Source organism: Ensifer adhaerens (genome assembly GCF_013283195.1).
GTDB lineage: Bacteria > Pseudomonadota > Alphaproteobacteria > Rhizobiales > Rhizobiaceae > Ensifer > Ensifer adhaerens_G.
On sequence record NZ_JABEKT010000001.1, the window covers coordinates 3,200,246 to 3,422,179 of the forward strand.

222 protein-coding genes, 1 tRNA gene and 1 riboswitch (2 of these 224 only partly in view) are annotated in these 221,934 nt (G+C 62.6%); of the genes, 129 read left to right on the forward strand and 94 right to left on the reverse strand.

What is annotated here, in order from left to right; translation table 11 throughout:
* Both LPJGGPFB_RS15250 and LPJGGPFB_RS15255 read left to right on the forward strand, forming a co-directional pair.
* A protein-coding gene (locus LPJGGPFB_RS15250) for an ABC transporter permease (RefSeq protein WP_173420671.1) crosses the window boundary here: on the forward strand, positions 1–382 show its end. It extends 437 nt beyond the left edge of the window; 382 of the gene's 819 nt are visible here — the last part of the coding sequence; the start codon falls outside the window, past its left edge; the stop codon is at positions 380–382.
* A 4-nt stretch (positions 383–386) separates the two neighbouring features.
* Entirely contained in the window at positions 387–1,148 is a 762-nt protein-coding gene (locus LPJGGPFB_RS15255) for an SDR family NAD(P)-dependent oxidoreductase (RefSeq protein ID WP_173420672.1), read from the forward strand.
* A 242-nt stretch (positions 1,149–1,390) separates the two neighbouring features.
* On the opposite strand, the gene ertB is transcribed toward LPJGGPFB_RS15255, so the two are convergent.
* The 6 genes from ertB to LPJGGPFB_RS15285 form a co-directional block, all read right to left on the reverse strand.
* A complete protein-coding gene (gene ertB, locus LPJGGPFB_RS15260; RefSeq protein WP_173420673.1) occupies positions 1,391–3,049 on the reverse strand; it encodes a thiourocanate hydratase in 1,659 nt (552 codons plus the stop codon).
* Between the two features lie 274 nt (positions 3,050–3,323).
* The gene (locus tag LPJGGPFB_RS15265) at positions 3,324–3,653 is read right to left on the reverse strand and encodes a TfoX/Sxy family protein (protein ID WP_173420674.1); all 330 of its coding nucleotides are present in this window, start codon (positions 3,651–3,653) and stop codon (positions 3,324–3,326) included.
* 16 nt (positions 3,654–3,669) lie between these two features.
* Positions 3,670–4,764 (reverse strand): thiohydantoin desulfurase, encoded by a 1,095-nt coding sequence (gene ertC / locus LPJGGPFB_RS15270; protein WP_173420675.1) that lies wholly within the window; start codon positions 4,762–4,764, stop codon positions 3,670–3,672.
* Position 4,765: 1 nt separating this feature from the next.
* A complete protein-coding gene (locus LPJGGPFB_RS15275; RefSeq protein ID WP_173420676.1) occupies positions 4,766–6,037 on the reverse strand; it encodes a Zn-dependent hydrolase in 1,272 nt (423 codons plus the stop codon).
* The gene (locus LPJGGPFB_RS15280; RefSeq protein ID WP_173420677.1) at positions 6,034–7,413 is read right to left on the reverse strand and encodes a hydantoin-5-propionate amidohydrolase; all 1,380 of its coding nucleotides are present in this window, start codon (positions 7,411–7,413) and stop codon (positions 6,034–6,036) included. The genes LPJGGPFB_RS15275 and LPJGGPFB_RS15280 overlap by 4 nt, the downstream gene beginning before the upstream one ends.
* Positions 7,414–7,455: 42 nt before the next feature.
* The gene (locus LPJGGPFB_RS15285; protein ID WP_173420678.1) at positions 7,456–8,994 is read right to left on the reverse strand and encodes an aromatic amino acid lyase; all 1,539 of its coding nucleotides are present in this window, start codon (positions 8,992–8,994) and stop codon (positions 7,456–7,458) included.
* Between the two features lie 156 nt (positions 8,995–9,150).
* Between LPJGGPFB_RS15285 and LPJGGPFB_RS15290 the strand changes: the two genes are divergently transcribed.
* Complete coding sequence (locus tag LPJGGPFB_RS15290; protein WP_173420679.1) at positions 9,151–10,383, forward strand: LysR family transcriptional regulator; 1,233 nt, start codon at positions 9,151–9,153, stop codon at positions 10,381–10,383.
* A 226-nt stretch (positions 10,384–10,609) separates the two neighbouring features.
* Here the strand turns inward: LPJGGPFB_RS15290 and LPJGGPFB_RS15295 are convergent, their stop codons facing one another.
* Positions 10,610–11,581, reverse strand: coding sequence for a GlxA family transcriptional regulator (locus LPJGGPFB_RS15295; RefSeq protein ID WP_173420680.1), 972 nt, complete (start codon positions 11,579–11,581; stop codon positions 10,610–10,612).
* A 108-nt stretch (positions 11,582–11,689) separates the two neighbouring features.
* Between LPJGGPFB_RS15295 and bcoG the strand changes: the two genes are divergently transcribed.
* From bcoG to LPJGGPFB_RS15340, 9 genes are all read left to right on the forward strand, one after another.
* A complete protein-coding gene (bcoG, locus tag LPJGGPFB_RS15300) occupies positions 11,690–12,592 on the forward strand; it encodes a 3-dehydrocarnitine:acetyl-CoA trimethylamine transferase BcoG (protein WP_173420681.1) in 903 nt (300 codons plus the stop codon).
* 176 nt (positions 12,593–12,768) lie between these two features.
* Complete coding sequence (locus LPJGGPFB_RS15305; RefSeq protein ID WP_173420682.1) at positions 12,769–14,259, forward strand: carnitine 3-dehydrogenase; 1,491 nt, start codon at positions 12,769–12,771, stop codon at positions 14,257–14,259.
* Positions 14,260–14,543: 284 nt separating this feature from the next.
* Positions 14,544–15,704 (forward strand): acyl-CoA dehydrogenase family protein, encoded by a 1,161-nt coding sequence (locus LPJGGPFB_RS15310; RefSeq protein WP_173420683.1) that lies wholly within the window; start codon positions 14,544–14,546, stop codon positions 15,702–15,704.
* A gap of 267 nt (positions 15,705–15,971) precedes the next feature.
* Entirely contained in the window at positions 15,972–18,041 is a 2,070-nt protein-coding gene (locus LPJGGPFB_RS15315; protein ID WP_173420684.1) for an acetate--CoA ligase family protein, read from the forward strand.
* A 4-nt stretch (positions 18,042–18,045) separates the two neighbouring features.
* Positions 18,046–18,828, forward strand: coding sequence for a carnitinyl-CoA dehydratase (locus tag LPJGGPFB_RS15320; RefSeq protein WP_173420685.1), 783 nt, complete (start codon positions 18,046–18,048; stop codon positions 18,826–18,828).
* Between the two features lie 339 nt (positions 18,829–19,167).
* Positions 19,168–20,757, forward strand: a complete 1,590-nt coding sequence (locus LPJGGPFB_RS15325; RefSeq protein ID WP_173420686.1) for an ABC transporter substrate-binding protein — start codon at positions 19,168–19,170, stop codon at positions 20,755–20,757.
* On the forward strand, positions 20,757–21,872 hold the full coding sequence (locus tag LPJGGPFB_RS15330; protein WP_173420687.1) for an ABC transporter permease: 1,116 nt from the start codon (positions 20,757–20,759) through the stop codon (positions 21,870–21,872). Before LPJGGPFB_RS15325 ends, LPJGGPFB_RS15330 begins: the two co-directional genes overlap by 1 nt.
* Positions 21,869–22,696: an ABC transporter permease gene (locus LPJGGPFB_RS15335; RefSeq protein WP_173420688.1), complete on the forward strand. Its 828-nt coding sequence runs from the start codon at positions 21,869–21,871 to the stop codon at positions 22,694–22,696. Before LPJGGPFB_RS15330 ends, LPJGGPFB_RS15335 begins: the two co-directional genes overlap by 4 nt.
* Positions 22,697–22,715: 19 nt before the next feature.
* The gene (locus tag LPJGGPFB_RS15340; protein WP_173421058.1) at positions 22,716–24,341 is read left to right on the forward strand and encodes an ABC transporter ATP-binding protein; all 1,626 of its coding nucleotides are present in this window, start codon (positions 22,716–22,718) and stop codon (positions 24,339–24,341) included.
* A gap of 51 nt (positions 24,342–24,392) precedes the next feature.
* Here the strand turns inward: LPJGGPFB_RS15340 and LPJGGPFB_RS15345 are convergent, their stop codons facing one another.
* Both LPJGGPFB_RS15345 and LPJGGPFB_RS15350 read right to left on the reverse strand, forming a co-directional pair.
* The gene (locus tag LPJGGPFB_RS15345) at positions 24,393–24,731 is read right to left on the reverse strand and encodes a PAAR domain-containing protein (protein WP_173420689.1); all 339 of its coding nucleotides are present in this window, start codon (positions 24,729–24,731) and stop codon (positions 24,393–24,395) included.
* Positions 24,732–24,800: 69 nt separating this feature from the next.
* The gene (locus tag LPJGGPFB_RS15350; protein ID WP_173420690.1) at positions 24,801–25,595 is read right to left on the reverse strand and encodes a helix-turn-helix domain-containing protein; all 795 of its coding nucleotides are present in this window, start codon (positions 25,593–25,595) and stop codon (positions 24,801–24,803) included.
* 129 nt (positions 25,596–25,724) lie between these two features.
* On the opposite strand from LPJGGPFB_RS15350, the gene LPJGGPFB_RS15355 reads away from it, so the two are divergent.
* The 7 genes from LPJGGPFB_RS15355 to LPJGGPFB_RS15385 all read left to right on the forward strand — a co-directional run bounded on the left by LPJGGPFB_RS15355 (position 25,725) and on the right by LPJGGPFB_RS15385 (position 33,274).
* Positions 25,725–27,314, forward strand: coding sequence for an ABC transporter substrate-binding protein (locus tag LPJGGPFB_RS15355; protein ID WP_173420691.1), 1,590 nt, complete (start codon positions 25,725–25,727; stop codon positions 27,312–27,314).
* 109 nt (positions 27,315–27,423) lie between these two features.
* Positions 27,424–29,418, forward strand: coding sequence for a CocE/NonD family hydrolase (locus LPJGGPFB_RS15360; RefSeq protein WP_173420692.1), 1,995 nt, complete (start codon positions 27,424–27,426; stop codon positions 29,416–29,418).
* 66 nt (positions 29,419–29,484) lie between these two features.
* On the forward strand, positions 29,485–29,979 hold the full coding sequence (locus LPJGGPFB_RS15365; RefSeq protein ID WP_173420693.1) for an HPP family protein: 495 nt from the start codon (positions 29,485–29,487) through the stop codon (positions 29,977–29,979).
* The gene (locus tag LPJGGPFB_RS15370) at positions 29,976–30,542 is read left to right on the forward strand and encodes a TetR/AcrR family transcriptional regulator (protein ID WP_173420694.1); all 567 of its coding nucleotides are present in this window, start codon (positions 29,976–29,978) and stop codon (positions 30,540–30,542) included. Before LPJGGPFB_RS15365 ends, LPJGGPFB_RS15370 begins: the two co-directional genes overlap by 4 nt.
* Positions 30,543–30,673: 131 nt before the next feature.
* A complete protein-coding gene (locus LPJGGPFB_RS15375; protein ID WP_173420695.1) occupies positions 30,674–31,141 on the forward strand; it encodes an SRPBCC domain-containing protein in 468 nt (155 codons plus the stop codon).
* Positions 31,134–32,729, forward strand: a complete 1,596-nt coding sequence (locus LPJGGPFB_RS15380; protein ID WP_173420696.1) for an MFS transporter — start codon at positions 31,134–31,136, stop codon at positions 32,727–32,729. Before LPJGGPFB_RS15375 ends, LPJGGPFB_RS15380 begins: the two co-directional genes overlap by 8 nt.
* A gap of 125 nt (positions 32,730–32,854) precedes the next feature.
* Positions 32,855–33,274 carry a GFA family protein gene (locus tag LPJGGPFB_RS15385; protein ID WP_173420697.1) on the forward strand — a complete coding sequence of 140 codons (420 nt, stop codon included), beginning with the start codon at positions 32,855–32,857 and terminating at the stop codon, positions 33,272–33,274.
* A 44-nt stretch (positions 33,275–33,318) separates the two neighbouring features.
* Here LPJGGPFB_RS15385 and LPJGGPFB_RS15390 read toward each other — a convergent pair whose 3' ends face one another.
* Complete coding sequence (locus tag LPJGGPFB_RS15390) at positions 33,319–33,720, reverse strand: ACT domain-containing protein (protein WP_173420698.1); 402 nt, start codon at positions 33,718–33,720, stop codon at positions 33,319–33,321.
* A 178-nt stretch (positions 33,721–33,898) separates the two neighbouring features.
* Here LPJGGPFB_RS15390 and msrA point away from each other — a divergent pair, with 178 nt between their 5' ends.
* Positions 33,899–34,636: a peptide-methionine (S)-S-oxide reductase MsrA gene (gene msrA, locus LPJGGPFB_RS15395; RefSeq protein WP_173420699.1), complete on the forward strand. Its 738-nt coding sequence runs from the start codon at positions 33,899–33,901 to the stop codon at positions 34,634–34,636.
* Positions 34,637–34,700: 64 nt separating this feature from the next.
* Here msrA and LPJGGPFB_RS15400 read toward each other — a convergent pair whose 3' ends face one another.
* A complete protein-coding gene (locus LPJGGPFB_RS15400) occupies positions 34,701–35,624 on the reverse strand; it encodes an alpha/beta hydrolase (protein ID WP_427858112.1) in 924 nt (307 codons plus the stop codon).
* Between the two features lie 160 nt (positions 35,625–35,784).
* On the opposite strand from LPJGGPFB_RS15400, the gene LPJGGPFB_RS15405 reads away from it, so the two are divergent.
* The 10 genes from LPJGGPFB_RS15405 (at position 35,785) to LPJGGPFB_RS15450 (ending at position 45,827) form a co-directional block, all read left to right on the forward strand.
* The gene (locus LPJGGPFB_RS15405; protein WP_173420700.1) at positions 35,785–36,693 is read left to right on the forward strand and encodes a LysR family transcriptional regulator; all 909 of its coding nucleotides are present in this window, start codon (positions 35,785–35,787) and stop codon (positions 36,691–36,693) included.
* 203 nt (positions 36,694–36,896) lie between these two features.
* Complete coding sequence (locus tag LPJGGPFB_RS15410; RefSeq protein ID WP_173420701.1) at positions 36,897–38,057, forward strand: ABC transporter substrate-binding protein; 1,161 nt, start codon at positions 36,897–36,899, stop codon at positions 38,055–38,057.
* Between the two features lie 188 nt (positions 38,058–38,245).
* Positions 38,246–39,244, forward strand: coding sequence for an ABC transporter ATP-binding protein (locus LPJGGPFB_RS15415; RefSeq protein ID WP_173420702.1), 999 nt, complete (start codon positions 38,246–38,248; stop codon positions 39,242–39,244).
* Complete coding sequence (locus tag LPJGGPFB_RS15420; protein ID WP_173420703.1) at positions 39,241–40,191, forward strand: ABC transporter permease; 951 nt, start codon at positions 39,241–39,243, stop codon at positions 40,189–40,191. Before LPJGGPFB_RS15415 ends, LPJGGPFB_RS15420 begins: the two co-directional genes overlap by 4 nt.
* Complete coding sequence (locus LPJGGPFB_RS15425; RefSeq protein WP_173420704.1) at positions 40,181–40,993, forward strand: ABC transporter permease; 813 nt, start codon at positions 40,181–40,183, stop codon at positions 40,991–40,993. Before LPJGGPFB_RS15420 ends, LPJGGPFB_RS15425 begins: the two co-directional genes overlap by 11 nt.
* A gap of 25 nt (positions 40,994–41,018) precedes the next feature.
* Positions 41,019–42,446: a gamma-aminobutyraldehyde dehydrogenase gene (locus LPJGGPFB_RS15430; protein ID WP_173420705.1), complete on the forward strand. Its 1,428-nt coding sequence runs from the start codon at positions 41,019–41,021 to the stop codon at positions 42,444–42,446.
* 75 nt (positions 42,447–42,521) lie between these two features.
* A complete protein-coding gene (locus LPJGGPFB_RS15435) occupies positions 42,522–43,013 on the forward strand; it encodes an ester cyclase (protein ID WP_173420706.1) in 492 nt (163 codons plus the stop codon).
* 230 nt (positions 43,014–43,243) lie between these two features.
* Positions 43,244–43,999, forward strand: coding sequence for a siderophore-iron reductase FhuF (fhuF, locus tag LPJGGPFB_RS15440; RefSeq protein WP_173420707.1), 756 nt, complete (start codon positions 43,244–43,246; stop codon positions 43,997–43,999).
* A 16-nt stretch (positions 44,000–44,015) separates the two neighbouring features.
* Positions 44,016–45,146, forward strand: a complete 1,131-nt coding sequence (locus tag LPJGGPFB_RS15445) for an ABC transporter substrate-binding protein (RefSeq protein WP_282438127.1) — start codon at positions 44,016–44,018, stop codon at positions 45,144–45,146.
* Between the two features lie 159 nt (positions 45,147–45,305).
* Entirely contained in the window at positions 45,306–45,827 is a 522-nt protein-coding gene (locus LPJGGPFB_RS15450) for a DUF3426 domain-containing protein (protein WP_173420709.1), read from the forward strand.
* 24 nt (positions 45,828–45,851) lie between these two features.
* Here the strand turns inward: LPJGGPFB_RS15450 and LPJGGPFB_RS15455 are convergent, their stop codons facing one another.
* Positions 45,852–46,436, reverse strand: a complete 585-nt coding sequence (locus tag LPJGGPFB_RS15455) for a cysteine hydrolase family protein (protein WP_173420710.1) — start codon at positions 46,434–46,436, stop codon at positions 45,852–45,854.
* Between the two features lie 124 nt (positions 46,437–46,560).
* Here LPJGGPFB_RS15455 and LPJGGPFB_RS15460 point away from each other — a divergent pair, with 124 nt between their 5' ends.
* A complete protein-coding gene (locus LPJGGPFB_RS15460) occupies positions 46,561–46,995 on the forward strand; it encodes an Lrp/AsnC family transcriptional regulator (RefSeq protein ID WP_234902909.1) in 435 nt (144 codons plus the stop codon).
* 156 nt (positions 46,996–47,151) lie between these two features.
* Here LPJGGPFB_RS15460 and LPJGGPFB_RS15465 read toward each other — a convergent pair whose 3' ends face one another.
* From LPJGGPFB_RS15465 to LPJGGPFB_RS15475, 3 genes are all read right to left on the reverse strand, one after another.
* Positions 47,152–48,435, reverse strand: a complete 1,284-nt coding sequence (locus LPJGGPFB_RS15465) for an aromatic ring-hydroxylating oxygenase subunit alpha (RefSeq protein ID WP_173420712.1) — start codon at positions 48,433–48,435, stop codon at positions 47,152–47,154.
* Positions 48,436–48,703: 268 nt separating this feature from the next.
* Positions 48,704–51,151 (reverse strand): GcvT family protein, encoded by a 2,448-nt coding sequence (locus LPJGGPFB_RS15470; protein WP_173420713.1) that lies wholly within the window; start codon positions 51,149–51,151, stop codon positions 48,704–48,706.
* A complete protein-coding gene (locus tag LPJGGPFB_RS15475) occupies positions 51,148–53,595 on the reverse strand; it encodes a GcvT family protein (RefSeq protein WP_173420714.1) in 2,448 nt (815 codons plus the stop codon). The genes LPJGGPFB_RS15470 and LPJGGPFB_RS15475 overlap by 4 nt, the downstream gene beginning before the upstream one ends.
* 128 nt (positions 53,596–53,723) lie before the next feature.
* On the opposite strand from LPJGGPFB_RS15475, the gene LPJGGPFB_RS15480 reads away from it, so the two are divergent.
* Positions 53,724–54,590 carry a LysR family transcriptional regulator gene (locus LPJGGPFB_RS15480; RefSeq protein ID WP_173420715.1) on the forward strand — a complete coding sequence of 289 codons (867 nt, stop codon included), beginning with the start codon at positions 53,724–53,726 and terminating at the stop codon, positions 54,588–54,590.
* Between the two features lie 2 nt (positions 54,591–54,592).
* Here LPJGGPFB_RS15480 and LPJGGPFB_RS15485 read toward each other — a convergent pair whose 3' ends face one another.
* The 4 genes from LPJGGPFB_RS15485 to LPJGGPFB_RS15500 form a co-directional block, all read right to left on the reverse strand.
* The gene (locus LPJGGPFB_RS15485; RefSeq protein ID WP_234902819.1) at positions 54,593–55,264 is read right to left on the reverse strand and encodes an amino acid ABC transporter permease; all 672 of its coding nucleotides are present in this window, start codon (positions 55,262–55,264) and stop codon (positions 54,593–54,595) included.
* An 83-nt stretch (positions 55,265–55,347) separates the two neighbouring features.
* Complete coding sequence (locus LPJGGPFB_RS15490) at positions 55,348–56,163, reverse strand: transporter substrate-binding domain-containing protein (RefSeq protein ID WP_173420716.1); 816 nt, start codon at positions 56,161–56,163, stop codon at positions 55,348–55,350.
* 15 nt (positions 56,164–56,178) lie between these two features.
* Positions 56,179–56,478, reverse strand: coding sequence for a GYD domain-containing protein (locus tag LPJGGPFB_RS15495; RefSeq protein ID WP_173420717.1), 300 nt, complete (start codon positions 56,476–56,478; stop codon positions 56,179–56,181).
* A 61-nt stretch (positions 56,479–56,539) separates the two neighbouring features.
* Positions 56,540–57,205: a cysteine hydrolase family protein gene (locus LPJGGPFB_RS15500; protein WP_173420718.1), complete on the reverse strand. Its 666-nt coding sequence runs from the start codon at positions 57,203–57,205 to the stop codon at positions 56,540–56,542.
* Between the two features lie 149 nt (positions 57,206–57,354).
* Between LPJGGPFB_RS15500 and LPJGGPFB_RS15505 the strand changes: the two genes are divergently transcribed.
* Complete coding sequence (locus tag LPJGGPFB_RS15505; protein WP_173420719.1) at positions 57,355–58,245, forward strand: LysR substrate-binding domain-containing protein; 891 nt, start codon at positions 57,355–57,357, stop codon at positions 58,243–58,245.
* Positions 58,246–58,257: 12 nt separating this feature from the next.
* Here LPJGGPFB_RS15505 and LPJGGPFB_RS15510 read toward each other — a convergent pair whose 3' ends face one another.
* The 3 genes from LPJGGPFB_RS15510 to LPJGGPFB_RS15520 all read right to left on the reverse strand — a co-directional run bounded on the left by LPJGGPFB_RS15510 (position 58,258) and on the right by LPJGGPFB_RS15520 (position 61,355).
* A complete protein-coding gene (locus LPJGGPFB_RS15510; RefSeq protein WP_173420720.1) occupies positions 58,258–59,949 on the reverse strand; it encodes an alpha/beta-hydrolase family protein in 1,692 nt (563 codons plus the stop codon).
* 149 nt (positions 59,950–60,098) lie between these two features.
* Positions 60,099–60,731 (reverse strand): LysE family translocator, encoded by a 633-nt coding sequence (locus LPJGGPFB_RS15515; protein WP_173420721.1) that lies wholly within the window; start codon positions 60,729–60,731, stop codon positions 60,099–60,101.
* A gap of 165 nt (positions 60,732–60,896) precedes the next feature.
* Entirely contained in the window at positions 60,897–61,355 is a 459-nt protein-coding gene (locus LPJGGPFB_RS15520; RefSeq protein WP_077499731.1) for an Lrp/AsnC family transcriptional regulator, read from the reverse strand.
* 124 nt (positions 61,356–61,479) lie between these two features.
* Between LPJGGPFB_RS15520 and LPJGGPFB_RS15525 the strand changes: the two genes are divergently transcribed.
* Positions 61,480–62,763 (forward strand): cystathionine gamma-synthase family protein, encoded by a 1,284-nt coding sequence (locus LPJGGPFB_RS15525; protein ID WP_173420722.1) that lies wholly within the window; start codon positions 61,480–61,482, stop codon positions 62,761–62,763.
* A gap of 41 nt (positions 62,764–62,804) precedes the next feature.
* On the opposite strand, the gene LPJGGPFB_RS15530 is transcribed toward LPJGGPFB_RS15525, so the two are convergent.
* Together LPJGGPFB_RS15530 and LPJGGPFB_RS15535 are read right to left on the reverse strand one after the other, a co-directional pair.
* On the reverse strand, positions 62,805–63,155 hold the full coding sequence (locus LPJGGPFB_RS15530) for a VOC family protein (protein ID WP_173420723.1): 351 nt from the start codon (positions 63,153–63,155) through the stop codon (positions 62,805–62,807).
* A gap of 161 nt (positions 63,156–63,316) precedes the next feature.
* Positions 63,317–64,264 (reverse strand): LysR family transcriptional regulator, encoded by a 948-nt coding sequence (locus LPJGGPFB_RS15535; RefSeq protein ID WP_173420724.1) that lies wholly within the window; start codon positions 64,262–64,264, stop codon positions 63,317–63,319.
* A 90-nt stretch (positions 64,265–64,354) separates the two neighbouring features.
* Between LPJGGPFB_RS15535 and LPJGGPFB_RS15540 the strand changes: the two genes are divergently transcribed.
* The gene (locus LPJGGPFB_RS15540; protein ID WP_173420725.1) at positions 64,355–64,741 is read left to right on the forward strand and encodes a hypothetical protein; all 387 of its coding nucleotides are present in this window, start codon (positions 64,355–64,357) and stop codon (positions 64,739–64,741) included.
* A gap of 9 nt (positions 64,742–64,750) precedes the next feature.
* On the opposite strand, the gene LPJGGPFB_RS15545 is transcribed toward LPJGGPFB_RS15540, so the two are convergent.
* Positions 64,751–65,332, reverse strand: a complete 582-nt coding sequence (locus tag LPJGGPFB_RS15545) for a TetR/AcrR family transcriptional regulator (protein ID WP_173420726.1) — start codon at positions 65,330–65,332, stop codon at positions 64,751–64,753.
* 82 nt (positions 65,333–65,414) lie between these two features.
* Between LPJGGPFB_RS15545 and LPJGGPFB_RS15550 the strand changes: the two genes are divergently transcribed.
* The 4 genes from LPJGGPFB_RS15550 (at position 65,415) to LPJGGPFB_RS15565 (ending at position 68,122) form a co-directional block, all read left to right on the forward strand.
* On the forward strand, positions 65,415–66,230 hold the full coding sequence (locus tag LPJGGPFB_RS15550; protein ID WP_173420727.1) for a crotonase/enoyl-CoA hydratase family protein: 816 nt from the start codon (positions 65,415–65,417) through the stop codon (positions 66,228–66,230).
* A gap of 50 nt (positions 66,231–66,280) precedes the next feature.
* Positions 66,281–66,655, forward strand: coding sequence for an ArsR/SmtB family transcription factor (locus LPJGGPFB_RS15555; protein WP_173420728.1), 375 nt, complete (start codon positions 66,281–66,283; stop codon positions 66,653–66,655).
* Positions 66,652–67,212 carry an SRPBCC family protein gene (locus tag LPJGGPFB_RS15560; protein ID WP_173420729.1) on the forward strand — a complete coding sequence of 187 codons (561 nt, stop codon included), beginning with the start codon at positions 66,652–66,654 and terminating at the stop codon, positions 67,210–67,212. The genes LPJGGPFB_RS15555 and LPJGGPFB_RS15560 overlap by 4 nt, the downstream gene beginning before the upstream one ends.
* 112 nt (positions 67,213–67,324) lie before the next feature.
* Entirely contained in the window at positions 67,325–68,122 is a 798-nt protein-coding gene (locus LPJGGPFB_RS15565; RefSeq protein WP_173420730.1) for an SDR family NAD(P)-dependent oxidoreductase, read from the forward strand.
* Positions 68,123–68,169: 47 nt separating this feature from the next.
* Here the strand turns inward: LPJGGPFB_RS15565 and LPJGGPFB_RS15570 are convergent, their stop codons facing one another.
* A complete protein-coding gene (locus tag LPJGGPFB_RS15570) occupies positions 68,170–68,649 on the reverse strand; it encodes an anthrone oxygenase family protein (RefSeq protein ID WP_173420731.1) in 480 nt (159 codons plus the stop codon).
* Positions 68,646–69,476 (reverse strand): NAD(P)H-binding protein, encoded by an 831-nt coding sequence (locus LPJGGPFB_RS15575; protein ID WP_173420732.1) that lies wholly within the window; start codon positions 69,474–69,476, stop codon positions 68,646–68,648. The genes LPJGGPFB_RS15570 and LPJGGPFB_RS15575 overlap by 4 nt, the downstream gene beginning before the upstream one ends.
* A 103-nt stretch (positions 69,477–69,579) precedes the next feature.
* Here LPJGGPFB_RS15575 and LPJGGPFB_RS15580 point away from each other — a divergent pair, with 103 nt between their 5' ends.
* The 3 genes from LPJGGPFB_RS15580 (at position 69,580) to LPJGGPFB_RS15590 (ending at position 71,753) form a co-directional block, all read left to right on the forward strand.
* Positions 69,580–70,272, forward strand: a complete 693-nt coding sequence (locus tag LPJGGPFB_RS15580) for a TetR/AcrR family transcriptional regulator (RefSeq protein ID WP_173420733.1) — start codon at positions 69,580–69,582, stop codon at positions 70,270–70,272.
* Positions 70,272–70,541, forward strand: a riboswitch (cobalamin riboswitch). Its footprint overlaps the gene before it by 1 nt.
* A gap of 43 nt (positions 70,542–70,584) precedes the next feature.
* Entirely contained in the window at positions 70,585–70,761 is a 177-nt protein-coding gene (locus LPJGGPFB_RS15585) for a CbtB domain-containing protein (RefSeq protein ID WP_025427862.1), read from the forward strand.
* Positions 70,762–70,958: 197 nt separating this feature from the next.
* On the forward strand, positions 70,959–71,753 hold the full coding sequence (locus LPJGGPFB_RS15590) for a CbtA family protein (RefSeq protein ID WP_173420734.1): 795 nt from the start codon (positions 70,959–70,961) through the stop codon (positions 71,751–71,753).
* Between the two features lie 69 nt (positions 71,754–71,822).
* On the opposite strand, the gene LPJGGPFB_RS15595 is transcribed toward LPJGGPFB_RS15590, so the two are convergent.
* Positions 71,823–72,695, reverse strand: a complete 873-nt coding sequence (locus LPJGGPFB_RS15595) for a (2Fe-2S)-binding protein (RefSeq protein ID WP_234902820.1) — start codon at positions 72,693–72,695, stop codon at positions 71,823–71,825.
* Positions 72,692–74,002, reverse strand: coding sequence for a glucoamylase family protein (locus LPJGGPFB_RS15600; RefSeq protein WP_173420735.1), 1,311 nt, complete (start codon positions 74,000–74,002; stop codon positions 72,692–72,694). Before LPJGGPFB_RS15600 ends, LPJGGPFB_RS15595 begins: the two co-directional genes overlap by 4 nt.
* A 160-nt stretch (positions 74,003–74,162) precedes the next feature.
* On the opposite strand from LPJGGPFB_RS15600, the gene LPJGGPFB_RS15605 reads away from it, so the two are divergent.
* The 3 genes from LPJGGPFB_RS15605 to LPJGGPFB_RS15615 all read left to right on the forward strand — a co-directional run bounded on the left by LPJGGPFB_RS15605 (position 74,163) and on the right by LPJGGPFB_RS15615 (position 76,347).
* Positions 74,163–74,957, forward strand: a complete 795-nt coding sequence (locus LPJGGPFB_RS15605; RefSeq protein WP_173420736.1) for a DUF1194 domain-containing protein — start codon at positions 74,163–74,165, stop codon at positions 74,955–74,957.
* A 114-nt stretch (positions 74,958–75,071) separates the two neighbouring features.
* Entirely contained in the window at positions 75,072–75,782 is a 711-nt protein-coding gene (locus tag LPJGGPFB_RS15610) for a GntR family transcriptional regulator (protein WP_173420737.1), read from the forward strand.
* A gap of 325 nt (positions 75,783–76,107) precedes the next feature.
* The gene (locus LPJGGPFB_RS15615; RefSeq protein WP_077500014.1) at positions 76,108–76,347 is read left to right on the forward strand and encodes a DUF982 domain-containing protein; all 240 of its coding nucleotides are present in this window, start codon (positions 76,108–76,110) and stop codon (positions 76,345–76,347) included.
* Positions 76,348–76,407: 60 nt separating this feature from the next.
* On the opposite strand, the gene LPJGGPFB_RS15620 is transcribed toward LPJGGPFB_RS15615, so the two are convergent.
* The 3 genes from LPJGGPFB_RS15620 to LPJGGPFB_RS15630 all read right to left on the reverse strand — a co-directional run bounded on the left by LPJGGPFB_RS15620 (position 76,408) and on the right by LPJGGPFB_RS15630 (position 79,424).
* The gene (locus LPJGGPFB_RS15620) at positions 76,408–77,430 is read right to left on the reverse strand and encodes a glycoside hydrolase family 26 protein (protein ID WP_173420738.1); all 1,023 of its coding nucleotides are present in this window, start codon (positions 77,428–77,430) and stop codon (positions 76,408–76,410) included.
* 182 nt (positions 77,431–77,612) lie between these two features.
* On the reverse strand, positions 77,613–77,942 hold the full coding sequence (locus LPJGGPFB_RS15625) for a hypothetical protein (protein ID WP_173418169.1): 330 nt from the start codon (positions 77,940–77,942) through the stop codon (positions 77,613–77,615).
* Between the two features lie 1,155 nt (positions 77,943–79,097).
* The gene (locus LPJGGPFB_RS15630; protein ID WP_173420739.1) at positions 79,098–79,424 is read right to left on the reverse strand and encodes an ATPase inhibitor subunit zeta; all 327 of its coding nucleotides are present in this window, start codon (positions 79,422–79,424) and stop codon (positions 79,098–79,100) included.
* A gap of 405 nt (positions 79,425–79,829) precedes the next feature.
* Here LPJGGPFB_RS15630 and LPJGGPFB_RS15635 point away from each other — a divergent pair, with 405 nt between their 5' ends.
* On the forward strand, positions 79,830–81,176 hold the full coding sequence (locus tag LPJGGPFB_RS15635; RefSeq protein ID WP_173420740.1) for a tyrosine-type recombinase/integrase: 1,347 nt from the start codon (positions 79,830–79,832) through the stop codon (positions 81,174–81,176).
* Between the two features lie 4 nt (positions 81,177–81,180).
* On the opposite strand, the gene LPJGGPFB_RS15640 is transcribed toward LPJGGPFB_RS15635, so the two are convergent.
* Positions 81,181–81,462 carry an Arc family DNA-binding protein gene (locus LPJGGPFB_RS15640; protein WP_173420741.1) on the reverse strand — a complete coding sequence of 94 codons (282 nt, stop codon included), beginning with the start codon at positions 81,460–81,462 and terminating at the stop codon, positions 81,181–81,183.
* Positions 81,463–81,564: 102 nt separating this feature from the next.
* Between LPJGGPFB_RS15640 and LPJGGPFB_RS15645 the strand changes: the two genes are divergently transcribed.
* The 7 genes from LPJGGPFB_RS15645 to LPJGGPFB_RS15675 all read left to right on the forward strand — a co-directional run bounded on the left by LPJGGPFB_RS15645 (position 81,565) and on the right by LPJGGPFB_RS15675 (position 86,830).
* A complete protein-coding gene (locus LPJGGPFB_RS15645; protein ID WP_173420742.1) occupies positions 81,565–81,735 on the forward strand; it encodes an Arc family DNA-binding protein in 171 nt (56 codons plus the stop codon).
* On the forward strand, positions 81,732–81,926 hold the full coding sequence (locus tag LPJGGPFB_RS15650) for a helix-turn-helix transcriptional regulator (protein WP_173420743.1): 195 nt from the start codon (positions 81,732–81,734) through the stop codon (positions 81,924–81,926). The genes LPJGGPFB_RS15645 and LPJGGPFB_RS15650 overlap by 4 nt, the downstream gene beginning before the upstream one ends.
* Positions 81,927–82,379: 453 nt before the next feature.
* Positions 82,380–82,802 (forward strand): helix-turn-helix domain-containing protein, encoded by a 423-nt coding sequence (locus LPJGGPFB_RS15655; protein ID WP_173420744.1) that lies wholly within the window; start codon positions 82,380–82,382, stop codon positions 82,800–82,802.
* A gap of 457 nt (positions 82,803–83,259) precedes the next feature.
* Positions 83,260–83,460 carry a hypothetical protein gene (locus LPJGGPFB_RS15660; RefSeq protein WP_173420745.1) on the forward strand — a complete coding sequence of 67 codons (201 nt, stop codon included), beginning with the start codon at positions 83,260–83,262 and terminating at the stop codon, positions 83,458–83,460.
* Positions 83,461–83,465: 5 nt separating this feature from the next.
* Positions 83,466–83,642, forward strand: coding sequence for a hypothetical protein (locus LPJGGPFB_RS15665; protein WP_173420746.1), 177 nt, complete (start codon positions 83,466–83,468; stop codon positions 83,640–83,642).
* A 191-nt stretch (positions 83,643–83,833) separates the two neighbouring features.
* Positions 83,834–84,406: a hypothetical protein gene (locus LPJGGPFB_RS15670; protein ID WP_173420747.1), complete on the forward strand. Its 573-nt coding sequence runs from the start codon at positions 83,834–83,836 to the stop codon at positions 84,404–84,406.
* 12 nt (positions 84,407–84,418) lie between these two features.
* Positions 84,419–86,830, forward strand: coding sequence for a hypothetical protein (locus LPJGGPFB_RS15675; RefSeq protein WP_173420748.1), 2,412 nt, complete (start codon positions 84,419–84,421; stop codon positions 86,828–86,830).
* 1 nt (position 86,831) lies between these two features.
* On the opposite strand, the gene LPJGGPFB_RS15680 is transcribed toward LPJGGPFB_RS15675, so the two are convergent.
* Positions 86,832–88,130 carry a hypothetical protein gene (locus tag LPJGGPFB_RS15680; protein ID WP_173420749.1) on the reverse strand — a complete coding sequence of 433 codons (1,299 nt, stop codon included), beginning with the start codon at positions 88,128–88,130 and terminating at the stop codon, positions 86,832–86,834.
* A gap of 123 nt (positions 88,131–88,253) precedes the next feature.
* On the opposite strand from LPJGGPFB_RS15680, the gene LPJGGPFB_RS15685 reads away from it, so the two are divergent.
* The 4 genes from LPJGGPFB_RS15685 (at position 88,254) to LPJGGPFB_RS15700 (ending at position 92,537) form a co-directional block, all read left to right on the forward strand.
* Complete coding sequence (locus tag LPJGGPFB_RS15685) at positions 88,254–90,692, forward strand: right-handed parallel beta-helix repeat-containing protein (protein WP_173420750.1); 2,439 nt, start codon at positions 88,254–88,256, stop codon at positions 90,690–90,692.
* A 379-nt stretch (positions 90,693–91,071) separates the two neighbouring features.
* Positions 91,072–91,716, forward strand: coding sequence for a hypothetical protein (locus LPJGGPFB_RS15690; RefSeq protein WP_173420751.1), 645 nt, complete (start codon positions 91,072–91,074; stop codon positions 91,714–91,716).
* 11 nt (positions 91,717–91,727) lie between these two features.
* A complete protein-coding gene (locus LPJGGPFB_RS15695) occupies positions 91,728–92,237 on the forward strand; it encodes a helix-turn-helix transcriptional regulator (protein WP_173420752.1) in 510 nt (169 codons plus the stop codon).
* A gap of 33 nt (positions 92,238–92,270) precedes the next feature.
* Complete coding sequence (locus LPJGGPFB_RS15700; protein WP_234902822.1) at positions 92,271–92,537, forward strand: winged helix-turn-helix domain-containing protein; 267 nt, start codon at positions 92,271–92,273, stop codon at positions 92,535–92,537.
* An 11-nt stretch (positions 92,538–92,548) separates the two neighbouring features.
* Here LPJGGPFB_RS15700 and LPJGGPFB_RS15705 read toward each other — a convergent pair whose 3' ends face one another.
* Genes LPJGGPFB_RS15705 through LPJGGPFB_RS15715 form a run of 3 tightly spaced genes read right to left on the reverse strand, consistent with a single transcriptional unit; the run spans position 92,549 to position 94,210 of the window.
* Positions 92,549–93,277 (reverse strand): hypothetical protein, encoded by a 729-nt coding sequence (locus LPJGGPFB_RS15705; protein ID WP_173420753.1) that lies wholly within the window; start codon positions 93,275–93,277, stop codon positions 92,549–92,551.
* 44 nt (positions 93,278–93,321) lie between these two features.
* Positions 93,322–93,660: a hypothetical protein gene (locus LPJGGPFB_RS15710; protein WP_173420754.1), complete on the reverse strand. Its 339-nt coding sequence runs from the start codon at positions 93,658–93,660 to the stop codon at positions 93,322–93,324.
* Positions 93,661–93,718: 58 nt separating this feature from the next.
* Entirely contained in the window at positions 93,719–94,210 is a 492-nt protein-coding gene (locus LPJGGPFB_RS15715) for a hypothetical protein (protein ID WP_173420755.1), read from the reverse strand.
* A gap of 305 nt (positions 94,211–94,515) precedes the next feature.
* Between LPJGGPFB_RS15715 and LPJGGPFB_RS15720 the strand changes: the two genes are divergently transcribed.
* Positions 94,516–94,938, forward strand: a complete 423-nt coding sequence (locus tag LPJGGPFB_RS15720) for a hypothetical protein (protein ID WP_173420756.1) — start codon at positions 94,516–94,518, stop codon at positions 94,936–94,938.
* Between the two features lie 84 nt (positions 94,939–95,022).
* On the opposite strand, the gene LPJGGPFB_RS15725 is transcribed toward LPJGGPFB_RS15720, so the two are convergent.
* Positions 95,023–95,098: transfer RNA gene (locus tag LPJGGPFB_RS15725), tRNA-Ile, on the reverse strand.
* Positions 95,099–95,257: 159 nt separating this feature from the next.
* Here LPJGGPFB_RS15725 and LPJGGPFB_RS15730 point away from each other — a divergent pair.
* Complete coding sequence (locus LPJGGPFB_RS15730) at positions 95,258–96,007, forward strand: SIMPL domain-containing protein (RefSeq protein ID WP_173420757.1); 750 nt, start codon at positions 95,258–95,260, stop codon at positions 96,005–96,007.
* A 695-nt stretch (positions 96,008–96,702) separates the two neighbouring features.
* Here LPJGGPFB_RS15730 and LPJGGPFB_RS15735 read toward each other — a convergent pair.
* The 4 genes from LPJGGPFB_RS15735 to LPJGGPFB_RS15750 all read right to left on the reverse strand — a co-directional run bounded on the left by LPJGGPFB_RS15735 (position 96,703) and on the right by LPJGGPFB_RS15750 (position 98,887).
* On the reverse strand, positions 96,703–97,101 hold the full coding sequence (locus LPJGGPFB_RS15735; protein ID WP_173420758.1) for a hypothetical protein: 399 nt from the start codon (positions 97,099–97,101) through the stop codon (positions 96,703–96,705).
* Positions 97,102–97,436: 335 nt separating this feature from the next.
* Positions 97,437–97,841, reverse strand: coding sequence for a ketosteroid isomerase-related protein (locus tag LPJGGPFB_RS15740; RefSeq protein ID WP_173420759.1), 405 nt, complete (start codon positions 97,839–97,841; stop codon positions 97,437–97,439).
* A gap of 163 nt (positions 97,842–98,004) precedes the next feature.
* Positions 98,005–98,427, reverse strand: coding sequence for a secondary thiamine-phosphate synthase enzyme YjbQ (locus LPJGGPFB_RS15745; RefSeq protein ID WP_173420760.1), 423 nt, complete (start codon positions 98,425–98,427; stop codon positions 98,005–98,007).
* A gap of 106 nt (positions 98,428–98,533) precedes the next feature.
* On the reverse strand, positions 98,534–98,887 hold the full coding sequence (locus LPJGGPFB_RS15750; protein ID WP_173421062.1) for a DUF1428 domain-containing protein: 354 nt from the start codon (positions 98,885–98,887) through the stop codon (positions 98,534–98,536).
* Positions 98,888–99,104: 217 nt separating this feature from the next.
* Here LPJGGPFB_RS15750 and LPJGGPFB_RS15755 point away from each other — a divergent pair, with 217 nt between their 5' ends.
* On the forward strand, positions 99,105–99,557 hold the full coding sequence (locus LPJGGPFB_RS15755; protein ID WP_173420761.1) for a VOC family protein: 453 nt from the start codon (positions 99,105–99,107) through the stop codon (positions 99,555–99,557).
* A 112-nt stretch (positions 99,558–99,669) separates the two neighbouring features.
* On the opposite strand, the gene LPJGGPFB_RS15760 is transcribed toward LPJGGPFB_RS15755, so the two are convergent.
* Entirely contained in the window at positions 99,670–100,239 is a 570-nt protein-coding gene (locus tag LPJGGPFB_RS15760; RefSeq protein WP_173420762.1) for a transglycosylase SLT domain-containing protein, read from the reverse strand.
* 256 nt (positions 100,240–100,495) lie between these two features.
* On the opposite strand from LPJGGPFB_RS15760, the gene LPJGGPFB_RS15765 reads away from it, so the two are divergent.
* Both LPJGGPFB_RS15765 and LPJGGPFB_RS15770 read left to right on the forward strand, forming a co-directional pair.
* Positions 100,496–100,909 carry a lysozyme inhibitor LprI family protein gene (locus LPJGGPFB_RS15765; protein WP_234902823.1) on the forward strand — a complete coding sequence of 138 codons (414 nt, stop codon included), beginning with the start codon at positions 100,496–100,498 and terminating at the stop codon, positions 100,907–100,909.
* A gap of 10 nt (positions 100,910–100,919) precedes the next feature.
* Entirely contained in the window at positions 100,920–101,744 is an 825-nt protein-coding gene (locus LPJGGPFB_RS15770) for a DUF2066 domain-containing protein (RefSeq protein WP_173420763.1), read from the forward strand.
* A 44-nt stretch (positions 101,745–101,788) separates the two neighbouring features.
* Here the strand turns inward: LPJGGPFB_RS15770 and LPJGGPFB_RS15775 are convergent, their stop codons facing one another.
* From LPJGGPFB_RS15775 to LPJGGPFB_RS15785, 3 genes are all read right to left on the reverse strand, one after another.
* Positions 101,789–102,082: a GYD domain-containing protein gene (locus LPJGGPFB_RS15775; protein WP_025427881.1), complete on the reverse strand. Its 294-nt coding sequence runs from the start codon at positions 102,080–102,082 to the stop codon at positions 101,789–101,791.
* 197 nt (positions 102,083–102,279) lie between these two features.
* Complete coding sequence (gene rpoD / locus LPJGGPFB_RS15780) at positions 102,280–104,340, reverse strand: RNA polymerase sigma factor RpoD (protein WP_173420764.1); 2,061 nt, start codon at positions 104,338–104,340, stop codon at positions 102,280–102,282.
* Positions 104,341–104,800: 460 nt separating this feature from the next.
* Positions 104,801–105,145 (reverse strand): GFA family protein, encoded by a 345-nt coding sequence (locus tag LPJGGPFB_RS15785; RefSeq protein ID WP_173420765.1) that lies wholly within the window; start codon positions 105,143–105,145, stop codon positions 104,801–104,803.
* A gap of 229 nt (positions 105,146–105,374) precedes the next feature.
* On the opposite strand from LPJGGPFB_RS15785, the gene LPJGGPFB_RS15790 reads away from it, so the two are divergent.
* Positions 105,375–105,833 (forward strand): GyrI-like domain-containing protein, encoded by a 459-nt coding sequence (locus LPJGGPFB_RS15790; protein WP_210264400.1) that lies wholly within the window; start codon positions 105,375–105,377, stop codon positions 105,831–105,833.
* Positions 105,834–105,916: 83 nt separating this feature from the next.
* Here the strand turns inward: LPJGGPFB_RS15790 and tdh are convergent, their stop codons facing one another.
* The 3 genes from tdh to recQ all read right to left on the reverse strand — a co-directional run bounded on the left by tdh (position 105,917) and on the right by recQ (position 110,603).
* Entirely contained in the window at positions 105,917–106,951 is a 1,035-nt protein-coding gene (tdh, locus tag LPJGGPFB_RS15795) for an L-threonine 3-dehydrogenase (RefSeq protein ID WP_173420767.1), read from the reverse strand.
* Between the two features lie 254 nt (positions 106,952–107,205).
* Positions 107,206–108,393 (reverse strand): glycine C-acetyltransferase, encoded by a 1,188-nt coding sequence (locus tag LPJGGPFB_RS15800; RefSeq protein WP_173420768.1) that lies wholly within the window; start codon positions 108,391–108,393, stop codon positions 107,206–107,208.
* Positions 108,394–108,725: 332 nt separating this feature from the next.
* Entirely contained in the window at positions 108,726–110,603 is a 1,878-nt protein-coding gene (gene recQ, locus LPJGGPFB_RS15805) for a DNA helicase RecQ (protein ID WP_173420769.1), read from the reverse strand.
* Positions 110,604–110,802: 199 nt separating this feature from the next.
* On the opposite strand from recQ, the gene LPJGGPFB_RS15810 reads away from it, so the two are divergent.
* The gene (locus LPJGGPFB_RS15810) at positions 110,803–111,642 is read left to right on the forward strand and encodes a glycosyl transferase (protein ID WP_210264401.1); all 840 of its coding nucleotides are present in this window, start codon (positions 110,803–110,805) and stop codon (positions 111,640–111,642) included.
* Between the two features lie 84 nt (positions 111,643–111,726).
* Here LPJGGPFB_RS15810 and dnaG read toward each other — a convergent pair whose 3' ends face one another.
* Positions 111,727–113,745, reverse strand: a complete 2,019-nt coding sequence (gene dnaG, locus LPJGGPFB_RS15815) for a DNA primase (RefSeq protein WP_173420770.1) — start codon at positions 113,743–113,745, stop codon at positions 111,727–111,729.
* A gap of 236 nt (positions 113,746–113,981) precedes the next feature.
* On the opposite strand from dnaG, the gene LPJGGPFB_RS15820 reads away from it, so the two are divergent.
* The gene (locus LPJGGPFB_RS15820) at positions 113,982–114,899 is read left to right on the forward strand and encodes a hypothetical protein (RefSeq protein ID WP_234902824.1); all 918 of its coding nucleotides are present in this window, start codon (positions 113,982–113,984) and stop codon (positions 114,897–114,899) included.
* On the opposite strand, the gene LPJGGPFB_RS15825 is transcribed toward LPJGGPFB_RS15820, so the two are convergent.
* Positions 114,880–115,329, reverse strand: a complete 450-nt coding sequence (locus LPJGGPFB_RS15825) for a GatB/YqeY domain-containing protein (protein ID WP_173420771.1) — start codon at positions 115,327–115,329, stop codon at positions 114,880–114,882. The genes LPJGGPFB_RS15820 and LPJGGPFB_RS15825 overlap by 20 nt on opposite strands.
* Before the next feature lie 326 nt (positions 115,330–115,655).
* Here LPJGGPFB_RS15825 and carA point away from each other — a divergent pair, with 326 nt between their 5' ends.
* A complete protein-coding gene (carA, locus tag LPJGGPFB_RS15830; protein ID WP_173420772.1) occupies positions 115,656–116,861 on the forward strand; it encodes a glutamine-hydrolyzing carbamoyl-phosphate synthase small subunit in 1,206 nt (401 codons plus the stop codon).
* A gap of 96 nt (positions 116,862–116,957) precedes the next feature.
* Here carA and LPJGGPFB_RS15835 read toward each other — a convergent pair whose 3' ends face one another.
* Complete coding sequence (locus LPJGGPFB_RS15835) at positions 116,958–117,848, reverse strand: LysR substrate-binding domain-containing protein (protein ID WP_173420773.1); 891 nt, start codon at positions 117,846–117,848, stop codon at positions 116,958–116,960.
* Positions 117,849–117,963: 115 nt separating this feature from the next.
* Here LPJGGPFB_RS15835 and LPJGGPFB_RS15840 point away from each other — a divergent pair, with 115 nt between their 5' ends.
* The 3 genes from LPJGGPFB_RS15840 to LPJGGPFB_RS15850 all read left to right on the forward strand — a co-directional run bounded on the left by LPJGGPFB_RS15840 (position 117,964) and on the right by LPJGGPFB_RS15850 (position 120,097).
* Complete coding sequence (locus tag LPJGGPFB_RS15840; RefSeq protein WP_173420774.1) at positions 117,964–118,725, forward strand: SDR family oxidoreductase; 762 nt, start codon at positions 117,964–117,966, stop codon at positions 118,723–118,725.
* A 24-nt stretch (positions 118,726–118,749) separates the two neighbouring features.
* Positions 118,750–119,637: an NAD(P)-dependent oxidoreductase gene (locus tag LPJGGPFB_RS15845; RefSeq protein WP_173420775.1), complete on the forward strand. Its 888-nt coding sequence runs from the start codon at positions 118,750–118,752 to the stop codon at positions 119,635–119,637.
* Positions 119,638–119,791: 154 nt separating this feature from the next.
* Positions 119,792–120,097, forward strand: a complete 306-nt coding sequence (locus tag LPJGGPFB_RS15850) for a helix-turn-helix domain-containing protein (RefSeq protein WP_173420776.1) — start codon at positions 119,792–119,794, stop codon at positions 120,095–120,097.
* 139 nt (positions 120,098–120,236) lie between these two features.
* On the opposite strand, the gene LPJGGPFB_RS15855 is transcribed toward LPJGGPFB_RS15850, so the two are convergent.
* A complete protein-coding gene (locus tag LPJGGPFB_RS15855) occupies positions 120,237–121,439 on the reverse strand; it encodes a pyridoxal phosphate-dependent aminotransferase (protein WP_173420777.1) in 1,203 nt (400 codons plus the stop codon).
* Positions 121,440–121,919: 480 nt separating this feature from the next.
* On the opposite strand from LPJGGPFB_RS15855, the gene LPJGGPFB_RS15860 reads away from it, so the two are divergent.
* The 3 genes from LPJGGPFB_RS15860 to LPJGGPFB_RS15870 all read left to right on the forward strand — a co-directional run bounded on the left by LPJGGPFB_RS15860 (position 121,920) and on the right by LPJGGPFB_RS15870 (position 126,191).
* Positions 121,920–124,265 (forward strand): marine proteobacterial sortase target protein, encoded by a 2,346-nt coding sequence (locus tag LPJGGPFB_RS15860; protein ID WP_173420778.1) that lies wholly within the window; start codon positions 121,920–121,922, stop codon positions 124,263–124,265.
* Positions 124,255–124,923, forward strand: a complete 669-nt coding sequence (locus tag LPJGGPFB_RS15865; protein ID WP_173420779.1) for a class GN sortase — start codon at positions 124,255–124,257, stop codon at positions 124,921–124,923. Before LPJGGPFB_RS15860 ends, LPJGGPFB_RS15865 begins: the two co-directional genes overlap by 11 nt.
* Positions 124,924–125,048: 125 nt before the next feature.
* On the forward strand, positions 125,049–126,191 hold the full coding sequence (locus LPJGGPFB_RS15870; RefSeq protein ID WP_234902825.1) for a PQQ-dependent sugar dehydrogenase: 1,143 nt from the start codon (positions 125,049–125,051) through the stop codon (positions 126,189–126,191).
* 11 nt (positions 126,192–126,202) lie between these two features.
* Here the strand turns inward: LPJGGPFB_RS15870 and LPJGGPFB_RS15875 are convergent, their stop codons facing one another.
* Complete coding sequence (locus tag LPJGGPFB_RS15875) at positions 126,203–126,631, reverse strand: hypothetical protein (RefSeq protein ID WP_173420781.1); 429 nt, start codon at positions 126,629–126,631, stop codon at positions 126,203–126,205.
* Positions 126,632–126,750: 119 nt separating this feature from the next.
* Between LPJGGPFB_RS15875 and LPJGGPFB_RS15880 the strand changes: the two genes are divergently transcribed.
* The 3 genes from LPJGGPFB_RS15880 (at position 126,751) to LPJGGPFB_RS15890 (ending at position 129,148) form a co-directional block, all read left to right on the forward strand.
* Complete coding sequence (locus tag LPJGGPFB_RS15880) at positions 126,751–127,647, forward strand: DMT family transporter (RefSeq protein ID WP_173420782.1); 897 nt, start codon at positions 126,751–126,753, stop codon at positions 127,645–127,647.
* Between the two features lie 704 nt (positions 127,648–128,351).
* A complete protein-coding gene (locus LPJGGPFB_RS15885; RefSeq protein ID WP_077504822.1) occupies positions 128,352–128,567 on the forward strand; it encodes a cold-shock protein in 216 nt (71 codons plus the stop codon).
* A gap of 143 nt (positions 128,568–128,710) precedes the next feature.
* Complete coding sequence (locus LPJGGPFB_RS15890; RefSeq protein ID WP_173420783.1) at positions 128,711–129,148, forward strand: BA14K family protein; 438 nt, start codon at positions 128,711–128,713, stop codon at positions 129,146–129,148.
* Between the two features lie 167 nt (positions 129,149–129,315).
* Here the strand turns inward: LPJGGPFB_RS15890 and LPJGGPFB_RS15895 are convergent, their stop codons facing one another.
* The gene (locus LPJGGPFB_RS15895; RefSeq protein ID WP_173421065.1) at positions 129,316–129,957 is read right to left on the reverse strand and encodes an MBL fold metallo-hydrolase; all 642 of its coding nucleotides are present in this window, start codon (positions 129,955–129,957) and stop codon (positions 129,316–129,318) included.
* Between the two features lie 69 nt (positions 129,958–130,026).
* Positions 130,027–130,191 carry a hypothetical protein gene (locus LPJGGPFB_RS15900; protein ID WP_173420784.1) on the reverse strand — a complete coding sequence of 55 codons (165 nt, stop codon included), beginning with the start codon at positions 130,189–130,191 and terminating at the stop codon, positions 130,027–130,029.
* Positions 130,192–130,433: 242 nt separating this feature from the next.
* Between LPJGGPFB_RS15900 and LPJGGPFB_RS15905 the strand changes: the two genes are divergently transcribed.
* Positions 130,434–131,054: a DUF1236 domain-containing protein gene (locus LPJGGPFB_RS15905; protein ID WP_173420785.1), complete on the forward strand. Its 621-nt coding sequence runs from the start codon at positions 130,434–130,436 to the stop codon at positions 131,052–131,054.
* 335 nt (positions 131,055–131,389) lie between these two features.
* Positions 131,390–131,656, forward strand: a complete 267-nt coding sequence (locus LPJGGPFB_RS15910) for a hypothetical protein (RefSeq protein WP_173420786.1) — start codon at positions 131,390–131,392, stop codon at positions 131,654–131,656.
* 179 nt (positions 131,657–131,835) lie between these two features.
* Here the strand turns inward: LPJGGPFB_RS15910 and LPJGGPFB_RS15915 are convergent, their stop codons facing one another.
* Positions 131,836–132,726, reverse strand: a complete 891-nt coding sequence (locus LPJGGPFB_RS15915; protein ID WP_173420787.1) for a branched-chain amino acid aminotransferase — start codon at positions 132,724–132,726, stop codon at positions 131,836–131,838.
* 271 nt (positions 132,727–132,997) lie between these two features.
* Between LPJGGPFB_RS15915 and LPJGGPFB_RS15920 the strand changes: the two genes are divergently transcribed.
* The 4 genes from LPJGGPFB_RS15920 to LPJGGPFB_RS15935 all read left to right on the forward strand — a co-directional run bounded on the left by LPJGGPFB_RS15920 (position 132,998) and on the right by LPJGGPFB_RS15935 (position 136,314).
* Positions 132,998–133,480 (forward strand): MarR family winged helix-turn-helix transcriptional regulator, encoded by a 483-nt coding sequence (locus LPJGGPFB_RS15920; RefSeq protein WP_077504817.1) that lies wholly within the window; start codon positions 132,998–133,000, stop codon positions 133,478–133,480.
* 47 nt (positions 133,481–133,527) lie between these two features.
* On the forward strand, positions 133,528–134,229 hold the full coding sequence (locus tag LPJGGPFB_RS15925; protein WP_065786378.1) for a response regulator: 702 nt from the start codon (positions 133,528–133,530) through the stop codon (positions 134,227–134,229).
* A gap of 139 nt (positions 134,230–134,368) precedes the next feature.
* Positions 134,369–135,751: an ATP-binding protein gene (locus LPJGGPFB_RS15930; RefSeq protein WP_173420788.1), complete on the forward strand. Its 1,383-nt coding sequence runs from the start codon at positions 134,369–134,371 to the stop codon at positions 135,749–135,751.
* 59 nt (positions 135,752–135,810) lie between these two features.
* Positions 135,811–136,314, forward strand: coding sequence for a tetratricopeptide repeat protein (locus LPJGGPFB_RS15935; RefSeq protein ID WP_210264402.1), 504 nt, complete (start codon positions 135,811–135,813; stop codon positions 136,312–136,314).
* 24 nt (positions 136,315–136,338) lie between these two features.
* On the opposite strand, the gene LPJGGPFB_RS15940 is transcribed toward LPJGGPFB_RS15935, so the two are convergent.
* The 5 genes from LPJGGPFB_RS15940 to LPJGGPFB_RS15960 form a co-directional block, all read right to left on the reverse strand.
* The gene (locus LPJGGPFB_RS15940) at positions 136,339–136,902 is read right to left on the reverse strand and encodes a dual specificity protein phosphatase family protein (RefSeq protein ID WP_173420789.1); all 564 of its coding nucleotides are present in this window, start codon (positions 136,900–136,902) and stop codon (positions 136,339–136,341) included.
* Positions 136,903–136,906: 4 nt separating this feature from the next.
* Entirely contained in the window at positions 136,907–137,248 is a 342-nt protein-coding gene (locus tag LPJGGPFB_RS15945) for a tRNA-binding protein (protein ID WP_173420790.1), read from the reverse strand.
* A gap of 15 nt (positions 137,249–137,263) precedes the next feature.
* Positions 137,264–138,082 carry a pyrroline-5-carboxylate reductase gene (proC, locus tag LPJGGPFB_RS15950; protein WP_173420791.1) on the reverse strand — a complete coding sequence of 273 codons (819 nt, stop codon included), beginning with the start codon at positions 138,080–138,082 and terminating at the stop codon, positions 137,264–137,266.
* A 1-nt stretch (position 138,083) separates the two neighbouring features.
* Entirely contained in the window at positions 138,084–138,584 is a 501-nt protein-coding gene (locus tag LPJGGPFB_RS15955; RefSeq protein WP_025427918.1) for a type III secretion system chaperone family protein, read from the reverse strand.
* A 446-nt stretch (positions 138,585–139,030) separates the two neighbouring features.
* Positions 139,031–139,291 carry an accessory factor UbiK family protein gene (locus tag LPJGGPFB_RS15960; protein WP_173420792.1) on the reverse strand — a complete coding sequence of 87 codons (261 nt, stop codon included), beginning with the start codon at positions 139,289–139,291 and terminating at the stop codon, positions 139,031–139,033.
* Positions 139,292–139,482: 191 nt separating this feature from the next.
* Here LPJGGPFB_RS15960 and lgt point away from each other — a divergent pair, with 191 nt between their 5' ends.
* The 8 genes from lgt (at position 139,483) to LPJGGPFB_RS16000 (ending at position 146,826) form a co-directional block, all read left to right on the forward strand.
* Entirely contained in the window at positions 139,483–140,328 is an 846-nt protein-coding gene (lgt, locus tag LPJGGPFB_RS15965) for a prolipoprotein diacylglyceryl transferase (RefSeq protein WP_173420793.1), read from the forward strand.
* A 12-nt stretch (positions 140,329–140,340) separates the two neighbouring features.
* Positions 140,341–141,444 (forward strand): class I SAM-dependent methyltransferase, encoded by a 1,104-nt coding sequence (locus LPJGGPFB_RS15970; RefSeq protein WP_173420794.1) that lies wholly within the window; start codon positions 140,341–140,343, stop codon positions 141,442–141,444.
* 255 nt (positions 141,445–141,699) lie between these two features.
* Positions 141,700–142,494 (forward strand): peptidoglycan editing factor PgeF, encoded by a 795-nt coding sequence (gene pgeF / locus LPJGGPFB_RS15975; RefSeq protein ID WP_173420795.1) that lies wholly within the window; start codon positions 141,700–141,702, stop codon positions 142,492–142,494.
* Between the two features lies 1 nt (position 142,495).
* Positions 142,496–143,647, forward strand: a complete 1,152-nt coding sequence (locus LPJGGPFB_RS15980; RefSeq protein WP_173420796.1) for a M24 family metallopeptidase — start codon at positions 142,496–142,498, stop codon at positions 143,645–143,647.
* An 89-nt stretch (positions 143,648–143,736) separates the two neighbouring features.
* Complete coding sequence (locus LPJGGPFB_RS15985; RefSeq protein ID WP_173420797.1) at positions 143,737–144,561, forward strand: hypothetical protein; 825 nt, start codon at positions 143,737–143,739, stop codon at positions 144,559–144,561.
* A 207-nt stretch (positions 144,562–144,768) separates the two neighbouring features.
* Positions 144,769–145,701, forward strand: coding sequence for a ribose-phosphate pyrophosphokinase (locus LPJGGPFB_RS15990; protein WP_025427925.1), 933 nt, complete (start codon positions 144,769–144,771; stop codon positions 145,699–145,701).
* Positions 145,702–146,215: 514 nt separating this feature from the next.
* Positions 146,216–146,455: a hypothetical protein gene (locus LPJGGPFB_RS15995; RefSeq protein WP_173420798.1), complete on the forward strand. Its 240-nt coding sequence runs from the start codon at positions 146,216–146,218 to the stop codon at positions 146,453–146,455.
* Between the two features lie 17 nt (positions 146,456–146,472).
* On the forward strand, positions 146,473–146,826 hold the full coding sequence (locus LPJGGPFB_RS16000; protein WP_173421067.1) for an EF-hand domain-containing protein: 354 nt from the start codon (positions 146,473–146,475) through the stop codon (positions 146,824–146,826).
* Between the two features lie 86 nt (positions 146,827–146,912).
* Here the strand turns inward: LPJGGPFB_RS16000 and LPJGGPFB_RS16005 are convergent, their stop codons facing one another.
* The 3 genes from LPJGGPFB_RS16005 to LPJGGPFB_RS16015 all read right to left on the reverse strand — a co-directional run bounded on the left by LPJGGPFB_RS16005 (position 146,913) and on the right by LPJGGPFB_RS16015 (position 150,329).
* Positions 146,913–147,299, reverse strand: coding sequence for a DUF779 domain-containing protein (locus LPJGGPFB_RS16005; protein ID WP_173420799.1), 387 nt, complete (start codon positions 147,297–147,299; stop codon positions 146,913–146,915).
* Positions 147,300–147,484: 185 nt separating this feature from the next.
* The gene (gene adh, locus LPJGGPFB_RS16010) at positions 147,485–148,993 is read right to left on the reverse strand and encodes an aldehyde dehydrogenase (RefSeq protein WP_173420800.1); all 1,509 of its coding nucleotides are present in this window, start codon (positions 148,991–148,993) and stop codon (positions 147,485–147,487) included.
* Between the two features lie 379 nt (positions 148,994–149,372).
* Entirely contained in the window at positions 149,373–150,329 is a 957-nt protein-coding gene (locus LPJGGPFB_RS16015) for a helix-turn-helix domain-containing protein (protein ID WP_173420801.1), read from the reverse strand.
* Positions 150,330–150,578: 249 nt separating this feature from the next.
* Here LPJGGPFB_RS16015 and LPJGGPFB_RS16020 point away from each other — a divergent pair, with 249 nt between their 5' ends.
* The 6 genes from LPJGGPFB_RS16020 (at position 150,579) to LPJGGPFB_RS16045 (ending at position 157,250) form a co-directional block, all read left to right on the forward strand.
* Positions 150,579–151,760: a benzoate/H(+) symporter BenE family transporter gene (locus LPJGGPFB_RS16020; protein WP_173420802.1), complete on the forward strand. Its 1,182-nt coding sequence runs from the start codon at positions 150,579–150,581 to the stop codon at positions 151,758–151,760.
* A 233-nt stretch (positions 151,761–151,993) separates the two neighbouring features.
* The gene (locus tag LPJGGPFB_RS16025) at positions 151,994–152,599 is read left to right on the forward strand and encodes a 50S ribosomal protein L25/general stress protein Ctc (RefSeq protein WP_173420803.1); all 606 of its coding nucleotides are present in this window, start codon (positions 151,994–151,996) and stop codon (positions 152,597–152,599) included.
* 275 nt (positions 152,600–152,874) lie between these two features.
* Positions 152,875–155,247, forward strand: a complete 2,373-nt coding sequence (locus LPJGGPFB_RS16030) for a putative bifunctional diguanylate cyclase/phosphodiesterase (protein WP_173420804.1) — start codon at positions 152,875–152,877, stop codon at positions 155,245–155,247.
* A 30-nt stretch (positions 155,248–155,277) separates the two neighbouring features.
* Positions 155,278–156,012 (forward strand): transporter substrate-binding domain-containing protein, encoded by a 735-nt coding sequence (locus tag LPJGGPFB_RS16035; protein WP_173420805.1) that lies wholly within the window; start codon positions 155,278–155,280, stop codon positions 156,010–156,012.
* A gap of 62 nt (positions 156,013–156,074) precedes the next feature.
* Positions 156,075–156,794 carry an aminoacyl-tRNA hydrolase gene (gene pth / locus LPJGGPFB_RS16040; RefSeq protein ID WP_173420806.1) on the forward strand — a complete coding sequence of 240 codons (720 nt, stop codon included), beginning with the start codon at positions 156,075–156,077 and terminating at the stop codon, positions 156,792–156,794.
* A 3-nt stretch (positions 156,795–156,797) separates the two neighbouring features.
* Positions 156,798–157,250, forward strand: a complete 453-nt coding sequence (locus LPJGGPFB_RS16045; RefSeq protein WP_173420807.1) for a GNAT family N-acetyltransferase — start codon at positions 156,798–156,800, stop codon at positions 157,248–157,250.
* Positions 157,251–157,266: 16 nt separating this feature from the next.
* Here the strand turns inward: LPJGGPFB_RS16045 and clpS are convergent, their stop codons facing one another.
* Positions 157,267–157,578, reverse strand: coding sequence for an ATP-dependent Clp protease adapter ClpS (gene clpS, locus LPJGGPFB_RS16050; RefSeq protein ID WP_173420808.1), 312 nt, complete (start codon positions 157,576–157,578; stop codon positions 157,267–157,269).
* Between the two features lie 204 nt (positions 157,579–157,782).
* Here clpS and ychF point away from each other — a divergent pair, with 204 nt between their 5' ends.
* Complete coding sequence (gene ychF, locus LPJGGPFB_RS16055; RefSeq protein WP_173420809.1) at positions 157,783–158,886, forward strand: redox-regulated ATPase YchF; 1,104 nt, start codon at positions 157,783–157,785, stop codon at positions 158,884–158,886.
* 94 nt (positions 158,887–158,980) lie between these two features.
* Here ychF and LPJGGPFB_RS16060 read toward each other — a convergent pair whose 3' ends face one another.
* Positions 158,981–160,087 carry a hypothetical protein gene (locus LPJGGPFB_RS16060; RefSeq protein WP_345791028.1) on the reverse strand — a complete coding sequence of 369 codons (1,107 nt, stop codon included), beginning with the start codon at positions 160,085–160,087 and terminating at the stop codon, positions 158,981–158,983.
* Positions 160,088–160,289: 202 nt separating this feature from the next.
* Here LPJGGPFB_RS16060 and LPJGGPFB_RS16065 point away from each other — a divergent pair, with 202 nt between their 5' ends.
* The 3 genes from LPJGGPFB_RS16065 (at position 160,290) to LPJGGPFB_RS16075 (ending at position 161,587) form a co-directional block, all read left to right on the forward strand.
* Positions 160,290–160,742, forward strand: a complete 453-nt coding sequence (locus LPJGGPFB_RS16065; protein WP_173420810.1) for a MaoC family dehydratase — start codon at positions 160,290–160,292, stop codon at positions 160,740–160,742.
* Positions 160,742–161,212: a MaoC family dehydratase gene (locus LPJGGPFB_RS16070; protein WP_173420811.1), complete on the forward strand. Its 471-nt coding sequence runs from the start codon at positions 160,742–160,744 to the stop codon at positions 161,210–161,212. The genes LPJGGPFB_RS16065 and LPJGGPFB_RS16070 overlap by 1 nt, the downstream gene beginning before the upstream one ends.
* Before the next feature lie 162 nt (positions 161,213–161,374).
* The gene (locus LPJGGPFB_RS16075) at positions 161,375–161,587 is read left to right on the forward strand and encodes a hypothetical protein (RefSeq protein WP_173420812.1); all 213 of its coding nucleotides are present in this window, start codon (positions 161,375–161,377) and stop codon (positions 161,585–161,587) included.
* Positions 161,588–161,599: 12 nt separating this feature from the next.
* Here LPJGGPFB_RS16075 and LPJGGPFB_RS16080 read toward each other — a convergent pair whose 3' ends face one another.
* Positions 161,600–162,145, reverse strand: coding sequence for an adenine phosphoribosyltransferase (locus LPJGGPFB_RS16080; RefSeq protein ID WP_173420813.1), 546 nt, complete (start codon positions 162,143–162,145; stop codon positions 161,600–161,602).
* Between the two features lie 203 nt (positions 162,146–162,348).
* Here LPJGGPFB_RS16080 and LPJGGPFB_RS16085 point away from each other — a divergent pair, with 203 nt between their 5' ends.
* From LPJGGPFB_RS16085 to LPJGGPFB_RS16095, 3 genes are all read left to right on the forward strand, one after another.
* The gene (locus LPJGGPFB_RS16085) at positions 162,349–162,534 is read left to right on the forward strand and encodes a DUF1059 domain-containing protein (RefSeq protein WP_173420814.1); all 186 of its coding nucleotides are present in this window, start codon (positions 162,349–162,351) and stop codon (positions 162,532–162,534) included.
* A gap of 368 nt (positions 162,535–162,902) precedes the next feature.
* Positions 162,903–163,208 (forward strand): hypothetical protein, encoded by a 306-nt coding sequence (locus tag LPJGGPFB_RS16090; RefSeq protein WP_115419607.1) that lies wholly within the window; start codon positions 162,903–162,905, stop codon positions 163,206–163,208.
* A 295-nt stretch (positions 163,209–163,503) separates the two neighbouring features.
* Positions 163,504–163,908 carry a jacalin-like lectin gene (locus tag LPJGGPFB_RS16095; protein ID WP_173420815.1) on the forward strand — a complete coding sequence of 135 codons (405 nt, stop codon included), beginning with the start codon at positions 163,504–163,506 and terminating at the stop codon, positions 163,906–163,908.
* Between the two features lie 94 nt (positions 163,909–164,002).
* Here LPJGGPFB_RS16095 and LPJGGPFB_RS16100 read toward each other — a convergent pair whose 3' ends face one another.
* Genes LPJGGPFB_RS16100 through LPJGGPFB_RS16110 form a run of 3 tightly spaced genes read right to left on the reverse strand, consistent with a single transcriptional unit; the run spans position 164,003 to position 166,511 of the window.
* Positions 164,003–165,262, reverse strand: coding sequence for a CCA tRNA nucleotidyltransferase (locus LPJGGPFB_RS16100; RefSeq protein ID WP_173420816.1), 1,260 nt, complete (start codon positions 165,260–165,262; stop codon positions 164,003–164,005).
* Complete coding sequence (locus LPJGGPFB_RS16105; protein ID WP_173420817.1) at positions 165,259–165,891, reverse strand: CoA pyrophosphatase; 633 nt, start codon at positions 165,889–165,891, stop codon at positions 165,259–165,261. Before LPJGGPFB_RS16105 ends, LPJGGPFB_RS16100 begins: the two co-directional genes overlap by 4 nt.
* Positions 165,888–166,511 (reverse strand): DUF1285 domain-containing protein, encoded by a 624-nt coding sequence (locus LPJGGPFB_RS16110; protein WP_173420818.1) that lies wholly within the window; start codon positions 166,509–166,511, stop codon positions 165,888–165,890. The genes LPJGGPFB_RS16105 and LPJGGPFB_RS16110 overlap by 4 nt, the downstream gene beginning before the upstream one ends.
* A gap of 195 nt (positions 166,512–166,706) precedes the next feature.
* Between LPJGGPFB_RS16110 and LPJGGPFB_RS16115 the strand changes: the two genes are divergently transcribed.
* Genes LPJGGPFB_RS16115 through LPJGGPFB_RS16145 form a run of 7 tightly spaced genes read left to right on the forward strand, consistent with a single transcriptional unit; the run spans position 166,707 to position 175,670 of the window.
* Positions 166,707–167,720 carry an AAA family ATPase gene (locus tag LPJGGPFB_RS16115; RefSeq protein ID WP_173420819.1) on the forward strand — a complete coding sequence of 338 codons (1,014 nt, stop codon included), beginning with the start codon at positions 166,707–166,709 and terminating at the stop codon, positions 167,718–167,720.
* Positions 167,721–167,723: 3 nt separating this feature from the next.
* Positions 167,724–168,644 carry a DUF58 domain-containing protein gene (locus LPJGGPFB_RS16120; protein WP_173420820.1) on the forward strand — a complete coding sequence of 307 codons (921 nt, stop codon included), beginning with the start codon at positions 167,724–167,726 and terminating at the stop codon, positions 168,642–168,644.
* Positions 168,641–171,448, forward strand: a complete 2,808-nt coding sequence (locus LPJGGPFB_RS16125; protein WP_173420821.1) for a DUF4159 domain-containing protein — start codon at positions 168,641–168,643, stop codon at positions 171,446–171,448. Before LPJGGPFB_RS16120 ends, LPJGGPFB_RS16125 begins: the two co-directional genes overlap by 4 nt.
* Before the next feature lie 10 nt (positions 171,449–171,458).
* Positions 171,459–173,528 carry a hypothetical protein gene (locus tag LPJGGPFB_RS16130; protein WP_173420822.1) on the forward strand — a complete coding sequence of 690 codons (2,070 nt, stop codon included), beginning with the start codon at positions 171,459–171,461 and terminating at the stop codon, positions 173,526–173,528.
* Positions 173,525–173,998 (forward strand): GNAT family N-acetyltransferase, encoded by a 474-nt coding sequence (locus tag LPJGGPFB_RS16135; protein ID WP_234902826.1) that lies wholly within the window; start codon positions 173,525–173,527, stop codon positions 173,996–173,998. The genes LPJGGPFB_RS16130 and LPJGGPFB_RS16135 overlap by 4 nt, the downstream gene beginning before the upstream one ends.
* A 53-nt stretch (positions 173,999–174,051) precedes the next feature.
* On the forward strand, positions 174,052–175,245 hold the full coding sequence (locus tag LPJGGPFB_RS16140) for a glycoside hydrolase family 5 protein (RefSeq protein ID WP_173420824.1): 1,194 nt from the start codon (positions 174,052–174,054) through the stop codon (positions 175,243–175,245).
* Positions 175,246–175,247: 2 nt separating this feature from the next.
* Entirely contained in the window at positions 175,248–175,670 is a 423-nt protein-coding gene (locus LPJGGPFB_RS16145; protein ID WP_173420825.1) for a GNAT family N-acetyltransferase, read from the forward strand.
* Positions 175,671–175,794: 124 nt separating this feature from the next.
* Here LPJGGPFB_RS16145 and LPJGGPFB_RS16150 read toward each other — a convergent pair whose 3' ends face one another.
* On the reverse strand, positions 175,795–176,352 hold the full coding sequence (locus LPJGGPFB_RS16150; RefSeq protein WP_173420826.1) for a GNAT family N-acetyltransferase: 558 nt from the start codon (positions 176,350–176,352) through the stop codon (positions 175,795–175,797).
* Between the two features lie 256 nt (positions 176,353–176,608).
* Between LPJGGPFB_RS16150 and LPJGGPFB_RS16155 the strand changes: the two genes are divergently transcribed.
* Positions 176,609–177,586: a glutathione S-transferase family protein gene (locus LPJGGPFB_RS16155; RefSeq protein WP_173420827.1), complete on the forward strand. Its 978-nt coding sequence runs from the start codon at positions 176,609–176,611 to the stop codon at positions 177,584–177,586.
* A gap of 51 nt (positions 177,587–177,637) precedes the next feature.
* On the opposite strand, the gene LPJGGPFB_RS16160 is transcribed toward LPJGGPFB_RS16155, so the two are convergent.
* The gene (locus LPJGGPFB_RS16160) at positions 177,638–178,078 is read right to left on the reverse strand and encodes an NUDIX domain-containing protein (RefSeq protein ID WP_173421069.1); all 441 of its coding nucleotides are present in this window, start codon (positions 178,076–178,078) and stop codon (positions 177,638–177,640) included.
* 137 nt (positions 178,079–178,215) lie between these two features.
* On the opposite strand from LPJGGPFB_RS16160, the gene LPJGGPFB_RS16165 reads away from it, so the two are divergent.
* Together LPJGGPFB_RS16165 and LPJGGPFB_RS16170 are read left to right on the forward strand one after the other, a co-directional pair.
* Positions 178,216–179,118 (forward strand): metallophosphoesterase family protein, encoded by a 903-nt coding sequence (locus tag LPJGGPFB_RS16165; protein ID WP_173420828.1) that lies wholly within the window; start codon positions 178,216–178,218, stop codon positions 179,116–179,118.
* A gap of 182 nt (positions 179,119–179,300) precedes the next feature.
* A complete protein-coding gene (locus LPJGGPFB_RS16170; RefSeq protein WP_173421070.1) occupies positions 179,301–179,849 on the forward strand; it encodes a tetratricopeptide repeat protein in 549 nt (182 codons plus the stop codon).
* A gap of 63 nt (positions 179,850–179,912) precedes the next feature.
* Here the strand turns inward: LPJGGPFB_RS16170 and LPJGGPFB_RS16175 are convergent, their stop codons facing one another.
* Positions 179,913–180,812 carry a DUF3313 domain-containing protein gene (locus LPJGGPFB_RS16175; protein WP_173420829.1) on the reverse strand — a complete coding sequence of 300 codons (900 nt, stop codon included), beginning with the start codon at positions 180,810–180,812 and terminating at the stop codon, positions 179,913–179,915.
* Between the two features lie 290 nt (positions 180,813–181,102).
* Here LPJGGPFB_RS16175 and LPJGGPFB_RS16180 point away from each other — a divergent pair, with 290 nt between their 5' ends.
* The 5 genes from LPJGGPFB_RS16180 (at position 181,103) to LPJGGPFB_RS16200 (ending at position 183,993) form a co-directional block, all read left to right on the forward strand.
* Entirely contained in the window at positions 181,103–181,621 is a 519-nt protein-coding gene (locus LPJGGPFB_RS16180; protein ID WP_173420830.1) for an RNA polymerase sigma factor, read from the forward strand.
* 3 nt (positions 181,622–181,624) lie between these two features.
* On the forward strand, positions 181,625–182,452 hold the full coding sequence (locus LPJGGPFB_RS16185) for an anti-sigma factor family protein (RefSeq protein ID WP_173420831.1): 828 nt from the start codon (positions 181,625–181,627) through the stop codon (positions 182,450–182,452).
* A 450-nt stretch (positions 182,453–182,902) separates the two neighbouring features.
* Positions 182,903–183,112 carry a cold-shock protein gene (locus LPJGGPFB_RS16190; RefSeq protein WP_025427963.1) on the forward strand — a complete coding sequence of 70 codons (210 nt, stop codon included), beginning with the start codon at positions 182,903–182,905 and terminating at the stop codon, positions 183,110–183,112.
* A 238-nt stretch (positions 183,113–183,350) separates the two neighbouring features.
* Entirely contained in the window at positions 183,351–183,575 is a 225-nt protein-coding gene (locus LPJGGPFB_RS16195; RefSeq protein ID WP_173420832.1) for a hypothetical protein, read from the forward strand.
* A 37-nt stretch (positions 183,576–183,612) separates the two neighbouring features.
* Positions 183,613–183,993 carry a DUF6481 family protein gene (locus LPJGGPFB_RS16200; protein ID WP_173420833.1) on the forward strand — a complete coding sequence of 127 codons (381 nt, stop codon included), beginning with the start codon at positions 183,613–183,615 and terminating at the stop codon, positions 183,991–183,993.
* Between the two features lie 110 nt (positions 183,994–184,103).
* Here the strand turns inward: LPJGGPFB_RS16200 and leuA are convergent, their stop codons facing one another.
* A complete protein-coding gene (leuA, locus tag LPJGGPFB_RS16205; RefSeq protein ID WP_173420834.1) occupies positions 184,104–185,813 on the reverse strand; it encodes a 2-isopropylmalate synthase in 1,710 nt (569 codons plus the stop codon).
* Positions 185,814–186,267: 454 nt separating this feature from the next.
* Positions 186,268–186,846 carry an ATP-dependent Clp protease proteolytic subunit gene (locus LPJGGPFB_RS16210; RefSeq protein WP_173420835.1) on the reverse strand — a complete coding sequence of 193 codons (579 nt, stop codon included), beginning with the start codon at positions 186,844–186,846 and terminating at the stop codon, positions 186,268–186,270.
* 240 nt (positions 186,847–187,086) lie between these two features.
* Here LPJGGPFB_RS16210 and LPJGGPFB_RS16215 point away from each other — a divergent pair, with 240 nt between their 5' ends.
* Entirely contained in the window at positions 187,087–187,665 is a 579-nt protein-coding gene (locus LPJGGPFB_RS16215) for a HupE/UreJ family protein (RefSeq protein WP_173420836.1), read from the forward strand.
* A gap of 50 nt (positions 187,666–187,715) precedes the next feature.
* On the opposite strand, the gene queF is transcribed toward LPJGGPFB_RS16215, so the two are convergent.
* The 3 genes from queF to LPJGGPFB_RS16230 form a co-directional block, all read right to left on the reverse strand.
* Positions 187,716–188,180: a preQ(1) synthase gene (gene queF / locus LPJGGPFB_RS16220; RefSeq protein ID WP_077503408.1), complete on the reverse strand. Its 465-nt coding sequence runs from the start codon at positions 188,178–188,180 to the stop codon at positions 187,716–187,718.
* Positions 188,177–189,094 (reverse strand): cation diffusion facilitator family transporter, encoded by a 918-nt coding sequence (locus LPJGGPFB_RS16225; RefSeq protein WP_173420837.1) that lies wholly within the window; start codon positions 189,092–189,094, stop codon positions 188,177–188,179. Before LPJGGPFB_RS16225 ends, queF begins: the two co-directional genes overlap by 4 nt.
* 154 nt (positions 189,095–189,248) lie before the next feature.
* Positions 189,249–190,799 carry an MFS transporter gene (locus tag LPJGGPFB_RS16230; RefSeq protein ID WP_173420838.1) on the reverse strand — a complete coding sequence of 517 codons (1,551 nt, stop codon included), beginning with the start codon at positions 190,797–190,799 and terminating at the stop codon, positions 189,249–189,251.
* A gap of 181 nt (positions 190,800–190,980) precedes the next feature.
* On the opposite strand from LPJGGPFB_RS16230, the gene LPJGGPFB_RS16235 reads away from it, so the two are divergent.
* Positions 190,981–191,904 (forward strand): LysR family transcriptional regulator, encoded by a 924-nt coding sequence (locus tag LPJGGPFB_RS16235; protein ID WP_173420839.1) that lies wholly within the window; start codon positions 190,981–190,983, stop codon positions 191,902–191,904.
* Between the two features lie 73 nt (positions 191,905–191,977).
* Here LPJGGPFB_RS16235 and LPJGGPFB_RS16240 read toward each other — a convergent pair whose 3' ends face one another.
* The 3 genes from LPJGGPFB_RS16240 to LPJGGPFB_RS16245 form a co-directional block, all read right to left on the reverse strand.
* Complete coding sequence (locus LPJGGPFB_RS16240) at positions 191,978–194,167, reverse strand: anthranilate synthase (protein ID WP_173420840.1); 2,190 nt, start codon at positions 194,165–194,167, stop codon at positions 191,978–191,980.
* 113 nt (positions 194,168–194,280) lie between these two features.
* Positions 194,281–194,325 (reverse strand): trpE operon leader peptide TrpLE, encoded by a 45-nt coding sequence (gene trpLE, locus LPJGGPFB_RS32870; protein ID WP_178385073.1) that lies wholly within the window; start codon positions 194,323–194,325, stop codon positions 194,281–194,283.
* Positions 194,326–194,444: 119 nt separating this feature from the next.
* A complete protein-coding gene (locus LPJGGPFB_RS16245; RefSeq protein ID WP_173420841.1) occupies positions 194,445–196,550 on the reverse strand; it encodes a TonB-dependent receptor domain-containing protein in 2,106 nt (701 codons plus the stop codon).
* A 294-nt stretch (positions 196,551–196,844) separates the two neighbouring features.
* Between LPJGGPFB_RS16245 and LPJGGPFB_RS16250 the strand changes: the two genes are divergently transcribed.
* Entirely contained in the window at positions 196,845–197,789 is a 945-nt protein-coding gene (locus tag LPJGGPFB_RS16250) for an extensin-like domain-containing protein (protein WP_173420842.1), read from the forward strand.
* On the opposite strand, the gene LPJGGPFB_RS16255 is transcribed toward LPJGGPFB_RS16250, so the two are convergent.
* Entirely contained in the window at positions 197,786–198,238 is a 453-nt protein-coding gene (locus LPJGGPFB_RS16255; RefSeq protein WP_173420843.1) for a thioesterase domain-containing protein, read from the reverse strand. The two genes, LPJGGPFB_RS16250 and LPJGGPFB_RS16255, sit on opposite strands and share 4 nt — an antisense overlap.
* A 228-nt stretch (positions 198,239–198,466) precedes the next feature.
* On the opposite strand from LPJGGPFB_RS16255, the gene LPJGGPFB_RS16260 reads away from it, so the two are divergent.
* Complete coding sequence (locus LPJGGPFB_RS16260; protein ID WP_173420844.1) at positions 198,467–198,973, forward strand: DUF1993 domain-containing protein; 507 nt, start codon at positions 198,467–198,469, stop codon at positions 198,971–198,973.
* A gap of 197 nt (positions 198,974–199,170) precedes the next feature.
* Here the strand turns inward: LPJGGPFB_RS16260 and LPJGGPFB_RS16265 are convergent, their stop codons facing one another.
* The 8 genes from LPJGGPFB_RS16265 to LPJGGPFB_RS16300 form a co-directional block, all read right to left on the reverse strand.
* On the reverse strand, positions 199,171–200,850 hold the full coding sequence (locus LPJGGPFB_RS16265) for a formate--tetrahydrofolate ligase (RefSeq protein ID WP_173420845.1): 1,680 nt from the start codon (positions 200,848–200,850) through the stop codon (positions 199,171–199,173).
* A 109-nt stretch (positions 200,851–200,959) separates the two neighbouring features.
* Positions 200,960–202,183 (reverse strand): DUF2333 family protein, encoded by a 1,224-nt coding sequence (locus LPJGGPFB_RS16270; RefSeq protein WP_173420846.1) that lies wholly within the window; start codon positions 202,181–202,183, stop codon positions 200,960–200,962.
* 3 nt (positions 202,184–202,186) lie between these two features.
* Positions 202,187–203,476: a DUF6638 family protein gene (locus LPJGGPFB_RS16275; protein WP_173420847.1), complete on the reverse strand. Its 1,290-nt coding sequence runs from the start codon at positions 203,474–203,476 to the stop codon at positions 202,187–202,189.
* 19 nt (positions 203,477–203,495) lie between these two features.
* Positions 203,496–205,412 (reverse strand): AAA family ATPase, encoded by a 1,917-nt coding sequence (locus LPJGGPFB_RS16280; RefSeq protein ID WP_173420848.1) that lies wholly within the window; start codon positions 205,410–205,412, stop codon positions 203,496–203,498.
* Positions 205,413–205,414: 2 nt separating this feature from the next.
* Positions 205,415–206,563, reverse strand: coding sequence for a hypothetical protein (locus LPJGGPFB_RS16285; RefSeq protein WP_173420849.1), 1,149 nt, complete (start codon positions 206,561–206,563; stop codon positions 205,415–205,417).
* Positions 206,564–206,635: 72 nt separating this feature from the next.
* Positions 206,636–207,724: a coiled-coil domain-containing protein gene (locus LPJGGPFB_RS16290; RefSeq protein ID WP_173420850.1), complete on the reverse strand. Its 1,089-nt coding sequence runs from the start codon at positions 207,722–207,724 to the stop codon at positions 206,636–206,638.
* 165 nt (positions 207,725–207,889) lie between these two features.
* A complete protein-coding gene (locus tag LPJGGPFB_RS16295) occupies positions 207,890–208,288 on the reverse strand; it encodes a c-type cytochrome (protein ID WP_173420851.1) in 399 nt (132 codons plus the stop codon).
* A gap of 145 nt (positions 208,289–208,433) precedes the next feature.
* Complete coding sequence (locus LPJGGPFB_RS16300; RefSeq protein ID WP_173420852.1) at positions 208,434–209,027, reverse strand: thymidine kinase; 594 nt, start codon at positions 209,025–209,027, stop codon at positions 208,434–208,436.
* A 248-nt stretch (positions 209,028–209,275) separates the two neighbouring features.
* Between LPJGGPFB_RS16300 and LPJGGPFB_RS16305 the strand changes: the two genes are divergently transcribed.
* The 6 genes from LPJGGPFB_RS16305 (at position 209,276) to LPJGGPFB_RS16330 (ending at position 214,786) form a co-directional block, all read left to right on the forward strand.
* Positions 209,276–210,232, forward strand: coding sequence for a choline ABC transporter substrate-binding protein (locus LPJGGPFB_RS16305; protein ID WP_173420853.1), 957 nt, complete (start codon positions 209,276–209,278; stop codon positions 210,230–210,232).
* Positions 210,233–210,312: 80 nt separating this feature from the next.
* Positions 210,313–211,158 carry a choline ABC transporter permease subunit gene (gene choW / locus LPJGGPFB_RS16310; RefSeq protein ID WP_173420854.1) on the forward strand — a complete coding sequence of 282 codons (846 nt, stop codon included), beginning with the start codon at positions 210,313–210,315 and terminating at the stop codon, positions 211,156–211,158.
* Complete coding sequence (gene choV / locus LPJGGPFB_RS16315; RefSeq protein WP_173420855.1) at positions 211,155–212,204, forward strand: choline ABC transporter ATP-binding protein; 1,050 nt, start codon at positions 211,155–211,157, stop codon at positions 212,202–212,204. The genes choW and choV overlap by 4 nt, the downstream gene beginning before the upstream one ends.
* An 88-nt stretch (positions 212,205–212,292) precedes the next feature.
* The gene (locus tag LPJGGPFB_RS16320; protein ID WP_173420856.1) at positions 212,293–213,036 is read left to right on the forward strand and encodes a HugZ family pyridoxamine 5'-phosphate oxidase; all 744 of its coding nucleotides are present in this window, start codon (positions 212,293–212,295) and stop codon (positions 213,034–213,036) included.
* A 119-nt stretch (positions 213,037–213,155) separates the two neighbouring features.
* Positions 213,156–213,500 (forward strand): ArsR/SmtB family transcription factor, encoded by a 345-nt coding sequence (locus tag LPJGGPFB_RS16325; RefSeq protein WP_173420857.1) that lies wholly within the window; start codon positions 213,156–213,158, stop codon positions 213,498–213,500.
* Between the two features lie 239 nt (positions 213,501–213,739).
* Positions 213,740–214,786 carry a Gfo/Idh/MocA family protein gene (locus tag LPJGGPFB_RS16330; RefSeq protein WP_173420858.1) on the forward strand — a complete coding sequence of 349 codons (1,047 nt, stop codon included), beginning with the start codon at positions 213,740–213,742 and terminating at the stop codon, positions 214,784–214,786.
* On the opposite strand, the gene LPJGGPFB_RS16335 is transcribed toward LPJGGPFB_RS16330, so the two are convergent.
* On the reverse strand, positions 214,781–215,917 hold the full coding sequence (locus LPJGGPFB_RS16335) for a Gfo/Idh/MocA family protein (protein ID WP_173420859.1): 1,137 nt from the start codon (positions 215,915–215,917) through the stop codon (positions 214,781–214,783). The two genes, LPJGGPFB_RS16330 and LPJGGPFB_RS16335, sit on opposite strands and share 6 nt — an antisense overlap.
* Before the next feature lie 12 nt (positions 215,918–215,929).
* Positions 215,930–218,188, reverse strand: coding sequence for a glycoside hydrolase family 9 protein (locus LPJGGPFB_RS16340; RefSeq protein ID WP_345791029.1), 2,259 nt, complete (start codon positions 218,186–218,188; stop codon positions 215,930–215,932).
* Between the two features lie 347 nt (positions 218,189–218,535).
* Between LPJGGPFB_RS16340 and aptA the strand changes: the two genes are divergently transcribed.
* Positions 218,536–219,864, forward strand: a complete 1,329-nt coding sequence (gene aptA / locus LPJGGPFB_RS16345) for an omega-aminotransferase AptA (RefSeq protein WP_173420860.1) — start codon at positions 218,536–218,538, stop codon at positions 219,862–219,864.
* Positions 219,865–219,951: 87 nt separating this feature from the next.
* On the forward strand, positions 219,952–221,649 hold the full coding sequence (gene ade / locus LPJGGPFB_RS16350) for an adenine deaminase (RefSeq protein ID WP_173420861.1): 1,698 nt from the start codon (positions 219,952–219,954) through the stop codon (positions 221,647–221,649).
* Between the two features lie 16 nt (positions 221,650–221,665).
* On the opposite strand, the gene aac(6') is transcribed toward ade, so the two are convergent.
* On the reverse strand, positions 221,666–221,934 hold the 3' portion of the coding sequence (aac(6'), locus tag LPJGGPFB_RS16355; protein WP_173420862.1) for an aminoglycoside 6'-N-acetyltransferase. The gene runs 196 nt beyond the window's last position; the window shows 269 of its 465 coding nt (coding positions 197–465); its start codon lies beyond the right edge, outside the window — the gene reads right to left on this strand; the stop codon is at positions 221,666–221,668.

Sequence of the window (221,934 nt, forward strand, 5' to 3'; positions counted from 1 at the left end):
GCACGGGCTGTTTTCGATGGCGCTCGTCACCATGATCGTCAAAGCCCGCATCGCCAGCCTCGGACGCGATATCGTCGAAGCCTCCAGCGATCTCTATGCGACACCGCTGACCACCTTCCGGCTGATCGTGCTGCCGCAGATCCTGCCGTCGATCCTCGCCGGCTTCCTGCTCGCCTTCACCTTCTCCTTCGACGATTTCATCATCGCCTTCTTCGTCGCCGGCTCGAAGACGACCTTGCCGATCTACGTCTTCGCCTCGATCCGCCGCGGCGTGACGCCGGAGATCAACGCGATCGCGACGCTCGTCCTCGTCGCCTCGCTGCTCCTGATCCTGACCGCCCGCATCCTGATGCGGGATAAAAAACCGAAATCCGGGGAGTGAACAGATGATCCTGAAAGACCGGGTCGCGATCGTGACCGGAGCGGGCTCCGGGATTGGAAAGGCAGGCGCTGCCATCATGGCGCGCGAGGGCGCACACGTCGTCGTCGTCGACCGCAGCGTCGAGGCCGGCAGCCTGACCGTCGACACCATTCGCGCCATGGGCGGCAAGGCCGAGGCTGTCACCCTCGATGTCACCGACGACGCAGCACTTGCAGACGGCATCGCTGATGTCCTCTATCGCCACGGCCGCATCGACATCCTGCACAACCACGCCGGCGCACAGGTTGCGGGCAGCCTTGAGGACGTGGAGGTCTCCGGCTTCGACCGCTCCTGGAGCCTCAATGTCCGCGCCCATTTCATGGCCGCCCGCCTGGTCGTGCCGTCGATGAAGGCCGCCGGCCGTGGTGTCATCGTCAACACCTCGTCATCGTCGGGCGTGCTCTACGACCGCGAGATGATCGCCTACACCACGACGAAACACGCCGTTATCGCCATGACCAAGCAAATGGCCGGCGATTACGCCCGCCATGGCATCCGCGTCAACGCGCTCTGCCCCGGCTGGGTCGATACGCCCTTCAACGAGCCCTTCATTGCACAAATGGGCGGCCGCGGCGCGATCGAGGCCTATATCCGCGAAAAGGTGCCGCTCGGCCGCTGGGCGAGCGTCGAGGAGATCGCCGAGTCGGTCCTTTTTCTCGTCTCCGACCGCTCGTCCTACATGACCGGCCAGATCCTGGTGGTCGATGGCGGCGAGACGGTGGTGTGATGGTCAGGTGTGCAGGGATGCAGTACATCCCGCCGCCTCAGGTTGGTGAGTGCCTAGTAGGCCCGCAGCGGTCCCACACCTCCTCGTTCCTGTGCTCGTCACAGGGATCCAGCCACGGCGCGTCCGCGCCGTGAATGACTGTTGCGGGACACGGGGCGAGCGAGTCGCTGGCGCCGCCGACGCGACACCACTGGATCCCTGTGACGAGCACAGGGATGAGGGTCGGCGTGCAGCAAAGGCCCTCACACCTTCACATGCCCGATGCCTTTTGCAGCAATCTCCTCGAAACTCTCCTCGTACCCCGCATCGGCATAGCGGATGACACCGAGCGACGTATCGTTGGTGAGCGCATGGTCGAGCCGCTCGTCGGCCTCTACCGTGCCGTCGGCAATTACCGTCACGCCGCAGCTGGTCATATACCCGGCATAGCCGCCACCGCCGGAATGCACGACAACGAGATCGGCCATCGACGAGCAGAGCAGCATCGCGTCGAGCAACGGCCAGTCGGCGATCGCGTCCGAGCCGTCCTTCATCCGCTCGGTCATGATGTTGGGATGCGCCATGGCGCCGGCATCGAGATGGTCGCGCGAAAAGGCGACCGGGCCTTTCAGTTCGCCGGATGCCACCAGCACGTTGACGCGGCGGGCCAGCGCCGTGCGCTCGCCATGGCCGAGCCAGGCGATGCGGGCCGGCAGGCCCTCGAACGGGATATGCTGGCGCGCAAGCCTGATCCAGTTGGTGACGATCTTGTTGTTCGGGAACATGTCGAGCAGCAGGTCGTCGATGCGGGCGATGTCGCTCTCCTCGCCTGACAGCGCCATCCAGCGGAAGGGGCCGATTGCCCGGGCAAAGAGCGGGCGCAGGTAGGCCTCGGTGAAGATCGGGATGTCGAAGGCATTGGCGACGCCACCCTCGCGCGCCTGGGTGCGGATCAGGTTGCCGTTGTCGAAGACCTCGGCGCCTTTCCTCTGGAAGTCGAGCATCGCCTTGACGTGCTCGACGATCGAGGCCCGGCTTGCCGCCATCAACTGTCCCTGGCCGTCGTCGCGCAGCGATTTCACCTGATCAATAGTCATGCCCTTCGGCACGTAGCCGTAGACGAGATCGTGCGCGGAAGTCTGGTCGGTCACCACATCGGGCACGATGCCGCGCCGGGCAATCTCCGGATAGATTTCCGCAGCATTGCCGACGAGGCCAACGGACAGCGCCCGCTTGTCCTTCACCGCCGCGTCGATCATCGACAGTGCCGTATCGAGATCCGGCGCGATCTCCTGGAGATAGCCGATCTCCCGGCGCTTCCTGGCCCGCTCCGCATCGATATCGACGCAAAGGATGGCAGCCCCGGCCATGCGGCCGGCAAGCGGCTGCGCCCCGCCCATGCCGCCGAGGCCTGCCGTCAGCACGAAGCGGCCGGCAAGGTCGCCTCCGAAGCGGCGCTCGGCGATGCGCATGAAGATCTCGTAGGTGCCCTGGATCACCCCTTGGCTGCCGATATACTGCCAGGCACCGGCCGTCAGCCCGCCCCAACAGATCAGACCCTTGCGCTGCAATTCATAGAACACCTCGGCCTTCGCCCACTGGCCGACGATGTTGCAGTTGGCCATGATGACGAGCGGCGCCTTGGCATGAGTCTTGAGCAATCCCACGGGCTTGCCCGACTGGATGATCAGCGTCTGGTCCTCATCCATCTCGGTGAGTGCCTTGACGATGGCGCGATGCGCCGGCCAGCTGCGCGCCGCCTTGCCGAGGGCGGCATAGACGATGAGGTTATCCGGATCCTCGCCGACGGAGAGCACGTTTTCGAGCAGCCGCAGCAACGCCTCCTGCCGCCAGCCCCTGGCGCGCAGCTCCGGTCCGCCGGGGATGGGAAAGTCAGGATGACGGGGGTTGGCCTTGGGCATCGTCTCGTTCCTCTTTGTTGTCTTGGGGATTGAGCGTTTGCCCCTCACCCTAGCCCTCTCCCCGCAAGCGGGGAGAGGGGATCGCGTTGTGCTCGCCGCACCTGCGGCATAAAGATTGCAACGTTTCACGCCCGTATCGGGCGAGTAACCGGCTCATTGCCTGCCGCGACCGATCTTATGGATCGCAGCGGTGTCCCCTCTCCCCGCCTGCGGGGAGAGGGCTAGGGTGAGGGGCCAATCGCCAACGCTCGTTGGCACAACAGACAACCGGCTTTCACTTCGGCGGCAACGTCTCCGCGAACGCTATCGCGCCATCGAGCAGCCGCTTGCGCAAAGCGTCGTCGCCATAGGCCTCCGCCCCGGCCCGCACCCAGCCATGCATCGCCCGCCCGTTCATCACCATCAGCTCGATATCGGGTAGCACCAGCGCCCAGCCGTCATTGCCCTTGCCGAGCCTGACCAGCATCGAGCCTTCGCGGGCACCGCAGAGCAGGTTGCCGTTCAGCAGAAACGCCCAGCCACCGAACATCGCCTTCTCCGAGAGCCCCGGTCGACCGGCGAGCTCGTCCTTGATCAGTTCCTCAAGTCCCGCATCCCGTGCCATGACGGCGCTCCCTTGATTACCGCCCAGCGAGCGCGTAGCGGGCAAGCTCGATGCCCATGGCTTTCTCCACCGAGGGATAAACCGTCGGATCGAGAACGCTCGAGGCAAGCGGAATGACGGTCTTCGGCACATGCAGCACGAAGATTTTCATGCCGACCTGCAACTGACCGACACTCAAGGGCTCGCCCTCCGGCGACAGCGTGGTGATGACGTCGGGGAAGGTCGCAAGCCGCGTGCCTTCCGCAGAGTCAACCGCCATGTATTCGTTCATCACGTGCAATACGGTTGAGTCAGATCCCTTCCCCAACGTCACGGTGCCAATGTCGAAGGCTTCCTTGGTGTAGACCACCGACTTGTCGGTAATCACCCCTTCGGCAAGCAGCGCGCCATTGGTCGTCTTGACGATCGCATCGATTATGGCGCTACCACCCTTTGCCTCGGCCGCGATGATCGCCTCGCCGAGCGACAGGGCCAACGAGATACCGCCGAGCGCCGCATTGTCCCTGACATAGGAGGCGCGCACCGGATTGCGGCAGGAAGCGATGAACCCGCCGGACATGTCCGACGCCGTGCGCAGGATCGGCGACACCCTGGCCGTTGCGCCGCGCACCACCAGCTCGATATAGCGGTTCTCGTCGCGATTTCCGCCAACCGCCGTCTGGATCATCGGCTCGGGCGAGCCGGCAAGGCCGATCGAGCCCATGTCGCCGGTCGGATGCGCGCGGATGTCGCCGACCGCGTCGACCACCTTGGTGCCGAGAATTGCGGATGGCAGCCAGCCGTTCAGCGTCGAGGACTTGCCGTTCTGGCCGATGATCAGGCCGGTGAGCTTTTCGCCCAGCGCCTCCTGCAGCATTTGCACCGCCTTCACATAGTCCACGCCGCGCATTTCCCAGGGCGTGGTCGATGCCGGTGCGCCGATGGCCGCCGCCGTCGCCACCCAGTCGTTCGCATCCAGTTCGTCGATCGACACCAACTCCGGCTTGCCGATCGAGACCGCGGCATAGCCGAGCATGCGGCCATGATCGGCCCAGCCGCCACCGCCGGCAGCATAGACGGAGCCGCCCTTGACCGCTGCCTCCACATCCTTTTCCTTGAGTATCCGGCCCATCTCAAACCTTCTCCTGCAATCTCTTGTCGAGCGTCTTCACCGTTTCCAAAAGAACGGCGGCGCCGAGCGCGATGTCATCGTTCTCGGCCCACTCCTCGGGGGCATGCGAGCGCCCGCCGAGGCACGGGATGAAGATCATCGCCGAGCGGGTTATACGGCCCATCCAGGCGGTGTCGTGTCCGGCGCCCGATGCCATGCGCCGGTGCCGGGCACCGATCCCGTCGCAGCTTTCTTCCAGCGTCGACAGCAACAGCGCATCGCCGGGCGTCGGGTGATTGTCGGAAATCACATTGGCAGGCGCGATCGTCACGCCGGCATCGCCGGCGACATCGAGGCAAAGCGGCCCGAGCTCCGCGAGGAACCGTTCCATCTGCGGCCGCAACTCGGCGCGGGCGTCGATCAGCAACCGCACCTTCGACGGCACCACATTGGCTGCGTTCGGCTCGATCGAGAACTCGCCGACCGTAGCGGTGAAATGCCCCTCGCCCTTGGAAAACTCTGTCGCCAGCGCCTCGATCGCGAGCACCAGCCGCGAGGCCGCAACCAGCGCGTCACGCCGGTGGCCCATCGGCGTCGTGCCGGCATGGTCTGCCTGGCCCTCGACGATGATCTCGATACGGGTGATGCCCGAGATGGCCGTGACGACGCCGATATCGAGCCGCCCTTTCTCCAGTACCGGCCCCTGTTCGATATGCAGCTCCAGAAACGCCTTGATGTCGGAGCGCTTCAGCGCTGACAGCCGCGATGGATCACCGCCGACTTCGACGATGCCCTGCCGCAGGCTGAGATCCCCCTGCATCCGGCTCAGCCAACCATCCGGCAGGATGCCGGCCATGCCGCGGCTGCCGACGCAGGAGACGCCGAAGATCGACACTTCCTCCGCCAGGAAGTCGACGATCTCAAGATCGTGGTCGAGTTCGATGCCGGCGTCTGTCAATGCGCGCGCCACTTCAAGCGCGGCGGCGACGCCGGCAATGCCGTCGAAACGGCCGCCTTCCGGCACCGTGTCGGAGTGCGACCCCAGCATCAGCGTGCCGAGCGCCGACTTTCGCCCCTTGCGCCGACCAATAAGATTGCCGGCCGCATCGATGCGCGTCTCCAGTCCCGCCGCCCGGAAGCGCCGATCGAGAAAGGCGCGGCCCTCGAGGAACAGCGGCGTGAAGGCGCGGCGGGTATAGGGCCGGTCCGGTTCGGTGATACCCGCAAGCCCGTTGACGATACCGGCGATCCGGCTCGCATCCACCGGCAGGTTGGTCTTGACGCTAGTGCTCATCGGGCCTCCTGCAGGGCAAGGGTCTGAAGTGGGCGAACGAAGAAGCCGGTGCCGGGCTTGGCAACGACGGTGCGCCCATCGAAGGCAAGCGCCCCGCGCAGATAGGTGGCAGACACCCGCCAGGGCAGCTGGATGCCGTTATAGGGCGACCAGCCGACGACATTGTTGCCGCTTGTCGCCGCGTCGTACGTGTAGGGCTCCGGCGTCATGACGATGATGTCGGCATCCTTGCCGGCTTCGAGCGCGCCCTTGCGGTGGTCGAGCCGGAAGTGCCGCGCCGGGTTCAGCGTCATCAACTCGGCTGCCCGCGTCAGCGGGATGCCGCGCTCCAGCGCGCCCTTGACGAAGAGCGGCACCATGACTTCGAGGCCCGGCACGCCAGAAGCATTTGCGAGCATATCAGGATTGGTCTTGCGATCCTCGGACCAGCTCACATGATCGGTCGAAACCATCGTCACCGTGCCGTCGGCCACATGCCGCCAGAGCTTTTCCACTTCGGCGCGCGGGCGGATCGGCGGGTTGATCTTGGCCTTGCCGCCGAGGCGACGAACGTCGTTCTCCTCGTCGAGCGTCAGGTAGTGGATGCAGCACTCGATCGTCGCCGCATGGCCCTGGGCGCGGTAGGCGGCGGCAATCTCGTAGCCGCGGCCGAGCGAGCAGTGCACCACATGCGCCGGGCATCCGGTCGCAGCCCCGGTCTCGTAGATCTGGTTGGTGGCAAGCAGCTCCGTCAGCGGCGGGCGCGACAGGCCGTGGGCGCGATAGTCGGCAATGCCAGCGGCCCTCACGCGCTCGATCGCAGCGCGCACCGCCTCGTCATCCTCATTGTGCACGCCTGCGGCCAGTCCCGTCGGCGCGATGGCGCGAAAGCAATCCTCGAGCAGGGCTGCGGGAATGCGCGGAAAGCGCTTGGGATCGGTGCCGAAGGTGGAGAACTTGAAGGCGGCAACGCCGGCCTCGACCATTTCGAGGATGCGGGCCGGTCCCTCCTCGGGATCGACGGTGCCGTAGAGTGCGAAGTCGACGCGCGCCTGCGGGCTCGCATGCTCCACCTTGTAGGCAACCGCCTCGGCCGAGCAGACGAGATTGCCCTCGTCATAGGGCATGTCGACAATCGTCGTCACGCCCCCGGCCGCAGCCGACCGTGTCGACCAGACGAAATCCTCCTGGTTCTTCTGCGACAGCGAATGCACCTGCGCATCAACGGCGCCGGGCAGGATCATCGCGGTCCCGAGATCGTGGCGCTCGCGGGCTGCGGGTGCCACCCCCTGCCCGACATGCACGACCTTGCCGTCGCGCACCGCCACATGTCCGCCCTCGACGATCCGGTGCGGAAGGACCACGGTGCCTTTCAGGACAAGATCGAAATCGGACATCGTGCTCTTCCCTCGGATCAGGCTGGTTGGATCAGTGCTCGGTCACTTGCTCAGCGCAAAGAAGTCGTCGAACTCCGGCATCGGCGCCATGGCAACGAAGGTCCGCAGGAGGTCATGGCAGGTGAAGGCCTGCTGCAGCGCCTCGATCTCCTTCGAAAGCGGCCTGTCCTTGATGTACATCGGGCTGATCGACCGGGTGCGCTCATGCGCAAGCTTGACGATCCCCTGCGGCGCGTCGCCGACGAGGTCGATTGCCTGCGACGACAGGATCGCCTCGATCGCCGCCAGCTGTCGGAGATCGCGCACCTGGGTTTCCATGCGTTCGACGATCAGAGGCAGGAACGTCGCCTCTTCTTCCAGCCCGCCGGCAACAACGATCGACTGGGCAGAGAGCGGTACCGCCATCGACTGCACGCGCATGTAGAGTTCGACGGCAAGCTTCATCAGCGGGCCGAGACCAGTCGCGACTTCCCCCGGTGCTACCAGATTGACCGACAGGTTGCGGCGCCCGCCGTTCGACAGGAGGATGCAGCGATTGAGCACGTTGCGCGCCACATGCGAAAAGGCGATCTGCGCCGTCTCGACATAGAGCGTCGTCGTCAGGGGCAGCGACGCGCCCGAGGCATGCACCTGGCCGCCGAGCACCACCGGATTGTCGTCGGAAAGATAGGTCGCCTCGACCAGCCGGCCGGCGGCGACCAGCAGCGTATCGACGACGGCGCCGAACACCTGGGCAGTCATGCGCAGGCTCAAGGGATCGTGGATCGCCGTCGGCAGCGGCCAGTCGGCAACGCCGGACTGGCCGTAGAGCCAGGAGCCGACCAGCGCCTCGCCGCGCGTCGACAGCGTCGCTGCCACCCGCCACGGATCGGCCGAGGCACCGAGTGCCTGGGAAGACATGACGCCGGTGACGAGCAACACGCGAATGGCCGCTGCCGCCTCGCGCAGCACGTCGGCTGCTGCCGAATAGGCGATTGCGTTGACGCTGAGGGCGGCCAGCGCATCGCGCGGCCGCATCACCAGGGGTTCAAGCCCGGCATCGGCAAGGGCTGTTTCGGCCGGCACCAGACGGCCACGATGATAGGCTTCGCCGACCCCGGTCAACACGGCGGCAATCTGCCCCATCAGGCCGATATCGGCGCAGCCCATCGAGCCGTGGCGACGCACCGCCGGAATGATGTCGTGTTCGATGAGGGCGAGGAAAGCGGTGATCAGGTCGGGGCTGCAGCCGGTATGCCCACGCATCGCGGTGTTGCAGCGGATGGCGATCGCCTTGCGCACGATCGGCACCGTGAAGAACTCGCCGGTGCCGAAATGGTGGGCGCGCACCAGCGAAGTGTTGAACTCGGCCAGATCGTCCGCCGTCCACAGCCGGTCCTTCATCGAGCCGACGCCGGTGTTGGAGCCGTAAACCGGCAGGCCGAGCGCGACGCGATCGGCAATCACCTTATGGGCAGCCGCTACCCGCTCCATGCCGCCCTCGTCCGCAACAGGCCGCGCCGCCCCGGAGCCGATTTCCTCGAGCGTCGCGAAGTCGAGCGGTTTCCCGCAGAGGACGATGGACTTGACCTGTTGCAGCATGCCTAGAGAACCTTACCACGCGAGCCGCCCCGACGTCGAAACGATGCGTGGATGCAAAGACTTGATCCTATCCCGCCCCGTTGGACGAGGGATCGCCTGCAGGCATGCTATGCGTTTTGTTCGCTCCCGTGATATATCCCAAATCCGGAACGGCTGATGCCTAATGCCGAACGTGGTTCGGGTGGCGCTACCGGCGGAGAACCCTTTGCGATGGATATTGCCACGATCCTGCTCGTCGAGGCCGTGATGAACGAAGGCGGCATCCGGCGCGCTGCCGCCTCGACCAACCGTGCACCCTCGAGTGTCAGCGCCGCCGTTCGCCGCTTCGAGCAGGCCGTTTCGATCCCGCTTTTTCGTCGCGATGGCAACCTCCTGGCGCTCACCCTCGAGGCCCGCTCACGCCAGGCCGATGTGGCGGCGGCGAGCACCACCATCCGGGCACTGCTCGCCACCGCCAACACCGAACCGACAGCGGCAATCCCACCTGTCGGCCTCGTCGCGCTCGATCGGTTCGTGCGCATCGCTCGCGCCGGCAGCATCCGAGCTGCCGCCCGCGTCCTCGGCCTAGGCCAGCCACAACTGACGCGACAGATCGCCGATCTCGAACACCATTTGCAATGCCGGCTGTTCGAACGCTCCCATGGCGGCATCGCCTGCACGAAGACCGCTCTCGACCTCATTCCCGACGTCGAACGCCTGCTCGACATCTGGGCGCGGTTGACGCGCGCGTCTGCCGACCGCTTCCGGCGCGACGTCACCACCTGGCGCCTCGGCGCCGTCATGCCGCTCGGGCCGGAAAGCGAGATCGCCCGCATGCTGGCGGCATTGACGGCCACCTGGCACCGCTCCCGCCCGCGCCAGTCGCTGTTCATTTCCAGCACCACCGCCGATGAGCTTCTGGCCGGCCTCAAGAGCCGGCGCTTCGACGCAGCCCTGCTCGACATCGCCGGCATCCCCCCCGATTTCGACGGCCGGCTCGTCACAGAGACACCGCTGGTGCTTGCCGGCCCGGCGCCGGCCTTGTCCGATATGGGTGGCGATTTCCCGCGGCTGCTCGCCACCTGCCCGATCGCCGTGCCGAGCGCCCGCAGCGGTCTGCGCCGCGAGGTCACGCGCTTTCTCGAAGACAGGCTGAGCGATGCGGAGCGGCGCCGGGTGACGTTGGTCGAGGTCGATTCCATTCCCGTCATCATCAACCTGGTCACGCATCACGGCTATCTCTCGGTGCTGCCGGAAACCTCCCTGTCGCGTATCCACCGTCCACCCGCGATGATCAGGCTCGGGCCCCAATACCGCCAGTCGCTGACGCTGATCTGGCCGCGTGGCGCCTTTTCCAGTGAGGTCGGCGAGCTGATGATTTCGATGATGCGAACAAGCGCGCAGACGTGACGGCGTGCGCTGTCACGCAGGGTTCAGCACAAAATTTCGCGAACTCGGGTTCTCCATCCCTCATTCCTGTGACGAGCACAGGAATGAGGGATGGAGAACCCATCGTCGACGAAGGCAGGCCCAATGACTGAAGCAACGGCTTTGGAATCAATTCCTGATCATCCGCGGCCAACCACCTGAAACGACTCCCGAATTCGTACCCTGAATCAGTACTTGAAGTGCGCTTTCAGCCCTTCAGCTTCAGTCGCCTGCGCGTCTCGCTCGGGCTTTCGCGATAATGGGCACGATAGCTGCGCGAGAAGGACGACGACGAGTTGAAGCCGGAAATCGCGGCGATATCGGCAAATTCCATGCGCGTCTCGATCACCTTGCGCCGTGCAGCGTTGAGCCGCAGCGCCAGGTAATGCTCGTGCGGCCCCACCCCCATTGTGTCGCGAAACAGGTCCTGCAGGTGACGGACGCTGACGCCGATGCGGCGGGCGAGACGCGCGAGTGTCAGCGGCGCTTCCACTGTTTCTTCCATAAGCTTGACGGCAGTGCCGACGCGGGGGTCGAGAATGCGCATGTTGCCGATTGCCGGCATCTGCAGGAGGTCGCCGCGCGTGCGCTCCTGCTCGTAGATGAACAGTCGCGACACTTCGAGCGCCAGCGAGTAGCCGTGCGCCCGGCGGATCAGCTCCAGCATCAGGTCGAGCGTCGGCAGCGATCCTCCCGTCGTGATGCGCTTGCCGTCGATGACGAAGCGTTCGGGCACCATCGTCACCTGCGGATAGCTGGCGGTAAAATCCTCGAAGTCTTCCCAGTGGGTGGTGGCCTTCGAACTGTCGAGTAAGCTGGTTTCTGCCAGCAGCCACGAGCCGGACTCGATGCCCGCCATCATCTCACGGTGCCGGGCCGTTTGCGACAGCATCATCTTCAGCTGCGAGGTGGCGCTCCTCTGCCAGTTGTAGCTTGAGAGAATGAACAGTGGCGCCGTCTCGCGCTGCGGCCGGAAGGCGCCGGAGACGGGAATAGGAATGCCGCTTTTTGTCTCGATCGGCTCGCCGTCAGGGCTGTAGATCGTCCAGTCATAGAGCGGCCGCCCTGCGATGCGGTTGGCGGCGCGCATCGGCTCGATAACCGAGGCAACCAGGATCAGATTGGTCTCCGGCAGCACCAGGATATCGACGTGCTGCACCTGCGAAACGTTCTGATCCATGCCCAAACTTCTCCAGCCTACCGCCGATAATGTATAGGATGGAACCGATAATGAAAAGCAGCGCGGTCTTTCTTGGCTCGTAATGAGGGCAATAAAAGGGAGACAGCAATGCCGCTCAGCATGAACCGCGAGGTATTCATCACCTGTGCCGTCACCGGCTCGGGAGACACCGTTTCAAAGTCCAGCCACGTTCCGATCACGCCGAAACAGATCGCCGAAGCGGCAGTCGAGGCGGCCAAGGCCGGCGCCGCCGTGATCCACTGCCACGTTCGCGATCCGGAGACCGGCGCACCCTCCCGCAGGCTCGATCTCTACAGGGAAGTGACCGACCGTATTCGCTCCGCCGATATCGACATCGTGCTGAACCTGACGGCCGGCATGGGCGGCGACCTGGTGTTCGGCAATGTCGAGAGCCCCTTGCCCGTCAACGAGAAATTCACAGACATGGCCGGCGCCACCGAGCGCGTCGCCCATGTGGCCGAATGTCTGCCGGAGATCTGCACGCTCGATTGCGGCACCATGAACTTCTCGCTCGGCGACTATGTCATGACCAACACGCCGTCGATGCTGCGCGAAATGGCCCGCCAGATGACGGCGCTCGGCGTTCGCCCCGAGATCGAGGCCTTCGATACGGGCCATCTCTGGTTCGCCAAGCAGCTCGCCGAGGAAGGCCTGATCGAGGATCCGGTGCTGATCCAGCTCTGCATGGGCATTCCGTGGGGTGCGCCCGACGATCTCAACACCTACATGGCCATGGTCAACAACGTGCCTTCCAACTGGACCTTCTCGGCCTTCTCCATCGGTCGCAACGCGGTTGCCTATCCGGCAGCAGCCGTCCTTGCCGGCGGCAACGTTCGCGTCGGCCTCGAAGACAACCTCTATATCGGCAAGGGCCAGCTCGCGACCAATGGCCAGCTCGTCGAAAAGGCTGTCGGCGTCATCGAGGGCATGGGCGCCAAGATCATCGGGCCGGATGAAGTCCGCAAGAAACTGAAGCTGACGAAGCGCTGAGCCTGCCGCGGCCCCTCATCCGCACGGTGAGGGAGGCCCCTCATCCGCCTGCCGGCACCTTCTCCCCGCAGGACGGGGAGAAGCCAGAACGCCGAAGGCGCACAGTCCCCTTTCCACGGGAGCGGGGACAGGGTCAGGTCAAGAGCAGTTTGCCATTTTACAAGTCGAGGTGAGGAATGACTGAAATCAAGAATGCAGCCTGCGTTGGTGGCGGTGTTATCGGCGGCGCCTGGGTGGCGCGCTTCGCCCTTGCCGGCATCGACGTGAAGATCTTCGATCCGCATCCGGAAGCCGAGCGCATCATCGGCGAAGTCATGGCCAATGCCGAGCGCGCCTATGCCATGCTGACCATGGCGCCGCTGCCGCCGAAGGGAAAACTCACCTTCTGCAAAAGCATCGAAGAAACCGTCAAGGACGCTGATTGGATTCAGGAAAGCGTGCCCGAGCGGCTCGAGCTCAAGCGTGGCGTGATCACGCAGATCGACGCGGCGGCAAGGCCCGACGCGCTGATCGGTTCGTCGACCTCGGGCCTGCTGCCCTCCGACCTGCAAGCTGAGATGAAACATCCCGAGCGCATGTTCGTGGCGCATCCCTATAACCCCGTCTACCTGCTGCCGTTGGTCGAACTCGTCGGCGGCAAGAAGACCTCGAAGGCGACGATCGAGCGCGCCATGCAGGGCGTCGAGCAGATCGGCATGAAGGGCGTCGTCATCGCCAAGGAGATCGAGGCCTTCGTCGGTGACCGCCTGCTGGAAGCGCTGTGGCGCGAGGCGCTGTGGCTGATCCAGGACGATATCTGCGATACCGAGACGCTCGACAACGTCATGCGCTATTCCTTCGGCATGCGCTGGGCGCAGATGGGCCTGTTCGAGACCTACCGCATTGCCGGCGGCGAAGCCGGCATGCGCCACTTCCTCGCCCAGTTCGGACCCTGCCTGAAATGGCCCTGGACCAAGTTCACCGACGTCGTCGACCTCGACGATGCACTGGTGGAGAAGATCGGCGCCCAGTCGGACGCGCAGGCCGCCGGCCGCTCGATCCGCGAACTCGAACGCATCCGCGACGAAAACCTCGTCGGCATCATGCATGCGCTGAAATCGGGCAATGGCGGCGAAGGCTGGGGGGCCGGCAAACTGCTCGCCGATTTCGAGGCGAAGCTCTGGGCCAACGCCAAGAAACCTGAAGCCGATCTCGGCGACGTCAAGCCGCTGCACATTCTCGACACCAAGGTCAGCGCTGCCTGGGTCGACTACAACGGCCACATGACCGAACATCGTTATCTCCAGGTCTTCGGCGACACCTCTGATGGCCTCTTGCGCCTGATCGGCGTCGACCTCGAATACGTCCGCGACGGCCACAGCTACTATACGGTCGAGACCCATATCCGTAATCTCGGCGAGGCCAAGCTTGGGGACGCGCTCTACTCGACCTGCCAGCTCCTGTCCTCGGACGAAAAGCGCCTGCATCTGTTCTCGACGATCTACAATGCCGCGACGAAGGAAGCGGTCGCGACCGCCGAGCAGATGATGCTGCATGTCGACAGCAAGGCCGGCAAGTCGGTCGCAGCGCCTGCCAAGGTCCTCGACAAGCTGAAGGCGATCACCGAGGCGCATGCCGGCTTGCCGACACCCGAAGGCGCCGGACGGTTCGTCGGGCAGAAGCGCTGAGATTGGGCCTCCACCTTCGGAGGGATCGCGGGTAACGTCGGGTCAAGCCCCTCATCCCGCTGCCGCGACCTTCTCCCCGTAGACGGGGAGAAGGGACATGCCGCAACCGCTGGCTCCTTCAAAGGTCGCAGCGGTTCTGGTGGCCGCAGCGATGAGTTGCGCGAGAGGCGTCCCCTCTCCCCGCCTGCGGGGAGAGGGTTAGGGTGAGGGGCAGAATAAGCACGCCTGCGGTCGATGGGGAGATTGACCGCAGAACGCGCCAAACGAATTGCGAGGGAGAACACATGAATTTCGCACTGACCGAAGAACAGCAGATGATCGTCGACACGGTCAGGAGCTTTGTCGAAACCGAAATCTATCCGCATGAGGACGAGGTTGAGCGCACCGGCATCGTGCCGCGCGAACTCGGCCAGGACATTGCCCGCAAGTGCAAGGAACTCGGCTTCTTCGGCTGCAATTTCCCCGAAGAGGTCGGCGGCGCCGGCCTTGATCACACGTCCTTCACACTGGTCGAGCGCGAACTCGGCCGCGGCTCCATGGGCCTCACCGTCTTTTTCGGCCGGCCCTCGGGCATCCTGATGGCCTGCAACGATGAGCAGCGCGAAAGATATCTGCTGCCGGCCGTCAAGGGCGACAAGTTCGACGCGCTCGCCATGACCGAGCCGGATGCCGGCTCGGACGTGCGCGGCATGAAGTGTTTTGCCCGCCAGGACGGCGACGACTGGATCGTCAACGGCACCAAGCATTTCATCAGTCATGCCGACATCGCCGACTTCGTCATTGTCTTCATCGCCACCGGCGAGGAAGACACGCCGCGCGGCCCGAAGAAGAAGATCACCTGTTTCCTCGTCGATCGCGGCACGCCCGGATTCGAGATCCGCAAGGGCTACAATTCGGTTTCGCACCGCGGCTACAACAACTGCGTCCTGACCTTCGACGATTGCCGCCTGCCCTCCGCCCAGATCCTCGGCGAAGTGCACAAGGGCTTCGACGTCGCCAACGACTGGCTGTTCGCAACCCGGCTGACGGTGGCAGCAACCTCGGTCGGTCGCGCCCGCCGCGCCTTCGACTATGCGCTGAACTATGCGGCCGAGCGCAAGCAATTCGGCAAGCCGATCGGCGCCAACCAGGGCGTCTCCTTCAAGCTCGCCGACATGATCACCGAGATCGACGCAGCCGACCTCTTGACGCTGTCTGCCGCCTGGCGCCTCGACCAGGGCCTGCCGTCCAACCGCGAGATCGCGTCTGCCAAGGTTTACGCCACGGAAATGCTCGCCCGCGTCACCGACGAGGCGATCCAGATTTTCGGCGGCATGGGCCTGATGGACGACCTGCCGCTCGCCCGCTTCTGGCGCGACGCCCGCGTCGAGCGCATCTGGGACGGCACCTCGGAGATCCAGCGCCACATCATCAGCCGCGACCTGCTCAGGCCACTGGGAGCGTGATGGGATGATCGAGCAGGCGTCCTCTCCCTCCCTCGTTCCTGTGCTCGTCACAGGAATCCAGCAGCGGCACGGACGTGCCGCGCTTGACCAGAACCGGACCGGCGTTGGCGCCGTGAAAAAGAGCGCTCCTACCGGCTTGCCGACGCAAGCCGGCTGGATTCCTGTGACAAGCACCGGAATGAGGGTGTTGGCGGCCAGCAGTCAGACGGCCAGCGGCCCGGCGCCAGGTGCTCCTGAGGCCATCCACATGAGGGAGTGCGAAGCGGCATGACGCACACACCCCGCTCCCTCGACCGCCTGATCCGACCGAAATCCATCGCCGTCTTCGGCGGCAAGGAGGCGCGGCGGGTCATCGAACAATGCGACAAGATGGGCTTTGCCGGCGATATCTGGCCGGTCCACCCCAGGGAAGACCAGATCCTCGGCCGCAAGTGCTACCGCTCGGTCGCCGATCTTCCCGGTGCCCCTGACGCCTCCTTTGTCGGCGTCAACCGGCAGCTGACTATCGACATCATTGCATCCCTTTCTGCACGCGGTGCCGGCGGTGCCGTCTGTTACGCCTCTGGCTTCCGCGAGGCGGCAAGCGAACTCGACGACGGCAACGACATGCAGGAGGCGCTGGTCAAGGCCGCCGGCAACATGCCGATCGTCGGCCCCAATTGCTACGGCTTCATCAACATGCTCGACGGCGCCCTGCTCTGGCCCGACCAGCACGGCATGCAGCGCGTTGACAGGGGCGTCGCCGTGCTGACGCAATCCTCCAACATCGCCTGCAACATCTCGATGCAGACGCGCGGCCTGCCGCTCGCCTACCTCATGACCGCCGGCAACCAGGCGCAGACGGGCCTCTCCGACATCGCCTGTGCCGTGCTCGAAGACCCGCGCGTCACTGCCGTCGGCCTGCATATCGAGGGCTTCGACAGCATTGCCAGCCTCGAGCGGCTGGCGACGCGCGCCCGCGAACTCGGCAAACCGGTAGTAACATTGAAGGTCGGCAAGTCGGAGGCAGCCCAGCTTGCCACCGTCTCTCACACCGCCTCGCTTGCCGGCAACGATCGGGTCTCCTCGGCGCTGCTCGCCCGCCTCGGCATCGGCCGTGTCGATACGCTGCCGGCGCTGCTGGAAACGTTGAAGCTGCTGCATGTGGCCGGCCCGCTCGGAAGCAACGAGATCTCCTCGATGAGCTGCTCGGGCGGCGAGGCCTCGCTGATGGCCGACGCCGGCGTGCGCTACCGCGTGAACTATCGTGCTCTGCTTGATGAGCAGCGCCGCCCCTTGAAGGAAGCGCTCGGCGAGATGGTGACGATCGCCAACCCGCTCGACTACCACACCTTCGTCTGGGGCAACCGCGAGAAGCAGACCACGGCATTCAGCGCGATGATGAAGGGCGGCTATGCGCTGAACCTCATCGTGCTCGACTTTCCCCGCCAGGATCGCTGCGACGCGGCCGACTGGGTGACGACCTGCGACGCGGTGATCGACGCGGCGAAAGCGACCGGCGCCCGCGCCGGCATCGTCGCAAGCCTCGGCGAAAACATGCCGGAGCAGACGGCGCTGTCGCTGATGGCATCCGGCGTCATCCCCTTCTTCGGCATCGACGAGGCCTTGGCGGCGGTCGAAACCGCGGCAGGCATCGGCGCTGCCTGGGCGAAGCCCGTGCCGCCGAAACTGCTGAACGGCGGCGTTTCCGGCGGTGGTGGTGGTTCGATCACGCTCAGTGAACATGAAGCCAAGACCGAGCTTTCCGCATCGGGCTTGAGGATCCCGCCGGGCAAGATCGCATCGACGCCACAGGAGGCGGCCGCAGTTGCCGAAAGCCTCGGCTTCCCAGTCGTGCTCAAGGGCCTGGGTGTCGCCCACAAGACCGAGGCCGGCGCTGTCAAGCTCAACCTGACGAGCCGCGAAGAGGTGCTTGCGGCAGCAGAAGCCATGGCTTCGGTCGCGTCCGGCTATCTCGTCGAGAAGATGGTTGCGAAGCCCGTGGCCGAACTGATCATCGGCGCGATGCGCGATCCGGTCGCGGGCCCGGTGCTGACCATCGGCGCCGGCGGTATCCTCGTGGAACTGCTGGATGATTCCGCCATCCTGACGCTGCCGACGACGCCGGCTCTCATCCGCGAGGCGATCGACGGCCTGAAGATCCGCAAGCTTCTCGACGGCTATCGCGGTGGACCGAAGGGGGATTTTGCCGCCCTTGCCGACGCTGTCGCCGCTGCAGCATCCTATGTCGTTTCAAACGCTTCAATGCTCGAAGAACTCGATATCAATCCTTTGATGGTGTTACCGGAAGGCCATGGAGCCATCGCCGCCGACGCCCTGATACGCCGGAGGAACTGACGCCATGACCGGACCGATCCTGACACGCCGCGAAGGCGGCATTCTGGAAGTGACGATCGACCGGCCGAAGGCGAATGCCATCGACCTGAAGACCAGCCGGGTCATGGGCGAAATCTTCGCCGACTTCCGGGACGACGACAGCTTACGCGTCGCCATCATCACCGGCGCCGGCGAAAAATTCTTCTGTCCGGGATGGGACCTGAAGGCGGCTGCCGCCGGCGATGCGGTCGATGGCGATTACGGCATCGGCGGCTTCGGTGGCCTGCAGGAGCTGCGCGACCTCAACAAGCCGGTCATCGCCGCCGTCAACGGCATCTGCTGCGGTGGCGGTCTCGAGATTGCGCTCTCCACCGACCTGATCCTGGCGGCAGAGCATGCGACCTTCGCGCTGCCGGAAATCCGCTCGGGCACCGTTGCCGACGCCGCCTCCATCAAGCTGCCGAAGCGCATCCCCTATCACATCGCCATGGACATGCTCCTGACCGGCCGCTGGCTCGATGTCGTCGAGGCAAACCGCTGGGGCTTCGTCAACGAGATCCTGCCCGCGGATAAGCTGATGGCACGCGCCTGGGAGCTGGCACGGCTGCTCGAAAGCGGCCCACCGCTCGTCTATGCCGCGATCAAGGAAGTGGTGCGCGCTGCCGAGGGCGAGACCTTCCAGACGACGATGAACAAGATCACCCGCCGGCAGTTCAAGACCGTCGACATTCTCTATTCGAGCGAGGACCAGCTGGAGGGCGCAAAGGCCTTTGCCGAAAAGCGCGACCCGGTCTGGAAGGGGCGCTGACACGCTGCGTGCGGCGACGCAGGACTGAAAAACGTGCCGGTGATCCGGCCAAACGACGGCATGGAACGCGCGGGGGCATACTCGCGCGCCGCCGAAGGTCATGCATAAGTCATGCTTATGGAAATAAATGATAATTTAGGACGTTACAAGGTTCATCCAAGCGATTAGGCTTATCGATCTGAAGCCAAAAGCGTCCGCCCGGGAAAGGAGACAACAGGCAATCGAAGATGAAAAATGGCCCGAACGGCCGATCCGAAAGCCATCCGCAAGGTGGCGGTACGCAGCAATCTCTACCAACCACAACGAACGGCGAATGCCGACAAAGAAGGGAACAGGGGAATGAGCGATTACAAGGATTACCTCACACGACAGGTCATGCTCGGCAAGATGAACCGGCGTGAATTTCTCGGACGCGCGGCTGCAGCCGGCATCCTCGCATCGACCGCCGGCACGCTGTTTGCCACAAGCGCAGAGGCCCAGGAGCCCAAGCGCGGCGGCCATCTGAAGCTTGGCCTCGAAGGCGCTGCCGCCACCGACAGCAAGGACCCGGCAAAAGCACTCTCGCAATTCATGTTCGTCGTCGGCCGCAACTGGGGCGACATGCTGGTCGAAAGCCATCCGACCACAGGTGCGCCGGTGCCGGCGCTTGCCGAATCCTGGGAGCCGTCAGCCGACGCCTCGACCTGGACCTTCGCCATCCGCAAGGGCGTGAAGTTTCACGACGGCAAGGAACTGACAATCGACGACGTCATCAAGACACTGCAGCGCCACACCGACGAAAAGTCGGAGTCGGGCGCGCTTGGCGTGATGAAGTCGATCAAGGAGATCAAGGCGGACGGCGACAAGCTGGTCTTGACCCTGACGGAAGGCAATGCCGACCTGCCGCTGCTCCTGACCGATTACCACCTGATCATCCAGCCGAACGGCGGTCTCGACGCTCCCGACGCCATGATCGGCACCGGCCCCTACAAGGTGGCAAGCTTCGAAGCCGGCGTGCGCGCCACGTTCGAGCGCAATGCCGACGACTGGCGCACCGATCGCGGCTTCGTCGATTCGGTCGAACTGATCGCGATGAACGACGCCACGGCCCGCATCGCGGCGCTTTCCTCCGGTCAGGTCCACTTCATCAACCGCGTGGACCCGAAAACAGTCAACCTCCTGAAGAAGGCGCCGACCGTCGAAATCCTGAATACGTCCGGCCGCGGCCATTACGTCTTCATCATGCACGCCAACACCGCGCCGTTCGACAACAATGACCTGCGCATGGCGCTGAAATATTCGATGGACCGCGAAACCATGGTCCAGCGCATCCTCGGCGGTTACGGCAAGGTCGGCAACGACTTCCCGATCAACGACACCTATGCCCTCTTCCCCGAAGGCATCGAGCAGCGCGCCTACGACCCCGACAAGGCGGCCTTCCACTACAAGAAGTCCGGCCACAGCGGCCCGGTGCTGCTGCGCACCTCCGACGTCGCCTTCCCGGGCGCGGTCGACGCGGCCGTTCTCTACCAGGAAAGCGCCAAGAAGGCCGGCATCGAGATCGAGGTCAAGCGCGAACCGGGCGACGGCTACTGGACCAACGTCTGGAACGTCCAGCCCTTCTCGACATCCTACTGGGGCGGTCGCCCGACCCAGGATCAGATGTATTCGACGGCCTATCTGTCGACCGCCGACTGGAACGACACCCGCTTCCTCAGGCCCGACTTCGACAAGATCCTGCTCGAGGCCCGCGCCGAACTGGATGAGGCCAAGCGCAAGGACATGTATCGCACCATGGCAATGATGGTGCGCGACGAAGGCGGCCTGATCCTGCCGATGTTCAACGACTTCGTGAACGCCTCCACCAAGCAGGTGAAGGGCTTCGTCCACGATATCGGCAACGACATGTCGAACGGCTACGTCGCCACCCGCGTCTGGCTCGACGCCTGATGATGGAAAGCGGACCGCTCACTGGTCCGGTTCCGACGGATGGGACCGCGGATGGAACACATCCGCGGTCTGCCGCTCTTTCCGGTGTACCAGCAAAACCCAACCCCGCCGATGCCAAGGGTGAAATCGACGGCACCTTCTGGCGGCGCTTTGTCTTTCGCCGCCCGCTCGCGGCGCTGATCCTGCAGCGCCTCGGCTTGAGCGTCGGGCTGCTTTTTGCCGTGTCGCTGATGATTTTCGGCGGCATCGAGGCGCTTCCGGGCGATTTCGCCACCACCTATCTCGGCCAGTCGGCAACGCCGCAGGCCGTCGAAAACATTCGCAAGGACCTCGGCCTCGACAAGCCTTGGAGCGAGCGATATCTCTCCTGGCTCGGTGGTGCCGTGCAGGGTGACTTCGGCACCTCCTGGGCCAGCAAGAATTCGGTCGGCGAACAGATCGGCAAGCGGCTCGGCAATTCGCTGTTCCTCGCCTTCTTCGCCGCAATCGTCTCCGTACCGCTTGCCGTCGGCCTCGGCATGCTCGCGGTGCAGTTCCGAAACCGGCTGCCCGACAAGATCATCAACGTCGTCTCGCTTGCGGCCATCTCGCTGCCCGAGTTCTTCGTCGGTTATCTTCTGATCATGTTTTTCGCCGTCAAATTCGGCGTCGCCACCTTCCCCGCGACGGTCTATGACAGCATGAGCTTCACCGAGCGCCTCTCCGCAATCGCGCTGCCAGTCGCAACCCTCGTGCTCGTCGTTCTCGCCCACATGATGCGCATGACCAGGGCCGCGATCCTCAACGTCATGTCGTCGGCCTATGTCGAGACGGCCGAGCTCAAGGGCCTCGGCATGTTCCGTATCATCGCCCGCCACGCCGCTCCCAATGCCGTGGCGCCCGTCATCAACGTCATCGCCCTCAATCTCGCCTATCTCGTCGTCGGGGTCGTCGTGGTCGAGGTTGTGTTCGTCTATCCCGGCATGGGGCAGTACATGGTGGATGCGGTGACCGTGCGTGACATGCCGGTGGTTCAGGCCTGCGGCCTGATCTTTGCGGCCTTCTACATCTTCCTCAACATGGCGGCGGACATTATCGCCATTCTCGCCAATCCGAGACTGAGGCACCCGCGATGAACCTGAGATCCATCCCTCTGAGCGCCTGGATCGGCATTGCCGGCATAACGATCGCGATCTTCTGCGCGCTGTTTGCGCCTGTTATCGCCCCGTTCGGCGAACGCGAAGTCGTCGGCGACGTCTGGCTTCCTGCCGGCGGCGACTTCCTGCTCGGCACCGACAATCTCGGTCGCGACCTGCTGTCGCGTCTGATCTATGGCGCCCGCACCACCATCTTCGTGGCGCTGGCGGCAACTGTGCTGTCCTTCTCGCTCGGCATGATCCTGTCGTTCACGGCGGCTGTCATGGGCGGCTTCGTCGACCAGTTCTTTTCCCGCTTCAACGATCTGATGATGGCGATCCCGACGCTGATCTTCGCCCTCGTCGTACTGGCGGTGCTGCCGCAGCATCTGTGGATCCTGATCCTGGTCATGGCGGTGCTCGATAGCACCCGCGTTTTCCGTATCGGCCGAGCCGTCGCACTCGATGTCGCCGTCATGGAGTTCGTCGAGGCGGCACGGCTGCGCGGCGAAGGCAGCACGTGGATCATCTTCCGCGAGATCCTGCCCAACACGTTGTCACCGCTCTTGGCCGAGTTCGGCCTGCGCTTTGCCTTTTCCATCCTGTTTCTGTCCACCCTCTCCTTCCTCGGCCTCGGCATCCAGCCGCCTGCAGCCGACTGGGGTGGCATGGTCAAGGACAACAAGGACGGCATCATCTTCGGCATCTCCGCAGCCCTCATCCCGGGTGCGGCGATCGCGACGCTGGCGATCTGCGTCAACCTCGTGGTCGATTGGCTGATGAAGCGAACCTCCAGCCTCAAGGGAGGACGCGGCGATGCCTGAGTCTTCATCTGCAAAGAACATGCTTCTTTCCGTCAGAAACCTGAAGATCGAAGCAACCAGCTATCCACCGGGCGAACCGCCGAAAACCGTGACGCTTGTCGAAGGTGTGTCCTTCGACCTTGAGAAGGGAAAGGTACTCGGCCTGATCGGCGAATCCGGTGCCGGCAAATCGACCATCGGCCTGTCGGCGCTCGCCTATGGCCGCGGCGGCGTGCGCATCACCGGCGGCCAGGCCCTGCTCGATGGCAAGGATATCCTGACGCTTGACAAGAACGGCATCCGCTCGATCCGCGGCGCGCGTGTCTGCTACGTCGCCCAATCGGCAGCCGCCGCCTTCAACCCGGCGCACCGGCTCGGCGACCAGGTGATCGAGGCGTCGCTTCGCCACGGCATCATGAACCGCGAAGAAGCGAAGAAGCGCGCACTCTATCTCTTCCGGGTGCTCGGCCTGCCGAACCCGGAGACCTTCGGCGACCGTTACCCTCATCAGGTCTCGGGCGGCCAGCTGCAGCGGGCGATGACCGCGATGGCACTCTGCCCCAACCCGGAGCTGATCGTCTTCGACGAACCGACGACGGCGCTCGACGTCACCACCCAGATCGACGTGCTTGCCGCCATCAAGCACGCGATCGAGGAAACGCACACCGCAGCCCTCTACATCACTCACGATCTCGCGGTCGTCGCCCAGATCTCCGACGACATCATGGTGCTGCGCCACGGCAAGACAGTGGAATATGGCACGACCCAGCAGATCATCGAGGCACCAAAGGAAGACTATACCCGCGCCCTCGTCAGCGTGCGCCAAACCAAGCGCGACGAGGCGCCTGATCAGACCGGCACGCAGCTGAAGATCGAGCATATCAGCGCCGGCTACGCCAACGGCTTCAAGGTGCTGCATGACGTGTCCATGCATCTGCCCAAGGGCCAGACGCTGGCGATCGTCGGCGAAAGCGGTTCTGGCAAGTCGACGCTGGCGCGCGTCATCACTGGCCTGCTACCGCCGACCGAGGGCCGCATCACCTTCGAAGGCAAGGAACTGCCGCGGGCGCTGAAGGGCCGCAGCAATGACGAGCTGCGCCGGATCCAGATGATCTACCAGATGGCCGATACGGCGATGAACCCGCGCCAGACGGTGCGCGACATCGTCGGCAGGCCGCTCTCCTTCTACTTCGGCATGCATGGCGCCAAGAAGACGGCGCGGGTCAAGGAACTGCTCGACCAGATCGAGATGGGAACGCGTTTCCTCGATCGTTATCCGGCCGAGCTTTCCGGCGGACAGAAGCAGCGTGTCGCCATTGCACGGGCGCTTGCCGCAGAGCCGGAACTGATCCTCTGCGACGAACCGACCTCGGCGCTCGATCCGCTGGTGGCCGAAGGCATCCTGAATCTGCTTCTGAAGCTGCAGGAGGAAACCGCTGTTTCCTATGTCTTTATCACCCATGACATCGCCATCGTCCGGGCGATCGCCGACAGCGTCGCCGTGATGCATCGCGGCAAGCTTGTGCGGTTCGGGCCGAAGTCGAAAGTACTGGCGCCCCCCTTCGACGACTATACCGACCTCTTGCTCAAATCCGTGCCCGAGATGGAAATCGGCTGGCTGGAACGGGTGTTGAAGACGCGGCGCATGGAAAGCGCCGGCAACTGAGGACCGACACGGTCTCCTCTCCCGGCTCACCGGGAGGGGAGAAAGCAGCGATCATTTCGCCTTGCAGGCGACATCGCCCAGCCGCTGCGCCGCCTGGCCTTCGAATGTCACCGTCGGTTCTCCCTTGGCGGTGCAATCTCCCGCAGCACCACTGCCGGAGCGAAAATGCACCACCGGCTGCCCCTCGATCATGATGCTCGGCACCACCTCGTAAAGCTCTGGCGGGCAGTTGGCGACGTCGGAAAGCCTGAGCGCCGGTTGGCCGCCGATCATGACACTGGTGGAGCCCGAAAGCGCGCAGGCCGGGATCGGTGGGCGCGCGTCTTGCGCCTCCGACGGCATGGCCGAGACCACGAACAGAAATCCTGACCCGACAACAGCAGATTTCATCGGCTTCCCTCAACGATACGGTCACTTGCTCCTGGCGCAATCTAGGACGGCAACGCCAAGGCCGCCACCTCAATAATCGGTCGGCACCGTCAGCACGTCGGCGTCAGGCGTTTCGAGAAAGGTTCGCACCGTCGCTGGCAATTGCCGCGACCCCGCAGCCAGCACCCCGCAGCGCGACAGCATCTGCCGCAGATCCGGCTCCTGACCAAGCGTGCGCCAGATCATCCGCGAGGCATAGGGCAGGTTCTCCTTGCGCCAGGAGACGCCCATGGTCGTGCCGCGCAGATAGACGCGCTGATGCACCTCGAACGGCATCAGGATCGTCTGCGACAGCATAGGCTGGCGCCCGACGCTGCGCTCGGCGATGAAGATGCGGTTGCGCCAGAAGGTGACGAGGCCGACATACTTGGAAAACTGCTGGATTTCGTTGGCAGCGTCGCGGATGCGCTCGATCGATTTCACCCGGATCGAGCCGCTCTCCTCATGGACACGGGCGCAGGAGCAGACGACGCGGCCCGGCCAGGACGGCGACAGATGATAGGTCTGGTAATAGCCGACATGGCGGCGAAGGCTCGCGAGATCACCTGGAAAGCCTTCGAGCAGCAGCCCGGCTTCAGAGCGGTCGCGATCGGGCCTGACCACCCGGGCTTCGAACAGTTTCGGCGACAGCGAAAAGTCCTGCGCCTGCAGCCCGAAGAAACTGGCGATGCGCGCGACATTGTGCGCTGAAGGCCGCGCCTCGCCGCTGATATAACGGTTGAACTGCTGACGGTTGATGCCGATCTCGCGGCAGATCTGCGAGATCGAACGTCGCGTCGCGCAGGCAAAACGAAGGTTAGCGGCAAAGAGGTCGGCGTCGTGCACGTGCGGCTCCCCAATGGTCTGGAGAGGGTAGCGTAAAGTCGCGTAAACCAGCGTCAAGTCGCGAAATTGTGTGACCTGCAGCAGCCGTTAGGTTTTCCCTTGAAACAACACATAAGAGGGAACCTGCACATGACCGATTTCACCAAGCGTCCCGACGGCCTTCTGGTACCGGCCGGCATCAACCGCCGCGGCTTTCTGGCCGGCACCGCAGCCCTCGGTCTGGCGGCAGGCCTTGGCGGCACGATGCTGGCGGGCGATGCGCGCGCCGAAGAGCCCAAGCGCGGCGGCCACCTGAAGCTGGGCCTCAAGGGCGGCGCCACCACCGATACGCTCGATCCCGCCGGCTACAGCGGCTCGGTCTCCTTCGTCATCGGCCATCTCTGGGGCGACACGCTGGTCGAATCCGATCCGAAGACCGGCGCGCCGCTGCCGGCCCTTGCCGAATCCTGGGAGCCCTCGGCGGATGCGTCGCAATGGACCTTCAAGATCCGCAGCGACGTCAGCTTCCACGACGGCAGCAAGATGACGATTGCCGACGTCGTCGCCACGCTGAAGCGGCATTCGGACGAAGGCTCGAAGTCGGGCGCGCTCGGCCTGATGCGCTCGATCAAGACCATCGAGGAGAAAGCCGGCGCGCTGGTGCTGACGCTGACCGAAGGCAATGCCGACCTGCCGCTGCTGCTCACCGACTACCACCTGATCATCCAGCCGCGCGGCGGCGTCGACAACCCCGCCTCGCCGATCGGCACCGGCCCCTACAAGCTTGCAAGCTACGAGGCGGGCCTGCGCTCGACCTTCGAGAAGAATGCCAACGACTGGCGCCAGGATCGTGGCTTCGTCGACAGCGTCGAAATCATCGTGATGAACGACACGACCGCCCGCATCGCGGCGCTCTCCTCCGGCCAGGTGCACTTCATCAACAACATCGATCCGAAGACCGTGCCGCTTTTGAAGCGCGCGCCGCGCGTCGAAATCCTGCGCACCGCCGGCAAGGGCTTCTACAGCTTCCTGATGCACTGCGACACCGCCCCCTTCGACAACAACGACCTCCGGCTGGCGCTGAAGTATGCGATCGACCGTCAGGCGATCCTCGACCGGGTCGTCGGCGGCTTCGGAACGCTCGGCAACGACTACCCCGTCAACGAGAACTATGCGCTGGCGCCCGAGGGCATCGAGCAGCGCGCCTACGACCCCGACAAGGCCGCCTTCCACTTCAAGAAGTCGGGCCACGACCGGCCGATCCTCTTGCGCACCTCGGATGCCGCCTTCCCCGGCGCCATCGACGCGGCGGTCCTGTTCCAGGAAAGCGCCAAGAAGGCCGGCATCGAGCTCGAGGTTCGCCGCGAGCCGGAGGATGGCTACTGGACCAATGTCTGGAACGTCCAGCCCTTCTGCGCCTCCTACTGGGGCGGCCGCCCAACGCAGGATTCGCGTTACTCCACCTCCTACCTCTCGAGCGCCGAGTGGAACGACACCCGCTTCAAGCGCGAAGACTTCGACAAGCTCCTGCTCCAGGCCCGCTCGGAACTCGACGATGCCAAGCGCAAGGAGATGTACAAGACGATGGCGATGACCGTGCGCGACGAAGGCGGCCTGATCCTGCCGGTGTTCAACGACTACGTGAACGCGGCCACCGCCTCGCTGAAGGGCTTCGTGCACGACATCGGCAACGACCTGTCGAACGGCTATGTCGCAAGCCGCGTGTGGTTCGACAGCTAAGACGGCGGATTTTGGCCGGCAAAGAAAGAGACAGGGCATTTCCAGCAAAAGCGCGTGACGGTCTTGCCGGAAATGCCTGAAAACCATGAGAATGAGCGGAACAAGCGATATGTCAGACCGTGACTTCACCCTGATCGAGAACGAGTGGATCCGATTGAAGGACGGCACCCGCCTTGCCGCCCGGATCTGGATGCCCGCCGGCACGGACGCAGATCCTGTGCCGGCTGTGCTCGAATACCTGCCCTACCGCAAGCGCGGCGGCACCAGCCTTCGCGATGAGTCGACCTATCCAGTGTTTGCCGCCGCCGGCATTGCCGGCGTGCGTGTCGACATCCGCGGCTCGGGCGAAAGCGACGGCGTCATCGACGGCGAGTATACGCCGCGCGAGCTTGCAGACGGCTGCGAGATCATCGAGTGGATCGCCGCCCAGCCCTGGTCAAACGGCAAGGTCGGCATGATGGGCATCTCCTGGGGCGGCTTCAACTGCCTGCAGGTCGCAGCCTTGAAGCCGCCGGCCCTGAAAGCCGTCATCTCCATCGCCTCCACCGTCGACCGCTATAACGACGACATCCACTACAAGAACGGCTGCCATCTCTCTGCCCAACTCTCCTGGGCAGCGACGATGCTGGCCTATCAATCACGCTCGCCGGACCCTGAAATCGTCGGCGATCGCTGGAAGGAAATGTGGCTGGAGCGCCTGGAAAACGAGCCCTATTTCATGGAGGAATGGCTTGAGCATCAGCGCCGCGACGCCTTCTGGCAGCACGGCTCGATCTCGGACAATTTCGACAGCTTCGACACGCCGGCGCTCGTCATCGCCGGCTGGGCCGACGGCTATCGCAACACGCCGCTGAAAGCCGTCGAGGGTCTCGGCACGAAGGCCAAGGCGATGATCGGCCCCTGGGTGCACAAATATCCGCATTTCGCCTGGCCGAAGCCGCGCGCCGATTTCCACGGCGAGGCGATCCGCTGGTGGAACCGCTGGCTGCGCGACGAGAACAACGGCGCCGAGGGCGGACCGCAGGTGCGCGCCTACATCCTCGACGGCCCGCGCCCGGCAGTGCGGCGCGACAACGACCCCGGCCGCTGGGTCGCCAAGGATGTCTGGCAGACGCCGGTGATGCAGGTTCTCGGCGTCACACTCGACGGCCGGCTTGCGATCAACACGAAAGCCGCGGGTATCGGCGAGGTGTTCTTGAAGTCGCCGCTCGACACCGGAACGGCATCGGGCGAGTACTTCACCCTGAAGCCCGACGCCGAAATGGCCGGCGACCAGCGCATCGACGATGCCGGTGCGCTGACCTTCGAAACACGTCCCTTGCTGGAGGCCGAAGACTACCTCGGCCAGGCACGCGTCTCCGTCGATGTCACTTGCGCCGCCGACACCGCCAACCTCGTTGCCCGCATCGTCGACGTGCATCCGGATGGCACCGCCACACGCATCGCCTTCGGCGTGCTCAACCTGGCGCACCGCGACGGCAATGCCGAACCGCGAGCGATGGAAAAAGGTCGGCGGACCCGGATCACCCTGGTGCTCGACGCCTGCGGCTACCGCGTGCGCGCCGGTCACCGCATCCGGCTGTCGCTGTCGACCTCATATTGGCCGATGATCCTGCCGCCGCCGAGCGATCCCGGCCTGACAATCGACACGTCCACCCTGGCGTTGTCTCTCCCGCTGCTCGGCCAGCACAACGAGGTCGTGGTGCCGGCGCCGGAAAACCCCGATCCGCTGCCGAAATACATCGAGCATACGGCCGGCAGCACCAGCCGCACCGTCGAGCGCGACATGACCAACGGCGTCACGCACTACCGGATCTACGAGGATGGCGGCCTGAGCGAGCACCCCGATACCGGTCTTTCGACGCAGGACATCCGCGACGAGACCTGGTCGATCGCCCCCGACGATCCGCATTCGATGGTCGGGACCTCCACATGGACCTGCATCGCCAGGCGCGACGGCTGGTCGGTGCGCACCGTCTCGACGTCCGTGCTCACCTGTGACGCCAACGACTGGATCACCGAAGCCAAGATCGTCGCCTATGAAAACGACGCTCCGATCTTTGAGAAGACCTTCTCCAAGCGGGTCGCGCGCGACCTGATGTAAGCGCATCTTGACTCCAACGGCGCATGACTGTACCAATCGGTAAACAATTTACTGATCGGTACAGTCATGCGCCATTTCTTCTTTCGTCACCAGCCTCCCATCCACATCGGCCGTGGCCTGATCGCCGGCATCGGCGGCCTTGTCGCCATCGCCGCCGTCGGCGCCCTCACCAACATCGTCGGCGAGCCACTGCTGATGGCGCCGTTCGGCGCCAGTTGCGTGCTGATCTTCTCGGTGGCCGGCAGCCCGCTTTCCCAGCCCGCCAACGTCGTCGGCGGCCATCTGGTCGCGACATTCGTCGGCCTCGTCCTGCGCGCGCTCTTCCCCAACGAATGGTGGGCGGTCGGCCTTGCCGTCGGCGCGGCGATCGCGCTGATGGCGGCGCTGCGCATCACCCACCCGCCGGCCGGCGCCAACCCGCTGGTGGTCTTTGCCAGCGACCCCGGCTTCGAATTTCTACTGTTCCCCGTGCTGACCGGCTCGCTGATACTGGTCGCCGTCGGCACGCTGTTTCATCGTTTCGGCAAGGTCGAGTATCCGCTCTTGAGGAAGCCCGCATGAGCCGCGTCGTCGCCGAACGCCAGGACGTCATCGCCACGCTTGCCGAGGTCTTTCGCGAGCACGGTTATGACGGCGCGAGCCTGAGCCTGATCACCGAGAAGACCGGGCTCGGCAAGGGCAGCCTCTATCACTTCTTTCCCGGCGGGAAGGAAGAGATGGCCGAGGCGGTGCTTGGCGACATCGCCTCATGGTTCCAGACCCACATCTTCGACCGGCTGAACGACAGCGAAACGCCGGCAGCGGCGATCGACGACATGTTTGCTTCCGTCGACGGCTACTTTCGCCAGGGCCGCCGCCTCTGCCTGATGGGCGTCATTGCCGCGAGCGGCGCCCATGATCGCTTCTCGGTCGAGCTCAACCGCTACTTCGCCGACTGGCGGACGGCGCTGGCCGAAGCGCTCGGCCGCCAGGGCATGGCGGAAAAAGAACGGCAGGCGCTCGCCGAAGAGGTCATCGGCGGCATTCAGGGCGCGCTCATCCTTGCGCGCAGCCTCGATGATCCCCAGGCCTTCAGCCGGATCCTCGCCCGCCTCAAGGCGCGCTGCCAGCCATCACAAAACTGACAAACATCAGGTCCGGGCCCCTCGCGCCTTGACAATTCTCTGCTCGTCCAGTTATTAACCTTCAAGTTAAATAACTTTCGAGTTAAAGAACCGCCACGCACGACGATTGCGCTGGCCGCGGGAGGTTTGTCATGGCATTGGCCGGGGAAAGCGCATCGCGCGAACACAGACTGAGCCTCGAAATCACCAGGATCTTCGATGCGCCGCGCAGCCTCGTCTTCAAGGTCTGGTCTACGCCCGAGCACGCCTTGCGCTGGTGGGGGCCGCGCGACTTCACCGCCCATTCCATGAAGATGGACTTCCGCCCCGGCGGCGCCTGGCGCGGCTGCATCCGCTCGCCGGAAGGACAAGACTATTGGATGGGCGGCATCTATCGCGAAGTGATCGAGCCGGAAAAACTCATCTTCACCTTTGCCTGGGACGAGGAGGGCAAGCCGGGAGCTGACACGTTGATCACGGTGTCCTTCGCCGATGTCGGCGGCAAGACGCGCCTGACCTTCCACCAGACACCGTTCGATAGTGTCGACGAGCGCGACTCGCACCAGGAAGGCTGGGGCGAGTGCCTCGAAAGGCTGCGGGAGTATCTTTCTGATGTCTGACGCACCCGACACGGCAGAGACCGCACCAGGCCCGAAGGCGACGCGGCGCGAATGGATCGGCCTTGCCGTCCTCGCCCTGCCCTGCATGCTCTACTCCATGGACCTGACCGTCCTGAACCTCGCGGTTCCCCAGCTCACCGAACAGTTGAAGCCCACTGCCTCGCAGCTGCTGTGGATCGTCGATATCTACGGCTTCATGGTGGCGGGCTCGCTGATCACCATGGGCACGCTCGGCGACCGCATCGGCCGGCGCCGGCTGCTGATGATCGGCTCGATCGCCTTCGGCATCGCCTCGGTGCTCGCCGCCTTTGCCTGGAGTGCGGAAACGCTGATCCTGGCGCGCGCAGTCCTTGGCGTCGCCGCCGCCACGCTCGCGCCCTCGACGCTATCGCTGATCCGCAACATGTTTCTCGACGACAAGCAGCGCACATTGGCGATCGGTATCTGGATCGCCAGCTTCTCAGCCGGCGGCGCCATCGGCCCTGTCGTCGGCGGGCTGATGCTGTCGCAGTTCTGGTGGGGCTCCGTCTTCCTGCTGGCGGTCCCTGTCATGATCCTGCTTCTGATCCTCGGCCCGATGCTGCTGCCGGAATTCCGCGACCCCAATGCCGGCCGGCTCGATTTCGTCAGCGCCGGGCAGTCGCTCGTCGCCGTTCTGTCGGTGATCTATGGCATGAAGCGGATCGCCGAAGATGGTCTCGACGTCACCGCCGTGTTCTTCATCCTGCTCGGGCTGACGGTCGCCCTCCTGTTTGCCAGGCGCCAGAGCCGGCTTGCCGATCCGCTGATCGACCTGGCCCTGTTCAGGACCCCGGCCTTCAGCGCGGCGCTCGGCGTCAACATTCTCGGCCTGTTCGTCGGCTTCGGCGCCTTCCTGTTCGTGGCGCAGTACCTACAGCTCGTGCTCGGCCTCTCGCCGTTCGTCGCCGGTCTCTGGTCGGTGCCGACGGGTGTGGCCATGGTGCTCGGCTCGATCTTGGTGCCGTCGCTGGCCACGCGTTACGCCGCCTCCAACCTGATTGCGGCCGGCTTCGTCCTGACCGCCATCGGCTTTGCCATCTGCACCCAGGTCGAAACGACCAGCAGCCCCCTGCTCGTCACGACAGGCCTGGTCGTCCTCTGCCTCGGTTTTGCGCCGGTCGGCACATTAACCACGGACCTGATCGTCGGCTCCGCCCCGCCGGAGCGCGCTGGTGCCGCCTCGGCGATCTCGGAAACCAGCTTCGAATTTGGCGGCGCGCTTGGCATCGCCGTGCTTGGCAGCATGTTGACGGCAGCCTACCGCAGCCGCATGGACGCGGTGGTCGTCACCGGCCTTCCCGAAGACACGGTCGAGGCTGCACGCCAGACGCTGGGCGGTGCCGTCGCCATCGCCGAACAGCTTCCGGGGGAACAGTCCGAACGGTTGCTGACTGCCGCCCGCGACGTCTTCACCAATTCCTTCGCCTTCACCGCATCGATCTGCGTCGCCCTGTCGCTGCTGACGGCGCTGCTCGCCTTCCTGCTTCTGCGCAAGGCGACCGGCAACGGCGCCGACAACGATCCTGTGATCGCCGACGAGGCGGAAGTCTCTGCCAAGGCAGGATAGCAAGTCGCGTCCGCGTCGCGGACGCCAGCACATGAATTGCATCAACGTCCATCTCTGCAGCGTCATCGTCCCCGGCCGAAAGACCGGGGCCGGCTGACCTCTGCCTAACGACAGGAGACCTTCCGATGAAAAAGCCCTATCGCGGCAGCTGCCACTGCGGCGCCGTTGCCTTCGAATGCCAGCTCGATTTTGCCGAAGGCATCCGCCGCTGCAATTGCAGCTTCTGCGCCAAGACGCGCATGCAGAAATCCTTCGCGCTTCGCGACGAGTTCGCGATCACCAAGGGCAAGGAAGCGCTGACGAGCTACCGGGCAGTGCCATCGAATTGGCGCGAGGGCGACGTCGACCATTATTTCTGCAGCCGCTGCGGCGTCAGGCCGTTTTCCCGCGGCTACCTCAAGGATTTCCTCGGCCATTTCTACGCTGTCAACGTCGCCTGCCTCGACGGCGTCAGCGATGAGGAACTGGGCGCGGCCCCCATCATCTACGAGAACGGCCGTCACGACGACTACGAAAACCCGCCCGCCGACATCCGCTTCATGTGATCAGCAAAGCCCGGAAAGCCGGTAAGGTACCAAGCGGGGTCAGGTCAGGCGGGGCTCAGCGCCCGCAGTGCCTCAAGCGCACGTTCGGCGTCCGCCTCAGGTACGAAGATGTGGTCGTGATAATAGGCAGCGACGACATTCGCGCTGATGCCTTCGCGCGTCAGCGCCGTCGCCACCGCTGCCGTGAGCCCGACGGCTTCGAGCGCCGAATGCACGTTGAGCGTGATGCGAGCAAGCAACGGCCCATAGGAAAGGTCGGCGGCATCCGCCGCCGGGCGCTCCAGGATCAGGGTCACCCCTTCGTCCTCGCGATAGGTCGCAAGCGGCTCAAGTGTCATGTAACGCTGCGCCTCGTCATGGGGCACGGTGCAATAGACGTAAGTCTGCGGAAACAAAACCGGCGCCATCGTCGCCAGCAGCTTCGCAAGATCCGTTTCCCCGACCATCGTCCCTCCCCGCAATGTCTCGCGATCCTCATTTCGAGGGACCGCCGTGTCCTCGTGACTGTGGTAGCGGATCGTCACATTGCCGTGAAGCACGCTCTTGCGATTTGCTTTCGAATGATCTCGCGAAAAACATGGGCGCAACACGGCCGCCGCCCGACCGCGGCAGAGGAACCCACCGATGTTTGCAAAACCCGACAGTCAGCCACGCACTGTGAAGGCCGGCCGACGCTTGCAATGGATTGCCCGCGCATTCGCACTCAGTGCCACGATTTCCGGCGCATCGATGGCAAGAGCCGCCGAACCGGCCATATCCATTCCGCCGCCGTCACTCGACGAAAAAACCGCCAGCGGACCGGAGACGGCGGTGTTTGCCGGCGGCTGCTTCTGGGGCGTCCAGGGTGTGTTCCAGCATGTGAAGGGTGTGAGCAAAGCCGTCTCCGGCTACGCCGGCGGCAGCCGCGACACAGCATCCTACGAGGCCGTCAGCAATGGTGATACCGGCCATGCGGAGTCGGTGGAAGTGACCTACGACCCGAGCAAGGTCAGCTATGGCAAGCTGCTGCAGATCTTCTTCTCTGTCGGCCACAACCCGACGCAGCTGAATTATCAGGGGCCTGATCACGGCACGCAGTATCGCTCGGCCCTGTTCGTCACCACGCCGGAGCAGAAGAAGATCGCCGAGGCCTATATCGCCGAACTCGGCAAATCCGGCGCGTTCCCGGCCGCGATCGTCACCGAGATTTCGCCGCTCAAAGGCTTCTATGCCGCCGAGGCCTATCACCAGGATTTCCTGACGCGCAATCCGACCTACCCCTACATCGTCTATAACGACATGCCGAAGATCGAGAACCTGCACAAACTGTTCCCGCAGAGCTTCCGCACCAATCCAGCGCTGGTGTTCAAGGCGAAGAGCTAGCCCGACCCAGAAAGAACCGAGGCGCACTGAAGCCGGATTTACGCATCCATCAGGACCGAAACGTTCATCTGGTTCCAACAAGAACGGCAATACCGCCGGCCAGACGGCGAAAGCCTTCGCGCGCACCCTCGCTCATGTGCCGGGCGCGAAGCCAGGCATGGATCATCTGCGGCTCTTCGCGAAAGGTGACGTTGACGCCAGCCATCGCGAGCCGTGCAGCATAGATGCGGGCGTCGTCGCGCAACGGATCGAAGAACGCGCCGGTGATATAGGTCGGCGGCAGACCCGAAAGATCCGTCTCCGCCAGCGGTGCTGCAAACGGATTATCGGCCGGCGCCTGCAGTATGTCCCGGTAGTACTTCGTATCGGCCGTCGTCAGCCCCGGCGCTTCGGACATCTCGATATAGGAGCCGGAAACGAGATCGCCGCCAAGACCGGGATAGATCAATGCCTGCCCGACGATACCGGGCAGTCCGTCTGCCCGTGCCTTGAGCACAATGCCCGCCGCCAGATTTCCGCCGGCGCTGTCGCCGGCAACGACAACAGGACGGCCATCCGCGAGCAGGGCCTGAAGCACCGCGTAGCAATCCTCGAAGGCAGCCGGCCAGACATGGTCCGGCGCCAGGCGGTAATCGACACTGACGAGTTCGGCGTGAGCGAAATCGGCAAGTTCGGCGCAGATGGCATCATGGCTGTCGAGCGAGCCGACGACGAAGCCCCCGCCGTGAATGTAGTAGATCCGGGTGTCGGTAGAGACCGTCGCCGGCCGGTAGCGCCGGATCGGGATGCGGTCCTCGACAAGCGCATCCTCGCGCGTCAGGCCTTCGGGCGATGGCGCGTCGAACTCGGCGCAGAGCGCATCGTACCACTTGCGCTGCTGTTCGATCGACGCATCCACCGCATCGGCGGGATAGAAGGCTTCGCAGCGGCGATGGAAGGCGAGGATGCCCTCTTCCGTCGGCATCGGTTTCAATACGCCCTGATCCAAAGTCCGCCTCCCTGATCTTACCGGCGCAAGTCTAGCATCGGCCGGCCCGCCTTCTGTCCGGAAACCGACATCATCCGGAAAATCCCGCCGCAGTTGCATTGTCGGGGACGATCTCGTGGCCGCGCTTGCAACCGCGCCTTCACAGCGATTAACTGCGCGGATGGCCTTCACCTTCAGACAGTTGCAGTATTTTGTCGCCGTCGCCGAGCAAGGCTCGATCACCCGCGCGGCCCAGAACCTGTCGATCTCGCAATCCTCGATCACCGAGGCGATCAAGGAGCTTGAAGGCGACCTCGGCGTCGAACTGTTCGACCGACATCCACGCGGCCTCTCGATCACCCACAATGGCCACCAGTTTCTGCGGCACGCGACAAAAATCCTGTCCAATGTCTCCGACGCAAGGCGCAGCTTTTCCGACAGCCGCGAGGAGACGGGCGGCAAGCTCAATCTCGGCGTCACATCGCTGGTGGCCGGCTACGTGCTGTCGGACCTGCTCGCGCGCTATCGCCGCGCCTGCCCCGGCGTCGATGTCAGTGCCATCGAGGACAACGGCTCCTATCTCGAACATCTCTTGATCGGCGGTGAACTCGACGTCGCCGTCATGGTCATCTCCAACCTGCGCGACCGAATGGCGCTGCAGGCCGAGATCCTGGAAACCTCGCCCTACCGCCTCTGGCTGCCGATCGGCCATCCGCTGGTTAGCGCCGACATCATCTCGATCAGCGATATTGCCAAGGAGCCGCTGATCATGCTGACGGTCGACGAAATCGAGGAGAACACCGGCAAGCTCTTGTCGGCGCTCGGCGCGCGGCCGCATGTCGCCTTCCGCACCCGATCGGTGGAGGCCGTGCGCAGCCTGGTGGCGACAGGCGCGGGCATCGCCCTTCTGCCCGACCTCGTCTACCGCCCATGGTCTCTTGAAGGCGACCGCATCGAGAGCCGCGACGTCTCGGGCGCCCTTCCCGTCGTCCAGGTCGGCATGGTCTGGCGCAAGGGCTCCAGCCTGCCGCAATCGGCACGCGATTTCGTCGGTATCGCCGAAGCTCTGCGCAGCGCCCGTCCACGCTAAAAATCCGAAACAGGTCAAAAATACACAGAAAACCATGAGGATGCGTCACCACGGATGAGTGCGCTCCTGTTCACTCACGTTGATATATCGGAAAAACCGATAGCGGCATTCTGATTAATGAATTTGCGAATGCGGAGAAATCAAGGCACGCTTCAACCTGGGAACGAAGCCGTAAAATGCGGCTCAAAACTGGGAGAATTCAGATGAAGCAGATCCTGAAATCCTGCACTGCGCTGACGCTGTCGCTCGGCCTCGTGGCGCCTGCCTTGGCGCAGGAACCGCTGAAGGAACTGGGCAAGGGCGAAGGCGAACTGTCGATCGTTGCATGGGCCGGCTATATCGAGCGCGGCGAGACCGACAAGAACTACGACTGGGTCACCGATTTCGAAAAGCAGACCGGCTGCAAGGTCTCGGTCAAGACGGCCGCCACCTCGGACGAAATGGTCGCGCTGATGAACGAGGGCGGCTTCGACCTCGTCACCGCCTCGGGCGACGCCTCGATGCGCCTCGTCGCCGGCAAGCGCGTCCAGCCTGTTAACACCGATCTCATCCCCAGCTGGAAGACCATCGACGAGCGCATGCAGAGCGCGCCTTGGCACACGGTCAACGGCGTTCACTACGGCACCCCCTATGTCTGGGGTCCGAACGTGTTGATGTACAACAAGGACGCCTTCAAGGGCGAAGCGCCGAAGAGCTGGAACGTCGTCTTCGAGGAAATGACCCTGCCTGACGGCAAGTCCAACAAGGGCCGCGTCCAGGCCTATGACGGCCCGATCCACGTGGCGGATGCCGCCAACTACCTGATGAAGCACAAGCCGGAACTCGGCATCAAGGATCCCTACGAACTGAACGAAGACCAGTACAAGGCAGCGCTCGAGCTGCTGCGCACCCAGCGCACGCTCGTGGGTCGCTACTGGCACGACGCGATGATCCAGATCGACGATTTCAAGAACGAAGGCGTCGTCGCCTCCGGCTCCTGGCCATTCCAGGTCAACCTGATGGAAGCCGAAAAGCTGCCGATCGCCTCGACCATTCCGGAAGAAGGCGTGACCGGATGGGCCGACACCACCATGCTGCACGCCGAAAGCGCCCATCCGAACTGCGCCTATATGTGGATGGAACATTCGCTTTCGCCCAAGGTCCAGGGTGACGTCTCCGCCTGGTTCGGCGCCAACCCTTCAGTCGGCGCGGCCTGCAAGGGCAACGAGCTTCTGACCGACGCCGGCTGCAAGACCAACGGCTACGAGGACTTCGAGAAGGTCAAGTTCTGGAAGACGCCGGTGACGAAGTGCGCAAGCCAGGGCGAATGCGTGCCCTACCACCGTTGGGTCTCTGACTACATCGGCGTCATCGGCGGCCGCTGAGCCTCAGCCGCATCGCAAGCATTAGCCCCTCACCCTGACCCTCTCCCCGCTCGCGGGGAGAGGGAACGCCCCCGGCAAACCCGCCGGATGAGCTTTGGGCGAGACGCCGACCGCACATCCCCTTCTCCCCGCGAGCGGGGAGAAGGTCGCGGCAGCGGGATGAGGGGCTGGAATCCTGGAGCAATTTGATGTCCACCGCCGTTCTTTTCGACAATGTTTCCCGCCACTTCGGCGCTGTGCGCGCCGTCGATGGCGTGAACCTCGAGATCGCCGAGGGCGAATTCTTCGCCATGCTCGGCCCCTCGGGCTCGGGCAAGACCACGTGTCTCCGCCTGATGGCCGGCTTCGAGCAGCCGACCGGCGGCCATATCGAAATCTTCGGCGAGACGGCCGAGGGCGTGCCGCCCTATCGCCGTAGCGTCAACACCGTCTTCCAGGACTATGCGCTGTTCCCGCATCTCTCGATCCTCGACAACGTCGCCTATGGGCTGATGGTCAAGGGCGTCGGCCGTGAAGAGCGTCGCAAGGCAGCCGAAGACGCGCTCGCCATGGTCAAGCTGCCGAACTATGGCAGCCGCCGCCCCGGCCAGCTTTCCGGCGGCCAGCGCCAGCGCGTGGCGCTCGCCCGCGCCCTCGTCAACAAACCGAAGGTACTGCTCCTCGACGAGCCGCTCGGCGCGCTCGACCTCAAGCTGCGCGAGCAGATGCAGGAAGAGTTGAAGACCCTGCAGAAATCGCTCGGCATCACCTTCGTGTTCGTCACTCACGACCAGGGTGAAGCGCTGTCGATGGCCGACCGCATTGCCGTCTTCAACGATGGCCGCATCCAGCAGCTCGGTAGCCCGGAAGAAGTCTACAAGCAGCCGAAGACCCGGTTCGTTGCCGATTTCGTCGGCTCGTCGAACGTGCTGCCGGCAAAGCTCTGCCAGAAGCTTGGCGTCAGATCCGCCTATGCCAGCCTTCGCCCCGAGGCGATCGCGCTGTCGGCCCCGGGCGAAGGCGCACTCAGCCTCAACGGTACCGTCTCCGCCCATAGTTTCCTTGGCGCAGTCAACCGCGTCGTCGTCGATGTCGATGGCGCGCGCATCGCGGTCGCAAGCCCGGCCGCACTTGCCGTGCCCAAGGTCGGCAGCCCCGTCACCATCAGCTTTGCGGCGCATGAGTTGCACCCGATGGAGGACGCATGACCGCCGTCACTGAAAATATCGTCCTGCCGGACCGCCGCGGCCCAGCGGGCCGGCTGTCGGACTTCTTCTGGAAGCATCCGCACGTATTGCTCACCGTCCTGCTGGCGCCGCCGCTTCTGTGGCTCGGCGTCGTCTATGTCGGCTCGCTCTTTGCCCTGCTGCTGCAGAGCTTCTTCTCGATCGACGACTTTTCCGGCCTGATCAATTACGAGTTCACCTTCGCCACCTACCGCCAGCTGCTCAGCGAAACCAACCTCGATATCATCCTGCGCACCGTGTCGATGGCGGCCATCGTCACCATCGCCTCCGCGCTCATCGCCTTCCCGATCGCCTACTACGCCGCGCGCTACGCGCAAGGCAAATGGAAGGTGCTGTTCTATCTCGGCGTCATGCTGCCGCTCTGGTCGAGCTACCTCGTCAAGATCTATGCGTGGAAGCTCATTCTCGCCAAGGAAGGCATCGTCACCTGGTTCCTGGGAAAGCTGCATCTGCAGTGGCTGCTCGACGCCTGGCTCTCGCTTCCCGTCGTCGGCGGCAACTCGCTCTCCGTCAGCTACACCGGCACTTTCATCGTCTTCGTCTATGTCTGGCTGCCGTTCATGATCCTGCCGATCCAGGCAGCGCTGGAACGCGTGCCCGGCAACCTGATCGAGGCTTCGTCCGATCTCGGCGGCACGCCGGCACAAACCTTCCGCCACGTGCTTTTCCCCCTGGCGCTTCCCGGCATCGTCGCCGGTTCGATCTTCACCTTTTCGCTGACGCTCGGCGATTACATCATTCCGCAGATCATCGGCTCGTCCCGGCTGTTCATCGGCCAGGCGGTCTATGCCCAGCAGGGCACGGCCGGCAACATTCCGCTTGCCGCCGCCTTCACCGTCGTGCCGATCGTCATCATGGGCGCCTATCTCTTCGTCGCCAAACGCATGGGGGCCTTCGATGCGCTCTGAACGCAACCGCTCCCCTCTCGGCCTCAAGATCGCCGCTGCCGCCGGCCTTGCTTTCATGCATGTGCCGATCCTGCTGATCTTCCTCTACGCCTTCACCACGGAGGAAAAGAGCTACCAGTTCCCGCCGCCGGGCCTGACGACGCAATGGTTCGCGGTTGCCTGGAACCGGCCGGATGTCTGGGCGGCGCTGACGCTGTCGGTCAAGGTCGCCTCGATCGCGACCGCCGTCGCCCTGGTGCTCGGCACGCTCTGTGCCGCCGCCGTCAGCCAGACGCGCTTCTTCGGCCGCGAGACGATCTCGCTCCTGGTCATCCTGCCGATCGCGCTGCCCGGCATCATCACTGGCATCGCGCTCCGCTCGGCCTTTTCCATGGCGGAGATCCCGTTTTCGTTCTGGACGATCGTGCTCGGCCACGCGACCTTCTGCATCGTCGTCGTCTACAACAATGCGGTCGCCCGCTTCCGCCGCATCTCCGGCTCGCTGATCGAGGCGTCTATGGATCTCGGCGCCGACGGTTTCCAGACCTTCCGCTACATCATCCTGCCGAACATTGGCACGGCACTTCTCGCCGGCGGCATGCTCGCCTTCGCGCTGTCCTTCGACGAGGTGATCGTCACCACCTTTACCGCCGGCCAACAGTCGACGCTGCCGATCTGGATGCTCGAAGAGCTCATCCGCCCGCGCCAGCGACCGGTGACCAACGTGGTCGCCATGATCGTGGTGCTGGTCACCTTCCTGCCGATCCTCGGCGCCTACTACCTGACCCGCGACGGCGACCAGATCGCCGGCGCCGGCAAATGAACAAGACTTTCAAGGGAGAACAGACATGGACACCCAGCTTTTGATCGGATCGCGTTTCGAGGCCGGCACCGAAGCCGAGGAGCTTATCCTCAACCCGCGCACCGGCGCGAAGATCATCGATCTCGCCGAAGCCTCGCACATGCAGGTCGAGGCGGCCGTCGACGCGGCGGAACGCGCCTTCATTTCCTGGTCGATGACGACGCCGGGCGAACGCTCCGGCTACCTCTTGAAGATCGCCGACGCGATCGAAAGGAACGCCGACGATTTCGCGGCGCTCGAAGCGCTGAACTGCGGCAAGCCGATCAATGCGGTAAGGAATGACGAACTGCCTGCGATCGTCGACTGCTGGCGCTTCTTTGCCGGCGCCATCCGCAACCTGCATGCGCCGACGGCAGGCGAATACCTCCCGGGGCACACGTCCATGGTCCGCCGCGATCCGGTCGGCATCGTCGGCTCGATCGCGCCCTGGAACTATCCGCTGATGATGATGGCCTGGAAACTGGCGCCGGCGATTGCCGGTGGCAACACCGTCGTCTTCAAGCCGTCGGAACAGACGCCGCTGACGGCGCTGAAACTCGCCCGCCTTCTCGCCGACATCCTGCCGGAAGGCGTGGTCAACGTCGTCACCGGCCGTGGCGAAACCGTCGGCAATGCGCTCATCAACCACCCGAAGATCGCCATGGTCTCGATCACCGGCGACATCGCCACCGGCAAGAAGGTGCTGACGGCCGCCGCCAAGACAGTGAAGCGCACCCATCTGGAACTCGGCGGCAAGGCGCCCGTCATCGTCTATGACGACGCCGACCTCGAAGCGGTCGTGGGCGGCATCCGCACCTTCGGCTACTACAATGCCGGCCAGGATTGCACCGCCGCCTGCCGCATCTATGCCGAGGCCGGCATCTACGAAAAGCTCGTCGCCGACCTCAGCTCGGCCGTCTCCACTATCCGCTACAATCTTGCCGACGACACCGAAAACGAGATCGGCCCGCTGATCTCGCGCCGCCAGCGCGACCGGGTCGCGAGCTTCGTCGAGCGTGCCGCCGACCAAAAGCACATCGAAATCACCACCGGCGGTGCGCCCGGCAGCGCCGATGGCTTCTTCTTCCAGCCGACGGTGATCGCCGGTGCAACCCAGGAGGACGAGATCGTCCGGCGTGAGGTGTTCGGCCCGGTTGTCTCCGTCACCCGCTTCACCGGCAAGGACGATGCCGTCGCCTGGGCCAATGACAGCGATTACGGCCTTGCCTCCTCTGTCTGGACCAAGGACATCTCCAAGGCGATGAACGCCGCATCGCGCCTGCAATATGGCTGCACCTGGATCAACACCCACTTCATGCTGACCAACGAGATGCCGCATGGCGGCGTCAAGCAGTCTGGCTACGGCAAGGACATGTCCGTCTATGCGCTGGAGGACTACACTGCGGTGCGCCACATCATGATCAACCACGGCTAGGAGTTAAGGGCGTGGCGCGGCCTTCGCTCAGGCAGCGCCCGCCCCCTCAGGCCACCACAAACGGGAGGAAATACCATGTACCGCCGCCAACTGCTTGTTGCTGCAGGTGCTCTGGGTCTGAGCGCCGTTCTGCAGGTGCCCTCAGGCTTTGCCGCCGATGCGGCGCCTGATGTCGTCAAAGCCTATGTCGCAGCGTGGAACGCCCATGATGCGAGCAAGGCCGCATCCTACTTCGCCGATGACGTCACCTATTACGACGCATCCGTCGGCAAGCCGGTCAACGGGAAGGACGCCGCCAAGACCGGCGTCATCGACAACTTTCTCAATGCAGCTCCGGATGCCGTCTGGGCCATGAAGGGTGATCCTATCGCCGCCGGCGACAAGGTCTCCTTCGAATGGGAGTTCTCCGGCACCAATTCGGGCGCCTGGGCCGATGGCACGGCCGCAACCGGCAAGGCCTTCAAGTTCACCGGCGCCTCGGTGTTCACGGTCAAGGACGGCAAGATCGCCGCACAGAACGACTATTACGATGCGCTCGGCTTCTACAAACAGCTCGGCCTGCTGTAACCGAGAACAAAACCGGCCACTGGCAAACCGCGAGTGAAGGCTTGCGGTTCTTCCCGAGCATCGAAACATGGTCGCAAATCATAAAATGACTTGCGCCTGAAGAAATCATGAGTAACACGATCACCTTATGAGTTTCTGACCGTTGCTCAGAAGGTGTATCGCATGCTTGCAACAAGGTTCGCTGCTTCAGCCGGGCGCCCGGTTGTGTCTCGCTCGCGTAAGGTGATGCGATGACGGCTGCCGCGTCCGAAGCGATCATGGAGACGGGCGGCACCAAGGTGCTCTCGTCCGCCTTTTCCGGGCCACATGCCTGGTGCAACGAGAAGATGATGCTGTCGGGCGATCTTTCCGACGGCATCGCGCTGCCGGAGTTCTTCGCCTCCGGCGCCTTTGACCGCGCGCTCGACACCTACGCCGAGAAGTCAGGGGGAACAGACCGCCGCGCGGTCGCCTCCATGTGGTCGCTCTACTATTTCTCGGCGCTGACCATCCCCTACCTCGTCGCCCGCGTGCTCGATCATCAGGTGCTGCCGGTCGCCTTCAACCGCATGAAGGTGGCGCTGGCAGACGATGGCCTGCCGCGCGCCTTTGGCGTTGACGATGCCGGCGACTGGCAGGCGGGTGATGACGACGACGTCTTTGCCACCCTGGCGCCGCTGATGGGCGAGCACCTGCGCGAGGTCGTCGGCTATCTCAAGTCGAGCGGCGGCATCGCCCCGAAACTCGCCTGGAACAACGCGCTCGTATACATCGACTATGCCCTGCGCGCTGCCGGCGTCGAGCCGCTTCATGCCCAGGCTGAAGCCTTGATTGGCAGCAAATCCCTGCCCGACGGCTCTCCCAATCCCTTCTTCGATTGCCTGCGCCACGAGGAAGAGGACGGCGCGCGCGTGTGCCGACGCAAGATCTGCTGCCTGCGTTACCTGCTTCCGGGCGTGCGCAGCTGCGGCAGCCTCTGCGCCCTCCCCAGCCAACGGAATCAATAGTTTGCTTCATCTCGCTTTGCGGTCCGCGGTCCGGATTATACTGGCCCTCCTCGTCACCATCCCGCTTTTCGCCATGGCCGCACGGGCCGAAGGCAAATGGCCGATGACAGTGAAGGACGCAGCCGGGCGCGAGGTGACGATCTCAGCGCCGCCAAAGGCGATCCTGCTCGGTAGCGGCTTTAACCTCGTCGCCCTGTCGCTCATCCACCCAGATCCCGTCAGCCTGCTCGCCGGCTGGTCCGGCGACATGAAGGGTGCCAATCCCGAGATCTACGAGAGCTTCCGCCAGAAATTCCCGGCGATATCAGACGTGCCACTGATCGATGACGGCACGATTCCGGGCCTGTCTTACGAAACAGTGCTGACGCTGAAGGCTGACCTCGCAATCCTCGCCAACTGGCAGGCCGACAACGAGCCGGGCCAGCGCGCCATCGACTATCTCACCAGCACCGGCGTGCCTGTCATCGTCGTCGATTTCAACAGCGATCCGCTCAAGACCACGCCCGACATGATGCGGCTTCTCGGCCGGATCCTGGAGCGCGACGAGCAGGCGGAAGCTTTCGCCCGCTTTTACGAAGACAAGCTGGCGCTCATCCGCTCCAGAGTCGCCGCCAAGCCCGAGCCGCGACCGAGCGTGCTGATGGATGCCTTCCCGAAGCCCGACCAGTGCTGCTGGGCCTATGGCGTCGGCGGCCTCGGCGAGTTCCTGACGATCGCCGGCGGCCGCAACATCGCCGAAGGCGCGCTGCCGCGCCCGGGCGGCACAGTGAGCGCCGAAGCCGTCATCGCCGCAAATCCGGACGTCTACATTGCCACTTCGTCTCCCGGTGGAACCTACAGCAGCTTCTCGATCGGCCCCGGCGTTGCCAGGGATGAGGCCGAACAGACGCTGGCCGCTGCGGTCAAGGCGCCGGTCCTTACCGGTATCGCAGCGGTCGAGAGCGGCCGCGTCCATGGCATCTGGAACTTCTTCAACGCCATCCCGCTCAACATCGTCGCTGCCGAAGCCTTCGCCCATTGGTTGCGCCCCGACATCTTTGCCGATCTCGACCCGGAAAAGAGCCTCGCTGAGATCAACGAACGCTTTGCCGCCGTGCCCTTCGAAGGCACCTATACCGTCAGCCTGGGCGCCGATACGCCGCGTTAGAGACCCCGCGAAACCCAACACAATTGCAATGGCAGCAAGGGGTTGGCGAAAAGACGTGCGATCCAGACCAGGAAATGCCGAAGGCGTGACCTTCGAGCGCGCCCGGCGATGTTGCCACCCGCTCCGCACCCTATATAAGGGTTGATAAGGAGGAGCTTCATGCTTTGGTTGGTAGCGTTGGTTGGCGTGGCGATCGTGTATCTGGCGGCGCGTTTCAGCCGCTTTCGCCGGTGGGCAGAGCCCATCCTCTCTGTCGCGGTCGCAATCGCCCTGCTTTCCGCCTTCATCGTCTGGATCAGCGACCGTGGTGAGCGCAAGGCTCCGGCATCCGAACCGGTGGCGACAGCTCCGGCGGTTCCCGCGGCCCAGAACATCAGCCTCGACGGTATGACGTTCGAGCAGAGCCAACCGGAGCGAAGCTTTCGCCTGCGCGGCACCGTCACCAACAACGGCGCCACGCCGCTCGAGTATTTCCGGCTGTCGGTGACGCTTGAGGATTGCCCTCAGGACGCCTGCCAAAAGATCGGCGACGACAGCGCGCTTGTTCTGTCCCGCGTGCCCGTCGGCCAGGCAAGACCGTTCGAGACCTTCCTCACCTTTCCAAGCCGCGAGGGCGAGAGCCTGACGACGCCGAAATGGACCTACCAGGTGATGGAAGTCCGCGGCGCCGCCAGCAAGTAGGCCTCAGCCAGCGTTGCGATCCCCTCAGGCCGCCGATGCCAGCCGCAGGGCGGAGACGAGCTCGGCTGTCGTCGTCACTTCGGCGAACTCAGCCCGCAATGTCGCGACATGCGCCCGGTGGATATCCCGCGCCGGGATCGTGCCACCAGCACCATCCGGCTGGTCGAAGCAGTCGCAGGCATCCTCCACCAGGATCACCCGGTAGCCGAGATTGGCGCCGACCCTGACCGAAGTCGACACGCACATGTCCGTCGAGATGCCGAAAAGCACCACCGTATCGGCGCCGAGCCGCCGCAGGCGCAGATCGAGGTCGGTGCCGATGAAGGCGGCGTTGACGCTCTTGCTGACCAGAGGCTCGTCGCCAACGGGCGCAAAGCCCGGACGGGGTGCATTGCCGGCCGCACCCCGCGCAAGCGTCGAGCCCGGCGCGACGCTGTCGTGGCGCACGTGGATGATCGGCCGGCGGGCGCCGCGCCAGGCGGCAAGCAACGCGCGCCCATTTTCATCGACCGTATCGTTCCAGCGCGGCGGCCAGGGAGCGACATCGAACGCCTGCTGCATGTCGATCGGGATAAGCACGGCATTGTCGGGAAGTAGCTGTTTGGTCATGGCTAACGCTCCTTTGGTTGCCTGAGGAAGCTAGCTGCCCTATCGTCCGGTTTCACTGGACAAGATGACGTTCAACTGGACGATCTTCCGGCTGAATGACCAAGAGGACGACACATTGACAGAAATGGATGAGAAGGACCGGTTGCTGGTCGCAGCGCTTCGACAGGATTCGCGCCAGAGCCTGGTGGCGCTTGCCCGCCATGCCGGCCTGTCGCGCAGTGCTGCCCATGAGCGCCTGCGCCGGCTGGAAACGAAGGGCGTGATTGCCGGCTACACCATTCGCTTGGGGATCGAGGACAAGGCACCGGTGGTGCGGGCGCTGATCGCCGTCTCCTTCCAGCCCGGAAAGAACTGCGACCACATCGTGCCGCATCTGGCCGGCATGCCGCCGGTTGTCAGCTGCTGGTCGCTCGCCGGCGAAACCGACCTGATGCTGCTGATCGAATGTGCGTCCAACGGCGACCTCGACACCATCCGCCGCCAGATTTCACTGATCTCGGGCGTGGCCACGGTGCAGACCCATGTGGCGCTGCGCACTCATTTCGACCGACGGGAGTGATCGCGCACTGGCGCACCACGACGGCGGGCACTGTTCCGGCCTCAATCCGCCGCTGGGCCATGGAGCCTCATTCCTGTGCTCGTCACAGAAATCCAGCGACGGCGCGTCCGCGCCGTCAGCCATAGGCTTCGCCAAGCCGCAGTGTTCGAATGTCTCTCACACCGCCGCAGCGGCAACACTCCCACCCTGCGCAGCTGCCGACGACACAAGGGTCGGCCGGCTGATCTCGTCCAGATACCAGTTGATGTATCTGAGCTCGTTCTGCTCCATCGGCGCGATCGGCCCCGGCACGAAATAGTGCGAGCGCACGCCGCGCGAGGTGTGTTCGATGATCGTCTTGTCCTCGTCCGTCGTCACCGTCCACAGCCAGATGAGCCTTTCGAGGTCGTAGTCCCGCCCCGCCTCGGCCTTGCCGTCGACGAGCCAGATCAGCTCCATCTCGCAGGTGCCTGCCGTCTTCGGAATGAAGCGGTAGATCATGCCGTGGTCGGGGTAGCAGACGAGGAACGTCGTGCCACCGAGATGGATGGACGTGACGCCGCCGTCGAAATCGCTGAAGCGGCCCATCAGGGTGCTGAGCGGCTGGCCGTCCTTGCTGCCGGTCTTGACGCCATCATAGAGCGCGTAGCGGAAGGCATGCACCGTCTCCTTGCCGCCGGCCGAGGACTGCCAGTGATCGCCGGAGCCGACCTCGATACCGAGAGCGCAGGTGCGCGCTTCCATCTTGGCATTCAGCTCCTCGATCATGTGCAGCGGCTGTTCCAGCGCATGCGTCTCGGAATATTCCGGATGGGCCGGGCCGCAATGGTAACACTCGACATAGTTCTCGACTGCGAGCTTCCAGTTGGCATCGACGGGATAGGATTGCCGGTGCGCGACCTTGGCCTCCGCCCAGCCATACTGGCCGCAGGTAGCGTGCAAGAGGTTCTCGACCTCGGAGAAGTCGAGCGGCTGTTCGGCAAAGGAGATGAAGATCAGACCTTCGACCACGCGCACATGCAGCTTCTTCAGCCCATGGTCCTCGCGCTTGAAATCCTTGGGCATCAGCCGCGCCGCCTTCAGCGCGCCGTCGTTGCCATAGGTCCAGGCGTGATAGGGACAGACGAAGGCGCGGGCATTGCCCTTGTCCTTGGTGCAGACCTCGGCGCCGCGATGGCGGCAGACATTCAGCATCGCATGGATCGCGCCGGTAGCGGTGCGGGTGACGATCACCTGCTCTGAGGCCATGCGAAAGACTTCGAAATCATTGGGGTTTGGGATCACGCTTTCATGCGCGACGCAGTGCCAGTGGCGGCGAAACACCCGCTCAAGATCGCGCTCGTAGATCTCCTCGTCATGGTAGAAGGCGCGGACGAGCCCATGACCCGGCCGATGCGCCGCCACCAGCTGATCGATGCGGTCGCCCGCGACGGTGGTATTGGAAAGGTCCGATGCGAACATGGGCCTGTACTCCCGAAAGATGGACCGGAAGAACCGCGTTCCGGCGCGCGTATTTTCGTTGTGCCTCGAAAAGCCCCTCATCCGCCTGCCGGCACCTTCTCCCCGCAGGCGGGGCGAAGGGACATCGCAGCACCCACTCGTTCCCCAAAACCATTTGCGACTCCGCCATTTCGACGACTGCCATCGTATGGCAAGCGTGCCGCATTCTCGTCCCCTCGCCCCGCCTGCGGGGAGAGGGATAGGGTGTGGGGCAACTCCAAGCGCGAGTTCACATCCGCACCCGCTCCGCCCGCGGGTCGTACATCGCCTTCAGCGACGCCTCGGCCTTCACCCGCGTGCCGGCGATCTCGATCTCGAAGCTGGAGCCAAGCACATCGGCGTCGCTCTCGCCCTCCGACGGCACGTAGCCAAGGCCGATCGCGCCGCCGAGATGGTGGCCGTAATTGCCCGAGGTGATGGTGCCGACGATCTTGCCGTCGCGCACGATCGCCTCGTTGTGGAAGAGCAGCGGCTCCGGATCGGCGAGGCGAAACTGCACCAGCCGGCGCGACAGCCCACGATTGTGTTTGGCAAGCACCGCCTCGCGTCCGATGAAATCGCCCTTGTCGGTTTTGACCGCAAAGCCGAGCCCGGCTTCGAGCACGTGGTCCTCGTCGGTGATATCGTGACCGAAATGCCGGAAGGCCTTTTCGATGCGGCAACTGTCAAGCGTGTGGATGCCGCAGAGCTTCAGCCCGAGATCCTGCCCCGCCGCCTCCAGCGCCTCGAACACATGCGCCGTCTGGTCGGTGGAGACATAAAGCTCCCAGCCGAGTTCGCCGACATAGGTGACGCGGTGGGCACGGGCGAGCCCCATGCCGATCTCGATCTCGCGCGCCGTACCGAAGGGATGCGCGGCATTCGAGAAATCGTTCGGGCTCACCTTTTGCAGAAGGTCGCGCGATTTCGGCCCCATGACGCAGAGCACGCTTTCGCCGGCACCGACATCGGTGATGACGACGAACTCGTCGCGCACATGCTTGCGCAGCCAGGCGAGATCGCGTTGCAGCGTGGCGCCAGGCACGACGAGCAGGAAGGCGGTCTCCGAGAGACGCGTGACCGTCAGGTCGCTTTCGATGCCGCCGCGGCCGTTGAGCATCTGGGTGTAGACGATGCGGCCGGCCTCGACATTCATCTCGTTGGCGCAGAGCCTCTGCAGGAAGGAAAGCGCGTCGCGCCCCTCCACCCGGATCTTGCCGAAGGAGGTCATGTCGAACAGACCGACGCGCTCACGCACCGCCAGGTGCTCGGCCTTCTGGTTCTCGAACCAGTTCTGCCGTTTCCAGGAATAGCGGTATTCGCGCTCCTGGCCGTCATTGGCAAACCAGTTTGCCCGCTCCCAGCCTGCGACTTCGCCGAAGACGGCACCGCGGGCTTTCAGGTGCTCGTGCAGCGGCGAGCGCCGCACGCCGCGGGCCGTCGCCATCTGGCGATAGGGGAAATGATCGGCATAGAGCAGGCCGAGCGTCTCGGAGACCCTGTCCTTGAGATAGGCGCGGTTCTTCTGGAACGGCTGCGCTCGGCGGATATCCACCTCCCAGAGATCGAAGGGCGGCTCGCCGTCGTTCATCCATTGAGCCAGCGCCATGCCCGCCCCGCCGGAAGAAACGATGCCGATCGAGTTGTAGCCGGCAGCAACCCAGTAGCCTTTCACCTCCGGCGCCTCGCCGAGATAGTAGCGATCGTCGGGCGTAAAGCTCTCCGGGCCATTGAAGAAGGTATGGATCCCCGCCGTCTCCAGCATCGGCATGCGATTGACCGCCATTTCGAGGATCGGCGAGAAGTGGTCGAAATCATCGGGCAACTGGTCGAAGCAGAAGTCCTCGCGGATACCGTCCATGCCCCAGGGCTTCGCCTTGAGTTCGAAGGCGCCGACCAGCATCTTGCCGGCATCCTCCTTGTAATAGGTGCACTCGTCCGGCACCCGCAGCACCGGCAAGCGGGTCAAGTTGGGGATCGCCTCGGTGACGATGTAGAAATGCTCGCAGGCATGCAGCGGCACGGTCACACCGGATTGCCGCGCGAACTCGCGGCCCCACATGCCCGCGCAGTTGACGACATAATCGGTCTCGATCGTGTAGGTCTCGCCGTTCTGCTCGCAGGTGACCCCGGTCACCCGTCCATCCTTCTTCAAGACGGCCGTCACCTTGACGCCCTCGATGATAGTTGCGCCGTTCTGCCGCGCGCCCTTGGCAAGCGCCATGGCGATATTGGCCGGGTCGCACTGGCCGTCGAGCGGCAGGTGCACGGCCGCCTTCACGTCCGAGGTGTTGAGGTGTGGATACATCGCCTTCACCTCGTCGGGCGTGATTTCACGCACGTCGACATTGAAGGCGCGCGCCAGCGACGCCTGACGGTAGATTTCTTCCTTGCGTTCCTCCGTCAGCGCCACGGTGATCGAGCCGTTCTGGCGCATGCCGGTGGAAATGCCGGTTTCGGCCTCAAGCTTGACGTAGAGGTCGGCGGAATATTTCGCGAGCCGCGTCATGTTCTGCGAGGCGCGCAGCTGGCCGATCAGGCCGGCCGCATGCCAGGTGGTGCCCGACGTCAGCTGCTTGCGCTCAAGCAGCACCACGTCGGTCCAGCCGAGCTTGGCGAGGTGATAGGCGACGGAACAGCCGGAGACGCCGCCGCCGATGATGACGGCCCGGGCTTTCGAGGGGATGGGCTTGGTCATGCGCGCAGTCTTTCATTGGAGGGATCCCAGAGCGGCTGGTCGGCCTCGACCGTCGCCTTGAAGCGGTCGCCGAAGATCTCGACCTCGATCTCGTTGCCGGGTACGGCGAGATCGGCCCTGAGCATGCCGAGCGCGATCGACTTGCCGACGCGGTAGCCCCAGTTGCCCGAGGTGGTCTCGCCGACCACCTGGCCGTCCGACCAGAGCGTCGACATGTAGGGCGCATCGCAGCCGTCGGCGGCGACCGTCAAGGTGACGAAGCGCTTGGAAACGCCCTGCTGCTTCTCCCGCTCCAGCGCCGCCTTGCCCTTGAAGCCCGGCTTTGCCCAGTCGACGAAGCGCTCGAGCCCGCCCTGCAGGATGGTGTAGTCGGTGGAGAGATCGCCCTTCCAGGCGCGGTAGCCTTTCTCGATGCGCAGGCTGTCGAGCGCCTCCATGCCGAAGGGTTTCAGGCCATGCTTCTCGCCGGCCGCCCACACTGCGTCGAAGATCGTTGCCGTGTCCTCGACCTTCGTATGGATCTCCCAGCCGAGTTCACCGGCAAAGGAGACGCGCACCAGCTGGCAATAACGCCCGGCGATTTGCGCCGTCTGGTGCGTGAGCCACCCCTTGGCGAGATCCGCGTCGCTGACCTCTGCGAGGATGTCGCGCGATTTCGGCCCCGTCAGGATCTGGCAGCTGAATTGCGTGGTGACGTCGTCGAGCGTGAAGGCGGCATCTGCCGGCAGGTGCTTTTGCAGCCACTCGAGATCGTGCCACTGCGCCGTTGCCGCCGTGATCAGGAAGAAGAAATCCTCGTCCAGCATCATGACCGACATTTCGGTGACGATGCGTCCCTTGTCGTCGGAGAAATAGGCAAGACCGATGCGGCCGGGCTTCGGCACGCGGCCGGTGATCAGGCCTGAGAGCCACTCGGTCGCGCCCTTGCCCTTCACCCTGAAGCGCGAGAAGCCCGGCAGGTCGAGGATGCCTGCCGCATCGCGCACGGCGAGACACTCCTCCTCGATGCGTTTGGCCCAGGGCCCTGCCCGCCCCCAGGTCTGGGTCGCCTCCTCGGACGTGTCGTCGCCCGGTTTGGCGTACCACATCGCCCGTTCCCAGCCGTTATAGGGCTGGAACTGCGCGCCGAGTGCTGCAATCCGGTCGTGGATCGGGGACAGCTTCTTGCCGCGACCCGCCGCCCAGTAATGTTTGGGGAAGTGCATCGCATATTCGTGGCCGTAGATCTCCATGCCCTTGGCGATGCAATAATCCTGGTCGGTATAGTCGGTGTAGCGGCGCGGGTCGCAGGACCACATGTCCCACTCGGTCTGGCCCTCGGTGATCCATTCGGCGAGCACCTTGCCGGCACCACCCGCCTGGCAGATGCCGAAGGTGAAGACGCAGGCCTCAAACGCATTGGGCACGCCGGGCATCGGCCCGATCAGCGGATTGCCGTCAGGCGCGTAGGGGATCGGGCCGTTGATGATCCGCGACAGCCCGGCGGTTCCGAGGATCGGCACGCGCTCGACGGCGTCGTTCAGGTACCATTCCAGCCGATCGAGATCGTCGGGGAAGAGCTGGAACGAAAAGTCTTCCGGCATCGGGTCGTCGGGCGTGACCCAGTGGGCGCGACAGTTGCGCTCATAAGGCCCGAGGTTCATGCCGTTTTTCTCCTGGCGGAGATAGTAGGAGCTGTCGACGTCGCGCAAGAGCGGCAGCTTGTGGCCGGCTTCCTTCGACCAGGCGGCGAGCTCCGGGATCTCGTCGAACAGGATATACTGATGGCTCATCACCATCATCGGCACGTCGCGGCCGAACATCTTGCCGACCTCGCGGGCGTAGTAGCCGGCGGCATTGACGACGTATTCGCAGCGGATCTCGCCCTGTGGCGTGGTGATCACCCACTCGTCGTTTTCGCGGCGCGCCGCCGTGACGGGACAGAAGCGGATGATCTTTGCGCCCATGTCGCGCGCGCCCTTGGCCAGCGCCTGCGTCAGCTGCGCCGGATCGATATCGCCGTCATAGGGGTCGTAGAGCGCACCAGTCAGGTCATGCGTTTCGAGGAACGGGTAGCGGCTGCGCATTTCGTCCGGCGACAGGATATCGAGGTCCATGCCCTGGTAGCGGCCCATGCCGACGACGCGCTTGAACTCCTGCAGCCTCTCCTTGGAGTGACCAAGCCGGATCGAGCCGGTGACATGATAGTTCATCGGATAATCGACGAGCGCGCCGAGATCGCGATAGAGCGACGCGGAATAGCGCTGCATGTTCATGATCGACCAGGACGACGAAAACGTCGGCACGTTGCCGGCCGCATGCCAGGTCGAGCCGGCCGTCAGCTCGTTCTTTTCCAGAAGCACGCAGTCGGTCCAGCCGGCCTTGGCAAGATGGTAGAGCGAGGAAGCGCCGATCGCTCCCCCACCGATGATCACGACACGCGCGTGAGACGGCAAATTCGACATGCACTGTTCCCTCGTTTTGCCGGAATTCTTGCCGGTGAAACGAGGCGCCATCAAGCGACGGAAACAGGCTTTATTGATCGATGAATTCGATTAGATTGGACGGACCTTCGAAACCGGACGCAATGCCGATGCAAGTGGATCTGATCGAGACGTTCCTGGACCTGATGGAGACCCGCTCCTTCAACCGCACCGCCGAGCGGCTAAACATCACCCAGTCCACCGTGTCCCATCGGGTCAAGGCGCTGGAGGGCCAGTTCAACCGCAAGCTCTTCACCCGTAACAAGGGCGGGACCGTGCCGACGGCCGCAGGCCTCAGGTTTCTGGATTACGCAAAAGCCCTGCAAAACCAGTGGCATGAGGCAACACGCGCGGTCACCAGTGCCGGCGCGCTGGAGCGCTCGATGCGGCTCGGCATCCAGCACGATCTCGCCGAAGCCTTTGCCGGCGAATGGCTATCTGCCATCCGGCTGGAGCTGCCGACCACCGAATTTTACATGGAGGCGGATTACTCCAACCAGATGAACCGGGATCTCGGCGCCGGCGATCTCGACCTCGCTTTGCTCTACACCCCGCATTACCTGCCCGATCTTCACTACGAAAGGATCGGCGATGTGCATTACGTGATGGTCGGCACCGATTCCGCCTCGCTAGCCGATATCAAGGTCGAGACCTATATCCAGGCAATCTATTCGCCGGCCTTCGATCGTGCCCACCGGCTCGCCTTGCCGCATCTCTCCGCAGCGCCGGTGGCGACCGGCCAGAACATGGCAATCACCATGCTGCTGCATTCCCTCGGTGGTGCCGCCTATGTCACCGCGGCAACGGCCGATCGGCTCGTCCAGTCCGGCCGAGCAAAGCTCGTCGCCGATGCGCCGGTGATCCCGCAGTCGATCTATGCCGCCACCAGCCTTCGCACCCGCCACGCGCACCAGCACCGCAAGATCATCGGCGCGATGCAGGCTCTGCTTTCCGCAGGAAGTGAGGCCCTGGGCTGAAGCTAGGCCATGCGGCGCTGGATCAAGCGCTGCAGGACCATCAGGATGGAGACGATCGCCAGATAATAGACGAGCGCTGCCGAATACCATTCGACGAAGCGGAAGCTTGAGGCGATCGCGTCGTTGACGACGGCCATGATCTCTCGCATCGAGATGACGTAGGCAAGCGAGGTCAGCTTGATCAGGTTGATGAACTCGTTGACGAGCACCGGCATGACGATGCGCAGGGCCTGCGGCAGGACGACGAGGAAAAAGGTCTGCATCCGGTTGAGCCCGAGGGCGCGGGCCGCATCCGTCTGCCCCTGGCCGATCGCTGCCAGTGCCCCGCGCATCGCCTCCGCCATATAGGCGGTGGTGACCAGCGTGAAGGCGATGAAGGCGGCGGCAAAAGGCGTGTACCAGGGCGCCCGCGTCAGGCCGGGAAAGAGCTGCGGCGCACCGTTCCAGACGATCAGCAGCACGAGGATCAGCGGGGCCGAGCGAAACAGCCAGACATAGATCTGGGCCGCCGTGCGGCGCACCGCCGCCATCGAGTTGAGCGCGACGGCGAGCGGCAGGCAGAGCAGGAACGAGGCGGCCTGAACCAGGATGGAGAGCAGGATCGCGATCGCCGCCCCCTGCAGCATGACCGGCATGGTCAGGGCATCGAAAAACAGTTTGGTGTCGAAGTTCATGCCCTGCCCGCTTCCTTGGATTAAGTTAGCGCGGGATGCGGGCGGCAAACCGCGCACACTTTTCCTCATCCCGCTCTCCAGCATCAACGATCGTAATCGACGTCGAACAGCGCCGGGTCGAGGCCATATTTCTTGGCGATGCCGCTGAAGAAGCCCTGTTCCTTCAAAGTCTTGAGCCCCGCCTTGACCGCGGCAGCATCGCTGCCTTCGCGCCTGGAGTAGATTCCGTAGGTGAAATCCGACGCCCAGGTATAGGGGAGCTGCAGCGCCCCGTCGGAGCGCGAGGCGCGATAGGCGCCCTCGGCCTCTTCGGTCATCGTCGCATCGACGCGGCCGACGAGAACCTGCTGGTAGGCCGCCTGTTGGGTCGGATATTCCTGCACCTCGACCGGCGGCTGGCCCTTGGCGGCGAGCGCCTTGTTCAGGGGCTCGATCCGCTCCTGCTTGTAGTAGGCGCCGGCTTCGAGCGCGATCACCTTGCCGCTCAGATCCTCCGGCACCTTGATGGTGTCGGTGCCGGCCTTGGTCACCATTGCGGTCGCCGATTTCATGTAGGATACGCCGTCATAAGTCTCGCGGCGCTTGGCGTTGATGTAGATGCCGCTGATGATCACGTCGCAGCGCCCGGCGCCGAGCGTCGGCAACAGCCCGGCAAATTCCGTGACCGTATAGCCGACCTTGGCGTTCCAGAGGCCGGCAAGCGCCTCGACGATCTCGATATCGATGCCGGTCGGCTTTGGATCGGCCGGGCTCTCCTTGAAGGTCAGCGGCGGAAAGGCAGCGGTGGTGCACACGCCGATGTCGCCATCGGCGGCAAAGGCTGGTACTTCCGCATGGGCAAGCCCCGCCGACAGCAGAATGGTCCAGAGAAGGGTTGCATGCGATGCCAGTCTGATCATCTGTATTCCCCTCGATTAGGTTGGTGAAACACGCCCGACGATGTCGCCATAGGCCTGGCTGTCGAAGGCGGGAAGGATAAGCGGGTCGACGAACCCGTCGCGCCGCGCCGTCAGCACGTATTGCATCATCGACGCATTGTCGGGCATCTCGAAAACCTGGACGAAGTCGTAGGTTCCGAGCGTGGCGTAGAAGGCGACCGAGCGGCCGCCGAGCGCAGAAACGCGGTCTTCGCTGACCTTGCGCCGCGCGCCGCTGTCGGCAAGTTCGGCCAGTCCCTTGGCCGTCAGTCTCATCAGCGAGATATATCTTTGCATGGGGCATCATTCCGTTGAAACGGTTGGCAGAACGCTTTGAAATGGGAGTGTGCTGTCGGCGTTAGCCGCTGGCTTTGGCCAGACCGGCGATGACGGCGTCGCTGGTCGAAACCGTGCCGAAAATGCCGTTCTCGATCGAGATCATGTTGATCGCCGCCTCATGCGCCCATTGCTCGCCACTGGCGCAGCAATCAGAGATCGTCAGGCACTGGAAATTGCGATCGCAGGCTTCGCGCAGCGTCGTGTGGACGCAGACATCGGTGGTGCAGCCGGTAAAGAGCATATGGGTGATGCCCCGCGCCCGCAGCACATGCTCAAGATCCGTATAGGTGAACGAGCTGTTGCAGGTCTTGTCGATGATGACGTCTGTGTCGGCGACATCGAGTTCCGGCAGCAGCTGGAAGCCGGGGCTCGAGCGCAGCAGCACCTGCGTATTCTCGAGGCCCGAACGCTTTCGCCGCCATATTTCGTAAGGCGTCATATCGGCGAGGTCGGCACGGTAGCCCTGCCGTGTATGGATGATCAGGCAGCCGGCCTTACGCGCCGCCGATATCACCCGGTTGACCGCCGGCACGATGGCGGCGAGCGGCGCCGGATCGTAGCCCATCGAAGCGAAGTATCCATCGGGCGAACAGAAGTCGATCTGAAGGTCGATCACCATCAGCGCGGTCTGTGACGGAACCAGCCTGCCGTCATAAGGAAAATCAAATGGTTGCGCTGCAATCATGGTCTTACTCCCTCTCTCCGATCCGATTCATAGGAGTAAAAATCGATTGGGAATAGCGATTTTTTATGCTTGATATTGTCTAGTTTAACTAAACAATTATCGATGACGCAAACGCATCGATCGACTGCAAATCAGGGCTTGGAGCTAAAATGAAAGCGCTGCATTTCCTGCCCTATCTCAGGGTCTTCGAAGCCGTTGCCCGGATCGGATCAGTGCGCCAGGCAGCAGATGAACTCGGCCTCAGCCCCGGAGCCGTATCGCTGCAGCTGCGCAGGCTTTCTGAAACGACGGGCCTGACGCTTCTGGAAAAATCGGGGCGCAATATCCGCCTGACCGCAGCCGGGCGTGATTTTGCCCAGACCGTTTCCCACGCCATCGGCAATCTCGCCATCGCCGTTGAAAACAATGCGGAACGTCAGCTCGAAAACCACCAGACGAAGCTTACGGTCGCCTTGCCCCCGGCCCTGGCAATCGCCTGGATGGCGAGCCTGCTGGTGCAATTCGCCGATGCGCGCGGAGTCAGTGATCTCGCCATGCGCAGCTGTATCCGCGCAAGCGACGTGCAATGGGACGATGTCGACCTGGCCGTGGTCTACGACAATCCGCCCTTCAACGGGCTTTGGTGGCAGGTGGTCAGCGACGTGAAGCTCAGGACGATTTGCTCGCCGCTTCTTTTCCCGCGGCTGGAAGGGTCGCACCGCGACCGGAAGCTGCGCGACGTCACCTTGCTGCATGAGGACGACGGCCGGGAATGGACGCGCTGGTCGGCCGCCGCGCGCATATCGCTTGAAGGCAGCCGCAGCGTCCGGGTGCCTTCAGTCGCCGTCGCGGTGGCGTCCGCCCTACAGGGACAGGGCATGGCTCTCGTCTCGGATGTGCTGACCCGTTCTTATCTGCAAGAGGGCCGGCTGATCCAGCCGTTTCCGACGGCGATACCCGCATCGGCAGGCTACTACCTGCTCTGCCCGACGGAGAAGGCCGAGGCGCCGCTGATCCAGGCGCTTGCCCATCAGATCGCCGCCCATCTGCGCGGTGACTGACATGGCCGGCTTTCAGTAGCGCCCCTTGAGCAGCGCCTTCAGCCGCGTCGCGTCATCAGTCGTCACCCCAGGCGGATCGACCACGTCCATCCACGCATCGATGTAATGTTCCGGCGCATAGACATGGCCGTAGCCGATCGGCGTCGTCGTACCCGTCGCCGCGTCGGCCAAAAGCTGGAACATCGTTACCACAGGGAACCATCTAAGGTCGGGCGAGACGTCATGGCCACGCGGCGCCTTCATCCAGTCCGGCTCGCGATAGAAGGAAAGCGGATCGAAGAAGGTGATCGGGTCGCTGGCATATTGCAGGTAGACGATGCGGACATTACCCCATACCGCGCCGGGGATATCCAGCGCATTCTTCTGGCCGGTGAAGCGGATCACCGAACCGTCGCGATAGCGCGGCAGCCACTCCGGAGAGCCCGGATTTCGGGCCGCCGTCACCGAAAGCCAGGTCCGCGTCGGGAACGGCGTGCCGACCCAGAGAGCGCCCTGGAATGGGTCGCTGATGATGTCGAACAGGTCGACCGAGCCCTGCGAGTTCATCGAGCCGAGACTGAGGCCGTAGAGGTAGAGGCGCGGACGTTTGTCCTTGGGCAGCGTCGTCCAGTAACCGTAGACGGCGTCGAACAAGGCATTGGCAGTCTCGCCGCCATATTCCGGCTCGACCAGAAGCGACAACCAGCTCGCCAGATAAGAATACTGCACCGCGACACTCGCGACGTCGCCCTTCAAGAGATACTCGACAGAATCGATGCCCGGCGGATCGACCCAGCCGGTGCCTGTCGGCACGACGATCATCAGGTTGGACCGCTCGAACCCGCCGACACGCTTCAGTTCTTCGAGCGCCAGCTTGGCCCGTTCCTTCGCCGTCTCGGCCGAATTGAGCCCGGCATAGACGCGCAAGGGCTCCTTCACCTCACCACTGAAGACGGCGCCGATATCCCGGGCGCTTGGCCCCGAGGCGATGAACTGGCGCCCCTGCCGGCCGAGTTCGTCCCAGGTCATAAGCGACGCGCCGCTGCCCGTCTTCAGCGGGTCGCTCGGCGGCGCCACATCAGGGTCGATCAGCGCATCGAGCCTCCGGAAGGAGCTGTCGGCCGCATGCAGAGCGAAGCGGAAGATCACCCCGTCGGTCGCCGACCAAAAGAGAGCGATGGCCGCGGCAATAGCCGTGACCTTTGCCAGCGGCCGCGTCAGCACATACTCGAAGCGCCCGGCAAGAAAGCGGAATGTCAGCCGGAACAGGCGTGCCAGCAACACGATGAGGATGAAGACGACAGCGGCGATGAGGCCAAGCTTGAACGGCTCGGCGCTCTCGACGGGATCGAGCCCCATGAGGCTGCGCACGGTATTCTGCCATTCCGCCGCCCGCCAAAGAAAGGTCAGCGCAAAAATTGCGCAGCCGAGGGCCGCCGCAATCTTGAGGAACAGGCCAGTCTTCGACCGTACGTCCGGCAGTTCGAGATAGGACCAGAGCCAGCGCAGGAACACGCCGATGGCATAGCCGGCAGACAGCGAAAGGCCTGAGATCAACGCCTGAATGACATAGGGCCGCGGGATCAGGCTCGGCGTCAGAGACGCGGCGAAGAACAGCACTGCGACGATGAGCCCCGTCGTCGACAACGACGCCCAAAGCCCGGACACGAAACGTGGAACGGGCCACCTCGTCCTGCGCAGGCCTATCTCTTCAAGGTGATCCACCGGCAGGCTCCTTGTTGTCAGTCGTTCGTCAAGAGCGCCATTCGGGTTGGCGCGGTGCCCGATTGATAGCCGCCAGCCGCAGCAGCGACCACCTCGCGTCGGCAGTGTCACCGCCACCGACGCCATCCCCTACACGCGGCATGCGCGGATCAGCTTTTCTGGAAGGCCAGGTGCACGCCGAGTCCGACGAGCACGCCGCCACCGGCGCGCTGCATCGCACGCTGCGCCATGCTCGAGCGCTTGAGCCTTGCCATCAGTACCCCCGCCAGAATGACGCAGACGATATCGGCCGACGAAAACATCAGGTTGACGATCGTGCCGAGGATGACGAACTGCAGCCAGACCGGGAACGCCGCGGATGCATCGATGAACTGCGGCAGGAAGGCCACGAAAAAGATCGCCGTCTTCGGGTTAAGCACTTCGACGGTGATGCTTTCGAAGAAGGCGCGCCGGCCGGATTTCGCCCCGATGCCGGGCAAGTCGCCGGTCCCATGCGCCTTGGCGCGAAACAGCGAAATCCCGAGCCAGACGAGATAGGCGGCACCGGCAAACTTGACGATCATGTAGAGCACCGGCACCGCATGAAACAGCACCGACAGGCCGGCGGCCGCCGCAACGACATGCACATAACCGCCGAGGTGAATGCCGAGCGTCGCCATCAAGCCGGACCAGCGGCCGCGCGCCATCGTCTGCGCCGCCGCATAAAGCATCGCAGGACCCGGGATATAGGCGAAAATTGCCGTGGTCACGACGAAGGCCAGAAGCAATTCCATAGGCGGCATCGCAATGCTCCCAAAAGGTCATATGGTGTGCAATTTCCGGCAGTAGACAATGCCTGCGCCCGCTTGGCAAGGCGAGATCGATGCCCCACGCACGCGGACCTTGCAGAGGCGAACCGAACAAGTTCGCTGTTGTCCTGGATACAATTGCCTAAAGGCAATTGTCGGTCAGATCCGCCGCTCCTTGATCGTGTTCATCACGAAGCTTGTCTCGATTGAGGCCACGCATTTGAGCCGGGCGATCTTCTCCTTGATGAACCGTTCGTATTGCTCGAGCCCGGCGCTCATCACCTTCAGCACGTAGTCGCGCGAGCCGGTGACGAGATGGCATTCAAGCACCTCGTCCCAACCACGGATCGCCTGCTCGAACATGACGATCTCGTCCTCGTGCTGGCGGCTGAGGCGGACTGTGGCGATCGCCGTCATCGTCCAGCCCTCGACTGCCGGATCGATGAGCGCGGTATAGCCGCGGATGACGCCGGTTTCCTCCAGTCGCCGCAGCCGCCTGAGGCAGGGCGAAGCCGACAGGCCGACACGCTCGGCCAGGTCGTTGTTGGTGATGCGTGCGTCGGCCAGCAACTCCCTCAGGATTCTGCGGTCAGTCTCGTCGGCAATTTTCTGCGTCATATCTCTTCAATCCCGGCAATAGTTTGCGCAACTCAAGGGTATGTGATTGCAAATAGCAAGGATCGGTCCAAGCGTCTGATATAATTTGCCTGCCAGTCGCCCCGTTTCGCTTCAGGAGAAAGCCATGACCGCGCCGCACCCCTACAAGACCCATATCGGAAACCACAAGCTGCATCCCGAAACACTGATGCTGAACTATGGGTACGACCCTGAACTGTCTGAGGGGGCCGTCAAGCCGCCGGTGTTCCTGACTTCCACCTTCGTCTTCCGCACCGCCGAGGAAGGCCGCGATTTCTTCGATTTCGTCTCGGGCCGTCGCGAGCCGCCGGCGGGTGTGGGTGCCGGCCTCGTCTATTCGCGCTTCAACCATCCGAACAGCGAGATCGTCGAGGATCGCCTTGCCGTCTACGAGCGCACGGAAAGCTGCGCGCTGTTTTCCTCCGGCATGTCGGCGATCGCAACGACGCTGCTTGCCTTCGTCAAGCCCGGCGATGCGGTGCTGCACAGCCAGCCGCTTTACGGCGGCACCGAGACGCTGCTGGCGAAAACCTTCCTCAATCTCGACGTTTCGGCCGTCGGTTTTGCCGATGGCGTCAACGAAGCGGCGGTGACGGAAGCTGCTGAAGCGGCGATGGCGAAAGGCCGTGTCTCGGTCATCCTGATCGAAACGCCCGCCAACCCGACCAACAGCCTCGTCGACGTCGCCATGATCCGCCGCGTCGCCGACGCCATTGGCGCCAAACAGGGCCACACGCCGGTCATCGCCTGCGACAACACCCTGCTCGGCCCGGTGTTCCAGCGACCGATCGAGCACGGCGCCGATATCTCGCTCTACTCGCTGACCAAATATGTCGGCGGTCACTCAGATCTGATCGCCGGCGCCGCCCTCGGGTCCAAGGCGGTCATGAAGCAGGTGAAGGCGCTGCGCGGCGCGATCGGCACGCAACTCGACCCGCATTCCTGCTGGATGCTCGGCCGCTCGCTCGAGACCCTGTCGGTGCGCATGCACAAGGCCAACGACAATGCCCTGGTGGTGGCGGAATTCCTGCGCGACCATCCCAAGGTCGAGCGCATTCACTACCTGCCGTTCCACGACGAAGCCTCGCCGCTCGGCAAGGCCTATGCGGCGCAATGCACAGGGGCCGGCTCGACCTTCTCCTTCGACATCACAGGTGGCCAGGAGGCGGCCTTCCGCTTTTTGAATGCGCTGCAGATCTTCAAGCTCGCCGTCAGCCTCGGCGGCACGGAATCGCTGGCAAGCCATCCGGCGGCGATGACCCACTCCGGCGTGCCGATCGACGTTCGCCGCCGCATCGGCGTTCTCGACACGACGATCCGGCTTTCGATCGGCATCGAGCATCCGGACGATCTGGTCGCCGACCTCGCGAACGCGCTGACGCTCGCCTGATCTGATAGGCTGGCCGCCGACCCCTTCGGCGACCGGCCTCCTCAATGGGACAGGATGTTGATCACATTGCCGAACGGATCGCGCATATAAAAGCGCCGCACGCCCCAGGGCTCGTCGGTAAGCTCGTAGACGACGTCCACGCCCTTCTTCCGTGCTTGCGCATAGACCGTATCGACATCGTCCACTTCGATCGACAGCACCGGCACCGACGTGCCGTTTCCGCCCTCGCTCGCCACGCCCACCTGCGGCATCGCGGTCTGCCCTTTGGCGGCGAATGTCAGGATCCAGCCATGATCCATCACCAGCTCAAGCCCGAGCAGGTCGGCGTAGAAGGCGTGCGCGGCCTTGGGATCCGGCGCGTATAGATTGGAAACGATGCGTTTGACTGCCATGTCGCTCTCCCGGTTTTCGGGCGCAATCTGTATCGCGGCAACGCGTTTGCCTACTGCATAATTCCTTAAATCAGAATCGATTTAAGGAATTATGCAGCAATTTATAGTGCTACAGCGCCGTCACGTGCTGCAAAAGGATAGAGCGGCCTTTTCGCGTCCTGTCAGACGCCCGGTGCCGCCGGCGATCGCGGCAGCACCGTGCGGATCGCCGTTTCCACCAGGGCCTTGAAGCGGGCGATTTCCGGCCGCCGCTGTTGTTGGCGCGAGGCTTCCAGAAAGACCGTTCCCTCGGTGCCGTCGATCGCGAGCGGGCGGATGGCGAGCGGCGGGTGCAGCGCCGTCAGATGACGCGCAAGCGACGACGGGACGGTGGCGACCAGCCGGCTGGCAATCAGCGCGTCGCCGATCCCCAGATGCGATGGCATGGTGAGCATGATCCGGCGCGAGCGCCCATCGCGCGCCAGCAGCCGGTCGAAGTGATTGTCCGACGCCGGCCAGGGCAGCGAATAGAGATGCGCGGCCGAGAGATAGTCGTCGACCGCCACCTCATCCGCGCCGGCAAGTGGGCAGAGCGGTCCGAACAGACAGACGAGCCGGTCGCATGCAACCGGTATCCGCTCGACGAGACTGCGGTCGTCCCGATCGCCACCGACCGAGATGACCGCATCGACCTCGCCCTGCGACAGCTCGGTGGCATAGGAGCGGCGCTCGAAGACGCGGATCTCCAGGCTATGGCCCGCATGGTCCTGAACCAGGCTCTGTATCAGCACCGGCAGGAGTTGCTGGCGCAGACCGTCCGGCACCACGAGCGTGAAACGCCGCGCCTGCGGCAATGCCTCCAGTGCGCCCGATGAAACCGCAAGGGTGATGCTGGCGATCATTTCGCTGAGCGGCACCGCGATCTCTTCCATGCGCGGCGACGGCACCATGCCGCTCGGCGTGCGCACGAACAGATCGTCGGCAAAGTCTTCCCGCATGCGACGGAGCCTGTGGCTGATCGAGGATGCCGTTACCCCCAGCCGGTCGGCTGCCCTGCCGACATGGCGCTCCAGCATCAGCGCATGCAGCACTTTCAGGTTGTTGAGGTCGATCCGACGCCAGTCGAGCATGCTGAATTCCATTCAATGCGAGATGAGGAGCAATCATTTTCCAGCGATCACGGGCTTTGCTAGAGCGCCTCCTTAACACAGGAGACCTGAATGCTTGACCTGAAGCGGATCGCCCGCAGCACTTTCCTGACGCTTCTGTTGCTGCCGACGCCATCGATCGCCGAAGATGGCGGCCCGCACGTTACCAGCTGCGAGGCGATCGCCCCTATGGTTGCCGGCTGGCAGAAGCAGCCACCGGAATGGCCGGATGTCGAGCTGACCGCCGAAGTTGTATCGCTGGAGGTCCAGGATCCGATCGCCGTCACCACGCTTTGCCCGAACACCAAGACCCGCGTCGTCTGCCTCGAATACAACAACAGCGCGCTGAAGCCGGGAGATCGGGTCGACGTCAGCGGACTGGTGTCCGGCACATTCGAAAACGGCGTCGTACTCGACCCCTGCGGCACCACCAAGGTCGAGGCCGACGGCAAACCCTGAAGCCGGAAATCAGCGGGCGGACATCGCCGCGCGGACCAGCATTGCCGCCGCCTTGCCGGCACTCTCCATGTAGCTTGCATCCCGATGCAGGAGGACGACGGCAAAACTGCCGTCGAGCAAAAGCAGCATCTGGCGCGCCAGTTCACCGGCATCATTGATGTCTGCCTCGGCGAACACCTGCGCCAGCCAGGCCTCGAAAGTCTTCTTGTGGCTGGCACCGATGCGGATCGCCGGATGGCCGGGCATATTGGCGAGCTCGGCCGAGGTGCGCAGGAAACCGCACCCTTTCCATTTGGGATGTCGCGCGGCCCGGGCGAGATTGACGAAGATCGCCTCGGCCTTTTCGGCCAGATCGCCGTCTGCCGCTTCGAACCATTTGCGAAAAAGCAAAAGGTTCGGCTGGTCGCGGCCTTCGAGATAGGCGGCGATCAGCTCGTCCTTGCTTTCGAAATGATAGTAGAGCGTGCGCTTCGTCACCCCTGCAGCCTCGGCCACCGCATCGACGCTGACGGCGCGGATACCCTGCGCATAGAAGAGCTTTGCTGCGGACGCGACAATCGTTTCCCGGGTCGATTTCTGAGCCTTCGCCATCACAATGTATACCGACTAGTGAATATACATGGTATCCTCCCTCACCTAACCTCTCCGTGTCAACACTTGCCGGAGAGCAACCATGTCCAACACCGTGCTGATGCAGATTTCCGAAGGCATTGCCCAACTGACGCTGAACCGGGCAGAGAAACTCAATGCGCTGAACTACGAGCTGATAGACCGCCTACTGGCCCTGCTCGACACCATCGAGGTCAACGACAAGGTCGGCGCGGTGATCATCACCGGCGCGGGCGAGCGGGCCTTCTCCGCTGGCGGCGATATTCACGAATTTTCTGAAAGCGTGGCGAAGGGCGTGAACCCGGCGGTGCGCGATTTCGTTCGCCGGGGCCAGCGGCTGACCGCGCGGCTTGAGTCCTTCCCGAAGCCGGTCATCGCTGCCGTCAACGGCATCGCCTATGGCGGCGGCTGCGAGATCACCGAGGCGGTGCATCTGGCGATCGCCAGCGAGCGGGCACGCTTTGCCAAGCCCGAGATCAAACTCGGCATGCCCCCAACCTTCGGCGGCACGCAGCGCCTGCCGCGGCTTGCCGGCCGCAAACACGCACTCGAGCTGCTGCTGACGGGCGAGGATTTCTCGCCGGACCGCGCCCGGGACATGGGCCTCGTCAACCACGTCGTTGCCCATGAGGAACTGATGCCTGCCACCCGCGACCTTGCCAGACGCATCATGGGATATTCGCCGCTCGCCGTCCGCTCGATCATCACCGCCGTCACCCGCGGCCTCAACATGTCGATATCGGAAGGGCTGCTGGTGGAAAGCGAGCAGTTCGCCCAGATGGTGCCGACCGACGACCTCTCCGATGCGCTCGCCGCCTGGAAGGGACGGCATATCCATGATGATCCGCCGCGTGACCGCTCCTTCTCGCGCTACTACTAAATTCAACCAAACGGTTGACAATAACTATCGCATCGGCAATATTCAACGACATGGTTGAATATAAGAACGATCGGCTCGACGCCGTATTCCATGCGCTCTCCGACCCCACGCGGCGAGCGATGCTTGAGGATCTGTCGGCGGGCGAACGGCTGGTGGGCGAGCTTGCCGCCCCCTTCTCCATTTCGCTTGCCGCCGCCTCGAAACACATCAAGGTGCTCGAGGGCGCCGGCCTCGTGCGGCGCGAGGTGCGCGGCCGCGCCCATGTCTGCCGGCTCGACGCCGAACCGATGCATGCCGGCATGGAGTGGATGCGCCATTACGAAGCCTTCTGGCGCCAGCGCATCGACGTGCTGGAAGCGCTGCTCCTGGCGGACGATGCGGCAAAGGGTGCGGATGCGCAGGCAACGACGGAGAAGAAGGGATGATTTCGTCAACCGGCAACGACGACGGATATGCCCGGATCGTCGCGCCGGATGCGGCGCGCATCGAGCGGCTGTTGCCGGGGCCGATCGAGCGCATCTGGGCCTATCTGACGGAGGAGAACAAGCGCCGCCTGTGGATGGCAGCCGGCACCGTAGGGGCCGCAGCCGGGACGAAGGTCGAGCACATCTTCCGTCACGAGGAACTCGGCACGGATTGCGGCGAACCGCCTGCCAAATATGCGGCCCTTGCCGGCGAGAGCCGAATCCATGGCCGCATCATCGCCTGCGAACCGCCGCATCTGCTCGCCTATAGCTGGGGCGAAGGCACGCCGACGCCATCGCAGGTGCGGTTCGATCTGGAAATGAGGGGTGCCAACGTGCTGCTGGTCGTCACCCATTCGCGCATCGCGAAACAGGAGACGATGGCGAGCTTTGCCGCGGGCTGGCATACCCATCTCGACATTCTCGCCAATGTGGTTTCCGGCCGCACGTCGCGCGGCTTCTGGAACAAGCATACCCTGCTCGAACTGGAATATGCCCGGCGGCTGTCGCCGCCCTAGCACCCTTTTAACCATCAGAAATTGCTGCGTGATTTTCCACCTGGGATCCCTGCCGACCCAGGGGCCTCATGCCGCACGTCCATTCAACGAGGCAGGATCAACGGAGTTTGACATGTTGCTTCAAAACAAGGTGGCCATCGTTTATGGCGGCAGCGGCGCGATCGGCGGCGCTGCGGCGTCTGCCTTTGCCCGCGAAGGTGCTGATGTCTTTCTGGTCGGACGGACAGCCGAAACCTTGAGCCGCACGACCGGGACAATTCGAGCGGCGGGCGGAAAGGCAGAGTTCGACGTTCTCGACGTGCTCGATCAGGCCGCCGTCGAGCAACATGCGCAATCGGTCGTCGATCGCGCCGGCCGGATCGACGTGGTGCTGACAGCAGTCGGCTTTGCCCATGTTCAGGGTCCGCCGCTTTCGGCGCTGACGCTGGAACAGTTCGAACGTCCGATCTCCGCTTACACCCGCGCCAATTTCATCACCGCCAAGACGGCCACAACGCATATGGAGAGAAGCGGCGGCGGCGTCATCCTGACGGTTTCGACGCCAGGCTCACGCCTGTCGGGCTCCGGCTTTCTTGGCTACGGCACCACCTGCGGCGCCATCGAGACCTTCTCGCGCATTCTGGCGGGCGAAGTCGGCAGCCACGGCATCCGCGTCATCTGCCTGCGCCCCGATGCCATTCCCGAGGCACTGCCGGTTTCACACGCACGTGCCGTCTTTCAAGGCTTTGCCGACCGCTTCGACACGACGGTGGAGGAGATGCTCGACGGTCGCGCGAAGACTGGGACATTGCTCGGGCGCTTCCCGAGGCTCGACGAAGTCGCCGACTATGCGGCCTTCGTCGCCTCGGACCGGGCGGGCGCCATGACAGGCGCAATCGCCAATCTCACCTGCGGTTCGCTCGTCGATTGACGGGAACGACCGGCGCACCCTCGTCAAGGTCCGCCGGTCGCCGCGTGTCAGGCGCGTGCAAATCCGAGGATGAACAGCGCCAGCGACCCGATCGAAGTCACCGTGCGCACATGGTTCCACCAGACCCAGTCGGTCAGGTAGCGCTGCTGCCAGAATTCAGTGGCAGCCTGGCCGGGCGTGACAGCACCCAGCGCATCGTTCATCGGAACGTTGAAGATGATGGTGACGATCAGCACGCCGGCGACATAGACGATGCCGCCGGCAGCTAGGAGCAGGCTGCCATTGCCCCCCCAGACGAAGGCGGCAATCACCAGGGCAAGCGCAAGAAGCGCAGTGCCCATGAAGACGCTCAGAAACAGCGGGTTCTGGATCACCACGTTGATGGCGTTCATCGCCGCGATCCCCTGCTCGGCCGGCAGCCGTGATAGCGCCTGCATGATGCAGACCGAGAAGATGAAGAACAGCCCGGCCATCAGGCCGGAACCGATCGCGGCGGCAAACGCCAGAGCGGGGATGAGCGGGATCATGCGGCAATACTCCAGACACCGGTTGCAGCGGTCTCCCGGGCGTAAGTTGCAAAGTCGCGCGGCCGGCGCCCAAGCACGCGCTCGACATCGGACGTCACACTCGAATTGCGCCCATCGAGCACCGAGGTGAAGAGATAGCGGATCAATTCGACATAGTCATCCGGCACGCCGTCGGCCTTCAGCTGCGCGGCAAAATCGTCAACCGGAACGGACTGATAGCTGATCCGACGATTGGCAGCCGCAGCGATCTCGGCCACAGCGTCGGCAAAGGTCATGAGCCGCAGGCCGGTCAGCGAATAGACCTGGCCAACATGGCCTTCATCCAGAAGAGCGGCAACCGCAACGTCGGCGATGTCGTCACAGCTGATGAAGGGTTCGGTGACCTCATCCGTCGGCAGGAAGACGGACCCGCTCACGATGCCATCGGCGAGAAAACCTTCGCTGAAGTTCTCGAAGAACCAGCTGGCCCGGATGATCGTCCAGTCAGCGCCGGAGGCCTGAAGCGCACGCTCGGCGGCTTCCGCCTCATCCTCGCCGCGGCCCGACAAAAGCACCAGCTGCTTGATGCCTGCGTCGACGGCAAGGCGTGAAAACTTGGCGATGATCTCGACGGAGCCCGGCACCGCCAGGTCGGGCTGGAAGCAGACATAAATGCGATCGACATTTACAAGGGCCGGCGCCCAGGTCGCCTCGTCGGTCCAGTCGAAAGAAGGCGACGCCGAGCGCGCGCCGATGCGCACCGCAACGCCCCGCTCCTGAAGGCGGGCCGCGACCCGCCGCCCCGTCTTGCCGGTACCGCCCAGAACCAGTGTCAGTTTGTCCGTCATCGCTTCCTCCTGAGGTTGGCCTACAAACATGAGCATCTCTCACATTTGCAAATGTGATAAATCCTCGTATTTTAGGAGTCAAGTCAAAATGTGAGCATCACTCATGAATCAAGAGACAAGCCCAGCCGCGGCTCCCCCCGACGACGAGACCGCGCTGCGCCGCACGCCGAGCCAGAAGCGCAGCCGAGAGCGTGTCGGGCAGATCCTCGCCTGCGCGACGGCACTCATCCAGGAGAAGGGCAGCGACGCCATGCGCATGAGCGAAGTCGCTGAAAAGGCTGGAATTTCGATCGGATCGCTCTACCAGTACTTTCCCGACAAGGCGGCGATCGTGCGCACGCTGGCCGAGCGCTACAATGCGGTGTGCAACGAGTGTATCGCGGCCGAGCTTGCCAAGGTGACGTCGCTCGCCGAGCTGCGTGAAGCCTTCGCCGTATTGTTCGACATCTATTACGATATGTTCCTGGCCGAGCCCGTCATGCGCGATATCTGGTCGGCGATGCAGGCCGACAAGGCGCTGCGGGAAATCGACCTCCAGCAAAGCCGCGCCGGTGGCCAGCTTCTCGCCGACGTCTGGGCCCGGTTTGTGCCCGACACGCCGCGCGAAACGATCGACAGCGCCGCCTTCCTGATCATGCATCTCGGCGATTGCACCATGCGGCTTGCGGTCTCGGTGGACCGGGCCGAGGGCGACCAGATCGTCGAGGCCTATAAACGCATGATCCTTCGGGATTTTGTCGCGGATGGGCCGGGCGGCGGCGCAAGTTTAATTGACATCTCCGGGGTGCGATCCTAATCATCATCAGATCGATTGGTTCCCGCAACGCGAACGCGTTTCGGGAGTAAACGGGAACGTGACGGATGGACCCATGCTGGGCATTCAAATCACGGCCGACCCCGCGACTGTAGAGCGACGTGAATGCGCCGTTCCGGAGCGATCCGGAAGAAGCCACTGGAGACGAGACCGCGAGAGGGCGGACCTTGGCTCTGGGAAGGCGAGGCAAATCCAGGGTGATTTCACCCGACGTCCTGAGCCAGGAAACCTGCCAGTCGATGCGGGCATAGGGCCCAAACCGGGAAATTTCCCGATGCCATCACGGAGGTTGTCATGGCTACGTCTACAGTTTCGAGCATTCCGCTCTCCCTCAGCGATCGTCTGACCGCGGGTATCATCGCGCTTCTCATCGGCGGCTTCCTCGTCTTCGGCGCGGGCCTGGCGAATTCGGCCGTGCTGCACGACACCGCGCACGACACCCGCCACTCCTACGGCTTCCCCTGCCACTAAGCGATGCGGAGGGACGCTACATGCGTTCCGCGTCGACATAGCTGCGGACAAAAACGCTTCCGGCAAACAGCCGGACGCGTTTGCTTGCGTCTGATGCAGACCAAAGATCTGCGGGCCGGAGCCGTTCGCAGGATTGCCAATGGGACACGGCGCTGCCTGCAAGGCGCATGGCGCGCCGATATCGAGGGATATCGAAAATGATTGTCAGAACGCTTCTGGCCGCGATCGTGGCTGGATTGATTGCCGGTGTCTTCATGACCGGCGCCCAGGAACTGCGCGTCGTACCGCTGATCCTGCACGCGGAAGAATTCGAAGGCGAAGCACCCGCCGCCGGTGAACAGCCCGCCGCCCAGCCGGGAACGGCCGATCCGGCCGCCGCCAACCACGAGCAGCATTCGTCGCTGAAGGCGGTTTCGCCGATTGGCGCCCTGCTCGACGCGCTGTCGCCGATCACGCCCGCCTACGCCCATGAGGGCGAACACGAGGAAGGCGGCATCATGTTCGGCATGAGCCGCTTCTCCGGCACGCTGATCGCCAATCTGGTGACCGGCTCCGGCTTTGCGTTGCTGCTGGCCGGCGTCAGCCTTGTCATCGGCTATCCGATCACGCTCAGGAACGGCGCGCTCTGGGGCGCCTGCGGCTGGCTTGCCGTACACATGCTGCCGGCCATCGGCCTGCCGCCGGAGCTACCGGGCTTCCCGGCGGCCGAACTCGGCGACCGCCAGGTCTGGTGGCTGGCAACGGTGGCGCTTTCCGCCGTCGGCCTTTATCTGCTGGTCCTGCGCGAAGAGATCGTTGCCAAGATCATCGGCCTCGTGCTGATCGCAGCACCCCACGTCTATGGCGCGCCGCAGCCGTCGGATATTTCCAGCAATGTTCCGGCCGTACTCGGCGCCGAGTTCGCCGTGGCAGCGCTCGCCACCACGCTCGCCTTCTGGATCGTGCTCGGCGTCGTCTCGGGCTTCATCAACGACCGTTTCGCCAAGGCATAAGCCGACCGGCCACCGTGACAAACGAGCCCCTGATATCGCCGATATCAGGGGCTCTGTCGTTTGACACCTTTAGCCAGCCTGCGATGCCAGCAGATGCGCCTGCAATCGTTCCCGACGCTCCTGCGGCGCCAACAGCACGCAACTGTCGCAGAAGCTGCCGCCTTCGGTTCGATAATAGAGACAGCAGCCGCCGCGCAGGCGATAGACGCGCGACAGCGCTTGATCGCCGCTCCCCTCGCCGAACTCGACCTTGATGGCCTCATAGCAGAGCTTGTCGGAATAGAGCGGCGTGCCTTGGCGCTTGACGATCGCCAGCGCCTTGGACATCGCATCCTCTTCGTCGCCGAGCGCGCGACCGATCTCCAGGAAACCACCCGCCAGCGAATCCGCTGCCAGCCGCCATTGCGCGCCGGACGAAAGACCCGTGCGACGCTTCAGCATGGCGATGACTGGCGCCAGATGCACGGCGAAGGTTTCACCGAAGGCATCCGCATCGCCTGGGGCATTATCGCCGACCGCAGGCATGCTTAGGCTGAAATGAAACCGTTTGGCCGCCACCAGCCGCTCACCATAGGCGCGCGAAAATTCTTCGAAGCGAAGTCGGCGAACCCCCGCCACGATTCCCGCACCGAGATAGAGGCTGCCAAGCGCGAGCGCCAGTTGGTTGCCGTAAAACGCGATCAGATGGGCGGCGCGGATCTTGTCGTCCATACCGACGGCGAAACAATCCTGATAGGCGAGCCCGGCTTCGAGCCCCGCACCATCTTCGGCCCAGAACTGCGCCGCGGAAAGACCGTCGTCGCCGGCAGCGTCCAGCGAAAAGCCGACTTCGGGAAAGAATGGCTGCAGGCGCGCGAGCAGGTCGAGAGCGCTCCGGCGTTGCGCCGCGTCCATGCCCTCTGCCGCCGGGCGATCGTCCTGCCGCTCGTGAGCGAAGCTCATGCCGTCTCCCTTGCCGCAAGCCAACCGCCGCGAAAATCGGCCTTCTGCAAGCCGCGCCGGATGGCCGGGACGCTACGCGTCAGCTGCCAGACAAAACCGTTTCTGGCGTTCTCGATCATCATCACGATAAGCCCCTGGTCAAGCCCGACCACGCGGTCGTCGACCCAGCCTTCAGGGCCTGCGCCGGACAGGCTTGGATTGAACCCGCCGGGAAAGCGGCCTTCGCATAGGAGGTCGGGATAGCGGTTTTCGAATGCGGCCAGCGCCGAGCGTGAAGCATCCGCAGCGAAGGGCAGACAGGCAACCGACGCCCAGGGGACCAGCGTGCCGTCATCGGGTCCACCGGGCGCACCGCGGGCGGCATAACCGAGCATCTGCTGCCAGCGTCCATCGACAAGCCGCAGCCGCCCCTTCGGTCCGTCACCGGCGCTGAGGCCCCATCCAACCCGGTCATAGCCGGCGAAACCTCGGGGATTGTCGTCGGCATACTGGCGCTGCAGGTCGATCGCCCGGCAGGTGTTCTCAAAATAATCCGTCGCCTTGTCGCGCATCGGCGGATCGCGAAGACCGCGAAGGTCGATCCAGGCCTGCGGAAAGAGATGGATGAACAGCGGGCCGGCCTGCAGATGCGGCGCACCGTCGACCGTCGTCCAGTCGTAGGCGGCGGTGAAGGCGCGGTAATGCTCCGACCCGATTGCATGGTGCGGCGCGCCGAGCGCCAGCACGTAGAGCAGCAGCGCCTCGCTATAGCCCTGCCAGCGATATTTCAAAAACCGCCCCGGCGGCCGCCAGCCCATCGTCAATGTCTCGCCGCGGCCAAGCGCCCAGCGCCAGTCGACCCGGGCATAGAGTTTTTCCGACAGCGCCCGGATCTCCGTCTCCGTCGCATCCTCGCCGGTGAAATAGGCGGCAGCCGTCAGGACGCCGGCAATCAGCAGCGCGGTGTCGATGGTGGAAAGCTCTGACTGCCACACCCGCTCGCCGGTTTTCATGTGGAGAAAGTGATAGTAAAAGCCGCGATAGCCGCTGGCGAGCGTATCTCTCCCCTGCCGGCTTTGCGCCAGAAACCGCAGGGTCGTCAGCACCCGCCTGGCCGCGTCGCCGCGCCCGATCCAGCCGCGTTCGACGCCAACGGGGTAGCAGGAAAGCCCGAAACCGGTCGCAGCAACGCTCGAGGGCGCATCGGCAAGCGAGGTATCGGCGACAAGCCCCGTTTCGGTGTCGCTATAGCGCAGGAAATAATCGAAGGCGGCGGCTTGCAGCCTATCGACCTGAAAACATTCCGTATTCCGTGTCTGCTGAAGCATTTTACCGGCTCATTTGGATCCGCTGGCACAGTATCGATCGGCTGTCACCTATGTCGATATCACCTTTTATTGAAGGTCGGCCAACCCCAGACAGTCGCCGACAGCCAATCCTGTGCTACATTTCGTCAGATAACGCGGCTCGCAATGACGGGTTGAAGCTATGTTGAGCATGCTGGCGTTGATCCTTTCCCTGACGGGCAGCCCGACCCAATCGGGCGCTGCGCCGACCGATGTCGACGTGGAACTGGTGCTGGCCGTCGACATGTCGGGCTCGATGGATCTGGACGAAGCACGGGTCCAGCGCTCCGGCTATGTGCAGGCGCTGCGCCATGCGGAATTCCTCAATGCGGTGAAGAGCGGACGTTATGGCCGCATCGCCCTTGGCTATTTCGAATGGGCCGGCACGGTCAACGAATCCTCCGTCGTCGCCTGGCGGGTGATTTCCAACGCCGCAGAGGCCGACGCCTTTGCCGCGATGATCGAGGCGCGTCCGGTCGGCACACGCCGCGGCACCTCGATTTCAAACGCGATCAGCTATGGAACGGCGCTGATCGATTCCAACGCCTTTTCCGGCATGCGCCGGGTCATCGATGTCTCCGGCGACGGCCCCAACAACATCGGCCCACCGGTCACCCCTGCCCGCGATATCGCGATTGCCCGCGGTATCATTATCAATGGGCTGGCGATCCTGATCAGGCCGTCGGTCTCGACCGGGCCGCTGGACCAGTACTATGCCGAATGCGTCGTCGGTGGACCCGGCTCCTTCGTGCTGCCGGTGCACGAGCCGGAAGATTTCGCCATCGCCATCCGCCAGAAGCTGATCCTGGAGGTGAGCGGCCTGCCGCCACCGCCGCGCGTGCGCCTCGTCGATGCCACGCCGGCGCCCGACTGCCTGATCGGCGAAAAGCTACGGCCCGGCTTCCTCGATCGGGTGTACCCCGAACTCGACAAGTAGCTGGCCATTCGAAGACGGCGGCATGGTGTCGATCCACCACCATGCCAGATTGTCGTTTCCCTTCACCGCGCGCGACGATAAGATGCCGCACTCATTCGCGGATCGATCTCCTTCATGCCTCTGACCACCCATTCGGCACCTGCCGACGTACCCACCGACACCAGCACCCGCCAGATCCACGACAAGCTGCGCGATGCGATCGTCGAACGACGGCTTGCGCCGGGAACCAAGCTGTCGGAAAGCGATGTCGGCGAGCTCTTCAAAGTCAGCCGCACGCTGGTGCGCGCCGCCCTGCAGGCGCTGGCCTATGAAGGGCTGGTCACTGTCGAGAAAAACCGCGGCGCCTTCGTTGCCCATCCCTCGCCGGATGAAGCCCGCCAGATTTTTGCGACCCGCAGGCTCATCGAGCCAGGCCTCCTGCGCGCGGCTGCGGCCCGGATCGGCCCCGTCGAGATCAAGGAACTGCGCCGCCAGCTCGCCACCGAACAGCACCTGACCGCGCAGCGCGGCCGCTCGGCCCGCCGCGCCGAGATCAAGGCGTCGGGCGACTTCCACCTGGCGCTCGCCGACCTCACCGGCAATACCATCCTCAGGCGCTTCATGGACGAGCTGGTCGCCCGCTCCTCGCTCGTCATCGCGCTCTACGGACAATCGACCGTTTCGAGTTGCGGCCACAGCGAACACGACGACATCCTGACCGCGATCGAAACCGGTGACATCGAGACTGCCGCAGCGCTGATGATCCATCATATCGACCACATCGAGGCCGATCTCGACCTCAGGGAGCGCAAGCCGACCGACCTCAGGGCCGCGCTCGATCTCTGATGCCTGCCGCCCGAAGGGCACAGCGGTAGCGGTCCATCGACGCGCATCATGTGGCGCCGCTTGCGCACGACCTGCGTTGGGGCCGACCATCACCCCTCCCTCCAGCACCTCCATCAACCGAAAAATCTTTGGCGAAATCTGTCATAGCCAAAGCGTGGCCGCGTTCGTCCGAAAGCCTTGGCTTTGGGGACTTTCGGCAGCCGCGGCAGCACCGCCCATGTCGGGTCGCCGTCCTCATGGTTAAAAATCTGCATTCGCCGAGGGAACCATCGGCGATCCCCGGCGTTGCCCTCCCGCTCAAAAGACTATGAATGAGGAATGCAAGATGAGCGAAAAAACCTTCGCAACGCCGATCCACCTGAAACTGTCGTCCAAGCGGCAGACCGTCGTCAGGACGGTCTGGGAGGCGCTTGAGCTGCTGCGGCAATGGCCGGGCAGACGTGGACGGGAATATCGTGCCGCCCTTCAGCGCTGCCTGGATGCGCTCGATGGGCTGACCAGCGTCAACAGGGCAAGCCGCTGCTTTACCGCAGCCGCCCGTGAGTCAGGCCTCCTGCTCGCCTGAGAAAAACTCCAGTTTTCCGAAGTTCACGCACCGGCTGGACCGCCGGTGCGTCCACCGCCGCTACTGCGTCGGCCTGCCGAGGGTTTCATCCCTGTCGGAAACAAGTGCGGCGAGTGACGCCTTGTCCAGCCGCCAATCCGGCGAACCATAGCCGAGCGGCCACTTGTAGGGTTCCTTGTCGTTGAAGAACACCACGGCGGTCAGCAGCGGGAACCGATCGCGATAGGTGTTGCGATCGAAGATCTCCGCATACCAGGCGCGCTTGTAGTCGGGCGAGCCGGAAACGCCGAGCTCTGCAACCATCACAGGTTTGCCGAACCTTTCGACCCGCCGATATTTTTCGCCAAGCGTCTCGCCGAAGCTGCGCTCGCGGCCCCAATAGTCCACATCCATCTTCTGCAGGCCCCAGACGGGAATGCCGATGGCATCGACCACATCGTCGCCGGGATAATAGCCGGTCAGGTTGCGATGGCCTTTGGGCGACCAGACGAAGCGCACGTCGGGCGCAAGTGCGCGGCAGCTTTCGACGAAGTAACGAAACGCCTTCCTGTATCCATCCGCATCGCGCCGCGCCCAGGGATAGCGCCCGTCAGGATCTTCCATCTCGTGGCCCCAGCGCATGTAGACCGGGGCAGCCACCGCACCGGCGCGCTTGCAGATGTCGCGGATCTCGCGATCGAAGCGGCCGCGGCCGATATCGGCAAACAGCCGCTCGCCACCCGCCCGCCAGTCGCTCGCATGGGTATAGGGCTCGACGGAGATCATCAGCGCCCGGCCTTGCGCCTCGGCAATGGCGATCTTGCGCTTCAGCATCGCCTTGTCGAGCGCCTGCCAGTAGACGAACACATGTTCGATCGTCAGCGCATCGCTGCTCGTCACCGCGTCATGCGGATCATAGACGCCGATCGCGACCGCGCCGCCGGATCTGCCCGCGGCCTTGCCGGCCGTACCGATAGAGGCCGTCGTCAGCACCCGGTCAACCGTGTCACCGAGATCGGCAGCCGCGGCATGCGCCGTCCCCAACGCCGGCGAAAGCGCAACGAGGCCGGCCAGCACCAGCGATCTGAACATCGCAATCGACACGATATGTCTCCGTCTGAGGATCTGGAGCGTTTCGCGGAACAGAGCGAAAAAGGCTCTTCCCAAAAGGTGCATGACTGCAAGGAACTGGAGTATTTCGCCGCTCAAAACCCCAAGCGGAAACACTCTAACGACACTATATGAAGACGAACCAATTCAAGCGCATCACCCAAATGGGAACGGCTTTACAGCGAACTTCTGAGGAAGCAGCGCGACGTATGGCCGAAGCCACTCGGCGAGCAGATGTAGGGCGCACGGCCGAGATAGGAGGTGACCCGCTTGCTTGCCGGCAGCGGCTCGACGATATCGTCATCCTGCGCAACCCTGATCAACTTACCCGCTTTCGGGGCGATACCCGGCACGCCCGTCACGGCCTTCGGGCCGGCAGACGCAAACAGGGGGCTTTCCGCCATGCCCGCCGACGAACAGCCGGATGAGACAAGCAGAAGACCGAGAAACGAGGCAGGTACGAGATACTTGAAACCTGAAACGGTGGTGCGGCGGAGACCGCCCAAGACGGTTAGGCTTCGCATAAGCATCCTTTCGAACGAGCGGCCATCGCCGCCTGGCAATTTCCCTAGCGGGAATCGACCGTGAAGTTCAACCCTCACTTCTTATTATTGACAGCTAAAATTAAGAGTTTCTTTCTGAGCGCCGGCTTTTCGAACGCGAGGCCGCTGCCAGACCGCAGCCGCCCGCACCGGTCCCGACCCTGCCGACCGCGCTCCAGCGGCGTCGAGACCCGCAACCACAACAAAGAGCCGCCACGAAATCATGAGGTTAGACAACCGATCCGCACGCACCAAAGACAAGGGGATAGCGCTATCGGCCGCACTCCCCGCCTCTCATGGTGCAGACCGAGGCATCCGCCATCGAAGCCGTGCGCGCCGACGCCCTGTCAAGCCGGAACAAACGTTCTCCTGCGGGATGCTCGATGCAGGCAAGGGACGGCACGCGCACCCGCTCCGACCAAAGTCCCCCTCATTTCTGGCCACCCGCCGTTTACACAGTGTTGACCTCTGTGACGCACCTTGGCTTCCAGGCGCAACATGTTTGAGCGTATGCGCCCACTCCAAAACTGCCCGCTTCTGGCGGGCATTTTTTTGGCGGCCAAGAAGCCGGCTGTCGTACAATGGTGTGCCCACCCAACCCCAAATCGGTGGGCTCAGGTGAAAAGCTACATAGCTCTAAGCAGATTGATCAGGCCACGGTCGTATTGCGGTCGTCGTCAGGCTCTCGAGTCCAGTTCTCCGCATCAGCGACCAATGACGCCGAGGACGATGCGAGTTCACCGCAACATGCCGACGGTCTAACCCAACCCGTCAACGCACCTATTACCAATTGAGATCATTATATTTTGGTGGCCCGGAGGAATTCTGAAAATCTCGTCAATTCAGGTATTTAGAAAAATTTGGCGCAAAAGTCCTGTGCCTGAAGTCGGGCTTTTTATGGAGAATGTCCGACGCGCGGCGATCCTTGCGGCTAATTGTGCCAGGCATCTTGATGGATCAACAAATCACCGCGCGGGCCAGAGAAAGCTCTGGTCCCGGTATCGGCTACTCCTGCGTCCAGCTTGGAACGCCGCCGCATTTTGCGCTATCGCCTGTTCACGTGGCGCATTGGCCGGCTGAAACTTCGCTTGTCGACGTGGGGCCTTGGTGTGCTTCCGTTCACGATCCTTTCATGAGGTTACGCGCAATGTGCAGCAGCGCTGAATCGCTGCAGTCTGACCCCTTTGTTGGTTTTCCCGCCTCCAGCCAGCAGACGGTCATGACCGCCAGAATGTCCTCATCGGATTGGGTCACTCCTGCCGCATCAAAGTCTCTTCGAATTATCGCAAGAATGTTACTGCGTTCGACGTCCAGCGCCGCCATCGCAAGATCATCCGAGTAGGTCTTGGCATTCTCGCCGGCAAGGGCCAGTTTCTCCGCTGCCCAGAAACCGACCAGCTTGTTGCGACGTACTATTCGCATCATGTCCGCGCCCAGACCAGCCATCGCAATTCTCCATTGATGCCTGATCGGACATCGTAGCAGAAACGACGAGGAAAGGGGTTGGGATTATCCGACGTTGGAGGAACACATCTTGCGCCATATCGCGTAGCAACAAAATCGCTGGAAAGTGTCCCTCGCCGGCGTGCATATCAAATGTGGGACACACGTAGCCAGAAAACTTAGCAAATTTAATACTCAGAGGGGATTGGTGGGCCCGGAGGGACTCGAACCCCCAACCAAGCGGTTATGAGCCGCTTGGTACCCTGTTACATCAGTAAACATCCGGTATCGACATGTAACGTAAATGGCGAATTCCATTGACGTTTTTCCGCATTCATGTTTCACCGTGTTTCATCCAGTAACATAGATGCCCCTGACTTTTGTTGCCCCATGTTGCCCGAGGCTTGAATGAGACATCCTCCGAAAAAGCTAACTGAACTCGGTATTGCCGCCCTGAAGGCGGCCAAAGCGGGAGACCGCGACGAGTATCCGGACGCAATTCTCCGCGGCTTGGCGCTGCGGGTGACTGACAAGGGGAAGAAGACCTTCGTGCTCGTCGCCAGGTTCCCTCCGAGCAAGAACCCGACGCGCCGCGCGATCGGCGAGTATCCAGCCGTGAAGCTCGAAGGCGCACGCGAGGAGGCGCGCCGATGGCTGCACCTCATTGCGAAGGGAGTTGACCCCAAAGAGGATATCGAGCGCACCAGAGCCGAAAACGCCAGGAAGCGTGAGAACTCGTTTCTGGCAGTGGTCGAAGATTATCTGAAGGACATACCAACCCGGAAGCGCAACCGGCATGCTGAGCAAGACGAGCGAGAGATCCGCCGCGAACTCCTTGAACGAAAAGACAAGGCTGGCAAGCTCGTTTGGAGTAATCCTTGGGCGAAGAAGGCAATCGCGGACGTGACCGACGCGGATATTGCAGAACTGATAGGCGAGATACGTGATCGACCCGCACCCGGCATGGCCTACAACTCCTGGGGACACGTCAAGGCCATCTTTTCATGGGCCATGGGACCCGAGCGCCGGCAGGGTTATGGGCTAACGATCAATCCCACCTTGAATCTGCAGCCCAAACACTTCAAGCTCTCCAAGACTATCAGAACCCGCGTCCTAACAGATGACGAAATTCGCGCATACTGGGCCGCGGCCGATGCGACACCCTATCCTCTCGGCCCGTTCTTCAAGCTGCTTATGCTGACGGGACAACGCAAAAACGAGGTGGCCGGCGCCCGATGGCCTGAGATCTCGCATAATCGCGGCTTGTGGACGGTTCCGCCGGAGCGCTTCAAATCCGGGGACGATAATCTCTCGCACATCTTGCCGTTGTCTGAGGACGCGATAGCCCTTCTCAACGCACTGGATCGGTTCGATGGTGAAGCATCCGGTGATTGCCTATTCAGCACCACCGACGGGAAAAAACCCATTAACGGTTTCAGCCGGGCAAAATCGGCTCTCGACGAAGAGATGTTGAAGGCACTCAGAGCAGCAGATCCGGAGGCAAGTTTGCCGGACTGGGTTCTCCACGATGTGCGCCGGACCGTGCGAACACGCCTATCCGGTCTGCGCGTCAACTCGGAGGTCGCAGAAATGGTCATTGGCCACGGGAAAAAGGGGCTTCAGCGCGTCTACGATCAGCACACGTTCGAGCCGGAGATGCGCGAGGCTCTGGATCGGTGGGCGGCCGAGTTGAAGCGTATCGTCTCGCCGAGCGATCCTGCAGGCAACGTGGTGGAATTCGCGAGGCCGGCTTAGGGCCTCAATCGTTAGCCTCGGGAAGCGGATCGAGGCCTAGTCGCTCGTTCAATCTGTCCAGGCGCTTCATCAGTTCGTCGGCCTGGCTCCTACTCATACCAACCTCGACCACGCCATCTTCGCGCTTGTAGCTCAGGAAGCTCGCCTCCAGGCGGGCCACTATCTCCGCGTTCATGCTGCGGTTGTTTTCCCTTGCAGAGTCCTTCAGCCGCTCTCGCATGCCGTCGGGGAGCCGGAGGAGATATTTGTCCGCTTGTTCGCTCGGATAAGATGATCTGTCTGCCATCACTGCTCCATATCAACTCGCAATATTTTTGCAAGTTACATTGACGCTATATCAAGTTGATATGTAGTTAAGGATATCGAGTTGATATGGAGTGATTCGCAGATGCCAGCCGAGAACATCACGCCGTTTGGCTTGCGCATGCCCGCGGAGGTTCGGGCATGGGTTGAAGCCGAGGCACAACAGAACTTGCGTTCCATGAACGCCGAGATTCTGCTTGCCCTGAAAGAGAAAATGGGCAGAAACCCGCCAAAGGCGGCAGGAGGTGGAAAATGAACCTTCTTTCGCTCGCCGATCTCCACGCCAAGGGAATTAAGTTTTCCCGGACGCACATTTACCGTCTGATCAAGGCCGGCGACTTCCCGAAGCCCATTAAAGTCGGCCGTCAACGATCGGCTTGGATCGAAGTGGAAATCGAAAAGTTCATCCAAAGCCGGGTCGACGAGCGCGATCGAGGTGCAGCATGACCGGCACCGATCACGAGCACAGCGAAACGGTCACCATCGCGGCCCAGTGGCTAGCCGATCAGCGTGACCCTCCTCACCCCATCGTTCCAGAACTTCGCTCACGCTTCGGCCTATCAGCCCTTGAGTGCTGCGAGGCCATCAGCAGGGCGCGACAGATGACGATCTGCCGAAAGGCCTTCGGATGACGTCGCGAGATTTTGCCAAGAGCCGAATGCGGCAGAGGATAGCCCGCAAGGGCGCAGAAGCAATCACCGGCGGCCGGGTCGATCTTGGCCCGCCTGCCCCGCGGCAATCGAAGGCTCAACTCCGGGCGGAGGCGGCCGCCGCGCTTTCTGCGGCGGCATTCATAACCAAGATCATCACCTGCGCCTGTGGTCATCAAGGCAGGGTAAAGGTCTCGTCTAGACGACTATCCTGCTCTTTCGTCTGCAGCAAATGCGGGAAGCGTACAAGATGAGCAAACAGGACAAACGCGGCCGATCCAGTGGCGGCGAGCGCCATGTCCGCCTACCGGAGTGGCTGCTTGCGTCTGCCGCCTGGCGATCACTCAGCGTCTATTCAAAGCTGCTCTACATCGAAATCAAGCGCCGGTACAACGGCAACAACAATGGCGACATTTCACTAAGTCATCGCGAGGCCCAAGATCTTATGGGCTGTAGCAACAAACCAATTCCGGCTGCGTTTAAAGAGCTTGAGGTCAAAGGCTTCATTAAGGCCGCCGAGCGCGGATCGTTCCACTGGAAAACCCGCCGGGATGGCCAAGGGGGACGTCGAGCAACAACATGGATCCTGACGGAATATCCTCAGGACTCGCCCATCCGATCGCTCATTCCAACAAAGGATTTCATGGCGTGGCGGCCGGATCAGAAAAAATAACGGCCCGCCACGAGCGTACCAATGGTACGCCTAAAGCGCATCATTCACGGCTTCATGGCACGCCCAGAGCGTACCCATGGACCGCTTAAAGCGTACCATTGCTGAGGCATCTACAAGGGTGATGGTACGCGCAAAGCGGGCACTATTAATATACCATATCCCTCCTCATTTCCCCCGACGGGCAACCAGCAGGAGGTGTCTCGATCGCGCGGGAGACGCCCGGCAGGATTTTCGGCTGCTTCCCCCTGCCCTCTCAGGAGCCCCCCGCCTTGAGCAAGCGGTTTATATCCGCATGCCTAAATCAAGGAATTTCGCGCAAATTCAAAGAGTTGCGCTCTGATGGTGACCAGCACCGTGTGCGGAGGGCAACGGCGGGGCAACATCGAGGTGTGCTTTGCAGCTCCGTTTTTCGCGATTTACACCTGAAGGCGTCACAGGAGCTTCCGGAGAAACCGCCATGAACCACGATGAAAACATCCGTAATTTCCAAGGCCGCACGCAGATCCTGATTTATCGCGTGAACGGTGAACAGTCCTGGCAGGACGCTTTCGACGCTCGCCGCGTCGTGCGCGATCACCCGCACGAATGGGCTCTCAAGCCGTTTAGCGCCGCCGACCAGAAGGCTGCGCTGAAACATATGCCGGTGCTTGGAGCCTGACGACGATGAACCGCCCGGTCACGATCTATCACATCAGCGGCGAAACCGCGGAGATGACCTATTCCATCGACGCCCGCAGTGCCGTGGAACGCCATCCCAACGAATGGTCATTCGAACCCTTCAGCGAAGAGCAGGTTCGCGCGCACAAAGTCGCGAACAAGGCCATGTCAGCATCGGCTTAGCATCGCAGCGCCTAGCGAGGTGCGCGCGTTGCTGAAGTCAGGCCCCACCCCCTTTGTTCTGGTCAAAAGGCCGTCAGAGGGGGTGGGGGCAAAAATTGGGCTCGATGTTTCCAGTCGACCCTCACACACGCCATCTGCACCCCGAAAACTCGCGCAGCATGATTTTTTCACCCCCCTGAGGATTTCCCTCGATGGCCGTCCGGCATGACAATAGCCCAATAGCCTTGCAACGAGCGCTGAAGCGTGAGGCAATGAAGCCCGGTCGAGACAAAAACGTCGGGCGGGGAAGCGGGCTTACGCCGCGGGTTCGGAAAGCCGTCGAGCTCATGGTTTTTGGCAAGGAAGAGGACCGCCGAGCGAACGTGGCGATCGATGATGCGGCCTCCGCCGTCGGTTTGTCGGCCCGGACGCTGCGCGAGGCCCTGCTGAAACCGGCGGTGATGAGATTTCATCAAGAGATGTATGCCGCGCTGCGCTCGGGCGAAAAGCCCGCGAGCGTTCGTGTGATGGCCGCTATCCGGGACGATCAGAGCCTTCGACGCACTGCGGCGGGACAAAAGGTCCAACTCGATGCCGCGAAAGCGCTGGCGTATGAGCCAGTCGGCCATCAGGTGCAGATCAACACGCAGGTCAATTTGAACGGACAGTACGTGACGCCGGGCTATGTGATCGATCTTTCGGAAAGCGATGAACGCGAAACGACTATCGACCATTCACTGATCGATGTAACGGAAGCGGGCGGAACTGAGCTTCTCAATCCCTGAAAGGATTCGGAAATGGCCCTTGTCGCGAAATGCCTTGCTCGCCTCGTTGAATCGAAGCGGATCACCCAGAAGCAAGCCGACGACGCCCTCGCCCTGCATGAGGGGCTGCAGGGGCGTTTGTATCCCGCGATGGGCCCAGCGTCGGCGGAAGCTGCCAGCGCGCTCGAGGCGGCGCGTGTGATGGCGCAGGCGGCACAGGAACGCAAGCTGATGGCGGCAAAGCAGGCCATCGCCTATTCCACCGCACTGAACCGCATGGAAAAGCATCCCGACGGAAAGACCGTCGGACTTCAGAGCATGCTCGTCCGTGACAACATGGAGGGTGGCGCGGCGATGGGGAACGCCATCCACATCGACGGCCATAGCGAGAACGTGACGAAGCGCCTCCTCGGCATGATGGACGGGGCGATGAAGCCCTATACCTCGCGCCTCGCCGGCCTCAGCCAGGACACCGAATCCATCTGGAATATCGTGCGCGAACTGTTCGGCAAGGATACCGGCGACGACGCGGCCAAGGCTGCAACGGCGGGCTGGCAAAAGGCGACGCAATATGCCGTCGACCGCGTGAAGCGGGCCGGCAAGCCGCTGTCCGTGCTCGAGGACTGGCGCCTTCCGCAGAATTGGGACAGCTCGCGGGTCAAGAAATTCAGCCAGGCGCAGTTCGTCGACGATCTCATGACCGAATACGAGGCGGGAAACCTGCGCGTCATGGACAAGCAGGGCCAAGGCGATGCGCCGAAGGGCGCGGTCTCCGGCATCATCGCGAACGCCTACAAGGACATCACGCTCGGCAAGGCGAACAGTGGCGCCGGCGGCTTTTCCAATCAGCTCCGCGTGTTCCGGTTCCAAGACCCGGAATCCTATATCCGGCTGATGAAGAAATACGGGATCGGCGACGGCGGGCTCTACAACACGATGATGGGCCATCTCGGCGGCATGGGCCGTGAGATCGCGACCACTGAAATCCTCGGCCCCAACTACGAGGACAATTTCAAGCGCCTGCTCGACGCGGCGATCTCCGACGACGCGACAAGGAACACCTCGGTCGGATCGAAGCTGAAGCGCTCGATCTCGATGAACAGCCCGGCGGCGGTGCAGCGCACCTATGATGCGGTGACCGGCAAGCTCGGCGTGGCTCAAAGCGACCTGATCGCCGGCATCGGCGGCGGCATGCGCAACCTGCAGACGGCGGCCCGGCTCGGCTCGGCGACGATCGCCGCCCTCCCCGGTGACAGCTTCACCGCGTCCCTCGCCGCAAACTACAACGGCATTCCTGCCACCGCCGTCCTGAGCCGCCTCGTAAAGGATCTGAAAAATAGCGAAGGCGCCGAAGAGTTGGCCCGCCAGATCAACCTAACCGCCGCATCTGTCATGGATCATGCCATCGGCTCGAAGCGATTTGCCGATGAGGTGGTCGGACAAGGGCTAACTGGCCGTGTCGCCGATACCGCGATGCGCTTGTCTGGTATCAACGTTTGGACTGAAGGGCTCAAGCGCGCCTGGGCGATGGAGTTTAACGGGCTCATCGCGCGTGAGGCGGACAAGACATTCAATAAGCTCGATCCTGCCTTCCGCAATTTTCTCGATCGATACGGCTTCACGCCGGAACAATGGGACAAGCTGCGCGCGACACCGCAACTCGAAGCGGATGGCGCCCGGTTCTTCGATGTGAACGGCGTTGAGGATCAGCAGCTTGCGGACCGGCTGCAGTCGGCCATGCTCGACGAGCGCCGTTTCGCCGTGATCGAACCGGATGCTCGTATCCGCGGCGCAATGTCTGCCGGATTGCAGCGCGGGACCTTCATGGGGGAAATCGTTCGTTCCGCGACACAGTTCAAATCCTTCCCCCTCACCTTCATGATGACGCACATGATGCGCTCGGCCATTCAGGATGGGAATTGGGGCAAGGTTGCTGCCGGCACGAAACTATTCACGCTGATGACAATCGCAGGAGCTGTAACTTCGCAGATGCAGTCAGTAATCTCGGGAAAAGATCCGCAAGACATGAGCGATCCGAGGTTTTGGGTCCAAGCCGCCATCCGTGGTGGGGGCCTCGGTATGCTGGGAGACCTGATTTACTCGTCTACAACGCGGGGCGGCGATGGCATCACCGAGTATGCGCTTGGCCCCGGCCCGGGTGCTGTCATCTCCGGTACTGGCGACCTCCTGCAGTCGCTGGCCGGCAACAAGGACATGACAGGCAAGATGCTGGCGCAGCATATCAAGGCATGGACGCCCGGATCGTCGCTGTGGTTCTCGAAGATCGCGACGGACCGCATCATGTTCGACCAGCTGCAATCGATGATTGATCCGAACTATCGGGAGTCTTTCGCGCGGTATGAGCGGCGCATGAAGAAGGATTTCGGGCAAGGTTTCTGGTGGCGCCCCGGCAATCCTCTGCCGACGCGCGGCCCCGGGGTCTAGGCTACTTGCCCGTCGCCTTTCCAAGGATCTCTGTAAAGTTTGGAGGCTCCACATTTTCGGCACCATGTCCCGGTGCCGGCCTAAACAGTGCATTTAGAACCAAACCCCGCTCCTCCGGAGAAGCCTTATCCTGCTCAATGAGAAAGGTGTACACGTCCATCATCGTTTGGCGCTGACGTGCATCGTCCATCAGCATCATGGAGCGAGAGTTATAACGAACAACGAGTTTTACGCCCCAAAGATAAATAGCGACCGGAATTGTTATAACAGCAAGTCTTGCAACTGCGTTTGCCGTCAATTGAGCAGGACTGCCGCTAGCAACATCCAATCCCGCGGTCGCCGCGTCGCCGATTTCGCGAAGAGTTTGGATTAAGGACTGGAGGTGGCTGAATGCGTACCAGATTGGTCCAACCAGAAGCGTCGCGATTGCCAGCGCTGACAACCAAAAGGCAATGGCGCTAAAAAACGCTCGATTCCTCCAGAGTTTCTTGGTGGTGTAAATGCCCAACTCTTGGCGGATGGCGTCAGCCTGTAAACGGACGTTTTCATCGGTGAGAGCGATGCGAGTCTCGTTCGCTGACACCCGTTTGAATGTCTCTTCTGTCACCTGGCGAACTGCGGTTGCGTCGCTTTCAAGCTTTTGGACCGCAGCATGCCAAAGCGTAAGGTCACCCTCGAGCTTTTGTCTGAGCGCGGCGTCCTGCTGCTGTAAAGCGGTGCTTTTTTCGAGTGCAGTCTGCAGTTGTTGTTGTGCGGTGGTCACCAAGTCCTGGACCCGGTGGTTCATCTCGACGACAGCAGTATCCATACTGAACGGCAATCGCGGGTCCGACTCTTCGATTGCTTTCCAAGCCGCATAGCTGGCGCACTCTATAATGATGGTGGACGAAAGATTGGAGGTTTCAAATTCCAAGCCGTAAGACGGTTGTATGGATGTCTCCACACAGATTGCGCAAAAAATCGCGATGCCGACGATCAAACCATCGGCTTCCGATCTTGCCAAGAACCCTTGGGATATTTCAGCGATGCGATCCTCAACGGGATCGGTGAACAAAATAATGGATCTTTTGTGAAGTTTCTGCTCCGGTCTCTCGCGATGGAGCTTGGTCTGGAGCTCGCTGAAAAGAGAGACTAGTCCGACTGTCGGATGAGCGTTGGCTACCAAACTACGGCCAAAGTCGATCAACCGATCAAAGGCTGCTGAGGTTAATGCTTCCGAATGTCCTCGCCCTCCGATTTTCACCATATTCAGTGACTCTCTGAATGGCTGACGCACAAGCTCGTACAACTGGTTGTCCAAGACCACCTCCCGCTCCGACGGCCCTAGATAGCTCACCAAGGATTACACTCGTCTTAAGAGTGGTGCAGCGGCTTTTAACCCTGTGCTTTGCGGGGGTTTTCGGGTGCGGGCATCCTCGCGCCCATGTCTATCACCTCGCCTGATGATCGTATCTCGAACTACAGCCCTGTGGTCCCGACGACGGAATTTCCGGCGGCGTTTCCGATCTTCGACAATGCCGATCTGTCGGTCTACGTAGACGATCAGCCGCGCGAAGATTTTACGGTGTCGGCGACTTATATCCAGGGCACGTCTACCGACGCGAAGGCAGTCTTCAGCACCGGCGTAACCGGCAAGGTTCAGGTCATCGGCACCCGCGCGCCGCGCAGGTCGTCGTTGTTCAAACCTGGGGCTCCTCTCCCGATCCCCGATCAAAACCTAGCGCTGAACACCCTCGAAGCGGAAGTTCAAGAACTGAAGCGCGAAGCCGACCGATCCCATAAAGCCAACTATGGCGTTTCGGGCGAGGTCTTCGACGCCAACGACCTGGCCAACGCAGGCGAGAACGCCGCTCGGGCTGAGGCAGCAGCGCAGGAAGTCGCAGGGTACGACAAGGCGTGGACGGTGTTCCTCGATGTCATCGCCGACGGCGTGAATGACACCTATCTGCTCGCCGATGAGAACGGTCCCAAGCCTGTCTCCGTGGTCGACGGGCAGTTCTTCCTGAATGTGCACGTCGGCGGAGCGCCGCAGCCATCTCTTCCGCCAGCTGACTGGCCGAACATCCCCTACCGCATCGTCGAGGCGGGCACGAAGATCCAGTTCTCGTTCGTGCCTCTGTCAGGTCTACGTCTGTACGCCAAGGGAGCGGCCGGCCGGGCCAGCGACCCGGTCGAAGAAGTGCCTTTCAACAAGGTCTATGAGAAGCCGGAAGTCTACGTTTCCGAGCATGGCACTAACAAGGCCGCGATCGTCGCGGCAATCGCCGAAGCTGCCGCCAACAAGCGCCCGCTGCGCTTCGACGTGTTGCCCGCTGGTGGCTTTTACGACGCCGCCGATGGCAACATCAATTTGCCGTCTGGGATTGTTCTTCGGGGCTCTGTCGCTGAGATCCGGCTCAATGACACGACGCTGAACCCGATGTTCATCAGCTCAGGGAGCAATGTTCTCGTCGATGGGCTGACGCTGAAGGGTAATGCGGCAACGCAGACCAGCGCATCGTCCGGATCTGCCGGTCTTATATTTACCGGATCGACCAAGCCTCGCGTTCTCAACTGCGTCATCACCGATTTCACGCGTCACGGGATACTGTTCGAGGGCTGTGCGGACCCGACCGCCAAGGGCAACCAGATCGAACGGATGTGGCGCGGTGCAGGCATCCTTGTCGGATCGACGCTATCCTGTACCGGCTTGTCACTGATTTCCGAAAACCGGATCAAGGACGTTCGCCAGGCGCACATCCAAGGCTATGTGCCGCCGGAGCGGATCGCCGTCGTCGGTAACGATCTCGACAACAACAATTATGGCGCGGGCGATATCGGCGACGGGATCTCGGACAACATCACGTTCTATTCTCTCGACGGCGGCGTCTCGGGGATATTCGCGAACAACACCTGCAAGGGTTCCGTCAACAACGGCATACACCTCGGCAGCGACAACCTGGTGGTAATCGGCAACATCATCCTTTCACCGGTCAACGCCGGCCTGGTGATCGCGCGTAAAGAGAATGTCTTGCCGCGCACCTCGGCGATGGTCGTAGTGGAAGGCAATACCGTTGTTTTCAATGGCACGCCGACCAGCTCGAACGTCGGCATCGTCATGCGGGATGTAATCGGCGCATGTGTCACCGGCAACATCGTGAAGAATGCCTACGCTGGCATCCAGATCGCGGGCCTCGGCCAGACCCCGCTGCTCGACATGCTGACAGCAACGGGCAACACACTCATCGGCTGCACGAATTTCGGGTTCTGGTACAGGCGCAATCTGCGCAACGTGGTCGTGACCGGCAACGTCATGATCGGCAACGGCGGCTCGTCGGCTCATCGCCTCGATGTCAACAGCATCGACACGATCACAATCACCAACGGTGGATCTGGATACACCTCGGCTACGGTGGCGATCACGGGGGGGGGCGCCAGCGGCTCGGGCATTGCGACGGCCACGGCTACCGTCGTCGGTGGGGTGGTCACGGGCATCACGATCACCAGCTATGGCTTCGGTTACACCTCGGTTCCCACAGTGACCATTAGCGGCGACGGAACCGGCGCAACCGCGACTGCAACGCTTTTCGTGGTCAGTGGGTCTGATCTGCGGATCTTCGGCAATCACGAGGCCGGCTTCTCTAGCCTCGGCAATCACGTCCGAATGGTGCAAAGCAGCCTCTTTGCCCCTCAGTTGGTGTTCGAAGGCTCAACCGCCAACCTCGACGCCTGGCTGAAGCCCCAAGGCTCTGGGGTCCTTCGTCTTGGATACGCAACGGCTGCAGCCACCACGCCAGGAAACTTCACTGCCGACCGCATCCTTCAGTTCAAAGACGACGCTGGCACCGTCTACCGCATCCCCTGCCGCGCCAGCGCGTGGTGAACACTATTTAGAATGGCTGCACATGAGTGGCATCCCGCAACATCCGGACGACACCACCCTTTGCGTCACCGAATACCCCGAGATCGATGGGATGCGGTACAATGGTCATCGGTGGGTCGATGCCACGAGGCCAGATCGGCCGATGCTTCTTATCATCCCTCACAAACAGCCGGGTCGCGACATGTTCGGCGGCAGCGGAGAGCGCAAGCCTCCACGGCAGAAGCCGAAAAGAAAATCCCGGCGCCGCGGCGGCTTTTAAGGCTGAATTTGTTACAGAAAACCGCCCGGCTTACGTACACGGAATGTGTGCTTTGTGCTGTTGCAACTCCAATTGTTACTCTTTGAAACCATCCGGTGAGACCAATTGGAGACGAAAGCAATGGCTCAGACAAATCGTGAAAAGCTCGATCACCTCAAGACGCAAATTGCGGCACTTGAAGTGGAGCTCAATGCGCTGAAGAAGGAGCGCGCCGAAGCGAGGATCAGCGGCGGCAAATTCGAGAATGCTGATCGCATCAATGCGGTGAACACCGAACTCGAAGAGATCAACGAGGCAATCCCAATCGTGCAGCAACTCGTAGATGCTGACGACGCACGAGACCAGGCGCTCGCCCAAGCGCAATACATTGAGAGCCAGTTGGCGGCTGTCGAACAGGTCACTGGCTTGTACATCGAGCAGGTTGCCAAGCTGGAAGCGGCCACCACAGAGATGAGAGCCGCTTTCACCGCCATTCACACGCTGCTTCCGGAGGCCGGTGAATTCGTGCGATCGATGACGGGCCAGCAGAATGAACCACTCTTCGGCCGCGACAATTGCGATCGGCGCCTGTTTGCCCGCATGGCCGAGACGCTGGATAGGGAATTTTTGCCATTGGATCCCTACCGTTCTCCTCGCGTGGATTCTGATAAATGGCTGTCCTCATGGACAGAGGAAGAAGGTCGCAACATCACGGCGCTACTTGGGTCCTGCACATACCGCTTGCGAATGCGCATCGACGAGCTGCGCGCGGCCGCGGCCGCTTAGGGAGCTCGGTCATGAAGCCGGCGGAACGTCACCTGGATAGCGCACAGGTCAGGGCGCGCTTCGGCATATCGAAGCCGACACTGTACCGATGGATGAACGACCCTGAGATGGGATTCCCGAAGCCCGTCCGGATCAAGAAACGATACTACTTCCCGGAGAGCGCAATCGAGGCTTGGGAGGAAGCGCGGGGCAAGTCCCAGCACCATGAGCCCGAAACTGTTGCAGGCTGCCCCGTGGTTTCTGGGATCATCAGTAGTTATGCCGATTTCGTGGAAGCGATGACTGCGCGTCGAAACGAGCTCGGCATCTCATGCCTCGAAGTGGATATGCGCTCCGGGATGCACGATGGTTACGCCAACAAGCTCGAGAACTGGCGGAAGCCTTACGGCCGGGGCATGGGCACCGAGATCTTCCCGCTATGGCTCGGTGGATTACGGGTTGGGGTTGTTCTTGTCGATCTGCCGCGGCGGCCGTACGTGCGACGAAACGGGAAGAAGGTTGACGCAGCCGCTGCGGCTTGACCTGATACTCGCCGTCAAAACGGAGGGTTCCACATGGCCAAATCAGATGCGCTATTCGTCACCGAGGCCCAGTGCGCAGAACGCCTGGGCCTTTCCCTTGATCAGTTCAAAATGGCACTGTTGGCGGCGTCGAAGTCCGGCTTCCCCATGCCGGATCCACTATTCGCCAACCGCCGATATTGGCCGGCCGTGAAAAGCTGGTGCGATCGTCGATATGGGATCAACGGTTCATCAACACCGCCAGATGGCAACCGGATCAAAGCTCCGCCAGGTCTCGATGGCAACGAAAATTGGGATTGATCGACGCGCCCTCACTTCCCTGGCGCGTTCCGCAGTGTCTTGGCTATGCCCTGTAGCGCTTCGGCTTGTGAGCTCTCCGTCAACGCCTGCTTTTCCAATAAGCGACTAATATCGCGCAGGATTGCAGCCTCAGCCGCGCTGCTCGAGTCTACTCGCTCGGCCAGCGTTCGAGTAGACGTGGCCTGTGCCGTTCCAACATCCGATACTGCCGCCTTCAGCTCTGCTGCAGAATTATCAGGAAAGACAAATCGATCCACTCCCGCCTGGAGAAAAGGTGTCGCGATCGCAATAGCGATGGCGATTACACCGATCAAAATAGCACGTGACGCCGAGCGATCGGTTTGGATGGACGCCTTTTCAAAAGACACAAGAAAATCTGCGGCATGTGCCTGGATCGTTGTTGCAATCTGAGCCGCCTCAATCAGCACTGTTTGCATTTCTTCGAACTGCTCCTCGATCCGGCCGAGGCGTTCGTTTGTTTCGAATGCTGGATTGCGCGGCATATTCGACAGACGGGGCGCTTGTAGAGCCGGCATCACATCTCTCATTTCAGCCAGCCGCCGGTTTTGCTCATTGAACCTTTGAGACAAGTCTCCCAAATTATTGAGCCCCGAAGTCGCATCTGCTAAGCGCCTGGACATTCCTGCAAAGTCGACGCCCTCCGTGGCTTTTCGAACCTGATCCTGCATGCTTGAAAGCTGTTTTGCGAGATCTGAGGGGAGCTTTGGTTTATCGGTCATTTCTGGGCTCGTTCTTTGTCAGGCACGCTGGGGGTTTGCTAACGTTATTGGGACGCGAGCCGGTTGAAGCTCTCGATAGCCCCATTCAATTCCGAGATCGCTTCCGAATACTCGCGCTCCAAGCACTTTCCATAGCGTTCGATCTTCGCCTGATAATCCTGCATCTCCGAACGGCAGGATTGAAACTGGTATTGGTCGAACAGGGAAATCGCACTTGTTGCACAATACGGAGGTTTGGGCCGCTTGATTTCATCAGAAATCGGAAGGGTTCTGAACTCCTGACATTCGAAGTCAAATGAACGAGCGGGCTCGCTCATGCATCCGAGCGCCACACCGGCGACCGCCCCGCGGAACAGCACGGTGACAGCATTCAACTTTCTCATGCGGCCCCCAACCCCCAATTGAAATTGAGAGTTGTTGCATCCGTCGGAGAAAGTCAAGCTACCGCTGATGTTCGTCGGCGTAGCTAAGGCGCTGACGATTGCGCTCGACCAGCCACTCGAGAGGGGTGGGCACGAGCATCTGGTCCATGCGCATGTACCGCCCAAAACGATAATGCCCGGAATTATAGAATTCGCCGACAGTTTTCATTAGCTTTCGACTCTGCTCGACTGCGTCTTGGCTCAGGTAACCATTATCCCGGGTAATCAATCGCGACTGTACGTACAGCATCCAAAGATCCCTGAAGTATTCCTGAATGTCCGGGCCGAATAGAAAGGCCGCTTCGCTCTCAGCCTCCAGCAGCAGCCGATCGGCCTCGTCGGAGACCTTCCCCGTCTGGTTGATGATGCGCATGGATTGGCGGAGCTTCTCATAGATAGCAAGGCGCCTGTCGAAGAGATCAAGAACAACCTTTTGGTGGGCTGTCCGCCACTGCAAATACGCGACGACAAAAACCAAACCACTGATCATCGTTGTGGCCCAAGCGTTCATTTCGCCCCTCCTCTAGCGGCTGAGAGCAACGTATCGCGAACCCAATCGCTGACGGAAGGCGCCCCGGCCCTCGTCGCAGCTTCAATCAGTACCCTGTCTTCTTCAACAGTAAGCATAACCACCAAGCGCTTGTCGCGCTTGAGGTGTAAGGGGACTGGAGGTCGGCCCATCGATCGTTCTCCTAAACATTTGGCCCGAGACTACGGGTAGAAAGTTATTTGTGCAATAACTATGGCAATAGATATTGACGAATGGTTAATTTTGGCAATAACTATGCACATCGAAACTCAATGGGAGAAAAGCAGATGCCGAACACATCCGTTTCGGCCGCCGCCGAAGGCGTGCCTAGCGAAACCTTCGCCGAAAACCGCATTTGGGAGCTGGCGCGCGAGATATCGACATTGCTCGACCGTGTTCCGCGTCAGCAATTCGTGCTGATCCACGCGGCTTCAAAGCCTATGCGGCATCACATCACCATGGGCCGCGAAGACAACGATAAACTCATACCCAAAATCGGAGCTCGAGTTGATGGCCTTCACTCCCTCCTCTTGGCCGGCGTCGATCAGCTTGGCCTGGCGCGATCGGCGCTTGAATTGGTCTCGAACGCACTCGACAGCATGGGAAATGACGAAGGAATCAATTCGATCCAGTACGGAGTCTCGCAGATTCGCAAGGAACTGAACGAGGCAATGGAGACGATTGAACAGGGGCGCCGGCAGTTAACATAAGCTCACGCGTTGCCCGAAATGTTGCCCCGAAATTGCGAAGGCTTGGAAATTACAGCAAAAACTCTTCTAAGCCTTTGATTTTATTGGTGGGCCCGGAGGGACTCGAACCCCCAACCAAGCGGTTATGAGCCGCCGGCTCTAACCATTGAGCTACAGGCCCACGCCGGATTTGGTCCGGGACTCAGCGAACCAATGGCAGTTCGTGATCGGCAATGGCTCTAGCCGAAAACCTTTTTGACGACAAGCCATTGCCGCAATGCCCACACAATCGATAAGCATGAAGTGAGCAGGGACAGAAACAACCGGAGAGACACGACCCATGACTTCCACACGCACTGCCCGCACGCTTTCCATCGCTGCCTTGGCCGCCGCCTTTGCGGGTATTGCCGCTGCCGGCGCGCACGCGCAGGATGCCGCCAGGGACCGCGAAGCGATCATCACGGTTGCCGGCGAAGGCCGCTCGTCGATCGCGCCCGACATGGCGATCCTGCAGCTGAGCGTCGTCAAGGACGCCAAGACCGCCCGTGAGGCGCTCGACGCCAACAACAAGACGATGGCCGAGGTTTTGACCGCCCTCAAGGCAAGCGGCATTGCCGACCGCGACCTGCAGACGAGCGGCTTCTCGATCAACCCGCAGTTCAACTTCCCGACCAACAATGACGGCGGCAACCGCCCGCCGGAGCTGATCGGCTACCAGGTGGCCAACGGCGTCAGCGTGCGCGTGCGCGACCTTAACAAGCTCGGCGAGATAATCGACAAGTCGGTCACGCTCGGCGTCAACCAGGGCGGTGGCATCCAGTTCACCAATGACAAGCCGGAAGGCGTGATCACCGAAGCGCGCAAGGCTGCTGTCGCCGATGCCATCGAGAAGGCCAAGGTCCTGGCGGAAGCTGCCGGCGTTTCGCTCGGCAACGTCGTCAACATCACCGAGCAGGGTTTCCGACCGGAGCCGGTGCCGATGATGCGCGCCGGCATGGCCAAGGAATTTGCAGCCGACTCCGTGCCGATGGCAACCGGCGAAAACAGCTACAACGTCACGGTCAACGTCACCTTCGCGATTAAGCAGTAACGCCTGCCGCAAGAAGCCCGCACGCCAACAGCGCTGGCGGGCTTTTGCGGTTTGCGACCGGCCTCGGACGACGCTCGGAGACCGGCACCGGACAAGGCCCCGCGCAGTGGAAACCGCGCGGGGCTTTTTCGTGTCTGGCTGAAGCTCGATGCATGCTCGTCGTGTACGAATTTGCCATTGATAACCTGCGGAAACAGCAGCTTGAGGCGCAGCAGGGAATTCTCGATGATCGCAACGACGGGCTTCGGCCCGCAGAACCGCTCTTGCACCGTTCGCTGATAGCGCCGCGCGTCAGATGCGGCGTGCAGAGGACACTGTAACCCTTTCGACCCGCTGCATCGTTTCACCCTTAGATCGGATTGTCGGGCTTATGCCGCAGCCAGTTCCGTCGCCGATGCCAGGAACGCGAACGGCGATCTCCCGGCACAGCGCCGAGCCCGCGCAGCCGCGTCCCTTTTGTGCGCGGAAATCTGCGCAAGGCAGTCGCTTGCTCATGCGGCCGTTTCGCATCACCGCGAGGCGATCGCACCGATTGCAACACCGGGTCCGTTTGCAAGCACGAGGAAGGTCCGTTTCGGTTCCGACGGACCTGTGCAAGCGGGTTGGCATGATCCGGACAAAGAAAAACCCCTCACACCTGGGGCGTGAGGGGCGCATTTCCGCCGGCCGGGGGAGACAAGGCGGAAAGACGGGGATTACCAGCGACCGATAACCGGGCAACCGCGAACGTTGGCGAACGCGATCGTCTGGCGGTAGCCGCGGCGGCTGCCTTCGACGACGATGCGGCGGTGCGAGACGTCGGCGACATAGGCGCGGCGCAGGCCATGGTCACGGGCCTTGTCGACAGCCATCCAGGGGGCGCAGCGGCTGCGGCGGCCACCGCCATCCCAGCCCCGGTCCGGACCGCGGCGATCGCGACCCCAGTCGCGCTCGTCGTCGTAACCACGGTCGAAATCGCGATACTGAACCTGAACGCCATCGCCCGAGCCGAAGCCGAATTCGACGGTGTCTGCGGACGCGGTGGAGGCGGCACCGACAAGGCCGGTCAAACCGATGACGGCGGCTGCGGCGGCGTTGATAAGGATGTTCTTCATGGTCTTTCTCCGAGGGCTTGAAGGGTTCGATCTGCAATCACCGTCCCAAGCGATTGATCGGACAATAGCGGCGCCAAACTGAACGCTGGCGGAACTACACATTCATGCAGGGTTCAGATTGCGGGCGCCTGACGCAAGCGCGCGGGCAACGAAGATTCGTTCGACTTCCAGGCGAGGTGCCCCGGCGAGTGGCCGGCAAGCGCTGACCCAGCATTTTCGAGTGATATCAATATGCTAGAGGATTGACCGACACATGGCGTTGCCATCCCCTGCGCGACAGGCGGCGTGAAATGCGGCGCGATCTTCCTGAGGAGGTTGCGATGCGAAGACGCGGCTCAGCCGGCAAGTTCGGCTTCGAAAGCGCGCATGTTGCGATAGTGGCTGACCCGCGTGATCGACTGATCCTCGATCTCGATGACGAAGACGCTCGGGATCGAATAGGTCTGGCCGGAGGCGGTGGGGAAACCGTCGAGCGTCTCGCGGTAAGTGCCACGCGCCGTCAGGTCGGCGGCGATCCGCTGGCCAAAATTGTCGCGCATCAGCACGATGTCGCCATAGGTTTCGTCGAAATGGCGCAGGAAGGTCATGATGCTGGATCTGAGCGGTTCGACGCCGACGGTGCGCTGTCCGGTCAGAGAATCGAGCGCCACATCCTCGTCGACAAGCCGCGCCAATGCGTCGAAATCGCGGTCGTTCAATGCGTCGATGAAGCGGCTGGCGATGGTTTGGGCGTCGGTCATATCTGCCTCGGATGCTGATGTCGGGTTCGTCCATGTCTTTTGGACTGCAGCCATGGAAACGACGAAAGCCAATGTCGGTTCCATGCGCCGCCCTCCAACGAATATGGAGGGGCGACGACGCCCTTCAAGTCGCCGCCACGATCGATCGGGCGATCGGGCCGCGTCAGGCGCCAAGATGCAGCACGATCTCGCGGCGGTGCGGCCGGTCGCGGTGTTCGAACAGATAGAGGCCTTGCCAGGTGCCAAGCGCCATGCGGCCGGCATTGACGGGGATGCCGATCGAGACCTGCGTCAGCGCCGCCTTGATGTGAGCCGGCATATCGTCGGGCCCTTCCTGCGTGTGCACCACCCAGCGCATCGATGGATCGGAGGTTGGCGGCACCAGCCGGGCAAAAAACTCGCTGAGGTCGCGCTTCACGTCAGGATCGGCGTTTTCCTGGATGAGGAGCGAGCAAGAGGTGTGGCGGACGAACAGGGTCAACAACCCCTCGCCCCCGCTGTTGGCGCCGACAAACTCTGCAGCCTCGTCGGTGAACTCGTAGAGCCCCTGACCGCGGGTGGAAATGACGATCGTGGTCTGCGGCATGGCTGCCCGTCTCCCTTGGCGCGCGGCGGCGGCATGCGCGCCGCCATCGCGACGGATCCGACAAAACCCGCCGCCAAGTCAAGCAAACGGCGCCTGTTCTCGAAAGCTATTTCTCGAGAAAGGCCTCGAAACCGCCATAGATCATACGCTTGCCGTCGAACACGTCTCTCCAGGCCTCGCCCTGCAGCCGCGGATCCTCCATCACCTTGGCAACGATCGCGTCCCGGTCGGCACGTGACTTGTAGGTGATCCAGGAGAAAACCACGGTCTCGTCTTCCCTGGCCTGCACGGCGCGGGGAAAGGACGTCACCTCGCCATAGGGCACATCGTCGCCAAGGCACTCGGCATAGGAAAGCGCACCATGCTCCATCCACACGTCACCCGCTTGCCGCGCCATGTCCTTGTATGCCTCGATATTGGCCTTGGGCACCGCAACGATGAAACCATCCACGTAGCTCATGTCGATATCCTCCTCGGTTGCTTCGACCACCAAAGGACGAACGGGATCGAAAAGTTCCGACACTAGCCTCAGATTTTCCGGTTGATGCGTGTTTGCCGCCCTTCAAGGGCTGTCGTCGGCGGCCGCGCACGGCCTTGCGAAATAATTATGACCGCCTGTCGGCAAGTCCCCTTCCCGTTCGTCCTTGGCACAGACCATCACCAAGGGAGCAACCGCCATGCAGAAGATCACGCCCTTTCTCTGGTTCGACAACCAGCTTGAAGACGCGATAAAGTTCTACACCGCCATCTTCCGCAATGCCCGGATCACCGACGTCAAGAAAGGGCCTGATGGCAAGGCGTTCACTGCCGCCTTCGAGCTCGAGGGACAGGCGTTCATGGGGCTCAACGGCGGGCCGCATTTCAAGTTTTCCGAAGCCGTCTCGTTCTTCGTGCGCTGCGCCGATCAGGCGGAGGTCGATTATTACTGGGAACACCTGCTCGACGGCGGCACGCCGCAGCGCTGCGGCTGGCTGAAGGATCGCTTCGGCCTGGCCTGGCAGATCATACCCGATGCGCTGATGCGGCACCTGAGCGATCCGGATCCGGCACGCGCCGGCCGTGCCCAGCAGGCGATGATGAGCATGGTCAAGATCGACGTCGCAGGCCTTGAAAAGGCAGCCGCCGGCTGAGCCTTGTCCTAAAGCATGTCGCGCAAAAGTGTGCCGCGGTTTTGCGATAACGACATGCGCAAAAACAAGAACTTAAAGCGCGTCAAGCGAATCTGAAAGATCGCGACGCGCTTTAGCCACCGCAGCTTTTCAGCTGGCGGCTATAAAGCGAGGCCATTCCGGTGGCGCGTTTGGCGCCGTTCTTGGCTGTGTCGCTCCAGTTGCCGCGGGCGTAGCCGGCATGGCCATGGTAGTAGGCGATGTAGAGCCGATAGGTGTCGTTGAGCGCGATGCCATTTTTCTGGGCGCTTTCGCGGTGGTACCAGCCGATGAAGCGGATGGCATCGCCGAAGTCGGAACGCCGTGCCGTCCAGCGGCCGGTTTCGCTCTGGTAGCGCGCCCAGGTGCCATCGAGCGCCTGCGAATAGCCATAGGCCGACGAAACCCGCGTCCACGGAATGAAGCCGAAGAGTTTGGTGCGCGGCGGCTTGGCATTATGGCGGAAGCCGGATTCCGTATAGATCGTCGCCATCAGCACCGGCACGGGCACGCCGTATTCGCGCTCCACCTGATAGGCGGCGCGGCGCCAATTGTTGAAAAGGCCATCTCGCTGCTCGAAAACCGCGCATGCGTTTCGGGTGTCTCTGGGCACCGTGGCGCAACCGGCCAGCAACAGGAGGACGACGACAAAAACGCAACGCATCTTCGAACCTCTCGTTTCCGAGAGATTGATAAAACGTAAACGTTAAGGATCGGTTTTGAATCGAATGCGAGTGATCGCGGTTGACGCGCGCAGCGCCCGAGATTGTGCTATCTGACGTTTCAGGTTTGGCCTATTCTGCGCGTGCGGAAGGATGGCGGCAAGACGGGCGGCCTCCCGAGGCCAGCAGGCATTCGAAGGCGATGGGAGAGCGCGGGAACGCCAAAGGCGCCATGCGCAAAACGAGGAGAGCGAACGCATGCGATTTCGTTCCTTGATGTTTGCAGCCTTTGTCGGACTGACGGGCATTGCACCGGCGGCATGGGCCGACAATTGCGCCAATGCCAGCGACCAGGCGACGATGAACGAATGCGCCGACAAGGCCCTCAAGGCTTCCGACGGCGAACTCAACACCCTCTACAAGCAGATCGAGGCGCGCCTGAAGGACGATCAGGACAAAACCAGACTGCTGGTTGCGGCACAAAAGGCATGGATCGCCTTCCGCGATGCCGAGTGCGACTTTTCCGCAGCTGGCGTTGCAGGAGGCTCGGTCTATCCGATGATCGTTCTGCAATGCAGGGATGGCTTGACGCAGAGCCGCGTCAAGGACTTCAAGACCTATCTGAGCTGCGAGGAAGGCGACCTCAGTTGCCCCGTGCCCTCAGCCAACTGAAGCCTGCCGCGTGACGAAGGCGGCGAAGACATGCGTCTTCGCGGTCGCGCTTGTCAGTGCGTGGCTTTGCGGCGCAGCACAGGCAACCGAGCCATCGCACCTCTACATCAGCGATGCGATCGTCACCGGCACCGGCGAAGAGAACCGACAGATCGGCTTTCGCGAATGCCTGAGCGAGGTGCTCGTCAAGGTCTCCGGCGATTTCACCCTCACCGATAGCGCGGCACTTGCCGCCCTCCAGGCGCGGGCAGCGGAGTTCGTCGCCACCTTCTCCTATCGCGACCGGTTGCAAGGCATCCCGATCCACGACGAGCAGGGAACGCACGACCGGCCGCACGATCTCACCTGCCGTTTCGATCCCGCCACAATCGATCGACTTTTGGCAAAGCTCGAGCGCAAACCATGGCTGTCGCCGCGCCCGGTGATCGCCGTGTTGTTGGCCGTTCACGACCAGAGGCGTCGGTTCGTTCTGGCGCGCGACGGCGGCGAGAGCCCCTACATGGCGCAATCGCTTGCGGCCGCCACGGTTCCGCTGGCCCTTACGGCAAGCCTTCCCGATGCGGCAACGCTTGCCGCCAACGGGCTGGATTTCGAGCGTTTGTCGCGGATGCAACCGGCCGAGTTGAAGCGGCTAGCCATCGACGTCGGCGCAGACATCCCCCTCGCCGGCACGCTCGTCTGGTCCGACGCCGCCCGTGGCTGGGTCGCCGACTGGCGCCTCATCGAAAACAGCAAGGCGTATCGCTGGCAGATCAGGGGCGTCAGCTTCGATGACGCATTTCGCAACGCCATGCGGGGCGCCGCACGCGTTCTCTCCGGCAACGGCCCGCCGTAGACGGGCATTGCGCGCTTGCCGGCTGTTGCTCAGCGCTGCTGATCTCACCCGAGAGACGCAACCAGCTCGCGGTAGGCCGCTTCCGGGAATGCCTTGAGGGTGCGGGTGCGCACATTGCCGCCCATACCGAGCGTCATGGCAAAACGCGCCGCCACCGCATCGTCAGGTGCCTCGCAGATCGCCACCATGTCGTACTCGCCCATGGTCAGAAAGAAATGTTTGAAGGAGCCGCCCATGTCGGCGAGCATCTTCTTGGCCGCGTCGAGCCGCTTGGGAGACTCGCGCACATTCTTCACGCCCTGCTCTGTCCAGTTGAGGAGCACGACATAAGTGGTCATTTCACACCTCCATGAGGACACGTTTCACGCCCGCGGTGCGACTGCTCCCGCGCTTTGGCCGGGTGCCCCGATTGCTCGGAAAGGGAGAGTATAGTCCTCCGGCCAAGCCCCCACAAGAAAACCGGTGAAGCGCTTGCATGGAAACAAAAAAGCCGGGCGCTGGGCCCGGCTTTCTGGATGATTTGCTCTTCGAACGCTTAGCTGTCCAGGAAGCTTCTCAGCTTCCTGGAGCGGCTCGGGTGCTTGAGCTTGCGCAGCGCCTTCGCTTCGATCTGACGGATACGTTCGCGGGTAACCGAGAACTGCTGGCCGACTTCTTCGAGCGTGTGGTCGGTGTTCATACCGATGCCGAAGCGCATGCGCAGGACGCGCTCTTCGCGCGGCGTCAGCGAGGCGAGGACACGGGTCGTCGTTTCGCGCAGGTTCGCCTGGATGGCGGCGTCGATCGGCAGAAGCGCGTTCTTGTCCTCGATGAAATCGCCGAGATGCGAATCCTCTTCGTCACCCACAGGGGTTTCGAGCGAGATCGGCTCCTTCGCGATCTTCAGGACCTTGCGGACCTTTTCGAGTGGCATGGCCAGCTTCTCGGCCAGTTCTTCCGGCGTCGGCTCACGACCGATTTCGTGCAGCATCTGGCGCGACGTGCGAACGATCTTGTTGATCGTTTCGATCATGTGCACCGGAATGCGGATCGTGCGCGCCTGGTCGGCGATCGAGCGGGTGATCGCCTGGCGAATCCACCAGGTCGCATAGGTCGAGAACTTGTAGCCGCGGCGGTATTCGAACTTGTCGACCGCCTTCATCAGGCCGATGTTGCCTTCCTGAATGAGGTCGAGGAACTGCAGGCCACGGTTGGTGTACTTCTTGGCGATGGAGATGACGAGGCGCAGGTTGGCTTCGACCATTTCCTTCTTGGCGATGCGCGCTTCGCGCTCGCCCTTCTGCACCATCGAGACGATGCGGCGGAATTCGGCGATCGAGATGCCGGTTTCGGTCGCAAGGTTCTGGATCTCCTGGCGGATGTCGCGGATCGTCTGGTTTTCGCTCTTGGCGAATTCCTTCCAGCCCTTGCCGGCCAGGTTGCTGATCGACTTCATCCAGTTCGGATCGAGCTCGGCACCGGAGTACTGCTCGAGGAACGAGTCGCGCTTGACCCCGTAGGATTCGGCAAGCCGCAGCAGGCGGCCTTCGTTCTGCATCAGGCGCTTGGAAATGTCGTAGAGCTGCTCGACGAGGCTGTCGACGCGGTTCTGGTTGAGCGACAGCGACTTGACCGCCTTGATCAGCTCGTCCTTGAGCTCCTTGTAGCGGCGCTCCTGGGCAGGCGACAGCGTGCCGGTGGCAGCAAGGCGGGCTTCCACCTGCTGGTCCTGCAGCTTGCGCAGCTTCTTGTAGGTCTCGGCGATGATGTCGAGCGTTTCCATGACCTGCGGACGCAGTTCCGCTTCCATGGCTGCGAGCGAGAGGTTCGACTCGTCTTCGTCTTCCTCTTCTTCCTCGCTCGGCATGACATCGCCGCCGACATTGGTGATGTCGTCGTCGCTGGGGGAGCGAACCTTGCGGGTCTTTTCCTTTTCCTCGGCGGCCTTGCGGTCTGCCTCGATCTTTTCAGGGCTCTGGAACTGCGGCGCAGCCTTTGCCTCTGGTCCGGAATAGGTGGTTTCCAGATCGATGATCTCGCGCAGCAGCGTCTGGCCTTCGTTGAGTTCGTCGCGCCAGATGATCAGCGCCTGGAACGTCAACGGGCTCTCACAGAGACCGGCGATCATCGTCTCGCGGCCAGCCTCGATGCGCTTGGCAATCGCGATTTCGCCTTCGCGCGACAGAAGCTCGACCGAACCCATTTCGCGCAGATACATGCGCACCGGGTCGTCCGTCCTGTCGGTCGGCTCTTTCTTCTTGGTTGCCGCAAGCGCCGTGCCGCCGCTGGAGGTGGCCAGTTCGCCGCCTTCGCCGTCGTTGTCGTCGTCGCTGCTCTCGTCGTCGCTGCTGCCGCCGGCGGCTTCCTCAGCTTCCTCGTCTTCGATGACGTTGATGCCCATATCGGAGAGCATCGCCATCGTATCTTCGATCTGCTCGGAGGTGACTTCTTCGGACGGCAGGACGGAGTTCAGCTCGTCCATCGTCACATAGCCGCGCTTCTTGGCGGCCTTGATCATCTTCTTGACAGCGTCATCGGAAAGATCGAGAAGCGGGCCGTCCGGAGCGCCTTCGCGTTCAACGTCAGCTTCTTCGTTTTCTTTGACTTTGGTTGCCATTTAGTTCGTCGCTTTCCTTGTCGCAACCGGCGTGAGCCCGGTGCAAATGCCGCTCGAAGGTCCGGGTGCGCCGCGCACCCGCCACCGAATCATTTCCCCTGACGTAACGGGATGATGTTTAATTCCTGATTAACCACGATAGCGATCGTGGCAAAGCGGACAAGCTTCGACAGTCCTGCCACTGAAGCACTACTGGCATGATATCCTAACCGCCGTGTCATTTCGCCATTTCTTGCTTGGAAATGGTGATTCCCAGAATTTTCGATCCCGTCAAGCATTTCCGCTGAAAAACCGCCTGATTCGGCAAAAATCGCCTCAGTTCACGTTTTCGGGTGTTTATCAGCTTCCGCTGAACATGTAGGCGTTGCCCATAAAAAGACAAGGGTCGATACTGCCTATCGGCAAGGCAAGATTGCGTCGCATCCGCACGCGCAACCATACCTATGCACAATACCGCCGGTCATACCGATAGCCCGTCGTATTTGACGATCTTCACCGCCTCGATATCGAACTCCGGCAGACAGCGCAGGTTGACGGCCGCCATCGGTCCGTTCGGACCGGCTCCTTCGCCGAAAGGCGCGATACCGCAATGGCTGCAGAAGTGATGTTTGATGACATGCCTGTTGAACTCATAGGTCGAGAGATCGGCTTCCGATGTCTTCAGGCTCAGACTGTCGCGTGGAACAAAGGCCAGCAGGCCGCCCCGCCGGCGACACATCGAACAATTGCAATCGATCGCCTCGGCGAAGTCTCCCTCGACCTCGAAAGCGATTTTGCCACAATGGCAACTTCCCTCGTAACGCATGCACTGGCTCCTTTGGCCGCCACAACCGTCGATCGCGGTCGCCCGCAACTGTCGGCAAAGATAGTGCGTGAACACGGGCGAACAAGCCGGATTGAACAACGCGTGCCAAGACGCAAAACAATTCCCGAAAACCCGAACTTCGCCCGCGTGTTCGCAACATTATTCCGGTTTTCCGCTTGCCCTCGACCCGATCTCGACTGACCTTCCGACCGAGAAAATGGAGGCACTCTTGAACATCAAGGAAACCGGCGCAATGCGCGTCATCAGCATTCAACGCAGGCTGACGATTCCCGACGTCAGACATGCAAGCGCAGAGCTTGCGCCGCTGATCGACGCGGAAATCGACCGCGCAGGGCTGAAGCCCTCAGGGCCATGGATCTTCATCGCGCAGAACCTGCCGAAAAACGCCAAGGCCGCATTTGACTGGCGCATCTGCCGGCCGGTGGAAGACGGTGAAGCCTATGACGGCACGCTCGACATGATCGAGCTGGAGCCGATCATGGTCGCCTCCACCCTGCATCAGGGGCCGATGCGAAGCCTCTTCACCCAGGGCTATGCGCCGCTCGTCGAAAAGATCGAGATGAGCCGGCACAATTTCTCCGGCGAAAGCCGCGAGATCTATCACCGCTGGGCTGGCCCCGGCTCTCGCTACCACGAGATCGAGATCCAGTTCGGCCTTGCCAATTGACAAAAAGACCGCGCATCGATGGCGATACGCGGCCTTGTGGATTTCAGCGTTCTGGCGAAGCGAGCCGCCTCGCCGGTCCCCGTTCACCAGTCCATGACGACCTTGCCGGAGTTACCGGAGCGCATGGCCTCGAAGCCGTCGCGGAAGTCGTCGATGCCGATGCGGTGGGTGATGACGGGCGAAAGGTCGAGCCCGCCCTGGACGAAGGCGATCATCTTGTACCAGGTCTCGAACATCTCGCGGCCGTAGATGCCCTTGAGGTTGAGCATCTTGAAGATCACCTTGTTCCAGTCGATCTCGAAGCCGGCCGGCGCAATGCCGAGAATGGCGATCTTGCCGCCATTGTTCATCTTGTCGATCATGTCGCGGAACGCCGGTGCCGCGCCCGACATCTCCAGCCCGACATCGAAACCCTCGGTCATGCCGATCGCCTTCATCACGTCGGCAAGGTTCTCCTTCGATGCGTCGACGACATGGTCGATGCCGAGGTTGCGGGCAAGTTCAAGCCGTGTCGGGTTGATATCGGTGATGACAACCTTGCGCGCGCCCGAGCGCTTGGCAACCAGCGCCCCCATGATGCCGATCGGGCCCGCACCGGTCACCAGCACGTCCTCGCCAACAAGATCGAAGGAAAGGGCGGTGTGCACTGCATTGCCGAAGGGGTCGAAGATCGCTGCGATCTCGTCGGGAACGTCTTCAGGGATCGGCACGACGTTGTATTCCGGCAGGCAGACGAATTCGCCGAACGAGCCCGGCCGGTTGACGCCAACGCCGAGCGTGTTGCGGCAGAGATGGCCGCGACCGGCGCGGCAGTTGCGGCACTTGCCGCAGACGATATGCCCCTCGCCCGAGACGCGCTCGCCGACGTGGTATTTCGTCACCGCCGAGCCGACCCCGGCGATCTCGCCCATGAACTCGTGACCGACGACCATCGGCACCGGAATGGTCTTTTGGGCCCACTGGTCCCAGTTCCAGATGTGCACGTCGGTGCCACAGATCGCCGACTTCTTCACCTTGATCAAAACGTCGTTCGGTCCGACCTCCGGCACCGGCACGCGCTCCATCCACAGCCCGACCTCAGGCTTCGTCTTCACCAGCGCCTTCATCATGTTCGTCATCGATCGCCTCCAAAATCATCGCCGTTCAGGCGCCGCGCCTCTCTCGGGCGCACAAACCTTGCCGTCGCGCCTTTAACCGCAGCCCCTCATCCGCCCGGTGAGGGTGCCCCTCATCCGGCTGCCGCCACCTTCTCCCTGCTCGCGGGGAGAAGGACGATGCCGCAAACTTCGCGTCCCTCTTCAACCACCGACCAGAGATAAGTCCCCTCTCCCCGCCTGCGGGGAGAGGGCTAGGGTGAGGGGCCGAATTGCCCTCAGATCACGCCAAGCTCGCGGCCGACCTCTTCGAAGGCGGCAATCGCCCGGCGCACGTCGTTCTCGCTGTGGGCCGCCGACATCTGCGTGCGGATGCGCGCCTGCCCCTTCGGCACCACCGGGAAGGAGAAGCCGATGACATAGACGCCCTTCTTCAGCATGCGCGCCGCCATCTCCTGGGCGAGTGCCGCATCCCCAAGCATCACCGGGATGATCGGGTGCCCCTCGCCGGCAAGGGTGAAGCCGAGCTTCGACATCTCGGTGCGAAACAACGCCGCATTGGCATAGAGCCGCTGACGCAACGCATCGCCGTTGTCGATCAGGTCGAAGACTTTCAGCGAGGCTGCGGCAATCACCGGCGCCAGCGTGTTGGAGAAGAGATAGGGGCGCGAGCGCTGTCTAAGCCACTCGACCACCTCGGCCTTGCCAGAGGTGTAGCCGCCCGAGGCGCCGCCGAGCGCCTTGCCGAGCGTGCCGGTGATGATGTCGACCCGGCCTTCGACGCCACAATGTTCGGCCGAGCCGCGACCATGTTTGCCGACGAAGCCAACCGCATGGCTGTCATCGACCATGACCATGGCGCCGTATTTCTCGGCGAGATCGCACACGCCGCCGAGATTGGCGATGATGCCGTCCATCGAGAACACGCCATCGGTGGCGATCAGCTTGAAGCGACTGCCTTCGGCCTTCTTCAGCTCTTCTTCAAGTGCTGCCATGTCGTTGTTGGCATAGCGGAAGCGCTTGGCCTTGGAGAGGCGCACGCCGTCGATGATCGAGGCGTGGTTCAAGGCATCGGAGATGATCGCATCCTCTTCGCCCAGCAGCGTCTCGAACAGGCCGCCGTTGGCATCGAAGCAGGAGGAATAGAGGATCGTGTCTTCCAGGCCGAGGAACGACGAAATGCGCGCCTCCAGCTGCTTGTGCTCTTCCTGCGTGCCGCAGATGAAGCGCACCGACGCCATGCCATAGCCATAGCGGTCGAGCGCTTTTTTTCCAGCCTCGGCCAGCTCCGCGTTGTCGGCAAGGCCAAGATAGTTGTTGGCGCAGAAGTTCAGCACCCGCTCGCCCGAGGCAACCTCGATCTCGCCCGCTTGCTTCGAGGTAATCACCCGCTCCGACTTGTAGAGACCGGATGACTTCAGGCGATCGAGTTCAGAACGAAGGTGGGACAAAAAGGCTGAGGTCATGGCTGGCCGCTTTCACTGTGAAAAGGACGTTTCGTGTCAAACGAGTACCACGCCAGCTTTCCCGTTGCAGCAAATTCCAGCGGATCCAAAGCTCCGGGCGGCATTCCCTAGGCAAAACGACAGGGCATTGCATGGCGAGACGGTTTGCTCGACATTTTATGTCGTAGCCTTCGTCGTGCAAGACAGATTGCTACGGTTGCCGTTAGGCTTGAGTGCGCGGTCGGCGAGGCTGGAACCGTGTGTCCACTTGGGCACCATCTATCGCGCCGCGTCGGCGGCGCGATAGATGCAACGGACGAATGCCGCTCCAGACAGCGCTCCGGCGGGCAGCGTCACCCCTCCAGATATCCGTCGATGACAGCGAGAAACGCCTCGCCGTAGCGCTCGCGTTTGCTTTCGCCGATGCCGGGAATATCGAGCAGTTCGTCGAAGCCGCGCGGGCGCTCCTTGGCGAGCGCGATCAGCGTCGCGTCCGGGAAGACGACATAGGGCGGCACGTTCAGGTCCTTGGCGATGGTAAAGCGCTCGGCACGCAGCCGTTCGAACAGCTCGAGATCGGAGCCGGCAAGGTCGGCGCGTTCGCGCTGGCTGCCGGATTTTGCCTGCCGTGCCGCCTTGCCCGTCTGCGGGCGGTCCTTGCGAAACAGCACCTGGCGCTCGCGCTTGAACACGGCGCGCGCTTCCGGCTCCAGCTTGATCGCGCCGAAGGCCGTGTGGTCGACACTGACGAGACCGGCGGCCAGCAACTGTCGAAACACCGATTGCCAGGTCCGAGCCGGCAGATCCTTGCCGGCACCGAAAACCGGCATGTCGACATGGCCAAAACGCTCGGTCTTTTCGTTGACGGTCCCCATCAACACATCGACGACATGCCCGGTGCCAAAACGCTCGCCCGTACGGTAGACGGCGGCAAGCGCCTTGATCGCAGCCTCGGTTCCGTCCCAGGTTTCCACTGGCTTCAGGCAGGTGTCGCAATGGCCGCAGCGCCCGGGATGGGCCTCGCCGAAATGCGCGAGGATCGCCTGGCGGCGGCAGCCGGCCGTCTCGCAGATCGCCAAGAGCGCGTTGAGCTTGCCGCGCTCGATGCGTTTGATGTCGTCGGCCGCACCGCCCTCGTCGATCATCCGGCGGCGTTGCAAGACGTCGGCCATGCCATAGGCCATCCAGACTTCGGACGGCTGACCATCGCGGCCGGCGCGACCGGTCTCCTGGTAATAGGCCTCGATCGAACCCGGCAGATCGAGATGGGCGACATAGCGCACGTCGGGCTTGTCGATGCCCATGCCGAAAGCGACGGTCGCGACCAGGCAGAGACTTTCTTCCTTCAGGAACGCGTCCTGATGAGCGTCGCGCAGCGTCCTGTCCATGCCGGCATGGTAGGGAAGCGCGCGGATCCCCTGCCCGTTCAGCCACTCCGCCGTGTCCTCGACCTTGGCGCGCGACAGGCAGTAGACGATACCGGAGGAACCGCGAAAGCGGCTGAGGAACCGCAACAGCTGCTGGCGCGGCTGGTCGCGCTCGACGATTTCATAGGCGATGTTTGGACGGTCGAAGCTGGTGGTGAAGACTTCAGCACCCTGCAGCGACAACCGCTCGATAATGTCTTCGCGGGTGTGCGGATCGGCCGTCGCCGTCAGCGCGATGCGCGGCACGCCGGGATAACGCTCGGCAAGCAGGCCGAGCGTGCGGTATTCCGGCCGGAAATCATGGCCCCACTGTGAAACGCAATGCGCCTCGTCGATGGCGAAAAGCGCAATGCGAGCATTGCCGATGAGGTCGGCGAAGCCGTCGGTCACAATGCGCTCGGGCGTGACGTAAAGCAGCTCAAGCGTGCCGTCGGCAATCTGCCGGCGCACCGCGACCGCCTCTTCGCGTGTCAGCGACGAATTGAGCGCGGCCGCATTGACGCCAAGCTGCTTCAACGCCTCCACCTGATCGCGCATGAGCGCGATCAGCGGCGAAACGACGATACCAAGGCCGGAACGGCAGAGAGCAGGAATCTGGAAGCAGAGCGACTTGCCGGCGCCGGTCGGAAACAGAACGACGGCATCGCCACCGCCGGCCACATGCTCGACCACTTCCTGCTGCCGGCCGCGAAAGGCCGAATAGCCGTAGACACGCTTGAGCACATCGAGCGGCGCTCGGCCGGCGTCGTCGAAGAGTTGGCTGGCAGCACTTCTGTCGTGCTGCGCACGTTCGACGAACTCCATTGCATCTCCTTCGGGGAATCACACACTGCCATCATCGCCAGATGCGACGGCAATGCCATAGGCGTCAGCCTATTTGAAGACGCAAGGGGGATATCCGGTAGGATCGGCAGGCGTTTTCGGTCGGGGATTGGCGCTTTTGACAGGGCGGCCTTATTGATGCATCGGTACTTTAGGGAACCGATATAACCGGAAGGGCATCATGGCGAACATTCTGGCGGCAAGCGGCGGCGTCAAGCAAGTGATCTGCATCAACTGGGGTACGAAATACGGCGTTCCGTTTATAAACCGGCTCTATGCCATGGTGGCGCGCAACATCACCCCACCCTTCACCTTCACCTGTTTTACCGACAATCGCGACGGACTGCGCGGCGAAATTCTCTGCGAGGATCTGCCGCCGCTCGACATTGAGAACATGCCCACAAAGACGCCGGGCATCTGGCAGAAATCGCGACTGTGGGGACCTAATCTCGGCAATCTCAAGGGACCGGTCCTTTTTCTCGATCTCGACATCGTCGTTGTCGGATCGCTCGACTGTTTCTTCGAGATGGAGGGACCTGACGATGTTGTCCTGGCGAGAAACCAGACGACGCCTTTCGAGCGCCTCGGTCAAACCTCGGTTTTCCGCTTCCCTGTGGGCAAGCTCGTGCCGCTTCAGGAAAAGTTCAGGGCCAACCCACAGGCTATCGCGGACGAATATCGTTTCGAGCAGCGCTTCGTGACACGCAATGCGCCGGGTGGCGTGAAGCTCTATCCCAGACGCTGGGTGCTGCATTTTCGACGGGACTGTCGCCACGTCTTTCCTCTGAATTACTTCCTGGAACCGCGCCTGCCGGCCGATGCGCGCGTCGTGCTCTTCCCTCGCAACCTGCTGCCGCAACATGCTATCGACGGGCAATATGGCGAACGCGGCCACGTGGACACGCCGCTTGGGCACATTCGCCGGCTGTTTACCGGCGACTACCGCGAAAAGAGCCCGATCAGCCACCTGCGCCACTACATCCACCCGGCGCGATGGGTGGCCGAACACTGGCGCGAATAATCGGGATCCTGCCCGGATCAGGATCGGACCGGATCTCGACCTCGCTGAACGGCTTTTCGGCGGTTATACCGACCTGCGCCGATATTACCGGGCCGCCGGCCCCTTCACCCGGCCCGAAAGCACGCCAAAACCTTCGATGATCGCTTCCTGATTCTCAAGCCGGGTCACCTCGAACTGAACCTCCTGCAGAGTGCGCAGCAGTTGCGGCACGGCGTCAAGGTCTCCCTCCTCCGTTGCGTGCGCCAACTCCCGCTCCAGTTCGCGCTTTTGCCAATGCAGCGCCTTGGAGCGCTGGTGCAGCGCCAGCGCCTGCAAATAGCCTTCGCGCGCATCTTCTGGTGCGGCAGCGGCGGTCGCAGTCCAAAGCCGGGCATAGCGGATCTGCTGGTCGATCGCCGCGATCAGATGGGCAAAGCCTTCGGCGTCGAGCTGCTCCACCAACCCCTCGCGCGTCAGGCGCGGGCCGTTGGCGGCAGCGGCATTCAGCACCGCCGCCCAGCAGCGCTGCAGATCGCGGTGATCGAACTCGATGGTCGAGATCTCGTCGTATTCGTCGAACAGCAGCTGCGGGTGATTGACGATGGTCAGCGCCAGCACGCTTTCGCGCAGCGACGGCACGGCCTGCTGGCCGCTGACCAGCGACGAGCGCGCCAACCGATCCGAAATCGCCGTCGGGCCTGACGTGTTCTGCTGACGCCCGCCCTGCCCGCCGCGCTGGCCGCCACCCTGTCGGCCGCCGCGCTCGAACTGCCGCCGCTCGCCGCCGCGACCGGGGCTTGCCGCCTGCAGGAAGGCGTGCAGCCGGTCGCGCATGTCCTGACCATAGTGACGCCGCACACTCTCGTCGGCGATGACGGCCGTGACCTGCTTCAGCTTCGCTTCGAGCTCGGCGCGTTTTTCCGGCGTGTCGAACGAACCGCCCTGGATTTCCCGCTGCCAGACCATCTCGGCAAGCGAACGGGCATTGGCCAGCACCTGATCGAACGGCGCCCGCCCCTCCTGACGCACGAGGTCATCCGGGTCCTTGCCGTCGGGCAGCATGGCAAACCGCACGGAGCGTCCGGGCTTCAGATGCGGCAGCGCCAGATCGACGCCGCGGTTGGCGGCGCGAATGCCGGCCCCGTCGCCATCGAAGCAGAGCACGGGCTGCGACGTCATCTTCCAGAGCAGATCGAGCTGGTTTTCGGTGAGCGCAGTTCCGAGCGGTGCGACGGCATTCTCGACGCCCGCCTGGTGCAGCGCGATCACGTCCATGTAGCCTTCGACCGCGATGATCGTCGCGGCACCATTTTCGTTGTGCCCGGCGTCGCCGGGGCGGCTGGCTCCGGACATCGCCCGTCGCGCCCGGGCAAAGTTGTAAAGCACGTTGCCCTTGTGGAAGAGCTCGGTCTCGTTGGAATTGAGATATTTCGCCGGCGCATCGGGCGACATGGCGCGGCCGCCGAACGCGATCACCTTTTCGCGCGACGACAGGATCGGAAACATGATGCGGTCGCGGAAACGGTCGTACGAAACAGGCACGTCGGGGCCATGCACCACCAGGCCGCAGGCTTCGATCTGCTCCTTGCCGATGCCCTTGCCAGCCAGAAATTCCTTCAGCGCATTGCGGCTGTCGGGCGCAAATCCCAGCCGGAAGGTCTCGATCGTGCGGCCCGTCAGCCCGCGCTCGCGCAGATAGGCGCGCGCCTTGGCGCCATTGGCCTGCTGCAGCTGATCCTCGAAGAATTGCGTCGCCAGCTCCATCACGTCGAGCAGGCTGGTGCGCTCTTTCTCGCGCCTCTCGGCCTGCGGGTCGGGCTGCGGCATGGCAACGCCCGCCATGTCGGCGATCTGCTGCACAGCCTCCGGGAAGCTCAGGCCTTCGAGATCGGTGAGGAAACGGAAATGATCGCCGGTGACGCCGCAGCCGAAGCAATGGTAGCGGCCCTTGCGGTCCTCGCAATGGAAGCTCGGCGACTTCTCGCCGTGGAACGGGCAGCAGGCCCAGTAGTCGCCGCGCGAAACATTGGTCTTGCGCCGATCCCAGCTGACGCGCTTAGCGATCACGTCCGAAATCGGCACGCGGTCGCGTATCTCGTCAAGAAAGGTCTGTGAAAAGCGCATGAATACCTCTGGTCGATCCTCCATATAAGCGGGCAGACCGCCGGACGCCACAGGGCACAATGGCCATGCCCGCAATTCACAGGCCATGACAACGGCAATTGTAAACCCGGCTTGCTGTGCGCCGCGATCAACACACGTTAAACGAGAGTTTATTTCTACACGCAGGCCGTGTCTCGACCTTGACTCCGGTCCGGCCCGATAGGATGAATTCGCCTCCCGACCTCGGATCCCGCATCATGGCCCTCTCCGTCGAAGCACTTGCATCCAGCGCCGGCTTCTTCAATGCCGTGCTCAGCTATGCGCGCGGCATGGTCGCGATGTATGGCGCAAACCCGCGGCTGGCTTCGATCTTCGCCTCGCAGCAGCGCTGGCTGATGGCCCAGTCGGGCCTTGCCCTCTACCATGAGCGCAACCCGCAGGATCCGGCAAGCGGTCTCTATTCCGGGCGGTTCATCGACTATATCGTCGCAAACGACATCGCCAGCCGCAACACGGCCGCCTCGTTCACGCAGGAGATGGTCGCCTATCGCTTCGCCCGCCATATCGCCGATCGGCCGGACAAGCGAGCCCGGCCGCTGGAGCCGACCGAGGCAGCCCTCGACTACGTCTGGAAATGGCTGCACGCCCATTTGACGATTTTGGACGCGCTCGACGGCGGCACAAGGACGGTTACGCTCGAGCAGACCCCTCACCTGTTTGCCCGGCTGCAGCCGGCCATCGCCCACGCCCTCGTCGGCAACGACCGGGTGCGCCGGCCCGGGCCGACCTTCGATCTCTTCACCTGGGTCAATTCCGGCGGCGTCGTCATGGACGACCTCTTCTCGCGCATCACGGCGTTTGATCCGGAGGCGGAAAGCGCCGATATCGGCGTCGTGTCGTCGAGCGATCTCAGCGAGCGCTTCATGATCTCGAAGACGCATCTGAAGCGCATCTTCGGCAAGGCGTCGGAACTTGGCAGCATGGGGTGGGATGGCCTGCCTGGGCGTGGCAGCGTCTGGCTGTCCAAGGGCTTCATCCGGGAATATTGGGAATATCAGGCGGAGAAATTCGCGCTGATCGACCAAGCCTATGCAGGGCTTGCCGGCACGATCAGTGCCGCAACGGCGCCCGCTGCAGGTGAGCGGGCGCTGTCGATTACTTCAGCAGGTCCTTGACCAGGCCCGAAGCCTTGGCGAAGTCCATCTGGCCGGGATAGCGCTCCTTGAGAGCGTTCATGCACTTGCCCATGTCGCGCAGGCCATGCGCACCGGTTTCCTGGATGACGGAGGCACAGAGTTCGCGAACCTTGTCTTCCGGCAGCTGCGCCGGCAGGAACTGGTTGATGATGACGATTTCCTGGCGCTCCTGCTCGGCAAGCTCCGGCCGGCCGCCCTGATCGTAGATCCGGGCCGATTCCTCGCGCTGCTTGATCATCTTGGCGAGGATCTGCAGGATCTCTTCATCGCCGACCGGATCCTTGCCGAGACCGCGGTTGGCGATATCACGATCTTTGATTGCAGCCTGGATCAGTCGCACGGTCGAGGTGCGCCGCGTATCCTTGGCCTTCAGGGCTTCTTTCAGTACCTCAGCGAACTGGTCGCGCATGTCTTTCTCCATGTCGAAGCCGGCCCGCGGTGCTCATGCCCGGAACCGGTTCGATGCGTCAATGTTGTCGTCGTCTTAAACCAGTGTGGCAGGTGCAATCAAACGGATTACACAACCCCTTGAATTATAAGGAATTTTATTTCCGGACAATTCACGGCGGCCGGTTGACCGGGCTTTGCGCTTTGGCTATTTTCCCGCACCTGCACGACATCGGCATGTGAGCACTTTTCGCGGGGATTCCGCGCGTCCATGCCTGAGCACATGAAATGGCGATCAGCCGCCGGGCTTTCAAGCCCCGCGCTCCACGCCGCAACGGGATAGGAACGATGACCGCGACACCCGCATGGACCACTGAAAAACCCACCGCATTGCTCGTTCTTGCCGATGGCACCGTCATCGAAGGCAAGGGCATCGGCGCAACCGGCAAGGTGCAGGCCGAAGTCTGCTTCAACACGGCGCTCACCGGCTACCAGGAAATCCTGACGGACCCTTCCTATCTCAGCCAGATCGTCACCTTCACCTTTCCCCATATCGGCAACATTGGCGCCAATGACGAGGACATCGAAGACCTGACGCCGGCAGCACGCCACGGCGCGGTCGGCGTCATCTTCAAGGCCGACATCACCGAACCGTCGAATTACCGCTCCGTCAAGCACCTCGATGCATGGCTGAAGGCGCGCGGCATCATCGGCCTTTGCGGCATCGACACCCGGGCATTGACCGCCTGGATCCGCGAAAACGGCATGCCCAACGCCGTCATCGCCCACGACCCCTCCGGCGTCTTCGACATCGAGACGCTGAAGGCAGAAGCCAAGGCCTGGAGCGGTCTCGAAGGCCTCGACCTTGCCAAGGTCGCCACGTCAGGCCAGTCGTCGCAGTGGACCGAGAAGCCCTGGGTCTGGGACGAAGGCTATTCCACGCTCGGCGAGACCGAGGCCGCCTATCACGTCGTCGCACTCGACTACGGCGTCAAGCGCAACATCCTGCGCCTCTTCACCGGCCTCAATGCCCGCGTCACCGTGATGCCGGCAACGACGAGCGCCGAAGAAGTGCTTGCCCAGAAGCCGGACGGCATCTTCCTCTCGAACGGCCCGGGCGACCCGGCGGCAACCGGCAAGTATGCCGTGCCGGTCATCCAGGACCTGTTGAAGAGCGACATTCCGGTGTTCGGCATCTGCCTCGGCCACCAGATGCTGGCGCTGGCGCTGGGCGGCAAGACCGAGAAGATGCACCAGGGCCACCATGGCGCCAACCACCCGGTCAAGGATCACACGACGGGCAAGGTCGAAATCGTCTCCATGAACCACGGCTTCGCAGTCGATTCGAAGTCGCTGCCGGAAGGCGTTGAAGAGACTCACATTTCGCTGTTCGACGGAACCAATTGCGGCCTGCGCGTCGCCGGCAAGCCGGTGTTCTCGGTGCAGCACCACCCGGAAGCCTCGCCAGGCCCGCAGGACAGCCACTACCTCTTCCGCCGGTTCATGAACCTGGTGCGCGAGAAGAAGGGCGAACCGGCACTCGCCGAGCGCTGAGCGCACGACCGAGACAGGTATTGAAGGCCCGCTCCGAGCGGGCCTTTTCGTTTCGAGCATCCGCCTTCGCTGCTGCCAATGCCTATCCATCGGGGCCTATCCGGCGGGCAAACGCGCGACAATGAAATCGACGACCGCGCGTACCGACGGCAACTGACCGCGCCGATGCGGCATCAACAGCGTCGTGGTGACGCTGCCCGCCTCCCAGTCCGGCAGCACGCGCACAAGGCTGCCCGCCTCCATTTCCGTCCGGCAGATCTTTCGAGGCAATGCCGTGATGCCGAGGCCGGAGACCGCGGCCGAAAGCAGCACATGGGATTCGTCCGCGAGGAAACGCGGCATCGGGCGGACCCGGACGACCACACCCGCTTCGTTGCGCATCGTCCATCCCTCCGAGGTCAAAGATGCCAGGAGGCCGTCGTGACGGGAAAGGTCGCTGGGGTCGCGCGGGTGTCCGCGATTTTCCAGATAGGCCGGTGACGCCACCAAGAGGATAGCATCCGTCGCCACCCGCCGCTGCACCATGCCGGAATCGGGCAACGGCGCGAAGTGGTCGCGCACGGCGATGTCGAAGCCCTCCTGCACGACATCGACGAAGCGGTCGGTCGCGTGCAGCATCACCCGCATCTTGGGGTATGCGAGCGCCAGCGGCGGCAGGAGGTCCGCCAGCATCATCTGCGCCGTCGGCACCGAAGCGGTGATCCTGACCGTGCCGCTCGGCTCGGCAAGCCGGCCCTTGACGACAGCCTCGGCTGCCTCAGCCTCGATCAGCATCGCCGCGGCGTGCCGATAAAAATCCTCGCCGATCTCGGTCACGGTGAAGCGGCGCGAGGTACGGTTGATCAGCCGCACGCCGAGCGTTCGTTCCAGTTCGGCCACACGCTTGCTCAGGGTCGATTTCGGCACGTTCAGCGCCCGCGCCGCCGGCGCGAACCCCTTGTGATCGACAACATGGGCAAAGACTATGAAGTCATTGAGATTGCGCATCGCAGGCTCCATTGTCTACAAATGTGGACGATAGATCCACATTTGCCTATCTTACGCAATATCGTCCACGAAATTATCTCTTCCCTATCGAAACCGAACATCGAAGGAAGAGACAATGGGTATCTATCAGGACAGGAAAGCAGTCGTCATCGGCGGCACGCACGGCATGGGCCTCGCCACAGTCGAGCGCCTCGTCGACGGCGGCGCCGAGGTGCTTTTGACCGGCAACAACGAGGCCAACCTCGCCCGGATCCAGGAGCGCTTCGGCTCACGCGTCCATGCGGTCAAATCCGATATCTCCGATCTTGGCGCAATCGCCGTGCTCGGGGCGACGGTTGGGCAGAAACTGGGCTCGATCGACCTTTTGCACGTCAACGCCGGTACATCACTGCTCGAGCCCTTCGATCAGGTAACGGAGGCCTCCTATGATCGCCAGTTCACCATCAACACCAAGGGCGCCTTCTTTACCGTCCAGCGGCTGACGCCGCTGATCCGCGACGGCGGCTCGATCGTCTTCACCTCGTCTGTCGCCGATGTCGGCGGCCATCCGGGCATGGCGGTCTACAGCGGCAGCAAGGCGGCGCTGATCTCGTTTGCCTCGGTCTTTGCCGCCGAACTGCTGCCGCGCGGCATAAGGGTGAATTCGGTCAGCCCCGGCTTCATCGATACGCCCACCAAGGGCGTGTCTGGCATCACCGACGCCGAGCGCGCCGAGTTCAAGGCATTGGGCGATGCGATCACGCCGATGGGCCGCAACGGCACAGCCGATGAAGTCGCCCGCGCGGTGCTGTTCCTCGCGTTCGACGCCACCTTCACCACCGGTGCCCGCCTCACCGTCGACGGCGGCCTCGGCCAGCAATTGTCGCCTGCAGCCTGAACCCTACCAAAGTAGAGAAATCAGATGTCCAAAAGCATTTCTATCATCGGCCTAGGTGCCATGGGCACGGCGCTTGCCAACGCGCTCATCGCCGCAGGCAATAGCACCACCGTGTGGAATCGCACGCCGGCACGAGCTGACGCTCTCGTTGCCCGCGGCGCCCACCGGGCCGAAACGGTCGGTGAGGCCATCGTAGCAAGCGATCTGATCGTCCTTTGCCTCACGGACTACGTCGCCGTCGAAGCCACGCTTGCCGAGGTCGCCCCCATGCTTGCCGGCAAGACCGTCATCAACCTCACCAATGGTCGTCCGGACGAAGTCCGGGCGGTCGCCACCCGACTAGGCGGACACGGCGCGCGCTATCTCGATGGCGGCATCATGGCGACGCCACCGATGATCGGGACGCCGGACGCCTTCATCCTCTATAGCGGCGGCAGCGATGCCTTCGAGACGGCACAGGAACAACTGGCTGCCTTCGGCCAGAGCCACTATCTCGGCGAAGACCCCATCCTCGCCGCGGTCAGCGACCTCGCTCTGCTGTCGGCGATGTACGGCCTCTTCGGCGGCTATCTGCACGCAACAGCGCTTGCCGGTAGCGTCGGCTTTACGGCAAGGCAGTTCCTGCCGCTGGTAGAGCCCTGGCTTGCCGCGATGATGACGGCGCTGCCCGACTATGCCGAGCGGATCGACAGCGGCGATCATGCCCGCGACGTCATGTCGAACCTCGCGATGCAATCGGTGGCAATCAGCAACATTGTCGCGACGAGCCGCAGCCAGGGTATCGATCCGGCATTCATGGAGCCGATCGAAAGGCTGGCGCAAAAGCGTCTTGCAGGCGGCTTCGGCAGCGACGAGATCTCCGGCATCATCGAGGCGATGAGAGGAAAAGAGGACGCTGGCCTCAGCCGGTAGCAAGGCACGGGCAAAAGTCCGCTTGGCCGATCACCGACAGACCGGCTCGGACAAACGGCGCAGCAAGGGCCCGCGGTCGAAACGCCGCGGCGCCCTTGCTTGCAGTTGACCCGCTGCAGCCCTTCGCGCATCCTCCCTGCAACTGGAGGTGACGATGATTACAGGTTCACAGTGCCGCGCCGCACGGGCGCTGATCGAGATTTCGCGCGAAATGCTGGCGAGCTTTTCAGGCGTCAACGAAGATACGATCCTGAAGTTCGAGCGCAAGCTGGAGACGCCCGCCGACACGGTGGTCCAGTCGCTAACCCATGCGCTCGAAAATGCTGGCGCCATGTTCCTGCCGGAAGGTGAGCGTGGCATTGGCGTCTGCCTGAAGTTCACCCGCTCCGAGGCCCGCCGCCTTTCCATCCTCGAAAGCGAAGGCGGTGTCGTTGGCGACGACGAAGTGCCGGGCGCGTAAAGCAAGTGCCGATTCAAAACTGATTTCAACTCCTTAACCGGTCGACCTGAATCAGTTTGCCCGTGTCTTGAATCCTTTTACCAACAAAAAAGCCCGCCGTCGCCGGCGGGCTTTTTCTATGTATTGCAGTGCCTCAAACTTACTTGCAGGCTGCGCAGAAACGCTGGATGCGGCGGCAGGCTTCCTCGAGCTGCGTTTCCGACGTCGCGTAGGAAATACGGAAGTTCGGGCCGAGGCCAAAAGCCGAGCCGTGCACGACGGCAACGCCTTCGGATTCGAGCAGCTCGGAGACGAAGTCTTCGTCGGTCTCGATCACCTTGCCCGAAGGCGCGGTTTTGCCGATCAGGCCGGCGCAGGACGGGTAGACGTAGAAGGCGCCTTCCGGCGTCGGGCACGCGATGCCCTTGGCCTGATTCAGCATCGACACCACCAGATCGCGACGTCCTTCGAAGATCCTCTTGTTCTCGGGAATGAAGTCCTGCGTGCCGTTGAGCGCCTCGACTGCAGCCCACTGCGCGATCGACGTCGCACCCGAAGTCTGCTGGCCCTGGATCATGTCCATAGCCTTGATGAGCTGCAGCGGGCCGGCTGCGTAGCCGATGCGCCAGCCGGTCATGGCATAGGCCTTGGAGACGCCGTTCATCGTCAGCGTGCGGTCATAGAGGCCGGGCTCAACTTCGACCGGGGTTGCGAACTTGAAGTCGCCGTAGGTCAGGTGCTCGTACATGTCGTCGGTCAGGATCCAGACATGCGGATGCTTCATCAACACGTCGGTCAGCGCCTTCAGTTCGGCATGGCTGTAGGCAGCGCCTGACGGGTTCGACGGCGAATTGAAGATGAACCACTTGGTCTTCGGCGTGATCGCCTTGTCGAGATCAGCTGGCTGGAGCTTGAAGTTGTTTTCCTGCGTCGTCGCAACGGTCACCGGCGTGCCGCCGCACAGCGCCACCATCTCCGGGTAGGAAACCCAGTAAGGTGCCGGGATGACGACTTCATCGCCAGCGTTGAGCGTCGCCATGAAGGCGTTGAAAAGAATCTGCTTTCCACCGGTGCCGACAATCGTCTGGGCAGCGGTGTAGTCGAGGTTGTTCTCGCGCTTGAACTTCTTGGCGATCGCCTCGCGCAGTTCCGGAATGCCCGAAACCGGCGTGTACTTCGTCTCGCCGCGGTTGATCGCGTCGATCGCCGCCTTCTTGATATTGTCAGGCGTATCGAAATCCGGCTCCCCTGCACCAAGGCCGATCACGTCGCGTCCCTTCGCTTTCAGCTCGCGGGCTTTCTGCGAAACGGCGATGGTGGCGGAAGGCTTTACACGGGAAAGAGCATCGGCAAGGAAGGCCATGATGAAAGGTCCTGATCGTTTCGAGACGCGGTGAGCGCTACGGAACGAAAAAGCCAGGCTCCATAGCGGTTAGGTCTATGTCGAAAGACGCCCGGTCTTGCAAGCGCCAGGGCCTGAAAAACCGCGCGAATGCGGGCAAAATGCGTCACCATGACAAAGTTTCATGAGTGCGATCAGCAAAGGCGATTGCCGCCCGATGCTTGACGGGCGTCCGTCGGCAACCACAACGGGATGCATGTCCTGCGGCACCCGTGATCACGCCTCGTCTCTTGCGGGCGCTCCAGCTCGCACGGATGGGATTGATCCGGAACGGCCCGCGATCCTGATTTATTCAAAAAAATCAGCGGAATTCCGCAATTTTCGCAATGCCATAATTTGGCCACGACAACTGTCGCGGTCCGCCGCAATTCCGTCCCGCAACAGCCGGTTTCCGGGCCTTTCCTCGCATGATCCGAACGCATGGCATCACGGGGGTATGCAATGTTTCTCGACGACGAAATCGCTGAATCACGAACACGGCAAAATGAAGCACGCTGGGGCATGTATCTGGCGCTGGCAGCGCTTGCCGCCTGCATCGTGATGTTCCTCGGCCTGATGACCCAGGCCTCCGCCCAGACAGCAAATCCGCAGCCGCAGCAGATGGCGGGTTATGTCAGGCCTAACGACATGGGCACCGGCGCACTGCTCTTCCCATCGAAGGAGCCGGGCTATTTCGTCGAGGCGCCGCGCCTGGCGACCGACGTTCAGATCGACGTCAACGGCCCGATCATGCGCACCCGCGTGACGCAGCGGTTCGAAAACCCGAGCAAGGGCTGGGTCGAAGGCACCTATGTCTTCCCGCTTCCCGATGATTCCGCGGTCGACACCCTGAAGATGCAGATCGGCGACCGTTTCATCGAAGGCCAGATCAAGCCGCGCCAGGCCGCCAAGGAAATCTACGAGCAGGCCAAGGCAGAGGGCAAGAAGGCAGCGCTTCTCGAACAGCAGCGCCCGAACCTCTTCACCAATCAGGTCGCCAATATCGGCCCGGGCGAGACCGTGGTGGTGCAGATCGAGTACCAGAGCGGCGTGCACCAGTCGAACGACGCCTTTACCTTTCGTTTCCCGATGGTGGTGGCGCCCCGCTACAATCCGCAACCGATCGTCCAGACCGTCGATCTCGACAGCCGCTCGGGCTATGCCGTCAGCGATCCGGTTCCCGATCGCCAGAAGATCGAGCCGCCGGTGCTCGACCCGCGCGAAAACGCCAAGATCAACCCGGTGACGCTGACGGTCAACCTCAAGGCCGGCTTCCCGATCGCCGAGGTGACCTCGGCCTTACATGAGATCGATACGGTCACGATCGACCAGTTGAGCCGCCGGATCACGCTGAAAGCCGGCAGCGTCCCGGCCGACCGGGACTTCGAACTGAGCTGGAAGGCGGTCGAAGGCAAGAGCCCCTATGCCGGGCTCTTCCGTGAGACCGTGGGTGGCAAGACCTATCTCCTGTCCTTCGTCACCCCTCCGGTCACAGCGACCGAGGCCGACAAGCCGGTCAAGCGCGAAGTGGTCTTCGTCATCGACAATTCCGGCTCGATGGCCGGCCCGTCGATGGAGCAGGCGAAGGAAAGCCTGGCACTGGCGATCTCACGGCTGAAACCGGAGGACCGTTTCAACGTCATCCGCTTCGACGACACGATGACCGTGCACTTCCCCGCGCTCGTCGAGGCGACGCCCGACAAGCGCGAGAATGCCATCGCCTTCGTGCGCGGCCTGACCGCCGATGGCGGCACCGAAATGCTGCCGGCGCTGGAAGCGGCCCTGCGCACGCAGGGACCGGTCGCACCGGGAGCACTTCGCCAGGTGGTGTTCCTCACCGACGGCGCCATCGGCAACGAAGGCCAGCTGTTCCAGGAAATCCAGAATAACCGCGGCGACGCCCGCGTCTTCACGGTCGGCATCGGTTCGGCACCCAACAGCCACTTCATGACCAAGGCCGCCGAGTACGGTCGCGGCACCTTCACGCTGATCGGTTCGGAGAGCCAGGTGGCAGCCCGCATGGGCGAGCTTTTCACCAAGCTCGAAAGCCCCGTCATGACCGACATCTCCGCGACCTTCGAAGGTGCGGCCACAGGCGACATCACGCCCAACCCGATGCCCGATCTCTATCGCGGCGAACCGGTCGTGCTGACGGCCGAACTTGCAGGGACTGCACCGGAAGGCACGATCCGCATCGTCGGCAAGGCCGGCGACCAGCCCTTCCGCGTCGAGATGGACATCGCCAAGGCCGCAACCGGCGAAGGCATCGCCAAGCTCTGGGCCCGCCGCAAGATTGACGATCTCGAGGCAAGTGCGTCATCGATCGCGGACCCCGCATCGCTCGACAGGCGGATCGAAACGGTGGCCCTTGCCCACCATCTGGTCTCGCGCGTCACCAGCCTCGTCGCCGTCGATGCCACGCCGTCGCGGCCCTCTGGTGAAAACCTGACCGCAACCGATGTGCCGCTCAACCTTCCGGCCGGCTGGGACTTCGGCAAGGTTTTTGGTGAGAAACCTGATCCAAACGGCGCAGTCGACGAACGTGAGGCTTCGGCCGAAAGTCAGACGAAGCTGGCGATGGTGACCGCCGACCGCATGCTGGCGGCGCCGACCGCGCGCGCGGCCGGCCTGATTGCCGAGGCCAACAACCAGGTGAACCTGCCGCAGACGGCGACCGAGGCAGACAAGCAGATCCTCATCGGCCTGACGCTGCTCGCCTTTGCGCTTGTTGCCGGCAGCACCTTCGTCTTCTGGCGCGGCCAGATCGCCGCCCTCGTCATCGCAGGGGTTCGACGCCATGGCCGCTGACGACGGCCTGCCCGGGCCACGCCCGGGCTTCCTCGCCCGTCTCTCGGCGATCGAGACCATCGTCGTCGCGATCATTGCCCTGATCGCCCTTGCCGGCCTGATGCTGGTCGGCAAGGGGTTTTACATGAAGGCCAAGGCCGAAGTTTCCCAGGTGCTGTTGAAGAAGAGTTTCGAGGCGCAGTTGCACGGCGAGGCCGACGGCAAGCCCTGGCCCTGGGCCGATTTCGAAACCACCGCCGAAATCACGGCGCCGCGCATCAACCGTTCGGCGATCGTGCTGAAGGGAGCAAGCGGCCAGGCGCTTGCCTTCGGGCCTGCCTGGCTTGCCAACACTCCCCTTCCCGGCGACGAAGGCACCTCCGTTATCGCCGCCCACCGAGACACACATTTCCGCTGGCTGAAGGACGTATCCCCAGGCGATCTACTGGTGCTGACCCGCAAGGACGGGCGGCGCTTTCTGTTTCGTGCCGGCGAGGGCCGGGTCGCGCGTTGGGACGAAAGCGGCATCAATTCTGCCGCCAGCGGCCACAAACTCGCGCTTGCCACCTGCTTCCCCTTCGATGCGATCGAGCCCGGACCGATGCGCTACATCGTGACCGCCGAACTGGTGGGCGAGCAGCATCCGGTGCCGCTGACCACAGGTTCGATCTCGAAATAAAGCCTTTTTGATCCGATGTGACTTGAACCAAGCGGACGACCGCTCCAGCTTGCCATGCAACGGCATGGCAAGATCGGAGATATCGAATGCGGCAAGCGCAGGCATCCAGGCTGAAAACGGCCCCGATGAAACGGACGGTTCTGCCACTGCTGGCTGGCCTGGCTTTCTTTGCCCCTCCATTTGCCGCCGGCGCGCAGGAAACACGCGAATTCCCCTCTCAGCACGGTGACGTGCTGGTCGAGACGCTGGCTGCCGGGCTCGAACACCCCTGGTCGGTCGAAGTCCTGCCGGATGGCGGCTACATCGTCAGCGAGCGTGCCGGCCGGCTGCGCATCATCCGCGACGGCAAGGCCTCGGCGCCGGTGGCGGGCGTGCCTGAAGTGGCAGAACAGGGTCAGGGCGGCCTGCTCGACATTGCGCTCGCCCCCGACTTTGCCACCAGCCGCACGCTCTACCTGACGTTTGCGGCCAATGGCGACGGCGGCTTTGGCACGGCGCTGGTAAGGGCGACATTGGCGGCTGATGACAAGAGCCTGACCGATATCAAGGAACTCTTCCGAATGAACAGGCTGACCCGCAAGGGCCAGCATTTCGGCTCGCGCATCGCGTTCGCGCCTGATGGCAGCCTATTCTTCGGCATCGGTGACCGCGGCGATCGAAACCGCGCCCAGGATCTGCACGATCATGCCGGCGCCATCCTGCACATCAACCCGGATGGCAGCATTCCCGCCGCCAACCCCTATCGCGGCGGCACCGAGGGCCTGCCGGAAATCTGGTCGAAGGGGCATCGCAATCCCCAAGGGATCGCCACCGATCCGAAGGACGGCACGCTTCTGACCGTTGAACACGGCGCGCGCGGCGGCGACGAGATCAACAACCCGCAGCCCGGGCACAACTACGGCTGGCCAGTGATCACCTACGGCAAGGACTATTCCGGTGCCGAGATCGGCGAAGGCACGGCAAAGGACGGCTTCGACCAGCCGCTCTACTATTGGGACCCCTCGATTGCGCCGGGCGCGCTTGCGGTCTACCGCGGCAAGATGTTTCCGGAGTGGGACGGCAGCCTGCTGGTCGCGGCGTTGAAGTATCAGCTGCTCGCCCGGCTGGAACGGGACGACACCGGCGCAGTCATCGCCGAAGAGCGGCTGTTCGACGGCGAGTTCGGCCGCATCCGCGATGTCATCGTGGCGCCTGATGGCGCGCTGCTGATGGTCACCGACGAAGAGGATGGCGCGCTGCTCAGGGTCTCCAAGGCGCCGACGCAGTAAGAGCCTCGACCTCACAGGCCGGCGCGAACATTTTTGCGGAACATGAACTTCAGGCCGGACCAGACCGCATCGACGGCACAGACCTTGGTGTCGACGACACCGAGCGGCAGGAAGATCTCGCGCAAGATGTCCTCCGTCAGCGTCGTCGGTACCTTCGATGCACGCTTCGGCCACGAGATCCACATCATGCCGTCAGGCTTCAGACTTGCGGAAAGACGCATCGCCGAGGCCTCCAAATCTGCCCTTTCCACGGCGAAGACGTGGATGTAGTCGTACCTGCGTAAGGCCGGGCCGTCGATGGCGGTGTCGCAGATGGCGAACCCGGGAAAGCCAGCGATGTCGTTGAGGTTATCGGGAACGCAAAGCAACAACGCCGACTGGCCGTCCCTCAAGCCCAGCTTGCGGACAAGCGGTGTTCCGGAATAGCCGCTGTCGCCCATTTCCCCCTCCCCGTCATCGCGGGCATTTCCGGCATCTCGCGCAGCCCGGTCAGCAACGATGAGCCTTGCCCGGAAAAATCGCAACTGATAGACGGCGGTGCATCTGAGGAGATGCAATCATGACCCGCGTTCAGGCCAATCTGTTCCTGCTGTTTTCCGGTGCCATCTGGGGTGCCGGTTTCGTCGCCCAATCGACGGCGATGCAGGCGATCGGCCCGCTCTGGTTCATCACATTGCGTTTTGCGATCGCAACGCTGGTCGCGCTACCGCTTGCCATCGTCGAAACCCGGCGGGCACCGCAGCCTTTGACCGGCACGACAGTGCGCAATTTCGCGTTTGTCGGACTTGCGCTTTTCGCCGGCGCAGTCACCCAGCAATATGGGCTGCTGACCACCAGCGTCACCAATTCCGGTTTTCTGACCGGCCTTTATGTCGTTTTCGTTCCGGTGCTGACGGTGATCTTCCTCCGCCGCAAGCCGCACTGGATCATCTGGCCCGGCGCACTGATGGCGCTGTTCGGCATCTTCCTGCTGAGCGGCGGGGCGCTGTCGAGCCTGACCGGCGGTGACTATCTGACCATTGTGTGCGCGCTCTTCTGGGCACTGCAGATGATGCTGGTCGGCATTTTCGCAGCCGGCAGCGGCCGACCGATGATGCTATCCCTGACGCAGTTCGCCGTCGTGGCCGTGCTGTCCTGTGCCGCCGCTTTGGCAAGCGAACCCTTGAGCATGGAGGCGATCAAGGGCGCGCTGCCGGAAATCCTCTATGCCGGTATCTTCTCCAGCGGTGTCGCCTTCATCTGCCAGGTCGTCGGCCAGCGCTATACCACGGCACCGCAGGCAGCGATCTTCCTGTCGAGCGAGGCGCTGTTTGCAGCCTTGTTCGGCGTGCTTTTGCTTGGGGAGATCATCACGCCCATCGGCTATGTCGGCTGCGCCATCATTTTTGCGGCAATGCTGGTGGTCGAACTCGTGCCGGAGCTTACAAAGAACCGGCGCGTGCAGGCTCCCGCCTAAGGCGAGACACGCCCTGGTCGGGAGATAGGCAGAACTATAACCGTTGAATTTGACGGGTACTGAACTGCTGCGTTACTTGTTGCTGCCCCCACCTGGAAAGCTGTTGCTTGACTTTGAAGCGCTTCCGCGCGCCGTAGAATTTTTCCATTATTACTTGCATGTTTTCTGCAGAGAAGACTGAAGACTCGAGTCGGGGCAGCGCGACAGCAAGAAGCTTCAAACATATCAGTCAGTTGCGAATTTATGCTGCGCACAGCGCGCCGATGGCGGCCACGTCTCTTGCGGCAAAATTGGGCGCAAACCACTCAACTTCTCGATACATTCGTTCAAAAAGCTGTGATTTCAACAGCTTGCGATGCATCCTAGATATCACCTGAAAAAACCGCAACTGACCGATTTTTGAGCAATGGCAAGACGCAATACCACTTCTAAAAAGTTTTGCTTGCCAATTCAAAATAAACCCATCAATCTTACTCTGTTCGGGCAATCTACGAGCACGGGAAGATCTTGAAATAAAAGCGGGCCGGAGACGCAAAAACTCCGGGTGGCCAGACTGGGGGGACGCTTTTTGCAACCTTTCCGATGGCTGGCTGCGGTAACAGGAACCTTTCCTCAAATATCGAGAACTGCCTGCCCAACGCCCAACCGGGCAAACTGCAATGCTACCCGTCCGTCAAACGGGTGGAGAGAAAAGGACCTGACGCATGGCCGAAACTGGCACTGTAAAATTCTTCAACACCGATAAGGGCTTTGGTTTCATCAAGCCTGACAATGGTGGTGCGGATATCTTCGTACACATCTCTGCTGTCCAGGCTTCCGGCCTGAACGGCCTGTCGGAAAATCAGAAGGTAAGCTTCGACACCGAACCGGATCGCCGCGGCAAAGGCCCGAAGGCGGTCAACCTGCAGGTCTCCGGCTAACACCGGATACTGCTGAAAGATTCAAGTTGAAGCCCGGCAGCGATGCCGGGTTTTTTTGTTCAGGCTCCGTTCAGTTTGGCGCGGTTAACCTTCTTTCATCATGAAGGCCGGAACCACTCCGGTCCATGCACAGGATTGAAGCCATGAACAAGTTCATCAAAGCGACGGTTCTCTCGGTCATCGCCGCCGCCTCGGTTCTCCCGACCCTCAGCACGGCTGAGGCTGGTGATTGGAACCGCCACCGGCACCATGACAACGGTGACGCCGTTGCACTCGGCGCACTTGGTCTGGCGACCGGCGTGATCATCGGTGGCGCGATCGCCTCGCAGCCACGCTACAGCGAACGCGTCTACGTCGACCCGGAACCCGATTACTATGAGCCGCGCCCGGTCTACCGTCCGCGCCCCGTCTATCGCCCGCGTCCCGTGGTCGTCGACAACTACGGCGGCGGTTACGGCTCGCTCGAGCCCTGGACCCCGTCCTGGTACCGTTACTGCTCGCAGCGTTACCGCTCGTTCAACCCTGACAACGGCACCTTCCGTGGCTACGATGGCCGCAGCTACTTCTGCAACGCTGGCTGATCGAACAGCCCGCTAAGCGGACAAATAAGAAAGCGCATGCCTTTCCCGGGCATGCGCTTTTTTCATTGCTGCCGGTCGATATCCTCGAAACAGGATCGCCGCCTTACTGCATAATTTACAGTGTTACAGCGCCGCGCGCCATATTTGGCGCGCGGCGCTGTAAGGGGTCAGAGACCACGCAGATAGGGATTGGTACGCCGCTCCTCGCCGATCTGGCCGCCGGGACCGTGCCCGCAGATGAAGCCGACGTGATCGCCAAGCGGCAGGATCTTGTCGCGGATCGAATCAAGCAGTTGCTGGTGATTGCCGCCGGGAAGATCGGTGCGGCCGATCGAACCGTGGAACAGCACGTCGCCGACATGAGCGAAGCCCTGCGCCCGATTGAAATAGACCACGTGGCCGGGCGCATGGCCGGGGCAATGCAGCACCTCGAACACATGATTGCCGAAAGAGACGGTATCGCCGTCCTCCAGCCACTGGTCGGGCACGACGTTTTCGACCTTCATCGCCAGACCGAATTTCTCGGCCTGCTCTTCCAGCCGCGACAGGAGCGGCAGATCGTCCTTGTGCGGGCCGATGATCGAAAGCCCGAGCGCTTCCTTCAGCTCCTTGGCGCCGCCGGCATGGTCAATATGGCCGTGTGTCAGCCAGATCGCCTTGAGCGCGATGCCGTTCTCCTTGATCGTCTGCAGGATCACGTCGACGTCGCCGCCAGGATCGACGATCACGCCTTCCTTGGTTTCTGCGTCGAAAAGAACCGTGCAGTTCTGCTGGAAATGGGTAACCGGGATGATGCCCGCCTGTAGCATGCCGTCAGCGCCTCGCTCAGATGTCGTTGCCACACCTATAGCGCCAAACGACAGAAGGCACAGTGCCCTTTAACGTAGGCTGGCAATTTCCGCTGAAGGGGATTGGGGTGTGGGCAGTTGGACGGTGGTGAGCAGCAAGGCTGCAACGAACACCTCGGCGGCAACGACGATCGCCACCACCGGGCGCAATCCGTGGACGGCGGGGTTTACCGGATTAACAGCTGAATTCGACATCGAACCTCCCTCTCCTGCCGCCGCCATAGTCTTTTCGCGGGGCATATCGCTGATCGTTTCCCTCGGGCACCCGCCCGACATGGACAGGAGAACACTTCGATCGCGAAACGGTTCCCTGCATCGAACGCCGGGTCGACCGTTGCAGCTTGAGTATGTCGCACCTTCACATTTCGTGACGTTCCCCAGGGAACATCCCCACCATCGCCGCGTTTGCCCCTCAGCCATAACGAAGGAGCATGATGATGAAGAACCTTACCCGCCCCCTGTTGCGAACTGCCGCGGCTGCGGGTTTCGTACTCGTAGCCGGCTCGGCCGCCTTCGCGGCCATGACCGCCACCACCGTCACCGACCTCAACGTCCGCGCTGGCCCCGGCCCGCAATATCCGACCGTTGGCTTGGCCACACGTGGCAGCACGGCCGTGCTTGACGGCTGCATCGAAGGCAGCAAGTGGTGCCGTATCGACGTCAACGGCCTTCGCGGCTGGGTTTATGCCCAGTATCTGACAACCGATCTCGGCGGATCGGCCGTCGTCGTTCAGGATCGGCGCTCCGATCTTGCCGTGCCCGTGGTGACCTATGAGGTGCAGGCAGGCGACCCGCCGATGCCCGCGCCCGGGGATGAGTTGCTTGGCCCTGTCGAAGACGTCGAGCCGATCGTGCCGCCGGACACCGTGCGCACCTATATCACCACCAATCCGGGCGATACCGTCTATCTCGACGGAGAAGTCGTGGTGGGCGCCGAGCTTCCGCAAGCTGTCGAAGTGCGCCGCGTGCCCGACTACACCTACGATTATGCCAGCATCAACGGCCAGCCGGTTCTGGTCGAGCCGGCGACGCGCCGTATCGTTTACGTCTATCGATAAGCAAGACGCGCCCTGGGTGGGCAATCACAATCAACTCCAGCGGCCCGCGTCGCTGGAGTTTTCGTTTGCACCGCAGCGAATCACCCGGATCTATAGCTGCGGTTGCCCTCGCCTCTACTCAAACCCTGTAGTAATTTTGTCGCTTTTCGCGTGGAAGAACGCGAAATGCGCCATTTTCCGCGTGAAATCGCAACATTTTGGCGAGCAAAGCCTCCCCTGAAGACACCCGTGACTTCCCTAAATTGACAAGACTCAAGATTCGGCTTCAACCTGTCCTTGCCGGATCATCGGCATATGGCGGCTCGTCTTCGACGGGCCTCGATACGGAGGGATCAATGGAAGCATTAATGCCAATCATTACCCAATTGATCGCGGGGGCGGCCGGCGGAAACGCGGCCAGCGCAGTGTTGAAGCAAGGGGCATTCAGTGTCGTCGCACGCACGATCGTCGGCGCCATCGGCGGCCTCGGTGGGGGATTCCTGATCCAGATGCTCGGCGGCGAAGCGGCCGCGACCGGTCTTGCGATGCAGGCGCTTGGCAGCCTCGTCGGCGGCGGCGTGCTCAGCGGCATCGTCGGTCAGTTCCTCGGCAAACAAGCCTGACGCCTTCCGAACGATATCCGTAGCAAGACAAAAGGCGGCCGAGGGCCGCCTTTTCTGCACTTAAAGCGCGTCGCGATCGTTCAGATTCGCTTGGCTCGCTTTAAGTTCTTGTTTTTGGGCATGTCGTTATCGCAAAACCGCGGTACACTTTTGCGCGACATGCATTAGGTTATGACCGGTTATTCAGCCGCTGCTGCAACCGGATAGACTTCCTTCATGTAGTCGTTCATCAGCGTTTCGCAGATGGTGGCCGGCGTGAAGCGATAGGGGCCGATCTCGGAAACCGGCGTCACCTCGGCGGCAGAACCGGTGAGGAAGCACTCGCTGAAATCAGACAATTCTTCCGGCATGATCGCCCGCTCAACCACCTGGTAGCCGCGGCGCTTGGCAAGCTCGATCACCGTGCGGCGGGTGATGCCGTCGAGGAAGCAGTCCGGCACCGGCGTATGGATGACGCCGTCCTTGACGAAGAAGATGTTGGCGCCGGTCGCCTCGGCCACCTGGCCGCGGTAATCGAGCATCATCGCATCGGCATAGCCCTTGGCTTCTGCGGCGTGCTTGGAGATGGTGCAGATCATGTAGAGACCGGCAGCCTTCGATTTCGACGGCGCCGTCTTCGGGTCCGGGCGGCGCCATTCGGCGATATCGAGGCGAATGCCCTTGAGCTTCTCAGTCGGGTTGAAATAGCTGCCCCACTGCCAGATGGCGATGGCCACGTTGATGCGGTTGTTCTGGGCGGAAACGCCCATCATCTCGCTGCCGCGCCAGGCGATCGGCCGGACATAGGCTTCGGAAAAGCCCTGGCGCTTCAGAAGTTCGACGCTTGCGGCATCCAGTTCCTCGACCGAATAGGGGATCTTGAAGCCCAGGATGTCGGCGGAGTTGTGAAGGCGCTGGTTGTGTTCCGTCAGCTTGAAGATCCGGCCGCCATAGGCGCGCTCGCCCTCGAACACCGCACTTGCATAGTGCAGCCCGTGGGTCAGCACATGAATCTTGGCATCCTTCCACGCGACGAACTCGCCATTGAACCAGATTTCGCCGTCCAACTGATCAAAAGGAACCGCTGCCATGATGTCGTCCTCCGGCGCTGGTGCGCCATTCTTGCTGTTGATTATCGTCCCGCTTTCAGTTTATCGGCAAACTGATTGTGGGAAAATTCAATTTCGAGATTTTGGATTTGCGATCAGTGCGGCGCGGCATATCCTCCTGAGGTGTTACCGCCGCCAAATGTCTCGCTTACCGAGCATGGACGCTACCAACGCCGTAAAAATATGTCAATAAGGCTGACATATTTTTACGATTGTTTCGTAAGTTGCAACTTGGCTGAAAGGAAATGACCGCGTGGCCGGCCAATCCAAAGAAAACACCCGATATGTGGGCGACACGGTCGCGCACGACGATGATACGATCGACTTCGAAATCATCGAGCTGCTTTTCTTCGCCTATCGCGACTTCACCTCCGACCCGGATGCGATCCTGGAAAAAGGCGGCTTTGGCCGCGCGCATCACCGCGTCCTGCACTTCGTCGACCGGGAACCCGGCATGACGGTCGCTAACCTGCTCGACACGTTGAAGATCACCAAGCAGAGCCTGGCCCGCGTGCTCAAGCAGTTGATCGATTCCGGCTACATCCGTCAGGTCACAGGGCCGGAGGATCGGCGGCAGCGCATGCTCTATACCACCGAGGAAGGCCAGGCGCTGGCCCGTGCGCTTGCCGAGCCACAGTCCCGCCGCATAGCCCATGCATTGGCAAAGACGGGTCCCGGCGCGCGCGAAACCGTCAAACGCTTCCTTGCCTGCATGAAGAACGGCGCCGGGGACTGAAATGTCGAAAGCCCGCGGTCGGCGGGCGACGGGGGGGAATGCTAGGCATGACAACAAAAGCGACAGTCTCCGACGATGCGGCCCATCTTCTGGTCGTCGATGACGACCGGCGTATCCGCGATCTGCTCAATCGCTATCTGGTCGAACAGGGTTTTCGCGTGACGACGGCTGCCGACGCGGATGAAGCGCGGCGCAAGCTGGTCGGTCTCGATTTCGACCTGTTGATCGTCGACGTGATGATGCCCGGCGAAAGCGGGATTTCACTGACGCAGAGCCTGCGCCAGATCAAGACCGTGCCGATCCTGATGCTGACGGCACTGGCGGAATCGAATTCTCGCATCGAGGGCCTTGAGGCAGGCGCGGACGATTATCTGTCAAAACCCTTCGAGCCGCGCGAACTGGTTCTGCGCATCAGCAATATCCTCAGGCGCAACCAGCCGGCGCAGGCGCCCAAGGTCGACCAAGTGATCTTCGGCCCCTACACCTTTTCCGTGGTGCGCAAGGAGCTTCGGCGCGGCGCCGATCATATCCGCCTGACCGACCGGGAGCAGGAGATCATGACGCTGTTTTCCCAGCGCGCCGGCGAGACGATCCCGCGCCATGAACTGATCGGCGACGACGCCGAGGTCGGCGAGCGCACCATCGACGTCCAGATCAATCGCCTGCGGCGCAAGATCGAGGACGATCCGTCCAATCCAGTTTGGCTGCAGACGGTCCGCGGGATCGGCTATAGGTTGAGCGTGGACTAAAGCATGGCGCGCAAAAGTGCGCAGCGGTTTTGCGATAACGGCATGCGCGGAAAAAAGAAATCAAGGCGCATGGAGCGACCGCCAGCGGTCGCGGTGCGCTTTAGGGTGGTGATCTCCTAGATGAGCGTAGCGGAAACCGATGGCAAGCTTTGACAGCATCCGGCGCGAGACGGCAGGCCCGGCCGACAACCCGTGGAAGCGCTTCACCCGCTGGCTGCGCCGGCGGCTGCCGATGGGCCTTTATGCCCGCTCGCTGCTCATCGTCATCATCCCGATGGTCCTCCTTCAGTCGGTCGTCGCCTTCGTCTTCATGGAGCGGCACTGGCAATTGGTGACGCAGCGCCTGTCGGCCGCTGTCACCGGCGATGTCGCCGCGATCGTCGATCTCATCGCCACCTTCCCTGCCGATCGCGATATCTCGGAAATCGTCCGCATCGCCCGCGATCAGCTCGATCTCAGCATCTCGGTCGAACCGGGCGGCGAACTGCCGCCGCCGCGGCCCAAACCCTTTTTCGAGATCCTCGATCAGATCCTGAGCGAGGAGATTTCCAACCAGATCCGCCGCCCCTTCTGGATCGATACCGTCGGCAATTCCAATCTCGTCGAAATCCGCATCAAGCTCGACGATGGCCGCATGCTGCGCGTCTATGCCCGCCGCAACCAGGCCTATGCTTCCAACACCCATATCTTCATCGTCTGGATGGTCGCCGCTTCTCTGGTGCTTCTGTCGATCGCCATCCTCTTCCTGCGTGGGCAGATCCGACCAATCCTGGCCCTGACCAAAGCCGCGGAAGCCTTCGGCAAGGGCCAGAAGATCGACGATTTCGCCCCGCGCGGCGCCGTCGAAATCCGCCGCGCCGGCCTCGCCTTCATCCAGATGCGCGAGCGTATCGAACGCCAGATCGAGCAGCGCACCGCCATGCTCACCGGCGTCAGCCACGATCTGCGCACGATCCTCACCCGCTTCCGGCTGCAGCTGGCGCTTGCCGGCAACAACCCGGATCTCGACAGCCTCAACCAGGATGTCGACGATATGCAGAACATGCTCGAAGGCTATCTGGCGTTTGCGCGCGGAGAGGCGGAGGAAGACGTCGGGCAACTGAAGCTCAGTGACCTGATGACGCGCCTTGCCGTCGAAGCGGAGCTGCACGGCAAGACGCTGACGACATCCATCGAGGGCGAGGACGAGGTCCGCGTCCGGCCGAACGCCTTCACGCGCCTTGTCGCCAATCTCGCCTCCAACGCCTATCGCTACGCCAACCGCGTCAACATCGACGCGCGCCACAGCGCCAAATGGGTGACGATCACCGTCGACGACGACGGCCCCGGCATTCCCGAACGCTCGCGCGAGGACGTGTTCAAGCCGTTCTTCCGCCTGGACGAGGCCCGCAATCTCGACAGTTCCGGAACCGGCCTGGGTCTCGCGATCGCCCGCGACATCGCCCGCAGCCACGGCGGCAATGTCACGCTCGGCGACAGCCCGCTTGGCGGTCTGAGAGCAATTGTGCGCGTGCCGGCGTGACCATCCCTGTTTCGGCAACAGCTTCGTTTACACATGCCAAGCCTGAGGAGACGCCGGACGTGCCCGACACTTTAGACTGGGACGATTGGGAGCAGCGGCTGGCCCTGCATTGGGCCGATTTCGGCCGCATCGATGCAGGAATGTTCGTCGAGCGGCTCGACGCGCTGGCGGCGGAGTTGCCCCACGGCGACCCTGTCGGCCTCTTCGAGCGCGCCTCGGCTCAGGATTCCCTCGGACACGAGGCGAATGCCGCCCCCCTCTACCGCCAGGCGCTTGCCGGCGGTCTCACGGGTATTCGCCGTCGCCGCGCGACCATTCAGCTTGCAAGCACACTTCGCAATCTCGGGCAGATCGACGAGAGCATAACCTTGTTGGAAGCCGAGCGCACGATGCCGTCGGACGACCTCGATGATGCCGTCGCCGCCTTTCTCGCGCTCTCGCTCGTCGATGCAGGGCGGGCGCCCGAAGCAGCAGGTTTGGCGCTCGGCCGGCTGGCGCGTCACCTGCCCCGCTACAATGGCTCACTCAGGCGCTACGCCGACGCGTTGTTGCCGGACGTATGAGCGACACAGAGCGAACTCGGCTCGCTAGCGCGTATAGATGGAAACCAGGCCACGCCGCTCGTTGAAGCGATGCCACGCATCGATGCGACGCGGGTGCCGTGCGCGCATGGCATCGAGCGGAGCAAGCAGCCGGCCTTCGCGACCGAGCGATGCATCGAGGATTTCGATGATCCTGCGGTTCGGCCAAGGCTTTCTGGTAATCGTCAGCAGCGCGCGGAAAGCCTCGTCCTCGCGGCCGGCACCGAGCTGGTGGGCGATCAGGCCGTAGGCAAAGGCGGTCGACCGGCTGACGCCGGCGTGGCAATGCACCAGAATGCGGCTCGACGCATCGTCGGCGGCCGGCCGCATCGCTTCGAACACTTCAAGGACCAGATCCGGGAAGTGCTGTGTGGCGACGACGTTTTCCTGGTCGCGCATGCGCACGACGCGGTGGCTTGCGTCAGCGATGACAGGCACGTCTGTCTCGGGCAATTCCGGATCGAGCAGCGAGAGGACATGACTGGCACGCCAGTCGCGCGCCGCGTCGGATGCACGCCAAAGGCAGGAGACCTTCACGCGCTCGGGTATCAGATCAACATGGATTGTCATCAGGTCACATCAGCTTTCCGCCGTTGGGGATCGGCTTGTCGATGGCAGCCAGCACGATCGCGCCGGCCTCGTCTTCAAAGCCCAGCGTCAGGACCTCGGAACGGACAGGGCCGATCTGGCGTGGCGGAAAATTGACCACCGCCATGATCTGCCGGCCGATGAGATCCTCGGGCTGGTAGTGCACGGTGATCTGCGCTGATGACTTTTTTATGCCGATCTCGGGGCCGAAATCGATCTTCAGCTTGTAGGCCGGTTTGCGCGCCTCGGGGAAAGCCTCGGCTTCGATGATGGTACCGACTCGAATATCGACGCGTTCGAAATCTGGAAAAGTAATCGTTTCCGACATGACAATGCTCTGGAATTATCCGGCCAGTTCCTCGGCGCGCTGACGCGCAGCGGCGATGGCCTTATCGAAAAGCGGCTGCATGCCGTCATCGGCCATCAGCACCGCGAGGGCTGCGGCGGTTGTGCCACCGGGCGATGTTACGTTCTGGCGCAGCTTCGAAGCGTCGTCGGGGGACTGATGAAGCAGTTCACCAGCCCCCGCGACGGTTTCCCGCGCGAGCCGCATGGCGAGGTCCGCCTGGAGACCGGCCTTACGCCCGGCCTCCGCCATGCACTCGACGAGGTAGAAGACATAGGCCGGGCCACTGCCGGAAACGGCGGTGACGGCATCGATATCGGCTTCGGTCTCGACCCACTCGACCGGGCCGCTGACCTTGAGGAGATCGTGCACCTGGCTGCGCTGTGCCGCGCTGACGCGGGCATTGGCAAAGGCGCCGGTGACACCGCGGCCGATCATGGCCGGCGTGTTGGGCATGGCTCGCACCGTGGCGGCGGCACCCAGATGGCTTTCGATGAAGGCAAGCGTCTTGCCGGCCGCGACCGAGACGATGACCGTGCTCGCACCAACCAGCGTCTTCAGCGGCGGCAGCACCGCTTCCATGACCTGCGGCTTGACGGCAATGAAGATGACCGCAGCCTCGATGCCTTCAGGGGCAGAGGTCGCGTGGCGGACGCCATTGTCGGCGATCAGCTGTGCCATCGCCGGCGGCGGGCCGGGATCGATCACCAGAATGTCGGCGCCCTTGACGCCGCTCTTCAACCAGCCGCTGAGCATGGCGCCGCCCATGTTGCCGGCGCCGATGAGAACGATGGGACCGGAAGCGACGGCAGTCATGTCAGGCCTCCCCGACCGTTTCGAACAACACCGCGTCGACGGCGCGCTGCGCATCCATGCCAGACCAGACGACGAACTGGAATGCCTGGAAATAGGATTCGCAGGCATCGAGCGCGCTCGAGAGCAGAACCTCGACCTGCTGGTTGGTGGGCTCGGCGCCACCGGCGAGCAGCAGCGACTGGCGGAAGATCACGACTTCTTCCTGACGCCACAGATCGAAATGCCCCATGAGCACCTGACCGTTGATGTGCGACAGCAGACGGATGACTTCGTTGACGCGGCTGTCGGGAACCTTGATGTCGAAGGCGCAGGCAAGATGCAGCGCCTCGAACTCTTCCATCCACGAGAAGGACACGTGGTAATCCGCCCACTTGCCTTCGACGGTCATGGCGATCTCGTCCTCGCCCGACCGTTCGAATGACCAGTCATTGGTGGCGGCCACAAACTCGATCATATCGACCGGGTTGGACTGACGCTCGATTTCCATTTCCAAAAGGCTCATGCATCACCCTAGTAGGCGCGACACAGGCGCGCGTTATCACGTTCACAAGACGCAACTCTGCAAACCTGGCACTGAATAAGAACACACTATGATTGCTGAACTCACATCCATCCTGGCTGACTTACCCTGCCTGGAGCTTGTGTGGTCCGTTTCGAATCATCATTTAAAATCAGTGTATAATGGCGGAGTCAGGCTGCCAGCCCCCCGACCCAAAAATAGCCGGGTACAACCGGTTGCGCGTTGTCATTTCCATTCAGCCCTGATGCTTAAGCGACTCTGGCATAAGGGTTTTTTGCCAGTGTCCACAGGTGGAAAACTTTTCAGGTTTTATTAACCTCCCTGTGCGGCGTTTCACACCGCCAAGCATATCGACAGCAAAACGCCCGCAGAATCGATCCGCGGGCGAAGTAAAAACGTTGAAAAGCCGTTATTTGGCAGGAATCGCGTTACTTGCCGCTTTCGGCGAAACGCGCTTCCAAAGCCTCGATACGCGCCAGCAGCGCGTCGTTTTCCTCGCGCGCCTTGATCGCCATTTCCTTCACCGCCTCGAATTCCTCGCGCTTGACGACATCGAGCGAATTCATCGCGCGTTCGGCCTGGGCGCGAAAGGCGGTCTCGACTTCGCGGCGCACACCCTGGGCTGCCCCTGCGGCATCGGTCATCAGCTTGGCAAAATCATCCATGATGCGGTTGGCGCCTGTGCTCATCGTCCTGATCTCCATGTTCAGCCGCCGCTTCGCATTGCGATGCGGTCCTGGTTTTCAGGTAGGGTCAGGCGCGGACGGATGCAAGAAAAATCACCAAACTGTGCCCGGCCACCAGTGGTAACCGGCCTTGACCCCGCCGGATTCGATCGCCATGTTCCGGCAAAACAACCGGTCCGGAACGAGAAGACATTTTGGAAACCATCGCGACCCGCCTCGCCATTCTCCCCTTCCCTGAAATCGACCCCGTGATCTTCCAGATCGGCCCGCTTGCCGTCCATTGGTACGGTCTTGCCTATGTCGCCGGTATCCTGATCGGCTGGTACTACGCCCGGCGCCTGGTTCAGAACACGCCACTCTGGCGCAATGGCGAACCGGCAGCGACGCTGGCGCAGCTCGACGACTTCCTGCTCTGGGCGGCCGGCGGCATCGTGCTTGGCGGCCGCATCGGCTACATTCTTTTCTACGATCTCGGCTCCGTCCTCGAAAACCCGATCCGGGCGCTGGAGATCTGGAACGGCGGCATGTCGTTCCACGGCGGCTTTATCGGCACGACGCTGGCGATGATCATCTTTGCGCGCCGCAATGGCATTGCCATCTGGAGCATGTTCGACATCGTCGCGGCCGTGGTGCCGATCGGCCTGTTCTTCGGCCGCATCGCCAACTTCATCAACGGCGAACTCTGGGGCCGGCTGTCGTCGGCGCCCTGGGCCATGGTGTTTCCGACCGGTGGCCCGTTTGCCCGCCACCCGAGCCAGCTTTATGAGGCGGCCCTCGAAGGCTTGGTGCTGCTCGCCGTCATCGCCTGGTTCATCTATCGCCGGCATGCGCTGAAATCGCCTGGCCTTGTCACCGGCATCTTCGTGCTCGGTTATGCGGCGAGCCGCATTTTCGTCGAATTCTTCCGTGAACCGGACGCGCAGATCGGCTATCTTGCCGGCGGTTGGCTGACCATGGGCATGCTTTTATCGCTGCCGATGGCGCTTGCCGGCATCTGGGCGATTGCCCGGGCACGCCGGGCGGCCGTCGCCGCCGCATAACGGGACGGACGCATGACGACACCACTCGCGGACAAAATCAAGACGCTGATCCGGACCAACGGCCCGATCAGCGTTACCGACTATTTCTCGCTGTGCCTGGCGGACCCGGAGTACGGATATTACCGCGTCCGCGAACCCTTCGGCAAAGCGGGTGACTTCACCACGGCGCCGGAGATCAGCCAGCTTTTCGGCGAGATGATCGGCATCTTTCTGGTTCATGCCTGGCAACAGCACGGCACGCCGGAGCAAACAGTGATCGTCGAGATCGGCCCCGGCCGCGGCACGATGATGGAAGACGTCCTGCGGGTCGTCAGGCGCCTTTCGCCCGAGCTCTATGCCGCCGCCAGCGTGCATCTGGTCGAGACGAGCGATCGGTTGCGAAAGGTCCAGGCGGAGACGCTGGTGGCCCATGGCAAGAAAGTGCAATGGCACGGCAGTTTCGACACCCTGCCGGAAGGTTTCCTGCTGCTGGCCGCCAACGAGCTTTTCGACGCCATTCCGATCCGCCAGTTCGTGCGCACACCGCAGGGGTTCCGCGAACGCATGGTCGGCCTTGATGCCGAGGATGAACTGGCGTTTGCGGCTGGCATCGCCGGCATCGACCCCACATTGTTGCCATCGCCCCCGCACGCGGCTGCCGAAGGCACGATCTTCGAGATCGCCCCAGCCCGCGACGCCGTCATGGCAGCCCTTTGCGAGCGGTTGAAGATCGGTGGTGGCACCGCCGTCATCATCGACTACGGATACCTGGCCACCAATTACGGTGACACGCTGCAGGCGCTGCTCGATCACCAGTATGACCCGCCACTCGCCAATCCCGGCCGCGCCGATCTCACCAGCCACGTCGATTTCGAGCAACTCGCACGCCGCGCGAAGAACGATGGCCTGCAGATCAACGGCCTTGTCCACCAGGGCGATTTCCTGATCGGCCTCGGCCTTCTTGAACGTGCCGCAGCACTCGGTCGCGATAAGGATGCCGTGACCCAGGAGGGCATCCGCCAGGATGTCGAGAGGCTCGCCGGATCCGGCGAAGGCAAGATGGGCGAACTCTTCAAGGTGCTTGCCGTCAGCAGCCCGCCGATCGCGCTTCCGCCGTTCCGAAAACCCAAGAGCTGAATGCACCGGGCGCAGCCGGCCAGATGTAAATTCGCCGGCCGTCCTGGGGTATCCGCAGCACCCATTGCTCCAGGAGTTTGACGTTCGCCGCCACGGTCAAGGCGCCTCCTTCGGACGGCCCCCCTGTCGTTCGGCAATTGACAGCCCAGCCGTCGCGGGTCAACATCGCGCCGGCAAATCAGCCGCCATTCACCGGGCCGCACGTGCCCCCAACCCCATTTGAAACTCACGTCAAAGCAAAGGGCGAAGACACCGATGCAGCACGATGCCGCGCTTTCCCCCGTGCAGAGCTCGCTCTTCAGCGACAAAGCCGGTCCGGCGATCGCACATGGTTATTTCACCCGCCAAGGCGGCGTTTCCCAAGGGATCTATCGCGGTCTGAATGTCGGCCTCGGCTCGAACGACGACAAGGCCAGGGTCGGTGAAAACCGCGCCCGCGTCAGCCGCTGGTTCGGCGCCGATCCGGAACGGCTCGCCACCGTCCATCAGGTCCATTCTCCCGATGCGGTCGTCGTCGACGACAGCTACAACGGCAGCCGGCCGGATGCCGACGCGCTGGTGACGGCAACGCCCGGTGTGGTGCTTGGCGTGCTCTCGGCCGATTGCGGGCCGATCCTGTTTGCGGACGCCGACGCCGGCGTCATCGGCGCCGCCCATGCCGGCTGGAAGGGCGCGCTTGGCGGCGTGCTCGAAAGCACCATCGAGGCGATGCTGACGCTCGGTGCGCGTCGCAGCCACATCGTTGCTTGTCTCGGCCCCTCGATCAGCCGGCGCAACTACGAAGTCGGCGCCGAGTTCGTCGGCCGGTTCCTCGCGACCGATGGCAGCTATGACAAGTTCTTCGGCCCATCGGAGCGCGATGGGCACGCGATGTTCGACTTGCCCGGCCTGACGATTGCGCGCCTGACGGCTGCCGGCGTTACCGCCGAAAACCTCGACATCTGCACCTATGCCGACGAGGACCGCTTCTTCTCCTACCGTCGCACCACGCATCGGCAGGAGCCGGACTACGGCCGGCAGATATCTGCAATTTGCATACGGGAGAGCTGAAATGGCGCTGCAATTTGCCCAGGAGGAATATGCCGCCCGCCTTGAGCGGCTGACCGCGAAGATGCGCGAAGACAAGCTCGACGCGGTCCTGCTCTTTGCCCAGGAAAGCATGTACTGGCTGACGGGCTACGACACCTTCGGCTACTGCTTCTTCCAGACCCTGGTGGTCAAGAAGGACGGCTCGATGGTGCTTCTGACGCGCTCGGCCGACCTGCGCCAGGCCCGCCACACCTCCAACATCGAGCGCATCGAGATCTGGGTCGACCGGGTCAACGCCGACCCGACGATGGACCTGAAGAACCTCTTGAGTGAAATGGATCTGCTCGGCAACCGCATCGGCGTCGAGTACGACACCCACGGCATGACCGGCCGCACCGCGCGCCTCGTCGACCACCAGCTTTCGACCTTCGGCGAGCTGATCGATGCCTCGTTGCTCGTCAGCCGCCTGCGCCTGATCAAGAGCCCGGCGGAAATTGCCCATGTGGAAAGGGCGGCAAGCCTTGCAGACGACGCGCTCGACGCGGCACTGCCGCTCATCGGCCCGGGGGGCAACGAGGCAAATATCCTCGCGGCAATGCAGGGTGCGATCCTTGCCGGCGGCGGCGACTACCCGGCCAACGACTTCATCATCGGCTCCGGCGCCGACGCGCTACTCTGCCGCTACAAGGCCGGTCGCCGGCTGCTTGATAGCCAGGATCAGCTGACACTCGAATGGGCCGGCGTCAGCGCCCATTACCACGCCGCCATGATGCGCACCGTCGTCATCGGCGAGCCGACCAACCGCCACCGCGAGCTTTACAGCGCCTGCCGCGAAACCATCCAGGCGATCGAGATGGTGCTGCGCCCCGGCAACACCTTCGGCACCGTCTTCGACGTGCATGCCAAGATCATGGACGAGCGCGGCCTTGCCCGGCATCGGCTGAACGCCTGCGGCTATTCGCTCGGCGCGCGCTTTTCTCCCTCGTGGATGGAGCACCAGATGTTCCATGTCGGCAACCCGCAGGAAATCGAGCCCGACATGTCGCTGTTCGTGCACATGATCATCATGGATTCCGACAGCGGCACCGCCATGACGCTCGGCCAGACCTACATCACAACCACCGATACGCCGCGCGCCCTTTCGCGTTATGGGCTGGACTTCATTTCTGCTTAGGGAAATCCGCCTACACTGCCGCTGAAATGGCAGACAACAGGAGATGACTTCACAGGCCTGCCGCGAAGGAAAGACGGACGGTTTGAACGATGCGAAAGCTTCTCACGCCCATTGCAAGCCTCAGCCTTGTCATCGCCCTGGCAAGCTGCAACAGCACGGACGCGCTGATACCGCAGGTCGACGTCGGCGGAGGAACGTTCCGCTCGCCGCCGGTGACGCAATCCGATCTCGAGTCGATGTCGACGCAGACGGCCGTCGTTCCGGTGCAAAGCTCGCCGGTGCAACGGACCCAGGCCTTCGCCTCCCAGCCGGCGCCCGCCAGTATGCCGACACAATATGCGACCGGCGACAGCACCTACACCGATCCCGCCGGCTCGCTTGAAGCGCAGGCGAACCGGCTCGCCTCCGGCACTGAACCGGTCCAGAACACGGCGATGCTCGCCGAACCCGCACCTGTCGAAACATCCGAGCCCGTCGCGGAAGAGGTTCAGGAACAACCGCAACAGCAGCCGGCCGTCGCCTCCGTTCCTTCCGCCAGCACGGCGACGGGCGGCACGATCCGCTTCCTGCCGATCATCGGCGCACCGGTTGAAGCCGTGACGCCGCTTTCGAAACAGCTCGGCGCAGAGGCGCGCAGCCATGGCCTGACGATCAAGGGGTCGGCCGACGCCAGCAGCGAACACATCCTCAAGGGCTATTTCTCGGCGCTGAAGGACAACGGCAAGACGACGGTCGTCTATGTCTGGGATGTGCTCGACGGCAGCGGCAATCGGCTCCACCGCATTCAGGGCCAGGACTCGGTGGCAACCGCCGGTGCCGATCTGTGGGAAGGCGTTCCGGCCGAAACCATGCAGGCCATCGCCACCAAAACCATCAACGCCTATCTCGAATGGCGGCAATCCAGACCCGGTTGATACAAAGTTTTTAGGATAATGCGCTTCGCGGCGCAGCATTCCGCTTGCATTCAAGTTCAGTGTCGCTAAAAAGCGGCCGATCAGCTCTGAACGGCGGCCATCCCGCAAAGATTGTCCGCGATTGGAATGGCTCTCGGAATCTGCGCGGAAAATGCCGCTCCCGGATGAACCCGGACGGTAGCCGCGCCAGCTCAAGGCGGTCCGTCAATGAAGGTTTTCGCAGGCAATTCGAACCGGCTGCTGGCCGAAGCGATCTGCAACTATCTCAACCTGCCTCTTGGAAAAGCGACCGTAAGGCGGTTTGCCGACCAGGAGATTTTCGTCGAGATCGGCGAAAACGTGCGCGGCGAGGATGTCTTCATCATCCAGTCGACCTCGTTCCCCACCAACGATCACCTGATGGAACTGCTCATCATGATCGATGCGGTGCGCCGCTCCTCGGCCCGTCGCATCACCGCGGTGCTCCCCTATTTCGGCTATGCCCGCCAGGACCGCAAACCCGGTCCGCGCACGCCGATCTCGGCCAAGCTGGTTTCCAACCTGATCACCGAGGCCGGCGCCGACCGCGTTCTGACGCTCGATCTTCACGCTGGCCAGATCCAGGGTTTCTTCGACATCCCGACCGACAACCTCTATGCGATCCCGATCCTGGCGCGCGACGTCAAGGAAAACTATGACCTGAAGAACGTCATGGTCGTTTCGCCCGACGTTGGCGGCGTGGTGCGCGCCCGTGCGCTTGCCAAGCGTCTCGACTGTCTGCTGGCGATCGTCGACAAGCGCCGTGACCGCCCGGGTGAATCGGAAGTGATGAACGTGATCGGTGACGTGAAGGGCAAGGACTGCCTGCTGATCGACGACATCGTCGATTCCGGCGGCACGCTCTGCAACGCCGCGGAAGCCCTTCTGAAGAACGGCGCAACCAGCGTCACCGCCTATATCACCCATGGCGTGCTGTCGGGCGGCGCGGTTGCCCGCGTCACCTCGTCGATGCTGAAGGAACTTGTCATCACCGACTCGATCCAGCCGACGACGGCCGTCCAGTCCGCCCACAACATCCGCGTCATCACCACGGCGACGCTGCTCGGCGAAGCGATCAATCGCACCAGCCAGGAGGAATCGGTTTCGAGCCTCTTCGACTGAGGCAGGCTCGACCGCCGGCAAAAGTAACCGCTTTCGTGAAGCGGGATTGGGCCGTCATTTTCCGTGGCTCCGGACCAGCGCGTTGCGTTTAAGAAGCCTTATGCAACGCGCTTCCACAGCTTGATTTCACGTATGTCGTCGTCGCAAAACGGCTGCGCATTTTTGTGCGGCACGCCTTGTCGCATAATTTGATCCTTAAATCGGAAACTAGTTAAGGATGAAATTGTGCAACAAATCAAAGTGCTACAGTGATACTTGCGCGTCTGGCCAGGCGGCGGCGCGCTTAATTGCCCACCCCAAGAGTTGTCATCTTCCATCCGTAGGGGTAGCATTTGCCCCCTGCAGCCAACGTCTTTCTCTGCAGACTGCATAGTTCATCGATAAGGTTCTTCTCGAATAGAAGACCTCTTGATACTTCGAAGGATATCTTCGGAAAGCTACTTTCATGCAGCGCCACCCCGGTGGCGGCTCCACCGATCTATGCCGATCACGCACGGATAATTTGGAGGAAAAGATGAGTAATTTTACGCTAACCCTCGTTCTTGCAAGCGGCCTTGCCTTGTCTGGCTGCAATACTGCTACGTCCTCCCGGACGAGCACCGGCGATTTCGGCTGCCTTGCCGGAACCGTCAGCGGCGCAATCCTTGGCGGGTTCGCCGGCTCGGCCATCGGCGCGGGCAGCGGCCAGCTCTGGGCTGTCGGCGGCGGCGCCACGCTTGGCGGTGCGGCCGGTGCTGCCTTGACTTGCCGCTGATTGCGAAAGGTTACGAGATGCGAAAAGTAGCGCTGCTGATGGCATCCGTGCTTTGCCAGTTCGCTCCGGTCGCCGCCCAGGATAGGCCTGCGGCGATGTATCAGGGGCAAATGGATCGGCTCGACCGCGACGGAGACGGCGTGATCAGCCGGTCCGAATATCAGGGCTTCATGACCACGGCCTTCGCAAATCTGGACAAGAACAAGGACGGCACCCTGAGCGCCGACGAGGTAGCGCCTGTCCTGAACGCGCAACAGTTTGCCGCCATCAACGTAAACCGCGACGGCAAGATCACCCAGAGCGAGTTCCTGAACAGCGTAATGGCCGATTTCAAGGCCGCAGACCGTGGCGGCGACGGCAATCTGCAGTAGAACACGCGCGGATCGCACGAAAGCGGTCCGCGCGTGCCGCGCGACCGAGGAACCGGCTTGTCAGGACACCCTGACGGAAGGTGCGGTCATGCGCCGGCGCTTGTGACTGTGGTTGGCAGTGGGCAGGCCTCAGCGCCGCCGAACAGGCGAGAGCGCGTCAGGAAGCGGCGCTCGCGGCCGTTGTCGAGCGAGAACATGCCGCCCCTGCCCGGCACCACGTCGATGATCAGCTGCGTGTGCTTCCAGACCTCGAACTGGCTGGCACTGATATAGACGGGTACGCCGCCAATCTCGCCGAGCTTCACGTCGTTGTCGCCGACGATGTAGTCGTCGGTGGGGTAACACATGGGCGACGAGCCGTCGCAGCAGCCCCCCGATTGATGGAACAGAATGTCCGGATGTTCACGCCTGATCTCGGCGATGAAGTCGAGCGCGGCGTCGGTCGCAAGCACCCGCGGTTCGGTGGCGGTCATGTCGAGCCTCCTTGCGCATGTCGCACAAAAGTGAGCAGCGGTTTCGCGATCACGACATGCGCGAAATCAAGTGTCGCGCCTTTCGGTTTCAAGTTCAGGGGGCCGAGGGCGAGTGCTGGAGGAGAACCCTCGGCCGCACCTGGGAGGCCCTCCCCGCCAAAGGCGGAGAGGGGGATGCAATCGGCTCAGAAGAAGCCGAGCGCCTTCGGGCTGTAGCTCACCAGCATGTTCTTGGTCTGCTGGTAATGGTCGAGCATCATCTTGTGGGTCTCACGGCCGATGCCCGATTGCTTGTAACCGCCGAAGGCCGCATGGGCCGGATAGGCATGATAGCAATTGGTCCACACGCGGCCCGCCTGGATCTCGCGGCCGAAGCGGTAGCAACGGTTGGCGTCCCGGCTCCAGACACCTGCACCGAGGCCGTAGAGCGTATCGTTGGCGATCTCCAGCGCCTCGGCTTCCGTCTTGAAGGTGGTGACGGAGACGACAGGCCCGAAGATCTCCTCCTGGAACACCCGCATCTTGTTGTGCCCGCGGAAGACCGTCGGCTTGACGTAGAAGCCCTCCGCCAGCTCACCTTCCAGCACGTTTCGCCCGCCACCGGTCAGCACCTCGGCGCCCTCCTGCCTACCGATATCGATATAGGAGAGGATCTTTTCGAGTTGCTCGCTCGACGCCTGCGCACCGATCATGGTGGCGCTGTCGAGCGGGTTGCCCTGGCGGATCGCCTCGACACGCTTCAGCGCTCGCTCCATGAAGCGATCATAGATGCTTTCCTGAACCAGGGCCCGGCTCGGGCAGGTGCAGACCTCGCCCTGGTTGAGCGCGAACATCGCAAAGCCCTCGAGCGCCTTGTCGAAATAGTCGTCGTCTTCGGCGAGCACGTCGGCAAAGAAGATGTTCGGCGACTTGCCGCCAAGCTCGAGGGTAACGGGAATGAGGTTCTGGCTGGCATATTGCATGATCAGCCTCCCGGTCGTCGTCTCGCCGGTAAAGGCGATTTTGGCGATGCGCGGATTGGTGGCAAGCGGCTTGCCGGCTTCAAGGCCGAAGCCGTTGACGATGTTGAGCACCCCCGCCGGCAGGAGGTCACCGATGAGATCCGCCCAGACGAGGATCGAGGCCGGGGTCTGCTCGGCCGGCTTCAGCACCACGCAGTTGCCGGCGGCAAGTGCCGGGGCGAGTTTCCACGCGGCCATCAGGATCGGGAAGTTCCAGGGAATGATCTGGCCGACGACGCCGAGCGGCTCGTGGAAGTGATAGGCAACCGTGTCGTTGTCGATCTCGCCGATCGAGCCTTCCTGGGCGCGGATGCAGGCGGCGAAATAGCGGAAATGGTCGATCGCCAGCGGAATGTCGGCCGCCATGGTTTCGCGGATCGGCTTGCCGTTGTCGAAAGTCTCGGCACGCGCCAGAAGCTCCAGATTGTCTTCCATCCTCTGGGCGATCTTCATGAGGATGTTCGACCGCTCGGCAGCCGCCGTGCGCCCCCACTTGTCCCTGACCGCATGGGCAGCGTCGAGTGCCAACTCGATGTCGGCTGCATCCGACCGCGCAACCTGGCACAGCACGCCGCCGGTCACCGGCGTCGTGTTGTCGAAGTAGCGCCCGGCCACCGGTTCGCGCCATTCACCGCCGATGAAATTGCCGTATTTCTGCTTGAACGGGCTCTCGACGATCTTCTGATGCAACATGTTCATTCCTCCCTGTGAACCAGCAACCAAAGCTGTGAGAGGAAGGTGATCGCGAACGTGCGTCTTCGATAGGGAGGTGCGAATGCCGGCGACTCGATCTGTTTCAGAAGTGAGACAGGTGGGGTCGGGTCACTGTGCTGCGGTGCAGCATGCAATGCGTCACAGAGACAATCGCTTCGACTCGGACACGCCCCTAATCCCCCTGCCGGGACCTTCTCCCCGTCATCACGGGGAGAAGGGGCAAGCGGTTCGCTCTCCGCGCCACATCAGGCTCCGACCCGCGATTGCCGGGCACGTCCCCTCTCCCCGCTCGGCGGGGAGAGGGTTAGTCCTCGGGTTAAACTCGAGGAGAGGGGCAGCCACGGATGCCTGAGTAAGATCAGTTGACGGAAAGCCGCTTCATCTTGCGGTAAAGCGTGGCGCGGCTGATGCCGAGCAGTTCGGCTGCCATCGAGACATTGCCGTTGGCACGCGAGAGCACGCGCCTGAGCGCGGCACGCTCGGCGTCTGGAAGCTCAGCGCCGTCGTCGGATATGCCTTCCTTCAGAAGGTCGGAGGCTGGAATGCCCGCGGCGATGCGTTTGTCGTCGAGCCCCAGCCATTGCCGCGCCGCGCGCGTCGCGCCCTTTACCAGATCGTCGCGATCGACAGCCAGGAGCGCCGGCCCTGCCCGGTCGACCGGCACGAGCACGATGCGCGAGCCGGCAAAGGCCCGGCGGAATAGCCCTGCCTCGATGCGGGCTGCAGCATCCCGCACCGCCTGCGACAAAAGCGAGAGGGTGATCTCCGACGCGTCGTCTCGGCAGGTGGAGATGTCGATCGCCGCCGCCAGACGGCCGAGATGGTCGCGGATCGGTGCCGTCGTGCAGCTAAGCCCGATGTTGCTGCTGAGGAAATGCTGGTCGCGCTGGATGATGACGGCGCGCTCGTCGGCAATCGCCGTGCCGATGCCGTTGGTGCCGACGCTCGCCTCGCTCCACACCGTTGCCGACCAGAGGCCGACACCGCGGAAATCCGCATCGTCGCCGACCGCCCCGCGCCGCTCCAGCGCCACGCCCTTGTCGTCGGTCAGAAGCAGGCAGCAGCCGGCCTTGCCGACTGTGGCAAACAGCCGGTCAAGCTCGCCGCCCGCCTCGGCGATCAACTCGGCCGAACGCTGTCGCGCCGATCGGAACTCTGTGTCGGACAGTCGAAGCGGCGTTCGCCTCTCCTCGGGCGCCAGGCCATGCAGCGTCATGCAGCGACGCCAGGATGCAGCCACCGGCGAGCTTGCAGCCGCGGAAGACTGGTGCGCAACCTGGTAGACGTATTCCGTATGATCCCTGACGGCAGGCATCGGTTTCCTCCCTGCAAGCGACGTCCGGCAACGGCAGGTCCCGACCGCTCTCCCAAACGGCGGCAACTGCCTTGGCCGCACTATAGGCATCGATTGGACGGGAGGTCCAGCAAGACGAAGGTCCACCGTCCATGCCGCATCAGCGCGTTTGATGCGTTCATCACGCCGGCGGTATCGACACGTCGGCGGAATATGATAGGCGAGTTCAAGCGTCATCCGACGCGCATTCACAACAACCGGTTGCCAGCCATGCTTCGTGACTTCTCGCTCCAGAGCCTGTTCATGGGCCTGCTCATCGCCTTTGTCGGTTTCGCCAGTTCGTTTGCCGTCGTTCTGCATGGACTTGGCGGTGTCGGCGCAACGGAAGCACAGGCCGCCTCCGGGCTGATGGCGCTGTCGATCTCGATGGGCGTCTGCGCCATCATCCTCAGCGCCGCCACCCGGCTGCCGATCAGCATCGCCTGGTCGACGCCCGGCGCCGCCCTTCTCGTCAGCTCCGGCGTTGTCGAGGGTGGCTTCAACGCCGCCGTCGGCGCCTTCCTCGTCTGCGGCCTGCTGATCGTCGTTGCCGGTCTCTGGAAGCCATTGGGGCGCATGGTCTCGTCCATCCCGGCCGCACTCGCCAACGCCATGCTGGCCGGCGTGCTGCTCAGCCTTTGCTTTGCCCCGGTCAAGGCAATCGGTTTCAATCCGCTGTTCGGCCTGCCCATCCTCTTGGCCTGGGCCATCGTCGGCAGCGTCAACAAGCTCTATGCGGTGCCGGCAGCACTGCTTGCCTTCGTGCTCGTCATTGCCTTCGGTGTCGACATGCCTGTCGATGCCTTGGGCGCGCTGTCTTCAGCGCTGGTTCCGCGGCCGGAGTTCGTCATGCCGTCGTTCACGACGCCGGCGATGATCAGCATCGCGCTGCCCCTGTTCATCGTCACCATGGCGTCGCAGAACATTCCCGGCATCGCCGTCATGAAGGTCAATGGCTATGACCCCACGCCCGGTCCGCTGTTTGCGACAACAGGCCTGTTTTCGATGCTGAGCGCCCCCTTCGGCGGCCACGCCGTCAACCTTGCGGCGATCACCGCCGCTATGGGCGCCGGCGCCGACAGCCATCCGGATCCGGCGCGACGCTACTGGTCGACCATCATTGCCGGCATCTTCTATGTCATCTTCGGCCTGCTCGCCGGCGCCGTCACCACCTTTGTCAGCCTCGCACCGTCGGTCCTGATCGAGGCGGTCGCCGGTCTGGCGCTGGTCGGCGCCTTTGCCGGCTCCGCCATGGCGGCCTTTACCGACGCCCGAACGCGTGAAGCCGCTGCGATCACCTTTCTGGTGACGGCCTCAGGCGTCAGTTTCGGCGGTATCTCCGGCGCCTTCTGGGGGCTGATCGCCGGCGGGTTGATGCTGGCACTTGCGCGCTTCACACGCAAAAAGGCTTAAGAGCGCCGCCTTCGCCGGTTGAATTCGTGGCGGTCGTTGTCGCAAAACCGCTGCACAGTTTTGCGCGACATGCTTTAAAACCGCGGCAAAGCTTGCATTTGCGGGTGTTCTCGTCTATGCACCGCCCGTCCGCGTAGACACCCTTGGAGGCAACGCGGATGAAGCCCATGCGGCTTCGGTTCTTCTGCCATTGCGGATGAACTCTCCAGAATTAGACACAGAAAGGTCTATCCATGAGCCACGCATCTTATGAGCTCAAGGCCGAGACGCGCGAACGGGTTGGTAAGGGGTCCTCCCGTGAACTTCGTCGCAACGGTCTTATCCCGGCTGTCATCTATGGTGACAAGCAGGCCCCCATTTCGATCGCTCTGTCCACCAAGGACGTGACGATGAAGATCCACGCCGGCGGTTTCATGACCACCGTTGCGGTCATCGACGTCAAGGGCGAAAAGATCCGCGTCCTGCCGAAGGACTACCAGCTGGATCCGGTCCGCGACTTCACCATGCACGTTGACTTCCTGCGCGTCTCCAAGGACAGCAAGGTCACCGTTCAGGTTCCGGTTCACTTCGTCAACGAAGAGAAGTCCCCGGGCCTCAAGGCCGGCGGCGTTCTCAACATCGTTCGCCACGAAGTCGAGCTGGCCGTTGCTGCCGACGACATCCCGGAATTCCTGACCGTTGACCTTTCGGGTCACAAGGTCGGCGACGCGATCCACATCTCCAACATCAAGCTGCCGAAGGGCGCGACCCCGGTTATCACCGACCGCGACTTCACGGTTGCCACGATCGCTGCTCCGGCTGGCGGTCTGAAGGAAGAAGAAGGCGAAGCAGAAGCCTGATTCACCGCAAGGTGAACGGCGGCCGGCATTTGCCGGCCCCTGCGATACCCATTGAAAGGCCCGTCCCGGCAACCGGGGCGGGCCTTTTGCGTTGAACCTGCCGGTTGCGGCGCTGTCGCTCCCATACAATCGATCGCGCCTCCTCACGAATTGTAATGTAGCAATTTCAGCAACATTTAAGGTTTTGATGATGTTCTTGCAGCGGGGAATTTGTAAGCAAGCGTCTAAAGAGAATAAGAAATGACACGAGTGGCAACGCCTGGGGGATGCGTCCAATGATGCATTCCGTCGAAAACCGATTTATTGCGATTGTATGCGGTGCGATGCTGGTTTTCGTTGCCCCACTCTTCGTGCTTTTCCTCAGTATCTCCAGTGAACGCGTCGCACGGGAGCGCCTGCACAACATCGAGCTGCTGATGGGCGCAAGCGCCGAGGCGCTCGGCAAGCCGATCTGGGATTTTGACAGCGACGGCATCAAGCGCATCGCCCGCTCGCTGATGAACGACACCGATATTCTGGCCGTCACCATCCGCGACAATTCCGGCTCGATCCTCGCGCAGATGCCCTCCGGCGGCCTCGGCGTCGATAGCGACAGCCGCACGCTGAAAACACCCGTATCCTACGATGCAATCGACGGCACCAAGGAAATCGGCAGTCTCGAAGTGCGCGCGCCGACACCCGGTCTGCTGTCGCAGTTCAGCAAGGACGAGCTGGCGATCCTCGCCATCCTGCTCATTGCCGTCGCCACCGTTTTTGCCGCCGCGCTCATCGGCAACCGCTTCACCGTCATCCGTCCTTTGATGCGCCTCACGGCCGCTATCGAGGCAACGCGGCGCCTGGGCTCGCGCCACCGCGTCGACTGGACCGCGGACGACGAAATGGGAGCGCTTGCCGCCAACTTCAACGAGATGCAGGACCGGCTGGAGCGGGAGTCGATGGAGCTGAAGAGCGCCCATGAGCGCGCCACCGACATCTACAACCTCACCCCGGCCATGCTGTTTTCGCTCGATACCGACAATCGCCTCTGCGCCGTCAGCGATTACTGGCTGCTGGCGACCGGCTATGCCCGCGAACAGGTGATCGGCGAGAACTTCACCGATTTCATCGATCCGCACTGGCACGAGACCTATCGCAGCCATGCCAAGGCAATCGCCGTCGGCGACCACAACATCTGCGAGGTCACCGTCCCCTTCCGCAAGGCGGACGGCGAGTTCATGACCGTGCTGATCCTGGAGACGGAAACGACCGGCGATGGCGACCTGTCGCTGTCGGTCATGACCGACGTCACCGCCCTCAAGCAGGCCGAAAGCCGCAACCATGCCCAGGCGATCACCGATCACCTGACCGGACTTCTCAACCGCCAGGGCTTCGAGGCAGCGCTCGACGAAGCGATCGTGACTGCCGATGCCTCCGGCATCCAGGTCGGCTGCCTGTTCATCGATCTCGACCGCTTCAAGTGGATCAACGACAATTTCGGCCATGCGGCGGGCGACGAGGTTCTGCGCCAGACCGTCGAGTTGATCCGCGCCACCCTGCGCCCTGACGACATCATGTCCCGACTCGGCGGCGACGAGTTTGCAATCCTGGTCTCGGACCTGGATGTCGCGGCACTCGCCAGCGAAATCGGCGAGCGCATCGTCAATGCGCTGCGCGAACCCATGCACATTGCCGGCAACGAACTGTTCGTCAGCGCCAGCGTCGGCATCTCCGTTTATCCGGAGCACGCCGAAAACGCCTCCGACCTGCTGCTCAAGGCCGACATGGCGATGTATGCCCGCAAGCATGACGGCAAGAACGGCCTGCAGGTGTTCGACGCCAGCATGCTCGATACGGCGCGCGAGCGCCACGAGATCGAGCAGTGCATTGAAGCCGGCCTCAAGGACGATCACTTCGAGGCCTGGCTGCAGCCGATCGTCAGCCTTAGCGATGGCCAGATCGCCGGCTTCGAGGCGCTGATGCGCCTCAATCATCCGGAAAAAGGCATCATGCCGCCCGGCAAGATTATCGGCATTGCCGAGGAAACCGGGACGATCGCCCGCATCGGCGACTGCATTCTGGAAAAGGCGATCCGGCATCTGGCTGATATCTCCGCCCTCGACGGCACGCAGAACACCTATCTTGCCGTAAATTTCTCGCCGCTGCAGTTCGAGCTGACGCTGCCGCACAAGCTCGCCGCCCTGCTCCTCAAGCACCACATTTCACCGAACCGGATCGTCATCGAAATCACCGAAGCGGTGCTGATGCTCGACAATCCCGAAGTGCATGGCGTGCTGAAGCAGCTCAACGAATTCGGCTGCCGGATTGCGCTTGACGACTTCGGAACGGGCTACTCGTCGCTGAGCTATCTCAACCGTTTCCCCGTCGATATCGTCAAGGTGGACCAGTCCTTCACGCGCTCGCTCAGTTCAGGCACAGCCGATGTCCGCCGCAAGAGCCGGATGCTGATCAAGGGCATCCGAACGATCTCGCATCAGATGGGCTGCACCGTCGTCGCCGAAGGCATCGAGACCCAGGAGCAATGGCAACTCCTGCGCAAGCTTGGTGTGGATTGTGGGCAGGGTTATCTTTTCAGCCGCCCCATGCCGATCGGCAAGATGCTGGCCATGCTGGAGAGCGACTCCGAAGTCAAAGCAAACACTCAACGATAGCGGCCGGACACTGGCGCAAAGGAGCAGGGCGTGAAAGAGCTGATACTGGCATTCTTCCTCGGCCTGTCCACTGCCGCCGAAGCGCAGACGATCAAATTCGTCACCGAGGAATACCCGCCCTACAACTTCTCGACCCCGAGCGGTGCCAACGGCTCCTCGGTCGAGCAGGTAGCGGCAATCATGGACGCACTCAAACTCCCCTATACGATCGAGGTCCTGCCCTGGGCGCGAGCCTACATGCTGGCTGAAACCGATGCGTCCCATTGCGTCTTCACCACCGGCCTCAACGCCGAGCGCGAGAAGCGGTTTCAATGGGTGCAGCCGCTGCTCGTCGACCACATGATCATGGTCCGGCGCAAGGGATCGGACATCGCCCCCGATACCATCGATGCGGCAAAGCGGTTCACCATCGGCACCCAACGGGAAGATTTCTCCGCCACCTACCTCGTGGAACACGGCTTTCAGAAGATCGACTATGCGACCAACCTGGACTCGACGCTGAAAAAGCTGATCGCCGGCCGCATCGATCTGATGATGACGTCGGAAAAGACCTTCGAAAGCATGCGCTCAGAAGGCAAGCCCGTCGAGGCGGCGCTGATGCTGGAAGGAAAATACTACGGCATCGCCTGCCACCGCGACATGGACAAGCAAACGGTCGAGAAGATGCAGCGCGAACTCGACCGCCTGATCGGCAACGGCACCCAGGATGCGATCTTCGATCGCTACGGCCTGCGGCCGAGCGGAAGCGTGCAGGCGACGAAATAAGGATTGACTCCGGCAGCGTTTCGCGGTCGTGAAGCGGGGAAAGCCCGACGGAGCGTAACGACATGCTGATCATCGCAGGACTTGGCAATCCAGGTTCGAAATATGCCTCAAACCGCCACAATATCGGTTTCATGGCCGTCGACGTCATCCATCGCCGCCACAATTTTTCCTCCTGGTCGAAGAAGTTCAAGTCCGAGATCGCCGAAGGCGAGATCGGCGGAGAGCGCGTGCTGCTGATGAAGCCGCAGACCTTCATGAACCTCTCAGGCGAGGCGGTCGGCGAGGCCATGCGCTTCTACAAGCTCGCGCCGAAGGACATCACCGTCATCTATGACGAGCTGGATCTGCCGGCGGCGAAAGCGCGCATCAAGGTCGGCGGCGGTCACGGTGGCCACAACGGCATCAAGTCGATCGATGCCCACTGCGGCAAGGAGTATCGTCGCCTGCGGCTCGGCATCGGCCACCCTGGCGTCAAAGATCTCGTCCACGCCCATGTGCTTGGCGATTTTGCCAAGGTGGATCAGACCTGGCTGGTGCCGCTCCTCGACGCCATCGCCGACAATGCCGACATGCTGGTGCGCGGCGAGGACTCGCAGATCCTCAACAAGATCGCACTTGCCACCGGCGGCAAGGCGGACGAGGACAAGCCGCAGGCCCAGAAGAAGCCGGGCGCTCAATCCCATATCCATCAGGCGCGCAATTCGGCCCAGCCGAAGAAGCTGCCGACAAGCGGCCCGATGGCCGACATGCTGAAGAAGCTGTTCGGCCCGAAGGGCGACTGAACCGTGTCGCCTGCGCCCTTCTCGATCCGTGCCGCGCAGGCAGTCGATCTGCCCGGACTGCTTGCGCTTTATGGCGAGCTGAACCCGGACGACCCGGCGCTGGACACAGCAGTCGCCACCGACCGCTTCGCGGCGATCCTTGACCATCCCGGCATGACGATTTTCATCGGCCTTGCCGGCGATATCGCCGCCGCATCGGTCACGTTGGTGGTCGTACCGAACCTGACGCGGGGCGGCGCACCCTATGCCCTGATCGAAAACGTCGTCACAGCCTCCACATTCCGCAGGCGCGGTTTTGCTGGCGCGCTGATCAGACACGCCTTCGCCACGGCCTGGGCGGCCGGCTGCTACAAGGTGATGCTGCTGACCGGATCGAAGGATCCGGCGACGCTGCGCTTCTACGAGAACTGCGGCTTCCGGCAGGACAAGACCGGTTATCAGATCCGCCGCCCCTGACCGTCCCCCCTGGCCGTCATTCCTCCGGCTCGGTCATGAACATCAGCGGGAAGCCGGCATCCTTGGCAAGATCGGTCGCCTCCTTGGCTTTGGTCTCGGCGATATCGCGCACGCAGACGACGACGACGGAAACGCCGAGCTTGTGCGCCGTCATCATCACCCGGTAGCCCGCCTCTTCGCTCATATGGAAAACCGCCTTCAGCACCATCACGACAAATTCGCGCGGCGTGTAATCGTCATTGACGAGAATGACCTTGTAGAGCTTCGGCCGCTCCAGTTTCGGTTTCGGCTTCAGCTTCGGTTTTGCAGCAAGACCATCGTCACTCATCGGAAATCCACCCGTTGATGACAGGAAGGCGGTCGCAGTCGGCCATGCGGCCCCGGGACGCTGACGTTCAATATCCTACGCTAAGCGCCGGCAATCAAGCAAAAGCCCGCTCCTTCGCCGCGTCGAACCGCGCGAAGGCTTGACCGTTCGGCTCCTTTATCCCATAGCCACGCCCAACGAATTCGAGAACGACAGGTTTTAGCCATGGGCTTTAAATGCGGTATTGTCGGGCTGCCGAACGTCGGCAAGTCCACCCTCTTCAACGCGCTCACCAAGACGGCGGCGGCTCAGGCTGCCAACTATCCGTTCTGCACGATCGAGCCGAACACCGGCGAAGTCGCGGTTCCCGATCCCCGCATGCGCAAGCTGGCCGACATTGCCAAGTCGAAGGAAATCATCCCGACGCGCATCTCCTTCGTCGATATCGCCGGCCTGGTGCGCGGCGCGTCGAAGGGCGAAGGCCTCGGCAACCAGTTCCTCGCCAACATCCGCGAAGTGGATGCGGTCGTGCACGTGTTGCGCTGCTTCGAGGATGACGACATCACCCACGTCGAAGGCCGCATCAACCCGGTGGCCGATGCCGAGACGATCGAGACCGAGCTGATGCTCGCCGACCTCGACAGCCTCGAGCGCCGCACCGACCAGACCCGCAAGCGCGCCGGCGGCAAGGACAAGGATTCGGTCGCTCAGCTGCCGATCATGGAAGCCTCGCTGAAGCTGCTGCAGGACGGCAAGCCGGTGCGCACGCTGCTTGCCAAGCTCGACGCCGAAGAGCTGCGCATCCTCCAGGGCCTCAACCTGCTGACCGCGCATCCGGTGCTCTACGTCTGCAACGTCGCGGAAAGCGATGCCGTCGACGGCAACGAACACACGCGTGCGGTTGCCGAAATGGCCAAGGCGCAGGGCGCTGAAAGCGTCGTGATCTCGGCGGCGATCGAATCCGAGGTGGCCCAGCTGCCGGAAGAGGAAGCCAAGGAATTCCTGAGCGCGCTCGGCCTGCACGAAGCCGGTCTCGACCGCCTGATCCGCGCCGGCTACAAGCTGCTCGACCTCATCACCTACTTCACCGTCGGTCCGAAGGAAACGCGCGCCTGGACGATCCAGCGCGGCACCAAGGCACCGCAGGCAGCCGGCGTCATCCACACCGACTTCGAACGCGGCTTCATCCGCGCCAACACCATCGCGTTTGACGACTACATCGCGCTCGGCGGCGAAGTCGGTGCGAAGGAAGCCGGCAAGGCCCGTGACGAAGGCAAGGAATACGTCGTCCAGGACGGCGACGTCATCCACTTCCGCTTCAACACGTAAGGCTTGTCGCCCCAAAGGGCACAGCAATTCGGCGTGACGGCCCCCGGCCTGACGCGCCGAGGCGCTTCAGGAACGATCGATAGAAGACCCGATATTACGGCGCGGCATGCAACCGCGCCGTCATCGTTTCCGGCAACAGGCTGACGACGATGCGCCGCAGCTTCTGCCAGAAGATGCCGATGACGAGCACGGTGACGCCGACCACAGCGAAGGCGACGAACACGTAGTTGTCGAGCGACGCTCCAGTCTGGTTGAGCATCGTCCAGACGGCCCCGCCCAGCGACAACAGCCCTGATGTAACGAAGGCTCGGCGGTCGATGACGAGCCCGACCAGCATGAACAGGGCCACGATCAGAATGGCGGCGGCCGCCTGGCCAAGGCTGGCTTGCCCATCCCACCACGTCGCACCGTCGCTCGACAGGAAAACCAGAGCGATCAGCCCGTAGAGCAACGCGGGTGCTGCGGCCAGATGCAGCCAGAACGCGGTATCCGAGCGCGTGGTCACGCGCTGCGGATCGGAAACGTCGTAGCGCATCGCGACCGCAAAGACGCCCAAGGCGCCGACAAGAACGGTGAGCGCGAGAAGCATGAAATGGTTCTCATTGGCGAGGTCGATCCCAAGGCTCTTCTCCAAGGCAAGAAGGGCCGCAACCACGCCGATGAGGGCGACCGACACCATCAGGCCGGCCAGAGCCAGTGGCACGCGATAGCGCCAGTAGAACAGGCCGAGCGGGATCGGGAATGCTGATAGAAACGCGAGCACAAAGACCAGTGGCCTCCAGGCATCCTCATGCTCGCTGACGAACCACAGTGCCGTAATCCCGACCCAATGCACGAGAGCAACCGTCAGCGCCACCGACGGCAGCGCCAGCCGCTGGCGCCGCACCAGGATCTCGGCAAGGACCAGAATGACCGGCAGCGTCAAGAACGGGCCACCCAGGCCCCAAAGACCGATCAGCACGACGACGACACCGATCGTGATCAGGATGTCGTGAAATCCCCGGATGAACCGTGGCTGCTCGCTGTCTTCGGCCGCGCGCGCGTCGAGAGCGGCATCGTCCCGCTCCGCTGCGGCATCCGGCGCCGTCGGCCCGAAAATTATGCCCCGATCGGCCAGATAGGCTTCGAGATCGCTCACCTGATGGGCAGAGATGATCCCTTTTTCGGCGGCGCCTGCAAGCGCTCTGTTCAGTTCGGTCACGAGCATCCTCAATCAAACGCGCATCGTTGCATTTCCAAAACAGGTGGTTGCATGAACATGCGGCACGCGCAACCTGGAAATTCCTTGCTGCGGCCGATCACTTGGCATGAGAGCCCACGCTTCAAACCTTGCTCAAAGCGATTCCGATTTGAGAAATTATGCAGTACGTAGAGCGGCAGCAAATCAGACGGGACAACGCAGCATGTTGTATTTCGAGGATTTTTCCGAAGGGCGACGCTTCGACTACAAACCGGTCGAAATGAAACCTTCCGATATGATCGCCTTTGCGCGTGAATTCGATCCGCAGCCGATGCATCTCGACGAGGAAGCCGGTAGGCGCAGCATCCTCGGTGGCCTCTCGGCCTCCGGCTGGCACACCAGCGCTGTCGGCATGCGCATGATGCTCGATGCCTTCATGGGCCAGTCCTCGTCGCAAGGCTCGCCCGGTATCGACTTCATGGACTGGAAGAAGCCGGTCATTGCCGGCGACACGCTCACAGGTTTCAGCCAAGTTCTGGAGGCCCGCCGCTCGAAGTCCAAGCCCGGCCTCGGCATCGTCAAGTTCCGCAACGAAATCGTCAACCAGGCCGGCGAACCGGTGGCGGTTTCCGAATGTTCCGTGCTCTTCCGCTGCCGCGACAAGGTCCAACACTGATGATGACGATGGAGGAGTTTTACGCCACCGGCCGCAGGACCGTCATCGGCAGCCTGACGTTTTCGGCGGAGGATATCGTCCGCTTCGCGCGCGATTTCGATCCGCAACCCTTCCATCTCGACGCCGAAGAAGCCCGGCATTCGCTGTTCGGCGGCCTCTGCGCCTCCGGCTGGCACACATCCGCCGGCTGGATGCAGTGCTTCGTCCGGTTCTGGAAGGACGAGCAGCGTCGGCTTGCCGCCGAAGGCCTGCAGGCGCCAAGGCTCGGCCCCTCGCCCGGTTTCAGGGATCTCAGATGGCTGAAGCCGGTCTATGCCGGCGACACCGTGACCTATGCCGTGACGTTCCTCGAAAGCCGCGCGCTCGCCTCGCGGCCCGGCTGGCGGATCAACACCATTCTGTGCGAAGGCGAAAACCAGCACGGCGAAGCAGTGATCCGCTTCGAGAGCAAGGTCATCGAGTTCGTATAGATCGCCACGATTGCCGACGGTGCCACGCGCGGACAACAATCTAATTCCTTAAGTCAGGAACGATTTGGGCGTAAAATCCGTTCGGACCTTCCAAGCTTCACGCCAGTTGCCGATAGGCCCTGGTTTAGCGGAGCTTTGACAGGGAGAACCGGAGGGCAATCTATGGAAAAGACCCATGTCCGCGAACTGGCGGAGGAATACCTTCGCCTCGGCGGCCACCGGCGCGTGGCCATCGACGATAACGAAACCTCGATCCGAAGCTGGGAAGCCGAGCCGCCGGAGGCCGACGCCTTCTGGCGGAGGGAGGTCGAAACACTGACACCGGCAACGCAGCGCGAAGTGCAACTGATGCTGCCGACGATCAATCGCGCCTGAGGACGCGGGCCCTCAGTGGCCGTCGAATTCAATCAGCGTGCGGACGTTGACGCCGAGCGCTTCTAGCTTCTTGCGGCCGCCGAGTTCCGGCAGGTCGATGACGAAACAGGCCGCAACGATATCGGCGCCCATCTGCTTCAACAGCTTGACGGCGGCTTCGGCCGTGCCGCCGGTGGCGATCAGGTCGTCGACCAGAATGACCTTCTCGCCCGGCTTGAGCGCATCCTTGTGCATCTCCATCTCGTCGACGCCGTATTCGAGGCTGTAGGCGATGCGCACCGTGTCATGCGGCAGCTTGCCCTTCTTGCGGATCGGCACGAATCCGGAGGAAAGCTGATGCGCGATGGCGCCGCCAAGAATGAAACCGCGCGCCTCGATACCGGCGATCTTGTCGATCTTGGTGCCGGCATAGGGATGCACCAGTTCGTCGATCGCACGGCGGAACGCACGGGGATTGCCGAGCAGCGTGGTGATGTCGCGGAACATGACGCCCGGCTTCGGATAGTCGGGAATATTGCGGATAGCGGCGATCAGTTCCGATTGAACGGTAGTGGTCATGGGCAAAGAAGGCCTTTGTGTCTCTTGTTACCGCAAACCCATAACACCATCGACCGACATGTCTATAACGGTTTCTTGCCGCACGGCAGGCTGGAACAATTTGGTCGGCCCAGGGGTTGATGTTAGGCTGGGAGCCGTGACGCGCGGAGGAGATGCGCGTGACCTGCCCCTTGCATTGAGCTCACATCGGAAGGAGGAACATCATGCGCCTGTTTGAATGCGGTTCTCTTGTCCCGGGTTGCGAATGGCACACCCGCGCCGATAACGACGCCGAAATCGTTCGCCGCGTGGTGGACCATATGCGCCAGGCCCACGGCGAAACCATGATCCGCGAAAACATGATCGACAACATCAAGGCGCGCATCGTCGAAGAGACCAAGGCGGCCTGACAAAGCTGCAGATGCCCGAACGCGCGCGGGTTTCACACCGACACAGACCCGCGACGCGTCTCGTGTTGCCGCCCGCCAGAGGTGCCTGTCGACGAACTGGTGCGAGAGACAAAACGATCGCGACCACCCGATCTGGATTTGCGACGTTCTCCTGCCAGCTCTTAGGACCGCCGGAACGCGCGTTCTGTTGTCCCGTGGACGAGCGGTAATGCGCGAAGGAGATTTGACCCGCCCGGCCCTCACGCTCTATAGCCTCCTGATCAGCACGCGGCGTGTCGCCCTCGCCTGTCGTGGTGATCACTTGCGTTTGCCGGCCGCCTGCGCGAACGTCTCATGCCCTGGATTCTTTTAACTGGCACTCGGAACCTATGAACGACAAAGCTTTTGACACTTTGACCGGCATGTACTTCACGGTCGACGACCCCGATGGGAGCTATGGCACTGGTCAAGTTATTCGTCTTGCTGCCGAAGGGATTTATTTCGTTCGCTTCGACGGCAATGAGGTGACGCTGCCCCTGGAACTCGTATCCATCGGCGAGATGTTGCAGACCACCGAAGAAGAATACAAGCTCTGGCGGTTCTTCGATACGACCGAGGAAAGAGACAAGTGGATCGAATGGCTGGATGCGCCATCCAAGCCAAGGGTCATTTCGCTTGTGAGGCCGACTAAGTAGCAGCCTCTCGGCACTCATATTTTACTGTTGCATCCGGCCCCTGCCGAAATCCAGAAGAGTTGTGCGCCTTGTACGGCGTATCGCTTTTGCGTCTCGATTCCAGGCAATTTGCGGTGCTTCGCTAAAGGACTGTCAAGTGTACCGGGCCGCGCCAAGCCGACTTAGCATTCGGAGAGATTGATCCAACAAAAACGCAACCTTAGATAGATTTTCCTAGACTCATCGGCACCATTCGAGCAACTATTACTTCGTTGAAACGACTTAATGTTATTTAACGGTAGTTGGAGCATCGAAGATGGTAGAATATTTGGAGAAAATCTACCCCATTGGCGGGAAAGGCGGCGCGCCGTTTCAAGAGCAAAAGATTAAAGAAATCGGCCTTTCAACAGGTAGTTTTGTAGACGCAATTTATATCAACGGCGTCCGAAATGGCGGACAGGGCGGAATTGAGACACCCCGGCTTGTACTTTCAAGTGATGAAATTATCACGAGCATGGAAGTAAGATCTGGAGGATATATTGACTACCTCAAGTTCACGACGAACAAGGGACGCTGGATAGCCGGAGGCGGTCCTGGCGGGATGCTCAAGACATTCGAGAACATCCAGCTCATAGCGATAGGTGGCCGAGCAGGGTTGCTCGTTGATTATCTCGAGTTTCGCATGTTGATAGATTCGACAATTCACCCCAAACCTAGCTAGGCGGCGTCCTCAGGAAAAGTGACTGCCGTAGTGCATAGAGGCGGTCACTGGACGGTCGTATTTGCGGCTTTCTCGCAAAGCTACGCCGCGCGCTTCAGGCGCGCGGCACCAACGCTTCGAGCCTTGCGACGAGGTTCGCCCGGTCGACGCTGAAGTTGCGTTCGACCCACAATGTCTCCAACTCGCCAAGAATTTCGCCGACCCGCGGCCCGGCGGGGATGCCGGCCTTCAGCACATCCGCACCCGACAGCGGGAAACTCGGACGTTTCCATGCCTCGGTTCGCGTCAAGAGGCGCTGGAAGGACGCGGTCTCGGCCAGCAGTGCCGGATCGTTTTCGGACTTGCGCCTGGCCGAGGCAAGCGCCAGCCGCAGCCGGACGGAAATCCCCTCGGCACCGTGGCGGTAGAGCAGCCGGTCAAGCGCCGCGTCGACCGTCTTGGTTGGTATCGTCGGTGCAGTGGCAAAGCGCGCAAAATAGGCCGCCTCGGCCTTCGACAGGCGCAACCGTGCGGCCATGGCTTCGAGTCGCTCTGCGTCCGGCGGCACGATCGCCGCAAGGCGCAACAGCGGATCGACAACCCACGAGAATGCTCGCTCGGCGGCAACCAGTTCCGGAATGGCGTCGATGCCCCATTTTTCGGTCTCGGGCAGGATCTCGGTCAACACGCCCGCCTGGCGCATCCAGAGTAGCGCGCGGCCCGGGTCCTCGGCCGAAAGCAGCTTCTTCGTCTCCGCCCACACGCGTTCTGCCGAAAGCGTCGACAGTTTTGAACGCGCCTGCGCGCAGGCCCTCAAGCCATCGGCATCGGGACGCCCGTTGCCGTAATGAGCGAAGAAGCGGAAGAAACGGAGAATGCGCAGATAGTCTTCTGCCACCCGCTCGGCCGCGTTGCCGATAAAGCGCAGGGTCCGGCTTTCGATATCGGCCAAACCGCCGACTCCGTCGATGACCTCGCCTTTGTCATTCGCGTAGAGTGCGTTAATGGTGAAGTCGCGCCGTTCGGCATCCACCTTCCAGTCGGTTCCGAAGGCCACTTCCGCCCGGCGCCCGTCGGTCGCGACGTCGCGACGCAGCGTCGTCACCTCATAGGGCGTTCCGTCGATGACCAGCGTCACCGTGCCATGGTCGATGCCCGTCGGCACCACCTTGATACCGGCAGCCTTCGCGCGGGCAGACACGTCTTGCGGATGCCAGGTGGTGGCCATGTCGACATCGCCGACGGGCACGCCCATCAGGCTGTTGCGCACGGCGCCGCCTACGACGCGCACCTCCCCGCCCTCGGCGTTCAGGACGTCGAAGACGCGGCGAAGGGATGGAGCTGAAAACCAGCTCTCACCGGCAACCGAGGTCATGCATAAAGCCTTTCATAAAGCATTCGGACGATGCCGGCGGTGATACCCCAGATATTCCTGTCGCCATAGGGCATGCGATAGAAATGCCGGTCTTCGCCCTGCCAGTGGCCGCTTCCGCGCCCATGGTTGCCGGGGTTCATCAGAAACGACAGCGGCACTTCGAAGACGCTTTCGACTTCATCGGGGTTGGGAACCAGCTCGAAGCCCGGCTGCACCACCGCCAGAACCGGCGTGATCTTGAAGCCGGACAACGCCATGTAATGCGGCAGCCGCCCGATCGTTTCCACAAAGCGTGGATCGAGACCGATCTCCTCCTGCGCCTCGCGAAGGGCGGCGAGCTCGATCGACCGGTCTTCGGGATCGACCGCGCCGCCGGGAAACGCCACCTGGCCGGAATGCTTGCGCAGGCTGGCGGTGCGCTGGGTGAAGATGACATGCGCATCCTCGCCGTCGTCGACCACCGGCACCAGCACCGCCGCATCCTTCAGATGCAGGGTCTCGAGATGCGGAACGATGCCGGGGTTGAGCAGGAAATCGCCGTGCTCCCGCCAGGAGCTTTCCACCGGTCCGCCCATCTGGGTCAGCGCCCGGCGGCGAAATTCGTCAGCGGAATAGGGATGCCCGTTCATCGCGACAGCGCTTCCAGTTCGCCAGCCGGCATGATCGGGAAGACCGAGCCGCCCGACCGTACGCAGAACATCTCGACGCCGTCGACCATTAGAGTTTCGCCGAGGTCGACGAGATCATACATGACGGGTCGAGACACCAGCGCTTCCAGCCGGCCGCGCACATGTAGATAAGGTTTCAGCTCGCGATTGTCGCCGTGGATGACGAAACGCAAGGTGTGTTCCGGCCCCGCCTCGACAACATCGCCGACATTTGTGCGAAAGGTCAGCACCTGCACGCCGTCTTTCTCCGTGACGCTCATTTCGACGGCAAGGAAAGGGGCGTCGACGATGCGGATCGCCACCTTTTCCACAGGCGTCACCAGATAGGTGACGCCGTCCTCGTCCTTGCGCAAAACTGTGGAGAACAGCCGCACCAGCGGCTGCCGGCCAATCGGCGTGCCGAGATAGAACCAAGTGCCGTCGGCGCGGATTTCCATGTCGATATCGCCGCAGAATGGCGGATTCCAGCGCTCCACGGGCGGCAATCCGCGCTTGCCGTCGCCCGTCTGGCCGGCTGCACGCGATATCAGCGCCGCTAGTCCGGCCGCGTCCCCGGTTCGCTGAATTTCGGCTTCTGCCATCGTTCCGTCCCGATTGGCCCCGATTTTGCACCGGAGGCGTGTATGCCGTCGCGAGATGCGGCGTGTATGATGTCACGAGATAGTGCGTCTGCGGCGACTTGTCAGCCGTCAGCCAGGGTCTAAATTGGAATAAGGCAACTGAAATTCCCCGGCGGGGCGATTCGGTTCAACAACGGGCGACCGGGGAGTATGACCATGAGTGTGATGAAGGGCGCGACGGACGCGACCGACGAAAAGGCGATCGTTGCCGCGGCGGAAAACGCGCTTGCGGAAATCGCGCTCGTGCGCGCCGAAGTCGGCAAGGTCATCTTCGGCCAGGAAACGGTGGTCGAGCAGACCCTGCTTGCGGTCCTGTCGGGCGGTCACGCCCTGCTCGTCGGCGTGCCCGGCCTTGCCAAGACCAAGCTGGTGGCGACGCTCGGCACCGTTCTCGGGCTCGATTCCAGCCGCGTCCAGTTCACGCCCGACCTGATGCCGTCGGATATTCTCGGCTCCGAAGTCATGGACCAGGATGCCGCCGGCCATCGCTCCTTCCGTTTCATCCCCGGCCCGATCTTCACGCAGCTCTTGATGGCCGACGAAATCAACCGCGCTTCGCCGCGCACGCAGTCGGCGCTGTTGCAGGCGATGCAGGAGTATCACATCACCGTTGCCGGCGCCCGCAAGGACCTGCCGCAGCCGTTCCATGTGCTGGCGACCCAGAACCCGCTGGAGCAGGAAGGCACCTATCCCCTGCCCGAGGCGCAGCTCGACCGCTTCCTGATGCAGGTCGACGTCGGCTATCCCGAGCTTGCCGCAGAACGGCAGATCCTGCTTGAAACCACGGGCACCGCCGAAGCGACTGCCCGTCCCGTCATTGATGCCGCCCGCCTGCAGCAGATCCAGAGCCTCATCCGCCAGATGCCGGTCGGCGAAAAGGTGGTCGATGCGATCCTGGCGCTGGTGCGCTCCGCCCGTCCGGGCAACGGCAATGCCGCCACCGACAAGAACGTCGCCTGGGGCCCGGGCCCGCGCGCAGGACAGGCGCTGATGCTGTGCGCCCGCGCCCGCGCGCTTTACGATGGGCGGCTTGCGCCGTCGATCGACGATATCATGGCGCTCGCCGAGCCCGTTCTCCAGCACCGTATGGCGCTGACCTTCGCCGCCCGTGCCGAAGGCATGACCGTGCGCGACGTCATCGCCGGACTGGTGAAACAAGCCAAGGGATAAAGAATGGCCTCCATCGGGCACATAGTTGCGCGTACCCCCGCTGGTGAGGTTCTTTCCCGTGCGCAGCAGCGCGCGATGCTCGTTCCTGACTGCCTCGTCGAAGCCCGCCGCATCGCCAACACGGTGATCTCCGGCTGGCACGGCCGGCGCAAGCGCGGGATCGGCGAGAATTTCTGGCAGTTCCGGCCCTATAGCGACGGCGAAAGCCTGTCGCGCATCGACTGGCGCCGCTCCGCCCGCGACGATCATACCTATGTGCGCGACCGCGAATGGGAGGCAGCCCACACCATCTGGCTCTGGGCCGACCTGTCGCCGTCGATGATGTACAAGTCGACGCTCGGATCGGTGTCGAAGGAAAGCCGGGCGCTGGTCTTGATGCTGGCGCTCGCCGAAATCCTCGCGCGCTCCGGCGAGCGCATCGGATGTCCTGGGGTGATGGAGCCGATCTCCGCCCGCAACGCAGCCGAACGACTGGCAACCGCCATCATGCTAACGCCGCTTTCCGAAGGGTTGCCGGAGACAGGCATGATCCGCAACGCCAGCGATCTGGTGCTGATCGGCGATTTTCTCGATCCGACCGACAGGATCATGGAGCGACTGGGTCCGCTTGCCCGCCGTGGCCTGCGCGGCCATGTCGTCGAGGTTGCCGATCCGGCCGAGGAGGTCTTTCCCTATGCCGGCCGAACCGAGTTCAGCGATCCGGAAACCGGCCAGAAGCTGACGGCCGGGCGCGCCGAGATCCTGCGCGAAGATTATCAGCGCGCCTACCTCGCGCGCCGCGAAAGCCTCGGGGTGACGCTGCGCCATCTCGGCTGGACTTTTACGCCGCACCGGACGGACAGACCCGCCTCCGAGGCGCTGGTTGCAGTCCACATGTATCTCTCGGGCATGCCCGGTCGCGCCACCCATGGAGGCCAGCTATGACCGGCCTTCCCTTTCTGTTTGCCAATCCCGCGATGCTTGCGGCGCTGATCGCCCTTCCGGTGATCTGGTGGCTCTTGCGCATGACCCCGCCGAAGCCGGCGGCCGAAGTGTTCCCACCGCTTCGCATTCTCGCCTCGGTGCTGAAGCGCGAGGAAACACCGTCGAAAAGCCCGTGGTGGCTGACCCTTTTGCGCATGCTTTTGGCGGCCGCGGTCATTCTCGCCATCGCCGACCCCGTGATGAACCCGCGCCAGAACACGTTGGCAACGAGCGGCCCGCTCGCCATCGTCGTCGACAACAGCTGGGCAACGGCCACCGACTGGGAGCAACGTGTGGATGCCGTCAGCACGCTGATCGACGATGCCGAGGCGCGCGACCTTGCCGTTTCGATCGCCTTCACCGGCGACCGCCAGCACGACGCCACGCCGGGCTCGGCAGCGACTGCGCGCAACAGGCTTGCTGCCGCCGCCCCCATCCCGCTCGCCGTCGACCGCACCCAGGCGATTGCCGCACTGAAAACCGCGTTTGAAGGCGCGAAGCCCGGCACGCTGGCCTTCGTCAGCGACGGCATCGAGGCAGCAGACCAGAAGACCATGGCGGCGCTATCCGAGGTCGGAGCCGCCGAACTGCGGCTGATCGAGGCCGATGGCAGCCGCACCGTGGCACTGACCGATAGCAGCAACGGCTCGACCGGCATGTCGGTGACGGCAACGCGCCTCAACAAGGATGGGGCGCTCACCCTGCCGATCGTCGCCTATGACACGCGCGGCCGCGCCATTGCCGACGGGCAGATCGCCTTCGGCCCCGGCGAAGGCGTCGCCAAGGGCAGCATCGAGGCGCCCTTCGAACTGCGCAACGACTTTGCCCGCATCGGCATCGAGAATGCCGCGACCGCCGGCAGCGTGCACCTGCTCGACGATGGTTTCCGCCGCCGTCGCGTAGCACTTCTGAGCGGCGAGGCCCGCGATCAGTCGCAGCCGCTTCTGTCGCCGCTCTACTATATCAACCGCGCGCTCGCTCCCTATGCCGATCTCGTCGAGCCGCACGAGACCGATCTCGCCGTCGCCATTCCGGAGCTCCTGGAGCAGAAGCCCTCCGTGCTGATCATGGCCGATATCGGCCGGCTGCCGGAAGAGATCTATCCGAAGCTCACGAAATGGATCGACAATGGCGGCATGCTCATCCGCTTCGCCGGCCCCAGGCTTGCAGCCGCCCCCGCCGACGATCCGCTGGTGCCGGTGACGCTGCGCCAGGGCGAACGGGCGCTCGGCGGCGCGCTTTCCTGGTCCGAACCGCAACCGCTCGCCGACTACCCCGCCAACAGCCCGTTTGCCGGCATGGCGCGCCCGACCGACATTCTGGTCAAGCGGCAGGTTCTGGCCGAACCGACCGCCGATCTTGCCGAGCGCACCTGGGCAAGCCTTGCCGATGGCACGCCACTGGTGACGACGTCGGCCCACGGCGCCGGGCGCATCATCCTCTTCCACGTGAGCGCCGAAGCCACCTGGTCGAACCTGCCGATCTCGGGCGATTTCGTCGAGATGCTGCGCCGCAGCGTCCAGCTGTCGCGCGGCGGTGGCGTTGCCAACGAGGGCAAGGCGCAGCAACAGACGCTCGCGCCCTATCGGCTGCTGAACGCCGACGGCGTGCTTGTCGCCGAGACCGGCAATGCCCGGCCGCTCGATGTCGTGCCGGGCCAGGTGCCGGTGTCGACGCCTGAGAATCCGCCGGGTCTCTACGGATCGGAAGATGGCTTTACCGCGCTCAACCTTTTGCCGCGCAATGCCGAGCTGACGCCGATCGACATGACCGCCGCCGGCGCTCACACCACCCAGCAATTGGCCGCTTCCGAAAGCTGGTCGCTGAAGCCGGCCCTGTTCACCCTTGCAATGCTGCTGCTCCTCGTCGACGCGCTGATCGTGCTGTTCATGGGCGGGGCCTTCTCGCGTCTGCGCGCAGCAAAGGCGATGACCGCAGGCCTCCTGCTGGCGGTAAGTGCCTTCCTCGTCTCGCCGCCGGATAGTCTGGCCGACGACAGCCGACCGGAGGACGCCGCCATTCTCGAGCGCCTCGACACCACGCATCTGGCATACGTGGTGACCGGCGAAGGCGAAGTCGACCGTCTCTCCGAACGCGGGCTTGCGGGACTTACCGACTTCCTCACCTATCGTACGACGCTTGAGCCGGGCACGCCTGTCGGCCTCGATATCGCCAAGGACGAACTGTCGTTCTATCCGATCATCTATTGGCCGGTTTCCGCATCGGCGCCGATGCCGAGCCCGCAGGCCGTCAGCCGCATCGACGCCTATATGCGCGCCGGCGGCACGGTGCTGTTCGACACGCGCGACCAGTTCTCCTCGCTCGGCGCATCGTCCGGCGGCACCAGCCCCAACACCGAGCGGCTGCAGGCGATCCTTGCCAACCTCGACATCCCGCCGTTGGAGCCCGTTCCGACCGACCACGTGCTGACCAAAGCATTTTACCTGCTGTCGAACTTCCCCGGCCGCTACACCGGCAGCCCGCTGTGGATCGAGGCGCAGCTCGACAATCGCGAAGAGGCGAGTAATCGCCCGGCTCGCTCTGGCGATGGCGTGACGCCGATCATGATTACCGGCAACGACTTTGCCGGCGCCTGGGCGGTGGATGCCAACGGCGTCGCATTGCTGCCAACCGTACCGCCGGACGAAATGCAGCGTGAATACGCCTTCCGTTCCGGCGTCAACATCATGATGTATATGCTGACCGGCAACTACAAGGCCGACCAGGTGCACGTGCCGGCCCTGCTCGAACGGCTCGGACAATGAGGGCCGATCGATGACCGCTGACTTCTCGCCTTTCATCCCGTGGCCCTATCTGGCGGTGCTTGCCGTCGCAGCCGCGATCCTGGCCGCACTCGGCATCTGGCGCGGCGTGCGCGGCGCCTGGGTCCGTGCCGCTGCGCTTGCCGCCTTCTGTCTGGCGCTCGCCAACCCGATCCTCTTCCAGGAGGAGCGCGAGCCGCTGTCGACCATCGTAGCCGTGGTCGTCGACCGCAGCCAGAGCCAGGATTATGCCGGCCGGCGCGAGCAGACCGACAAGGCGCTTGCCGACCTCAAGGACCGCCTTGCCCGCTTCCCGCAGATCGAGACCCGCATCGTCGAAGCCGCCGACAGCCCGGAGAGCGAAGCGCCTTCAACCCGCCTCTTCTCCGCCTTGACCTCCGTGCTTGCCGATGTGCCGCCGGCGCGGGTCGGCGGTGCGATCTTCATTACCGACGGCCAGATCCACGACGTGCCCGACATCAACCAGAAGCTCGGCTTCGACGCGCCGATCCATGGGCTGATCAGCGGCAGGCCGGATGAATTCGACCGTCGCATCGAGATCGTCAGCGCGCCGCGCTTCGGCATCGTCGGCGAACAGCAGAAGCTGTCCTTCCGCGTGGTCGACGATGGCAAGGCGCCGGGCGGCACCGCCGAGGTGACCATCCGCCTCAATGGCAACGAGATCGCAACGGAAGTCGCCGAACCCGGCACCGACGTGCCTTTCAGCTTCACCGTGCCGCGCGGCGGCAACAACATCCTCGAATTCGCGGTCAACGGCGTCCCCGGCGAAGTTACAGAAACCAACAATCGCGCTGTCCATGTGCTCGACGGCATCCGCGAAAACCTGCGCGTGCTCTTGGTCTCGGGCGAGCCGCATGCGGGCGAACGCGCCTGGCGCAATCTTTTGAAGTCCGATGCCGCCGTCGACCTCGTGCATTTCACCATTCTGCGCCCGCCGGAAAAGCAGGACGGAACCCCGATCAACGAGCTGTCGCTGATCGCGTTTCCGACGCGCGAACTGTTCGTCGACAAGATCAGCGAATTCGACCTGATCATCTTCGACCGCTACCAGCACCGCGGCGTCCTGCCGATCCTCTACTACGACAACATCGCGCAATATGTGCAGAACGGCGGCGCACTTCTGATCGCAGCCGGGCCTGAGCATGCCGGCAACGATTCGATCGCCGCCACGCCGCTTTCGGCGGTACTGCCCGCAAACCCGACCGGCGTGATGAATGAAAAGGGCTTCTATCCGCGCCTTTCGGATGAGGGCAAGAAACACCCGGTCACCCGCGGCCTCGAAGGGGCTGCCAGCGAACCGCCGCAATGGGGCCGCTGGTTCCGCACCGTCGACGTCGACCGGCCACTCGGCCAGACCGTGATGGAAGCCGCCGACGGCAAGCCGCTATTGGTGCTCAATCGTGTCGGCAAGGGACGCGTCGCCATGCTTCTGTCCGACCAGGGCTGGCTTTGGGCCCGGGGCTTTGAAGGTGGCGGTCCGCACGTCTCGCTCTATCGTCGCACCGCCCATTGGCTGATGCAGGAGCCGGCGCTGGAAGAAGAAGCGCTGACGGCCCGCGCCGCAGGCCGCACGCTCGAAATCACCCGCCAGACCATCGAGGGCGACCCCGGCCCCGCGACCCTCACCTATCCCTCCGGCAAAACCGAGGAGCTGACGCTGACGCAGCGCGAACCGGGCCTCTACAGCGCCGAGGTGAAGACCACGGAAACCGGCCTCTTCGAAGTTGCCAACGACGAACTGTCCACGCTCGTCCATGTCGGCAATGTCGACGCACCGGAATTCAAGGCGGCGATCTCGACCGAGGACAAGCTGCGCCCCTGGGCAGAACAGACCAAGGGCCTGGTGCGCCGGCTGGCAAGCGCCGACGGCGCCATAGACCTGCCGTCGATCCTGCCGGTGCGCGGCGCCGTGCGGGTCGCCGATGACCAGCGGCTGTCGCTGCGCCTGACCGACGAAACCGTGCTCAGGGGCATCAATTCGCTGTCGCTATTCACCGGCCTCTTCGGCCTTGCCGCCCTGCTCCTGCTGATCTCGGCGACATGGTACCGCGAGGGTCGATGACCGATCCGAGCGTCGCCATCAGCAACCTGCGCGACGTGCCCTATTTCGCCGACGATATCGCCGACCGCGTCTGGCGGGCCTGGTGGGAACCGCGCGGCTTTCCACTCGATCACATCGCCGGGCTGGTTGCCGGAACCCTCGGCGACCATCACATTCCTTTCGCCATCGTCGCCCATCGCGGCGCAATGTTTATCGGCACCGCCTCGGTGATCGAATCCGACCTGGAGGAGCGCCCCGAGCTTGGTCCCTGGGTGGCAGCCGTGTGGGTGGAGCCGACATTTCGCGGTCTCGGCCTTGGCGCGAGCATCGTTCGTCACGCAGCCGAGGCGGCCTTGGCGACCGGCGTCGAAACCGTGCATCTCTGCGCCTTGCCGCAGAAGCGCGCCTTCTACCAGCGCGGCGGTTGGCAGCTCGATGAAAAGGATGTGGGTGAAAGCCGGCTCGACGTTTTCAGCATGCGCCGTTCCTGATTTAGGCCACAATGACTGTCGACATCGCAGGGACATTCTTTGGAGCCCTGTAGATGCGTTTGATAGCCTCCTCCTTCCTTGCCCTCGCCCTTGCCGGCGCAATCATCACCGGGCCCGCTCACGCGGCCGACCTTATCGATTTTTGGGACAAGCCGCAGCATGGCGGCAACAGCTTCAACCGGCTTCCGCCGGACGAGGCCTATTTCAAGGCGCTGTCCGGCTACGGCGCCACCTGGGTTCGCTTGTCCTACGACAAATGGAAGCCGGCCAAGCGCGACTATCTGATCGGCAATGCCGACAAATACGAAGGCATACCGGCGGCCGACCTGAAGACGCTGAAGGAAACGCTCGATCGCGCCGACAAGGCCGGACTGAAGGTGGTCATTACCCCGCTGTCGCTGCCCGGCATGCGCTGGTCGCAGAACAACGGCAACAAGTTCGACGGTCGCATATGGCAGGACAAGGCCTGGTGGGCTGAGGCCGCAAGCTTCTGGCGCGACCTCGCCCGCGAACTCAAGGATCACCCTGGTGTTGCCGCCTACAACATCATCAACGAACCGGCGCCTGAAAAGCAGAACGGCCTTGCAGAACACGCCGACGAAAAGGCGATGCAGGACTGGTATGCGAGCAAGAAGGGCAGCGCCTCCGACCTCGTCGCCTTCTATGAGACGGTGATCGCCGCCATCCGCGAGGTCGATCCCGCGACCCCGATCATGGCTGACGCCGGCTGGTACGCCGCAGCCGACGCCTTCAGCTATTGGCCGTCGGGCCTCAGCGACCAGAAGGTGCTCTACAGCTTCCACATGTACGAGCCCTATGCGGCCACCAGCGCGCCCAACATGAAGCGCGAGAAACCCTATGGCTATCCCGGCAAGGTCCCGTTCGGCGAAGGCGAGGAGAACTGGGACAAGGCGCGGGTTGCCTCCTATCTCGACCGGCCGGTGCAATGGGCGAAAGACAAGGGCATTGCGCTCAATCGCGTCGTTGCCGGCGAGTTCGGTTGCATGCGCCGCTGGACCGGCTGCAAGGCCTATCTCGAGGACGTGCTGACGACGCTCGACAAGGACAGCCTGCACTGGGCCTTCTACAGCTTCCGCGAAGACAGCTGGGACGGCATGGACTATGAACTCGGATCGAAGAAGGTCCACTGGAAATATTGGGACGCGATCGATGCCGGCACGCCCGATCCAGTGAAGCGCACGGCGACGCCTGAGTTCGAACCGATCTCCAAACGGCTGGCCAGGTAGGAGTGTCCATGTTCGAGATCACCGACAAACCGCCGGCCGAAGCGCTTGAAGCCATCGGCAACGGCCTGACGGCCTTCAACGCCGCTGATGTCGGCCCGTCCGAACGGCGGCCACTGGCAGTGCTCATCGGTGGTTCCGATGCCGGCGGAAAACGCGGAGGCCTCAGCGGCTATACCGCCTGGGGCTGGCTGTTCGTGCAATGGCTGTGGCTGCCCGAAGACCTGCGCGGCCAGGGTCTGGCGGTCAGGCTCCTGGCGGCGGCCGAAGACGAGGCCCGTCGTCGCGGCTGCCACGGCGCCTGGATCGACACGTTCAATCCGCAAGCCCGCCGCGCGTACGAGCGTCAGGGTTACGAGGCCTTCGGCGAGTTGCCCGACTTTCCGCCGGGCCGCAGCCGGGTCTTTCTGAAAAAGCAGCTGGGCTAAAGCATTTCCAGGAAAAGTGCGGAGCGGTTTTCCGTCAGGAAATGCGTAAAAACAGAGACATAGAGCGTTTCTGTGTTTCCGTATAAATCGGAAACGCTCTAGAGGTCGCCGACAGACGGTATTGTCAGACGGCAAGCGCCAGTTCTATGTCTTCGACCTCGGCCGTCTCCTCGACTGCCGCGTCGTCCCGCCAGCCGATGACGCCGGCAAGGCCGGCATGCACGCCTTCAGCCATCGGCACCACCAGCACCCGTGCCGGATCGACCGGCCCCGGGAATTCGAGAGCCGCGTAACGGACCTTCTCGAAGCCGAGCGGCTGGTAATAGGGCGGGTCGCCAACGAGGATGACGGCGTGCGAGCCCTTCCGCCGTGCCGCTTCGACGGCGATACGCACCAGCTCCCGGCCGATGCCCATGTTCTTGTGCGACGGCCGTACGGCGAGCGGCCCAAGCAGATGCCCCTTGATCGAACCCGCCATCACGGGCGTCATCCGGACCGAGGCAATCGTCTCGCCATTATCGGCGCAGACGAAGGACAGCGACCGATCGTGGGCGCCCTGCTCGCGAATGCGTGCAGCCGCCCGGGCGAACCGGCCGGGACCAAAGGCTTCTTCGTTGATGATTTCGATGGCTGCGTCATGGGACGCGTCTTCGGTCAGGTAGACGAGGTCATGCTTTTTCATGGGATCAGGAACCGTATGCAGACAGACATGGGGATGGCTTCGCCCGAGGGGGCGTTGGCAGCATCAGCGTCGTCGCAGGTTTCCCGAGAAGGTCATGAGTACGGTTCGTTCCGGACACAGAGAAATTTTCTGAAATCGCCGATACCAGAAAATTGCCCGATGTCAAAGCCCAAAACGCACTGTTCAGAAATCGATACCTTCCGCAGGTCGACAAAGCCGCTATCTATGAACAACGAAACCACGAAGGAGATTGCCCATGGGCAGGCTTGTAGACGGCGTCTGGCAGGACGTCTGGTATGACACGGCGGCGACGAAGGGCCACTTCAAGCGCAGCGAATCGCAGTTCCGCAACTGGATCACATCAGATGGATCGGCAGGCCCATCGGGCGAAGGCGGCTTCAAGGCCGAGGCCGGGCGCTATCATCTCTATGTCTCGCTCGCCTGCCCCTGGGCACACCGCACGCTGATCTTCCGCAAGCTGAAGAAGCTCGAAGACCTGATCTCGGTCTCGATCGTCGATCCGCTGATGCTGTCAAAGGGCTGGGAATTCAAGGGCAAGGACGGCGGCACCGTCGACCACCTCTTCGGCTCCGAAGCGCTCTGGCAGGTCTACACCCGCGCCGACCCAACCTATTCCGGCCGGGTGACGGTGCCCGTCCTCTGGGACAAGCAGAAGAACACCATTGTCTCGAACGAATCCGCCGAGATCATCCGCATGTTCAATTCGGCCTTTGACGAGCTGACCGGTTCGAATGCGGATTTCTATCCGCAAGACTTGCGCACCGAAATCGACGAACTCAACTCTCGCATCTACGGCACTGTCAACAACGGCGTTTACAAGGCCGGCTTCGCCACGAGCCAGGAAGCCTACGAGCAAGGCGTTACCCCGCTGTTCGACATGCTCGACGAGTTGGAAGAGCGGCTGGCGAGCCGGCGCTACCTGACCGGCAGCGCGATCACCGAAGCCGACTGGCGGCTGTTCACGACGCTGGTGCGCTTCGACCCCGTCTATGTCGGCCACTTCAAGTGCAATATTCGCCGGATCGCCGACTACAAGAACCTGCAGGGCTACCTGCGCGACCTCTACCAGGTGGCGGGCGTGGCCGAGACGGTCGACATGCGCCACATCAAGGAGCACTACTACCGCAGCCACACGATGATCAATCCGACCGGGGTCGTGCCCGTCGGCCCGATCCTCGATCTGGATGCTCCGCATGGGCGAGGCGCCATCTAAACACCCGACAAAGCGCTGCCATGGCCTCGGTCAGGCGCTGCACAGCCAGATCTACCAGTAGCTGTCGAAAACGCTTGCGCCCGCCAGCTCTCCAAGCCGGCGGCGCGTGGCGGGCGTCGTATCGTCAGGCAGGGCATCAAGCGCAAAAAAGCCGCTCGCCGAAATCTCCAGATCCGGCGTCTTCGGCGCCGACTGGCGAACATCGTCGCAGCGGTAAAACACCACGTGATCGCGGCGGCTCGTGCGCCTGTTGTAGTAGACCTGCACCAGCGCCGGCGGGACCGTCGCCTCGAGATTACCTTCCTCGCGCAACTCTCGCAGCAGGCCTTCGAGCGCCGTCTCGTCGCGGTCGAGGCCGCCACCCGGCAGGTGCCAGCCGGGCAGATAGGAGTGCCGCACCAGGAAGACCCGGCCTTGATCGTCGAAGCAGGCGGCGCGCACGCCGATCGTCATGCCGCGCGACAAGGCGTAGTAGCCGTGAGCCAGGCGCATCAGGACGCGGTGATACCAGCGCCGCACCTCCCGGGGCTGCTGTTTCTCCAGGTGTTTATCCTTCCGAATAGGCCGTTGGCCGGGATTAATCCGGCGACATGATTCCCCTCAACCGGAATATGCGCTAGACGGGGACGATGTTCAAACTTGCCCATATCTCCGATGTCCACCTCGGCCCCCTGCCCGATCTCTCATTGAGGGAACTCGCCTCCAAGCGCATCACCGGCTTCGTCAACTGGCACCGGAACCGCAGGCGACACCTGTTCACGGGCACGCTCGATTGCCTGATGGCCGACATCGAGAAGCGCGATCCGGACCATATGGCAATCACCGGCGACCTGGTGAACCTCGCTTCATCGCGGGAGATCACCGCGGTGACGGACTGGCTCGACGACGCTGGAGACCCGGCCAACATCTCGATCGTCCCGGGCAACCACGATGCCTATGTGCCGGGCGCCTATGAGAAGACGACGCGCGCCTGGTATCCCTTCATGCGCGCCGATGGCGCCCCGGCCGATTGGCATGAGAATCATCGCTGTTTCCCCTATATGCGGGTGCGCGGCCCGGTGGCGCTGATCGGTTGCTCGACGGCCGTCGCGACACCGCCCTTCGCCGCCAGCGGCTATTTCGGCCAGCGGCAGGCCCGCGCCACCGTCAAACTGCTGCGCCAGGCGGGCGATGCCGGCCTCTTCCGCGTGGTGATGATCCACCATCCGCCGATCCGCGGCGCCACGTCGCTGCACAAGCGCATGCTCGGCATCCGTCGTTTTGCAGCGACGATCTCGTCTGGCGGCGCCGAACTGGTGATCCACGGCCACACGCACTTGAACACCGTCTATTGGCTGAAGGGGCAGAACGGCCCGGTACCGGTTGTCGGCATCTCCTCGGCATCGCAGGGCCCGGGCGGCCACAAGCCGCCGGCTGCCTACAACCTGTTCACCATCGCCGGCGAGGCCGGCAACTGGCACCTCACCCGCGAGCGATACGCGCTCAACGCCGACGCGACGGGCGCCACGCTGGTTGAGACCACCCGTTTCTAGGGACGGGACGATCATAGGAGCGGCCGGCCCGAAATTTGCCGGAATCCCATCCCCGAGAGGAATAAATACGCCTGTTTGCGCGTCACACTCCCGTTCGGGTTCCCACAACCGGCAGAGCGATCTATTCTCTGTGCCGGAGATGGCGTGCTCGGCGCCATTGTATCAGTTGGGAGATAGGCATGATGTACCGCAAGACCATTCTATGCACCCTGTTTGCCGCCGGCGCGGCCATCTTCTCAGCGCAGACGGCCATGGCCGCCGGCGAGGATAGCAGCGAGCCGCCGAAGAAAACCAAGACGAGCAGCGAATGCACCCAAGGCAAGGTCTGGGATGCCAGGAAAAATGCCTGCGTTAACGCCAAGAAGAGCGATCTGAGCGACGACATCCTTTTCCAGGCCGCCCGCGAGCTCGCCTATGCCGGCCAGTATGAGAATTCCATCAAGGTTCTCGGCGCCGTCAGGGATCAGAAGAGCGCCCGGGTACTGAACTATCTCGGTTACGCCAATCGCAAGGCGGGCCGGATGGAACTCGGCATGCAATACTACAAGCGCGCGCTCCAGGCCGACGAAAACTATATCCTCGCCCGCTCTTACATGGGCCAGGCGTTGATCGAGCAGGGCCAGATCGAGGATGCCCGCGTGCAACTGGTCGAGATCCGCGACCGGGGTGGCGAAGACACCTGGGCCTATCGCTCGCTGTTGCAGTCGCTCGGCGGCGTCAGGCATTATTGACGCAGTCCCACTGCCTTCCCGCAACCGGGAAGGCAGTTCCGCACCCTGGCTGAAAGCGCCTCCTCAGCTACGCTTCTTTTCGGTCCATTCCGGCGGCAAGCCCAGCCCGCCGCCGACGATGCCTGTCACCCCGGAACCACGCCCGAAAACCGCGCAATCGGGATCGGTCGGCTTGCCGGTGACCGCATAGGACAGGCTGTTCGAGACGGCCTTCATCGACGGCAATTCGAAGTCCGACTTCATCGGGTCGTTGGATTTTGCCAGCAACGCGCTGAAGTCCTCGGAGAAGTCGCCGGCCAGTTCGAAGGCGTCGGCCGCTGTCGATGCGCGCGAGCCGTTGGTCAGGATATTGGCGCCCCGCGCCCATGTCAGTCCGGCGATCTGCTTGCCCCGTGTATCGAAGGCCTCCGCCTCGACGGCGAGACTGCCAAGGCCGATCGGAATACGCGGGACCGGCACCGGCGCCACCGCCGAGGTGACGGTCGACACGCCGGCGACAACGGCATTGGTCGCCTTGACCTTGCTGACAACCGAGCGCACCGCCATATCCGCAGGCTTCGAGACCGGCACGACGTCGAAATGGGCACTGAGCGCCTCGCACAGCGACCGGTCGATACCCGTCGCCACCAGTTTCTTCTGGGGATCGCCGAGCGTGCCGACGTCGGCATTGGAGGCAAAGGTCGTCGGGATCAGGTGCACGGTCTTCACCGTCTTGGTCGCGGCGGAATCGACCCGGTACTTCGTCTTGGTCACCATGCCGTCGCTGGCGACGAAATCCTTGTAGGACGACAGCGAGCCGGTCTCGCTGAGCGACGCGCTCTGGCAGGCAGCAAGGCCCGCAAGCGATACGCTTAAGCCCGCAACGCGAAGGAACGGCGACGCCGATCGCAACCGCTCACCCAGCACGCGCCCAGAGGATCGCCAGCCGCTACGGCCTGCACGATCGCATTCTTGTTTGTTCATTGACACTTCCCCCGACAACGACTTGCAGTTGCACGGATGAGTACCGGTCAGATTCGGGCTGAACTTTGACGCACTGCCGGCGCAAGCTCGCAGTTTACGGTAACGACTGCCTCGCGAGACGGGGTGCGGGTGAGCGAAGGTTTTTGGGATTACGGCGCAAGAAAGAACAGATTTCGCTTTCCGATCCGGGACTTCCCTTGCAGACTGGCGCTCAAATGTTTCATATCATTGGCCGTGGATACTATCTGGCGAATAAAGACACGATCCCGCACGTTTCATTTGGAAGAGCAATGCGCCCAGCGGCAGAAACGAAGGACTTCAGACGCGACTTGGTCAGCCTGCTGCCCAAATTGCGCCGTTTCGCAATGACATTGACGCGCAATGCCCATGATGCCGATGACCTTGTCCAGGAAGCTTGCGAAAGAGCGATTACGCGCAGTCACCTCTGGAACGGAGAAGGCCGACTCGAAAGCTGGATCTACGCCATGACGCGCAATCTCTGGGTCGACGAGATCCGCAAGCGAAAAGTCCGCACCGGCAGTGGCACGGTTGACGCGTCCGACCAGGACGAACTCAGCGTCGAGGCCTCCGCCGAAAAGGCCGTCTACGCCAACCAATTGCAGAAAATGATCCTCTCCATGCCCGAAGGCCTGGCAAGCACGTTCCTCCTCGTCAACGTCGAAGGCCACAGCTACCGCGAGACTGCCGATATCCTCGGCATCCCCATCGGCACGGTCATGAGCAGGCTATCGACAGCGCGCCTCAGGCTCGCCGCGATGATTTCCGAAAACACCGAAAGGAGGGCATGACCGTTGCAGCAGACGAAAGGTCACGCGCTCGAGATTCGGTTGTGCGCCTATATCGACGGCGAACTCGGCGAGGCAGAGAAGACTGAGCTGGAGGCGCTCCTCGCCCGCGACGAGGACGCAAAGGCTCTGTTCGAAAAGCTGAAGGCCGGTAGCGCCTTCGGCAACACGGCTTTCGAGGATTTCCTGCACGATCCGGTGCCACTGGCGCTGGTGCGTCAGATCAAGCAGGGATCCGGCATCAATCCCAAGGCGGAACGGGTGACGATCGCTGCCGCCAATGTCAGCCGCGTGCGCGTCTGGCCGCGCGTGATGGCCGCTTCCGTGGCGCTGGCTCTGCTCGGTGGCACCGCCGGCTATATCGTCGGGACGACAAACGGCCTCGGCGAGCCGACGAAGCTTGCTTCAGCACGTAGCTGGCTCGACGACATCGCCGACTACCACCGCATCTATTCACGCCAGAAGGAACGCCTCGTCGAGGTTCCTGCCTCCGAAGCTCCTGTTATCGAGACCTGGCTCGCCTCCAGCGTCGGCGTGCCGTTCACCATCCCCAACCTCACCGGCAAGGGCCTGAACTTCGAGGGCGCACGCCTGCTCGTCGCAAACGGCAAACCCGTCGCCCAGCTCATCTATCGCAATGCCGATGGCGACGTGTTTGCAATCTGTTTCCTCAAGGACAGCGACAGCCCGCAATCCGACAAGTTCTCCGAAAGCATCCGCGACGATCTCGGTATGGTTTCCTGGCAGCGCGGCGGCGCATCCTTCGTCGTTGTCGGTCCGTCCGCAAATCCCGGCCTGCACGATCTGGCCGAAGCGGTCTCGACGACAATCTGACCCTGCACCTTCACACCGCCCCGCCGCTCTGTCGCCTTCGTGTTGGCGTGCCATTTGTCAGGCTGGATCGCGTCGCCGTGAAAGCCGGCTCGCTCGCCGGTCCGGCAGAAAGCAAGAATGCCCGAACCCCAGGCAGTTATTTATTCACACAACCAAATAGTTAAAGCCGCTTTTGATACAGAAAATACATCTGCCGCCGTGGGCAAATATTGACTCCGAATTGCGGTGTCGTCTCGCCCGGAAAATTGGCAAAATTCAGCAAATAAAAACCAAAGGTTGACATTGCAATACTTTATCTCTATCTCTGGCAAATCGATATTTGCTTGCTGAGCTTTGGTTACCGCGCATTTAGCAACCGCGCCCTGAACGAACCTTCCTTTCAAAAATCGCTATCATCATCCGCAGCGCTTCCGCGCCGCGGTCATTCAATACGCTATGAAAGGGTTCATCATGACCACTGGCACAGTTAAATGGTTTAATTCCACCAAGGGCTTCGGCTTCATTCAGCCTGACAACGGCGGCCCGGACGCCTTCGTCCACATCTCTGCGGTCGAGCGCGCTGGCATGCGCGAAATCGTCGAAGGCCAGAAGATCGCCTACGACATGGAGCGCGACAACAAGTCGGGCAAGATGTCTGCCTGCAACCTTCAGGCAGCTTAAATCGGTATCGGCTCTCCCTTGACCACGGATGTACTGGCACTGTCGAGAGCATGATACCCATCAAGGTCAGGCATTATGCCTGGCCTTTTTTTGTTAGCACGTGTTGCCTGCATGATCCCGCCGATCGAAATCGCGCCGGAGATGAAACCATGTGGGAACCAAAGGGATAGCGCAGTTGTCGCATACCTCGATGGAGGTGCGCCACTGCAGGCGAACCCCTTTTAAGTCGGGAAACCCCATGACAGACACACACAACAAATCGCGCCAGCGGGCCGAGATCGCCTTTGCCAAGGAGCAATCGCAGTTCTTTGCCCGTGACAGCGCGGTCGAAGAGCTTGACTCGATCGTCCAGGCTCGCGAGGAGAAGACCTTGCGCCTGCGGGAAGCCCGCCTGGCAAAAGAGTTGCAGGATCGCCTGGCGGCCGCCGCCGCCCCCGTTTCGAAACGTGTCAGAAAGGCCTGACTTTCAGTCAGGGTGACACCTCAACTGGAATAGAGACTTGAGAAACATCAGAAACAGTGAACTCACCGACCGTCGTAGCGCCGCCAACGATGCGAAGGCAGCGCTTCTCCAAGCCTATCGCGCTGCAAAGGAAGCAGCCGAACCGACCCAGCTCGCCCGACAGGCCGAACGCCAGGCGGTCGCTGCCGCCCGCGAGGAACGGCGTATCAATCGCGAGCGGGTAAAGACCGAGGAGCGCGAGCGCGCGCAGGCAGAGGCCGCCGAGCGCGAGGCAGCAATCGCCGCTGCAGCAACGGCTGAGGCCGAAGCACGCGAAGCAGCTGACAAGAACCGCATTTCGCGCGTCATCGAAGACGAAGCTGCGCGCAAGGCCGAACGCGATCGGCGCTACGCCAACCGCAAGGCCCGGCAGGGCTAACCGCCTCCAGGCCCGAAATAAGCGGCCGGTCGGCACACCCGCATGGCATTGCATTGCATTCCGATTGAACACACCGCGCGTCGACCTCGACGCGCGGTGTTTTTTAATGCTCAGCTGAGCTTCATCTCCAGCACGCGGTTGGCGGCCGAAACGATCGCTTCCAGCGAGGCGGCGACGATGTTGGTGTTGATACCGGCGCCGAACAGCTTTCCGCCCGGATGCTCCATCTCGACATAGGCGATGGCGGCGGCGTTCGAGCCGTGCTGCAGCGAATGTTCGGAATAGTCGGCAACCGAGAGGTCGACACCGAGGTAGATCGAGAGCGCGTTAATGAAACCATCGATCGGACCGGTGCCCTTGCCCTCGATGCGCTTCGTCTCGCCATTGTCGGTGATCTCGGCTGCAACCACGCGCACGCCCTTGTGCTCACCGACCGGATAGGTGTGGTGATCGACGAATTTTATCCGCGCGCCGGGCTGGTCGACGTAACGCTCGATAAAGCGCTCATGGATCCGCTTGGAGGGTAGCTCCTTGCCTTCCTCGTCGGTGATGCGCTGGATATCTTCACGGAACTCGACCTGCAGGTTGCGCGGCAGGTTGATGCCGTAGTCTTCCTGCAGGATATAGGCGATACCGCCCTTGCCCGACTGCGAGTTGATGCGGATGATCGCCTCGTAGGAGCGACCGACGTCACGCGGGTCGATCGGCAGGTAGGGCACTTCCCACTGCGGTTTGTTGGCGGTCTTGATCGCCTTCATGCCCTTGTTGATCGCATCCTGGTGCGAACCGGAAAACGCGGTATAGACCAGCTCGCCGACGTAAGGGTGGCGCTCCGGGATCACCATCTGGTTGGAATACTCGTAGACTTCCTTGATCCGCTCGATGTCGGAGCAATCCAGGTTCGGGTCCACACCCTGGGTAAACATGTTCAATGCCAGTGTCACGACGTCGACATTGCCCGTGCGCTCGCCATTGCCGAACAGCGTGCCTTCGACGCGGTCGGCGCCGGCCATCAGGCCGAGCTCGGTCGCCGCGATACCCGTCCCGCGGTCGTTGTGCGGATGCAGCGAAATGATCAGGCTCTCGCGATTGTCGAGGTTGCGGCACATCCATTCGATCTGGTCGGCATAGATGTTCGGCGTCGCCATCTCGACGGTCGACGGCAGGTTGAGGATCAGCTTGTTGTCAGGCGTCGGCTTGACGATCTCGGTGACGGCGTTGCAGATCTCCAGCGCCACCTCAAGCTCGGTGCCGGTGAAGCTCTCCGGCGAATATTCGAAACGATAGCCGCCGCCGGCCTTGGCCGCCATGTCGGTGATCATCTTGGCGGCGTCGGTCGCGATCTGCTTGATCCCGGCCACGTCCTTGGCAAACACCACGCGGCGCTGCAGCTCACTGGTGGAATTGTAGAAATGCACGATCGGCTTGTGGGCACCCTGCAGTGCTTCGAAGGTCCGGGTGATCAGCTCCGGCCGGCACTGCACCAGCACCTGCAGCGACACGTCCTTGGCGACGTTGCCCTCTTCGATGCACCAGCGGGCAAAGTCGAAGTCCGTCTGCGAGGCAGAGGGAAAGCCGATCTCGATTTCCTTGAAGCCCATGTCCAGGAGCAGCTGGAACATGCGCGCCTTGCGGTCATGGCCCATCGGGTCGACGAGCGACTGGTTGCCGTCACGCAGGTCGACCGAGCACCAGATTGGCGCCTTGGTAATCGTCTTCGAAGGCCAGGTACGGTCCGTCAGCGCGACCTGCGGGTAAGGCTGATACTTGACCGCCGCTTCCGGCATGCCGTTCTTGATGGAATGGGATTTCTGGATCATTGCAGCTTCTCTTCATCACTGAGCGCTCTGGCCGCTTTGCCATAACCGATCGAGGATCGGATTGCGATGGCAAATGCCGCGGCGGGCGCGCCTTTGTCCTAAAACTCTATGGGATTCGAGGAGCATCTGCCGGCGTGGCTTTTCGGCCGCCGGGCGCTCCTCAGCGAACCCGGCAACCGCGAGTAAGGCCGAGAAGAAGAAGCGAGGCGAAGGCGCGCAGCGGCGCACGATTGTCATCGTGTGCGGCAGAGATCGTAGCGATCCGATATGCGCTGGCCTTGGTCATGCCAAAGCCTATACACGGCTTGCCGGAACGGAGCAAGGCGTCGCCTTCAGGAAACATTGGGTGGCTCCACGGGCTCTTCAATCCGTTGACCCGCAAAACAAAAAGGGCACCGGCGCGACCGCCGATGCCCTTTTCACATCAAACCGCCGCTTCCGGCGAGTATCGGCCTCAGATATCCGAAACCGAGGTGATGATGCGCGAAACGAGACCGTAGCTCTTGGCCTCTTCAGCCGACAGCCAGTAGTCGCGCTCGGTGTCCTTGGCGATCTTCTCGACCGACTGTCCAGTCGCCTCGGAGAAGATCTTGTTGAGGCGCTCGTTCATCTTGATGATTTCGCGCGCCTGGATTTCGATATCGGACGCCATGCCGCGGGTGCCACCAGACGGTTGGTGAAGCAGGAAGCGGGTGTTCGGCAGGCAAAGGCGACGCTCCTTGGGAACGCCGACATAGATCAGCGCGCCGGCGGAAGCGACCCAGCCGGTTCCGATTGTCCAGACCTTCGGCTTCACGAACTTGATCATGTCGTGAATGCTGTCGCCGGATTCGACGTGGCCGCCGGGCGAGCTGACGAAGAGGCGGATATCGTCATCGCTGGCCGACGCAAGCGCCACGAGCTGCGAGCACACCTTCTGCGCCAGTTCCTGGGTGATCGTGCCGTAGATGAAAATCGAGCGCGACTTGAAAAGGTTCGCCTCCGTTTCCTTGCCCAAGGGCAGTTCGGTGTTCTTGTCTTCCTCGTCGCTCATCGATGATTCTCCGGCGTCCAATGAATTTCTTTGTCAAAGTCAGATAATGCGACTCGACCGCGAAGACAATGCAACAAACCGAAGGGGCGACAAAGCGGCAGTCAGGACTGTGTCTATGGTAAACACCGCCACCGCCAAATGCCGTATGGACAGCCCGACAAGCGGCAATAAGATCAGCGCGTCAACGAACAGCAAGAACGGGGCTTTCCTCCCAGGCCCTGTCGATCCATGGGGACGAGCATGAACAAACGCATCCTGATTGCGGCCGCAGCACTGATGGCATCCGCAGCACCCGCCTTCGCACACCTCAACCCGCAAGAGCACGGCTCGTTTGCCGCCGGCTTCTCGCATCCGCTCTTCGGCCTCGACCATATTCTGGTCATGGTCGCCGTCGGGCTCTGGGCCGCCCAGATCGGCGGCCGGGCGCTGTGGGCGGTGCCGACAGCCTTCGTCGCCATGATGGCAGTCGGTTTCGCGCTGGCAACCGCCGGCATCGACCTTCCGTTCGTCGAGCCCGCGATCCTCGCATCGGTTGTCGCGCTGGGCCTGCTGGTGGCCATGGCCGTGCGCCTCGATACGGCTGCGTCGGCTGCTGTCGTCGGCCTCTTTGCGCTCTTCCACGGCCATGCCCATGGCGGCGAACTCGGCAGCGCCGGCGCCATGCCCTTCGCCGTCGGCTTCATGATCGCCACCGCCGCCCTGCACACAGCCGGCATAGGCCTTGGCGTGATGCTGGGCCGCCTCTCCGGCGGCGGCACGCTGGCGCGCGTGCTCGGCGGGATCACGGCTCTGGCCGGAACGGCCCTGATCTTCGGCTGACGATCGCGAGGAGAGGCAAAATGAAAATGGCGGGCCAGGCCCGCCATTTCTTATCCCCGTCCGCGATAGGTCGGCACGCCCTGATCGGGCAGCCACAGCCCTTCGGGCGGCTTGCCGGTCTGCCAGAACACGTCGATCGGGATGCCGCCGCGCGGATACCAATACGCGCCAATGCGCAGCCAGCGCGGCGACAACAGCGTCACCAGCCGGTTGGCGATGTCGATGGTGCAATCCTCGTGAAAGGCGCCGTGGTTGCGGAAGGAATGCAGGAAAAGCTTCAGCGACTTTGATTCCACCAGCCATTCATCGGGCACGTAGTCGATGACGATATGGGCGAAATCCGGTTGTCCGGTCATCGGGCAAAGCGAGGTGAATTCCGGCGCGGTGAACCGCACCAGGAAGTCCGCGCCCCGATTGCCGCTCGGCACACGCTCGAGCACCGCTTCGTCAGGGCTTTGCGGCAGATCGACCTTCGCGCCCAGTTGCGACAGGCCGGATACGTCAGTCTGGCTCATTTCCGAACTCCACTTACCTTTACGCGCACACCGTGCGCCGTTTCGCCTTCCGGCTCCACATGAATGGCGATCTTGGCGCCGGGATGAACCGTGCGGATCGCGTCTTCGATGCGGTCGCAGATATCATGCGCCTCTCCAACCGCCATCTTTTCCGGCACGACCATGTGGAAATCCACAAAGATCACCGCACCCGCCTGGCGAGTCTTCAAGTCGTGCACGCCAAGCGAACCCTTGGCATTGGCGGCAATCGCCTGCTTGATCGCCTCCTCTTCATCATCCGGCACGGCTCGGTCCATCAGCCCGTCGATCGAGCGTGAGATGACAATCCAGCCTTGGAACAGAATGTTGCAGGCAACGATGACGGCGAGCAGCGGATCGAGGATCGCGTAACCGGTCGCAATGGCAAGAACAAGGCCGATCAACACGCCGATCGAGGTGACGACATCCGACAGGATATGATGCCCGTCGGCGCTGAGCGCAGGCGAGCGATATTGCCTGCCGGCGCGGATCAGCACATAGGCCCAGACGGCATTGATGACACCGGCGACAAAGTTGATCGCGAGCCCGAGGGCGGGCGCATCGAGAAGAACCGGCGCCATCATCGCCGGAACCGCTTCCCAGACGATCAGCAGCGCGGCAACGACGATCAGCACGCCCTCTATAACGGCGGAAATGTATTCCGCCTTGTGATGGCCGAAAGGATGCCCGGCATCCGCCGGCTTGGCGGCATATCCGATCATGGCATAGGCGATGACAGCCGCAATCACATTGACGGTCGATTCAAGACCATCGGACAGAAGCGCGACGGAACCTGTCACCCACCACGCCAACATCTTCAGGCCCATGACGCCCAAAGCAAGCGGAATGCCCCAGAAGGCAAGTCGGAGCACGGTTCTGTTATCGGATACGGACATTTTCATCATTCCTCATGCAGATGCAAACGAGTTGCAAACGCAAGCCCATTGAAACGCAAAACCGCCCGCGCGAATTTCGCGCAGGCGGTCAATGGCAGACATATGTGCCATCAGTGGCGGCTTGTCAAAGGTTTGATCGGACCATCCGCACCTTCTAAGGGTCCATGACTGTGCTCGGCAACAGATCAGGGTCTTCGGCTGCACTTTCCACCACGTCTGCGCCCTTGCCGAGATAGAGGAAGACGATCACCGCCGTGGCCGCGGTAATGGCCGTCAACAGCCAGAGCAGCGCGCCGAACGCATCGCCATAGGCCTGAAGCAGGACACCAGGCTCGATCGACGGCACGACGCTGCCGGCCGCAGCCACGTTTCCAGTGACGAGCCTCTGGGCGATATCGGCAGCGTGCACGCCCGCAACCGAATCCAGGCTCATCTGCGCAAAGGCAGAGAGAAGCGCCGTCACCACCGCAAGCGCGACTCCTTCGCCGGCAACGCGGGTGGTGCTGAAGATGCCTGTCGCCATGCCCGCGCGCTCCTTCGGCACCACGCTGACGGCAAGGCCATCCATCAAGCCCCAGGGCAGGCTGATGCCGATGCCGATGGTGAGCAAGGGTGCGACCAGCAACATAGGGTCGGCCCCCACGGGAAACTGACCGAGCCAGGCAAGACCGGCCGCCGACACCAGCAATCCGGCCCCGCAGATGGCCGCCGGCGCGAACCAGCGTGTCAACAGGCCCGCGGCGATCGGCAGGACGAGAAGCGGCGCCGACAACGCAATCATCATCCACCCGCCTTCGATTTCACTCATGCCTTCGATGCCGATGAAACGCACCGGCAGCAGAATGAGCAGCACGACGAAAGCATAGGCAGGTGCCGCTGCCAGCAATTGTACGCCGACAAAACGAGGATATCTGAACAGCGAAAGGTCCAGCATCGGCCGCGCTACGGAGCGCTCGATCCGGTAGAAGATGAAGAAGAAGGCGGCAGCAGCTGCCAGCATTGCCAGGACAAACGGATCGCTCCAGCCAGCCTCAGGCATCTGCAGGATGCCGAAAGTCAGGAATGCCAGCGCGAGTGTGAATGTCGCCGCGCCCTTCCAATCGAGCCCTCTGGCATTCGGATCGCGTGTTTCCTTCAAGAAGATGGCCCCGAGCACAAGGGCGAAGCCGGCAAGCGCAACGACGAGCAGAAAGATTGCCGGCCAACCGAATGCCTCGACCACGAGACCGGAAGCAATCGGGCCGAAGGCGAGGCCCACGCCGAAGCTCGCACCGACGATACTGAACGCCCGCAGCCGCTCGCCCTCTTCAAATTCCTGCGCCAGCGATGCCATGCCGCCGGAAAAGGCGGCTGCGGCGCCGAGACCCTGCAGCGCTCTGAGACTATCAAACCAGACAATGTCTCCGGCGAAGGCCAGGCCGAACGAGAACAGCCCGAAGGCTGCAAGCCCGCCAAGAAACATGCGCTTGCGGCCGTAGGCATCGGCAAGCGCGCCGGCGGCCATCAAGGTGCTGCCGAAGGTCAGCATGAAGGCGTTGGTGACCCAGTTGAGCGCCAGCGGGCTTCCGCCCAGGCTCCGGCTGATCGCGGGCAGCGCCACGGCCGGTCCGGTGAAGGTCAGCGGCATCGCCGCCGCGGCACAGCAAACGGCGACAAGCACGAACAAACGTCCCGCCCCGCCCTCACATCCAATCTCTTCTCTCATATCTGTCAGTCCGCTGTGTTCGAGCAAAGGAAGGACCTCGCGGCGCACGCAAATTGGCCGGCCATATGGTCCGTGTCAGTGACTATCGATTGACTTGAAGAGGATAAATTGGACACAGTGGCGGGAAAATACCGCCATTGTTCCACTCATGGCGGAAGAAAACGCTCGAATAGGAGAAGCCATGGATCGCCTGAGCGGGCTGACGGCCTTTGTGCGAACCGCTGATCTCGGAAGCTTCGTTGCGGCCGGACGCGTGCTTGGGCTGTCCGCTTCGGCTGTGGGCAAGGCGGTGACGGGCCTCGAAAAGCAACTGGGCGTCCGTCTTTTTCAACGCTCGACGCGCAGCCTGCGACTGACCGAGGAGGGCCGGCTGTTTCATGAGCGCTGCCGCCGCGTGCTTGACGATCTCGACGATGCCGAGGCATCGCTCGCACAGGCTGTCGCCGCCCCGCGCGGCCGCCTGCGCGTCAGCGTTCCGATCGTCAGCTATCACCTGCTGTTGCCGGTGCTACCTGCGTTTGTCGAGCGCTACCCCGAGGTCGAACTTGACCTCGACTTCAATGATCGCATCGTCGACCTGATCGACGAGGAGGTCGACGTCGCCATTCGCAGCGGCGACCTGCCCGACTCCCGCCTGATGTCGCGGGCCCTCAGGCCATTCCGGCTGCTGCTTTGCGCCGCGCCTTCCTACCTCGCCGACCGCGGCACTCCTGAATGCCCGCGGGATCTCGACGGTCACCGGGCGATCCGGTTCCGCTTTCCCAACAGCCGCAAGCTGCAGGACTGGCCTATCGCCTTGCCGGCACAGGCCCTCCTGCCACCGATGCAGACGGTGCTGACATGCAACAACATGGAAGCCCTGCGGGGCGCCGTGGTCAGTGGCCTCGGCATCGGCTGCATGCCGGATTTTCTGGCGCGCGGGCCACTTGCCGACGGCACGCTCAAAACCGTGCTCGATGCCCATCTCGATGCGCCCGGCCAGTTCCATCTTCTCTGGCCATCGAACCGGCATCTGTCGCCGAAAGTCCGCGTCTTCGTCGATTTCCTCAGCGAACGGCTGTTTGCCGATCGCTGCGAAATCCCCGATGGCCCAAGCGCCCCTTGAGAACGACGGCCGGTTCCACAACGAAAAGCGCCGCCCCCGGTCAAGGAGGCGGCGCTTGATTGTGTGACGATGGTTAGGCGGCTTTGACCTTCGCCCGCTTGGCGAGGTGCGCCACCACGTTTTCGATCATGCGCATGCCGGCATCGCCGCCGAGCGTCATGATCGATTCCGGGTGGAACTGCACCGCCGCAACCGGCTCCTTCGTGTGCTCGATGCCCATGATCGTGCCGTCTTCGCTTTCAGCCGTGATCATGAAATCACGCGGCAGGCTCGACGGATCGGCAAAGATCGAGTGGTAGCGACCGACGGTCACTTCCTTGCCGAGGCCGGAAAAGACGATGCCGGGCTCGAGCACGCGGATGCGCGAGGGCTTGCCGTGCATCGGGATCGCCAGTTGCCGGAGGTCGCCGCCATAGGCTTCGGCAAGCGCCTGCAGGCCGAGGCAGACGCCGAAGATCGGCAGGTCACGGGCGCGCGCCTTCTTGATCGTCGCCTTGCAATCGAAGTCTTTCGGATTGCCGGGACCGGGCGAAAGCACGACGAGATCCGGCTTCACCCGGTCGAAGATCTCTTCGGCCACCGGCGTACGCACGGTCGTGACCGTGGCACCCGTCTGGCGGAAATAGTTCGCCAGCGTGTGCACGAAGCTGTCCTCGTGGTCGACGAGCAGGATGTTGACACCAGCACCGACGGCAGCGACATCGCGGCCAGCCTTGCCGGCGTTGGCGGATTTCGCGTCACGGATGGCTGCGATCATGGCAGAGGCCTTCAGTTCGGTTTCGGCTTCTTCTTCTTCCGGGTTTGAATCGTAGAGCAGCGTTGCTCCCGCCCTCACCTCGGCAATGCCGTCCTTGATGCGGATGGTGCGCAGCGTCAGGCCGGTGTTCATGTCGCCGTTGAAGCCGACCATGCCGATCGCGCCACCATACCAGGCGCGCGGGCTCTTCTCGTGGCTCTCGATGAAGCGCATCGCCCACAGCTTCGGCGCGCCGGTGACCGTTACGGCCCAGGCATGGCTGAGGAAACCGTCGAAGGCGTCCATGTCGTCGCGCAGGCGGCCCTCGATGTGGTCGACCGTGTGGATCAGACGCGAATACATCTCGATCTGGCGGCGGCCGATGACCTTGACCGAGCCGGGCACACAGACGCGGCTCTTGTCGTTGCGGTCGACGTCCGAGCACATGGTCAGCTCGGATTCGTCCTTCTTGGAGTTCAGGAGCTTCAGGATCTGCTCGCTGTCGGCGATCGGGTCGTCGCCGCGCTTGATCGTGCCCGAGATCGGGCAGGTCTCGATGCGGCGGCCGGACACGCGCACGAACATCTCCGGCGAGGCGCCGACCAGATATTCCTGGTTTCCGAGATTGATGAAGAAAGAATAGGGCGACGGGTTGATCGCCTTCAACCGGTTGGAGATTTCCGACGGCTTGCTGTCGCAGCGCTCGAAGAACTTCTGGCCGGGCACGACTTCGAAGAGATCACCGCGACGAAAGCTCTCCTTCGCCTTGACGACGAGTTCGGCATATTCGCCAGGGCGATGGTCGCCATGCGGCGGAATGCTGTCGACGGTCTGGAAGGGTTCGCTGGCGATCTCTTCCGTCTTGCCCTCGGTCGAAGCGCCGTCCTTGGCAAAATCGTAGCGGTCGATCCAGGCCTTGGCGGCATAGTGGTCGACGACCAGGATTTCGTCCGGCAGGAACAGCACCATGTCGCGCTGATCGTCCGGACGCTTCAGCTTCAGGTCGATCGCGTCGAACTGGAAGGCAAGGTCGTAACCGAAGGCGCCGTAGAGCCCGAGGTTTGCATCCTCTGCCGAATGGAAGAGGTTGGTGACGGCGCGCAGTACGGTAAAGACCGTCGGCATCTTCGAGCGTTCTTCCTCGGTGAAGACACGGTCGGGCACGTTGATCGTCAGGTCGAGACGGGTTGCCGTCGAGGAGACGAGCGTGATGTCGGCAACGGTTTTCAGATGTTCTGCGATGATCGACAGCAGCACTTCGCCACGGCCGTTATAGGCTTCGATCCAGAGCGCGCGACCGAAGGAGGAGATGCCGAGCGGCGGATCGACGACGGCGGTGTCCCAGCGGGTGTAGCGGCCGGGATATTCGTAGTTGGACGAAAACACCGCGCCGCGGCGCTCATCCAGCCTGTCTACATAGCTGGAGATCGCATCCGCATAGGAGGCCTCGCGCCGCCTGCGGGTGACGACGATGCCGCCCCTGGTGGTATAGCTTTCCGCGCCGTCTTCGAGAATTGCCGTTGCCATTCGTCTCGCTCCGTAAAAGCCCGGTTTTCCCATGCGGCCAGAATACAAAAAAGCCGCCTCGAAATCTCCGGGCGGCTTGGTGTCTCAATCACGCATGACTGGTCAAGGCCGCCTCAGCGAGCCCACCACCAGATCGAAATGTTGCGTGCATTTGTCATGGGCGAAAGTGTTAGCGCGGGTTGCGCCCTTGCGCAAGCGGGAAAAAGCGGCACCGTAGAGGCAAAAGAAAAGGCGGCCACAAGGACCGCCTTTTCGACTGGAGTTCGTCTGGTATCGCTTAGAACTTGGCCTTGGCAGTAACCAGGAAGGTGCGGCCGCGACCGGTGTCGATCGTGCTGCCGGCAATGGTGCTCGACGATGGGGTATAGGTCTTGTCGAACAGGTTCGTCACCGTTCCGGTCACCTCGAAGCCATTCTCGAACTTGTAGTTCGCGAACATATCGACCAGGCCGTAACCCGGAACGGTCGGCGGTGTGCGGTTGATCGCACCGACGTCGGCGCTCGATACGGCGTAGAAGCGCGTTCCGACCGTCAGGCGTTGATCTTCGAGGAAGCGGGCGCCGAGCGTCGCGCTGACAATGTTGTCCGGCAGATAGCTCTGCACGCCGAACCCGTTGACCTGCGACGGCAGCTTGCTGTCGGTGTAGGTATAGGCAAGGTCGCCGAACACGAAGCCTGCATCATAGGCCGCCTGCAGTTCGAAGCCCTGAACCGTCGAGGTGCCCGGGTTGTTGGCGAAGAAGATCTGACGGCCGCCATTGAGCAGGACTGCAGTGATGTAGTTGTCGATCCTGTTGTGGAAGTAGTTGGCCTTCACCCGCAGGCTGTCGCTGGAATCGAGCAAGCCGTCGAAGGAGAAATTGGCGCCGACTTCCCACCCCTTGGAGGTTTCAGGCTCCAGGAACGGATTGGGGAAGAAGGACTGGCCGCTCGGACCCGGATGCGTGCCGCCGGCAAAGGTTTCGTTGACGGTCGGCGAGCGCGAGGTCTCGGCGTAGGTCACGTAGGGCTGGAACCAGTCGGTCGGGTTGAGAGCAAGCGTGATGCTCGGGTTGAGGCGGCCGTCGGACTTGTCAACCGTGTAGGGGCCAGCCGGAAGACCGATCGGGTTGCCGGCAACGACAGCGCCCGAACCGTCGAGGCTGTAGTGGTCCCACCGCAGGCCGGCCGTCAGGTCGACGATGCCGTAGGTGAAGGTCGTATTGCTGAAGACGCCCGTCGTGGCATTGGTGCCGCTGCCGTTGACGCCAGCGCCCGGCCGCGCCGTGCTGTTGATGACGTCGTAGTCGTCGCGGAAATACTCGACGCCGTAATTGGCCCGGACCGCCACTTCGCCGAGATCGAACAGCGAGGTGTTGGAGACGTCGAAGCCCTTGCCGGTATCGGTGATGCGGCGACCTGCGGCAGTACCGGCACCGTTCACATCGGCGTCGTACTTCATCTTCAGCCGGTTCCAGTAGGCATTGGCGCGGAAGTCGATGAGCTCGTTGTCCGGCGTGTAGGAATAGCTTGCCGCCAGCGTCTGGTTGTTCACGTTCTGGAAGTAGGAGTTGGCGAAGAAGTCGTTGTCATAGGTGATGCCGCTGAACTTGAAGGTATGATCCTTGTCCGGCGTCACTTCGAACTTCAGCATGCCCGACAGCAGGTCCTCCTCGGTGTAGGGAACCTTAACGCCGTTGCCATTGTCGTAGTTGCCCGGATCGGCCTTGCTGATGCCGCCCAATACCGAGAATACGTCGTTGAAGCGATAGGCGCCGATCAGCGATTCCGACCAGCCGGCACCGTTGGTGCCGTAGGTGGCCGAGGCGATGCCGCCATAGTTCTTGCCGTCCTGGATCAGATCTTCGACGTCATAGGTCCTGAAGTTGACCGAACCGGCCAGCGCACCACCGCCAACACCGTTGACCGCGCCACGGGTCACGTCGATCTCGGACAGGAACGCCGGGTCGAAATAGGCAAAGCCCTGCGCTTCATGGCCGGTGAAGCGGAAATTCTGGCGCACGCCGTCGATCATCATGTTGACGCGGCCGGAACCTTCGAAGCCACGGATGTTGACGGCCACGCCCGGGTTCTGCGGGTTGTTCGCCGTCGATGTGCCAGGAACGCCGCGCAAGAGGTCGTCGGTTTCAAGCCCGGACTGAAGGTCGATCTGGTCGGTCGTCACCACGCTGACCGGGCCGGCCTTCGCATAGGGGTCACTGGTGCGTGCGCCCTTGACGACGATCGGCGACAGGAAGGTTTCACCCTTCTTTGCAGCTTCAGCCGTCTGCTCGTTTGCCTTCTGTTCGGTCGTCGCGGTCTGCGAGAAGGCAGCCGTTGCAGCGGAAAGAGCAAGTGTAGTCGTGCAAGCCAGAAGTGCCAGGCGACGGTGCCGGTTAAGCATGGACCAATCCTTTGAAATCATGGGCCGGGCTTGCTGTTGAGCGGCGAACTCAAGGGGCTGGCTGGGCGTGGGGTCGAAAGCGTTGCGACATTGCGTCGCCTCATTTATGCCGCATAAAAAACATGACTATTGTTGTCAACATAGAAACGCTTCCCCCACAATTTATGGGATCGTCCCAATTCGGGGCGTTGCCGAACTGCAACGCTCTTTGGGCGAGGCCGATGAAACCAGATCGCCTCCCATGCGTTCCTCCCCCTCTTGGGCTACCGCTCCGGACCCCGTGAAAGGATACGCATGCGTTGCCATATCCCTCTGATTTTCCTGTCGACATTGCTCCTCACTGGCGCGAGCCTTCCTAAATCCGGACCTCTTCCTTCCGAAAAACCGCCGACCGAAGCGCAGGCCGACGCGCCAATTCCGGCGCCTGAAAAAAAGCCTGGAACGCCGGCAAAGGATGGTGAGGCAAACAAGAACCAACCGCCGCCAGAAGAAGAGCAGGACAGCCAAACGCCGACACCTGAGCCGAAGCCGTCAGAAGGCACGGACACCGAGAAGGCTGACGACAAGGGAGCCGACGACAAGAAGGGCGACACAGCCGTAGGGGAAAAGGAGAAGGGCAAACCTGCGGACGACAAAGTCGAAGCACCCCCGATCACCTACCCGCCGGTCGAAAAGGAGAACCCGGCCGATTACGCCAAATGCCTGTCGGAGCTGAAGGCACTGGGCGCGGTCTTCACCGAGGCCAAGCGGATCGACGATGGTAAGGGCTGCGGCATCGACAAGCCGCTCGATGTCACCAGCGTGCTGCCCGACGTCACGCTGGCGCCGAAAGGGCTGATGCGCTGCGAGGCGGCACTGGCGCTGGCGCGCTGGACCAAGGAAGCGGTGCAGCCGGCGTCTGACGTGGCCTTTGCCAAGGGCACGACGGTCAAGACGCTGAACCAGGCCTCCACCTATATCTGCCGCCTGCGCAACAATGCCAAGACCGGCAAGATTTCGGAGCATGCGCACGGCAACGCCGTCGACATCGCGTCCTTCACCTTAAGCGACGGCAAGATCATCGAGATCCAGCCGCGCGACGAGGACGGCACCATGACCGGCGCCTTTCAGCGGGCGATCACCGCATCGGCCTGCCTCTATTTCAAGACCGTGCTCGATCCCGGCAGCGACGCAGCGCACGAAACGCACCTGCATCTCGACGTGATCGACCGCAGGAACGAATACCGCTACTGCCGCTAACTCTTTCCGTGTCCGAGGGCGACGAACTCGCCCTCGAAACGCCCCGCAAGCTCGTCACCATCGAGCAATTCAGCAGCAACGACGATGCGTGCCTTGCCCCGACGATGAAACATGCGCAGGAAATCCGGCCATTGCCCGATGTCTGCAAGGGTCGCGCAAGCCGCAAATGGACCGGCCACCGGCTTCAGATACTCCATGCGGTTGCTCTGGATCACCAGGCGTGCCGGAACGCCGGCGCGGGTCAGCCGCACATGCAGCAGCGACCATGCGGACAGGATCGACAGCGCCGAGGCACTACCGCCGAACACCGTTTCGCGATGATTGATGTTCGGGGCCAGCGGTGCCGAGAGCCGCACGTGCTCGTCCGTTACCTCGTCGACATGAACCTGCATCGCCGCGGACAGCGGAATATGGGCGTGAAGATAGGCTTCGAGGTTGAGCGGGGTCATGGGCGGCTTTTCCATTCGGCTGAGGACGTCTTGGATGGCAGGTCACCTGAAGAGATGAGCACGGCGACGCCGCCCTCCACAATAGTCTGAACGTTTGGCGCCCTCTCATGAACATTCCGCAGCACACCCAGGCCAACAAAGGCAACGCCGGCGCCTTGTCGGATCCGGTTTCCTTTCCCAGATAGCAGTCCAGGCAAATCGCAATCCCCCAACACCCGAGGAACCACCATGGCACTCACAATGTACCGGCTCTCCGTTCCCACTTTCGTCCATGGCTTCGCTGTCCTCGGCAAATTGCTCGACAAGGCCGAGGCCCATGCCGGCGAAACGGGCCTTTCGCTCGACGATCTCGTCAACGCCCGGCTCACCGCCGACATGCTGCCGTTCTCCGGCCAGGTCCAGCGCGCCAGCGACACGTCGAAGGGCACCATCGCCCGGCTGACCGATCTCCAAGTGCCGAGCTTTCCTGACGAGGAGAAGACGTTTGCGGATCTGCGCGAGCGCATCGGCAAGTCGGTGGCGTTCCTCGAAACGGTCCGGCCGGCCGACCTCGACGGCAGCGAGACCCGCGAGGTCACACTCAACTTCACCAAGCTGAAGATGACGCTCTCCGGCGAGGACTATCTGCTGAAGTTCGTTCTGCCGAACTTCTATTTCCATCTGACCACGGCCTACGACATCCTGCGCCACAAGGGTGTTCCGGTCGGCAAGGCAGACTTCATCAGCCTCAGCTGAGGCTGTGCATGAAATGGAAGGTGCGGAGCTGTAACGTCAGTCGACAACGCCTCAAATCGATTTCGTTTTGAGGCGTTGTCGATCCTTGCGATCGGCTAAAGCATTTCCAGGAAAAGTGCGGAGCGGTTTTCCGTCAGGAATTGCGTAAAAACAGAGACATAGAGCGTTTCTGTGTTTCCGTCTAAATCGGAAACGCTCTAGAACAGCCCTTCGATGTAGCCCTGTTGGTTGAGATAAATCTTCTCCGACGACGGCACCTTCGGCAGGCCGGGCATGGTCATGATCTCGCCGGTGATGACGACGACGAAACCCGCTCCTGCAGCAAGCCGGACTTCGCGGATAGGAACCGCGTGTCCGGTCGGCGCGCCGCGCAGGTTGGGGTCGGTCGAGAACGAATATTGCGTCTTGGCCATGCAGATCGGCAGGTGGCCATAACCCTGGTCCTCCCAGGTGCGCAATTGGTCACGCACCGACTTGTCGGCGATCACTTCGCTGGCATGGTAGATGTCCTTGGCGATCGTCTCGATCTTGTGGAACAGCGACATCTCGTCGGGATAGAGCGGCGAAAACTGCGAGTGGCCGCCCTCGGCAAGCTCGGCCACCTTGCGTGCCAGTTCCTCGATGCCGGCTGAGCCTTCGGCCCAGTGGCGGCAGAGCACGGCCTCGGCACCGAGCGTTGCGACATAATCCTTGATTGCCTGCACCTCGGCCTCGGTGTCGGAGGTGAAATGATTGATCGCCACGATCGCCGGCACGCCGAATTTTTTCACGTTCTGCACGTGGCGGCCAAGATTGGCGCAACCCTTGCGCAGCGCCTCCAGGTTTTCCTTGCCGAGATCGTCCTTCTTGACCCCACCATTCATCTTGATCGCGCGCACAGTGGCGACGATGACAGCGGCATCGGGCTTGAGCCCCGCCTTGCGGCACTTGATGTCGAAGAATTTTTCCGCCCCGAGATCGGCGCCGAAACCGGCTTCGGTCACCACGTAATCCGCAAGCTTGAGCGCCGTCGTGGTCGCGATCACCGAGTTGCAGCCATGGGCGATGTTGGCGAACGGGCCGCCATGCACGAAGGCCGGGTTGTTCTCCAGCGTCTGCACCAGGTTCGGCTGCATCGCATCCTTCAAGAGCACCGTCATTGCGCCATCCGCCTTGATGTCGCGGGCAAAGACCGGGCTCTTGTCGCGCCGGTAACCAATGATGATATTCCCCAGGCGCTTTTCCAGATCCTTCAGATCCGTCGAGAGGCAGAGGATCGCCATGACCTCGGAGGCGACGGTGATGTCGAAGCCGGTCTCGCGCGGGTAGCCGTTGGCGACGCCGCCGAGCGAACCGACGATGCTGCGCAGCGCCCGGTCGTTCATGTCCATCACCCGTCGCCAAGTGATGCGCCTGATGTCGATGTTCTGCTCATTGCCCCAGTAGATGTGGTTGTCGAGCAGCGCCGCAAGCAGGTTATGGGCGGAGGTGATGGCGTGGAAATCGCCGGTGAAATGAAGGTTCATGTCCTCCATCGGCACCACCTGGGCATAGCCGCCACCGGCCGCCCCGCCCTTGACACCAAAGCAGGGGCCGAGCGACGCCTCGCGGATACAGACGACCGCCCTCTTGCCGATGCGGTTGAGCCCGTCGCCGAGACCGACGGTCGTCGTCGTCTTGCCTTCGCCGGCGGGCGTCGGGTTGATTGCCGTCACCAGGATCAGGTGGCCGTTCTTGCGGTCCTTCTGGGCTGCAATGAAATCGGCGCTGATTTTCGCCTTGTCATGCCCGTAGGGCAGCAGATGCTCCGGCGGAATGCCGAGCTTTGCGCCCACCTCGAGGATCGGCTTCTTCTTCGCGGCACGCGCGATTTCGATATCGGACTTGACCTCCGCCATGGGTTTTCCCCTCCCCCCAAGCTGCATTTTTTCTTTTGCCGCACCCCTTCATGGGATGAAGCTTGTTTCCAGCGGCTCCGGTCGGAGCCGCCGCCTTCAGGCATAAAATTCAGCGTGCAAGAATGTCGCGCATTTCGACGATGTTGGAGCGCACCCGCAGGATATAGAAGCCCATGGTCGCCAGATGCGTCGGCATGATCCAGCCGGCCTCCTCGCCGTTGGAGATGATCAGCGGCTGGATGCGAAGCGCCGAGCGCAGCTGCTTGATCGTTTCCGTCCAGATCGGCGTCAGGCCGCGCTGGGCAACCACGTTCTCGAAGTCGGCACCGGCAGCCGAAAGGATGCCGTAATAGCCATAGAGCTGGCCGTAGGCGAACCAGAAGCGGTCGTCGGCGCGCGTGTCGAACCAGCCGCCATTGTGGTTTTCCGAGCGCTCGCGAATGATCGCCGAGGTGTTGCCGAGGTCGTTGGCGATGCGGTCGAGGAATTCGACCAGGTTATCGGCGCGGCCGTCGAAGACGGCGTCGCACTTGGCAAGCGAAGCGTTGAAGGCGCGCATGTCCTTCATGGCGGCGCGATAGAAGCTCGGTGTCGGCGTCTTCGGGCCGAACGGATTGAGACCGAAGTACCAAGTCTCCTCGTCGAACTGGATGTTGCCCCGCGCGCGCTGCAGGTCGTTGTTGATGCCGGAGGTGCCGCGAACGCGCCCGAGCGAATCGACGAGCTCCACCGAGGTGCGGCGGACCGCCTGGTTGATGCCGCGCTGGAACGATGCCTTGTTGTCGAGCCAGGGCGTATCGTCCCAGTCGAGGCCGAAGAAGCCGGTCTTGTAGAGCAGCATCGACGAGATCCAGGCATTCTCGTTGACGTTGAAATCGATGAGGTCGGCCGTGACATCGACGATCGCCGAGGTCTGGCACTGGGTTCCGGCCGGCAGCTGCACGGCGGCGAGCGCCTCGGGCGTCACTTCGGCCGGCGGCGTGGCGACTGCCGCCTGGTTGGCTGCAGCTGCGCCTGTCGTCGTCTGCCCTGTCGTCGCCCCCGGTCCGCTCACAGGCGAACCGGCCGGCACCTTGCGCTCGGCGAGCTTGTAACGGTCGATGTAGTCAGGGTTGAAGTTCGTCCAGGCCTGGGTCTGCCAGACGAAGTAGCCATAGAAGAAGATCAGGCCGAGCAGGATGATGCCGATCGGTCCCTTGATGATCCAGCTGCGCTGGCGATACCAGTTTCCAAGTGCCACGAACGGCCACAGCAGCCACGCAACGGCCAGGCCGATGCCGCGGCCGATCGCGGTAAAGACACGCTGGAAAAACGCGACGATCGGATCAAACATGTCCTATTCCTCTCTGAGGCCGTAAAGCTTGCGGCGGAAGGCCGCCTTGTCTTTGAGATATGTCCCGGTCAGTGTCGCCACAACATATTCCCTGAACTTTTCGCTGTAACGCTCGTAGGCGTCATAAAACCCCTGCTTGTCGAAGACGAAGCGGGAGACGAAATCGCGAGGAACGAGCTGGGCGATCAGGCGATTGACCAGCCACTGATCGGGATGGCTGGGCGATGCCCTCACCAGCATGAAGCGGTTGGCCGGAGCGACATCCTGCATCCGGATGCCGCCGGTCGTTTGCACGGTGCGCAGCATTTCCTGCAGGAAAGGATAGGCGCCGTCCCGGGCAACGAGTGCGGCATTGCGGTGCATCCAGGTCTGCAGCCAGATCCGGTCGGCGCCGGCCAAATCCGCCGTCGGGTCGGCGTCGTTGATGAGCCCGCGCACCACCATGTCGGCCCGATGCTGGTAGAGCCCTGATTCCTCGACCCAGGACGCCTGCGGCAGTTGCAGCCGCTTGGTCGAGGCGAGGAAATCGTAAATGCGGGCGTGATCGTCGATGGCGATGTAGCTCACCTGCCAGGGCCGCGATCGGCGAAAACCGGGAACCGATGGGTCGCAGATAACCGTCGTTGTCTTGTCGTCGAGGAAGACATAGACGCCGCCGAAATGATTGGCCCAGAAGGCATCGTGGCGGAAAACCAGCTGATCGGGCACCAGCGCATTCTGTCGGATATCGCCCGTCACCTTCGCCAGCTCGACCATGCGGTTGAGCATCACGTCGTCCGTCCAGGCGGTGGGCACCTTCTTCAGGCGGTCGACCAGACCGCGCAGTTCTGCCGCCTTGCCCAGCATGTCCTCAGCTGAGAGCACCCGGAAGCGAACCTCATTGATCGACAAGAGGTCGTCGATATCGTCGACGATCGAAACCGAATCCTCGATCTCGCCGTAGAGCGCATCCTTGATCGTCACCGCGTTGATGGCGCGGCTGTTGGCGTTGAAGAACTCGTGCATCAACGCCGCCGTGTTGGAAAAGCTCGTATGCACCACCGGCAGCTCCGCCTGATCCGGCGTCATAATGATGAAGCGGCGGTTCACCCGGTTCGGGTCGAGATAGTCGCGGTCACCGAGCTCGTCGGCAATCTCCGGCGAAAATCCGGTCATGTCGATGCTGAAGCGCTCCAAGGCTGTGGGACGCAAGCCAAAGCCCTGCAGCGCCTTGTTGTAGCGCGCAATCAGATGCGGCTCGGAAATATCGAGCAGCCGTCCATAGATGAGCTCGGCTTCGAGCAGACGTTTCATCGGTCAGTGCTCCCCGCCATCACCCCTGCCACCGGCCGTCGCGCTTCATCGCCTCGATCTCGCGGATCGCCTTTTCGCGCTGGCGCTCGCGGCGGATGATGTCGGTGACGGCGGCATCGTCGGACTTGTCGGTGTAGCGGAATTCGCTGTCGGCGTAGCGGTTGATTTCCTGCAGCACCATGTCGATGGAGATCGGGCCGCGCAGCGCCTCGATCATCGCTTTCTTCTCGTCATAGCCCTTGTGCATGAACGAGCCGGCGTCCTTGAACCATTCGTCGGGCAATTCGACATCCATCGCCCTGAGCTTGATCGCATCGGTAATGTTCTTGATCGCCCGGCCGGTGAAGCGCGGTTCCGCTTCCTTGATCATGTGCAAATAGGCGCCGACGTCGGCAAGCGTGGCGAGCGCCCCCTTCTCCTTCTGGTATCGCTCCCAGACGGAAACGAGGCCCTCTTCCTGCGGTCGCGAATGCGCCTCGTAGGATTGCGACACGGCGCGTTTGATCTCCTGTCCTTCGAACAGCGCGTGTTCGCCAAGCGGGATCTTGTGGTTCTTGCCGACCAGCAGCGCGAAGATGTCGATGTAGTCGTCTTCCGTCTGCGGCCCATCGACCAGCCAGCGGGCGCCGGCGCGCTGCCTCAGCGCATCGTCGACATTCTCAGGGTAGTTGGAGAACATGCCGAAGGTGCAGTTGCCGCGCACCACCGTCGAGGCGCCGGCAAAGCTCTCCATCAGCACCGCCGTCACCTCATGCTGGCCGGCCGATGCCCGGTCGTCGGAGCGCTTGGCCGCCACCTGGTCGACGTCGTCGATGGTGCCGAAGCCGATGGCGCGCGGGTTGATGACGTTGTTGACGAATTCCTTGCAGTTCTGGCCTGATTTGCCCTGATAGGACGAGATCTGGTCGACGCCGAAGTTTTCGTAATGGAAGGCATAGCCGGCGATCTCGCAATATTCGTTGAGCATGCCGGCGAGCATCTGGATCAGGATCGTCTTGCCGGTGCCGGGCATGCCGTCGCCGATGAAGGTGAAGAGGAAGCCGCCGAGTTCGACGAAGGGGTTCATCTGCCGGTCGAAGTCATAGGCCATCAGCATCTTGGCGAGCTTCAGCGCCTGATACTTGGCGATATGGTTGCCGATGATCTCTTCCGGCTTCTTGAACGTCATGACAAGCGGCTTGCGCTTCTGGCCGGGCGCCACGTCGAAGCCATTGAGCGTGAAATCGTCCTGATCGAGACGGATATGGACGTTCTCGAAGCTCTGCAGACCGGTAAAGCGGCCCTTGCGCGCAATCAGCCCTTCGATGGCGACGCGCGAAAAGGCGCGTGCACGCGCCGTCAGCGCCAGATCGTCGGCCGCCCCTGCAATGCTGCGGTCGAGTGCGGCGATCAGCCCCTTCAAGGCGTCCTGCGGCGTGTCGAACAGGAAGTCCGGCTCGACCGCATCGTCGACCGGCTCGCCTTCTCCCGAGAGGGTCGCGCCGAGATAGGCGGCAAGGGTGAAGGCCGAGATATAGGCAGAGGCGTTCAGCAGCGCCTTGAACTGGTTGCCATCCTCTCCGGCAAGCGGCGCGGTCAAGTTGCGGGCCTGCAACTGCTCGAGGCTCGTCTGGCGTGCAAAGACGTCGGCAACGGCGAGCGCCACCTGGATGCCGCGGCGGGCGCGGTAGAGAACTGCGTGCTGTGCCGGCGACAGCATCGGGTCGCCCTGGCGCACCGCCTGGACCGTGCGCGCAAGCTCGACCTCACGGGTGCGGCGTTGGCCACCGGTCGATACCGTCGAGACGAACCGCCGTCCGGTGCCGGCGAGCGGCGCGCCGGCCGGGCCCTCGTCGCGCTCGAGGATCACCAGTTTGGTCACCAGCCCTTGCGCGACTGCCTGGTGCCTGGCGATCTCGTCTTCGTGCAGCGTCGTCAGCCCGGCATTGAGTGTCATGTTTAAACCTCGCTCACGACCTGGTTACCGGAGATGACATGCACCTTGTAGTCGCCGAAGACCTGCTCCGCTTCGCCCGCGGCATAAAGCGCCTGGTAGGCATCGTGCGGCACCAGCGCGTGTTTCTCGTAGGACGAGACGCCCATGCGCGTCGCCTCCAGATTGTCGGTGTCGATGTGGAACTCTTCCTGCGCCGGCGTCGTCGACCAGAAGCCGCGCTTGGCGGCGCGTTCGGCCTTGGAAAACACCTCCTGCACGGTCCAGGTCAGCAGCCAGGCATTTTCCGGCTTGCGCACCTTGGACAGAATCTCGTTGATCTTGGCATTGTTCTCGGTGATCCCGGCCGAATAGAACGGGCCAAGCACGATGCGCCGCAACTGCTTGGGGTGCAGCTCGGGAAAATCCTTGTCCATGTTGGTGGCAATCGTCACCGGCGTCAGCGAATAGGTGCTGTTCTTCGAGGCGAAATCATCGAAGCGGCTGGCAAGCTCCGGATTGAGCAGGCCGCCGACCGGCAGCGGGATCTCGACCTGCGGATTGAGCTTGCCGTCTTCGGTCACCAGCATCTCGACGATCTTCTCCGACGAATCCTCGATCGTCGCCATGTAAACCATCGGCAGGGTCTGGGTGCCGTCGAAGGCGCCCCAGCTCACCACGTAATAGGGCCGCATCGTCTTCGGGTTGACGGCGACGCGGATCGTTTCCGGCAGGATGAAGGGTGAAAAGATCTCGCCCTTGCCGATCTGCTCGAGGTAGAGGCGCTCCGCCATGCGCGCTTGCAGCGCCTCGGGAAACGCTTTCTGCCGCAGGATGAAATCGGCCATCTCCTCGCGCAGTGCATCGGCCGACGGAATGTCCGCAAGCCGCTTTGCGGCCGTCTGGCGGTCGTTTTCGAGTTCGAGCACGTTCTGGAAAACCGGAAAGCCACTCTCGGCCCGGGAGATCCGGAACTGGTCGACGAAGCCGATGCGGTTTTCCCAGCAGGCGATCGAAGCTTTCAGCCGGGCCAGATATGGAACGATCACCTCGCCGACCACGGTGTTGCGATAGAGCGGCGAATTGCGGTCGCCAAGAAACAGCTCTAGCCCGGCCAGCGCCGAATGGATCGAGGCAAAATACTGCGCAACGGCGGGGGATGCGGCAATTTTCATGCCGTTCCCCCTGGCGTGTAGCGCAAGGCAAAGTCGAACCGTTTCATGCGCATGCCCATGTGCTCGCGCCGATCACTGCTTCACGTAGTTGGCAGTGTTGTGTTTGTCCATGACCGCCTGGAAGCGCCGGGCAAAGGCGTCGTCGGCCAGCTTCTTGCGGCGCTGGATGTCCTGCGTCGACAGCATGTTCTTCTCATGCATTTCCAGGAGGTCGCCGATATGGCGCTGGGCGGCAGCGCCGATGCCGGCCATCGTCTCTTCAGCGGCCGTGTCGACCTGGCTTCCGAGCGTGTTGATCTTGTGGGCGACATCCTGCTGTGCCGCGGTCTTCAACGAATCTTCCAGCGCCTTGTAGAGCACGATGCGTTGCTCGGTATCGATCGTCAGCTTGTTGATGAGCGTGTTCTGCGCCGCGATCTGGTTGTTGAGCGAATCGACGAAGGTCTGGAACATCGAGGTGTAGCGCTCAAGCGTCTGGCTTTCGGCCAGAAGCTCCTGCTCCTTGGCCTGCTTCTCGTTGTATTCCGTCGCCAGTGCCGAGCGTTCGCCTTCAAGCTCGGTGCGCACCTTCTGTTCGGTCGATGCGGCAATGCGGTTTTCGATGTCGAGCAGCAGCGGGTTCAATTCCTCGATGCGCTTCTGCACCGTTTCCAGATTGGCCATGGTGCCCTTGCGGCGCTCGATCACCTGGATCAGGCTCTGCTCAGAGGTCTTGTAACGCTGGTCGAGGATCGACTTCTGGTCCTTGAGGATGCCGACAATGGTGTCGGACTTCGACAGCAACTCCTGCAGGTTGCCGGCAAGCGACATGTTGCGCACCCGGTCGGTGCGCAAACGCTGCATCTTCTGCTTGGAGAAGATACCGATGAACTTCTCGTAGCCGGTATAGTTCTTCATGCTCTCGAACTCGGTACCGAAGATGTTCGTCGCATCTTCCAGCCCGATGATCAGGTCGGCGATGTTGGCCTCCATCACCTTCTGCTGGTTGATCACGTCCTGAATGCGGGCGTTCTCGATATCGAAATTGACGTCGCCGAGCTTGGTCTCCGACTTGGCAAATTGCTCCAGCACGACGCCTGATTGTTCGAGCTTGCCGCGCATCTGCTCGACAACGCTTTTCGTCTTCTCGATTTCCGCGTCAAAATTCTGAAGCGAAGCCATATCATCCCCCTGGATCGATCGAGGCAACAGATGCCATCCGGGCCAAATTATTCAGCCTTCGATTGCAGTTATATAAAGGGTGTTTATCGAAAGAGAACAAGTCTAGCCGGCCGGCTTTTTTGGTCAACCGTCCCGTCGAAGTGCTTGAGATATCGAAGGCATTGCCTACCTGGCGGCCGCCGGATCCCTGAGATAGGCAATGACGTCGGCAATATCCTGCGGCTTCTTCAGGCCAACAAAGCTCATCTTTGTGCCGCCCACCATCGCCTTCGGGCTGAGCAGATACTCGCTCAGCGTCGCCTCGTCCCAGACATGCCCCTGTGAACCGAAAGCCCTCATGGCTTCCGAATAGCTGTAGTCGGCGACAGACGCGGCCGGACGGCCGATGACGCCCATAAGGCTCGGCCCAACACGATTGTTAGGTTCGGTAGCCGTGTGGCAGGCCCCGCATTTGCGGAAGACGGCAGCCCCCGCCTTGGCGTCGCCGCCGGCATGGCCGGGCGTCGCCCCGAGACAGAGGCAGATGAAAAGAGACGGAAGCAGACGCAGCATTGCGAACCTCATCGAGGAGAAACCGGATCAGCATGATCCCCCGACTGCGCAGCTTTCAAGGCGCTATGCAGTCGCACTGCAGCCAAGTGGGCCCAAGGAGTGCCGCAACACTCCAAACGCCAGACAGGCGGCCGCGAAACGAATCCGGTTTCAGGCGTCAGGCGGGGTCGCAACGCATCTTGTCTTCCCAGTGGCGCCGGCAATAGGAGACATATTTCTCGTTGCCGCCGACCTCGACCTGGGCGCCCTCGCGAACGACGTTGCCGTGCCCATCGAGACGGACGACCATCGTCGCCTTGCGGCCGCAGTCGCAGATCGTGCGCACTTCGCGCAGTTCGTCGGCAATGGCCAGAAGCGCCATCGAGCCCGGAAAGAGTTTGCCCTGGAAATCGGTGCGCAACCCGTAGGCCATGACGGGGATACCGATCCGGTCGGCGACCCGCGCCAGCTGCCAGACCTGCTCTTCGTCCAGGAACTGGGCTTCATCGACGAAGACGCAGGCAATCTTGCCCATGCCGTCGGTGTTGAGCTTTTCAATCAACGCGTGGAGATCGTCGCCGCCATGGAAGGGGATGGCGTCCGCATCGAGACCGATGCGCGACGAGATGCGTCCGGTGCCCGCCCGGTCGTCGAATGCCGCGATCAGCATGACGACGCGCATGCCGCGTTCCTGATAGTTGTAGGATGCCTGCAGCAGCAACGTGCTCTTGCCCGCATTCATCGTGGCATAGCTAAAATAGAGTTTGGCCATATCCTACCGTTTCCGGAATCGTCTCGCCGGTACATGACGAGGCTTGGCCCCGAAGGCCAGAGCCTGTTTGCGCGACCCACAGTTTTTCGCCCGACTTGACCATTTCGTGGGCATTGCGACATTCTGCGTCGCAGCGTGCATCCCGTCCGCGTATTGACGCAATACACTTCCTTCGACATCAAAGCGCTTGAATTCGCTATCCAATGGTGTTTGGCTAAAACAATAATAGAGGCAGGGGAACGACAACGATGAACAAAGCACTCTCTCTCAAATTCATGCTCGCTGGCGCCGTTTCGGTGGCTGCCCTTGTTGCTGGAAACGCCGCGGCGGCCGAGCCTGAAAACTGTGGCACGGTCCGTTTCTCCGACGTTGGATGGACGGATATCACAGCCACCACCGCCACGGTTTCCGCCGTGCTCAAGGGCCTCGGCTATCAGACGGAAATCAAGGTTCTCTCGGTTCCGGTCACCTACACCTCGCTGAAGAACAAGGACATCGACGTCTTCCTCGGCAACTGGATGCCGACCCAGGAAAACGACGTTCGCCCCTATCTCGACGACAAGTCGGTCGAATCCTTCGGCCCGAACCTCGAAGGCGCGAAATACACGCTGGCGACCAACGCCAAGGGTGCCGAACTCGGCATCAAGGACTTCAAGGATATCGCCGCCCAGAAAGACGCGCTCGAAGGCAAGATCTATGGCATCGAGCCGGGCAATGACGGCAACCGCCTGATCATCGACATGGTCGACAAGGACACCTTCGGCCTCAAGGGCTTCGAAGTGGTCGAATCCTCCGAACAGGGCATGCTGGCGCAGGTCGCCCGCTCCGAAAAGGACGGTGCGCCGATCGTGTTCCTCGGCTGGGAGCCGCATCCGATGAACGCCAATTTCAAGCTTACCTACCTCTCCGGCGGTGACGATATCTTCGGCCCGAATTTCGGCGGCGCCACCATCTTCACCAACGTTCGTGCCGGCTACACCACCGAATGCCCCAATGTCGGCAAGCTGCTCACGAACCTCAAGTTCTCGCTGCAGATGGAAAACGAGATCATGGGCAAGATCCTCAACGACGGCAAGGAACCGGATGCCGCCGCCACGGAATGGCTGAAGGCCAACCCGACGGCGATCGAACCGTGGCTCGCCGGCGTGACCACCAAGGATGGCGGCGAAGGCCTCCCGGCGGCCAAGACCGCGCTCGGGCTCTGAGCGACGACAAGGCGGGGGGACCCCGCCTTTTTTCACCGCATCGCGCGATATTGTTGATCTGACGAGACGGATTCACCCCTGTGGAATTTCTGACCGAATACCGCATTCCCATCGGCGGCTGGGCCAAGGCGTTCGTCGACTGGCTGACGACGAACTTCGAGCTGTTCTTCGACCAACTTGCCCGCTTCCTGTCCGGCGTCGTCGGCATTCTGCTCTATATCCTGCAGACGCCGCATCCGCTGATCGTGGTGGCAGTCATCACCGGGCTTGCCTGGTGGTTCCGCCGTTCGCTCGGCATCACGCTGTTCACCGGCCTCGGATTGCTGCTGATCATCAACCAGGGCTACTGGAAGGAAACGACCGAGACACTGGCTCTGGTGCTGGCTGCCAGCGTCGTCAGCATGGCCGTCGGCGTTCCGCTCGGCATTGCCGCTGCGCGCCGCGCCTGGGTCTATTCCGTCATGCGCCCGATCCTCGACTTGATGCAGACGATCCCCACCTTCGTCTATCTGATCCCCGCGCTCATTCTCTTCGGCCTCGGCATGGTGCCGGGCCTGATCGCAACGGTGATCTTCGCCATTCCAGCCCCCATCCGCCTCACCCGCCTCGGCATCATCTCCACGCCGCCGTCGCTGGTGGAAGCGGCACAGGCCTTCGGCGCAACACCGGGCCAGGTGCTGCGCAAGGTCGAGCTACCCTTCGCAATGCCGCAGATCATGGCGGGCCTGACCCAGACGATCATGCTCTCGCTGTCGATGGTGGTCATCGCGGCGCTGGTCGGCGCCAACGGGCTCGGCGTTCCCGTGCTGCGGGCGCTGAACTCGGTGAACGTCGCCAAGGGTTTCGAGGCCGGCCTCTGCATCGTCATCCTGGCTATCATCCTCGACCGCCTGTTCCGCTCGTCCGACGAAGGAGAGGGTGCATGACCGACGCCGTCGTTTTCAAGAATGTCGACATCATCTTCGGCAACAATCCGCAGACCGCGCTGCAGATGGTCGACCAGGGCAAGACCCGCGACGAGATCGGCGCGGCCACCGGCCTGGTGCTGGGCGTCGCCGGTGCAACGCTGTCGATCAACGAGGGCGAGATCCTGGTCTTGATGGGCCTCTCCGGCTCCGGCAAGTCGACGCTGCTTCGCGCCGTCAACGGCCTGGCACCCGTCGTGCGCGGCGAGGTCGAGGTCAAGACCGCCAATGGACCGCTCAATCCCTATCGAACCACGCCCAAGTCGCTGCGCGATTTCCGCATGCACACCGTGTCGATGGTGTTCCAGCAGTTCGCGCTGTTGCCCTGGCGCACCGTTGCCGACAATGTCGGCTTCGGTCTTGAGCTTGCCGGCATGCCCGACGCCGAACGCAAGGCCCGCGTCGGCGAGCAGCTCGAACTCGTCAACCTGACGAAGTGGGCAGGCCGCAAGGTCAACGAGCTTTCGGGCGGCATGCAGCAGCGCGTCGGCCTGGCCCGCGCCTTTGCGACCGGCGCGCCGATCCTGTTGATGGACGAACCGTTCTCGGCGCTCGACCCATTGATCCGAACCCGGCTGCAGGACGAACTGCTCGAATTCCAACGTCGCCTGAAGAAGACCATCGTCTTCGTCAGTCATGACCTCGACGAGGCGTTCCGCATCGGCAACCGCATCGCCATCATGGAAGGCGGCCGCATCATCCAGTGCGGTACGCCGCAAGACATCGTCAGAAACCCGGCGAACCAATATGTCGCCGATTTCGTTCAGCACATGAACCCGATCACCATGCTGACGGCCAAGGACGTGATGCAGACCGGCGTCCAACGCGGAGCAACGGTTGCCGGCGTGACGGCAACCGCCAAGCCGACGACACCGCTCGTCGATATCCTCGACGCCATGTCCCGCCAGCCGGGCAGCGTCGGCGTCGTCGACAATGGCTCCGTGGTCGGCACGATCAACGCGCAAAACATCGTTGAAGGCCTGACGCGACACCGCAACAAAAGTTGACGAAAGCGCACAAGAAGCCAATAAAAGCCCGGACCCTGTTCCGGGCTTTTTCGTCTGGAACCGGACCGAAGCTCAGGAAGGAAGACGAATGACCGACAAGCCGAACGTATTGCGCGAAACCGATGACGAGGCGCGCAAGCTGGCGCATACGCTCTTGCGCGGTGCGCGCAGCGGTTCGCTTGCGGCAATCGAACCGGAGAGCGGCGGCTTCCCGTTCGTCAGTCGCGTCCTCGTCGGCATGGATGTCGACGGTGTGCCGCTGATCCTGATTTCCAAATTGTCGACCCACACAAAGGCTCTGCTTGCCGACACGCGCGCCTCGCTGCTGACGGGAGAACCGGGCAAAGGCGATCCCCTCGCCCATCCAAGGCTCACAGTGCAGTGCGAGGCCGAAGCGGTTGAACGCGATTCGGACGCTCACGCCCGCATCCGCGAGCGGTTCGTCCGTCGTCACCCCAAATCGAAGCTCTATGTCGACTTCCCCGATTTCGGTTTCTTCCGTCTAAATCCGTTACGCGCGAGCCTTAACGGTGGTTTCGGGCGCGCCTACGTGCTGACGGCGGAGGATCTGGTGATCGAATCACCGGCCACCGCATCACTCGCAGCGATGGAAGCCGGTGCCATCGAGCATATGAACGCCGATCACGCCGAAGCGGTCAAGTTTTACGCTGAAAAGCTCTGTAACGCCCCGGAAGGCGACTGGAAGGTCGTCGGCATCGACGCCGCCGGCCTGGATCTGGCCTATGGCGACCAATTGAAGCGGCTCGAGTTTCCTGCGCCAATGCGGGACAGCTCGGAGTTACGGCCACTTTTGCGCGAACTTTACGGTTAATCGCTCGCCAGATACCCCCATTTCTTGCAGTAGGTAGTTGCCCTTTTATGCATCACGACTAATTATCGTCCTTCGTCAACCATAACTACGTGTGATGTAATTTTCGCATGGAGCACGCAATGCAGCCACTTTCGCCTGAAAAACATGATGAAGCCGAGATAGCAGCCGGCTTCCTCTCGGCCATGGCAAACCCTAAGCGCCTTCTCATCCTCGATTCCCTTGTCAAGGAAGAGATGGCAGTCGGCGCATTGGCCAATAAGGTGGGCTTGAGCCAGTCCGCTCTTTCCCAGCACCTGTCCAAACTGCGAGCCCAGAATCTGGTCAGCACTCGCCGTGACGCTCAGACGATCTACTACTCCAGTTCGTCCGACGCCGTCATGAGGATTTTGGGTACGCTCTCCGATATCTACGGCGTCGACGCAAATGCCGTGGAAGAAAAGACCTTGGTCCGCCGCTCGGCCTGACCTTATCAGTCCGCAACAGGGATCATGCCCTGAAGTAGCCCCACACGAGCAATCGCGCGGGGCTTATTCTTTTCTGGAAGATCGGCAGACGGGGCAAGGCCATTGCCCGGCCGAAGCGCCCCGCTGCCCAAGCAACCTCCGTTCTGAAGGTTGCTTGGGGCTTGCCGCCGTTGTTTACGCGGCCTTGAGGTTTCCGGGTCAGGATGCGCCCCGAGCGAAACAGCCGGGACATCGGGTTTATGAAGGACAAGGTCCGTTGGGGCATCGCCGGTACCGGCGTGATCGCAAACAGCTTTGCGTCCGACATCCAGTTTACCGGCAACGCCGTGCTGGCCGCTGTCTATTCCCGAAGCCAGGAGAAGGCCGATGCCTTCGCCGAACGCTTCGGCGGCATCACCCCCCATTCCAGCATCGATGCCTTTGCCGCCGATCCTGAAATCGACGCGGTCTATGTTGCCTCGCCGAACGCCGTGCATCTGGAACACGCCATCGTCTTTCTTTCGGCGGATAAGGCCGTCCTGGTCGAAAAGCCGCTGACGACCTCGTTCGACGACGCGCGTTCGCTATCGGCACTGGCCGCAGCCAAGGGCCTCTTTGCCATGGAGGGCCTGTGGACCTGCTTCCTGCCGGCGATCAACAAGGCACGCGCACTGCTCGATGGTGAGGCGCTGGGGCGCATTCGGCATGTGACGGCGGAGCTCGCCTATGAAAAGCCGTTCGACCCCACAGACCGCTTTTTCGACGCCAGGCTCGGCGGTGGGTCGCTGCTCGACCTCGGCATTTATCCGCTTTCGCTGTGTCTGAACCTGTTCGGGCGCCCGCATACGATCGACGGCCGCTGGCAAAGCGCGCCGACGGGCGTCGACCTCTCGGCGGAAATGCGCCTCGCCTATACCGGCTTCAACGCACATCTTTCCTGCGGCTTCGACCGTGACGGAGACAACCGCTTCGTCATCGATGGAGACCGCGGAACGCTCGTCATCGACGCTCCGTTTCTGAAGGCCAGTCGGCTGTTTCTCGCCAGCAACGGCCTGGTGCGCAAGGCCATCGCACCCAGAGGAAGGGGCCCGTGGGCGAAGACGCTGACGCGGGTTGCCAGACGCGTCTCCCTGCCCGGTCTTCAGCGTTTCGACCTGCCGTTCCCGGGCAACGGGTTGCAATTCGAGATCGAGGCGGCAAGTGCTGCAATCCTGGAAGGCTGGCACGAACACATCCTGATGCCGACGTCGCGCAGCGTCCAGGCGATCGAAATCATCGAAACGATCCGCGCTTTGCTTCCGTCATAGATCGCGTGGGCGGTAGGCCTGGCGGCCGTTGTTGAGCGCAAGCACGATTTCGGTCAGGTGACGTGCCGTGGCTCCGGAAAAGAACGGCGCCTCCCCACGCGTGATCGCCTCGGCCTGGGCTGCAATGCCGCCGACAAAATCGATCTTCGAGGGATAGGCGGGCAAGGCTGCAGTCCTGGCCTTGGCGGGATAGCGCACCCTGTTGCCGGCATAGAGCCGGACAGGCAGCTTGCGACCGACCTTCCATTCGACCCAGTCGAGGATGCGTTGTTGCAGCGAGCGCCTGGCGCCGAAAGCCTCGAGATGAACGGGCGAGCGGTTGTCCCAGAGGTCGCGCACGACGATGGTGCCCTTGTCGCCGATGATGGTCAGCGACCGGTCGCGCGGAGCCGCAAGCCCACAGGTCACCCGCGCCGTCACGCCTGAGCGGAAGGAAAGGCAGCCGACCGAGAAATCCGGACCGAGCAGCAACCGTTCCGTACCCGGCCCCTTGTCCGGAAAGGTCAGGGCCGAAACGGCGCTGACCTCGGCAACCGGGCCGAAGAGCGAAACGAGCCAGCTTGCGGCGTAGCCGGCGTGCTCGAGTGTGCAGCCGACTTCGAACTCATGCACGCCCGGCCAGCGGGCGCCGGAACGGCTGCGCCATTCCCGCCAGTTTGCCTTGAACACCGGGCCATCTTCCATTTCCGCGTAGACGAGGCGCGGCGTGCCGATGGCACCAGCCGCCAGCAGCGAGGCACAAAGCGCGTGCGCCTCGCTGAGCGCATTGGCCGGCGCGCCGCCTAGCACCAGCGCCCGCTCGCGCGCCAGTTCCACCAGCTCGCTCGCCTCATCGACGTCCATGGCCAGCGGCTTTTCGCAATAGACATGCTTGCCGGCGAGAAGTGATGCCCGATTTACGGTGTAGTGACTTTCCGGCGTCGTCAGGTTGACGACGATCGTGACCGCCGGATCAGCCAGCGCCTCTTCCAGCGTCGCGTAGCGGTTGACCTTCCAATAGTCGGCAAACTCCGTCAGGCGGGCTTCATCGCGGTCCCAAACGCCTACGAGCCGCAACTGCGGATGGTTGGCAAGCGTCGTCATGTAATAGTCGGCAACGAAGCCGGTTCCGACAAAGGCTATCCCGGTCATCGCTGCAGCCTCCTAGCGTGCGTCGGCAAGGAACGACGCGACATAGACGAGCGGCGCATTCCAGTTGATGGTGATCTCATTGGATCCGTAGGCCTCGATATCATCGACATAGCATGTCTGGGGGGCGCAGCCCTTCAGGCGCTCTTTGGCGATCGCATCGACAGGCGTCGAATTCGGTCCGCCGGCAAGTGATCCGACCGGCGGGTTAGGCAGGGCCGGGTCCAGCTGATGCGCGTACCAGCGGCTATGCTGGTTCTGCGGCGAGCGAGCGCCGTAGCCCGTGATGTAGGACATCGCCATGGCATTGCGGCCAAGAAGATAGTCCATGCTTTCCCGCGCGGCATTGAGGAAAGTCTTCTCGCCCGAAAGGTCGAAGGCCGCCGACAGGACGATGATGTTCTGCAAAATAAGCTGGTTCGATCCCCAGTCGTACTGGTGATTTCCAGGGCGATAGATCTGCCCGAACGGCTCGGCTGCCTGCAGCGGCAGGAAGGATCTGGCCGCATTCAGAACCGTGCGTCGCACCATGTCGAGATCGGCCTTGGGCAAGGCTTCACCGTAGAGCGCCAGCTGCAGCCGGGCGAAGCCGGCAACATTGCGCCAGTGGAAGGCGCCGCTCGGCGGCAGTACATCGCCCGACCAGTGCGGTGATGCGCGCAGGACGTCGAGATACTTCGCGTCTCCGGTCGTCAGGAAAAGCTCGGTCGCAGCCCAATAGAGTTCGTCCGAAACGTCGTCGTCGTCATAGTCGCCGCCGCCTGAATTCCCGTCCGATTTCGGCGCGAGCAGGACCGGATTGGCATTGGCCGCCACCCATGCCTTGCGGGCGGCCGAAAGCAGCTTTGCCGCAAATGTCGGATTGTCCTTGGCAAACAGCCGCGAGGCCTGTGCGGCAACAGCTGCCACGTCGAAGGTCGCAGCCGTCGAGGGTCGGTGCAGCGCCCGCGGCTTCGGATCCTCGCTCGGCAGCATCGGCGGCGACGTCCACTCGGTGTCATGGATCTTGTGATGAACCATCCCGGCAAGCGGTTCGCCATCCGGCACCATCATCGAAAGCAGGAACTGCAGCTCCCATCGCGCCTCGTCGAGCAGATCGGGAATGCCGTTGCCGTTTTCCGGAATGCGCGCAAGCTGATCGCGCAGGGCTGGCGATTTGGCCCCGCCGAAGGCGCTGGCGCGCTCGTAGGTCGCCAGCAGCTGAGCAGCGGAGATCGCGCCGTTGACCGCATACTTGCCGTGATCGCCGGCGTCGTACCAGCCACCGGAAACATCAAGACGATAGGTGCAGGACCAGTCGCCGTAGAGTGATGCGGCTTCGTCGCCACTGAGGCAGCCAACCGATTTGTCGCCCTCGTTCGGTGCGACACCCACATGGCCGGCGGGCCGCGCATAGGCCTTGCCGGCGATATCGCCGCGGATCTTGATGCCGCTGCGCTGCGGATAGAACCAGGAGAGCGCGTCGACGGTGAGACGGCCATAGAGATTGTCGGAGATCGAAAAGCGGTCGCTCGTCCAGTCGCCGGAGACCAGTCGATAGCCGTCACCGAGAACGGCATAGGCGGAAAAATCCGCCACATGCGTCCTGACGCCGCCGGACGGATCAAACCCGCTCGGCCGGGTCATCCCCTCGCCGACGACGACATCGCCGGCATCGACAAGTTGGAAGGATATGGCGCGGCGCGCGTCCGAGATCACGGTCGCCCGCTTCGGGCCATCGGTGAAATAGCCGAGCTGGTTGACCCGGATGGTCGGGCCCCTGTTCGCCCGGTTGGTGGCAGCGGGAGGTGCGGCAATCTCCACTAATGACACGTTGTCGATACAGAAGCGCGAGGGCTTGTCGGCTCCGCCGAGCGGGAAGACCAGTTGAGCCTCCTCCTCGTCCGACGCCATGAAGTCCGCCGAAAACGATGCGCGCTCCGACTCGCCGCCGACGCTGAACTCGCTCTGCACCGTCCAGGGCTCGGCCGCGCGCTGGATGCGGGCCGGCACGGCACGGACAGGATCGGCCGCGGCCGACAATGAAAGCCTGTAGTGTAGTCCCGGTTCAAGTTTCACGCCGTTGACGCCGATGAGCCTGTCCCAGGGACCGCCGCCCGCCGAAACGTCGGCGCAAAGCTCGCCCCCGCCCCGCGTCAGCGCCACACCCTCACCGGCCCAGAAGCCGTCCTGGCCATGCTCGAAACGGCCGTCGACGATCAGGTCGGCGCCTGCTGCCACGCCGGGCAGAAATAGGACGACCATGGCCGCCTGCGCGATCCCCAACCTCGACACCGTCTCGCACTCCGCTTCATTCGGCGCCGGATCGCACCGTCCGGACGACGGCCAAAAGCACGAGCCATGGATCCGGCGATACACGGCGCGGTAGCGTTGACGCAAACAGGTTAAACTTGAGAAAACGTCCGCGCCTGCAACGAAAAATCCCGCCCACCGCCGGAAATGAACAGGTGATTCTTTCGGCAAATCACACCCACCCACCAAACTGGTGCGAGCCCTGAACCCGTTCACGCGCCGGCTCTCCAGACTTGACCCGAACCTGCGCCCTGATAGTTTGACCAAAGGGTAAAAAAATCCGAACGGGCGCGACTGCCCGACACAGGACCATGCCGAGGAGAACTGGAATGTCGAACCGTCTGAATACCACGCCGAACGATCTGCGCGCCTTCTGGATGCCGTTTACCGCCAACCGGCAGTTCAAGAAGGAGCCGCGCCTGTTCGTCGGCGCCAAGGACATGCACTACACGACCCATGACGGTCGCACGGTGCTCGACGGTACCGCCGGTCTCTGGTGCGTGAATGCCGGCCATTGTCGCCCGAAGATCACCGAGGCGATCCGCGAACAGGCGGGTGAGCTCGACTATGCACCGGCCTTCCAGCTCGGCCACCCCAAGGCCTTCGAACTCGCCAACCGCCTGGTCGACATCGCACCTGAGGGCATGAACCACGTTCTCTACACCAATTCCGGGTCGGAATCGGTCGAGACCGCGCTGAAGGTGGCGCTCGCCTACCACCGCGCCAAGGGCGACGGCTCGCGCTCCCGCCTGATCGGCCGCGAGCGCGGCTATCACGGCGTCAATTTCGGCGGCATCTCGGTCGGCGGCATCGTCTCCAACCGCAAGATGTTCGGCACGCTCTTGACCGGCGTCGACCACATGCCGCACACCCACCTGCCAGCCCAGAACGCCTTTACCCGCGGCGAGCCCGAACATGGCGGTGATCTCGCGACCGAGCTCGAGCGCATCGTCACCCTGCACGACGCCTCGACGATCGCCGCAGTCATCGTCGAACCGGTGGCAGGCTCGACCGGCGTGCTGATCCCGCCGAAGGGCTATCTCCAGAAGCTGCGCGACATCTGCACCAAGCACGGCATCCTCTTGATCTTCGACGAAGTCATCACCGGCTTCGGTCGCCTCGGCACGCCTTTCGCCGCCCAGTATTTCGACGTGACGCCTGATATCATCACCACCGCCAAGGGCCTCACCAACGGCGTTATCCCGATGGGCGCGGTGTTCGTGACGTCGGAAATCCACGACGCCTTCATGAACGGCCCGGAACACCTGATCGAGTTTTTCCACGGCTACACCTATTCCGGCAACCCGATCGCCTCGGCCGCAGCCCTCGGCACCCTCGACACCTACAAGGAAGAGGGCCTTCTGACCCGCGCCGCAGAACTGGCCTCCTACTGGGAGGATGGCCTGCATTCCCTCAAGGACTGCCCGAATGTGATCGACATCCGCAATGTCGGCCTGATCGGCGCGATCGAGCTGCAGCCGATCGCCGGAGAACCGACCAAACGTGCCTTCAACGCCTTCCTGAAGGCCTATGAGAAGGGCCTCCTGATCCGCACCACCGGCGACATCATTGCGCTGTCGCCGCCGCTGATCATCTCCAAGGCGGAGATCGACGAGCTGTTCGACAAGCTTCGCGACGTGCTCGTCAACAATATCTGATAACGTCGCCACCGGCGAACAGGACCCTTTCCCCGGCAACGGGGAGAGGGTTAATCTTATCTACAGACCGAAATAAAGGGTGCAGAGATGTCGACAGCTTTGGAACGAATGATCGACCAGGGCGTCGGCCGCGAGCCGGCCGACATCGTGCTCAAGGGCGGGCGCTTCTTCGACCTGGTGACAGGCGATCTCGTCGCCTCCGACATCGCCATATCAGGTGGCCGCATCGTCGGCACCTATGGCGATTATCAAGGACGCGAGGAGATCGATATCTCCGGCCGCATCGTCGTGCCCGGCTTCATCGATACGCACCTGCACATCGAATCCTCGCTCGTCACCCCGCATGAGTTCGATCGCTGCGTGCTGCCGCTCGGCATCACCACCGTCATCTGCGACCCGCACGAGATCGCCAACGTGCTCGGCACCGAGGGCATCCAGTTCTTTCTCGATTCCGCCCTCGAGACCATCATGGATATCCGCGTGCAGCTGTCGTCCTGCGTGCCGGCGACGCACCTGGAGACGTCAGGCGCCGACCTGCCGATCGAACGGCTCCTGCCCTTCCGCGATCATCCGAAGGTGATCGGCCTTGCCGAGTTCATGAACTTCCCCGGGGTCGTGCACAAGGATCCCGTTTGCCTTGCCAAGCTGGAGGCGTTCCAGGGCGGCCATATCGACGGCCACGCGCCGCTCTTGAGCGGCAAGGACCTCAACGGTTACCTGTCGACCGGCATCCGCACGGAGCACGAATGCACCACGGCGCAAGAGGCGATGGAGAAGATCCGAAAGGGCATGCACATTCTGGTGCGTGAGGGCTCGGTCTCCAAGGACCTGCATGCGCTGATGCCCATTATCACCGAACGGCTGTCGCCCTATCTCGCGCTCTGCACCGACGACCGCAATCCGCTCGATATCGCCGAGCAAGGCCACCTCGACTACATGATCCGCACCGCGATCTCAGCCGGCGTCGAGCCGTTGGCGATCTATCGCGCCGCCTCGATTTCGGCCGCACGCGCCTTCGGCCTTCGCGACCGTGGCCTTGTTGCGCCAGGCTGGCGCGCCGATCTCGTGGTGCTCGATAGCCTGGAAAGCTGCCGCGCGCAGATGGTGTTTTCCGGCGGCCGGCGCGTGAGCGACGCCCTGTTTGCCACCCGCAAGCCTGTCGCCCCGGTCGGGCTCGACAGCGTCAAGGCCGGCCATGTCAACGCCAGCGACTTCGGCGTGCCCTATTCCGACAATGACACGTCCGTCATCGGCGTTCTGCCGGGCAAGATCATCACCGAACACCGCCGCTACAAGCTGCCGGCAAACGGCAACGAGACCGGCGTCGATCTCGGCCGCGACATCATCAAGGTGGCGGTAATCGAGCGCCACGGCGTCAACGGCAACCATGCCAATGGCTTCGTCCAGGGCTTTGGCCTGAAGAAGGGCGCGATCGCGTCCACGGTCGGCCATGACAGCCACAACATCTGCGTCGTCGGCGTCAATGTCGAGGACATGGCGACCGCTGCCAATCGGCTTGGCGAGATCAAGGGCGGCTTCGTCGTCGTCGAGGATGGCAAGGTCACCGGCGAGATCGCATTGCCTGTCGCGGGCCTGATGAGCCTTGAGCCACATGAATCCGTGCGCGATACCCTGCATCACCTGCGCCAGGCCGCCTTTGCGCTGGGCGCGACGCTGGAAGAGCCGTTCCTGCAGCTCGCCTTCCTGCCGCTGCCGGTGATCCCGCATCTGAAGATCTCCGACCGCGGGCTCGTCGACGTTGACAAGTTCATGCTGATCGGCTGAGCCGGATTAGCGTCGCTCAGTTATCGGCGGAGGAGCCGGAAAGCTCCTTGCGGAAATACACCACGCGTTCGGTTTCCTCGAAGCCGAGCGCCATGTGCAGGCCGTGGCTTTCAAGGTTGTCGATGTCGGTGTCCGACGCCAGCTCGCGACAACCATGGCTGATCGCCCAGCGCTCTGCAGCCGTGATCAGCGCCCGCGCCACCCCATGGCGACGATAGCGTGGAAGCACGTAGATGCCTTCGAGAAAGGCGACAGGCGACGTCTCGCAGCCGTTGACGTAATCCG

Coding starts and splice junctions, on each gene's coding strand:
- LPJGGPFB_RS15715 (WP_173420755.1), bottom strand. CDS start 94,210: ATGAACGCTTGGGCCACAACGATGATCAGTGGTTTGGTTTTTGTCGTC.
- ertC (WP_173420675.1), bottom strand. CDS start 4,764: ATGGGCCGGATACTCAAGGAAAAGGATGTGGAGGCAGCGGTCAAGGGC.
- LPJGGPFB_RS15685 (WP_173420750.1), top strand. CDS start 88,254: ATGTCTATCACCTCGCCTGATGATCGTATCTCGAACTACAGCCCTGTG.
- clpS (WP_173420808.1), bottom strand. CDS start 157,578: ATGAGTGACGATGGTCTTGCTGCAAAACCGAAGCTGAAGCCGAAACCG.
- LPJGGPFB_RS15655 (WP_173420744.1), top strand. CDS start 82,380: ATGAGCAAACAGGACAAACGCGGCCGATCCAGTGGCGGCGAGCGCCAT.
- LPJGGPFB_RS15745 (WP_173420760.1), bottom strand. CDS start 98,427: ATGCCGCAGACCACGATCGTCATTTCCACCCGCGGTCAGGGGCTCTAC.
- LPJGGPFB_RS16180 (WP_173420830.1), top strand. CDS start 181,103: ATGCGCCCAGCGGCAGAAACGAAGGACTTCAGACGCGACTTGGTCAGC.
- LPJGGPFB_RS16260 (WP_173420844.1), top strand. CDS start 198,467: ATGGCACTCACAATGTACCGGCTCTCCGTTCCCACTTTCGTCCATGGC.
- LPJGGPFB_RS15310 (WP_173420683.1), top strand. CDS start 14,544: ATGAATTTCGCACTGACCGAAGAACAGCAGATGATCGTCGACACGGTC.
- LPJGGPFB_RS15365 (WP_173420693.1), top strand. CDS start 29,485: ATGCGCCATTTCTTCTTTCGTCACCAGCCTCCCATCCACATCGGCCGT.
- LPJGGPFB_RS16175 (WP_173420829.1), bottom strand. CDS start 180,812: ATGAACAAACAAGAATGCGATCGTGCAGGCCGTAGCGGCTGGCGATCC.
- proC (WP_173420791.1), bottom strand. CDS start 138,082: ATGACTGCCGTCGCTTCCGGTCCCATCGTTCTCATCGGCGCCGGCAAC.
- LPJGGPFB_RS16150 (WP_173420826.1), bottom strand. CDS start 176,352: ATGAAAAAGCATGACCTCGTCTACCTGACCGAAGACGCGTCCCATGAC.
- fhuF (WP_173420707.1), top strand. CDS start 43,244: ATGACGGCTGCCGCGTCCGAAGCGATCATGGAGACGGGCGGCACCAAG.
- LPJGGPFB_RS16325 (WP_173420857.1), top strand. CDS start 213,156: ATGCAGCCACTTTCGCCTGAAAAACATGATGAAGCCGAGATAGCAGCC.
- LPJGGPFB_RS16275 (WP_173420847.1), bottom strand. CDS start 203,476: ATGAAACGTCTGCTCGAAGCCGAGCTCATCTATGGACGGCTGCTCGAT.
- LPJGGPFB_RS15320 (WP_173420685.1), top strand. CDS start 18,046: ATGACCGGACCGATCCTGACACGCCGCGAAGGCGGCATTCTGGAAGTG.
- LPJGGPFB_RS15670 (WP_173420747.1), top strand. CDS start 83,834: ATGGCCGTCCGGCATGACAATAGCCCAATAGCCTTGCAACGAGCGCTG.
- carA (WP_173420772.1), top strand. CDS start 115,656: ATGACCGCGACACCCGCATGGACCACTGAAAAACCCACCGCATTGCTC.
- LPJGGPFB_RS15960 (WP_173420792.1), bottom strand. CDS start 139,291: ATGAGCACAGGCGCCAACCGCATCATGGATGATTTTGCCAAGCTGATG.
- LPJGGPFB_RS16295 (WP_173420851.1), bottom strand. CDS start 208,288: ATGAGGTTCGCAATGCTGCGTCTGCTTCCGTCTCTTTTCATCTGCCTC.
- LPJGGPFB_RS16080 (WP_173420813.1), bottom strand. CDS start 162,145: ATGACCACTACCGTTCAATCGGAACTGATCGCCGCTATCCGCAATATT.
- LPJGGPFB_RS15420 (WP_173420703.1), top strand. CDS start 39,241: ATGACCGCCGTCACTGAAAATATCGTCCTGCCGGACCGCCGCGGCCCA.
- LPJGGPFB_RS15660 (WP_173420745.1), top strand. CDS start 83,260: ATGAACCACGATGAAAACATCCGTAATTTCCAAGGCCGCACGCAGATC.
- LPJGGPFB_RS15605 (WP_173420736.1), top strand. CDS start 74,163: ATGTTGAGCATGCTGGCGTTGATCCTTTCCCTGACGGGCAGCCCGACC.
- LPJGGPFB_RS15480 (WP_173420715.1), top strand. CDS start 53,724: ATGCAAGTGGATCTGATCGAGACGTTCCTGGACCTGATGGAGACCCGC.
- LPJGGPFB_RS15750 (WP_173421062.1), bottom strand. CDS start 98,887: ATGAGCTACGTGGATGGTTTCATCGTTGCGGTGCCCAAGGCCAATATC.
- LPJGGPFB_RS16090 (WP_115419607.1), top strand. CDS start 162,903: ATGAACGACAAAGCTTTTGACACTTTGACCGGCATGTACTTCACGGTC.
- LPJGGPFB_RS15475 (WP_173420714.1), bottom strand. CDS start 53,595: ATGTCGAATTTGCCGTCTCACGCGCGTGTCGTGATCATCGGTGGGGGA.
- LPJGGPFB_RS15575 (WP_173420732.1), bottom strand. CDS start 69,476: ATGACGGACAAACTGACACTGGTTCTGGGCGGTACCGGCAAGACGGGG.
- LPJGGPFB_RS15690 (WP_173420751.1), top strand. CDS start 91,072: ATGGCTCAGACAAATCGTGAAAAGCTCGATCACCTCAAGACGCAAATT.
- LPJGGPFB_RS16110 (WP_173420818.1), bottom strand. CDS start 166,511: ATGGCAGAAGCCGAAATTCAGCGAACCGGGGACGCGGCCGGACTAGCG.
- LPJGGPFB_RS16115 (WP_173420819.1), top strand. CDS start 166,707: ATGAGTGTGATGAAGGGCGCGACGGACGCGACCGACGAAAAGGCGATC.
- LPJGGPFB_RS15590 (WP_173420734.1), top strand. CDS start 70,959: ATGATTGTCAGAACGCTTCTGGCCGCGATCGTGGCTGGATTGATTGCC.
- LPJGGPFB_RS15435 (WP_173420706.1), top strand. CDS start 42,522: ATGTACCGCCGCCAACTGCTTGTTGCTGCAGGTGCTCTGGGTCTGAGC.
- ade (WP_173420861.1), top strand. CDS start 219,952: ATGTCGACAGCTTTGGAACGAATGATCGACCAGGGCGTCGGCCGCGAG.
- LPJGGPFB_RS15800 (WP_173420768.1), bottom strand. CDS start 108,393: ATGACCTCAGCCTTTTTGTCCCACCTTCGTTCTGAACTCGATCGCCTG.
- LPJGGPFB_RS15640 (WP_173420741.1), bottom strand. CDS start 81,462: ATGGCAGACAGATCATCTTATCCGAGCGAACAAGCGGACAAATATCTC.
- LPJGGPFB_RS15415 (WP_173420702.1), top strand. CDS start 38,246: ATGTCCACCGCCGTTCTTTTCGACAATGTTTCCCGCCACTTCGGCGCT.
- LPJGGPFB_RS15370 (WP_173420694.1), top strand. CDS start 29,976: ATGAGCCGCGTCGTCGCCGAACGCCAGGACGTCATCGCCACGCTTGCC.
- LPJGGPFB_RS15930 (WP_173420788.1), top strand. CDS start 134,369: ATGGCAAGCTTTGACAGCATCCGGCGCGAGACGGCAGGCCCGGCCGAC.
- LPJGGPFB_RS16335 (WP_173420859.1), bottom strand. CDS start 215,917: ATGACCGGGATAGCCTTTGTCGGAACCGGCTTCGTTGCCGACTATTAC.
- LPJGGPFB_RS15850 (WP_173420776.1), top strand. CDS start 119,792: ATGATTACAGGTTCACAGTGCCGCGCCGCACGGGCGCTGATCGAGATT.
- LPJGGPFB_RS15295 (WP_173420680.1), bottom strand. CDS start 11,581: ATGGATCAGAACGTTTCGCAGGTGCAGCACGTCGATATCCTGGTGCTG.
- LPJGGPFB_RS15880 (WP_173420782.1), top strand. CDS start 126,751: ATGACCCGCGTTCAGGCCAATCTGTTCCTGCTGTTTTCCGGTGCCATC.
- LPJGGPFB_RS15490 (WP_173420716.1), bottom strand. CDS start 56,163: ATGATCAGACTGGCATCGCATGCAACCCTTCTCTGGACCATTCTGCTG.
- LPJGGPFB_RS15940 (WP_173420789.1), bottom strand. CDS start 136,902: ATGACAATCCATGTTGATCTGATACCCGAGCGCGTGAAGGTCTCCTGC.
- LPJGGPFB_RS15595 (WP_234902820.1), bottom strand. CDS start 72,695: ATGAGCTTCGCTCACGAGCGGCAGGACGATCGCCCGGCGGCAGAGGGC.
- LPJGGPFB_RS16320 (WP_173420856.1), top strand. CDS start 212,293: ATGACCGACAAGCCGAACGTATTGCGCGAAACCGATGACGAGGCGCGC.
- LPJGGPFB_RS15495 (WP_173420717.1), bottom strand. CDS start 56,478: ATGCAAAGATATATCTCGCTGATGAGACTGACGGCCAAGGGACTGGCC.
- LPJGGPFB_RS15285 (WP_173420678.1), bottom strand. CDS start 8,994: ATGCTGCAACAGGTCAAGTCCATCGTCCTCTGCGGGAAACCGCTCGAC.
- LPJGGPFB_RS16105 (WP_173420817.1), bottom strand. CDS start 165,891: ATGAACGGGCATCCCTATTCCGCTGACGAATTTCGCCGCCGGGCGCTG.
- LPJGGPFB_RS15650 (WP_173420743.1), top strand. CDS start 81,732: ATGAACCTTCTTTCGCTCGCCGATCTCCACGCCAAGGGAATTAAGTTT.
- LPJGGPFB_RS16120 (WP_173420820.1), top strand. CDS start 167,724: ATGGCCTCCATCGGGCACATAGTTGCGCGTACCCCCGCTGGTGAGGTT.
- bcoG (WP_173420681.1), top strand. CDS start 11,690: ATGCCGCTCAGCATGAACCGCGAGGTATTCATCACCTGTGCCGTCACC.
- LPJGGPFB_RS15885 (WP_077504822.1), top strand. CDS start 128,352: ATGGCCGAAACTGGCACTGTAAAATTCTTCAACACCGATAAGGGCTTT.
- LPJGGPFB_RS16280 (WP_173420848.1), bottom strand. CDS start 205,412: ATGACACTCAATGCCGGGCTGACGACGCTGCACGAAGACGAGATCGCC.
- LPJGGPFB_RS15535 (WP_173420724.1), bottom strand. CDS start 64,264: ATGCTCGACTGGCGTCGGATCGACCTCAACAACCTGAAAGTGCTGCAT.
- adh (WP_173420800.1), bottom strand. CDS start 148,993: ATGTTGCATCAGAAGATCGTCGAGAGCCCGTTCAAGCAGAAATACGGC.
- LPJGGPFB_RS15610 (WP_173420737.1), top strand. CDS start 75,072: ATGCCTCTGACCACCCATTCGGCACCTGCCGACGTACCCACCGACACC.
- LPJGGPFB_RS15900 (WP_173420784.1), bottom strand. CDS start 130,191: ATGTCGAATTCAGCTGTTAATCCGGTAAACCCCGCCGTCCACGGATTG.
- LPJGGPFB_RS15555 (WP_173420728.1), top strand. CDS start 66,281: ATGGTTGAATATAAGAACGATCGGCTCGACGCCGTATTCCATGCGCTC.
- LPJGGPFB_RS16075 (WP_173420812.1), top strand. CDS start 161,375: ATGGAAAAGACCCATGTCCGCGAACTGGCGGAGGAATACCTTCGCCTC.
- LPJGGPFB_RS15280 (WP_173420677.1), bottom strand. CDS start 7,413: ATGTCCGATTTCGATCTTGTCCTGAAAGGCACCGTGGTCCTTCCGCAC.
- LPJGGPFB_RS15450 (WP_173420709.1), top strand. CDS start 45,306: ATGCTTTGGTTGGTAGCGTTGGTTGGCGTGGCGATCGTGTATCTGGCG.
- queF (WP_077503408.1), bottom strand. CDS start 188,180: ATGAGCCAGACTGACGTATCCGGCCTGTCGCAACTGGGCGCGAAGGTC.
- LPJGGPFB_RS15760 (WP_173420762.1), bottom strand. CDS start 100,239: ATGCGTTGCGTTTTTGTCGTCGTCCTCCTGTTGCTGGCCGGTTGCGCC.
- pth (WP_173420806.1), top strand. CDS start 156,075: ATGCTGATCATCGCAGGACTTGGCAATCCAGGTTCGAAATATGCCTCA.
- LPJGGPFB_RS15675 (WP_173420748.1), top strand. CDS start 84,419: ATGGCCCTTGTCGCGAAATGCCTTGCTCGCCTCGTTGAATCGAAGCGG.
- LPJGGPFB_RS15500 (WP_173420718.1), bottom strand. CDS start 57,205: ATGATTGCAGCGCAACCATTTGATTTTCCTTATGACGGCAGGCTGGTT.
- msrA (WP_173420699.1), top strand. CDS start 33,899: ATGTTTGCAAAACCCGACAGTCAGCCACGCACTGTGAAGGCCGGCCGA.
- LPJGGPFB_RS16130 (WP_173420822.1), top strand. CDS start 171,459: ATGACCGCTGACTTCTCGCCTTTCATCCCGTGGCCCTATCTGGCGGTG.
- LPJGGPFB_RS15340 (WP_173421058.1), top strand. CDS start 22,716: ATGCTTCTTTCCGTCAGAAACCTGAAGATCGAAGCAACCAGCTATCCA.
- LPJGGPFB_RS15735 (WP_173420758.1), bottom strand. CDS start 97,101: ATGAAGAACATCCTTATCAACGCCGCCGCAGCCGCCGTCATCGGTTTG.
- LPJGGPFB_RS16210 (WP_173420835.1), bottom strand. CDS start 186,846: ATGAGCGACGAGGAAGACAAGAACACCGAACTGCCCTTGGGCAAGGAA.
- LPJGGPFB_RS16165 (WP_173420828.1), top strand. CDS start 178,216: ATGTTCAAACTTGCCCATATCTCCGATGTCCACCTCGGCCCCCTGCCC.
- LPJGGPFB_RS15530 (WP_173420723.1), bottom strand. CDS start 63,155: ATGGCAGTCAAACGCATCGTTTCCAATCTATACGCGCCGGATCCCAAG.
- LPJGGPFB_RS15875 (WP_173420781.1), bottom strand. CDS start 126,631: ATGGGCGACAGCGGCTATTCCGGAACACCGCTTGTCCGCAAGCTGGGC.
- LPJGGPFB_RS15580 (WP_173420733.1), top strand. CDS start 69,580: ATGAATCAAGAGACAAGCCCAGCCGCGGCTCCCCCCGACGACGAGACC.
- LPJGGPFB_RS16225 (WP_173420837.1), bottom strand. CDS start 189,094: ATGTCCGTATCCGATAACAGAACCGTGCTCCGACTTGCCTTCTGGGGC.
- LPJGGPFB_RS15630 (WP_173420739.1), bottom strand. CDS start 79,424: ATGGCTGGTCTGGGCGCGGACATGATGCGAATAGTACGTCGCAACAAG.
- pgeF (WP_173420795.1), top strand. CDS start 141,700: ATGCAGCACGATGCCGCGCTTTCCCCCGTGCAGAGCTCGCTCTTCAGC.
- LPJGGPFB_RS15570 (WP_173420731.1), bottom strand. CDS start 68,649: ATGATCCCGCTCATCCCCGCTCTGGCGTTTGCCGCCGCGATCGGTTCC.
- LPJGGPFB_RS15540 (WP_173420725.1), top strand. CDS start 64,355: ATGCTTGACCTGAAGCGGATCGCCCGCAGCACTTTCCTGACGCTTCTG.
- LPJGGPFB_RS15720 (WP_173420756.1), top strand. CDS start 94,516: ATGCCGAACACATCCGTTTCGGCCGCCGCCGAAGGCGTGCCTAGCGAA.
- LPJGGPFB_RS15380 (WP_173420696.1), top strand. CDS start 31,134: ATGTCTGACGCACCCGACACGGCAGAGACCGCACCAGGCCCGAAGGCG.
- LPJGGPFB_RS15600 (WP_173420735.1), bottom strand. CDS start 74,002: ATGCTTCAGCAGACACGGAATACGGAATGTTTTCAGGTCGATAGGCTG.
- LPJGGPFB_RS15915 (WP_173420787.1), bottom strand. CDS start 132,726: ATGGCAGCGGTTCCTTTTGATCAGTTGGACGGCGAAATCTGGTTCAAT.
- LPJGGPFB_RS16070 (WP_173420811.1), top strand. CDS start 160,742: ATGATGACGATGGAGGAGTTTTACGCCACCGGCCGCAGGACCGTCATC.
- LPJGGPFB_RS15265 (WP_173420674.1), bottom strand. CDS start 3,653: ATGGCACGGGATGCGGGACTTGAGGAACTGATCAAGGACGAGCTCGCC.
- LPJGGPFB_RS15460 (WP_234902909.1), top strand. CDS start 46,561: ATGGATGAGAAGGACCGGTTGCTGGTCGCAGCGCTTCGACAGGATTCG.
- LPJGGPFB_RS15275 (WP_173420676.1), bottom strand. CDS start 6,037: ATGAGCACTAGCGTCAAGACCAACCTGCCGGTGGATGCGAGCCGGATC.
- ertB (WP_173420673.1), bottom strand. CDS start 3,049: ATGCCCAAGGCCAACCCCCGTCATCCTGACTTTCCCATCCCCGGCGGA.
- LPJGGPFB_RS15840 (WP_173420774.1), top strand. CDS start 117,964: ATGGGTATCTATCAGGACAGGAAAGCAGTCGTCATCGGCGGCACGCAC.
- LPJGGPFB_RS16025 (WP_173420803.1), top strand. CDS start 151,994: ATGAGCCACGCATCTTATGAGCTCAAGGCCGAGACGCGCGAACGGGTT.
- LPJGGPFB_RS15635 (WP_173420740.1), top strand. CDS start 79,830: ATGAGACATCCTCCGAAAAAGCTAACTGAACTCGGTATTGCCGCCCTG.
- LPJGGPFB_RS16015 (WP_173420801.1), bottom strand. CDS start 150,329: ATGCCTGCCGTCAGGGATCATACGGAATACGTCTACCAGGTTGCGCAC.
- LPJGGPFB_RS15925 (WP_065786378.1), top strand. CDS start 133,528: ATGACAACAAAAGCGACAGTCTCCGACGATGCGGCCCATCTTCTGGTC.
- LPJGGPFB_RS15485 (WP_234902819.1), bottom strand. CDS start 55,264: ATGAACTTCGACACCAAACTGTTTTTCGATGCCCTGACCATGCCGGTC.
- LPJGGPFB_RS15710 (WP_173420754.1), bottom strand. CDS start 93,660: ATGAGAAAGTTGAATGCTGTCACCGTGCTGTTCCGCGGGGCGGTCGCC.
- LPJGGPFB_RS15985 (WP_173420797.1), top strand. CDS start 143,737: ATGCGAAAGCTTCTCACGCCCATTGCAAGCCTCAGCCTTGTCATCGCC.
- LPJGGPFB_RS15315 (WP_173420684.1), top strand. CDS start 15,972: ATGACGCACACACCCCGCTCCCTCGACCGCCTGATCCGACCGAAATCC.
- LPJGGPFB_RS15665 (WP_173420746.1), top strand. CDS start 83,466: ATGAACCGCCCGGTCACGATCTATCACATCAGCGGCGAAACCGCGGAG.
- LPJGGPFB_RS15890 (WP_173420783.1), top strand. CDS start 128,711: ATGAACAAGTTCATCAAAGCGACGGTTCTCTCGGTCATCGCCGCCGCC.
- LPJGGPFB_RS15385 (WP_173420697.1), top strand. CDS start 32,855: ATGAAAAAGCCCTATCGCGGCAGCTGCCACTGCGGCGCCGTTGCCTTC.
- LPJGGPFB_RS16125 (WP_173420821.1), top strand. CDS start 168,641: ATGACCGGCCTTCCCTTTCTGTTTGCCAATCCCGCGATGCTTGCGGCG.
- LPJGGPFB_RS16135 (WP_234902826.1), top strand. CDS start 173,525: ATGACCGATCCGAGCGTCGCCATCAGCAACCTGCGCGACGTGCCCTAT.
- LPJGGPFB_RS15785 (WP_173420765.1), bottom strand. CDS start 105,145: ATGCGTTACGAGGGAAGTTGCCATTGTGGCAAAATCGCTTTCGAGGTC.
- choV (WP_173420855.1), top strand. CDS start 211,155: ATGACCGACGCCGTCGTTTTCAAGAATGTCGACATCATCTTCGGCAAC.
- LPJGGPFB_RS16235 (WP_173420839.1), top strand. CDS start 190,981: ATGGATCGCCTGAGCGGGCTGACGGCCTTTGTGCGAACCGCTGATCTC.
- LPJGGPFB_RS15455 (WP_173420710.1), bottom strand. CDS start 46,436: ATGACCAAACAGCTACTTCCCGACAATGCCGTGCTTATCCCGATCGAC.
- LPJGGPFB_RS15345 (WP_173420689.1), bottom strand. CDS start 24,731: ATGAAATCTGCTGTTGTCGGGTCAGGATTTCTGTTCGTGGTCTCGGCC.
- LPJGGPFB_RS15585 (WP_025427862.1), top strand. CDS start 70,585: ATGGCTACGTCTACAGTTTCGAGCATTCCGCTCTCCCTCAGCGATCGT.
- LPJGGPFB_RS15520 (WP_077499731.1), bottom strand. CDS start 61,355: ATGACGCAGAAAATTGCCGACGAGACTGACCGCAGAATCCTGAGGGAG.
- rpoD (WP_173420764.1), bottom strand. CDS start 104,340: ATGGCAACCAAAGTCAAAGAAAACGAAGAAGCTGACGTTGAACGCGAA.
- LPJGGPFB_RS15835 (WP_173420773.1), bottom strand. CDS start 117,848: ATGCGCAATCTCAATGACTTCATAGTCTTTGCCCATGTTGTCGATCAC.
- LPJGGPFB_RS15550 (WP_173420727.1), top strand. CDS start 65,415: ATGTCCAACACCGTGCTGATGCAGATTTCCGAAGGCATTGCCCAACTG.
- LPJGGPFB_RS15290 (WP_173420679.1), top strand. CDS start 9,151: ATGCCTAATGCCGAACGTGGTTCGGGTGGCGCTACCGGCGGAGAACCC.
- LPJGGPFB_RS15990 (WP_025427925.1), top strand. CDS start 144,769: ATGAAGGTTTTCGCAGGCAATTCGAACCGGCTGCTGGCCGAAGCGATC.
- LPJGGPFB_RS15545 (WP_173420726.1), bottom strand. CDS start 65,332: ATGGCGAAGGCTCAGAAATCGACCCGGGAAACGATTGTCGCGTCCGCA.
- LPJGGPFB_RS16300 (WP_173420852.1), bottom strand. CDS start 209,027: ATGGCCAAACTCTATTTTAGCTATGCCACGATGAATGCGGGCAAGAGC.
- LPJGGPFB_RS16255 (WP_173420843.1), bottom strand. CDS start 198,238: ATGACCCCGCTCAACCTCGAAGCCTATCTTCACGCCCATATTCCGCTG.
- LPJGGPFB_RS16240 (WP_173420840.1), bottom strand. CDS start 194,167: ATGGCAACGGCAATTCTCGAAGACGGCGCGGAAAGCTATACCACCAGG.
- LPJGGPFB_RS15740 (WP_173420759.1), bottom strand. CDS start 97,841: ATGACCGACGCCCAAACCATCGCCAGCCGCTTCATCGACGCATTGAAC.
- LPJGGPFB_RS16230 (WP_173420838.1), bottom strand. CDS start 190,799: ATGAGAGAAGAGATTGGATGTGAGGGCGGGGCGGGACGTTTGTTCGTG.
- LPJGGPFB_RS16065 (WP_173420810.1), top strand. CDS start 160,290: ATGTTGTATTTCGAGGATTTTTCCGAAGGGCGACGCTTCGACTACAAA.
- LPJGGPFB_RS15305 (WP_173420682.1), top strand. CDS start 12,769: ATGACTGAAATCAAGAATGCAGCCTGCGTTGGTGGCGGTGTTATCGGC.
- LPJGGPFB_RS16250 (WP_173420842.1), top strand. CDS start 196,845: ATGCGTTGCCATATCCCTCTGATTTTCCTGTCGACATTGCTCCTCACT.
- LPJGGPFB_RS16170 (WP_173421070.1), top strand. CDS start 179,301: ATGTACCGCAAGACCATTCTATGCACCCTGTTTGCCGCCGGCGCGGCC.
- LPJGGPFB_RS15465 (WP_173420712.1), bottom strand. CDS start 48,435: ATGTTCGCATCGGACCTTTCCAATACCACCGTCGCGGGCGACCGCATC.
- tdh (WP_173420767.1), bottom strand. CDS start 106,951: ATGACGAACATGATGAAGGCGCTGGTGAAGACGAAGCCTGAGGTCGGG.
- LPJGGPFB_RS16195 (WP_173420832.1), top strand. CDS start 183,351: ATGACAGACACACACAACAAATCGCGCCAGCGGGCCGAGATCGCCTTT.
- LPJGGPFB_RS15525 (WP_173420722.1), top strand. CDS start 61,480: ATGACCGCGCCGCACCCCTACAAGACCCATATCGGAAACCACAAGCTG.
- LPJGGPFB_RS15405 (WP_173420700.1), top strand. CDS start 35,785: ATGGCCTTCACCTTCAGACAGTTGCAGTATTTTGTCGCCGTCGCCGAG.
- LPJGGPFB_RS15375 (WP_173420695.1), top strand. CDS start 30,674: ATGGCATTGGCCGGGGAAAGCGCATCGCGCGAACACAGACTGAGCCTC.
- LPJGGPFB_RS15255 (WP_173420672.1), top strand. CDS start 387: ATGATCCTGAAAGACCGGGTCGCGATCGTGACCGGAGCGGGCTCCGGG.
- LPJGGPFB_RS15470 (WP_173420713.1), bottom strand. CDS start 51,151: ATGACCAAGCCCATCCCCTCGAAAGCCCGGGCCGTCATCATCGGCGGC.
- LPJGGPFB_RS15730 (WP_173420757.1), top strand. CDS start 95,258: ATGACTTCCACACGCACTGCCCGCACGCTTTCCATCGCTGCCTTGGCC.
- LPJGGPFB_RS15700 (WP_234902822.1), top strand. CDS start 92,271: ATGGCCAAATCAGATGCGCTATTCGTCACCGAGGCCCAGTGCGCAGAA.
- LPJGGPFB_RS15360 (WP_173420692.1), top strand. CDS start 27,424: ATGTCAGACCGTGACTTCACCCTGATCGAGAACGAGTGGATCCGATTG.
- LPJGGPFB_RS16155 (WP_173420827.1), top strand. CDS start 176,609: ATGGGCAGGCTTGTAGACGGCGTCTGGCAGGACGTCTGGTATGACACG.
- LPJGGPFB_RS15865 (WP_173420779.1), top strand. CDS start 124,255: ATGGCCGCTGACGACGGCCTGCCCGGGCCACGCCCGGGCTTCCTCGCC.
- LPJGGPFB_RS15860 (WP_173420778.1), top strand. CDS start 121,920: ATGTTTCTCGACGACGAAATCGCTGAATCACGAACACGGCAAAATGAA.
- LPJGGPFB_RS15820 (WP_234902824.1), top strand. CDS start 113,982: ATGGCCCTCTCCGTCGAAGCACTTGCATCCAGCGCCGGCTTCTTCAAT.
- LPJGGPFB_RS16020 (WP_173420802.1), top strand. CDS start 150,579: ATGCTTCGTGACTTCTCGCTCCAGAGCCTGTTCATGGGCCTGCTCATC.
- aptA (WP_173420860.1), top strand. CDS start 218,536: ATGTCGAACCGTCTGAATACCACGCCGAACGATCTGCGCGCCTTCTGG.
- LPJGGPFB_RS15695 (WP_173420752.1), top strand. CDS start 91,728: ATGAAGCCGGCGGAACGTCACCTGGATAGCGCACAGGTCAGGGCGCGC.
- LPJGGPFB_RS15845 (WP_173420775.1), top strand. CDS start 118,750: ATGTCCAAAAGCATTTCTATCATCGGCCTAGGTGCCATGGGCACGGCG.
- LPJGGPFB_RS15505 (WP_173420719.1), top strand. CDS start 57,355: ATGAAAGCGCTGCATTTCCTGCCCTATCTCAGGGTCTTCGAAGCCGTT.
- LPJGGPFB_RS16290 (WP_173420850.1), bottom strand. CDS start 207,724: ATGGCTTCGCTTCAGAATTTTGACGCGGAAATCGAGAAGACGAAAAGC.
- LPJGGPFB_RS16190 (WP_025427963.1), top strand. CDS start 182,903: ATGACCACTGGCACAGTTAAATGGTTTAATTCCACCAAGGGCTTCGGC.
- LPJGGPFB_RS15970 (WP_173420794.1), top strand. CDS start 140,341: ATGACGACACCACTCGCGGACAAAATCAAGACGCTGATCCGGACCAAC.
- LPJGGPFB_RS15995 (WP_173420798.1), top strand. CDS start 146,216: ATGAGTAATTTTACGCTAACCCTCGTTCTTGCAAGCGGCCTTGCCTTG.
- LPJGGPFB_RS15330 (WP_173420687.1), top strand. CDS start 20,757: ATGATGGAAAGCGGACCGCTCACTGGTCCGGTTCCGACGGATGGGACC.
- leuA (WP_173420834.1), bottom strand. CDS start 185,813: ATGATCCAGAAATCCCATTCCATCAAGAACGGCATGCCGGAAGCGGCG.
- LPJGGPFB_RS15390 (WP_173420698.1), bottom strand. CDS start 33,720: ATGGTCGGGGAAACGGATCTTGCGAAGCTGCTGGCGACGATGGCGCCG.
- LPJGGPFB_RS16160 (WP_173421069.1), bottom strand. CDS start 178,078: ATGCGCCTGGCTCACGGCTACTACGCCTTGTCGCGCGGCATGACGATC.
- LPJGGPFB_RS15855 (WP_173420777.1), bottom strand. CDS start 121,439: ATGGCCTTCCTTGCCGATGCTCTTTCCCGTGTAAAGCCTTCCGCCACC.
- LPJGGPFB_RS15870 (WP_234902825.1), top strand. CDS start 125,049: ATGAAACGGACGGTTCTGCCACTGCTGGCTGGCCTGGCTTTCTTTGCC.
- LPJGGPFB_RS16305 (WP_173420853.1), top strand. CDS start 209,276: ATGAACAAAGCACTCTCTCTCAAATTCATGCTCGCTGGCGCCGTTTCG.
- LPJGGPFB_RS15355 (WP_173420691.1), top strand. CDS start 25,725: ATGACCGATTTCACCAAGCGTCCCGACGGCCTTCTGGTACCGGCCGGC.
- LPJGGPFB_RS15765 (WP_234902823.1), top strand. CDS start 100,496: ATGCGATTTCGTTCCTTGATGTTTGCAGCCTTTGTCGGACTGACGGGC.
- LPJGGPFB_RS15645 (WP_173420742.1), top strand. CDS start 81,565: ATGCCAGCCGAGAACATCACGCCGTTTGGCTTGCGCATGCCCGCGGAG.
- LPJGGPFB_RS15775 (WP_025427881.1), bottom strand. CDS start 102,082: ATGACCACTTATGTCGTGCTCCTCAACTGGACAGAGCAGGGCGTGAAG.
- LPJGGPFB_RS15895 (WP_173421065.1), bottom strand. CDS start 129,957: ATGCTACAGGCGGGCATCATCCCGGTTACCCATTTCCAGCAGAACTGC.
- LPJGGPFB_RS15430 (WP_173420705.1), top strand. CDS start 41,019: ATGGACACCCAGCTTTTGATCGGATCGCGTTTCGAGGCCGGCACCGAA.
- LPJGGPFB_RS15905 (WP_173420785.1), top strand. CDS start 130,434: ATGAAGAACCTTACCCGCCCCCTGTTGCGAACTGCCGCGGCTGCGGGT.
- LPJGGPFB_RS16000 (WP_173421067.1), top strand. CDS start 146,473: ATGCGAAAAGTAGCGCTGCTGATGGCATCCGTGCTTTGCCAGTTCGCT.
- LPJGGPFB_RS16100 (WP_173420816.1), bottom strand. CDS start 165,262: ATGACCTCGGTTGCCGGTGAGAGCTGGTTTTCAGCTCCATCCCTTCGC.
- LPJGGPFB_RS15565 (WP_173420730.1), top strand. CDS start 67,325: ATGTTGCTTCAAAACAAGGTGGCCATCGTTTATGGCGGCAGCGGCGCG.
- LPJGGPFB_RS15980 (WP_173420796.1), top strand. CDS start 142,496: ATGGCGCTGCAATTTGCCCAGGAGGAATATGCCGCCCGCCTTGAGCGG.
- LPJGGPFB_RS16330 (WP_173420858.1), top strand. CDS start 213,740: ATGAAGGACAAGGTCCGTTGGGGCATCGCCGGTACCGGCGTGATCGCA.
- LPJGGPFB_RS15705 (WP_173420753.1), bottom strand. CDS start 93,277: ATGACCGATAAACCAAAGCTCCCCTCAGATCTCGCAAAACAGCTTTCA.
- LPJGGPFB_RS15615 (WP_077500014.1), top strand. CDS start 76,108: ATGAGCGAAAAAACCTTCGCAACGCCGATCCACCTGAAACTGTCGTCC.
- LPJGGPFB_RS16265 (WP_173420845.1), bottom strand. CDS start 200,850: ATGGCGGAGGTCAAGTCCGATATCGAAATCGCGCGTGCCGCGAAGAAG.
- LPJGGPFB_RS15425 (WP_173420704.1), top strand. CDS start 40,181: ATGCGCTCTGAACGCAACCGCTCCCCTCTCGGCCTCAAGATCGCCGCT.
- LPJGGPFB_RS15945 (WP_173420790.1), bottom strand. CDS start 137,248: ATGTCGGAAACGATTACTTTTCCAGATTTCGAACGCGTCGATATTCGA.
- LPJGGPFB_RS16285 (WP_173420849.1), bottom strand. CDS start 206,563: ATGAAAATTGCCGCATCCCCCGCCGTTGCGCAGTATTTTGCCTCGATC.
- LPJGGPFB_RS15825 (WP_173420771.1), bottom strand. CDS start 115,329: ATGCGCGACCAGTTCGCTGAGGTACTGAAAGAAGCCCTGAAGGCCAAG.
- LPJGGPFB_RS16215 (WP_173420836.1), top strand. CDS start 187,087: ATGAACAAACGCATCCTGATTGCGGCCGCAGCACTGATGGCATCCGCA.
- LPJGGPFB_RS16095 (WP_173420815.1), top strand. CDS start 163,504: ATGGTAGAATATTTGGAGAAAATCTACCCCATTGGCGGGAAAGGCGGC.
- LPJGGPFB_RS15410 (WP_173420701.1), top strand. CDS start 36,897: ATGAAGCAGATCCTGAAATCCTGCACTGCGCTGACGCTGTCGCTCGGC.
- LPJGGPFB_RS16005 (WP_173420799.1), bottom strand. CDS start 147,299: ATGACCGCCACCGAACCGCGGGTGCTTGCGACCGACGCCGCGCTCGAC.
- recQ (WP_173420769.1), bottom strand. CDS start 110,603: ATGGAGTTCGTCGAACGTGCGCAGCACGACAGAAGTGCTGCCAGCCAA.
- LPJGGPFB_RS15515 (WP_173420721.1), bottom strand. CDS start 60,731: ATGCCGCCTATGGAATTGCTTCTGGCCTTCGTCGTGACCACGGCAATT.
- LPJGGPFB_RS16085 (WP_173420814.1), top strand. CDS start 162,349: ATGCGCCTGTTTGAATGCGGTTCTCTTGTCCCGGGTTGCGAATGGCAC.
- ychF (WP_173420809.1), top strand. CDS start 157,783: ATGGGCTTTAAATGCGGTATTGTCGGGCTGCCGAACGTCGGCAAGTCC.
- LPJGGPFB_RS16030 (WP_173420804.1), top strand. CDS start 152,875: ATGATGCATTCCGTCGAAAACCGATTTATTGCGATTGTATGCGGTGCG.
- LPJGGPFB_RS15910 (WP_173420786.1), top strand. CDS start 131,390: ATGGAAGCATTAATGCCAATCATTACCCAATTGATCGCGGGGGCGGCC.
- LPJGGPFB_RS15810 (WP_210264401.1), top strand. CDS start 110,803: ATGGCGAACATTCTGGCGGCAAGCGGCGGCGTCAAGCAAGTGATCTGC.
- LPJGGPFB_RS15755 (WP_173420761.1), top strand. CDS start 99,105: ATGCAGAAGATCACGCCCTTTCTCTGGTTCGACAACCAGCTTGAAGAC.
- dnaG (WP_173420770.1), bottom strand. CDS start 113,745: ATGCGCTTTTCACAGACCTTTCTTGACGAGATACGCGACCGCGTGCCG.
- LPJGGPFB_RS15325 (WP_173420686.1), top strand. CDS start 19,168: ATGAGCGATTACAAGGATTACCTCACACGACAGGTCATGCTCGGCAAG.
- LPJGGPFB_RS15955 (WP_025427918.1), bottom strand. CDS start 138,584: ATGAGCCTTTTGGAAATGGAAATCGAGCGTCAGTCCAACCCGGTCGAT.
- LPJGGPFB_RS16140 (WP_173420824.1), top strand. CDS start 174,052: ATGCGTTTGATAGCCTCCTCCTTCCTTGCCCTCGCCCTTGCCGGCGCA.
- LPJGGPFB_RS16245 (WP_173420841.1), bottom strand. CDS start 196,550: ATGCTTAACCGGCACCGTCGCCTGGCACTTCTGGCTTGCACGACTACA.
- LPJGGPFB_RS15560 (WP_173420729.1), top strand. CDS start 66,652: ATGATTTCGTCAACCGGCAACGACGACGGATATGCCCGGATCGTCGCG.
- LPJGGPFB_RS15335 (WP_173420688.1), top strand. CDS start 21,869: ATGAACCTGAGATCCATCCCTCTGAGCGCCTGGATCGGCATTGCCGGC.
- LPJGGPFB_RS16270 (WP_173420846.1), bottom strand. CDS start 202,183: ATGTTTGATCCGATCGTCGCGTTTTTCCAGCGTGTCTTTACCGCGATC.